We start from the raw sequence: 230,686 nt of genomic DNA, 5'->3' as shown, positions 1-230,686 counted from the left end.
AATTTAATTATCACTTTACTCTGTTTTTTAATTGCCTCCGTCTCTATTGAGCTACTTTTTCCCTACCCAGTATTATTCTTTTTTGGGTTAGCTATCTCAACCTGCGGGTTTATTTTGCTTGGGGCCTTAGGACAACGTTATGCGACCATCGCTTTTGGCGCCCTACTTATCGCAATTTACACCATGCTTGGTGTCCCTATTTTTGATACTTGGTACATACAGCCTGCGCTTTTATTAACGGGGGCAATTTGGTACAACATTCTCACGCTAATCGGGCATATCCTTTTCCCTGTACGCCCACTGCAAGATGCTATTTCACAATGTTATCAGCAACTTTCCGCCTATCTCGATGCGAAAGCCAACTTGTTTGACCCTGATCTCGAAGATGATTATCAGCAATCAATCTATGACTTAGCACTCGTTAACAGCACGTTAGTCAGCACGATGAATCAAGCAAAGATAGCCTTGCTCAGCAGATTGAAAGGTGACCGAGGACAGCGAGGTACGCGCAATACATTGCAGTATTACTTCGTTGCCCAAGATATTCATGAACGAGCAAGTTCGTCTCACATTCAATATCAACATCTTAGCCGCCGCTTACGCCACTGCGATATTTTATTTCGCTTTCAGCGCCTGTTAACCATGCAAGCGCGAGCTTGCCAACAAGTGGCTCAATCTGTGATATGGCGTAAACAATATCAGCACAACCCTCGTTTTGAACGAACATTCGCCTATATTGAAAGCTCCTTGCATCTGTTACAACAACAGTCGCCTGAATTACACGAGATTAAAGCATTACGAAACTTACTGAAAAACCTGAAAGGTATTGATGTTCAATTGAAAAGCTTGAGTTTGAATCAAGCTACAGGGCAACAAAATAATAAGCAAATTGAACAGTTAGCAGATGAGTCAATTTCAGGTCTTCGCGATATATTTACGCGCTTCAAACACCATTTGACGCCTAAATCTGCCCTCTTTCGTCATGCGGTCAGAATGTCTGTTTTACTCTGCACTGGCTACCTGATTATTCAACTATTTGATTTAGAAAGAGGCTATTGGATCCTACTGACCAGCTTATTTGTTTGCCAACCCAACTATAATGCAACTAAGCGCCGCCTTGCACTGCGAATTATTGGTACCCTATTAGGGATTGCGATTGGCTTACCACTACTTAATATCGTGCCATCTATTGAAGGGCAGCTCGCCTTAATCGTGGTCACTGGATTGCTATTTTTCATGTTCCGTAGCAGCCAATACGCTCAAGCCACACTATTTATTACATTACTTGTGCTTTTTTGCTTCAATTTACTGGGTGAAGGGTTTGAGGTCGCCTTGCCTCGAATCATCGATACCTTAATTGGTTGCTTCATTGCACTGCTTGCCGTTAGTTTCATTTGGCCTGACTGGAAGTTTCGACAATTACCCCAAGTGATTCAAAAGACGATGGATAGTAACTGCCGTTACTTAGACGCTATTTTACAACAGTATTATCAAGGCAAAGATAATAGTTTGGAGTACCGTATTGCGAGGCGAGATGCTCACAACTCTGATGCAGAGTTTGCCTCCGTTGTCTCAAATATGGCTTCTGATCCTAAGTCATACCAAATTACACAAGAACAGGCATTCCGTTTATTGTGTCTGAACCATACATTACTGGGTTATATTTCAGCGCTCGGTGCCCACCGAGAAAAAATGCAAAACGATGCAAACTTAACATTATTAAACGATGCGATTTGCTACATCGAATCATCCATTCAAGTCACATCGTTAGATCCAGCAATTATTGATGAAAAATCAGAGCGATTAAGAGTCAGTTTACTCCAACGCATTGACCACGCCTCCAGTGATGACGATGAAAAAACAGTTTTAATCATGGAGCAAACTAAGTTACTGATCGAATTAATTCCTGAGATAAAATCAATGATTAAACAAATCAGTTTGTCATAAAATAAACTGATGAGCGGGCATTAAAACTAACCAGTAGTCAATGCCCGCAATTATCTTCATAGGTAAACTGAAAATCAGTTCACGCTGTTAAACCAGTTAATCAACTCTTGCCGGGTTTGAGAAGGTAATACTTCACTGTGACAACCTTCGATTGCCGCAGCCAATCCAATCAATTGCTTGACACTCGGTCTTTGCTTACCGTGCTGTTTTAACTTCAAAAAACACGCTTTAGCGCCAATCAATGCCAGCTCCTCGGCATGGAAAATGCCAATTTTACCTAATGCTCTTTCCATTGCCATATTCATATTAGGCAAATCTTTAATACGAACAGCCGCCGATTCTTTTTGTTGGTTTTCCTCTATCGCCGAACGGTAAGCAAGCTCGATAATATGACTCAATATTGATGAATCACACCAAACATCTTCAGGGAGTCGATAATATCTCATCTCTAAAGGTATACCCCTTTTACTGTAGACCAACCGTTCGAATCCCACAGATTCAAAGTAACTGCGAGAAAACAGACACCCTCGTACATAAAACTGGTCATCCAATACCAATCCAACAAGTGCACTATCAATACACAAACAATATCCACCAAAATGGTTCTTCTTTTTTAGTACCCCAAATTTGCTCAAAATTTGTTGCAAAAGGGAACTTCTTTCGTTTTGTAATGACACTTTTTCATCTCCTTATGAATAAAAAAAGTACTATCGTCCTTGAAGCCTAAACAATTAAAAACAATTGTTTTTACATATAATTATGTTTAATCGATTTTAAAGTTTCAGTTAAAAATGCCAAGTAGAACTCACATAAAAACCGAAAAGTTGCGAAGCGCTTTGTAAAAATAGCCTTGATATTGTATAAATATACAGTTACTGTATGTCCATACAGCATTGTAGCGAGGTGAATTATGAGCATCTATTCTTGGAACAACACAGCAGAACATTCTCTTAATCGTTTTACTAATGATAACTTCACACGTGATCACCTTACAGATAGTAACGTGACTAGTGCTAGTTCAACGATGAATAGTGTAAATGGCGCTATGCAACAAGGTATGGTGAGTGAGCTAGTTTATAATGAACAGCACCCAGTCATGGATTACATATTGCTACCAATGCTACGCCAGTTTGGTATTCAATCACGCTGGTTATTATGGTTGAGTCCTGAGAAAAAACTGAGTAAACATTGGGTGGAACAAGCGGGACTTCCTGCAAATAAAATTATGCAACTCAACCAAGTTGACTCAATTACAACTATTGATGCAATGGAAAAAGCATTGAGAAGCGGTAATTACAGTGTCGTATTAGGATGGTTACCAGAAATAAGTGAGCAAGATTTTATTCTTTTACAAAATGCCGCTGAAGTAGGTCATTCTATGGGATTCATTATGAGACCAGAAAAAACATATAATACAATTCAGATGACCACTAGACATCAAAACCTTTTAAAGATTCACTCCAATAAGATTCATTGATCAATAATAAGATTTTTCTTACTAAATTTTAAGTTGAGTAATATCGTTGTTAAATAAAACACTAAAATACATTAAAAACAATAGGATAGATTAATTAGCGATAAAATGTACAATATATTTATCTCTCTGATTTCAGGGATAAAAAAAGACTTTTTTTAACCTTTATTGCTTACCATACTTGTATCTTTTGGAGTTCGTTGTAGACTTTAGCCTGTTAAGCGTATGACATTATTTTTTTACTTTTCGTAAATTTTTGTGGATAATGTCAGCTGAACCTAGCAAGTAAATTGAACCAATGGCAAATAATAAGGCTCACGAAGCCAAGCCAATATTGGATGATAACGAGGCGTAAAAATGAAAAAGACAGCTATCGCGGTAGCAGTGGCAGTAGCAGCATTCGCAACTGTTGCACAAGCAGCTCCAAAAGATAACACTTGGTATACTGGTGGTAAATTAGGTTGGTCTCACTACGAGCACGCTAAATTTACTTTTGAAGATGCTGCAGGAGATGAAACTTCTGTTGGTACCGGTAAAAAAACTCGTGACCAATTAGGTGCGGGTCTGTACGCAGGTTACCAATACAACCAGTACATGGGCTTCGAAATGGGCTATGACTGGTTTGGTAAAATGAAGTACAAAGGTGACAACGCAGGTAGCGTTTCTTCTATGGGCGTTTCTCTGACTACCAAACTGAGCTATCCAGTAATGGAAGACTTAGACGTTTATACTCGTCTGGGTGGTATGGTTTACCGTACAGAAGCTAAAGTTAACGGCGTTGGTAAAGAAACTGACACTGGCGTTTCTCCAGTTTACGCACTGGGTCTTGAGTATGCTATCACTCCAGAATTAGCTACTCGTTTAGACTACCAGTGGGTTAGCCGCATGGGTGACAAAGACAACATCGGTGTTAGCCCAGACAACGGCATGCTGAGCGTTGGTCTTGCATACCGTTTCGGTCAAGAAGCAGCTCCAGTTGTTGCTCCAGCAGTAGTTGCTGAGCCAGCAGCTCCAGTTGTTGAAAACAAACGCTTCACTCTGCGTTCAGACGTTCTGTTTAACTTCAACAAAGCGACTCTGAAACCAGAAGGTCAGCAAGCTCTGAACGAACTGTACAACGAACTGAGCAACATCGACCCAACTCAAGGTCGCGTGCTGGTAGTTGGTTTCACAGACCGTATCGGTTCACAAAACTACAACCTGCCACTGTCACAAAAACGTGCTCAGTCAGTAGTAGATTACTTAGTTGCTAAAGGCGTTCCTGCAAGCGCAATCGCTGCAGAAGGTCGTGGTAAAGAAGATCCAGTAACTGGTAACAAATGTGACGCAGTTAAAGGCCGTGCAGCTCTGATCGAGTGTTTAGCGCCAGACCGTCGTGTTGAAATCGAAATCCAAGGTACAACTGAAGTTGTAACTCAACCAGGCGCTTAATTTATAGCCCTAGTTTAAATTTCGAAATGAATAAAAAAAACCCCAATTTATTGGGGTTTTTTTTATCGTCTAAATGAGGAAGTCATGAAAAATTCAATTTGTAGATAGATATCCTATTCTAAGCTAGCCTATTCTATATTCGATCAACGACACACATCGATAAGATCACTATTCTTTCTCTGACTTACCTAAGATCGCTTGAAGATCATGCTTCAATAAGCTCATCTGATTTTCATACTTATCTTTATGCTCTGCATCTTCAATTAACTGGATAATCGTTTCTGACAACGTTTTATTTCGATTAACGGCTAAATTTGATAACCGTTGCCAAACCGAATAATTTAAATCAATGGATTTCTTTCGAGTATGTGGATGCTCAGCATTAAAATGACGTTTACGGCGAGCACGAATACTCTGCTTCATTCGGTTATCTAATTGCGGAGACATATGGTCAGCAATCCATTTCAATACATCAACAGGTGTATTTTCTAGCTTTAGCAGCAACTCAATGGCTTCTTGTTCCGCACTTCTCTCTATATAGCGGGTAATCGGCTCCCCACTTCTCGCTTTATTGACCAGATATTCCCATTTCCAGCCACATTCAAGATTTTCAAGCTGCTGATATTTCATATTTTTTCCCGAAGAAAATCGTACCTATCATTATATTAGCAATATTATAAGAAAAATGCTCAAGCTGGATTCCATTTAATCGATTATCCCTTGATTAACACAAAGAAAATAACAGTAAATAAAAAAATAGTGTACAATTCGCATCCACACGTTAACAAACCACTAAAATCGCATGTCCACTTTTGAACACATACTTCTTATCTATGGGATTGGAGGAGTATGTTCAGCGTTATTCGCCCTGCTAGTAACCAAAGATCCTAGTTTTTGTATGAGACTCTTGAGCGCACTCTTAATTGGCTTAACATGGCCGCTGAGTTTACCTGTTGCTCTCATGTTTTCTTTATTCTAAATCGATATTTCGACAAATATTGCTGCAAGATTAGCGCTCAGAGGCTAATATAACAATCTTGAGTCAAAAATAGCTTAAGGTAATGAATTAGCCTGAAATTGTATATAAAACAGACAGTACAGAAATAAACTCAGGCACATGCGTCCTGCTTATTGGCAGGCATTTATTGATAACCATACTAATAGCAGATAATTATAGTGATCAGTCAAGAATTAACATGGCAAGGCCTAACTCCTAACTTATCGTCTTTTCAGACAAAATTTGTCTCTTCAGCGACGTTGACACCATCAACACTGTCTGATATTCAACCAAGATTATTCGATGGGATGCAGCATTTCATTCGCGAATATGCTCAAACACGGTTTATGTTCATTAAATCTGACGAAAGTGAAGAGTATCTAAAACTATTTACTGATTCGATCACGCCATTATTGAATGAAACTCATTTTATTAATGGGGATTATCAGCTATCTGAAGATAAACAACGATATCAATGGAAAACTGACTCAACGGGACGTTTTTCAACACAAGAGAAAATTGCCTACCGTCACTGGATTGAGCCAGAACAACTGTTCGGTTATGTCACTCCAAACCAAAATTTGGTACCGGGTTTGCTGCACCAAATTAATGGTGGCGTATTAATCATTTCAGCAACCGCACTGGTGACTCAGCCATTAATGTGGACTCGCTTAAAAAATATGGTTACCCGTCGCCAATTAGAATGGCTACCACACAGTGAAAATCAAACTCTACCCATAGAAATTGAGCCTCATCCTCTTGAGCTCAAAGTCATCGTCGTTGGTGATAGACTGATACTAGAAGAGTTTGAATTTGCCGCACCTGAGCTATTTGATTGCGCAATATACGCAGAGTATGAGCCGCTGATGTTCTTTGAGGATGAAGAACAATTAAGCTTATGGATGAATTTCATTAAGTTTATTATCAATAGCAATCAACTTCCTGAAATTGCTGTGGACGGCTGGTCCGAATTTATTTTACAAGCCACTCGTTGTTGCGAAGATAAGTATAACTTACCTCTCGATATTAATTGGTTAACACGTCAATTAACCAATGCAGCTAATTACGCCAACGAAGGTCATTTAACCGCAGAGTCATTTTCCCAAGCAGAAGAAAACCGTGTATGGCGTCATGCCTTCCTTGTAGAACGTAACCAAGATGACATTTTGCAAGAACAAGTTTTAATCAAAACGGAAGGTGAAGTTGTAGGTCAAATTAATGGACTCTCTGTTTTACAATACCCTGGTTATCCAGATGCTATTGGTGAGCCGTCCAGAATTACTTGTGTAGCACATCTTGGCGATGGCGAATTTACGGATGTCGAGCGTAAAGCAGAGCTAGGTGGCAATATCCATGCAAAAGGCATGATGATCATGCAAGCCTACCTAAACTATGAATTAAAATTAGAGCAACCTCAGCCATTTTCTGCTTCTATTGTATTTGAGCAGTCATATGGCGAAGTTGATGGCGATAGTGCATCCTTGGCAGAGCTTTGCGCCTTGATTAGCGCATTGTCATTACAGCCTATCGATCAGCAAATTGCCGTCACGGGCGCCGTTGACCAATTTGGCTATGTGCAACCTATTGGCGGTGTTAACCAAAAGATTGAAGGATTTTTTGATATCTGTGATAAGCGAGAGTTAACAGGTAATCAAGGTGTCATTATCCCAATGTCTAATGTGCGTCATCTGTGCTTAAAAGATGAAGTCGTCCAAGCGGTTAAAGAAGAAAAATTCCACATTTGGCCTGTCGAACACGTTGCTCAAGCCATTAGTCTTTTGACCAAGCAACCCTACTTTGAACAGCAAGTGGAAGGTGAAAATGTACACCTGTTAGCTTTAATTCAAGAACGCATAAACCAAGCCAATTCACCAGATAAGTCAAGATTACCTTGGTTTTTGAAGTGGATGAGCTAAGTAAAGATTGCGTAAATATTAGCTGATCGGAGTTGTTCAGCGTACAAGTGTAAGCTATTCTGTGAACCTATACATAATAAAGGCTATCTGAAGATCATGGTTGATAAACGCGAATCCTATACGAAAGAAGATTTAGAGGCTTCTGGAAGAGGCGAATTATTTGGGGAAAATGGTCCTCCACTACCATCAGGTAATATGTTGATGATGGATCGAATCATCAAAATGACCGAAGATGGCGGTACATTCAATAAAGGCTACGTTGAAGCTGAGCTGGATATCAATCCAGACTTATGGTTCTTTGGTTGTCACTTTACGAATGACCCAGTTATGCCGGGTTGTTTAGGTCTTGATGCTATGTGGCAACTGGTTGGTTTTTACCTTGGCTGGTTAGGCGGTGAAGGCAAAGGTCGTGCTTTAGGTGTTGGTGAAGTGAAATTCACTGGACAAGTACTACCGACAGCAAAAAAAGTCACTTACCGTATCAATTTTAAACGAGTGATCAACCGTAAATTGATTATGGGATTAGCTGATGGTGAAGTGTTGGTGGATGGCAAACTCATTTATGCCGCTACAGACCTAAAAGTCGGCTTATTTAAGGATACAAGCGCGTTCTAATCGAACCTTGCCCTTAAACGCAAACCTCCGCAAATGCGGAGGTTTATAATTTTTAAGGGATTGTATTAAATTATGCGTGAAATAAATTTTCGCAAAATTAATCTAATTATCCTCGTGAATGACCCATTAAACGGCAACTGCCGCTCTGTCCTCCATCGCTTGACGCCAACCACCTAGCCAATGCGAACGGGCATCTACTGCCTGATAAGGACATAACTCTTTGGAACGCCCGGTTAAACCTGCTTGATAACCTCTTGATAACGCTCTTTCTAAACGGTCTCTCTTCTGTCTTTTCATGCCTTACTTCCCTCATCATTTAAATGGAAAAGAAAACAGCATCTATTTTTGTTAATAGATACACTATACAAATAGCGCCCACCCATAAGAAATGCAAGTAAAGAATTTCATATTATTGTCATAATTATGATAAATGTGACCTACATTTAGAGATAATCACAAGCTACTGATATTCAAACAATTAAAAATAAAATTGTTATTTATCAATGGAATACGAGATTCAATGTCGGTTATTTTTATTTGTAAAGTAACAAAAAAATGCACTACGTTTTACTGTAGTGCATTCATTTCACGGTAAAATAGTATTCAAATTATGGCTTATTGATCTCTTGAGCTATATCCACTGCCACTTTCTGCCAACCACTCGCAAGTGTTCTGACTAATTCAGGATAACCATCTTCTTGCTGCTCTAATTGAATGTCAAAGTTACGGCGAATGACTTTGTCACCTCGCATCAGCGTCCAAAAACCCTGAACTAAGACTTTTCCATCATAACGACCATTGAACGCTGTCAACGTAATATCTAGCGTCTCAGGTGAGCTTTGCAATGGCTGTAATGAGATAAACCTATCAGGCAACGTTGAAGAGAGCTCACGCACCATCGATTGCCCTAATTGCTGTTCTAGCGGACTTGCCCATAAATGCGCGCTGGCATTTGAGTAAGCCACATCTGATGTTTGATAAGTGATCCCATTCGATGTCAGTACATCTGCCAACGTGATGCGTTGGAGCCAGACCTGACCTTTACCCATCACTGTTGCTGATTGCACTTCTGGCGCTTTCATCGGTAATTGATAGTACACTTTATCTGGGCTACTGCTACAAGCCGCCAGTAGAAAAACACCTATTGCTAATAGATATTTCATTATTTTTTCACTCCTTTAGGCACTACGTCCTTAGTCGGCTCAGCTTCAAACACTAATGCATTGCTCTTATTATTCAGCGTACGCAATAGCGGTTGGACTTCACGAAGTACCTGATCTAAACGCTGCATATCATCAACCATCTTGTTATAGGCTGGGGAGCCCGGCTGGAAACCCTGCATTGTTTTGTTAATCTCTTTCAGTGATTTTTGCATATCTGTCGGCAGGCTTTGGAATTCTTTACTCGACATCAGCTTATTCAGTTGCGTGAACATCACATTCGCTTCTTGAACCAATTTTTGACCTTCAGCTAAGGTCTGAGTGGTTTGTTTCAACATAGGCTCAATTGGCATATTGTTGATTTTATCAAGTACCGCAATCACTTTTTGTTGGATCTGCGCTAAGCCACCACTGTGCGTTGGAATAATTTTATAACCTGCAATCACATAAGGACCTTTATATTCAGGCACATCCGGAATAAAGTCGAGGTCAATATATAAAGCACCCGTTAATAAATTACCGGATTTTAATGAAGCTCTTAGCCCATTTTTCATCGCCAGATTCAATTCATTTTTCAGGTTAAAGTCTTTACCGACATCTTTAGAAAAACGCTCTGGTTCTATATGGATCAGCACTGGAATACGGAAATTATTATCCAAAGACTGGTCTAGTCCCGCTGTATAAAATGGCACTTGCGCCACAGTTCCTAAACGAATCCCACGGAATTCTACTGGGGCTCCAGGCTGTAATCCACGGACAGAGTCTGAGAAAAACAGTACAAAGTCTTGGTATGTGGTATATAACGAGTCTTGGATACTTGATTGAGTATCAAATAGTTTGAACTGTGCATTCTCTTTCACAGCTTCCCCAGGAACCCACCCTTCTGGCACATCAAAACTCACACCACCAGTCAACAATGTCGCGACTGAGCCCATTGATACATGTACCCCTTGGGAAGACATATCAAACGCAATACCACTGTCTTTCCAGAAACGCACATTACTGCTGATTAGCTTGTCATAAGGTGCATTGATAAACAGTTGATAACGCATATCACGTTGGTCCATATCGAAATTACTCGTTTCGACAGATCCGACGCGATACCCGCGGAATAAAACGGGATCCCCTGCATTAAGCTGTCCCGCTTTATCACTGGTTAAAATAATTCGCTTACCTTTAGCATCAGGGGACGCCAAAGGTGGCGTATCTAATAGTGTAAATTCGAAATGCTCTTTTGCCGCTAGACCAGGTTGCAGTTCGATATAAGCCCCTGACAGCAGAGTGCCTAACCCAGTCACACCATCACGACCAATGGTTGGCTTAACAATCCAAAAGGCAGAATCTGAGCGTAGTAAATCTTCCATATCTGGGTTTAAACGCGCTTTGATGATCACTCGACTAAAATTAGAATCCAAAGTGACGCTTTCAACGACCCCAATATCTACACTACGACTTTTAATTTTAGTTTTACCCGCTTCAACCCCTTCAGCGCTGTAAGTGATTAACGTCACTTCTGGGCCTTGATGACTAAAATGGTAAAACATGATCCAAGCACCGATGAGTAAAGTTACAATCGGGATCACCCAAACCGGTGACCAGCTTTTTAACTTACTCACTTTAGCGTTGGCCTGTGGTGTTTCTTGCTCTGTCACCCTGCGGCTCCTTCTTGTTCAACAGCCTTAACTGCATCTCTCTTGTTACAACGATCCCATGTTAAACGAGGATCAAATGTCATTGCGGCAAACATCGTTAAAATCACTACCACGCCAAAGAAAATAACTCCCTGTGCGGGGACGATGTTCATTAATTGCCCCATTTGAACCAATGCAGTCAAAATGGTAATCACAAACACGTCAATCATTGACCAGCGGCCAACGTACTCCACCAGCTCATAAATAAAATGCATTCTATGTGGATCACGGTTTCCAAAACCTTGAGAGTCAAGACATAGCCATGCTATGCCAATCATTTTCAGAGTAGGAACCATAATACTGGCAATAAAAATAATCATAGCAACGGGGAACGAACCATCTTCCCAAAGAAGAATGACACCATCCATGATCGTAGACGGTAGCCCACTACCTAACGCATTAGTGGTCATCACTGGCAAAACGTTTGCAGGAATATAAAGCATAATTGATGTTAACAGTAACGCTAATGTCCACTGTAAACTCTGCTTTTTACGTACACTGCCATAAGAGTGGCAACGTGGGCATTCATGTTGTTCCGCAGGTAAAATCGCCGTACAAACTAAACACAAGCGTACATTTTGGCTAATTCCTGTTTGCCCAACAATCAAAGGCTTATTTATCTTAGGAGCGTCTTCAATTTTGTTCCATAACCAATGACGATCCAAACATTGGAATGCACGCACTTGCATCATACAGAACGCACAATAAGGGAGAAAACTCATCCCAATGCCAATTTCACCATACGCAATCAATTTCACGAAACTCACTAGCACTCCAGCGAGAAAAATTTCCGCCATGCACCACGATTTCATCTGAAAAAGAATTCGAGTAATCAGTATTTTAATTGATTTATGAAGGTGAACCCGCAGCCCAAGTAGGATGATTGTTACCATACAAAATGCAGGAATGATCAGAGAAAAGAGGAGAAAAAACAGCGCTAAGCCGCTGTAACGCGTCCCCATAATAATCTCGATGATTTGAAACATGGAGATTTCATTTTCAATGCCTGCCGCACTCATTTTTACAAATGGGAAAAGACAGGCAATAGTCAGCATAATCAATGCACTAAATGCATATGCTGCGGGTTGCCTGTAAGGATAACGCCATTTGGATATGAGTGTTGTTTCACAACGCGGACATGTGGCTTTACTACCTTGTTCCAATTCAGGAACAGCAACCATCATGTCGCACTGTGGACAGAGCACATGTTCATGGGGCTCATGAGAACACAAAGTGTTTTCTCTCCTTTTGATTTAAACCGTCATATCAACCGTTTTTCAACAGCTCTAGCTCCTGCCAACGATCAAACGCTTGTTCTAACTCTTGTTCTTTAGCGGCAAGTGCAGTTAGTGTGCTTTCAGTCACATCATGTGGCTGATTAAAGAAATCTGCATCGCCAATTTTTGCTTGAAGAACTTCAATTTCCCCTTCAAGTTGCTCTAATTTTGCTGGTAATTGCTCTAACTCACGTAATAAATTATAGCTAAGTTTATTCACACGTTTAGGGGCTTCTTTTGGCTTAGCCTCTTTTTCTGGCGCAGCTACTTTACTGGTTTGCTCCGATTTCAGACGTACCGTTTGTGCTCTTTGCTGCTGAGCATCTTTATAGCCACCTACAAAGCGGTTAATTTCACCATTACCTTCGAAAATCCAGCACTCTGTTACGCTGTTATCCACGAATTCTCTATCATGGCTAACTAATAAAACGGTACCTTGATACCCATCCACCAGCTCTTCCAGTAACTCCAATGTTTCAACATCAAGGTCGTTGGTTGGTTCATCAAGGATCAGCAAGTTACTTGGCTTTAAGAATAAACGTGCTAATAATAAGCGGTTACGCTCACCACCGGATAACGCTCTTACAGGCGTCATCGCACGTTTTGGCGGGAACATAAAGTCTTGCAGGTAACCTAATACATGACGAGGTTTACCATTAACCATGACCTCTTGCTTACCTTCCGCAAGGTTATCCATCACGGTTTTATCTGGGTCGAGTGCTGCACGGTGCTGGTCAAAATAGGCAACTTCAAGTTTAGTCCCACAGTGAACGCGTCCACTATCTGCTTGCAAATCACCCAGCATTAAACGTAACAGTGTGGTTTTACCACAACCGTTAGGTCCCACCAATGCAATTTTATCGCCACGCATCACTTGCGCAGAAAAATCCTTCACTAAAACTTTATTATCAACTTGATAATTAACGTTTTCTAACTCAAATACAATTTTACCGGAACGCGCGGCTTCGCCCACTTGCATACGAGCAGTGCCCATCACTTCACGACGCTCTGAACGTTCCACGCGCAATGCTTTCAGCGCGCGAACACGCCCTTCGTTACGAGTACGGCGCGCTTTGATCCCTTGGCGGATCCACGCTTCTTCCTGCGCTAATTTGCGATCGAATTCCGCGTTTTGCATCTCTTCAACACGTAGCGCTTCTTCTTTATTGATCAGATAATCATCATAATTACCTGGCCAAGAAGCGAGCTGACCACGGTCTAAATCGATAATACGGGTTGCCATATTACGAATGAAAGAACGGTCATGGGAAATAAAGACAATGCTGCCTTGGAAATCTTTCAAAAATGTTTCTAACCACAAAATGGTTTCAATATCCAAGTGGTTTGTCGGCTCATCTAAAAACAGTACGCGCGGGTTACTTACTAGTGCGCGCCCTAATGCTGCTTTACGTAACCAACCACCGGATAGTGAAGATAATTCTGCATCAGCTGGTAATCCCAATTTTTTGAGAACATCATTAATGCGCGAGTCTAGTAACCAGAGGTTTAAGTTATCCAGAACTTCTTGTAAATCCGCGAGTTTATTTAAATTTTTCTCGCTTGGGTCAGACTCCACCAGCTTAGCAACATGGTGATAATCTTTTAAATATTGCGCTTGTTCGGCAACGCCTTCAGCCACAAAGTCAAAAATTGTGCCCTCTACGTTACGCGGAGGATCTTGCTGTAAACGTGCAACAATTAAATCTTGTTCATAAGTGAGTGAGCCATCATCAAGCGGTTGCTCTTTCGTCAATACACGCATCAGGGTCGATTTTCCAGCCCCGTTTCGTCCAACAAGGCAGACGCGTTCATTGTCTTCGATATGAATTTCAGTGTTGTCTAACAGCGGCGCATCACTAAACGCGAGATATGCGCCCGATAAATTAATTAAAGCCATTAATTCTGTTCCTTACTCTGCGTGGCTAATCAACCAGCAGTTGTGAATTTGACGGTTACGTGCGAAATCTTCTGACAGTGTCTTAGCAGTAATTTCTTGTGCTTTTAAGCCAAGCTCAGTCAGTGCTTCAAGATCCATTTTGAATCCACGCTTATTGTTCGAGAACATCACTGTTCCACCACGACGCAGCATGCGTTTCAGATGTGTAATCAGCTGCACATGGTCACGTTGAACATCAAATGTCCCATCCATACGTTTTGAGTTTGAGAACGTCGGTGGGTCGATGAAAATTAAGTCAAATTGCTCATCGGCATTGGCTAACCAGTTTAAGCAATCTGCTTGCATTAAGCGGTGTTGACGACCGGTAAGTTGGTTCACTTGTAAGTTTTTCTCTGCCCATTCTAAATAGGTACGAGACATGTCGACAGACGTGGTGCTCTTAGCGCCCCCCAGACCCGCATGAACAGTCGCAGTGCCGGTATAACAAAATAGATTTAAGAAATCCTTACCACGGCTCATTTCACCTAACATGCGGCGGGCAATACGGTGGTCGAGGAATAACCCTGTATCTAGGTAGTCAGTTAAATTCACTAACAATTTAGCGTTATATTCCTGCACTAAGAAGAAATCATCTTTTTGCGCCAATTTTTCGTACTGCTGTTTACCTTTTTGACGCTGACGGGTTTTCAATACTAATTGATTTGAGGTCAACCCAAGAACGTTCATCGTCGCAGTGATCACATCAAATAAGCGCTGACGCGCTTTGCGCTCATCAACAGTTTTTGGTGGTGCATATTCTTGGACGACAACTTTCTCACCGTAGATATCCACAGCCACATTGTATTCCGGTAAATCTGCATCATACAAACGGTAGCAATCCACGCCCTGCTGTTTCGCCCATTTTGCCAGTTTTTTCTGATTCTTACGCAAGCGGTTAGCAAAATCAGGAGAAATCTCAGCCACCGTTTCTGACGGAGTTTCTGCTAATTGATAGTTTTTCTGTACACAGTCCAATGGGCCATTTTTGGCTTTAAATTCACGTTCAGAACGTAATTGTAAGCAGCTTAATAATTCAGGAGATGCGCTGAAAATAGATAAACGCCAACCAGGGAAACGTGCTTTAACCACCCGCCCGAATTGGCTATGTAATGCGATTAATGCTGGCTCACTTTCCAAACGTTCGCCGTATGGCGGGTTGCTAATAATAGTGCCCTTGATATCGGTTTTGACTGGGTTTTCCAATGCAGCGGCATCACCATGATTAAAGGTGATCAAATCTTGTAACCCTGCTCGACGGGCATTCGCTCGCGCCATATCCAGCACACGTTTATCGATATCAAAACCATAAAAACGTGAAGTCGTGTCTTTTAAACCTTGACGAAAACGAACTTGTGCTTCAGTGACCACTTCACGCCATAATTCAGGATTGTGCTTCAACCATGCATTAAATCCCCAATGCTGACGGTATAAACCTGGCGCTCTATCTGCAGCAATCATTGCCGCTTCAATTAATAATGTACCCGAACCACACATTGGGTCGACCATTGGGGTATTTTTCTGCCAACCGGAACGACTAATAATAGCGGCGGCTAACGTCTCTTTTAATGGGGCTTGTCCGGCTAAATCACGATAGCCACGAATATGCAGTGAATCGCCACTCAAGTCGAGTGCAACACTCGCGCGTTCTTTGTTCAGATAAACGTTAATGCGAATATCGGCTTCTTGGCGAGCCACATCAGGGCGTTGGTCCAACTTACGCACAAAGCTGTCAACGATGGCATCTTTTACTTTTAATGCACCATATTGGCTATTGCGGATCTCCTCGTTGGTTCCGGTGAAATGCACCACAAACGTATCATCAACGGAAAAAATTTCAGACCAATCAATAGCTTGTACACCCAGATACAAATCAAGGTCGCTATAGACATCAAAATCATTCAGCGGTAATAAAATACGGGATGCCAGTCTACTCCATAGCAGACTTTGATACATCACACGGTCATCAGCCTGAAAATAGACGCCCCCTTGTGCCACTTTGCACTGGCTAGCGCCAAGCGCTTCCAATTCAGTTTTCAGTAGTTCTTCCAGGCCTCGGGCTGTGCTGGCAAACAGAGAATTCATAGTATTTATTACCGATTTCGATGAAAAATTGTTGCGCATTATAGCTAATCTCATGCACTTGTCATAAAGTTGCTGCACAACAATTATAGGATTAAAAAATGATTACGCTTTCGCGCCTGTATACACACCCAGTCAAGTCAATGAGGGGCATTCGTCTCTCTCATGGTTACGCTGATATCAGCGGATTGACGTTTGATCGTAACTTTATGGTCACCACATTAGAAGGTAAGTTTATCACTGCACGTAAATATCCGCAGATGTTATTATTTACCCCCGCTATGCTCAATAATGGGCTTTATCTCAAAGCACCTAATGGTGAAAGCGCTACCGTATTGTATCAGGACTTTAATGAGAAACAGAGTCCCACTGAAGTTTGGGGCAATCATTTTCATGCTCTTATTGCACCTGATGAGATAAATAATTGGTTAAGCACTTTTTTTGACGAACCCGTCCAACTGAGATGGCTAAGTCCTGAGTTATCTCGCCGCGTCAAAAAACACCATGATGTTCCTTTATCTTTCGCGGATGGCTACCCATTTTTATTAATTAATGAAGCTTCTGTACAAGAGCTACAACGTCGCTGCCCCGCTAGCGTGAAACTTGAACAATTTCGCGGTAATTTGATCATCACTGGCGCCAAACCATTCGAAGAAGACAGTTGGAAGCGCATTCAAATTGGCGATGTCATTTTTACATTAGATAAACCCTGTAGCCGTTGCATTTTGACCACCGTCAGTCCAGAAAAAGGGATTAAACATCCTCATGCAGAGCCACTTTCTACGCTGCAAACCTTTCGAATGGATGACTCTGGCGATGTCGATTTTGGGCAAAATGCCTTGATTGAAAATACAGGAATTATCCGTGTTGGTGACACGCTCACTGTTTTAGACACTAAGTCACCAAAACAGTATCCATTACGTGATAGAGAAACGCCGGTAGCTCCTACTACTAAGCCAGCCCTAAAAGCAGTAAGTTTAGTGTTTGAAGAGACTGAATATGCAGGAAATACTGAGCATGTGATTCTTGAACAACTTGAATCTCATGGGCTTTCTATCCCTTATTCATGCCGTGCGGGCATTTGTGGTCGTTGCCAAATATCGCTCATTGAAGGAGAGGTAATACCGTTGAAGCAAAGCGCTATTAAAGAAAACGGGGATATTTTAGCGTGTAGCTGTATTCCAAAAACAGCACTTAAACTTGCCTTCAAGCAAGCCAACTAAATAAAAGCAAAACCTCAACTAAGAAAATAATTTTTTAGTTGAGGCTCTTAATTAAAGATAAATTCTTCTCATATTATTCAGCCATATTTATCGTATGAATTTTATCATGCGTACTTTTCTCATTTTATTTATTCAGTATGAAAAGGTTTATTTCGCATAAAAAACAATCAAAATACGAATATGATCATAACCGATCAATTAGATGACATTTCCATATAATAAACGCTTAGTCCGAGATTGATAATGCATCATGCGATCATTCATGATCTTAATTGGATCGCAAAATCTCAAAGTACGATCCGGTAATTCTAATGATGGCTCCGCTAATAAACATAAGCTTGCCGATTCACCTGCTTCCGCAATAATAAAGGTTGAATAAATATGACTATTCTCTAAGCACACTTGAATTAGCTGACCACGAACTGGCGTACTCATAAAATGGAAACTCGAGAAATACCAGCTTTTCGGCATTTGTGGTTTTAAAAAGCGGTAAGCAACTAAGCTGTTTAAGACTAACTCAGCCCTTTCTTCATAGCTAATATTTAATCTCTTCGCTTGTTCATCAAATAAATAAAATTCTGCGGCATCCTCAATACTAAAAGGCATTTCGTTATATGCAGAAACAGTCAACATTTTAGCTGGAAAACAAGACCGAAATATCATGCCGTTGGCGAGATCTAACATCACTCTGTCATGGTCACGATCAAAAAACCAACGCCAATGATCATCAGGTTTAATATTCATAAACGATCCTTTAGCGATGTCATAAGCAAATAAGCTTTGTTTGGATCCTTAATAAGGATCCCTTTAAACATATCTCAATTATACCCTAAAGCTTAAAAGATAAAGATACACGACAGACTGATCAATATGAGTAAACTTCAATGTCGACTTTTTAATAGCGAATTAATCAGATAAATGAAAACTATATGACGCACAACTACACGTATAACTTGTCATTTAATGGGTATAATTTATGTTCAAACTTAATATAGGATAAAAGGGGGAATAAATAAACCCCCTTGTATAATTAATCACCATTTTTTAGATGTGATTAACAATATCCTTTATTAATTTTGGTCCGTGGTAAATAAAACCAGAATAAATTTGTACTAATGATGCCCCTGCTTCCATTTTTTCTCTAGCCGCAGTTAATGAATCAATTCCACCCACACCAATAATTGGTAATTTCCCATTTAATTCACGAGAAATAAGTTTAATCACTTGGGTACTTTTTAATTGTACTGGACGACCACTTAATCCACCCGCTTCATTACAATGATTCAAACCTTGGACTAAAGAACGATCTAATGTGGTGTTTGTCGCAATAACACCATCAATATTATGTCTTACTAAACTATCGGCGACTTGCACAATCTCTTCTTCTGTTAAATCCGGTGCAATTTTAACGGCAACTGGAACATATTTTTGATGGATTGCCTGCAATGCCAATTGTTTTTCTTTAATACCACTTAATAAATCATCCAGCGCTTCCCCATATTGTAATGTTCGTAAACCTGGGGTGTTAGGAGATGAAATATTGATAGCGATATAACCCGCATGGGCGTACACCTTGTCCATGCAAATTAAATAATCGTCTTTACCTTGTTCAACCGGGGTATCTTTATTCTTACCGATATTGATGCCGATAACCCCACCGTATGTTGATTTTTTGACATTCTCAACGAGGTTATCAACGCCTTTGTTGTTGAAACCCATGCGGTTAATGATCCCTTCCGCTTCAACAACTCTGAATAATCTTGGCTTGTCATTACCCTCTTGAGGGCGCGGCGTAACGGTACCAATTTCAACAAACCCAAATCCCATTGCACCAAACGCATCAATGCACTCGCCATTCTTATCGAGTCCGGCGGCTAAGCCTAATGGATTTTTAAAGGAGAGTCCCATACAGGTCACGGGTTTGGTTGCAATAGACTGACGGAGAAGGAATTGAAGCGGAGAGTGGTTTAAACGCTGAAGCTGACGAAACGTTAATTCATGGGCCTTTTCAGGGTCGAGCTGAAACAGTGCCTTTCGGGCAAGGTGATATAACATAGCTATTAACCTACTTTCTGTCTAAGTACGATTGAATACGCATTCTCTACACGACACACTCAAACTCAGCGCGTGCAAAAATACCCCCAAACCTGTTTTACCAATAGGGTTTGTGAGTATAGAAGTGAGATCGGCTTGATAAAACGGCACATATGCTACCCTAACAAGGGGGTAATAATCCATGAAAATATCACTAAAAGTGCTAATTGTTTTGATCTTCTACCATAAAAAAGCCCTTAGACTCGAAAATCTAAGGGCTTACATCACAGTCGGTTCAATATATTAGCTTTCGAGAGCTTTCGTTATCTTCTCGAAAAGATCGCCAGAAAGATTTTCTAACCCTTTCAGTTTTTCCAGAACCTCACGCATTAATCCTTGGCGCTTCGCATCATAGCGCTTAAAGCGGATTAATGGTTCGATCAGCCGAGATGCGACTTGCGGGTTACGGGTATTCAGATCCACCAGAATTTCATACAAGAATTGATAACCGCTGCTATCTTCTGCATGGAAATTCACTGGGTTACCCGCTGTAAATGAACCAACTAAGGCACGGACTCGGTTAGGGTTAGTCATACTAAATGAACGATGTTTTAATAATTCTCGCACCTTCGTCAAGGTATTTTCAGCCGGATTGGTCCCTTGCAATGTAAACCATTTGTCCATCACCAGACCATCATGGTGCCAGCGATCATCAAAATCCGCCATCAGCTCAGCGAGGCACGGTAAACCAGCTTCATTTGCGGCTGTCAACGCAGCTAATGAATCTGTCATATTATCCGCAGTACGGTATTGAGCTTCTACCAACTTATTAGCCAGCTCAATATCATCCCCTGCCGCTAAATATTGCAAACAAGTATTACGCAGAGAACGCAGCGCGATATCGCCATGGTCCACACGATATTCATCAATATGAATAGAACGATACACCGTTAAGAATTCATCATGCATTTCATTCGCCAGTGTAGAGTGAATGAAATTAATGACGGTATGAATTGCCACAGGATCAATAACGGTAAATAACTCTGCAATTTCATTTTCTGAAGGCAGCGTTAAAATTAATGCCGCTAATGCTGGATCAATATTCTCGCTGAGTAACACGGCACGGAAAGCATCCACGACATGCTCTGGCAGGACTAATGGCTCACCTTTATGCAGTTTTTCAACATTGATTTTAGCGTAGTTATTAATCAGTTGCTGCGCAGCATCCCAGCGGGAAAACTCATTGCTTGCATGCTGCATTAGAAACGCCAATTGGTCATCAGTATAAGGATAATCCAATTTTACAGGTGCCGAAAACTCACGTAATAAAGAAGGTACTGGGCGAGAAGCCACATTATCAAACACAAAGCTTTGTGATTCTTGCGTAATATTCAAGACTGAATTTACTAAGCTACCATCGCGCTTAAGCGGGATCACCGCACCATCTTCCCCATAAAGCTCAATATCCAGTGGAATATGCAATGGATGTTTTTCTGCTTGATCCGCCGTTGGAGGCGTCATTTGGCTAACGTGCAGCGTATATTGTTGCTTTTCTTGAGAGTATTCGTCTCGGACGGTCAGTACTGGTGTCCCCGACTGACTATACCAGCGACGGAACAACGAGAGATCCACATTGGATGCATCTTCCATTGCCTGCACAAAATCATCACAGGTTGCCGCGCTGCCATCATGACGATGAACATACAGCTGAATACCCGCTTGGAACATCTCTTCACCCAGTAATGTGTGGATCATGCGGATCACTTCAGACCCCTTTTCATACACTGTCAGTGTATAAAAGTTGTTCATTTCGATCACTTTCTCAGGGCGGATCGGGTGAGCCATTGGGCTCGCATCTTCCGCAAACTGTGCCGCACGCATGACTTTAACATTATTAATTCGGTTAACTGAACGTGAACCTAAATCCGAGCTAAATTCCTGATCACGGAAAACCGTCAGCCCTTCTTTCAAACTTAATTGGAACCAATCACGGCAAGTAATACGGTTACCCGTCCAGTTATGGAAATATTCGTGACCAATCACTGATTCAATATTTAGATAATCTTTATCTGTGGCGGTTTCACTTTTCGCTAAAACGTACTTGGAGTTAAATACGTTCAGACCTTTATTTTCCATTGCGCCCATATTGAAGAAATCAACGGCAACAATCATGTAAATATCAAGGTCATACTCTAAACCAAAACGTTCTTCATCCCATTTCATCGCATTTTGCAGGGATTTCATTGCCCAAGGCGCGCGGTCCAAGTTGCCTTTGTCCACAAACAATTCTAATGCCACTTTACGACCAGTGCGTGTCACAAACTCATCACGCAGGACATCAAAGTCCCCAGCAACTAGGGCAAATAAATAACTTGGTTTTGGGAATGGGTCTTCCCATTTTACCCAATGACGACCATCTTCCAGCTCACCTTCTGCGATGCGGTTACCATTAGAAAGTAAATAAGGATAGCGGGATTTATCAGCAGTAATTTTTGTAGTGTAACGTGCTAATACGTCAGGGCGGTCTTGATAATAGGTAATGTGGCGAAAGCCTTCAGCTTCACATTGTGTACATAGCGCTTCACCAGAAACATATAAGCCTTCTAATGCACTATTTTTTTCAGGGCTAATTTCATTAACAATGCTTAGCGTAAACGTTTCTGGTAACGATTCAATCACCAGTTTACCGGACTCTTCTTTATAATTTGTCCACGCTTTTCCATCCACTTCAAGGCTAATGAGTTTAAGATCTTCACCAAATAATTCTAAGGTGGAAGATTGTGGATTAAGGCGTTTTACCTTACTAATGGCGGTCACTGTGGTTTTGGCGGGATCAAGGTCAAAATCAAGAGATATTTCTGTAATCGTATAATCAGGTGCTTGATAATCTTGACGATATTTCGCTTGTCTTAACTGAGTCATAGGTAACCTTTTTCTTCGTTATATCCGTGTCATAGTCTCTTGTTACTACATACAATACTATAAGATGAACTAATGTGAATCGACTTAAGAAACATTTTCATCACAAATTACGATGTTTCTCTGTTATTACCTATCAAATCTATGTATCTAGTATCCAACTTTGTTGGCGAACGATTTGCCTGTTGGTGCTATAGATCTATCAAATCTAAATTTACATGTTAGTATCATTCGGTGATTATTGTTTTGGGTATGTTACCGAACAGTAAATGAAGATCTGTTGATAAAAAAATCACGTTGAGCACATTTAACTCAACCGTTAATTAGGTGAATTAAAGTTGAATTATCGCCCAACAACATACAGATAGAATAAAACTTCTATCTTTTGTTAAAGCGGGTATACTTTTTCAACTTTAACGATTTAGCTATTAGTCAGCTCCGCGAGGAACTCTGCGCGCATGAATTTAGACGTAACACCGATTATTACATCACTGCTGGATACCGATGCTTATAAGCTCCACATGCAGCAAGCCGTTTTTCACCGCTACAACCAAGTTCCCGTTGTCGCTGAATTTCGTTGCCGTAGCAGTGATATTTTAGGTGCCTATGCCAATGAGATTGAACAACAGATCCAACTGATGGCACAGCTTTCTCTTTCTGATGATGAGCATCAGTACTTGCGTACTCTGCCTTTTTTCACCGAAGATTACCTCTCGTGGCTAAAAACATTTCGCTTTAATCCACAGCAAGTCGCCGTAAGTACCGCTGAAGATGGTCAACTAGCGATACGTATTAGCGGTCCATGGCGTGAAGTGATTATGTGGGAAGTACCGCTACTTGCCCTTGTTAGCGAAATTGTCCAGCGCGATAGACACCCGAACATCACACCTCATGATGCGGTAACCCAACTGCGTAAATTGCTGGAATTGTTTTATCGGGAAGCTAACGAACGCCAATTGAATCTATCTGGATTTAAATTGATGGATTTCGGAACTCGCCGCCGCTTTTCCTATGATGTGCAAGCCGCTATCGTGGGCATGCTCAAGCAAGAGTTTCCTTACTTAGTGGGCACTAGTAACTATAAACTTGCGCGTGAATTAGGCTTAATGCCTGTCGGCACACAAGCCCATGAATGGTTCCAAGCCCATCAACAAATTAGTCCTGAGCTAGCGAATAGCCAGCGTGAAGCCTTGCAAAGTTGGCTAGATGAATACCCTAATCATTTAGGGATCGCTTTGACGGATTGCATCACCATGGATGCGTTTTTACGTGACTTTGACCGCGAGTTTGCGAACCGCTATCAAGGTCTGCGTCATGATTCCGGTGACCCTATTGAATGGGGAGAGAAAGCCATTGCCCATTATCAGAAATTGGGCATTGACCCGCTCAGTAAAACGCTGGTGTTCTCTGATAATTTAGACTTACAAAAAGCCTTAGAGCTGTATCATTATTTCCATAAACGCGTGAATTTAGTGTTCGGTATTGGTACAAGACTGACGTGCAATATTCCTAATGTTGTGCCGATGAATATCGTGATTAAGCTGGTGGAATGTAATGGTAAACCTGTCGCTAAATTATCTGATAGCCCAGGAAAAACGATTTGTGAAGATGATGAATTTGTTAATCAGCTGCGCAAAGCCTTTGACCTTCCTAAAATGGAAAAAGCCTGCTAAAACCAAATTAATAACCCGATAGCGATTTTTTACTTGTTTCCTGCCAAATGGCAAGTAACATAGCAGATTACCCCTGAAATATGGGATTTCGGAAAAGATGTCGGGTTAATGGTTTTTCATATGACGGTTTTTCTTCTTATATCGCGTTTCTTTGTAAACCCATAAGCAGCAAATCCCAAACAACACAAACTCGTCATCTCATATCGTTAATATTATTTAAAAGAGAGTAATTTTTATGATCGTTGCGCCTGTAGTCGATGTACTGCAAGGCCGTGTGGCGGTGGGCTCAGAAGTCACCGTTCAAGGCTGGGTACGTACAAGGAGAGATTCAAAAGCTGGTTTTTCTTTCCTCGCCGTTTATGACGGTTCATGCTTTAACCCATTACAGGCTATCATCAATAATAATTTATCTAATTATAATGACGAAGTCCTGCATTTAACCACTGGCTGCTCTGTTGAAGTCACTGGTATTGTTGCTGAATCTCAAGGTCAAGGTCAGTCTTTTGAATTACAAGCAACGGCAATCAAAGTCGTTGGTTGGGTTGAAGATCCTGATACTTACCCAATGGCAGCAAAACGTCACAGTGTTGAGTTTTTACGTGAAGCTGCGCATTTGCGCCCACGCACTAACTTAATCGGTGCTGTTGCACGTGTTCGCCATACTTTAGCCCAAGCCCTGCATCGCTTCTTCGATGAACAAGGTTTCTTCTGGGTATCTACCCCGCTGATCACCGCATCCGATACCGAAGGTGCGGGTGAAATGTTCCGTGTTTCCACACTGGACTACAACAACCTGCCGCGCAATGACAAAGGTGAGGTTGACTTCAGCGAAGATTTCTTTGGTCGCGAAGCGTTCTTAACAGTTTCTGGTCAGCTAAACGGTGAAGCTTATGCGACAGCATTAAGCAAAATCTACACCTTTGGTCCAACTTTCCGTGCAGAAAACTCTAACACTAGCCGCCACTTGGCTGAATTCTGGATGTTAGAGCCTGAAGTGGCATTTGCTAACTTAGATGACATCGCGGGTCTTGCAGAAAAAATGCTGAAATACGCATTCAAAGCGGCATTAACTGAGCGTCGTGATGACCTTGAATTCTTTGCAGAGCGCGTAGACAAAGACGTGATTAACCGTCTGGAACGTTTTGTGAATTCTGATTTTGCGCAAGTCGACTATACCGATGCAATCAAAATTCTCGAAACCTGTGGTCAGAAATTCGAAAACCCAGTTTACTGGGGTGTCGATATGTCTTCTGAACATGAACGTTACTTAGCTGAGCAACACTTTAAAGCGCCAGTTGTGGTTAAAAACTACCCGAAAGATATTAAAGCTTTCTATATGCGCCTTAACGAAGACGGTAAAACCGTTGCCGCAATGGATGTATTAGCGCCGGGTATTGGTGAAATCATCGGTGGTTCTCAGCGTGAAGAACGTCTAGATAGACTGGATACACGTTTAGAAGAAATGGGTATGAATAAAGAAGATTACTGGTGGTACCGTGATCTGCGCCGTTATGGCACTGTACCGCATTCAGGTTTCGGTCTTGGTTTTGAACGCCTGATTGCTTATGTAACCGGTGTCAGTAACGTACGTGAAGTCATTCCGTTCCCACGTACGCCAAGAAACGCAGCATTCTAATATCAAACGCCCGTTATCAGGCTTTATATGATTATCAATATCGGGTCACTCTGCTGACCCGATATTTTATCTCAGTACAAATGATTTTCACCTCAATGATAGCCGTCTGCAATTGATCGGCTGATTTGAGACCAGTGTCACAATTTTTCTTTTATTGCCCTATTTTTTGCTTTTTTATTAACGATTCTTATTCCGACTAAGAATAATCTGCTTTAGGTACTCTACCATTCTTATTTGTTTGTGCATTTTTCCCTCATCAATGAATGACATCGTTCGAAAAAAGTTCAATTTGTCTTTCAAAAAAGTTCCCTCTTTTTTGTAAAATTTTTTCAACTGGTAGGATGAGTGGTTATTTTTTGCTCTATTTTTTACATTTTGAAACACCTTGTTACCATTTGTTTCAGAATCTTCGTTTTTGTAGCATTTTGGGGGTAGATAAATTTATCTACCAATGGAACACTGGACGCCGACTAAAGACGACACTAATCTCTCATAAATAGTTCCAATTAATTTTGCGAATTGTTTTTGGCAGTGGCAGGTGTCCGAATAACACCAATGAGGGTAATAATAATGATGAAACGCAATATTCTTGCAATGGTTATCCCAGCTCTGTTAGCTGCTGGTGCAGCAAACGCAGCTGAAGTCTACAACAAAGACGGCAACAAATTAGACGTTTACGGTAAAGTAGACGTACGTCATTACTTCGCTAACTCAGAAAGCGGCGAAGATGGCGACGATTCACGCGTTCGTTTAGGTGTTAAAGGTGATACTCAAATCACTGATCAACTGACTGGTTTTGGTCGTTTCGAGTGGGAAACTAAGACTAACAAAACCGAAAACAACAACGATAACAAAAACCGTTTAGCTTACGCGGGTCTGAAATTCAAAGACTTCGGTTCTTTCGACTACGGCCGTAACTACGGTGTTATCTATGACACGAACGCATGGACCGACGTTTTCCCATTATGGGGCGGCGACACTATGGCTCAAACTGACACGTTCATGACTTCACGTAACCGTAACTTAGCGACTTACCGTAACAACAACATGTTCGGTTATGTTGATGGCCTGAGCTTCGCGCTGCAATACCAAGGCAAAAACACTGATTCTAACAAATCAGGTACTGGCGTTGGTTACAAAGACAACGGTGACGGTTACGGTTTCTCTACCGCTTATGACTTAGGTTGGGGCGTGACTCTGGGTGGTGGTTACTCTAACTCTGCTCGTACTGAAGCTCAAAAATCTTCAGACGCTGAAGGTAAACGTGCTCAAGCATGGAACGTTGGTGCAAAATTTGATGCTAACAACGTATACTTAGCAGCTATGTACGGTGAAGCACTGAACACCACTCACTTCGGTTCAGTTCACGAAATCGCTAACAAAACTCAAAACGTTGAATTAGTAGCTCAATACCTGTTCGACTTCGGTCTGAAACCATCTATCGGTTATAACCAATCTAAAGGTAAAGACATCGAAGGTTACGGTAACGAAGATCTGGTTAAATACATCTCTGTAGGTTCTTACTACTACTTCAACAAAAACATGTCTGCAGTTGTTGATTACAAAATCAACCTGCTGAAAGACAACGACTTTACTGAAACTAAAGGTCTGATGACTGACAACGTTGTTGGTTTAGGTCTGGTTTACCAATTCTAATTATCCGTTAACGGATAATCTGAAAACAGTAAACAATGTTTTTGCAAGGCAGCGCTTCGGCGCTGCTTTTTTTATTCTCAGAACTTCGTTCCCTATTCCTATCCCCATCGCTAAGTTCCTTCTCGGGTTTTCCTTTCAAGTTAGCCGACCTCTTGGGCAATATCTTAACTATCGAATACGCTCAAAATTCAATTAATTAGATAAAGTCACTGGTTTATACTCAATTTTTGGTCAAATTTGATGTAATGGCTATCTAGCTCACAAGATCACACCAATTTTTGGTAAAACAATTGGCAAAAACTTGTTACCAAGTTACTCTGGTGACTCGACATTTTCCGTTATACCTCTTTTTCAGCTAAACCACAGAGTTTTGGAATCGACAATATGTTTGAGAAAATCATTTCTGCCCCAGCAGACCCTATCCTTGGTCTTGCTGATAGTTTCCGTGCTGATCCTCGCGATAATAAAATCAACCTCGGTATCGGTGTCTACAAAGACGAATCGGGTAAAACCCCTGTTCTGGACACAGTCAAAAAAGCAGAGAAATTTCTGCTAGAAAACGAAAATACAAAAAACTATCTCGCGATTAGTGGAATGCCGGAGTTTGGTCGTGTCACTCAAACACTGCTGTTTGGTGACAACCATGAAATCATTACGTCACAACGTGCGCGTACAGCACAAGCGCCAGGAGGCACGGGCGCCCTGCGTATTGCAGCCGATTTCATTGCCAAACAAACCAACGCAAAACGTGTTTGGATCAGCAACCCAACGTGGCCTAACCATAAAAATATTTTCGAAGCTGCGGGCTTAGAAGTGCTGACCTATAACTACTATGATGCGGCAAACCACGGTATGGATTTTGACGGTATGCTTAACAGCCTGTCATCCGCGGTTGCAGGTGATGTGATTGTTCTCCACGGCTGCTGTCATAACCCAACGGGTATCGACCCAACGGCAGAACAATGGACTCAGCTAGCATCTCTGTGCGCAGAAAAAGGCTTATTACCTGTATTTGACTTCGCTTACCAAGGCTTTGCAAAAGGCTTAGATGAAGATGCGGAAGGTTTACGTATTTTCACCAAAAACAACCCTGAAATGATTGTTGCGAGCTCATTCTCGAAAAACTTTGGTCTGTACAATGAGCGTGTCGGGGCTTGCACCATCATCGCAAAAGATAGCGATAACGCAGAACGTGCATTTAGCCAAGCAAAAGCCGTGATCCGCGCTAACTACTCAAACCCTCCAGCCCATGGCGCGGCAGTCGTGACCACTATCCTATCTGATGAAACATTAAAAGCAGAATGGATCCAAGAACTGACAGCGATGCGTGAACGTATTAAACGTATGCGTCAACTGTTAGTGAAAACATTGGACGAGAAAGGCGCTAAACAGGACTTCAGCTTCATTATCAACCAAAATGGTATGTTTTCCTTCAGTGGGCTGACTAAAGAGCAGGTAGAGCGTTTACGGAGCGAATTTGGCATCTATGCTGTTAGCTCTGGTCGTATTAACGTCGCAGGCTTAACGCTGGAAAACATGGTGCCACTGTGTGATGCCATCGTGAAAGTTCTATAAGTATTTATTCAAACAACTAAATACTTCACAAAAACAGCCAGCAACTTAACTGGCTGTTTTGTTTATACCAAAGGAGTTACTTCAAATGACTCAGGAAACGCTCTGTCATTTGGACGCCTCCCCAGTTATTTCTGACATTATCATTACCAATATTAGGGTCAGTACTTCCCTCATAAGCAATACGTTGCTCCGCCAACAACTGTATCAAGCGATCAAGAGTTGATTCCTCATTATGTTTTGATAATTGCTTGTAATCATTCAAAAAGCTCACCTGCATCACACTGGTCATTGAGGCAGTATGATTATTGTGTTGAATAAACACTTTTCTTCCACTCTTTGATTGATATACCGTTTCTGCAAGCGTTGCTGAAAGTTCTTTGTAGCTTATTTCAGTAGAGGAAAAATCAACTAATACCACTTGATTACGCCCTTCGAGATCATGGATAGTGACATCCCCTTGCCCATGACCGCTCACAATATAAATATCATCCCCTTTATCACCGGCTAAATGGTCCTTTCCATCTAAAGATATTAATACATCCTGTCCCATACCTTGTGCCAATAAAATATCATCGCCTTGACCACCATAAAGGATATTTTCGCCACCTGTTGTTATCAACTTATCATTCCCACTCCCACCTTTAATCACACGACCATGTTGTGACATATCCATCACCTCATCATTACCGGCGAGCATATCAATAAGCCAATGCTCTCTCGCATCATTCTCGGATAATACAATTCCATCATTTCCCACGGTTTGTTTTAATGGTTTAGGAACGCTATTTAACATATCAGCAAGCTCATTAACTGGCTTCCAGATGGCTAGCTGCCCTGAATGTTTTGCTTTATCGAGTTTTTCAGATAAGTAGTAAGACAACGAAGTCATACTGACCGTCGTCGATGAAATAGAGTTACTATCGAGTTGGTTATAATGATGAATATTAAATCGAGCCCCGCTATCCTGCGTTGGCTGCTTAATCTTAAGAATTTTACCTGATGATGAAACATAGACCTGATAGTCGGGCTCGACTTCTTCAATAGCTTGCTGTTTAAAATTAACTAAATGGATATGGTTATTACCAAGATTATCTTCAATATAAGCGGCACCGGAGTGATTGCCATCAATAATATAATGGTCATCTTCCCCTTCGCCCATCAAAGTATCGTTTCCTTCACCGGATAACAGTAAATCATCCCCCTCGCCACCACTAATAAAGTTATTTCCTGTTCCGCCATATAAGACATTATTTCCCTCCGTGGCTTTAATATTATCATCACCTTCTCCACCTAATAGTACATAGCTAGTTAAGCTCTTATTGATAATGGTATCGTCACCATTTTGACCATCAATAACATGTTTTTCTGATATATAACCCGTAGGTAAAAGAATTTGATCGTCACGATCGCTACTGCTGATAACTGGATTGACTGGGGAAATATGATTTTTCTGTAGATCCACGTTAAATACATTACTATATTTATCTTGGATTAAAATCACCTCAGAAAGATTATCTCCCACATTTGTAAAATGAATAGTGCATTTTTTCTGTCCAAACTTATCAAAATTACTTAGTTTTCCAGAATCCATCGATAGGGCAAAACCATTCTCGGTAGGTAATAATAAAATCACCTTATCATGAGCAGTGAAACTGTCTTTTACCTTAGCAAAATCAAATGTTATTTCGCCATATTCCTCTTTTTCTGTAAGAATTTGATAGGTGTCAACTCCGTGAGTGACTTCAATATAATTCCCTAATTTAACTAGAGGCAAAAAGTTATTTTTATCATTACCGCGATAGGTTAATTGGTCAGCACGACCTATTGGCGTAAACCATCCCCATTCCGGTGCTACATGTTTTCGGTGCTTATTTATTATGATGGTATTAGCGGTTTCATCTATTTCGACTGATTTACTGTCTGCAGCCACGATTTGGTCAGCTTCTTGAATATAACTGAGGCTGAAATATTGCTCTGGCTCTTTTTGGCCAATCTGCGTCGTCATCATCCAGCCATCTCGAGTTTGTACTCGATACACATGGTGAGGTTTTTTTAGATCGCTACTTGGGTCAATAACATTCTCTAACTGAATTAAAACTGAACTTTTTACATTGGTAAAATCATGTCCATCCTCAGTGCAACTTGGTAATTTGATGGTCAGAATTAAATTATTACCGCTTAATTCAACCTGCTCTATTTCATCTAAAGAATATTCGATGCTCACATGACTTTGTGAACGACTCGATTCTTTGATAATTACATTAGCCTGATATTCTTTACTATTTTTCTTATAGATAGGATTTAGATAACGTTTAGTTTTGACGGTTTTTTCTTTCCCTTCCCAATACGGCTCTGAGATGTAGAGATCATTAACATGCTGCATCCATTCAAAACGGCGAATATGATAACTATCATTGCCATCGCCTCCCACAGCATCACCTTGGGTTAAAATAAGCTTATCATCACCACCATATCCGACTAATAAATCTTTACCTAATCCACCATCAAGGACATTATCGTTATCATCTCCACGTAAACTATCATTGGTATTTCCTCTGATGATAATATTTTCTATATTGCGTAAATGAGCAATAGAGATAAATGGATGGTTTCCTTCTTGCTTATAATGCAGTGTATTTTTTTCTAAATTAACATAAGCATGATGAGCATCAGGTAATAGATCAACAATCAACGTATCCTTCCCGCCTTGACCATCAAGATACTTAGTTGGCATTGTGTTATTACGTGACATTAATCCGCTTAAATTATTATCTCGTAGATAAAATAGATCCTCTTTATCCCCCCCTGCAAAATATTTTTCGCCAGATAAAACCTGAAATGCATTTTTTCGCGCTTTTGCACCAATAATCACATCATTACCGTTAGCTGTATTCCAGCTCGTTCCTCTACTATGAGGATTATCCAAATATAATGCGATCTTTTGGATATCACTCTCCAAATTTTCACTAACCTTCCGCTCATTTTCGCTAAACACCCGCTGCCCTAACACACCAAATTCAGTTTTCTTTGAATAAAAATTAATTTGAGAGGCACTAGAATTTGATAACTGATAATGTATTGGTAAGGTCAAGAGGTCTTCTGAAATTTTATGGCGAGATTTAAATTCTTCAAATAATGGATTTTTATATTCTGAATTTAAAGAATAACTATCGTGCGTAGCTTTTGTTCCTGTTTGTTTAATATCAACTATCTCTTTAGCTTCTTTTTTAGGCTTGAAATCTTTACGAGTCGAAAACCCCATTCTGTTATACACATAATTTAAATTTTTAAACCATGCACTTTTTCTAATGATTTTGTTGTCTAAAATAAAATCAATTTCGTTAGCAGTAAAAGAAGGTGAACCTTTTTTAGAAAATCGGGGTCCATAATTTCCTGGTCCTAGACGTCGATTTTCTAATGTTCCCAGAAAATAGTTTCCGTGCCCATCGACTAAATAGTATTTTTGCTCCTCGTCATATACAGGACTTTCAATAATACCGAAATGATGATCAAAGCCTGCTGCTAAAATATTACTCTCAAATAATGCAAGATCCATTTCCCAATTTTGTTTTTTAAATGCATTGATATACAACTGGGTATTCATCTCTTGTTGCGTGCGTAAAGTAGGCTCTAAACCTAAAGCCCCTCGAATCCCTTCTTCTAATTCCCGATCCCAATCAATATCAATGACCTCTTTAATATTCTCAACTGCGCGAATACCATTGTAAATCCATCCTCCTACAAGCAAAATTCCACCAACAAATAATCCAACAACAGGAATAGTTGAAGCTCCTACTAATACAGCAACCACGGTCACACCATTAATGACAGCACTCGCAATTGATAAAGCCGCATTGACAATAAGATCTTGACGTTGCTTAGGATCGGATACTTCACTGAGTTTAGATAAACAATCGTAGGCTTGATAGATATCAATTCCCATCCCGACTAAGTTAAAGATAACAACGGTTCCTGCGGCAAGCCTTGTGCGAATAAGGGACGTCACGCCTTTTGCAGAAGAGATATTTAACAACATCGGTTGTATAATCATATCTCCGTAATTAAAAAAAGCGGATGCACAAAGTAAATAAAATTGTTTTTCTAGCTCCTTAACCTCTTCTTCTGTAATATCTGGTTTATCGAGCTTATTCAAAATAGCATATGCGCTAATCATACTTTGAATAACACCAGCAGCCCCCATTCCTTGACCAAACTTATTTGCAATACGTTGGAATAATGGAAGTTTAGTTCCAGCTTGGCGAACTTTTAATAAAGTCGAAGATGGAATAGTTTCTTGCTGTACATCACTATTATTCGCTAGGTACTTAAACTGCTTTTTCAGCACTGCCGATCCGCTAAAACTAGCTTGGTGATCAACTAATTGATATATATCTACTGAATTTAGCTGCTCATGAAATATTTTAGTAAAAATAACATCGTCTTTTCCACCTTCCATCAAAGAAAAATACATTGCTAACTTTTCAGGAGAAAAACGAATTTTTTTATGCAGATTATCTGAGGCAATGTCCGATAAAGTGATAGGCTTCCCTTCAATCGTTGCCCCTAATTGCTGTAATTTAGCGAAAGCGATTTTTTCACCATTCATAGTTACCCAGCTATTTTTGGGTAACTTAAACTCAGTTTGTTCAATAATAGATTTACGTTGATTCTGTAAAGAAGATAATCCAACTTTTAAGCTCTGTGATTCCAAATCAATTGATTGAATGCTTCCTCTAAAGTCGCCATTTTCCATTTTTTGGAAACCAGCAGACTTTCCTCTATTGATAGACCGTCCATCGGAAAGTTGGATGTCCTCATTAAAATACTGTTTAAGTTGCTGTTGAAATTGCTGCTGTGCCAACTGAAGAGAATTCTTTCTAATGCTAAATTGCATCCCTTGAGGGTCAAATAGGCAAATTTCGTATGCGCCATTACGACTAACGTGAGTTACTGTATAAGTTGTTAATTCTCCTTGTAAAAAAATGAGTCTATTCGGCGTATCAGCCACCACCGAAAATAAATCTACGACTGATTGGTCAGAAATAGAGATACTGTTATTCTTGATTAGCTCATCAATATCCTGAGCATATTTTTGCATTTTTTCCAGCAAAGTATTCTCTGCTGAAGTAAGTGTTTTTTGGTCTGCTATTAACTCGATTTGAACCTTTCGCTCAAGAAAATCACGTGCTAAATCACTATCGGTGAGATAATATTCAATGCCATATATACAACCTAACTCTTGGTCTATCTTAGTAGCCCCGTCATTCTTCGATATAACACCATGATTAATCAAACCAATATTTTTTCCTTGGTTTAATTGTTGATGGTATTGCTGCAATCGTTGGGTTTGATAATTTTCATATGTTTTAAATGCTTCAGTAAAAGAGACGTTTTTAAATATTCCACTATCACCTTCAAAGTTTTTAGCACTGAGTTCACTAAATCCTTTTAAATTCTCACTTAATAAAATGAAACTATTATTATCATTCACTAAATTTAAAATTTTGCCTTTATCTATCCCATCACCGGCAGGAAATAGCTGTTTAAGTAATTGTTGAGAATTTTCACTTAAATTATTTAGTATTGAGAAATCGCTTTTTATTTCCACTAATAAAGTATGGATGCTATCTGCTTGTTGCCGATAACCCATCTCTACCGTTGTCTCTATCAATTGATTTATTGATGCCGTATTAAGTTCATACCCACGATTTAATACTTCATTTAACTTTGAATTTACGAGAGGATCTTTTAATACAATAATTAGTTTTTTAACATCAACAAACCCTTCGCTATCCGAAAAATAATTCAGTAAATAAGGATGTTGTACCAAATCGATATCTTGAATAGCAATTTCTTTTAAGGCTATTTTTTCTAATAATAAAATAAGCTGCTGATTAGGCTGGCTGGCGAGTACAGCTGTAGAAATACCACGGTTTACCGTTGTGGATTTATTGGGAGCTTCATAGGTAAATTTAGATTTAACTTCACGGTTGATACCTTGTACTTTAAGCTCCTCAGATAAACCGCTAATAAATATCTTATGCTCACCCGCTTCCGTTATCATTGCTGGTCCTACAGAATGAAACAGGATATTTTCAGGATTTATCAGTGGATATTGTTTTTTGAGTGCCGATAGCTCAATCGATAATGCATTTGTGGACTTTCGTACTGTTTCTGCATCGCCAATCATTATCCAATGTGTTATTTTTTGTTTTTCCACTAAAGACATTAAATGTTCTTTACCATATTCCAAAATATGTTTTTTACTATCAACATCCATTTGAAAAATTAATGTATTTTGAGGATTTCTCGCGGCTAAGCTTTCTGCTTGTAATAAACCTTTTTTATCCCCTGTCAGCCGAATAATAACGGTTAACTCTCCTGAATTATTAATTGTATTTGCTAACGCTTTTTTTTGAATATTCTGGCTATTAACCATCTTCCAAATGGGTATATCCATGATACCGAGTTCATTTAGTCGCGTAGAGAAAGTAGTATAAAAATCATTGGATAAAAGACTGTTATTATTTTTAAGTTCCTGAACAAATAGTCTATAGGCATCCTGATTGTAAGCGACTTTTTTGAGTAAATTATTATCAAGAATACGAGTATCAGGATCCCTAAACATATGCATAGGGTCGGGTTCAATATAATCATTTAGTTGAGCGAGTGATAGCTCACCACGACGAAGCTCATTAATAAAATATAATGTACTAGAACTATTATTGATCCTAACTTGATTACTAGCCGAGTGGTATTGATAAATAAATTTGTAACCTTGAGTGTTTACTGTATCTTTTTCAAAGTCAACAGGATAAATAACCTTAGACCCTAAATACATATTTCCGACTTGTCGATTATAAGCAACGACAGGAGCGTGCACATTATTCTCAGCAAGTAAGCTAGTCGCTTTTAGTGCAAAGTTTTCATTAACACCTCCTCGACCTAAATCACACCCAAGCATGACAAGCTTATCCGGCATTGTATTTTTTAAGATTTTTTTGCGTAAATACATTAATGCTTCAACATATTGCTGTGCATTTTTTTCCATATAAAGAGTTGGCTGATTCTGCCCGTAATATTTTCCATGACCAATTGTTATCCAACGTACTTTTCCTACATTAATTCTATTGAGATCTCCATGTAAGATTTTATATTGCTTCGAACCCATATCATACTGAATAACCATAGAGTCTTCAGGGTGTTTAGAAAAAGCATAAGCTGTTGCTTTAGCTGAATCTTGATCACCACCATTTTGGATAATAACATTGTAGGTATATTCAGTAGGTTTTACCTGTCTATGAGTTTCCGCATCATTGGCTTTGTTTTGACGGTATATCAACATCGGATCTAGCCAAGTGTCTAGGTTGCCCGTATTTGGTAAATTGGTCTCTGGTAATCGGCTACTATTATGATTTTTTTGCATATTTAAATAAACATCACCAAAATCTGTATCTAACTGCGCAACAGTTTTTTCTGTGATCGGTTCATTATTAATAATACTTTTTTTCCGTATTATTTCTGCTCGTCCTTCAATAAAGCTGACTGATATTTTACGTTTAGGCTCGAAGTATTGACCATTATCTCCTTCACTCCATTTTTTATTTAATGGGGCTCTATAACCCTGATTTATTAATAACTGCTGAAAATTAGAAAGCTGTTCAACGTTATCAACAATGATTGCACCTTGAGAGTTCATATGAAAATAAGTATCGATGGACTCAGTCGCACCTATTAAGTTATTTTTTCCTTTTAATCGTTCCGGTAATAAAAAGGTAATAGGGAAATTTTCGCTCATTATACTCGCAGGGTTTGCGTCATCAGCTCCATGATGAATCAGTTCCATCCCCTCAGCTAGACCAAGTTTTTTATTTAATTTATTTTTTATTTCTTTTATTTTTTTATTGGTAATGCCATTATCTTTTCCTTCTTTTTTATTATATTCTATTTCATCATTATACAATTTTTTTTTGGCTGAAGTTAGTTCATCATAATTTACGCTAGCCTTCCACTCATACCATGTCAACATCGGTGTTACTTTGACATAATGCTCTAAGTCTGACATAGGAAAAATAATACTAAAAAGATCATAATCTGCGGTTACTGCTTTTCCTGTTTTAGGGTCACCAATAACATAAAATGGTTCTATTTTATTATTTTCTAGATGATATACACTCCATATATCGATATTATCTTTAATACTTTTTTTTAGAAAAAATACTTTTTCAATACCATCAAAAGAAGCTCTTATCTCTTTATATCCGTCTTGTTCTGCTGTATCTGAAAAATAAATTGTTTTATATCGTATAAGCTCTTCAACTCTTTCTTGGGTAATTTCTAATATAACCGCAATAGCTTTGCCTTCATTAATAGCTTCCTGAGAGTAGACATTATATTTTTTGCTATTTTCTCTCCCTGATTTTTTTGCAAATTGCTGATACATAGGAATAAATCCAGTGTGTGGTCCCCAGTCTGAGCTTTTCGATTTAATAGCTAACCCTTTACTGCTATATTCTCCCGTTCCTATAATACTTGTTGATTTAGGATCAATAGGACGAATGCCGATAATAATATTCTCTTCATTGGCAACTTGAGCGATTAGATTCTGATGTATTTCTGAAATACCTGAAACAGGCAAATCGGTTTCTTTATTTAAAGGCGTGAGATGTAAGTTAATACTAGTATAATCTTTACTAATACCACCAGACGTATTATCTTGTTTCGCTGATGTGGGCGGCTCATTCAGGCTAATTGTTTTTTTAGTCTCTTCTTTATTTCTATTTTGAATAGAATCATCTTTAGATAAATTTGAATCTATATTTAGCTTTCCCATATATTCCTCTTTATAAATAAAAATTTAATATTTAAATTAGATTTAAAATCAATTTAAAGTATCAAATTTTTAAAATATAGCTAGATTCAAGAAATATAATTAGGACATAGTTTTAAATTATATCAATTGCATATAAAAAACCCCTAATAAAGGGGTTTTTTAATGACATTCTGAGTCATCAATTCAGTATATTATCCACCCTATAAGAATGGATTACTGATTCGCTCATGTCCTAATGTCGACATCGGACCATGTCCCGGAATAAAGTGATAATCATCACCAAGCGGCAGTAGTTTGTTCTTGATCGATGCAATCAGGTCTTGATGATTACCGCGAGGGAAATCACTCCGCCCCACACCGCCTTTAAACAATACATCCCCCATGGAGATAAGTTTATCTGCGTGGTTCACAAATACAATGTGACCTGGCGTATGACCGGGGCAATGCAGTACATCAAACTTGATGTCTCCACACGTGATGCTATCCCCTTCCTCTAACCAATGGTCTGGCGTAAAGTCAGGACAATCACCGATATAAAACATGGCATTTTGTTCGGCAAGGCTTTCAATCCAGAAAACATCTTCCTTTTGTGGACCATAAATCGGTACACCAAAGTGTTTAGCAAGAGGGGCTGAAGCGCCAATATGGTCAGAATGACCATGGGTAAGTAAAATTTTCGTTAATGTTAATCCACGACTCTCAATAGCAGAAATCAGCTTTTCAGCCTCACCGCCCGGATCAACAATCACTGCATTCATTGAATTTTCATCCCAGATCACCTGACAATTCTGCATGAACGGGGTTACTGGGATAATCGTATATTTCATCGAACAATCACTCCATAATCTGTGTCACCTATGCACAGATTACCATGTTCTGACGGGTCCTGTATCAATATGAATGAAATTGCTTTTCGGATAATAGCCAACACCGCCCGCACCCATTTTTAATGCGGCTTTACGGACATTACTTAGCTGTAAACCTTCAATATGAAAATCCATTGCCTGACCACGGGTATGGTAGCTTTGTTTTGCTACACCAGAGCTCTTACGACGCAATTCATTATTGGTTTGTAATGAACGATAGCCAGAGATCAATTGAACCGGCTTATTAGTGCCCATCATCATTTGCAGCAAATAAATTTGGTCAAATAATTTAGGATCAATCGTTTTGACTTTATCACAGCGGTAATCACGGAAAAGGTGATTCAAACGAGCCAATTCAGACTTATTATAACGGCGACCATCGAAAAACTCGGTCTTTAAAAACTCCCCCGTATTTAAGTTTTGAAAACGTAAAATTCTAGGGCGAGGTGTACTCATTGCAGCAAGTACATGATTTGGTAATAGTCCCAGACCGATTGCGGCGGCACCAATTCCCAACCACTTTCTGCGGTTTTGATCAATCATATCCATAGGTGATAACTCAGGTATTAATTATTCAGTAAATATACATTTTGACTTCATCAGTCTAGCAAAGGATATTTCGCTTTAATGTATAATTATGTAAAGAATTGCGTAAATTAAGGAAAATCCATCACTTTTATGCAAAAAGGTGAGTGAAATCACTTAGCCTCATCCGATTAGGACAATTCTAATGCCCCACCAGAAGTTATATGTGAACACAATTCATTCAATATATAAATATATTAAAACGGAATTGTTAGGAAGATTTAGGAATTAATGCAATGAATAGCATCGAAGAGCCTAAGCTCTCCGATGAATAATGGCTATTTTAAAATTGTTTTAATTGCAGGTAGATATTTTTCCGCATTATCAATGCTACCATCATATTGATAAATATCTGCTCGATATTGCGGCTGCTGATCTTTATCAACCCATGCAGTTTGATAGTAAAGATACACAGGAATACGGTCTGGAATATTCACATAACGCGTTGAGCCTTCTTTTAATGCCCCATCAATACGTGTCTGAGCCCAGCCTGCATCACCTAATAAAATAGTGGCTAGTTCACTCGCTTTATTGACACGAACGCAACCAGAGCTAATTGCCCGCGCATTTTTGTTAAACAAACTATGGTTTGGCGTATCATGCAAATAAATCGCATCTGAACTTGGCATATTAAATTTATAGCGCCCCAAGGAGTTGCTTGAACCCGGCGCTTGTCGAATACGATAAGGGAAATTCGCTGGCGTAATATTTTCCCAGTCTATTGTATAAGGGTCGATTTCATAAGCATCTTGCCCCCAGCCTGAATAAACCGTATAGCCTTTACGACTAAAATAGCTTGGGTCCATTTTTCCTTTCGGTGCAATATCTTTACGCGCCAAGCTTGTTGGTACACTCCATGGTGGGTTAATCACCACATTATTCAATGCACTGCTCATGATTGGCGTTTTACGATCGGCTCGACCGACAATGACCTTTGAATCCAAAATGATGTCATTATTCAGATAAAAATCCAGTGTATACGCGGGTATATTGACTAAAATCCCTGTACCACTGCTTTCAGGCACAATGCGTAAACGCTGAATATTCAATGCCATCAGCCCTGCTTTCTGTTTTGGCTGCATATTAAGCCAAACGCGCGTACCTTTACCAATCACACCATCGGCTTCTAACCCATATTGAAGCTGAAATTTTTTCACTGCTTCAACTAAATCATCACTATACACTCGTGCATTGGCAGTGACTTTATTGATCTCTTCGGGTAGAGCGGATGCATCGACGGTTTCGCTCACAGCTGAAGCCTCTAATAGCCCATCGCGCACTAAAATCTCACGGAGCGTAATGACATCATCGCTGGCTTGACCCGGTTTTAATGCTTTCGTACCCGTAATTTCTAACGTATCTTCTGGCAACGCGAGCTGTTTTAGCATCTCTTTACGCATCGGTTGATACATAGCATGTTTCGGTGCTTGAGCTTTCACCCATTCACCTAAACGATGTTCAGAGGCAGCATCTAACCACGGTTTTATTTGCGGCGTGGTTGGTGCAATAATTTTGTATGGACGGCTGGTATATAACCAATACTGACCACTGGATTCAACAGACGATAAATATTGCAAATAACCTAACATAGCGTCGGATAAAATGGCGTCACGCCCCATTTCGCTCAGCTGGCTATTTTCCAATGACACTAACCATTCGCTAAATTGAGGTTGGAAACCTGCTAAGGCAAGCTCGGCTAATTGTTGTTGAAACTGGCTAATTGCCGTTTCATCTTGCCATAACAATTGCATTTGCCTGTCGGCATAAATTTTCGCCAACTGGTCCGCAAACACCAGTTTAGTTTCTGATGGTAAAGATGCGTTTAGCGTTGCCAAGCTTTCTTTTGGCGTAATCTTATTGACCTCTTCAGTGATCACTGATTGAGGTTGTTGGGTTTCTATATTATTTTGCTGCGTATTTTCTGCTGCGGAAAATGCAGGGAACTGCATCGCCATCAGCCCACATAATACTGAGATTTGCAGAGCTTTCACTCTTCTCTTTGCCATACATCCACCTTAAGTTACTACATGGATAACATTATTTTTTTATTATAGTGACACTATTTGATTATATTTAACTCTGAGAAGAATGTTATAGGAATTGACTAATTTTGTCTTTATTGATGAAAAAAGTTATTGCAGAAGGCTAGTAAGATAAACAGTTTAAAAAAACCACATGAGAAATAGAATTGTTTTCGTTTATAACAACTTACTAAATGATATAACATATCAAATATTGATACCCATTTATTCTCTAAACAGAATTAAATTTAATATAAGTTATATTAAATGGCGGTTAAGCGTCGTCAATAAATAGGCTTTAATTTTGTTAGTTAAAGGCGCATAAACACCTTTAACTAACTTTCTAAAGAATATTAATATTCTGAATTAATCACAACTTCTTCACCAAAACGACCTGCTTTTGGTAAAGGTTGATAAGAAGAGTTAGCTGCACGCAAAATACGAATACCACGAATGTCTAATTCATGTGCCGCAGCAATATCCGCATCTGCATCACCATAGTAGATGGTTAATTTATGGTCACGCATCCAGCTTACTTTATTATTTTTACCTGGCTCATCGCCGGCAAAAATGACTGGATTCATTTTATCCGCAGGAATTCTTAAACCTTCCTGCACATATTGAGTTACAGTTTCAGTTTTAGTCTGTGTACGACCTGTAATAAAGTAAACTTTATCACCACGCTCTAAGTGCATTTTAACTAAATCAATGCCCACTTGTTTTGGCATACTGAATTTGTCCCACTCATTATTCATTTTTTCCCAAAATTGAGGGTTTTTCAGATAGCTAAAATCATTTGGGGAGAATTCAAGTTTTCCACGGTAGAAACCAGGGCTTGAGAATAAAACGGTATCATCAATATCAAAGCCTACCGCCATTGGCGCTTTGCCTTCTAAACTCTGTTTAATTTGTTCAACAGAGACCCAATGAACCGGTTGTTGTGCTGCTAACTCCGCAACAGTAACCCCTGGACTGACGGTTTCTGGCATTGGAATCTTAGCTTGAGAAGTCGCTGTAAAGCTCAGTGCCAATGCAATTGCACTTAACGTTAGGGTAATTTTCTTCATGTTCGATCCTTATAATAATTCATTTTCGTGACTAACCACTCACGCCCTGTAATGATAAAAGTTTTTATTACATAAAAATGAGATTCAAATCTCATTGCAACCATCTATTAATGAGTTAAAGGGAAATGAAGATAATAAAAATAAATAATCGAATAGGAAGTGATAGTGTCCACTTCCCCCTTACCTAGTTGTAGAGTAGTTCATCACCAAGTGTTTATTAACCATCATAGTTAACAGGAAGTACCAATCAAATCGCTACACACCATGTTCAGTAATCATAATAAAAAAGAGCCTATTGGGATTTAGGCTCTCGCTAATATATGGACTAAATTAGTTAGGTTCTTTTTCTGCTAAATAACGAAGGATAGCGGCGATATTTTTTAAGTTGTAACGCACTAAAATTTCGTTTCCCTTGGCTTTAAGTAAAGCGTCATAATCATCTTCCAACTGTCCTACATCTAACTTAGGTTCATTATAAACATCATAAAGAGCATCTGAAGGAACATTCCAATAAAAATCCGAATCCAGTTTGACACTCTCTATGCCATTCTTTTTCATCTCTTCAAAAATTGAGCTTATTGCATTTTCAAGTACATTGAGATTTATATTCATAAAAAACATCTATTAGAAATATCGTTCGATATAATAAAGTTTGGATGTGCCACTTGCACTCTAATATCTAAAATATTCTATCCTTGGTAGTCCTCATATTCCCAAAAACTAAGTCGGCTTAATTTTAGTGATGGTTTTGACCAATCAGGATCATCACATAGCCTAATTGTTGTTCTAGCTGAGTTAATATTTCGTCATAGTCGTATTCTGCAACAATTATCATTCCCTTTCCAAATGCGACCTTCCTGCCTATGTCTGTCGGCTCTACGTCACAGCATTCTGTATAAGTATTGGGCGTTGACGATAATAGCCACCTTATCCCGCCGCACCGCCTAAATCGCTTCCTGTTCGTCAGACCTGCATTTTGTTTTCATCTTTCTTCAGATTTTACCTTGCGATGAATACCCTTGCCGTACAGCTAACACTTCCCCTTATCGGGTGTGTAGAGGACTTTCGCCTACAAGTCGTCTATTTTCCACCACAGCGAACAAACAGCGCCATGCTCGGTGCACTATAAAAAAGAGCCTATAAGGACTAAGCTCTTCAATTGAAACTTAAATTACTTCACATAAAAAATTGATAAATAAAAACGTTCAAAATGAGAATAATTCAGTACTATTTTTTACTCTTAAGCGTATCACGCGCTTCAACTAAAATAGATATCAAGTCATCTAATGGCATCTTTGCAATAAAATTATTTGATGAATCAGAACCAAACAATTCAATTTCTAAATTTTCCGTTCCTTTATCTTGATTTATTTCAGCGATCCTTTGCCATCCTAATTGCACTTCTAATGTCAAATTTTCATATTCCATAGGACTTGAAAAAAATAATTCTAACTTTTTTTCTTTCATTTTTTTACCTTTGGGTCTAATACTGTATTAAATGAACCATCTGCATTATAACGAATACCTTTTCCATTAGGTAAACGATATTCAAATGCACCACCAGATAAATTATTTTTCACTCGCTGTGGATCTCTCAGTACACTTTTTATGAATTGCTCTGCCACAGCATTTTTCTGTGTTGGATTACCGGCTAATGGATCAAATATACCATTAGGTCTTCCTGCATGCTTTTCCCACGCTCGTGCTGCCGCTGATAGACCTTGATTATTAATAGGCTTATTAGCCGATGAAATCAAATAATCTTCTGTAAATATAGTCTGCTCGGGATTATTTCTAAACTTTTCTTCATCTTGAGGTCCCCAGCCATTAGGCGCCCCCCGAACTAGTACCACCTAATTCAACTTTATCTGAATTCGAAAGATCTTTTCCAAGATTAGGATTTTTAGCTGCTTTATCTAAATCAGATGCACAAGCAAATCCAAAGGTACATTCAAATGTTTCTGCTAATTTATCGCCAGCAGCCTTAAATTTATTTTCAAGTGCCTGACCAAGATTGCTATTATTTTGTGATTCAAAATCAGAGTTATCTCCATTTGGTAATACAGGAGCTACTCTAACTGGGAGAGAAAAAACACTGCTATGTACAATTTCTATTCTACTCAGGTTATTTTCATTTACCTTAATTGCATGAGTCAGATTACTATGTGCTTGCTGAATTTGAAGTAAATTCTCTCTTGCTGAGGTATCAAAGAAATCTCCCTTATGATCCCTAGAATCATCAAATTTATCACTTATAAGATAGTCTTTATATTCTGTCGTATTATACTTTTTTTCTTCAATTCCATTACGATCACTAGTGTATTGTGTATAAGGGCTTTTTTCAGGATCCTCAAGAAATTTCCATTCCTCTGTATCTTCGAGACGCTCTAGCATTAATTTTTGTTTTTCAATATGTTCTTTTAGCTTTGTTTACATCCTTATTCTTTTTTCTTCTGAAGCTTTTGAATTAGCAAAAATCGATTCATCAACCTCCAAAATATCGTATTCTGGACCATATTCAAAAAAAGACTTTCATCTATTAGTGCACGAAAATAAGCCTCTAAGTCACCACGATTATCCATATTGTTCCAACCAAAACTACTGTTCCATTTATCCCAACCATAATTCTCTATAGGAGGTAAAGGCGAAGTTGTAACAATCATAGTATCTGTATAAAGCATAATTAACGTCCTTGTTGTTATTTAAAAACAGCAAAGAAATTAAATTTAAAAATTTTTATAGTCAACTAAGTATGAATATTGAAATTATAATGACTAACTTTTTTATAGGATTAAGAAAAAATTACAGTCATTATCGTAGTAAATAAAAAACCGACACAGTTTCCCATGTCGGTTTTTTATCTAAAAACAAAAATAAATTATTGAGGTAATGCTTGAGGGGCTGGATTATCCTGACCAAAACCTTTTAACCCAACGACGTGAACGTGTTCCGTATTACCGGTCACTTTACGTACCAATTTATATGTTGTTCCTTTCTCTGGGCTGATGTTTTCCGGCGCAGCAATAATTAGCTGCATTTCCAGTCGGTCACATAACTCAAACAAGGTCGCGATAGATTTTGCATCCAAACGCGCCGCTTCATCCAAGAACAGTAGGCGGCATGGAATGATATCTTTCGCACGCAGCCTGCGAGCCTCTTCTTCCCAGCTCTGGACAACCATCACTAGGATAGACATCCCCGTACCGATCGCTTCACCGGTTGATAACGCCCCACTTTCTGCCTTTAACCAACCATCGGAGCCACGGTTAACTTCAACCTCTAACTCTAAGTAGTTACGGTAATCTAACAGTTCTTCACCAATGGTTTGCGGCAAACGCTGCCCCATATCCATCTGTGGGTTCAGGCGTTGATACAGTTTCGCCATCGCTTCAGAGAAGGTTAAACGTTGGCTAGTAAACAAGTCTTGGTGCAGTTCGCTCTCTTCTGACAACACGCTCAACAATAAGGCGTGGCTTTCGCGAATATTCACATTCAGTCTAACCCCTTTAACCTGACCAAATGCCACCGCTTGTAAACCTTGGTTTAACATGCGAATACGGTTTTGCTCACGCTGGATAGTTTTACGAATGATGTTCGCCACACTCTTCGAGCTAATTGCCAGTTTTTGCTCACGGGCAGTTAACTCTTCCGTCAGACGCGCTAACTCAATTTCCATCTGCTCAATCGCATCGATTGGATCATCGGTACGAATAATATCTTGGCGAATACGCTCACGCAGATGTTGGTAAACCGCAATAAAGAACTGAATTTTACGTTCAGGATGCTTAGGATCTTCGGACATACGCAGTACATCACGCAGATGCTCGTTATCCGCCACCGCTAAACGCAGCGCTCCTAACGCCTTATCCGACATCGAACGTAGACTATCACCATCAGTATAAGCCAATTCGCGACGATGTAGACGGCGTTCAACGCCATTATCTTTCACCAAGCGCATGACTGCACACCAGCCCGCTTTCGCCATCACGACTTGCTCACGGATTTGGTAATAGTCTTTTTCCAGCTTACGCAGGCGTTTTTGCAGGTTATCCATTTCCGCTTCACATAACGTCAGTTGTTTTTCTAACTGGTTAATGCGGCTACGGTTTGCCATAACGGATTGATGTAATTCATCACGGCGAATACTCGCTCGCTCTTGCGCATCGGGATCCGCTTTCACGCCCATTTCTTGCATTTCTGCTTCAAGTTCTTTCAACATCTCTTGCTTGGTGTCGAATGAACTGCGCAGTGAGGCTAAAACTTGATGATATTGGGTGCTTTGTGCTTGTTGCTGACGCAATTGCTCACGAGCACGGGTTCTGTCTGCCTCAGCATGTTCTAAACGTTGACGCAATTTTTCATTCAAATCTGCATTTTCGTTGACCATCCCCGTCGAATCACTGTAACTAAAGTGAGCGCGGCGCTGCGCCACTTCGACTAACGCAAAGGCTTGTTGCTTCGCATTTTGCTGAGTATGTTTCGCCAATTCATAATCTTTACGCAGCTGATCATGTTGTTCAGGATCGCTGAGTAACACCGTCACAATCGGCTCCAATTTAGCCAGATTATTACCGTGTTTATTGATGAAATGCGCGGCTTCTTCTGCCTCTGAAAGCTCTTCACGGATTTCTTCGACACGATCGACCAGCGTTTCATCCATTAACAGATTTACTTGTGGCAATAAGCGGTTTAATGCCAGTAAGTTTTCTTTGCCTTGAGCAAACTGTTGACGTTGCTGCTGAGTTTGCTCTTCAAACTGGTTTAAGCGACGTTCTAATTCGGTACGTTTCTGATTTAATGTCCGAATTTCCGCTTCAGGATCGGCTTCAAACGCCACTGAAATATGTTGCCCAATGAAGCGGCTAAACGCCTGATGGGCTCGCTGAATTTTTTGCACGTCAAACGATAAAGTGGCATAACGCTCAGCCAACTCATCACGCTCCGCACTCAACGACTCTAAATGGCTTTCACGGGCAGCACGACCAAACAGGGGTAATTCTGGGTAACGAGAATAACGCCACTGACGTTCCGATGAACGCACCAGTACCGCATTTTCAAATTCTTGAGCGTCAAAAACACTGTCATCGAAAGAAGAAGGGTCCCCTTCGATGAAATACACATCGTCAGGACAATCTTGTAAGTTTTCTAACTGCTCACGCACAATGGCAAGGTCTTGTACCACAATACCGTGACGAGCCGGACCATACAGTGCTGAGAAATACGCAGCGTCTTCGATGGTAATATCATCATAAATTTCCGATAACAGTACCCCGTTGAAACGCTCCGCCAGTGCCAACATACGTCCATCTTCGGCACCACTTGGTTGGCTCAATCGCTCAATTTGTTTGTCCAGATCACGACGTTGAGCTGCTACTTCATCACGCTCAACGGTAATTTCGCGTTCTTGCTCAAGAAGCTGTTGCATGAACTCAGTGACTTCAGTGCTATTTTCGAAGCTTTCACCGGATTGTTCATTCAGCTGAGTTAACGCCTCTTGCGCCATAATCCATGCAGGGGCTTTCGCGGAAAGCAGGCTAATACGCTGGCGAATTTGTTCCAGCTCTTGACGCATTTGCATGCGTCTTTCACCGCTTTCATTAACGCCGGTGCTAAGTTCTTCTTGGAGAATTTCAAGCTCTGCCATCAATGCATCAAGTTCATCTGGTTCGACGCTTTGACCATAGCGCTTACAGAATTCACTCAGTAATTTTTCCGCATTACGCTGACTGTCTAAACGTTGTTGTAGCTCAGATAATTGCATACGTAGCGGCTGCACACGCTCCGCTAAATGCTGTTGCGATGACCAGTCACGTAATAATGTGCGAGCGTGCTGATAAGCATCGCCACGGCTCACATCACCAAGCATCGCTTTCACTAACTGATAGGCTTGTTCAAACTGACTATGAGCGGCATCTGCTACACTCATTTTTTGCTCTAATGCTAATAGCGCTTCTGTCGCTTGCTGCTCTTTAGCTTCAAAGGTTTCTAACCATTCATCGACGTTTTCAATCGAAAGATCAGGTAACTGACACAACTCACGAGCACGGTTCAACGCATGCAGTGCTTGTTGATATTGGATAGCGCGAGTTTGCTGTACATCCAATGCTTGTTGGTAATCCGCCAGCTGGTTTTTCAGTTCATCGACTTCTATCTCTGCGGCTTGAGCACGAGCATCGAGCTCTTCATGCTTTTCAGTTGCTTCAGCAACGACTTCACTTTGCTCTTCAAGACGATAAGTTAACTCTTCAATATCTGCTTGATAACGATCGATTTTTTCTTGATGACGCAAAGCCGCTTGTACCAGATTTAAATGGTCACTGGCGGCTTGGAAGTCTGCTTCAATTTCTGTAGAGGCTTCATTCTGCTCATTCAATTCACGCGCCATTTCCACACTACGAACCTGTTCAATTCGTAGCTGCTTACGGCTGCTATACAGCTCGTTACGCGCAGCTAATGCTGCATCTAAGTGAATTCGGCGTTCGTTTGAATGACGCATATAGTCCGCAGACACATAGTCTGTGGCTTCACTAATCAAATGTTTAAATAAATCACGGTCAGATTGGGTAACGCGGATCGCTTCCAACGTTAAGCGGTTTTCACGTAATGCGGCTTCCATATCTTGGAAAGCTTTACGTACTCCGCTGTTTTCCGGTAATAAATAATCACGAAGTGAGCGAGTAATGGCGCTGGAAATACCACCGTAAAGAGAGGCCTCAATTAAACGATAATATTTACTACGATCGCCCGCTGAACGTAGGCGTTTTGGCAGCACACCCAATTCAAATAAAACAGAGTGATAATCCGTGATGGAGTTAAATTGCTTAAACTGGATGCCTTCTTGTTTTTCTACGCGTTCTTTCACGTCATTCAACGGAATAACTTTTGCTTGGCGCCCTTCAAACACTTCCGTTAACACTTCGGTTGGTACGGTCGCTAGCGGCACACCTTGAATCATAAACGGTTTGATATCGACTTTCTTATCACGTCCCGCGACTTGCTGTAAGCGAACACCGACCATAACACGTTGGTGTTTAGAGTTTAAAACATCGAGTACCGCATAGCAGACGCCTGGACGCAATTTTCCGTGTAATCCTTTATCACGAGAGCCTGAGGTCGCCCCTGCTTCGGTAGTATTACGAAAATGCAGTAAGGTTAAATCAGGGATCATCGCGGTAATAAAAGCCGCCATGGTCGTGGATTTACCAGCACCATTTCCTCCAGATAGGGTGGTAACGAGTTCATCAAGGTCAAATGTACGAGCAAAAAAGCCGTTCCAGTTCACCAGCGTCAGTGAGCGAAATTTTCCGCGTTCAATCATTCTTGTTCATCCTCTTCACTGTCAGCCAGATCATGACTCTCATCCGTGTCTTCTTCATCACTGTCTCTTAGTGATAATTCCCCTTCAAGGGAAACCGCTTCACCATCACGGATCATGCGTAATTGTGCTTCCTGTGGGTTATCACCACTGCGCACGTCTGCACCAAAGCGGAATACCGACTCATTAATAATAAATTTACTGGAGTCATTTTGCAGGAAGTAGACCATACCTAAACGACGTAAACGGTTTAAGGACGTTCTCAGTTTTTCCTGCAATTTTTGTTTATCAAGGTCTGACCCCGTAGAACGTTGATTAACAAATTTCAATAATTTGCTTTCGTCGGCCAACGACAATAACTCTTCAAACAGCTCTTGAGAGGTAAAGATACCTTGATTAGTCAAACGTTCAGGGCTCAAATAGAGATAACACAGAATTTTACCTACCATCATGTCTAATTCAGACAAAACAGAACGAGGTATTAAGGTGCTTGAACGTGGGCGTAAATAGAAAAAACCTTCTGGCGCTCGGATCAGCTCAACATTATAGCGAGCATAAAATTGTTCTAACGATTCCTGAAAATCCATTAAAAATGCGTGGTTATCTAGGTCATCAATACTGATGTGGCGACCCGCACGCAACTGGCTGTCAAGCTCAGGAAAAATAGGATTAGCTAGTGCTTGAGCCAGTTTTACTGGCATAAATTGTTCAATATTTGTCGATGACATGTGCCTGTACCTTGGCTCCGTGATCATTAATAGCACGCCATTCTGCCGGTAATCCCGCCAGATCAGCCTCTGCGATACCTAGTTTTACAGCTTGATCAATAATAATACGCGCAACGTCAAAATGGCGTTTTTGCGGGTATTGCTTCAAGTAATTCTGTAATACGTGACCGACATCCAGCGGTTTGTTATCCGTTTTATAAAACGCAAGTTGCGCTTCAATTAACGCCGCAAGTTGGTCATTCAGTTCACTAAACTCTTCAAATTCCAGTTCAGGAGGCAGTTCTCCCATCACCTCTTGATCATGAAGAGCCAACTCCTCGTCACGCATATCAAAAAGCCTGTCCGCATTGGCATAGGTGAGTGCCCAAGGTCTATCGAGGTACTGCTGTACAGATTGACGTAAACGTTGAGAAAATATGCGGTTTTTATCCATATCAATCGCAGTACGGATAAATTTGTGAACATGCCGGTCATATCCAATCCATAAATCGATGGATTGCTGTCCCCAGCTGACAATACGGTCTAATTTGTTTTGTAAATCAAAGATAAGCCTATCAACCATTTCTGAAAACTGTGGCGCACTCATATTCGCTTCTTGAATACGCAATAAATTCGCCTGTAATTTGTCACCCGCAGCTTCTAAGGTATCTTGTAATTCTCTGAGTGTGCCAGACGTTTCAGATAATAACTGTTCACAGTTCGCAATCGCGGCTTGCCAATCTTGGTTTAATAACGCAGCAATATCGTCTTTAACACTGTTTTGTTGCTCATCCATAATTCGCTGTGACAAATCAATACTGTCAAAAATTTCAGCGACTGAATACTTTAATGGCGCGAAAACATGACGGTGCCAGTAAAATTCATCACCACCTTCCTCCGCTGATTCCGCTGCACGCTGTAGCTCTCCCGCTACAATCGATAACTGCATCGACAATCTTAACGTTGAGAACTCACGTTGACGAATATAGTAATCACTGATGCCAATGCCGAGTGGCGTTAGGCGATAAATTGCGTTGCCTTCGACAACATCGCTGGCAAAGCGGTTAAATATTTTTTGGCGAACCATGTCGTTGATGGCGTTATTCGCTCTCACTGCCAGTGATTCCGTGGTCTGCTCGAAGCCTTTACACACTTCGCGAAACGCATCTACCAGCTCCCCTTCACTCATTTCACCATTAACCCGCTCGCTGTTAAGCACAGCCACTGCTAGCAAAAATGCTAAGCGTTCTGGCGGAAGGGAAATCGCAAAGTCATTTTTTCGTGCCCAAGACACGAGTTCAGGGACGGTCTGGGAAAAATCACTCATAAATCGTCCTTTTGGGTTTGTTTGCGTGCCATGACATGTATATATCGTCCCATGCTGATATAGGGTTCTTCACGACAATATTGTTGTTCAAGCGCCAATAACGCTGGAAAATCTTTTTGTTGTAATTGTCTACTTTGCAAATAATCATGGAACACTCTGACGCCACTTTTACCTAGAATGTCCATCCCGCAACCAATGAGCCACTCATCAACCTGTTGAGGGAAAAGCGGATTTTGTGGCGATAACGAGCGTTTACGGCGACGTTGAATGTGAGGAGTTGCGAGATGAAAATTACCTAAAATTGCATTACGCATCACCAAGCCATTTGCATTATAGAACATGACAGAAAATATGCCTTCTGGTCTGATTATATCCGCCAGTTGCTCTAATGCATATTTTTGATCGCTAATCCATTCAAGTACTGCGTGGAATAAAACAAAATCAACAGGTTCATCAAGGTGTTGAGCAATGTCTTGTACGGCGCAATGAATGAAGCTGATATTCTCGCTAATTCCTTGCTCATCAGCAAGCACCGATGCCCGTTCTAACATTTCTTCGGATAAATCGCAAAGAATAACCTGATGCCCCATCGCCGCTAATTTTCTGGAAAAGTGACCTTCGCCCCCACCCGCATCTAATATACGTAATGAACGACCTTGAAAATGCGTTTCCAGTAACTGGTTAAGATCTTGCCAAACCACCGCTTCACGAATTTTTCCTTTTGTCGTGCCATAAATATTTTTTGCAAATTTATCGACAATATCATCAAAGTTGCGGTCTGCCATCTGCTTTCCAATTACCTATCATGAGTTATTTACAGCGTATCAAAACCAAGAATTATAACAGATAATCAAGCTGTTTTTGCATAGTACTTTATTTTGTATCCGATTTATTTTACATGGCATTTTATTGCTGATGCGGCTACATTTGACCCTATTCCCTTACAATATTTTCATGACAGGCTTTCTATGCTATTTCTGCTAAAAAAATATGTTGGCTCACTGTTGATGCCCTTACCTTTGCTGCTGATATTAGGCGCAATCGGGCTAATTTTATTGTGGTTTACTCGCTGGCAAAAAAGTGGAAAATCCTTGGTCACCATCAGCTTATTCGTTATTGCATTACTCGGATTGCAGCCTATTTCGGACAAGCTACTGGCACCCGTTGAAGGTCCTTATAATAAACGCTATGAACTCATCACGACCAATCCACCGCAGGATATAAAATACATTGTTGTTTTAGGCGGTGGATTTACCTACAACCCAGACTGGAGTCCAAGCTCGAATTTACTGAGTAATAGTTTGCCTCGTGTCACTGAAGGAGTACGGCTTTATTTACAGCATCCTGGTAGTAAATTAATTTTTACTGGTGGAAAAGCGAGTAGTCCTATTAGCAGCGCTGAAGTCGCCTCCATGGTCGCTCAATCTTTAGGCGTTCCCGCGGCAGATACCATTCCATTGATGGAACCGAAAGATACACAAGAAGAAGCCTATGAAGTGGAAAAAATCATTGGAAAGCAGCCATTTCTACTAGTAACGTCTGCTAATCATTTGCCTAGAGCCTTAAAAATGTTTACAGGACGTGGTATGCAGCCTTATCCCGCGCCTGCTAACCAATTAGTTATCACCAGCGATCTGAATCCATGGGAACGTTATATTCCTTCGGCGTATTATTTTAGTCATAGTGAACGCGCATGGTATGAGCTACTGGGCTCCATTTGGTGGCATTTGAAGCCCGACAACACTCAGCCACTCGATGAAAATCAAACTGATTAAAATACAAAGGGGGAACTCATTGAGCTCCCCCTTCTACTAAATAAGCCATGATCTCCTATTGAAATTATGGCTGAAATTCTTGTCTAACTAATTCGAGGTCTTCTGGGGTATCCACGCCAGCTCCCGGTGCTTTTTCTGCAACCGCAACATGAATTTTTTCGCCATACCACAGTACTCGAAGTTGTTCTAACATTTCGATTTTTTCGAGTGGGCTTGCATCCCAAGCAATATAGCGACGAATAAACCCAGCACGATAGGCGTAGATACCAATATGGCGTAAGAAAGTATCGCCAATGGTCTCTTTACTTTTCGCGAATTGGTCTCTATCCCAAGGGATGGTGGCACGAGAAAAATAAAGTGCATAGCCATCTTTATCCATCACCACTTTCACCGCATTCGGATTAAACGCTTCTTGTGCACTGTGGATAGGCACTGCCAGCGTTCCCATATTAGCTTGGCTACCTCGCAAATTTTGAGCTACTTGGCGAATAATTTCAGGTGGGATCAGTGGCTCATCACCTTGTACATTGACAATAATTTCATCATCAGAGAAACCATAAGTGTCAATCACTTCAGCTAGCCGCTCAGTACCCGACTGGTGATCAGGATTAGTCATGCAAGCTTCACCACCCGCCGCAATCACTGCGGCAGCAACATCAGGATGGTCCGTAGCAATAATCACTCGGCTCGCGCCTGACTTAATCGCTTGCTCCATGACACGAACAACCATCGGTTTACCGTGAATATCTGCTAAAGGCTTACCCGGTAATCGTGTTGAAGCATAACGTGCAGGAATAATGACGGTAAACATCGGATTACTGTCCTTCGTCTAAAGCCACTTTACGCGCTTCATTTTCAAGTAGTACAGGAATACCATCACGAACTGGAAAGGCGAGATGATCAAATTTGCAGATTAATTCGAGGTTTTCTTTGTTGTAACTGAGTTTGCCGTGACAGGATGGGCAAGCAACAATTTCAAGTAAACGGTGATCCATGTTTTCTCCCAAATGGATTTAAACTCACTTGGCGTCAGGATATCACATGCAGGTATCACCGTTAACTCTATTCTTGCTTATTAAGATCTCCTGCAAGGGAATGAGAGGATAGCGCAGGAGAAATATTTCTGTTAAAAATTCAATTAGTAAGCGATAACGTCTCTTGCCGTTATGCCATCTGAATTGCGAGTAACAGAGAACTCGACGTTTTGGCCTTCAAATAATGATTTGATTTTTTTATTCGCAAGTGATTTGGTTGTCACGAAAATATCATCACCACCATTACGAGGTGAAATAAAACCGTAACCTTCTTTTGCATCAAACCATTTAACTCGACCCATATGTAATTGAAAATTCATATTGAAACTCCTTCTTGTTCTGAGAACAATTTTTTATATTTGTATCATTACTCTCTACTCGTTATTCCATTTATCTTGCTGAATGATTCAAAGCGATCGGTTCATTCCGATCTATTCATGCCGATCTATTAACATAATTAAGAGTAATTAACTTAACCAATTTATGCATCAAATGTTTATGCATATCTTATAACGACCCAAGTGTAGGTATCAGGCACCATACATTTACCGTGAACTTAACAGTCTATTTTGACATTATGATGACAACACGAAATAGCGGTGTAAGCAGTGTATTACGGGGATAAGTGACTAACTCAAGAACGGGTCGTAAAATTAAAGCTAGCAAATAATCCATTTATTAATGTATTGCAACTTGGTACATAATAAGTAGATCTGCATCACATTGCGGGTATTATTATCTGAAATTAATCCTAAAAGCAAGTGGTTTTATTTCAGATAAGTGATTTTATTTCACTTAAGATTCGTTTTTCGCCTGTTTTATCAATATTCGCTTCTACTGGAAGATACCACCAATTGGATTGTGCAAAGGTTTGGCATTTTACAGCGTCCTTTTCTGTCATCAGTAAATTTTGGTTTTCATCCACTAAATCTGCCAATTGTTGTTGACTATAAGCTTGATGATCAGAAAAAGCTTGAGTATTCGCTAATATTAACCCTTTACTTTCTAGAGAGGAGAAAAATCGAGGTGGATGACCTATTCCTGCCATTGCGACCACATTTTTAAGTTCTGTCACTTGGCGCTTTTCTCCCGTGACCAAATTAACGGCAATATCACCTTCAAGAGACATAAGCGTTTCATTTAAATCAGGGTGTCCACCATTAACGATCAAGGCATTAACTGTCTTTAATCGTCCAGCACGCTCACGCATAGGTCCTGCGGGCAGCCACCAACCATTACCAAAACGACGTTGCCCATCGATGACGACAATTTCATAGTCGCGCTGTAGTGCATAATGCTGTAAACCATCGTCAGTAATAATGATATCTAACTGAAAATTATCGAGTAATGCTTTAATTGCATCACTGCGTTTCGGTGCCACTGCCACAGGAACATGAGTGCGGTGATAAATAAGAACAGGCTCATCCCCAGCAACGGCGGTCGTCGTGTTTTGATTAAGAACTAAGGGATAATGATCAGACTTTCCGCCATATCCACGCGAAACAACCCCAACACGCACGCCTTGTTTGCTCAGTGACTCAACCAACCAAATTACAACAGGGGTTTTTCCATTTCCCCCTGCGGTTAAATTCCCCACAACCACAACAGGTACAGGGGATTTCCATGAACGAAATAGTCCGGTTTTATAACCAAGATGGCGAACTAACGTTATCAATCCATACAGAAAAGATAATGGAAGTAGTAAAATATAAAGCCATGATTTACCGGACCAAATGCGTTCAATCATTCTTAAATTGGATCCTATGCAATTGCGCGTATGCGCCATTTTTCGCTAATAACGTTGCATGGTCACCACGCTCAATGATATGCCCATCTTGTACAACCAAGATTTGATCCGCATTTTCAATCGTGGATAAGCGGTGAGCAATAACCAATGATGTTCTATTTTTTTGTAATTCATCCAGTGCTGCTTGAATTGCTCGCTCAGATTCAGTGTCCAAAGCGGATGTTGCTTCATCAAGAATCAAGATTGGTGCATCACGCAATAACGCACGAGCAATCGCAATACGCTGGCGTTGACCACCGGAAAGCATCACTCCATTCTCACCAATCATGGTATCTAGGCCATTATCCAGCTTTTTGATAAAGTCCATGGCATATGCCATTTCAGCTGCTTTTTCAATTTCTGCTCGGCTGTATCGTCCATCGGTGGCATAGGCAATATTATTTGCCACAGTATCATTGAATAAATAAACGTGCTGAGATACTAAAGCGACCTGGCTACGCAAAGACTGCAAAGTGTAATCTCGAATATCATGACCATCGATACGAATACTGCCCTTATCAATGTCATAAAAGCGAGTAATTAAGTTAGCAATAGTCGATTTACCCGATCCTGAACGCCCTACCAAAGCCACTGATTTACCCGCAGGTAATGTGAAAGACACATCCTCTAAAGCAGGATGCTCTTTGGTTTGATATGTAAAAGTAACAGAATCGAATTCAATATCGCCCTTCACATCGCTCAGAACTTTTGTTCCTTCATCTTTTTCTTTTTCAGTATCTAAAATCGCAAATAACGTTTGGCATGCAGCCATTCCACGTTGGAATTGTGCATTCACGTTAGTCAGTGATTTTAGTGGGCGCATTAACGCAAACATAGATGAGAAAACCACACCGATTGTACCTGGTGATAATTGATCTTTAATCTCAGGAAAGCTCGCCGCATATAAAACAAAAGCCAATGCAAAAGAAGCAATCATCTGAACAATAGGGTCAGAGATAGCTGAGGCGCTAACCATCTTCATGTTTTGGCGGCGCATATTATTGCTAACCTTATTAAAACGTTCTGTTTCAACTTTTTGACCACCAAAAATGAGTACTTCTTTGTGCCCTTTTAACATCTGCTCAGCACTAGTAGTCACATGCCCCATACCGGTTTGCATGTTTTTACTGATTTTGCGAAAACGTTTAGAAACAACACGAATGGTTATAGAGACAATTGGCGCAATAGCAATCAAAATCAGCGATAACTGCCAGCTGTTATAAAACATGATCCCAAATAACGCGATGATATAAGTGCCTTCGCGAATAATGGTAATGAGCGCACCAGATGCAGAGGAGGCAACTTGCTCTGAATCATATGTAATCCGCGATAACAGAGTTCCCGTTGATTGCTGGTCAAAATAGCTTACTGGCATTCCCATCATGTGACCAAATAATTTTTGGCGCATGCTCATGACGACTTTTCCTGAAACCCAAGAAACGCAGTAGGTGGAGACATAACTTGAAGACCCACGCACGACCATCAATCCTAGAATCGCGAGAGGTAGCCACTTTAACGTGTCATTATCCGCTTTACCAAAACCATCATCCAATAATGGCTTAAGTAAAGAAATCATAAACGCATCACCTGCCGCGTTAATGATAAGCGCAATTGCGGCAACAACTAACCCAATTTTAAAAGGCGCAATGGTTGGCCATAGGCGCTTAAATGTTTGTTTTGTCGATAGGTCTTGATCATTCATTCTTTTATTACCAGACTTAATGTAAGCGCACTATTCTACTAGGGAAATTGGCGATCACCAAACCACAGATGATACCAACGGGGATTAATGTCCTTTCTGTAACGTGATATTTTCATTTTTTCTTTTTTAAAACATATTGTTATCTGACCTTCCTCAGCTGTATTTAGCCATTGAATATTATGTTTAGCATAGCGCAAATACACTTTGTCTGATGGAATTTTCCACGGGCTATAGCGTGCTGAAGAGACTAATGCGAGAGTTGGCTGTACTTTTCGAATAAATAAAGGCGTTGAAGATGTGCTACTTCCGTGATGAGGAACAAATAAAATATCCGCTTTGAGAGAATACTTATCTTGCATCACTAAACTTTTCTCACCTTCTTTCTCTAAATCTCCGGTCAGTAATAATTGCCGATAGCCATCACTGACTTGTATTACGCAAGAGTCATTATTATGTGATGTCTCCGCGAGTTTCTTTGGCCACAAAATATCAAATCGGAGCTTACCCCACTGCCAATTTTGCCCTTGGTAGCATGGAAGGTGACGCGGCTGCCCGAAACTGCTACGTAAACTTAGCCATGGATATTGCTTAATTAAATCGGATACACCACCAGTGTGATCAAGATGATTGTGGCTTAATATTGCATGAATAGGAATGACTTGGTGATGTTTCAAAAATGGAATGATCTGCTGTTTCGCATTACTTCCCTTATTCCAACGATTACCAGTATCATATAAAACCCCTTGTTGATTTTGCACCATAATAGCAGCGAGTCCATGCCCAATATCCAACAGAATGAGACACCAATCATGCTCTTGATGCTGATTTTTACTTTGTGTGAAAAAGAGCATCACTATGAAGCAAATTAATAGCCCAAGGTAATTTCGATACCAACCGAATAAAAGAATGAAAGCAAAAGACCCGCAAAAAAGTACGATATAAATTGAAATTGCATTAATTTCCACCCAAAAACTATTTAAGTAAACAAGGGGCTCTAATCCAATTTCAATAACTTTATCGATAAATCTAAATGCAATATTATGCCAAGCATTGATAGGAAACAGTAATATACCAAAGACAATTGGAACAACACCCCATGTGATTAACGGAACAAACCATAAGTTAGCAAATAGGCTCATCACGTTAATCCCTTTAAATAACAATACTTGGATCGGAATTAATAAAATCAATAGCCCAATTTGCAAATGAATGAGAGGAACCACTCTCCTGAATAGTGGGTGACGATTAAATACTAATGGTATAGGAAAAATACGGAACCAATATAGAATAGCTAATACAGCAAAACTGGATAACCAAAAGCTATCAGAAAGAATAGCAAGCGGGTCAAACCATAGAATACTTGCAATACTCCAAATGGCCCATTGCCATGAAAAGCAATAAAATGACTGCTTACGAACATAGAGCCATAACAATAATGCAAATATTGCTCGAGTTGCCGGAATCGCAAAATTAGAAAGCCAAGCATATAGCAAGGCAAAGAGCATCCCTGATAATAATGGTAAATTTTCACCTATCCATCTTATAGGTAAAAAAAATTGTAATAATCGAGCACATAGATAGCCAATTAAATAAGCCATACCAATATGTAACCCTGAAATCGCAATTAGATGGGTTAGCCCCGTAGATTGAAGTAATTGAATGTGCTCAATAGAAATTAATCCTCTTTCCCCAAACATTAATGCGTAAATAATCCCTTGATTTTTTTGAGCTAAAATTTTTTCTTTGAATTGGTCAATAATGTTTTGCCGTAAAGAACACTGCACACTCACTTGTTCCACATTCTTAGCTTTTAATGTTCCAATCATTCTTTGCGCTATAAAATAGCGCTGCCTGTCAAACCCTCCCTCATTCAATGAGGCGTGAACAGGGTTTAATTTCCCTGTTACTCGCCATTGTTGCCCTGCACACCTATTTTCATGTCCATTCTGTTTGAAATTCCATGATGCATATAAGGATGGAAAAATCCGTCTTCCGTCAACTCTATCTATTTTTACGCGTTTTATTGGGTCATCCTGAGTAAGTGGGATACTGACTATTGTGATATCCCACTGTCGATAGTCACTACTTAAAAAATCGATTTTCTGTGTTATCTCAAGTCCGTGCCAACAAGCCCAAAGAAAGCTCATTCCTATCAAAAACAAAAATCGAGAAAATTTATTTTTCCAACTAAAAATAATAGTAACCAATAAGATAGTGCCAATTACTAAATAGTAATTTGAGTTAGGTAATTTAGATAGAAAAAGTAACGGTAGCGTACCGATAATCAACGCAGTCGCCGCTTCGGTATAAGAGAGTGTACTTGGGAGGTTACGACTGAATAGTCCCATCTGCATTTAATCTACCAAACTGTTATTTTCATGTAGGTAAGTTAAAGACATAAATAAGAATAAAAAAGCCCAGACGATAGAGAGCTTCAAGCACGCATCCAGAATTAAATGTAATACGGTATATAGAAAAAGATTAATTGCGAAGCGCTTTGCAAAAAGTATTAGCTAAATGATTTATTAAAATCGAAATCAGTGGAGAAATATGAAAAGTACGGGCATAAAAAAACAGCGCTATATAAATATAGGCGCTGTTTTATAGTAATAATTAAGATTTATAGTCGATTATTGACCATAAATATTTACACGGTCACGCAACTCTTTACCCGGTTTGAAGTGGGGAACGTATTTACCTTCCAGTTCCACTTTGTCACCAGTTTTTGGATTACGGCCAACACGTGGAGCACGGTAGTGAAGAGAAAAACTGCCGAATCCACGGACTTCAATACGCTCGCCTTCAGCTAACGTATCAGCCATATGCTCAAGTATTTCCTTTACAGCTTCCTCAACGGTTTTCGCTGAAAGATGAGACTGCTGGCTAGCCAGTCTTTCAATTAATTCAGACTTGGTCATAGTACCTCCCTAAACTACCGATACAAAGGGGTAACCGAAGTTACCCCCACTTAATTATTCGCCTTTAGCTGCTTTGAAAGCTTCAGCCATTGCATTGTTGCCGAATGCAGTATCTTCTTGCTTGTTCACAGCTGCGACAGCATCTTTCTCATCAGCTTCGTCTTTAGCGCGAACAGACAGGTTGATTACACGGTTTTTACGGTCAACACCAGTGTATTTAGCTTCAACATCATCACCAACGTTCAGAACCAGAGTTGCATCTTCAACACGGTCACGTGAAGCTTCTGATGCACGCAGGTAACCTTCAACGCCCAGAGTCAGCTCTACAGTTGCACCTTTAGCATCAACTGCGATTACTTTACCAGTAACGATTGCGCCTTTCTTGGTTGCTGCCAGGTAGTTGTTGAATGGATCTTCAGCTAACTGTTTAACGCCCAGAGAGATACGCTCACGCTCTGCGTCGACTTGCAGAACAACAGCTGCGATTTCGTCGCCTTTTTTGTAGTCACGAACTGCTTCTTCGCCTGCAACATTCCAGGAGATGTCAGACAGGTGAACCAGGCCATCGATGCCGCCGTCCAGACCGATGAAGATACCGAAGTCAGTGATTGACTTGATTTTACCTTCAACACGGTCACCTTTGTTGTGAGTCTCTGCAAATTGCTGCCATGGGTTAGATTTGCATTGTTTCAGGCCTAAAGAGATACGACGACGTTCTTCATCGATATCCAGAACCATAACTTCAACAACATCACCAACGTTAACAACTTTAGATGGGTGGATGTTTTTGTTAGTCCAATCCATTTCTGAAACGTGAACCAGACCTTCAACGCCTTCTTCGATTTCTACGAAGCAACCATAGTCAGTCAGGTTAGTAACGCGACCAGTCAGTTTAGTACCTTCTGGGTAACGTTTAGCGATTGCGACCCAAGGATCTTCGCCCAGTTGTTTCAGACCCAGAGAAACACGAGTGCGCTCACGGTCAAATTTCAGAACTTTAACATTGATTTCATCACCAACGTTGACGATTTCGCTTGGGTGTTTAACACGTTTCCAAGCCATGTCAGTGATGTGCAGCAGGCCGTCAACACCGCCCAGATCAACGAATGCACCGTAGTCAGTAAGGTTCTTAACGATACCTTTAACTTCCATGCCTTCTTGCAGGTTTTCCAGCAGTTGATCGCGCTCAGCGCTGCTTTCAGATTCAATTACAGCACGACGAGAAACAACAACGTTGTTGCGTTTCTGATCCAGCTTGATTACTTTGAACTCAAGCTCTTTGCCTTCCAAGTGAGTAGTATCACGAACTGGACGTACATCTACCAGTGAACCTGGTAAGAACGCACGAATACCGTTCAGTTCTACAGTGAAACCACCTTTAACTTTACCGTTGATAACACCAGTTACAGTTTCAGCTTCTTCGTAAGCTTTTTCCAGCATCAGCCATGCTTCATGACGTTTCGCTTTCTCACGAGACAGGATAGTTTCACCGAAACCATCTTCTACTGCATCCAGAGCTACATCGATTTCGTCGCCAACTTGGATTTCCAGCTCACCCTGAGCATTTTTGAACTGTTCTACTGGGATAGCAGATTCTGATTTAAGACCTGCGTCTACCAGTACTACGTCTTTATCGATAGCAACTACTGTACCGCGTACAATAGAACCTGGACGAGTTTCAATATTCTGCAGGGATTCTTCAAAGAGTTGAGCAAAAGATTCAGTCATATTAATGATCTTCAAGTGTCTTATATTAACGTCCACATAGCATCCCGCCAAATGGGGTTGTTTCACATACTCCACAACATTCCTTGTCGCAAAGTTTTAACCATGCTAGAAAATGACCAGCATGGAGGTAATTGAGTATATTATCTAATTATAAGCTAAAATAAAGCCTATTATCACGATAATTGTAGAATTTTTTTCGCGTAGGTTCGTGCTTTTTCAATAACTTCCTCAATAGACATACTTGTGGAATCCAGCACTAATGCATCTTTCGCGGCAATGAGCGGCGCTACCGGACGGTTACGATCTCGATAATCGCGCTCTTGAATTTCGGTTAAAAGTCGCTCGAAATTAACATCAAACCCCTTCTCCTGCAACTGCTTCATCCGGCGGTGAGCTCGTTCTTCTGCTGAAGCATCCAGAAAAATTTTCACTGGCGCATCAGGAAAAACAACGGTTCCCATATCTCTGCCATCCGCAATTAAGCCAGGCATCATTCTAAAGGCTCGCTGACGTCTTAATAGAGCCTCACGAACACGCGGAAAAGTCGCTGCTTGTGATGCTGTGTTCCCAACGGTTTCTTGTCTAATTTCATTAGACACATCTTCACCTTCGAGAATGACTTTCAATCGATTTTCTTCAGGCACAAAACGGACATCTAAATTTGCAGCTAAAGGTACTAACGCATCTTCGGATTGAATATCAACATGGTGATGCAGAGCCGCTAATGCTAACACGCGGTAAATTGCACCAGAGTCTAAGAGTTGCCATCCAAATTCATTTGCTAATGCTTGGCAAAGGGTTCCTTTACCCGCTCCGCTTGGTCCATCAACGGTGATTACAGGGGCAATAGCCACCATAAAAAATCTCCTTTTCTGCAAATAGCCTAAGCTACCCGCAATTAAAATCTGTGGGGGATATTATACCTACTCAACGATTTTGTGAAATATACAGGTGGACTTGTCAGGAATAAAAATAGGTAAAGATAAGAAAAAAGCAAAATAAAAATTGGTTGATAACTCATTGATGCTTATCAACCAATCTCATTACGCTAGTGGCTTAATCGCGCAAGTTGCTGGAAATAATCTGGGAATGTTTTTGCGGTACATCCCGGATCTAAAATCGTCACAGGGGTATTTGAAAGTGCAACCAGTGAGAAGCACATTGCAATGCGATGATCGTTGTAGGTTTCAATTTCAGCGTGTTTCAGCTGCTTCGGTGGCGTCACACGAATAAAATCGTGCCCTTCCTCCACTTCCGCCCCCACTTTACGTAGCTCAGTTGCCATTGCATATAAGCGATCAGTTTCCTTTACTCGCCAATTATAGATATTACGAATCACCGTCTCACCGTTTGCAAATAAAGCGACCGTTCCGATAGTCATCGCTGCATCGGGAATAGCGTTCATATCCATATCGATTCCGTTTAGCGTTCCACGCTCACATTCAACGTAATCATCCCCCCAGCGGATAATTGCTCCCATTTTTTCCAAAACGTTAGCAAACTTTGTATCGCCCTGTAAGCTGTTACGACCAATGCCAGTAACTCGGACTACACCGCCTTTGATAGCTGCCGCTGCAAGGAAATAGGAAGCAGAAGATGCATCACCTTCAACGAGGTACTCCCCTGGAGACAAATATTGTTGCTGGCCTTTAATCACAAATTTTTGGTATTGGTGATTTTCCACATCCACACCGAATGTTTTCATTAATGCCAGTGTGATGTCGATATACGGTTTCGATACTAAGTCACCCGCAATAGAGATCACCGTATCTTGAGCCGCTAAAGGTGCAGCCATCAGTAATGCCGTTAAAAATTGACTAGAAACTGAACCATCTACCGAAATATGTCCACCAACAAAGCCCCCTTTTAAGCGCATTGGCGGATAATTCTCTTGTTCAAGATAATCGATTTCAGCACCGCCTTCTCTTAAGGCATCCACTAAGTGACCAATTGGTCGCTCTTTCATACGCGGCTCACCAGTCAAAATAATATCATTTGGACATAATGAAAGTGCCGCCGTTAAAGGACGCATGGCCGTTCCTGCATTGCCTAAAAAGATTTCTAACTCACCCTTATGCGATAAACAGCCATCAATACCTTCAACTTCGCAGCGTGTTTTATCCGCTGATAATTGATATTTAACGCCAAGTAAGCTTAATGCATTCAGCATATGGCGAATATCATCACTGTCTAATAAGTTAGTCAGTACCGTAGTGCCTTTCGCCATAGCGGCTAAAAGAAGCGCGCGGTTGGAGACACTTTTTGACCCCGGCAGATTAATGGTGCCACTAATTGAAGAGATAGGTTGTAATGTCAGGGATTGCATAAAAAGTGATTTCTCCGATGTCGTTTGCTACTTTTTTATCATTATTTAAATTAATAAGCCGGAATGTTCTTCCTAAACAAACCGGCTCAAATAGAACTGAATAAATTATGCGTGGTGACGTTCAAAGTCCGCCATAAAATCAACGAGTGCTTGAACACCGGCTAGAGGCATCGCATTGTAAATTGAAGCCCGCATTCCGCCTGAAACCTTATGACCTTTCAGTGATAACAATCCTTGATCTTTCGCACCTTCAATAAAAGTTGCATCTAATGCAGGGTTTTGCATTTGAAATGGTACGTTCATCCAAGAGCGATTTTCAACTGCTACACGGTTAATATAAAATTCACTGTCATCGATTGCGTTATACAACAACTGTGATTTTTCATAGTTGCGTTTTGCCATCTCTTGCAATCCACCTTGCTCTTTTAGCCATTTGAAAACCATACCAGCTAAATACCATGCAAAGGTTGGAGGTGTATTAAACATAGACTCATGTTTTGCCAATACGGTGTAATCGAATACGGATGGCGTTTGAGGTGAGGCTTTGCCTAATAAATCTTCGCGAATGATAACTAAGGTTAAACCGGCGGGTCCAATATTCTTCTGAGCACCAGCATAAATAACGCCATATCGACTGACATCAATTGGCTTGGATAAAATGGCAGAAGAGTAGTCTGCAACAATAATTTTATCCGCAGGGAAATCCGGCTCTTCATGGATAGCCAAACCACCAATAGTTTCATTTGGGCAATAGTGAACATACGCAGCATCTTTGCTTAACGGCCATTCACTCATTGGTTTAATACTCACAACCCCATTGTTTTCTTGAACAACGTCAATCACATTCGGTGTGCAATATTTTGTTGCTTCTTTAGCCGCGGATTCGGACCAATAGCCACTAACAATATAGTCAGCCGTCGTTTTATCGCCTAATAAGTTCATTGGTAGTGTCGCAAAATGGGCACGGGCACCGCCATGACAGAATAAAACTTTATAATTGTCAGGGATATTTAATAAGTCGCGTAAATCTTGTTCAGCTTCTTTTGCCACTTCAATAAAATCTTTTCCGCGATGGCTAACTTCCATCACAGAAACCCCTAGACCTTTCCAGTTACAAAACTCTTGCTCCGCGCGGCGCATGACTTCAACAGGTAACATTGCTGGACCTGCGCTGAAATTATAAACCTGACTCATTGATCTTACCTACCTTCAATATTGTTAGTTAACATCACCCAGATTCTTAAAGTTGTATCATTCCATGCCACTAGCTGCAACGGTTATTACGTCTCAATGGCAAAAACAAAAAGTGAGATTTAGTGGGTCAGAAAAGAAAACAATTTTGTTAATAGCGTCACAGAATCAGCTACCACAATTTTATGAAGTGATGCGCGCTAAAAAAGGGATAAAATCCTGAATATGCTATTTTTCACTATCGAGTGATTTAGTCATGATAAGCGGGCGAAAAGCGCCCGCTTGTAAGGTAGGAATTAGCTAATCACTTTACTCACGATTTCGATCGCTTCTTTCTCGATTAAATGAAGGTGCTCTTCACCACGGAAACTTTCACAATAAATTTTGTAGGCTTCTTCAGTGCCAGATGGACGTGCTGCAAACCAGCCGTAGTCGGTCATAATTTTTAGTCCACCGATTGAAGCACCATTTCCGGGTGCCGCAGTCAAACGCTGCGTAATCTGATCCCCTGCTAACGTATCTGCTGACACCATTTCTGGGGACAATTTACTCAGCTTAGCTTTCTGCTCGTGGGTTGCTTTTGCTTGAATGCGGCTGTAGATTGGCGCACCAAATTTTTCAGCAAGTTTATTGTAACGCTGCTGGGGATTTTCTCCGGTTACTGCTGTGATTTCTGCGGCAAGTAAGCATAAGATAATCCCGTCTTTATCTGTCGACCACGGAGTACCGTCAAACTTCAAGAATGAAGCGCCTGCACTTTCTTCACCACCAAACCCAAGGCTGCCATTAAATAACCCATCGACAAACCATTTAAAACCAACGGGCACTTCAATCAATTCGCGCCCCATATCATTGACAACACGATCAATCATGGCACTGGAGACTAAGGTTTTGCCAACAGCAACATCTTTCCCCCATTGAGGGCGATTTTGAAATAGGTAATCAATCGCAACTGCAAGATAATGGTTAGGATTCATTAACCCGCTCGGGGTAACGATACCATGACGGTCATAATCAGGATCGTTTGCAAAGGCTAAATCAAATTTTTCTTTCATGCCAAGCAAACCCGCCATCGCCCAACGGGATGAACAGTCCATGCGGATCACACCATCGTGATCTAACGGCATAAAACGGAAGGTTTGATCAAGCTGGTCATTCACTATTTCAATATCCAGTTGATAATATTCCGCAATTTTTTTCCAGTATTCAATACCCGAGCCACCTAGCGGATCGACACCAATTTTTAATCCTGACTTTTGGATAGCTTTCATATCAATAACATCGCCTAATGCGTGAACATACGGCATCACTAAATCTTGCTCAGACACAAAACCGCTTTCCATTGCATCAGCAAAATCTAACCGCTTCACGCCATCAAGATCGGTCGCCAGCAACTGATTCGCGCGTTTTTCAATAACGGAAGTTAAATCTGTATCCGCAGGACCACCGTTGGCAGGATTATATTTAATTCCGCCATCTTCCGGTGGGTTATGGGAAGGAGTGATAACAATGCCATCAGCGACATCTTTATGTGTTTGGTTATAGCTTAAAATAGCGTGGGAGATAGCTGGCGTTGGAGTAAAACCATTATTTTCTTGAACAATAACATGAACTTGGTTCGCTGCTAACACTTCAATCACAGTAATAAATGCAGCTTCTGACAGCGCATGGGTATCTTTCCCCACGTAACAAGGTCCTGTTACACCTTGCTGCTTGCGCAAATCGGCAATGCCTTGAGCAATCGCCAGAATGTGATTTTCATTAAAGTTATTACGTAGCGAACTACCGCGATGACCGGATGTCCCAAATTTGACTGCCTGAGAAGACACCTCAGGATCCGGTTGCTGGGTATAATATTGAGCCGTTAACTGAGCAACGTTAATCAAATCACTTTGAAATGGAAGCTGCCCTGCTCGTTCATGAATTGCCACTTGTTATCTCCCAAAGCACTGATGCTTAGCGTGAAACACCAGTGACTTCACAATGTTTAGATAGTATTACCAACTTTTTCGATGACATTCGCAGGGAAGTTCATCTCTTGCATAATCGCATCAATCATACTGCGCTTGCGATTGGTGTTGGTATTGGTGATCACCCAATACGGTGTGCCCGGTATATGACGAGGTTTTGACTGCTTGCCCGCAGCCAATAAAGTTTGCTCATCACCAGCAAAGTAAACACGGGTACGACCATGCATTGACTCTGTTGCACGCTCAAAGCTCTTCGCATCTAAGCTATACAACGTTGAAAGAATTAGCATAAAGCGATCGATCGCTTTGTTTTTTTCCGCATAGGCATCAGAGAGTAATAATTCTCTGATCACTCTAACTGGATTCTGTGCAACCACCTTAGTATTCATCACCGGCGCATCTTGCGGCGCTAATGGTGTTAAATTCACTTCTTTTGCTGCGGGTACTGGCTGCTGCGCGGATTTGAAATTTAGCATACGGCGTAAAATATCCGATGCACTTTCACCGATATGCTGTGTGTGACTTGCAATATAGCGGTAAAGCTCTTCATCAACTTCTATCGTTTTCATTTTTTCCCAGTACTTTCTTAATCTAAAATTCGCGCCAGATTATAAGCCAGATTTAAAAAAAACAAAACAATTAAAATTTCAATAACTTAAAACAAACAATGAGTTAAGTTTTACGATATTTCAGTAAGTTATCTTGTTTGCTATTGCACAAATTTGGTTTTTCCTCATCACCATGCCATGATAAGCCCCTCATCCGGCAAACAACATTAATCCTAGTTCAAATATGACCGAATTACTTAATTATACAATCCATAAACCTGAAAACCCGATCACCACCCCCCCCGTTGTTTTGATCCATGGGCTCTTTGGTGATCTGAATAATTTAGGGGTTTTAGGTCGCGACTTACAAAACTATTTCGATACCATTCAAATTGATGTACGCAATCATGGTGATTCTTTTCGTTCCAATGAAATGGAATACCGAGATATGGCTGAAGATGTGATCACTCTGGTTAAATCCCTTGGTTATCACAGTACCATTTTGATAGGTCACTCCATGGGTGGTAAGATTGCCATGGCGGCCAGCGAGATAGCACCTGATTTTATTGAAAAAATCGTGGCAATTGACATTGCCCCAGTCGCTTATCAAGTCCGCCGTCATGATGAAATCATTGCCGCGTTAGAAGCGACAACGCAAGCGCAAGTCAAAACACGCCAAGATGCCAGTAACATTATGCGCCAATTTATCCCTGAAGACGGCGTGATTCAATTTTTACTGAAATCCTTTAAGCAAGGCGAATGGAAATTCAACCTTCCCGCCATCAAAGCCAACTATGAAAAAATTATTGGTTGGAAAACAGTGCCTGCGTGGAATAAACCGGTATTGCTCATTCCCGGTGGAAACTCCCCCTATGTTCAAGCTGAATATCGTGAAGACATTGCTGGGCAGTTTCCTCAAGCAAAGGCATGGGTAGTCGCAGATGCGGGCCATTGGGTGCATGCTGAAAAACCAGAACATGTACTACGTGCCATTCACCGCTTCTTAGGTATTCCTGATTAACTCCCTATCCTTTGCAGTATTGCCCCTGATATTTAATTTTTAAATATCAGGGGCAAAGGTATATCCTCAATATATTCATATTCAAATAATAAGACGAACTTCAATACACTTGTAATTATGATGACGGTATTATCCATCTCGATTAAATAACCAAATTCTCGAAATTGATACATGAGCATTATTAAAATTACAGGATGATAAAAATACACAATGGAAAGTGTTAAAACACAATCAACGTTATATTTTATTAGCATAATTGCAAAGCTTTCTGGTGAAATCGACTATGACGATTTCAAGCAAGCTACAAAAGATATTCATCATATTGAAAATTACATTAAAGTAATAAAAGATAAATATCAGATTAAATGTAAAAATAAATATCAGCGTGATAAAAAAATAAAGAAACTCCCTTCACCCGCTATTTTATATGATAATAATGGGCATGCATTCCTTCTGGCTAATCATAATCAAGAACAGGTGCTGATTCAGCGTATTGGTCAATCCTCGCCTGAAATATGGAGCCATGAAGAACTCCAAAATAACTGGAGTGGAGATTGGCTTCACGTCAAAGTCAAACAAGGAAAATTCGATATTTCATGGTTCCAAACAGAATTCATGAAGTACCGTAGTATTATTACATGGGTACTGGTTTTTTCCTTTATTCTACAAATTTTGGCTTTAGCTTCGCCTATTGTCATGCAAGTAATTATGGATAAAGTCCTTATTCATAATAGTTTATCCACCTTGGATGTTTTAATTTTCGGTTTAATTGTTGCTGCTATCATCGAAGTTATATTAAAAGGTCTAAGAGAGTATATTTATAACCATACCGTCAATCGTATTGATATGACGCTAGGATTAAAACTCGTTAATCATTTATTGCATCTGCCTATTTCGTTTTTTAAAAATAGACAAATCGGTGCGATTGTCACTCGAGTAAAAGAATTAGAAACCATTCGAGAATTTTTAACGAGTAGCTTTTTCACACTGTGCGTTGATGTACTATTTTTATTTGTCTTCGTCTATGTGATGAACCTGCTATCCACCACACTTACCTTACTTTTCTTATGTTCAATCCCCTGCTATTTGCTGGTCGCATGGTGGCTGACACCAAAGATTGAAGCGGCAGCTCAGCAGCAGTTTGCAAATATTGCTATCAATACCTCATTTTTAACGGAAAGTGTGAATGGGATAGAGACAGCCAAAAGCTTATCCATTGAACCGAGCTTTACCCGTCGTTGGGATACACAAACTGCCGATATGAGCCAAACCAACTTTGTCTCTGGGCAAATCAGTTCTCGCTCAGAGCACATCGTCATGGTGATTGAAAAAGTCACCAGTGCCCTTGTTCTATGGGTGGGTGCGTCCGAAGTTCTCGCGTTGCAATTGACTATTGGGCAATTTATTGCTTTTCACATGATGGTCAACCACGCAAACCAACCGCTGGTGAAACTGGTGAAATTATGGGGAGACTATATTCGAACCAAAGTCGCAATAGAAAAACTGTCGCAAATAATCAACCTTCCGATAGAGCAAAGTAAAAAAGGCAATGACGTTCAACTCATTGGCAATATTCAACTACACAACATTAGCTTCCGTTATCAGCCTAATATGCCTTCTATCCTCGATAACTTTAATCTTTCGATTAAAGCAGGCGAAACCATCGGTATCGTGGGTACCTCAGGTTCAGGGAAAAGCACATTAGCTCGGTTAATATTGCGTTTATATACTCCAGAACAAGGGGCAATTTACCTTGATGGCACGCCAATTTCAGCTATCGAGCTTTCATCGTTAAGGAAACAAATTGGTATTGTTTTACAAGAAAATTTTCTATTCAACCAATCTGTCTTCAATAATATTGCACAAACGAACCCCAATGCATCAATGGATCAAGTGGTGAATGCCGCAAAAATGGCGGGAGCGCATGATTTTATTCTCAAATTACCCATGGGATATGACACCATTTTAGCTGAAGGTGGATCATCACTTTCAGGGGGACAACGCCAACGTATCGCCATCGCAAGAACCCTTTTAGCTGACCCTAAAATCATCATTTTCGATGAGGCCACCAGCGCATTAGATGACGAATCCCAAGCTATTATTCAAGAAAATATGCAAGAAATAGCCAAAGGGCGCACTGTTATTACGATTGCCCATCGCCTTTCCACAATCCGTAATCACCAACGCATTATCGTGATGCAACAGGGACAAATTGTTGAGCAAGGCAGCCACCAACAATTAATCGAAAATAATAAATTTTATAGACATTTATGGACGCTTCAGCAGTCTCTTAAATAATGACATGGATGTTAATCATGAAACGAAAATCAAACACTACCCGCTATAACAGCTTTTTACCTGCTCATTTATCTATTTTAAAAACACCACCCTCTTATTTGGCTTTTACAATGGCCATCAGCATTAGCGTCGGTATTTTTATTGCAATTGCATGGTCATATTTTGGCAAATTGGACGTTCAAGCCACTACTCAGGGAAAACTGATTGTCTCGGGAAGAACACAAACTATCCAAGCTTTTGAATTAAGCCGCTTACAACAAATCCACGTTGAAGATGGACAGCAAGTTAAACAAGGCGATCCATTACTCAGCGTCAAAGTCCTGGGTGTTGACCAAGATATTGTTAGCCTTCACTACCAGAAAAACTTTCATGCTAGTGAGGAAATGATCCACCATGCCTTACTCAATCAACAGCAAATCGAGACATCACCACGATACCCTCAGCTTTCATTAACGGAACAAGTCCAAGCAAAACTTAGCTACCAAACCATTAAAAAAGAGTATGAAACATTACTGAACGAGATAGCTAACGAAGTTCAACTGAATCGCGTGAATTACCAAGCAAGAGAACGTGAATTAAAAGATATCAATATATTGATGCATAACATTAAAAAACGACTTGATGCGCACACAGCTCTGAATCAAAAACAATTGATCAGCCAAAAAGAGTTTCTAGAACAAGAACGTGAGTTATTACTCGCTAGAAAAGAGAAAACCGCCAAACAATCTGAACTCTCCATATTGAATAGCCAACACCATGCTTTACGCGAAAAGCAAGATAGGATTAATGCGCAAAAACACCAAGAATGGTATGAGAAATATCAGCAAGCTAAATTCAAATTTGTATCCCTTGAGCAAGAGCTCATTAAAAACCAAGAAAGAAACCAACTAGAAATTATTCGTGCCCCCGTTGACGGAACAGTACAACAAATTGCTATTTATACTCTCGGTGCGGTTTTACAACCAGCACAGCAGTTAATGGTTATCGTTCCTAATAATCATGTACAACTCGCGGAAGTCAAAATTCTGAATAAAGATATTGGCTTTATTCAAGAAGGCTTAAAAGCTGATGTAAAAATTGATGCATTCCCTTATACACGCTACGGCACCATTGAAGGTGAACTGCTATCTATTTCCCGTGATAGTACTCAAGATGAAAACTTAGGCTTAGTGTATTTGGCTCAAATTGGTTTAAGCAGTAAACAACTATTAGTTGAAGGAGAACACATTGAATTAACGCCGGGTTTATCTATTGTTGCCGAAATAAAAACCGATAAACGTCGACTCATTGATTACCTGCTTAGCCCAATTAATGAATATACCTCCACTGCGATGAGAGAGAAGTAATCCATGGAACAGCGCAATAATAATGGCTTGGAAGCCTTAGTCTGGATAGCGAATCACTTTCAAAAAAATATCACTCAAGGGCAATTAATGCATGCTATTGGTATGCAGGGTGATTCACCAACAGATTTAGAACTCAGAGAATGTGCACAAATTATTGGTTATGAAACACAGCATGTGTCCTTGACTCAACAACAAATGCAAAATATTCCATTACCAGCCTTAATATTAATCAACCAACGTTGGCATATTATTACTCAAAACTCACCACTCACCGTCATCACGCCACAAGGTGACAGCGTAGAACCGTGGGATAATTCTGTTGATGTTCATTACTCCGTGATTCTAATTAAAGAACAATTGGAGACAGAACAAAAAAGGGCATTTGGTATTAGCTGGTTTATTCCCTCTATTATTCGCCAGCGTTTTAAACTCAAAAATGTCTTTATCCTAGCGGCAATTGTGCAACTATTTGCATTAATCAGCCCGCTACTATTTCAAAATCTGATTGATAAAGTGCTGGTTGGACGAAGCCTACCTAATTTGCACATTCTTGCGCTTGGCATACTCGCCATTGCAATTGCAGAGCCTATTTATAGCTTTATTCGTAATAAAATCTTCAGCCATACCAGCACACAAATTAGTGCAGAGTTATCCGGTAAACTCTATCGCCATTTAATGGCGTTACCGCTTAATTATTTTAAGTTAAGACCAACAGGAAAAATTATTGCTCGTGTCCGTGAATTAGCGCATATCCGTCAATTTTTGACTGGTTCAACACTTATGCTGTTCATTGACTTTATTTTTGTGATCCTGTTTGTCGCCGTCTTATTTTCGTATAGTGACATAATGACTTGGACTCTCGTCGGTTCTATGGGCGTCTTTTTTATTTTATGGATGATTTTAGGTCCCATTATTCGTCAACAGACAGAAAAATCTTACCAAGCTGATGAAAATGGCCTTACGTTTTTAACTGAATCCATTACGGGGATTGAAACCCTAAAAACTACCGCAACAGAGAAATATTTTTTTAGGCGTTGGCAGAAATTACTCAGTCAACAATTGATGCAAGGCTTTAAAGTATCCATGCGCAGCGTGGTTGCAACGCAATTGATGACATTAGTGAGTAAAATTACTACTGCGATTTTACTGTGGATTGGCGTGAACGAGGTGCTAGCAGGCAACATTACTCCAGGGGAGCTTGTCGCCTTTAATATGCTTAGCGCCCATGTAACTCAACCCATTTTGCGCTTTGCTCAAATTTGGCAAGATTTTCAGCATACGATCATTTCCCTTCGTCGCGTCGGTGATATTCTTGATAAACCTATTGAAAATGAGCGCCAAGGCATTGCTAGCTCCGCCGCTATTCAAGGCGAGATTCAGTTTCAAAACATCCGGTTTCGTTACCAACCAGAAACCCCTGAAGTCCTTAATAATCTCTGTTTATCCATCAAGGCGGGAGAATTTATTGGTATCACGGGTCCTTCTGGCTCGGGGAAAAGCACGCTAACAAAACTATTACAGCGATTATATGTTCCTCAACATGGGCAAGTTATTGTGGATGGAATGGATTTAGCCGTTGCCGATACAGTGGCATTGCGTCGTCGAATGAGTGTCGTGCTACAAGAAAGCACATTGTTTGTCGGAACAATTGCAGAAAATATTCGTTTAAGTTACCCACAAGCAAATGAGCAACAATTAATTCATGCAGCAAAACTTGCAGGTGCGTATGAATTTATTATGTCATTGCCTAATAATTTTAATTATCATTTATCTGAAAAAGGGTTAAATCTTTCAGGCGGGCAGCGTCAGCGCATTGCGTTAGCTCGAGCATTAATTACTGAGCCCGATATTTTAATTCTTGATGAGGCTACATCCGCATTAGATTACGAATCGGAATCTGCCATCATGCAAAACATGCCATTAATTTCACAAGGTAGAACGGTGATTAGCATCGCCCACCGTCTCAATACCATCATGAACGCCGATAAAATTTACGTGATTTGCAATGGGGAAGTGACTGAAACGGAAGCCCATGAAAACCTTCTTAAATTGAATGGCATTTATGCAAATTTATGGCAGCAGCAGACTCGTTGACCTGAACAAAAAAGCATCTCCCCCTCGTTGGGTGATGCTTTTTTCTTAAAAGTGCTTTTTTTTTAATCTATTAGATGAATTAGCTGGGTATGCACCTATGGTACTAGGGATTCAGCTAGGGTATCATTGCGCGCTGAAATACTGGCACACCCCTTCCGTTAGCAATAGTAGATATGGCAAAAGAACAAACTGATCGCACGACACTGGATTTGTTCGCAGAAGAACGCAGGCCTGGGCGACCAAAAACTAGCCCGTTGTCGCGGGATGAACAATTAAGAATTAACAAACGAAATCAGCTCAAACGGGATAAAGTCAAAGGACTGCGTCGAGTTGAGCTGAAATTAAATGAAGACGCTGTCGCAGTCTTAAACCAATTAGCTGAAGAGAAAAATATAAGCCGAAGTGAGCTAATTGAAGAAATTTTGATGGCTCAACTTGAGCAGGTTAGTGAGACAATTGACCACTAGCTGTGTCTGAATGAATCACACAAATTTGACAGACTAACACCGTTTTTTTCGCCAAAATAAGGCGCAAATTTTACCTATTTTCGTTCTATTTTTAATTCTAGTAGAATCAATAAGTTAAACTCGCTGCTAGAAAAACAAGAGGTTAATCAATTTATGGCAGTTATAGGCATTTTCTTCGGAAGTGACACAGGTAACACAGAAAATATTGCCAAAATGATCCAAGAAAGATTAGGCAAAGATGTTGCAGAAGTTCACGATATTGCTAAGTGCAGCAAAGAAGATATCGAAGCATTTGATATCCTACTTCTCGGCATCCCGACGTGGTATTACGGTGAAGCTCAATGTGATTGGGATGATTTTTTCCCAACATTAGAAGAAATTGATTTTGACGGTAAACTTGTCGCGCTGTTTGGTTGTGGAGACCAAGAAGACTACGCAGAATATTTCTGTGATGCGATGGGTACCATCCGTGACATCATTGAGCCCCGCGGCGCAGTCATTGTGGGACACTGGCCAACAGAAGGCTACCACTTTGAAGCCTCTAAAGGTATGGCTGATGATACTCACTTTATCGGTCTTGCTATCGATGAAGATCGTCAACCAGAGCTTACCGAAGAGCGTGTTAATGCTTGGGTTAAACAGATCTCTGAAGAGATGTCGCTGGCTGAAATCCTTGGCTAATAATGACATTGATTGTCAATTAAAAGCGAGCACTGTTAGATATGATGGCTCATTCGTCCACCATATTAAGGGACTCGCTTTTAAGCTCGAATCAAAATAATGAGACAATGCATGGTTTCTATTTTTATTTTCCATGCCTATAATTGTAAATCAGTTTAGAAGACAACTGGATTTTTGTTAAAAACGTCTCATTATTGTTAAATTTATGATTTAAAATACAGGACAAGCCCGCATGACAGACAATAATAAAGCATTGAAAAATGCAGGACTCAAAGTCACTCTTCCAAGATTGAAGATTTTGGAAGTACTTCAGGAGCCTGAGTGCCATCACGTCAGTGCGGAAGATCTCTACAAGAAGCTGATTGATATTGGTGAAGAAATCGGATTAGCAACTGTCTATCGCGTATTAAACCAATTTGATGATGCTGGTATTGTGACACGTCACAATTTCGAAGGTGGAAAATCCGTATTTGAATTAACTCAGCAACATCACCATGACCACCTAATTTGTTTAGATTGTGGCAAGGTTATCGAATTTACAGACGAATCAATCGAAAAACGCCAGCATGATATCGCTGCACGTCACGGTATTAAACTGTCTAACCACAGTTTATATCTGTATGGTCACTGCGCTGAAGGTAATTGTCGCGAAAATACTGAAGCACACGAAGCAAAATAATCACATTATCAATCGCTTCTTTCTTTTAAAGGAAGCGATTTAATTAAGACGTGATTTAATGCTGAGAATACCCACTTAATGTTCATTGTGGGTATTTTTATTTAACCCATCTTAACATCTCCCTATTTCCATTCTATATCTGAAAAATAACGACTATTTTTTAAAAACTCATGCCTTTATTTCTTCAGATAAAACTAAAATCATCCTCTATTCTTTAATTTGTTATGTGTTATTTTAATTTATACTGATGCTTAAATTTATGTGTAAGAGATTAAAAGATGAAAAAAGCCTATCTGTTTTTGAACATAAGTTTTTTCTTCTGGTTTCTTACTTTGATAGCGTGGTTTTTTAGATATACCGTTGTGGCATCTCTTGCCTTTATATCTTCAATCATTTGTTTGGTTCTATACTTCAATTTCAAAAAGGTTAGTCACATGTTCAATAAAAAACAAAACAAACCAGAGCCCACTCCCACTATCAATAAAGAAGAAATCATTCAACAGATCGCTGAGGAAAAAATGCAAGTATCATCACCGACGGTCAGTGAAGAAAAAACCAATACTATCATTGCCAAAGATGTCGTATTTGAAGGCAATGTGACCTCCAATGAGCAAGTGCATATTTATGGTACTGTGATTGGTAATATTACTGGCAAAAATAACACCGTAAAAATTATGCAAAATGGGCATGTTACCGGCAATATTACGAGTAATGAATTGTGGGTAAACGGTAAAGTTGAAGGGGAATGTATTTCGGAAACCATCAGCATTGATACCAATGGCGAAATTTATGGGACTATCCGCTATTCGAATTTATCCATCAAAAAAGGCGGAATATTTTCTGGGCTTGCTGAAGTTAAATCTGCCACACAATCGACAGGAAACGTAACTGCATTTAAAGAAAAAAATAAGCAAGAAAAATCCGATCCTCAAACGCCCGAAGTCGGTGCTTTATAATTAATTTTGTTAAATATATGATACATAAATACTCGATAATAAACTTTATTACCTATCTTATAGGAATTTATTATCGAGTTATTTTGATTATTTAAATGTGATTATCAATCAAGAAACACATTCTAGATGTAGTTATAAAAACATAATCAAGGCGACATTTCTGCCGCCTATTCTTAGAGAATTAATATTGCTCAAACATTTCTTGAATCTTTTTCGGATCTTTTGTTTGAGTCAGTGCTAATTGTAATAATACGCGTGATTTTTGTGGATTTAGTCTTTCGGAAGCCACAAAGCCATATTCATTGTCATTCACTTCAGCATTACGTGTTGTATAGCCTGTTGGAACTCGGCTAGAACGCACAACAACCACATCTTCTTTTGCCGCATTCGCGAGTGCATCAAAAATGGTCTTATACATATTGCCGTTACCTACCCCCGCACTGACGATACCTTTAACTCCTTCTTCACGTAGCGCTTTTACTGGTGCAGCCGAAGCATTTGCATAGTTATAAACGATACCGACTTCCGGCAATTTATCTAATTTACTCACATCAAAAACAGGCTTGTCACCGCGAGGCTGAGCAGCTTGGTAGTAAGTCACTTTACCATCATGAATATAACCTTCAGCTCCCGCATTCACCGCGTCGAATGCTTGAACTTCCGTTGTACTCATTTTCATCACATTACGACCCTGAATCACTTTGTCATTCATTGCCATCAGCACGCCTCGCTCCCCTGCTGATTTGTCAGATGCCAGTACCACGGCATTGTACAAATTCAATGGACCGTCGGCCCCCAAGGCAGTAGAAGGACGCATCGCACCAACCATTACAATGGGTTTTTTACATGCTGTAGTCAAATCGAGGAAAAAGGCAGTCTCTTCCATGGTGTCAGTACCATGAGTGATGACAAAACCATCGGTTTTATTACAATCTTGGTTGATTTTTTTAGCGAGGGTTAGCCACACTTGATCATTCATATCTTGAGAACCGATGTTCACAAGCTGCTCACCACTAAGATTGGCAATTTTTTTAGTTTCTGGTACCGCATTAAGTAAAGAATCAATCCCCACCTTACCCGCTTGATAGCTCGAGCCAGTTGCTGATTCTCCCCCACCAGCGATCGTCCCGCCTGTTGCCAACACAGTAATATTCGGTTGTGCAAATGCAGATGCAGCAAACAATGAAACCAATGTGGCTAACAGTGCTTTATTACGGTTTTTCATCCTATTTTCCTTTAACTAAAATTGACGAACATGATATTAAAAATAAACTCACGTTATTATGTGGATTTAATCCGAGAGTTTTGTGATCCGCTTAGTCATTTTAGTAAATTCTAATTTTTTGCCTGTTTTCTGTCTTGAATAAAAAACAGGAACTCAGCATAAAAAGCGTGAGCAATCTGGGAAAAATCCGTATCATAGTCGCTATCTGAAACAAGCCATTTACAAGTGACTGACAATGAGCCAAACATTTATTCCCGGCAAAGATGCCGCACTCGAAGTCTCCATTGAAGCATTCCAAACTAAACTGAAAAATCTAGGATTCGATATCGAAGAGGCCTCTTGGCTAAATCCCGTACCGAACGTTTGGTCCGTTCATATCCGTGATAAGGAATGCCCACTGTGCTTTACCAATGGTAAAGGCGCCAGTAAAAAAGCGGCATTAGCTTCTGCACTTGGCGAGTATTTTGAACGTTTATCCACAAACTATTTCTTTGCGGATTTTTATCTGGGTAAATCTATCGCTGAAGGGGACTTCGTCCATTATCCTAATGAGAAATGGTTCCCGCTCACCGAAGACGATAGTCTACCAGAAGGTTTATTAGATGAGCGCTTAGTTGCATTTTACGATCCTGATAATGCACTCGCTGGCAGCCAACTTATCGACCTTCAATCTGGCAATGAAGAACGTGGTATCTGCGCCCTTCCATTTACACGCCAATCAGATAATCGTACCGTCTATATTCCGATGAATATCGTGGGTAACCTGTATGTATCCAATGGGATGTCCGCAGGAAACACCGCCAATGAAGCGCGAGTTCAAGGGTTATCCGAAGTGTTCGAACGCTTTGTGAAAAACAAAATTATTGCTGAAAGCATTAGCTTACCGACAATTCCTGCCGAAGTGATGGCTCGCTATCCAGGTGTCGTTGCAGCGATTGAAACGTTAGAAAATGAAGGTTTCCCAATCTTCAGCTACGATGCATCTTTAGGTGGGGAATTCCCTGTTATCTGTGTTGTGTTATTTAACCCACAAAACGGAACGTGTTTTGCCTCTTTCGGTGCACACCCTGATTTTGGTGTTGCATTAGAGCGTACCGTAACTGAATTGCTGCAAGGCCGTGGTCTGAAAGACTTAGATGTCTTTAACGCCCCAACCTTTGACGATGAAGAAGTGGGTGAACACACAAACTTAGAAACTCACTTTATCGATTCTAGCGGTTTAATTAGCTGGGATACGTTTAAAGATGATGCGGATTATCCATTCGTAGATTGGAGCTTTAAAGGGACCACGACCGAAGAGTTCGCCACATTAATGGCCATCTTCAATAAGCTTGATGCGGAAGTTTATATTGCGGACTATAGCCATTTAGGCGTATACGCATGCCGTATTTTGGTACCAGGCATGTCCGATATCTATCCTGTCGAAGATTTGCACATTGCTAACAATGCGATGGGGGCTTACCTGCGTGACACCATCATGGCGCTGCCAGATAGCCAATGGGAAAAAGAAGATTACCTCGCTTTAATTGAACAGTTAGATGATGACGGTTTAGATGACTTTACCCGCGTACGCGAGTTGTTAGGTTTAGCCGTTGGCAAAGATAATGGCTGGAGTAACCTGCGCATCGGTGAATTGAAATCAATGCTGGCGCTAGCTGGTGGTGATCTTGAACAAGCACTGGCTTGGGTCGAATGGACACAAGACTTCAACAGTTCAGTATTCACGCCTGAACGTGCCAACTACTATCGTTGCTTGCACACCTTACTGCTGCTTTCTCAAGAAGAAGAGAGAGAACCTACTCAATATTATCAAGCATTTGTTCGTATGTATGGGCAAGAAGCGGTGGATGCAGCATCCGCAGCAATCGCCGGTGAATCGTGTTTCTATGGATTATGGTCAGTAGATGCAGAATTAAAAGCATTACCGGCTCATCAAGGACTACTCGCTGCTTACGAAAAGCTGCAAAGAGCCAAGCGCGCTAACGCGTAATTGACGACAATAAGATAAAGGCCTTCGGGCTTTTATCTTTACTTAAGCAATATTTAATTTCAATCACATAATAATTATCGATATTCGTTAACAATCATCTGTAACATTTTACTTCTGAAGACCGTTTTTCGTGGTTTTATAAAAATTTTTTATAAAATTTAAAAAATATTTTTTATAATTAAATCATAATGTTACATTTAATTTTGACGATTTTAGACCTATTTTACCCCCGTTCTCTTAACACTTCATGATCCACATCAAATTTATCACCACACCCGTTTGTTACTATAATTGCGTGCTATAATTAATCAACTTTGTAAGAGAGTGTTGGTATGAAAGCTGACAACCCTTTTAATTTATTACCCCCTGCTGTAATGGCTCAAGTCGCTAATGATGTGGGCGTTTATAAAGTCAACAAACACCCCGCCATGACTTACTTGTCAGCATTCACCGCTGGTATCTTTATCTCTATCGCTTTTGTGTTCTATATCACAGCTACTACGGGTACCGCGAGTGCGCCTTATGGCTTCACCAAACTGATTGGGGGCATCTGCTTCTCTCTTGGATTAATGTTGGTAGTGGTCTGTGGAGCCGACTTATTTACATCCACTGTTTTAACCGTTGTTGCTAAAGCCACAGGAAAAATCTCTTGGGGTCAAATGCTCCTCAACTGGTTCCACGTTTATATTGGCAACTTAGTCGGCGCACTGTTTTTTGTCGCGGTTATTTGGTTTGCTGGGCAATATGTTGCCGCGAATGGTCAATGGGGCTTGAACGTACTACAAACCGCCAACTACAAACTACACCACACTTTTGTGGAAGCTGTCTTCCTTGGTATTTTAGCTAACTTAATGGTTTGCTTAGCTGTTTGGATGAGTTATGCCGGTCGTAGCCTAACCGATAAATTTGTCGCCTTGATTCTGCCTGTTGCGATGTTCGTCGCCAGCGGTTTTGAGCACAGTATCGCAAATATGTTTATGATCCCTATGGGTATCATGATTAAAGAATTCGCCCCTGTTGAATTTTGGACTCAAATCAACATGGCACCTGAGCAATTCGCTAACCTAACGGTTGGGAACTTTATCAGTGACAATTTAATACCAGTGACTATCGGAAATATTATTGGCGGCGCAGTGTTAGTCGGCCTAGTTTACTGGTTAATGCATCTGCGTAATAACGAAAAACATTAATCGAAATTTGTTAATATAATTGTTATTACACGTACACAAAGATTTATTAAGATCCCTCAAAGATCCATTGTTAAAAGGTAAAAGTATCATGTCCGAATTAAATGAAAAATTCGCTTTAGCATGGCAAGGTTTTAGCCAAGGTGACTGGCAGAATAACGTCAACGTCCGTGACTTTATTCAGAAAAACTATACTCCGTATGAAGGTGATGAATCTTTCTTAGCAGGCTCAACTCCAGCAACTGATAAGCTGTGGGAAAAAGTCATGGAAGGGATCAAAATCGAAAACCGCACTCACGCACCAGTTGATTTTGATACAGACCTTGCATCAACAATCACTTCCCATGATGCTGGTTACATTAACAAAGAATTAGAAACTATCGTTGGTCTACAAACTGACGCACCTCTGAAACGTGGTCTTATCCCGTTCGGTGGTATCAAAATGGTTGAAGGTTCATGTAAAGCTTATGATCGTACTTTAGATCCTAGCCTGAAAAAAATCTTCACTGAATACCGTAAAACTCACAACCAAGGTGTTTTCGATGTTTATACTCCAGACATCTTAAAATGCCGTAAATCCGGTATCTTAACCGGTTTACCAGATGCCTATGGTCGTGGTCGTATCATCGGTGACTACCGTCGTGTTGCTCTGTACGGTATTGATTTCCTGATGAAAGACAAATTCAACCAATTCACTTCTCTGCAAGAAAGATTAGAAAAAGGTGAAGACCTGCAAATGACTATCCAATTGCGCGAAGAAATTGCTGAGCAACATCGTGCACTGGGTCAAATCAAAGAGATGGCAGCTAAATATGGCTACGACATCTCTGGTCCTGCAACTAACGCACAAGAAGCAGTTCAATGGACTTACTTCGGTTACTTAGCGGCTGTTAAATCTCAAAACGGTGCGGCAATGTCATTTGGTCGTGTATCTACGTTCTTAGACGTGTACATCCAACGTGACTTAGATGCAGGTAAAATCACAGAAGAACAAGCGCAAGAACTGATTGACCACTTAGTCATGAAACTGCGTATGGTTCGTTTCTTACGTACACCTGAATACGATGAGCTGTTCTCTGGTGACCCAATTTGGGCAACAGAATCACTGGCAGGTATGGGTCTTGATGGCCGTACTATGGTGACTAAAAACACCTTCCGTTTCCTGAACACACTGTATACCATGGGCCCATCTCCAGAGCCTAACATGACTATCCTGTGGTCAGAAAAACTGCCAATGAACTTCAAAAAGTTCGCAGCAAAAGTCTCTATCGACACCTCTTCTGTACAGTATGAAAACGACGATTTAATGCGTCCTGACTTCAACAATGATGACTACGCAATCGCATGTTGCGTAAGCCCAATGATTGTTGGTAAACAAATGCAGTTCTTCGGCGCTCGTGCAAACTTAGCGAAAACAATGCTGTACACCATCAATGGTGGTGTGGACGAAAAACTGAAAATGCAAGTGGGTCCTAAACACGCACCTATCATGGATGAAGTTCTCGACTTCGATACCGTGATGGACAAAATGGACCACTTCATGGACTGGTTAGCAACTCAGTACGTTACTGCGCTGAACTGCATCCACTTCATGCATGATAAATACAGCTATGAAGCAGCACTGATGGCGCTTCATGACCGTGATGTTTACCGTACAATGGCATGTGGTATCGCAGGTCTGTCTGTTGCTGCTGACTCACTGTCTGCAATCAAGTACGCAAAAGTTAAACCAATTCGTGATGAAGACGGTATCGCTATCGACTTCGAAATCGAAGGTGAATATCCACAATTTGGTAACAATGACCCACGTGTTGATGATATCGCTTGTGACTTAGTAGAACGTTTCATGAAGAAAATTCAGAAACTGCCTACTTACCGTAACGCGGTTCCAACTCAGTCTGTTCTGACCATTACTTCTAACGTTGTTTATGGTAAGAAAACAGGTAACACCCCAGATGGTCGTCGCGCTGGTGCACCATTCGGACCAGGTGCTAACCCAATGCACGGTCGTGACCAAAAAGGTGCGGTAGCATCTCTGACTTCTGTTGCTAAACTGCCATTTGCTTACGCAAAAGATGGTATCTCTTATACCTTCTCTATCGTGCCAAATGCGTTAGGTAAAGATGACGAAGTTCGTAAAACTAACTTAGCGGGTCTGATGGATGGTTACTTCCATCATGAATCTTCTATCGAAGGCGGTCAGCACTTAAACGTGAACGTGATGAACCGTGAAATGCTGTTAGATGCGATGGAAAACCCAGAGAAATATCCACAACTGACTATCCGTGTATCGGGTTATGCGGTGCGTTTTAACTCTCTGACTAAAGAACAGCAGCAAGACGTTATTACTCGTACTTTCACCAGTACTCTGTAATACTGCGCTAAGATTCTATAACGTAAAATAAATAAAAGGCCCCTCCCATTGGGGCCTTTCTATCTTAGTCAAAGATAAGAGATTATAATTCTACATTCTGTGAGTTCCTGCTATGTCAACAACGCAAAAGACTATTCCAACGACTGAAATTTCGACCACCTCGCCACCCGCGACGTTTGGACGAATTCACTCTTTTGAATCCTGTGGTACCGTCGACGGTCCAGGGATCCGCTTTATCGTTTTCTTCCAAGGCTGCCTAATGCGCTGCCTGTATTGCCATAACCGTGATACTTGGGATACCCATACAGGTAACATGGTTACCGTTGATGAGTTAATGAAAGAAGCGGTCACTTACCGCCATTTTATGAACGCAACCGGCGGTGGTGTCACGGCATCAGGTGGTGAAGCTATTTTACAGGCTGATTTTGTCCGTGATTGGTTCCGTGCCTGCAAAAAAGAGAACATTCATACATGCTTAGACACTAACGGGTTTGTTCGTCGCTATGACCCTGTCATTGATGAGCTAATGGATGTCACTGATCTTGTCATGCTTGACTTAAAACAGCTTGATGATGAGATCCACCAAAAACTCGTTGGCGTTTCCAATCATCGCACTTTAGAATTTGCCCGCTACCTTGCAAAACGTAACCAAAAAACGTGGATCCGTTATGTTGTCGTGCCAGGTTGGAGTGACGATGATCATTCAGTTCATATGCTCGGTGAGTTTGTTAAAGATATGGATAATATCGAGAAAATTGAATTACTCCCTTATCATGAGCTGGGCAAACACAAATGGGAAACCATGGGTGAAGAGTACAAACTTGATGGCGTGAGACCACCGTCAAAAGAGGTAATGGAAAGAGTCAAAAGTATCCTCGAAAGCTACGGCAAAAAAGTCATGTACTAATTTCTTCATAGGCTCCCTTCTGGGAGCCTATTTCATATAATCTCTTCGCATCCGACCTCTCTTCTCGTTACCAGATTACTCTGCTTTGAACAGGCACGGTTTTTAGGCATAATCCGCACGTTAAATTTAATTTATTAATAGCAACATAACTCTATAATAAATATTGCTAATTCATCACTACTAAATAGGTCACTCACTATGAACAATGAACACGATAATGTTGATAACGACATTTCGCCTATGACACCACCCGAGCCCATCGATAGCTTTGTATTTACACCAGAACCTAATGCCGTTCAAGCAGGTGAAGGGGTTGAGTGGATCAGCCAAGCATGGGCACTGGTCAAGGAAAAATTAGGGATGTGGATCCTGATTAACATCGTCTTTTTCCTGATTATTTTTGCCATGGCTTTCTTGCCACTCGTTAGCATGTTCGTCAGCTTTGTTACGCCTGTTTTTGTGGGTGGGATTATTGCCATTTGCGAAAATCAGCGCAAAACCGGTGAAGCGGATATTGGCTTACTTTTCTCTGGATTCCAAAAGAAATTTGGTGAACTGTTTGCTGTCGGCGCCATTAACTTCGCCGCAAATATGGTAGGCATGTTAATTGCGTTCCTCATCGCAGGTTCCGCAATCTTTAGTTTAGTGATGCAAGCCGATCAATATGATGGAATTTCTGATGCTGCATTTTTCGCATCAACGGGGTCATTCGTCTTCGCTGGAATTGTCATGGCATTAGCCAGCTTATTTGGTACCGCATTGACGTGGTTTGCCCCTGCGTTAATCATGAACCATGACTTTAAAATTGGTACTTCTATTTCCGCCAGCTTACAAGCCGTCAAGAAAAACCTATTGCCTGGTTTCCTATTCTTCCTGATTGCCATGGTACTGATGTTTGTCTCTATCATTCCTTTTGGATTAGGTCTGTTTATTTCTATGCCAATTATGTATGCGACATACTACAGCACATACCGCAGTATCTTTTTTACCGAGACTAAACAGTCACAAACCAGCTCATTGATTATGTAATCACAGCTGAGATATCGTGCTCATTTGCTTTGTTGATGGTTTGCAATTTAAAACGACTCAAATCCCCCATTGAGAAACATTTGGGGGATTTTTTATGTGCAAATAAAAAAGGCTGAGCCCAGTTTAAAACTAGACTCAGCCTTTAACGCCTAATATATCAATTAACCGATATATTCTAAGCCATTCATATACGGACGTAATACCTCAGGCACTTCAATACGACCATCCGCTTGCTGGTAATTTTCCAGCACAGCAACCAGAGTACGACCTACTGCTAAACCAGAACCATTCAATGTATGAACCAGTTGGGTTTTCTTATCACTCTTACCACGGAAACGTGCTTGCATACGACGGGCTTGGAAATCCCACATATTTGAGCAAGAAGAGATTTCACGATACGTATTTTGCGCAGGTAACCAGACTTCTAAGTCGTAAGTTTTGCGAGAACCGAAACCAATGTCACCAGTACACAGTAATACTTTACGGTACGGTAAGTTCAATAATTGCAGAACTTTCTCAGCGTGCCCCGTTAACTCTTCCAATGCTGCCATTGATTTTTCTGGATGCACAATTTGCACTAATTCGACTTTATCAAACTGGTGCATACGGATCAGACCGCGCGTATCACGACCATAAGATCCTGCTTCTGAACGGAAGCATGGGGTATGAGCCGTCATTTTCAGAGGAAGCGCGTCTTCATCTAAAATTTCATCACGCACTAAGTTAGTCACAGGCACTTCCGCCGTTGGGATCAACGCATAAGTGCTGCTATCCGCTTCTTCTTCCAATGGTTTAGTGTGGAATAAGTCTTCACCAAATTTAGGTAACTGACCTGTACCATACAGAGTGGCATGGTTGACTAAATAAGGTACATACAGCTCTTGGTAGCCATGTTTTTCTGTGTGCAAGTCCAGCATAAACTGAGCTAATGCACGATGCATACGTGCAATTTGACCTTTCATCACAACAAAACGTGCGCCAGTCAGTTTCACCGCAGCAGGAAAATCTAAACCACCAGCCAGTTCGCCCAAGCTCACATGATCTTTGACTTCAAAATCATATTGGCGCGGTTCACCCCAACGAGAAACTTCCAAGTTTTCTGAATCATCTTTACCATCTGGTACTTCATCATCAGGAATATTCGGGATACTTAATGCAATATCACGGATTTCTTGTTGCAGTTTATCTAACTCTGCTTTAGCAGCATCCAATTTTTCGCCTAATTGGTTCACTTCCAGACGTAATGGCTCAATATCTTCACCACGCGCTTTAGCTGCACCAATAGTTTTCGATCGCGAGTTACGGTCTGCTTGCAGGGTTTCAGTTTCAACTTGTAAAACTTTGCGGCGTTCTTCTAATTCACGCAGCTTTTCCACATCAAGGGTAAAACCCCTGCGAGCCAGTTTTGTAGCAACCGCGTCTAGCTCCGTACGCAGTAAATTTGGATCGAGCATGCTTATCCTGTGATTTTGTTAGTCAATTGTGAGAACGAATATAACGCGCTCCGGCGTTATATTTAAATTATTTTATTGCGTTATAACCTTATCGCATTGACCCGCTTAGCGATAGCGTTTTGTTGCGCTATTTTGATCTTGTTGGGCTAACCAGTCGAGTTTTTCGGCAATTTTGCCTTCTAGCCCACGCGCGGTTGGATAATAGTATTGCGTCGCTTTCATCGGCTCAGGGAAATAGTTTTCACCCGCCGCATACGCGTTAGGCTCATCATGAGCATAACGATACTCTTTGCCAACCCCTAACTCTTTCATTAACTTAGTGGGGGCATTTCTTAAGTGCTCAGGAACATCATAATCTGGCTGCATCTGAGCATCTTTAATCGCGGCTTTATACGCGGTATACACGGCGTTACTTTTCGGGGCACATGCAAGATATACAATGGCTTGAGCAATCGCACGCTCACCTTCTGCAGGCCCTACACGGGTAAAACAATCCCACGCTGAAATAGCGACCTGCATTGCACGAGGATCTGCATTTCCGATATCTTCTGACGCGATTGCTAATAAGCGGCGAGCAACATAGAGTGGGTCACCTCCCGCCGTGATAATGCGGGCATACCAATAAAGAGCGGCATCAGGCGCAGAGCCACGAACAGATTTATGAAGTGCTGAAATCAAGTCATAGTAACGGTCGCCTTTATTATCAAAACGAGCCGCTCGTTCGCCACTGACTTCTTTGAGTAACTCCGCCGTTAAAATACGCTGACCTTGATTATCAGCCTCAGCCATATCCGCCATCATTTCTAGCAGATTTAACGAACGTCGCGCATCCCCATTGACTAAGTCAGCAATCATTTTTCTTGTGCTATCGGGGAGAATAATATTTTGCCCGCCTAATCCGCGAACGCTATCCCCGAGAGCTTGAAGTAACACCTCTTCAATTTCGCTACTTTCTAATGATTTTAATAAATAGACTCTCGCACGAGAAAGCAGTGCTGAATTAAGCTCGAATGAAGGGTTTTCCGTTGTCGCGCCAATGAAGGTGATCGTCCCGTCTTCAATGTGGGGTAAAAAAGCATCTTGCTGGCTTTTGTTAAACCGATGAACTTCATCCACAAACAGAATAGTTCTGCGCCCTGCACTAAGATTCTGGCGCGCTTTTTCGATAGACTCACGGATCTCTTTGATCCCCGAAGTCACTGCCGAGATGCGCTCGATATCTGCTTGTGCATAGTGACCAATAACTTCAGCCAATGTGGTTTTACCCGTTCCCGGAGGTCCCCACAAGATCATCGAGTGTAAATGACCTGCCCTAATCGCTCTTGGTAACGGTTTACCTTCGGCAAGTAAATGCTTTTGACCTATATATTGCTCAAGGGTTTCTGGCCGCATACGTGCAGCCAGTGGTTGAAATTCATTTTGTGAAAAATCGAGAGACAAGTTACCCACGAGATCCTCTTTACCCCCTAGAGATTAGTGAGCGCGAGAACGCTGGTCATCCAAAGTAACCCCTTTCGGTACCGTAAATTTAAATTTACTTGGATCAACTGGCCCATTTTTTTGCTGTTTTAGTTGATATGCGCTCGTTTGGCCATCTTGCTCAACCGCAGCAAATTTTTCGATCGTACCTTGTGGGTTAACGGTAATAGAGAAACTTTTTAGCGTGCCATTAGTTTGTTTTGGCTTTAAATCAAACGTATTACCCTGTTGAACGATCGAGTACTGTTTCCAATCTTGAGGATTATTACGCGTTAATAGTAAAAATGGCGTATCTTGCGTTGCATCTGCCAAATTCGTTACTGTGACTTGTTCGACAAACGGGTTATAAAACCAGAGGTTCTTGCCGTCTGACACCAACACACTTTCATCTGGCGAAGTCATATTCCAGTTAAATAGGTTAGGACGTTCAATCCATAAGTCACCAACACCTTCTTGGATCAAATCACCTTCTGGACTAGTGACTTTTTGTGAGAAGCTTGCTTGGAAGCTATTCACCTTACTCAGGCGGTCTTGAAGGTCTTGACTCGCATCTGCCAATACTTGACCTACGTTTAAACTCAGGGCTAATGCACCTAATAACATCATTTTTTTCATCGAGAAAAGACCTTTAAATTAATACCTCAAGCGGCGTATGTCTTTATACACCCCTTGAATTAAACCAGCAATTAGCACATGAAATATTAATATCCCATTGATGGCGGAGCTAATACCTCTCGGTTACCATTATGTCCAGGTTCACTCACAATTCCTTGATCTTCCATTTGCTCAACAATTCGAGCGGCACGGTTGTAACCGATACGGAATTGACGTTGCACACCAGAGATAGAGACTCTTTGTTTTTCAACAACAAATTCAACTGCTTGATCAAATAATGGGTCAAGATCTTCATCGCCATTATCTGAACTGCCGCCCCCTTCGCTGTCATCGCTGCACGTCGTAATACTGTCGATATATTGCGGTTTGCCACGCGCTTTCCAGTCATTAACGACAGCATGAACTTCTTGGTCACGCACAAATGCGCCATGAACACGTACAGGAATTGATGAGTTAGGTGGCAGGTAAAGCATATCCCCCATACCCAATAATGATTCCGCGCCACCTTGATCAAGAATAGTTCTAGAGTCGATTTTACTGGATACCGTAAAGGCTATACGGGTTGGAATATTGGCTTTAATTAACCCTGTAATGATGTCAACGGATGGGCGCTGTGTTGCTAATACTAGGTGGATACCCGCAGCTCGCGCTTTTTGCGCTAAGCGAGCAATAAGCTCTTCCACTTTTTTCCCTGCGGTCATCATTAAGTCAGCAAATTCATCAACCATCACCACAATATACGGTTCTTTTTTCAGCATTGGATGTTCTACATCCATGCTGTCACCCGGTTTCCAGAACGGATCAGGAATTGGTCGATTCATCTCTGCCGCAGCTTTGATTTTATCGTTATAGCCAGCAAGGTTACGCACACCCAATGCAGACATGAGTTTATAACGGCGCTCCATCTCGTTAACACACCAACGCAGTGCATTGGCGGCATCCTTCATATCTGTCACGACTTCGGTTAATAAATGTGGGATCCCTTCATAAATAGAGAGCTCTAACATTTTCGGGTCAATCATAATAAAGCGAACATCTTCAGGTTTAGCTTTATATAAAATACTGAGGATCATAGCGTTGACCCCCACAGATTTACCTGACCCTGTGGTACCTGCGACTAATAAATGAGGCATTTTTGCCAAGTCCGCAACAACCGGCTCGCCTTCAATGTCTTTTCCTAGAACTATCGTCAATGGTGATGGATTTTTTCTAAAATCATCACAATCTAAGACTTCACTTAAGTACACCGTTTGACGTTTTTCATTCGGTAATTCGAGACCCACATAAGGTTTGCCCGGAATCACTTCAACGACACGTACTGCTGTCGTCGATAACGAGCGAGCAAGGTCTCTTGATAACGTTGAAATGCGAGCGGCTTTCACGCCGGGTGCTAAATCTAACTCAAAACGCGTTATAACAGGACCTGGAGAGAATCCGACAACTTCTGCTTTGACGCGGTAATCATTTAAGCGAGCTTCAATCAGCCTTGCTGTTTGCTCCAATTTGAACATATCCACAGGCTCTTCTTGCTCTGGTGGACTTGCCAATAAATCAAGAGATGGCATTGGCGTTGTTGGTTTTGGTAATGGTTGATCATTACGTACCAAGAATGGATGGAACAAGCTATCTTGTTGCGGCTGTTGCGGCTGTTGCGGCTGTTGCGGCTGTTGCGGCTGTTGCGGCTGCGCAATAGTGTGTGGCTGCACAGCAGAATGAGCAACAACTTCATTGATAGGATTAACTGGCGTAGATGGCGTTTGCACAGGTGGTTCAGCCACCGATGGCATAAATAATGGCACGGCTGGCTCATCATCAACTAAATCATCAACGGGTGAGAAACGCTCAAATGCTGACAATGGCGTACTTAAATCAATCCTAGGCTCTAAGTCATCCACATCATTATCTAAATCATGCTCATCATCAGCATGAGCCGTAAAACGGTGGATATCTGAAGGCTGAGTTTGTTCTGTTGGTACAACAGGTTCAAAAGCAGGTGTAAACGCTGGCGCAGAAGCCCAACGATGCTCAATTTCAGGCTGAGTAAACGTGCTAACCGGCGGCGTTACTTGCTCTAAAGGAGCCTCAACCGCAGATTGGTCAACCTGAAATGCAGCGTCAAAATCTTGCATATCCGTTTCTGGTTCACCATAGCGCTGACGCTGTTGTTCCAAAAACTGGACGCGCAGCAACCTTTCTTGCTCCAGCTCATCATCCGTTTTAACGTTTTCTTCCGGCTCTTGTTCCGCGGACCATTGTTGATAAACCTGTTCGCGCTGTGATGCCTCTTCTTGGCGACGCTGTAATTCTGCATCCCGTTGAGATGGAATGCGGATACCATACAGCTCACGACGTGTTGGCAAACGAACTGGATTTGGGCGCGGTAATTCTGGCTCCAGATTCTTTTTCACTTGCGCATGGCGATCCATCGCAGCGATTGAAATACCTGCCGCGGTTAGCGCAGCAGGATCAGCAATACGGTTGGTCACTGAAGGTTCACTGATATCAGGACTTCCCACTTCTATTGTGGGTTCTACAGGTGAAAATGCTGTCGTTGTTGGTGCAACTGACTTTGGCGCCTGTGGTTCAGGAGCAAAAATAGGCTCTGGCGTAAATGCAGGTGGTTGAGTAAATGCTGGCTCAGACGTAAATGTAGGCTCAGGTGTGTACGCAGGCTCTTGCGAAATCACAGGTGAAGAAGAATATGCCTGTGTCGGCGGCACTTGCGGCTGATATTCATCAGGAACTTCAAAATGATAAGTTTGCGGTTCTTCCGTTGCCGAGAAATTGGGTAAATTCTCGTTTTCCGTCGGTTTCGCCACAAATACAGGCTCAGCTATTGATGCGGTTGGCTGTACAGGTTCAATCCCTTGCTGCAACACAATAGTCGGTTGCGAATCAATAGGTGCTTGCGAATCAACGACAATTTGTGGTTCAGCAGCAGCCTGTATATCTTCAGAGACTAGCTCCGATACCGTCGGTGCTGAGAAAAGCACATCATCAGCATCATATTGCTGCGCTTCATCATGCGCTTGATGCTCAGCGATTTGAGCTCGCTGTAATGCCTCTTCGGTTTCTTCAACCTCATAATCGTGGTCATCTAGATCATCACCACGCGCTCGATTTGTCAGTAATGTAATTGGAAGTAGTATCCCTGCCCCAATTTTTTCAGCGATCGTAAGCCAAGACCATCCAGTGAAAAGAGTAAAACTGATAGCCCAGAGAAACAGCAGAGCTAAAGTGGCGCCTAACGAGTTAAACCACGGCATAATGGCATTACTAAAGACACTACCAATCACCCCACCTGAAGCGAAGTTTGGTAAATCATCAAAATTGAGGGCAGCTAAACCACAGGATGACAAGATCAGCGCTAACCCGCCAATCAAGCGTAAAGAAAGTGAGAAAAAGTCAATATAACGACGCTGACTTTCATAATGATAAATTGCCCAACACCCGAGTAACAATAACGGAGGAATCGCAAATGCAAGAATACCAAATGCAGAAAAGAGGATATCCGCACTCCATGAGCCAATGCTTCCCCCTAAATTTTTGACGGGAGCATCCCAGTTAGTTTGTGACCAACTTGGGTCTGAAGGGTTAAAGCTCCATAACGCGACCATAAGAAAAATCGCGCAGAGGCAGATGACCAACAAAATCACCTCTAATAGCCGTCTGCCGCTACTCAGCTTTTTAAATTTGATGTACTTATCTTCGGTATATTCTTGGCTCATTATTGTTTCTTTACTGACTGATGTTCTTGCTTAATACGTGATTATTCTATGATTATTCTAACACTAATCCCCTAAACGTGCCTGCTTTAAGGAGATTAAGACAAATTATCACACCATAGAGACCATAAGATTCAGTATTTCATCTTACGAATGAGGTTTCAAACTCTATTTAAGGTCAAAATTCTTAATTGTTTATAGCTTTAAAATCAATAAATTGAAATGAAAATTTCTGACTAAATTTGAGGTCTCTTGAGTACAGTAGACAAGATCGTGTTTAAAAAAGAATCATTAAGGGGACAGAGAGAAAAGTGAGTGTTCCTAAAACGGAACAACGCTGAGTAAACTCAGCGTTGAAACAGCAGTGCGACAACAATGCAGATTGCTGTGCAGGAATGATGAATACAAAGTACGATTAGCGAGTTTTAATCACTAAACGGTTGCTTTGTTTCACTTCTTCCATAACTACGTAGGTACGAGTATCGTTTACACCCGGAAGGCGTAATAAGGTTTCACCTAGCAGTTTACGATATGCGGACATATCTGGCACACGCGTTTTCAACAGATAGTCAAAGTCACCAGAAACAAGGTGACATTCTTGAATTTCTTCAAGTTTTTGAACTGCTGTGTTGAATTGTTCAAAGACATCAGGAGCCCCACGGTTTAACGTAATTTCAACGAAAACCAGCAGTGATGCATCTAAATAGTGTGGCGCGGTATAGCCAGAAATGAACCCTTGTCTTTCAAGACGACGAACACGCTCTAAACATGGTGTTGGAGATAAACCAACGCGCTTAGATAGTTCAACGTTAGAGATACGCCCGTCTTTTTGCAATTCGTTCAGTATATTCCTGTCAATCCGGTCAAGGTCTTTGCCAGGACGCTTTTTATTGTCAATCATCTCTTATCTCTCTTTCTCTAATTGTTATTTTCATATCTTATAAAACGGCCCCATCTATACGTCAGTCTTCCTAAGCGGACTAGCGGGCGTGGAACCTATTCTATTCGTCATAACTGAAGTTCTCGTAAACCGAATAATTGTTTACAATCGTCGCGACATTGCCTGAATGTGTGACGTAAAGTTAATTTTCCAGTAAGAACAAAAATGCGCCATTTCCATTGACCTGCTAGATAATTAACTCTTAGATAGATGTTTTCGCAAATGCGCAGCCGATTGTCAAAGTAAATGAATAAAAATCAGTACAAGATTTCGGTTTTTTTTTCAGTAAAACGTTTCGCAGACCTAATTCAAGATAATTCCTAAAATTACCATTTCGTGATTAAAGCACTTTCCCTTCTATTTTTTAACTCTTAATTGGTACTACCTATCAGAAAAATTTGTTCTGTCCATATGAATGAACAGTTAAATCACTTTTGTTACCCCCCTATTTCTCCTACAATCGTGTTTATGCTTTTTCGAGACTAAAAGAGGAATTCATGAGCACAACCACACATCGCAAGTTAATCATTTTAGGTTCAGGTCCTGCCGGTTATACCGCAGCCGTTTACGCAGCTCGCGCAAATTTACACCCTGCACTGATTACTGGGGTGGAAAAAGGCGGTCAATTAACCACAACTACCGAAGTTGAAAACTGGCCGGGTGATCCTGAAGGCTTAACAGGTCCAAGACTCATGGAGCGCATGCATGCCCATGCAGAAAAATTCGAAACTGAAATCATCAACGACCACATTACAAAAGTAGACTTCCAACAGCGTCCTTTCCGTTTGTTCGGTGGTGAGACTGAATACACCTGTGATGCATTAATCATCGCAACGGGTGCATCGGCTCGTTATATTGGCTTACCATCTGAAGAAGCATTTAAAGGTCGCGGTGTTTCCGCTTGTGCAACCTGCGATGGTTTCTTCTATCGTAACCAAAAAGTCGCCGTAGTTGGCGGTGGTAATACTGCGGTTGAAGAAGCGCTCTATCTTTCTAATATTGCGTCTGAAGTGCATTTAATTCACCGTCGTGACAGCTTCAGAGCAGAAAAAATCCTAGTCAACCGACTGATGGATAAAGTCGAAAATGGTAATATCGTTCTGCACACTGACAATACTCTAGATGAAGTCCTGGGCGATGACATGGGCGTGACTGGCGTTCGCTTACGTTGCACCAAAACAGATAAAACAGAGGATATCGAGGTAATGGGTGCCTTTATTGCTATTGGTCATAGCCCAAACACCGCGATTTTCGATGGTCAGTTAGCCTTAAATAATGGGTATATAAAAGTGCAGTCCGGTACTAACGGTAACGCGACCCAAACGTCTGTTGAAGGGATCTTTGCCGCGGGCGATGTCATGGACCACATCTATCGTCAAGCCATTACATCTGCGGGAACTGGTTGCATGGCAGCATTAGATGCAGAGCGCTATCTTGATGGATTAGCCGATAAGAAATAATTTTCTAACCCAGCCTTAATTTAAGCCTCATTCTGTCCGTTCATCGAAACGAAATAGAATGGGGCTTTTTATTTATCCATTTCACAAAAATAAGCATCGCACCGCTAAGTGAATTAGGAGCAAGTTTATGTTGTTCTTTTGGCTCCCTATCTATACTCAGCTTCATCATCTTATTCACTAAGGAATTGACATGGAGCCACAAACGCAAAAAGAATCAGTTAGTAAATTGGCATATCTGATTGTTATTTTGTTATCGGTTATTCAAGGGATTATCATCACTGGTACGCTAGATTACTCCATTCGTACCAATGTTGAATTAGATCCTATATGGATCTATTTGCCTATGGTATTCGCCATTTTTGTGCCTTCTGTGATCAGTTTTCTTATTACAAATGCCAAACAACCTGCTTTTTATCTGAATATCATCCTGACCATCATTCTTATCGGTTGGATTAATACTTGGCAGAACTTAGAAACAGGGTCTTCATCCAGTAGTGAACCCTTCCTCGCGGTGAGCACGCTAACCGTCCTGATTTTCTTTTTGCTACCATGGATGCAAAATCGCCAAGCCACGGGTAGATGGAAAGCTCATTACAGCTGCTTAGTCGGGCACTATTTCCGCAATACGCTATTTGGCTTTTTTGCCTGTGCTATTGGTGGCTTATTAGCGTTTATTGTTAAACAAGCCAGTTTCTTATTCGGCATTGTTAATCTGACGACACTCAGTCATTTCCTTAACAATGATTACATCCTTTGGGTCGCTTTTTTACTTGGCTTCAATATCAGCGTGCTGTTTTTGCGCTCTAAATTAGTGATGCAGCTGAACAATATCGCCAAGTATTTTTCACAATTTTTCCTACCACTGCTTAGCCTTATTGCAGTCATTTTCTTAGTTGGTCTTGCCATTTCACTCTTTACGGGGGTGCACTATACCACTTCTGAACTTGGCTCTGGAACCATGCTTTGCTTTGTTATTTTAAATGTCATTTTTATTAATGCCCTTTATGGTGATGGCTCAACGCAATTTCAATTTAAAGCTATCATCAATGGGTTTGTATTAATTAGCATCGTTCTGCTCAACGCATTCTCTGCACTTTCTCTGTATGGCATCTTAGTTCGAGTCAACCAATATAGTTGGAGTGTCAGCCGATTGTACGCCTTTGCAATTGCATTATTTTTGGCAATCCTTATTTTGGCGTACAGCATCACAGTCATGATAAAACGACGCCACTGGGCAAACGCTCTAGGCTCGATTAATAAGGTTGCTATTCTTGGTTTAATCGCCACTATTTTAGTGATTAATAGTCCTATTGGTGATTTCCAGCGGATCACGGTTAATAGCATTATGGCGGCGATTGAAAAAGGCAAAATTAAAATTAATTACGATTTATCGTATGACCTAGAAAAACTCGGGGAGCGAGGAAAAGCCGCTTTAGCACAACTGGAACAAAACCCAGAAACGAAAGCTCAACTTAAAGTTGGTGCTTACTCCGATACACCAAAACCTTTTAAAGAAGTACTCATTATCGCAAAAGGTAGTCAGCCACTTCCCCAGAGTTGGTTTGATATGGAAGATGGAATTCGAGATTCCTGGAACTGCACAAGTTATTACCGTAATTACGAATGTCTTGGATTCATGGCGGATGTGAACAGCGATGGGGCTGATGAAGTGGTTATGTGCTATTCCATGCCAGAATCCCTCGACTATGAATGCACCATCTGGCAAGCCCAAGCAAACACATGGAATCTAGTGGATACACAAAAGCAAGTCTTTGATGATACCGCTGATAAAAAAGCCGCATGGGATAACTTACTCAATAACCAATTTAAGCTACAACCTAAAACATGGTTAGAAATTGTTCCTGAATAACTGACTGACTTCCTCTCGCGATTTCAATCTAAAATGTAGGTGGCTTAACAATTATAAATTATGCCACCTTATTTTTTGGTCATAATAACGGTAACATCCTCTGCTCGCTCGAATTTAATTATATGACAATCAATATAATTTACCTTTATAAAACATATTGATAACAAAAATTGTTCTATTCAAATATCTAACTTTTATTATGTAACATCTCCAATGGAAGCTGTTATGATAGGTAAAAATTCGGTTAGATTTGATGACAAAGTCAACTATCTTAACTGCACTCAATAACATGAAAACTACACCTGCTAACTAAATCATTATGGATAAATCAAGACAGACTGAATTGGTGCGTTGGTTAAAACAACACAGCGCTCCTGCCAAGCGTTGGCTCCGAATTTCTATGCTCTTAGGCATAGTCAGTGGTTTATTAATTATTGCGCAAGCTTGGTTAATCGCAGTGATTTTACAAGCCTTGCTGATGGACCACATTCCTCGAGAGCAACTGCTCACCGACTTTACTTTATTGATTAGTGTCTTTATTTTACGAGGCATTGTTCACTATCTGCGCGAACGAGCGGGTTACCATTGTGGGCAAGTCGTTAGGCAGCAAGTCCGTAGTATGGTGTTAGATAAACTACAAGAACTAGGTCCCGTGTGGGTAAAAGGCAAACCTGCTGGCAGCTGGGCAACCATCATTCTTGAGCAAATTGAAGATATGCAAGATTACTACTCTCGCTATCTTCCTCAAATGTATCTCGCCACCATCATCCCAATCATGATCCTGATTGCCATCTTCCCATTTAACTGGGCTGCGGCATTAATTTTATTTGCTACTGCACCATTAATTCCTATTTTCATGGCATTAGTCGGGCTAGGCGCTGCAGATGCTAACCGTCGAAACTTCTTAGCATTGAGCCGTTTGAGTGGTAGCTTCCTTGACCGATTACGAGGATTGGATACTCTTCGTCTATTTTTCCGTGGCAAAGCGGAAGTGACTCAAATTCGTGAATCCACCGAAGATTTTCGCTCTCGGACGATGGAAGTGCTCCGCATGGCGTTTTTATCGTCAGGTGTCTTAGAGTTTTTTGCCTCTATTTCTATTGCCGTCGTTGCCGTTTACTTTGGTTTTTCCTACCTCGGGGAATTGAGCTTCGGTAGCTATGGTCTGCCCGTTACCCTATTTGCGGGTTTCCTTGCTTTAATTTTATCCCCTGAGTTCTTCCAGCCTCTGCGCGATTTAGGGACTTACTACCACGCTAAAGCTCAAGCTGTGGGCGCCGCTGAATCACTTGTAACCCTACTCGAAAGCCAAGCTGATGAAAAATCACCTCAAGGCAACAAGGTCATTGATAATCAACCGATTCGCATTGAAGCCAAACAGCTGGAAATTCTCTCCCACGATGGCGCTATCCTTGCAGGTCCTCTTGATTTTACGGTTGAGCCACAACAACGCATCGCATTAGTTGGGCAAAGTGGTGCGGGTAAAAGCTCCTTATTAAACTTATTACTCGGTTTCCTTCCTTACCGTGGCTCAATCACCATTAATGGTCATGAACTCAATCAGCTATGTTCTGATGAATGGAGAGCGTTGGTCGGCTGGGTAGGACAAAACCCACATTTGCCAGAACAGACGTTGAAAGAAAACATTTGTTTGGGTAAACCTGATGCAACAGAGGCGGAAATTCAATCTGCGATTGAAAAAGCGTATGTTGCAGAATTTCTGCCAAACTTACCTGATGGATTAAACACGCGTTTAGGTGATTTTGCTGCGCGCCTTTCTGTTGGTCAGGCTCAGCGTGTGGCCGTCGCTCGCGTACTATTAAAGCCGTCACGTTTATTGCTATTAGATGAACCCGCTGCGAGCTTAGATGCCCATAGCGAGCAGCTTGTCATGGAAACATTAAACCAACTCTCCGAGCAGCAAACGACGCTCTTAGTGACCCATTTACTCGAAGAAACGATGGATTACGACCAAATTTGGGTAATGGCAAACGGACAAATTATTCAACGTGGTAATTACCAACAACTGAGCCAGTCTGAAGGTGCCTTTGCCCAGTTGCTTGCTCACCGCCAAGAGGAGCTTTAAAAATGAAAGTATTACTGCCCTTCTTAGCCCTCTATCGCCGCCATTGGTTTTTGATTTCATTAGGGATCATTCTGGCAATTGTCACTCTACTTGCAAGTATTGGGCTGCTTACCCTATCAGGATGGTTCTTAGCGGGTGCTGCTATCGTGGGTGCTCCGGGGATCTATTTCTTTAACTATATGTTGCCAGCCGCAGGTGTCCGTGGTGCTGCCATTTTTCGTACCGCAGGACGCTATGCCGAGCGCTTAGTTAGCCACGATGCCACTTTTAAGGTCTTAGCTCATCTACGCGTTTTCGCTTTCAGTAAAGTGCTACCGCTGTCTCCTGGTGGGATCAGCCGTTTCCGCCAAGGGGATTTATTAAATCGATTGGTTGCCGATGTGGAGACTTTAGACCATCTTTACTTGCGTGTTCTGTCTCCAATAGTTAGCGCCTTCTTTGTGACATTTGTGCTAATCATCGGTCTGAGCTTCCTTGACCCTCGCCTTGCATGGACTCTAGGCGGCGTAATGTTGTTTTTACTGTTCACGATGCCGATTGTTTTTTATCGTGCGGGTAAACCTATTGGGCACGAACTCACCGAACTCCGTGGTAATTACCGCACCGTTTTAACTTCTGCATTACAAGGACAAGCTGAATTAGCCTTGTTTGGTGCCACTCAACGTTTTCGCCAAAACTTATCTAACATCGAAAATTCATGGCAAGCGCGTCAACAGCAACAAGCAGCACTCACGGGGCTATCTCAAGCAATTATTCTCTGTGCATCAGGACTGACAGCAACCTTGCTATTATGGATGGCTGCTGAGCATGTGGGGGGAAATACACAACCGGGTGCGTTGATTGCTTTATTCGTTTTCTGTGCATTGGCTGCATTTGAAGCCTTAGGTCCTGTGGCTGTGGCATTCCAACACATGGGACAAGTCATCGCGTCAGCGACTCGAGTGTCCCAATTAATGCATGCGAAGCCAGAAGTGAGCTTTGTTAATCAAAGTCACGAGCTGAAGTCTCTTGAAAGTTTAATGATTGATAATGTGACCTTTACGTATCCAGAGCAACCTTTTGCGGTTATCAAAAAAGTCTCATTATTCGTCAAGCAAGGTCAACATATTGCGTTATTAGGAAAAACCGGCTGTGGAAAATCGACCCTACTTCAATTACTCACTCGTGCTTGGGATGTCGACAGTGGCGTGATTACGATTAACGGTCAGCCAATTCAAGAATACAGTGAAGAAGCGCTGCGTGGAGCAATGTCTGTTGTGCCTCAGCGTGTCCATGTGTTCAGTGATACCTTACGCAACAACTTACTGCTGGCGAATGAACAAGCCTCTGACGAACAACTTTGTGATGTTTTAACCCAAGTCGGCTTAGATAACTTATTGGATACCCAATTAAAATTAAATGCTTGGATGGGTGAAGGTGGTCGTCAATTATCAGGAGGAGAGCAGCGCCGCTTAGGTATCGCTCGTGCACTTTTACATGATGCGCCACTGGTATTAATGGATGAGCCTACCGAAGGGCTAGATGCCCATACTGAGCAACAAATTCTCAATTTACTCAAACAAAAATGTGCAGATAAAACCCTGATAGTCATCACCCATCGTCTGCAAGGTTTAGAGCAAATGGATACTATCTGTGTGATGGATAATGGCGAAATCATTGAACAAGGCTCCCACCAGCAACTGTTAGCTGAGCAAGGTCGCTATTATCAATTCCATCAGCGTCATTTGGTTCAGCAAACTCGCTGAGGTGTACCATGTACCAGTTAGATGACGACTCTTATCTGTTCCCTCCCGTGTCTGAAGCGATGCGGGAACCTAATGGATTATTAGCGATTGGCGGTGATTTATCATCCCGCCGATTACAATCTGCGTATTATGATGGTATTTTTCCCTGGTTTAACCCTGGAGAAGTACCATTATGGTGGTCTCCTGATCCTCGAGCTGTTTTGATGGTGGGTGATCTGCATATCAGCCGCTCCATGATCAAAACATTAAAAAAATCCCCTTATCGCATTACCATAAATCATGCATTTAAAAATGTGATTGAAGCTTGTGCAGTACGTCAAGAAGGGACTTGGATCCTGCCTTCCGTACAGGCTGGCTATCTCGCTTTACATCAAGAGGGTTTAGCGCACTCGATTGAGGCATGGCATGGCGAGAAATTGGTTGGAGGCTTATACGGCGTGAACATGGGACACCTGTTTTGTGGGGAATCCATGTTCAGTAAAATGAATGATGCATCCAAATGTGCTTTTATTACATTCTATTTTCATTTTTTGCGCTATAATGGGCAACTTTTTGATTGTCAGGTACTTAACCACCACACCGCCTCACTGGGTGCAACGGAGATCTCCCGCAGGGATTTCCTTCATATTCTTTACCGGTGGCGTGATCTGCGAATTGACCCAGCATGCTGGTTACCACAGTCAATTGATTTACCACAATCATTTGAAAAATAACCACTTTTTAAGAAATAAAAAGTGACAATACAGTAATTTTATCCCCAACTGTGCGAAAGAAAGATCGCTTTAAAATGCGACACTTCTTTACTTAGTGTGGGTTTTTGGGCATTATCTTGCCCGTAAAAAATCACGGTTATTAGACTTAGAGGATTAGATGGCCAAAGAAGATAATATTGAAATGCAGGGAACGGTTTTGGATACCCTGCCAAATACAATGTTCCGCGTTGAACTGGAAAATGGTCACGTCGTGACTGCACACATCTCTGGTAAAATGCGTAAAAACTACATCCGCATTCTGACAGGCGACAAGGTAACTGTAGAGTTAACTCCTTATGACCTGAGCAAAGGTCGTATCATTTTCCGTAGCCGCTGATTTTCGATTTTCAGGCAAGGCCTGACAAGACCACAGGTGCCCAAGACACCTGTGGTACTAGCTATTGTCAGATTACAGCATCCTCTGGAGAGGCCTTGTGTACGCTACTGAAGCTGTATGTCAGTGTGTGACTATTTTCATCAAGCCCGATACTCACCGAGCCACCATTCGTTAACGAACCAAATAACAGTTCATTCGCTAATGGTTTCTTCAGGTTATCCTGAATGACACGCGCCATAGGTCGGGCACCCATTGTTTTGTCATACCCTTTTTCACATAACCAACGGCGAGCTGCTTGGCTAACCTCAATCGAAACGCCCTTCTCATCAAGCTGAGCTTGTAGCTCGACAATGAACTTATCAACCACCTGTGTGATGATATCCATCGACAGTGAATTAAACCAAATGATGCCATCAAGACGGTTACGGAACTCCGGTGAAAATGTCTTTTTGATTTCTGACATTGCATCCGTACTATTGTCTTGCTCTGCAAAGCCAATCGAACGACGCTGAGTTTCTTGTACTCCTGCGTTTGTTGTCATCACAACAATCACATTGCGGAAATCCGCTTTACGACCGTTATTATCAGTTAACGTACCGTGATCCATCACTTGCAGAAGGATATTGAACACATCGGGGTGCGCTTTTTCAATTTCATCCAATAGCACCACGGAATGTGGGTGCTTGATAACCGCATCGGTTAACAAACCGCCTTGGTCAAAGCCCACATACCCTGGAGGCGCACCAATCAACCGACTAACCGTATGGCGTTCCATGTATTCGGACATATCAAAGCGCAATAGTTTCACATCCAATGCTTTCGCTAATTGGACCGTCACCTCGGTTTTACCCACCCCTGTTGGTCCTGCAAATAAGAAGGAGCCTACGGGTTTATGCTCTAGCCCTAAACCAGCGCGATTCATCTTAATCGCTTCAGAAAGCGCTTCAATCGCATTGTCTTGCCCGAAAACTAACATTTTCAAGCGAGAGTCTAAGGTTCTTAAGCGGTCTTTGTCGCTGGATGAAACCGTTTTTTCTGGAATACGCGCAATACGTGCCACCACGGTTTCAATTTCAGGTACACCAATCGTTTTCTTCCGCTTACTTGGAGCAACTAAACGAGTTCTTGCACCTGCTTCATCAATGACATCAATTGCTTTATCTGGCAGATGGCGGTCAGTAATATATTTCACAGACAAGTCCACCGCTGCTTGAATCGCTTTTGCGGTGTAACGAACATCATGATGGGACTCATATTTTGGCTTCAAGCCATTAATAATACGCACCGTCTCTTCAGGGGACGGCTCCACAATATCAATTTTTTGGAAACGGCGAGCTAATGCCCTATCTTTCTCAAAAATATTACTGAACTCTTGATATGTGGTGGAACCAATCACTCGAATACGCCCACTCGATAAAAGTGGCTTAATCAAGTTTGCGGCATCGACTTGCCCACCCGATGCGGCTCCCGCCCCAATAATGGTGTGAATTTCATCGATAAACAGGATGCTTTTCGGATCTTTTTCCAGCATTTTTAGCAACGCTTTGAAACGTTTCTCAAAGTCGCCACGATATTTTGTTCCTGCTAGCAACGAACCAATGTCCAAGGAATAAATAGTGCAATCCTTCATCACTTCAGGGACATCGTTTTGTTCAATGCGCCATGCTAAGCCTTCTGCAATCGCTGTTTTACCCACGCCGGATTCCCCAACTAATAATGGGTTATTCTTACGGCGACGGCATAGTACTTGAATAGTACGCTCTAATTCAGCTTGACGTCCCACCAGCGGGTCAATATTCCCTTTCTTAGCCTGCTGGTTAAGATTCGTGGTGAAGTTGTCCATATGGTCTTCTGAGACCGGCTGCTCTTCGCTTGACGGAGCATTGTTAGAAGCATCCTCTTCTGAGGAGGATGAATCCTCACCTTTGATGGTTCCGTGAGAAATGTAATTAACCACATCAAGGCGGCTAACATCATGCTTACGTAATAGATAGGCGGCTTGTGATTCTTGTTCACTAAAAATCGCCACCAGCACATTAGCGCCAGTCACTTCATTACGCCCTGATGATTGAACATGAAAAACAGCACGTTGCAGCACGCGCTGGAAACTCAATGTCGGCTGAGTATCTCGTGTATCATTTTCAGGTAATAACGGTGTAGTTTGGGCAATAAAATGTTCAAGCTCTTGTCTAAGGGCAACCAAATCAACCTTACAAGCCTCTAATGCTTCACGCGCAGAGATATTACTCAACAACGCCAGCAATAGGTGCTCCACAGTCATAAATTCATGGCGATTGTCTTTCGCTCTGGTAAAAGCGACATTTAGACTAAGCTCCAGTTCTTGATTGAGCATAAGCACCTCCCAAAATTGATATTAAGACTCTTCAGACTTTCTCTATAGTACACAATAAAGGATATTCATGTTCCCTTGCAAAAGCATTGACTTGAGCGGCTTTCGTTTCTGCAACTTCAGCAGTATAAACACCGCAAACACCTTTACCTTGAAAATGCACATCTAACATTATCTGTGTAGCGCGTTCTTCATCAAAAGAAAAGTATTTTTGTAACACTTCAACAACAAAATCCATCGGCGTGTAATCATCATTATTTAACAAAACCTTATACATTGATGGTGGTTGCAGCGCCTTTTCAACTTCATCTTTAAAAATTGTGTCAGTTTTAAATGTGCCCAGAAAATCACTCATTACTTTCTTGCTCAGTCGTGTTGCTCAGTGTGGAAATTCAATTTAAGCATAGCCTTTATTATCAATGATATCTATCCGTTAAATAGTACTTCAATAAAGCTAGGTCATTAAAAATATTTTGTCTTCATTTTGATACTAAATACTCAATTTACGTCAGTGTACCATGGGCTGATAGCAGACTTGTAGATCCTAAATTTTGTGATCCATATCAAATAATTTAAAAATTCACGAAAAACGCTCATCGGATTATTTTCAGTTTACTCAAAAAGCCAAAATCCGACTCTTGACCAAATATCCCTATCCAATACAGTATGAAATGCGAGCGATAAACCTCGTATTTATACCTAGTTTGCATGTGTATTTTATGCATGTATATAAACAGTAAGTAGCAAACTGAAAGGACAGAAATATGAATACAGGTACGGTGAAGTGGTTCAATAATGCGAAAGGTTTTGGTTTTATCTGCCCAACAGATGGCGGAGATGATGTATTTGCACATTACTCCACAATCCAAATGGACGGTTACCGAACACTGAAAGCGGGCCAGAAGGTTAACTATAGTGTTGGTGCTGGTCCTAAAGGCTCTCATGCTGACGTCATTATCCCAATTACTGAAAGCGGTGAAGAGAAAGCAGAATAAATTAGGGTAATAGAGCACAGTTAATTATTTTTAAGGGGTAAATAATTAACTGTGGCTATTTAAATTAAAACAGTTCCAAATTAAGAAAGCATGCAATAAATATTATTGTTCTTCCGTGGCTTGTAGATGACGCATATCTCCATACAGTTCAGTTAATAACTGATATTGCTCTTCGTCATAAAAAGCGCACTTGCCTTCACCGAATTCTTTTGCCACTTCAATCATAAATTTTACGGTCGTTGCAATATCCACTTCATGACTCGCCCCCGTTGAACAACCCGGTACAACAGTTTCCGTACAAATTGCAACACCAACAACAGGTACTGTCGTCGAAACCGCTGGCTGCATGATACTGTTTAAATGATGAAGCCCATTACCATAAGGAGTGATATCTTGGATTGCTAGTGGGAAAGTGACCGCATTCTGTCCACTACTCCACTCCATTAAACGCAGCAAATCCTCAGAAACAGGCAGGATATATCCTGATTTAACCGTAGGTGATAGTGCGTACCCTTTATGGTTAATCAGGCGATTTCCTTTAGTCGTATCCACCGATAAAATCGCATCTGCTTCAGGAATGCTTTCGTGGAGATTCATCGTCACATCTTCCAACGGGGAATCCATAAAATCGACTGGAGTATGTGGACGAGTAGGTGCATTTGGGCAGATATGCGTGGTAATGATCACATCGCCTAATAACGTGTCACCCCGCTGCTGCATTTGCGCCAGTTTTAATCCTGTTGTGATGGCGGCGATAGCACCATCAGCATCAGAGACAACGCCAATGCGTGAAGGTCTTGCACCGAGTCCACCTAAACGCCCAATAATGCCGAGGGTTGGCGCATTTTTACCTTGAGACTTACCTTGTTGACCGGGGATCGTAATTCTGACGAAATCACTTTGACCTTTTTGATCGACGACAGTCGTTGAAATGACTTGAACCTCGGAGAAATCTTGAAACAACTGAACGACATCATGCCCACTTACATTCGCACAATCGAGTAGCTCATAAACGCACAAAGTTTGCTTTAGAGTCATTGTACTTCCTTTAATTCTAATTATTTTTTTCGAGTTTTAGAGCGAACGAGCACCAAAAGGGCACCCGTTCGCTCTGAATACCCCTTAACTAAAGACAAAGGGTATATTTCCTGATGAAGGCGTATTCACGCACTTTGAATGGTATTTAATTATTATTTACTGCGACTACTCATTACTGCTTACTGAACTTTTACGACTATTTTTACTGCTTTATATCACAAGGCTTTTGACTACTTGGCACTACGCTCTAGCCAATAAGGATCGCCTACCATGCAACCTAGATAAGACGCCTTACGGCAAAGGTCTTGAGACAGCTGTGTCATTATCTCATCGGTCATTTGCGACTCTGGAAGACTTAAACACAACGCATACAATGTATTTTGTGAAGGGTCGTACACCGTACTGGATACGGAAGCGACACCTGCAACTGACTCATTGACTGAAAACTCCCAACCACGTTGTGTAATCGCGTCAATACGCTCTTTTAAACGGGACCGCGTGTCTTCAGGTTCTAAATTAATTAAGTTTGTCCGTTCATTGACGGGTAATCGTGCTAATAACGCACGTCCAGTTGAGGTTCCGCCAATCGGTAAACGAGTTCCTGGCTGCGTAATGACTTGCAGCATACTGTTACCAAATCGTGCATGTACGACACGCACTTTATCTTCGTCTAATGCGGAAACATAACTGGTAAACCCAGTATCTTTCGTCAAACTGTCTAATACTTCCAACGCCATATCGATTAAATGGTTCATGCCTCGAGCCCGATGGGCAATTTCCATAATCAATAACCCAGGACGATAAATCGGTGCGTTATTTTTCTTTTCGAGCAACCCCAGTTCTGCCATCTGCTTTAACAGACGTGAAGCAGAACTTTTAGGCATGGACAACTCATTTACCAATGTAGTCACCGTGAGCTCATCACCTGAACGTAAAAACAGGCGAAACACATCGACAACACTTGTTAAAATACTCATACCTGCATTTCCTGCGCCAGTAAGCCATAATTTAGAGGCTTTCTGTCTCTTAAATAAGGCACATTTAATCGCGTATGTGCTTGAAGGCGAAAATCAATTTCACCGACTAATAGCGCTTCACTTTCACAAGATGCCTCGCATAGCACTTGCCCTCGTGGACCGACAATTTTACTACCACCAAACAGGTGTAAATCTTCTTCATGCCCCCAGCGATTAACCGCCAGAAGATGAGTCCCATTTTCTAATGCACGACATGCCGTATTGATATCCCACATATCTCGGTCTTGAATACACCACGCTGAAGGCGCAATCAATAACTCCGCACCTTGTAACGTGAGGATCCTAGCGACTTCAGGGAATCCCATGTCATAACAAATCATCACACCTATCTTACCGATAGGTGTCTCAAACACGGGGAAGCTATCCCCGCTTTTGAACCATTGTTTTTCAATACCAAACGCATGAACTTTACGAAATACACCACTGATATTTTCACAGCCTGGATTCCATACACCCACCGCGTTGTAAACTTCTCCAAGACGCTCACCACGCTCAGCAAACCCTGACACAATCGTGATATCTAAGCGGGAAGCCAACTGGCTAAATAGGCAGTCAGTTTCACTGCCTTCAAAATCGCTTAAATCCCATAATTTTGTGGATAATAGATCGCCCCGATAACCCGTTGTCGCCAACTCTGGGAAACAGATTAATTTAGCGCCTTGAGATGCCGCCTGCTCGCACAGTTGCGCCATACGCTGCAAATTATCTGTTTTATTTCCGAGCTCAGAATTAAATTGAGCCAAAGCCACTTTTACTCGGTTATCGGTCATCTATCTGCCCTCAATCTAAATGAGAAACTTGGCGGAAATGGGTTCCTTTCTCGCCTCGGAATGCGGCTAATAGTCGCATACCAATCCAATAAGCCACCGCACCAACCAGCAAGGAGTTCAATGCTGGAACACCAATATCTGCATTAAATGGACCCAGAGCAGACGTTCCCCAACCCACGATAACAGCACAACACCACGCAACTAATGTTACTGGGTTATATGCTTCACAGCGTGTCGGTAAAATGCCTTGTTCCCGGGTAATATCCAGTTCTTTTCTGTCACGTTTTAAAAGGTAGTAATCTACAACCATAATGCCCGCGACAGGCGGAATCGAAATACCGAGATAAATTAAGAAGCTAATAAAGTTATCTAAGATGCCTAACATAGAAGCAACAGTACCAAAAATACCAATTACCCATGTTAAATAACGGCGATCAAAGCGCTTATTAAAGATGGCGTTCAACAATGTTGAAAAGCCCAGTGACGAAGAATAAAGATTGATATCATTCATTTTAATTGTTGAGAAGATAACAATCGATGCACCTAGCAATCCAGTCAACGCCATCATCAAATCAAAAACTTGGCTTGTACGTAACGCTAAAGCCATTAAAACTGCAATCATGTTGACGAAAAGCTCGCCACAGAACGTACCAATTAAGGTCATCCAGAACACATCTTTCGGCTTATGCATAAAGCGGCTGATGTCTGGTGTTGTCACAGCAGAGATGATAAATCCACCAGCAACCATGGTAATTGCCGCTGGCATAGTCATTAACGGTCCGGCAGGTTCAGTAGCATTGATTAACGAACCAATATCCTGTCCTGATAATAAATTATAAGTTGCCCAACCGAGTGCGAATAAAAAGAGCGGTGTTGAAATATTCGCGGTAATAGATAAAAAGCGATATCCATATACCGTAATAATTGTCACCGCAATACCTGTAATAAGCGACCAGGTCCCTGGTGTTAGCACGTTAGTCGCTTTATACATACCATCAGCGAAGAAACCATTTTGGACGCCGAACCAACCCATTAAGGAGATAGCAATCGCTCCTCCAATTAATGCGGATCCTAGCTTTCCAAAACCAGCCCACCGAGACAGTAGACTGATTGACATTCCTTCGCGACAAGCAGCTGCTCCAAGCCCCCAGCTGACGACCTGTAAAATTACAGAGCCGAGCATCGTTGCCCAAAACGCCTGCCAAAACGTTAATCCATACCCAAGAGCTGCACCTAGCATCACTTGCGAAACGCAAGCGAGTGAACCGATACGGAGGATCAACACTTCATAAAACGGTCGACGAGCACTTTGCGGTACCCGCGCCAGAGAATAATCTTCACCTGCTTTATTTGCCATTTTTCATGCCTGCTGTGTATGAGTCTTTACTTGTGATTTATTGGCTTTTCGCTAAAGTTCCATTTAATGGAACTAGGTTTCATTTATTCTACAAGACGAATGATATCCACGATCAGTACCAAACCGCAAGTAGAATTTACCTTTTTGATAGCTTTTTTATTATCGGTTATTTAAATAAGAGGAGATATAGGAGGAGATAAAAACAAAATAAGCTGTAAATTAATGGGTTAAAAACTCCACATTTGATTAGAGAAATTTCATAAAAAGAGTTATCCCCAATAGATAATTCTAATTTCGACACGCCAATTTAGAGTAGTTTCTCTTTTCATTGCGCTTAATCTCACAAAATATTCGACCTAAACAGCCATTTTCCAATTTTTTCATTCAAAAAATTGCTTATATCATGAGAAAAAAGTTGCTGATATTTTCTCAGCAACTTTTTACATCACCGCCAATTAAAAAATCACTCTCTCGCTAATGCATCAATTGGGTTCAATTTGGCCGCGTTTTTGGCGGGTAGGAAACCAAAAATAACCCCAATTGCAGTGGAGCAGGCAAATGCACTGATTAGCGCGATAGGATCAAATTCAAATGTCCAACCTGGTAGCGCCATTTGGGCAATTAAGCTCACGCCATAAGATAACCCAATCCCCATTAAGCCACCGATAAGGCACACTAACACCGCTTCAATTAAAAATTGCTGCATAACATCCGAAGTTCGTGCTCCTACCGCCATCCGAATCCCAATTTCACGGGTTCTTTCCGTTACGGATACCAACATAATGTTCATCACACCAATGCCCCCGACCACTAAAGAAATTACGGCGACGAGGGTTAAAAAGAGCTGCATCGTTTGTGTGGTTTTTTCAGCCGTTTTAACCAATGTATCAATGTTATAAGTAAAAATATCCTTCTTACCATGACGCAGCGTAAGCAAACGCACCAGTTGTTGCTCAGCCACTTTGGCATCAACACCTTCATTTACTCTCACCACAATGCTGTCATAGTAAGAACGGTTAATGAGCTTACTGTTAATGGTGGTATCTGGTAAAAACACCTCTAAACTTTTACTGGAGCCAAAAATTGACTTTTGCTCCCCCAATACTCCGATAATCGTAGCGGGCATATTGCCAATAAGTAATGTTTCACCCACCACATTCTGTTTGTTCGGGAAAAAACGTCGTTTCGTATTTCTATCAATGACAACTACAGGCGCACGCCGAGTTAGCATATCCTGAGTGAATCCCATCCCTTCAGAAAAATGGCTTCCATAAACTTGGAAATAATCGGTTCCTACCCCAGACACCCGAGCCACCGCATCCAAATTACCTTTACGTAACCGCGCGGATGTTTCAATAGAGCCCGTCACTGACTGTACATAAGGCTGCTGAGCAATTGCTGAAATGTCCGAGGCTTTCAATACTTGGCGGTTTTCAGGGTCATCACTACCAAAATCTTTGCCGGGATACACCGAGATCGTATTGGTCCCAATCGATTTAATATCATTCAATACCATCCCTTTAGCCGCATCACCAATCACCATAATGGAGACCACCGATGCAATACCAATCACAATCCCCAACATGGTCAGTAAGGTGCGCATTTTATTCACGACCATCGCTCGCCATGCCATCAGCAGCGCTTCACTGAATCGGCTAACCCACTGTCCTAATGGATTTTTCCGTATGACGGCTTTGGCTGGAAATTCAGCGACTTTTCCCGCAAGCGCACCAGAATCATTGATGATTTCGCCATCTTTGATTTCAACAATCCGTTCTGCTTGTTGCGCTACTTTTGGGTCATGGGTGACGATAATCACCGTGTGTCCTTGGGCACAAAGATCTTTTAAAATCTTCATCACCTCTTCCCCTGAATGGCTATCTAGCGCCCCAGTAGGCTCATCCGCTAAAATAACCTGACCACCATTCATGAGTGCCCGAGCAATACTGACTCGCTGCTGTTGCCCTCCAGACAGCTGGCTAGGACGATAATTGACGCGCTCCCCTAAGCCTAAACGTTGCAGCAATTTTTCTGCTCGTTCCTGTCGTTGCGCCTTACCAGCTCCCGCATAAATAGCAGGAATTTCAACGTTCTGCTCTGCACTCAAATGGCTTAACAAATGATAGCGTTGAAAAATAAAACCAAAATGTTCACGACGTAATTGCGCCAGCTGATCATTATCTAACTCTGCGATATTTTGCCCTGCAACATAGTACTCGCCTGAGGATGGTTTATCTAAACACCCAAGGATATTCATCAACGTCGATTTTCCTGAGCCTGATGCTCCGATAATCGCCACCATCTCCCCTGAATGTATTTTCAGCGAAACCTTTTTTAGTACAGTGATTTCCTGCTCACCCGCAGGGTATCGCCGTGTAATGTTATGCAGCTCAAGTAAGGTTGCCATGATTACAATTCCGTATCACTACTGCGATTAGTGATGACTTTATCCCCTTCTTGCAGCCCTTTAATAATCTCAACGGAGACATCATTGCGGCTACCAATTTCAACGGTTCTCTTTTGTGGTACACCGCCATTCAACACCTCCACTTCATAAACCTGTGGAGAAACTTCATTTCCTAAAGCGAGCAACGGAAGCAATAACACATTTTTATGAGATTCAAGTTCAATCACCACTTGCGCAGTCATTTGCAACTTTAATAAATGCTGGGGATTTGGTACTTCAAAGCGCGCGTAGTAAAAAATCGCATCATTGATTTTTTCAGGCGTAGGAAGGATATCTTTCAGTTTTCCCGCAAATTTTTTATCTGGTGCACCCAACACGGTAAAAGACGCACTTTGCCCTGGTTCAAGATAGATAACATCGGCTTCAGACACTTCAGCTTTTACCAACATTGTATCCAGATCCGCCAACGTCAAAATCGTCGGTGCTTCTTGAGCTGCAATCACAGTTTGCCCCTGCAACGTTTTGATAAACGTTACAATGCCATCCATCGGTGCAGTAATTTGGGTATACTTCAAATTGGTTTTTGCCGTATCTAAAGAGGCGCGATTCCGTTTGATTTGTGACTGATACGTGGCAACTTTGGCTTTATTCACCTCGACGTCAGTCCTGGCTTTATCCAGTTCTTGGCGAGACACCGCTTGCACTTTTGATAAGCTTAAATGACGCTGATAGGTCACTTGCGCCAATTTTAATTCGGCTTGAGCCAGTGCCAAATTCGACTCTAATTCATGAATGGTTTCTTGGGATTCGGTGACCTCATTTTGCGCCTTTTGTGGATCAATCACCGCCAGCAGGTCGCCTTTTTTGACCGTATCACCTTCTTTTACATATAACGCTTGTAATTGACCACTGACTTGCGCACCAACATCAACTTTCCGCACAGCATCTAACTTCCCTGTTGCGAGAACCTGCTTATCTAAATCACCACGGGTTACATCAACCGTTTGGTAACTTTCTGGTTTCTGATTACCAAGAAAATACCACGCAATCAAGCTCCCCATAAGCAAGGCTAAAATACCATAAATCCATTTTTTTCTTGATGTTGCCTTCATTACTCACGTTCCTATTTTCAATAAGAGGGCCGCCCCTCCCTTGAAAATAAGATAGCTGAATAATTATCTATCTTCACTAAACAGATTTAAGATTAACTGCAATTTATATCAATACGCCTTACCACGCGCGAGCCATGCAACGCGAGAGAACATGTTTCTTAACACTAATGGCACTGCGTCTGGACCCAATTCAGCTGCACGATTCACTGTCGCAAGTGCTAAGTCGGGCTTCGAGGTTCGTGCAATCGCTTTTAAGATAACCCGACGGGTTGAAACCCTCGCATTTTCAGGGATTTCCGCAATTTCATGGTACAAGCCTTGAAACCCTTCACGATAGAGAAAATGCTCCATATCGGGTGCAGGTAACATCGTTAAACGGTCTCGGTCTGAAGAATTAATTTTATTCGCGTAATGGGTGGCAGTTGCGGCATATTTCCTTCCTGCCTCATCCCCATCCGTTAATACATGCCACTCAATCCCCATTTTATTGGCAAATTTTAATAATGGTTTCAAACCACTCTGCGCAAAAGCAATGACTTTAATGCCTTCCGTTTCGAAGAAATAATTACACTGCCTCGCAAATTCACTCATTAACCAAATCTCTGTTTCACCTTCGACCAATAACCAACAACGGGCAAATAATGCAGATGGTCGATTAAAACGAATATGGAATGATATTTTGCGTAGCTCTTCCGCACTTAAATCTTGGGGGCTAAGACGATATGCCGATACCTTATTGGTATCACGCACAAGGCGACATAAACTGTCAATTGGCGCCTGAGAAAGTAAATCGCCAGAGTTGGTCGTTGTGATCCGCTGCAATGAGAATAAGCTAAATAGCCCCCAAGCAATAGATAACATAATAGGATGTAGCCGCGTCTCAGGGTCTTCCACAATAATAATTGGGCGAGCATGTTTATCGAGCTCGATATTCCCTTTAGATTGCAATAATGATGAAAACATCCCTAAGATAATTAGGCGAATATTACGTTGATTAGGTTTTGCAATCAGCCGGTTAATATTATCCAATGCTTGCCAGCCGCGTTTCCGAGGTTCTAAGCTAATGATTGAATTATCCGCTTTCACCATATGACCGCTTTTTCCTGAAAAATAATGGCTCAGCAATTGCTGCATTGCGTCCACGCCATCTTCAAGGTCATTATCACTTAATCGTTCAGGGTTATTCACCAACGCCATGGTTAGCTCTTTAATCTGGTGATTAAAGTTTTCACGAAAATGGTTATCCCCACCCTGGATCGTATTCGGATTAATGGTGTTTAAAAAGCGGGCATCTCGTAAGCGGATCGCGGGATATAAACGAATAATTTCCTTAATGTACTTTCCGACATTATCAAGAGATAGCTTGTTCCCTCCTGAATTTAGGAAACACTTATCCACTACAACACTATTATCGTCTTTTAATTCGGCGCTCACTCGGTACAAAATATGTTTTAGATCGTCCCCATTATCAACCCAGACAGAGGCTAGATTTTGAAAACGATAAGACTGATGTCGACCTGGGCGGCTTTCACAGAACTTTAGGACTATCTGCAAAGTACGAAAACGCGTTTCATCATCCCCTGTTGGATGGTGAAAATCATTAGCATTAAACTGGTATTCACGATGATCGGGAGAGAGCAAAATATCCAAGGCATCAAGTAGACTCGATTTACCCCACGAGTTTTCACCAATCAAGACAGTATTATTGTTAAGCTCTAAAGAAAGCCGATTGATCCCTCTAAATCCATATATTTCCACACGTTCCAGATACATATCTCTCCCCTTACTGTCAAAACTGAGTTCGATTGTAACATCCCAACCATTCAGGAATCCGTGAAACAACCTGAACTATCACAAATAAAAGCTTACTTATTTAGCTAACTAATTACTAGACGAGTCAAAATAGTACAAAAAAACACGTTACGATACATGTTCCTGTATTGAGCTTATTTAATTGGTGATATAGGATGTTTATGCTTTATTTTCCAGCATTTTTCTCCTATTTTTAGTTAGTCAGCCATTGAAAAATATCTGTCACCTACATGATATTTAGCATCACAGGCTAAATTTATTACTGTTTCGATAGCAATACCCCTGAAAGTTTAAATATAATCTTTTGTTTATATTGATATAATTTATGTGTAGTTAATGAAATAAAAAGGGCACCGACATGTATTCTGGCTTGCTGATTATTCTTTTACCTCTGGTTCTTGGTTACTTGATACCTATAAAAAATAAAAATGTTCTTCATCGAGTTCATCAATCTTTAAACTCGATGGTGTACGTGATTTTATTTTTAATGGGTATTACCCTCGCGTTGCTTGAAAACCTCAGTGCCCATTTAGTGTCCATTTTAGTTTATGCCCTAACCTTCTTCGGCTGCATTTTTGGCTTAAATGCACTCTCATTAATCCTTCTCGATAAACTTGATCCGTGGAAAGTCCCGCAACACAAGCAAGAAAAACCCCCTTCTCGCATCAAAATGGTCTTTGAATCCTTGCAACTGTGCGGTGTATTACTGGTGGGTTTTCTGGTGGGCTTAACGGGGTTTAAATTTCTACATTATGCGGATAAAGGTAGCCAAGTCGCCCTCATGTTGCTGCTCTTACTCGTCGGGGTTCAACTGCGTAATAGCGGAATGCATATTCGACAAATTTTAATCAACCGCCGAGGAACAACTATCGCCTTAGTCATGGGGGTCAGCGCCCTTATAGGTGGCGCAGCCGCCGCCTTTTTCCTTGGACTTCCTATCAAAATGGGGTTGGCGATTGCCTCTGGATTTGGTTGGTATTCCCTCACAGGGATCTTAATTACCGATGCCTATGGTCCTGTTATGGGCAGCGCTGCATTCTTTAATGACTTATTGCGCGAATTAACGGCGATTATGCTGATCCCGCTGATCATTAACCGCTATCGCTCAACCGCTTTAGGTATCTGCGGCTCAACATCGATGGACTTTACTTTACCGGTATTGCAACGCAGTGGCGGTGTTTCAATTGTCCCTGCAGCCATCGTTCATGGGTTCGTTTTAAGTCTTATTACGCCAATTCTTATGGCATTCTTTACATAAGTAGAATTTCAGTCACAATAGCCGTTAATTTAGGTATCACAGGAAATTAACATGACGGGAAAACCACGAGTTTTAGTACTAGGCGCCAGCGGCTATATTGGGCAAAATTTAATTCCTAAATTATTGGAAGAAGGTCATCAAGTCACTGCGGCTGCCCGACGTGTAGACTGGATGCTATCCCAAGGTTGGTCCGATACTCGTTGTATCTATGTGGATTTACATCAACCCGAAACCCTAAAAAATATCATGGATGAAGTGGATATAGTCTACTTCCTCGTTCACAGTATGGCAGATCAAGCTAACCTCGTTGAGCGTGAACGTGAGGCAGCTCGTAATGTGCAAACCGCATTACAGAACTCCAACGTTAAACAGGTGATATACCTCAGTGCACTGCAACACGGTCATACTTATTCACCGCATTTAATTGCAAGGCGCTTAACGGGAGAAATCCTGCGTGAAAGTGGAATTCCCGTGACTGAAATTCGCGCATCCATTATTGTTGGGTCCGGTTCCGCTGCCTTCGAAATAATGCGTGATATGGTGTATAACCTCGCCATTTTAACACCACCTCGCTGGGTTCGTTCGAAGTCATCCCCTATCGCCCTTGAAAATATCCTATACTACCTGACTCAATTGGCTCAGCTACCTGTGACTGAAAGCCGAGTTTTGGATGCTGGTGGTCCTGAATACATAAGCTATCAGGAGCTCTTCAAACGATTTATTAAAGTCTCCGGAAAACGCCGTTTATTAATTCCAATTCCTATTCCTGTCAGCATGATTTCCGTACACTTTATCAGCCTGATCACATCGGTGCCCCCATCTATCGCAAAAGAGCTGATCCAAGGTTTGCAACATGACTTACCTGCAGATGACAAACTCATTCGAGAGCTGATCCCACAGACACTGATTTCATTTGATGATGCTGTAAGAACAACGCTAGCAGAAGAAGCCAGTGCTATCGATAACTCGGATTGGGGCTACGACCCTGAAGTGAGAAAACGCTGGCGACCAGGTTACGGCTACTACCCTAAACAAGCCGGCTTCACCTTCAGCACAACCGCATCCACTGAGTCACTTTGGCATACCGTCCAACAAATCGGCGGAAAGGAAGGCTATTTTTACGCCAACATCCTTTGGAAAACCCGCGCCATAATGGATGATATGATGCTGAATAAAGTTAAATATGGCAGACCTGATCGTGAAACCTTACAAGTTGGTGATGAAGTTGATGGCTGGCGAGTCATTAATATGGAGCCAAACAAGCAACTAAGCTTGCTTTTTGGTATGAAAGCGCCAGGTTTAGGCCGGTTAACTTTCACCATTCATGATAGTGGAAACCTACGCTCAATTGATGTTCGTGCATGGTGGCACCCTGCGGGCTTCTGTGGGTTACTCTATTGGTTTGCAATGATGCCAGCGCATTTGTTCATCTTTAAAGGCATGGCTAAGCGTATTAGTGAATTAGCGGTTCAACGGGACAAACAGCTTGTGACAGAGCAGATAGCGGAACATCGCTCCAATAAGCCAGAATAAATTTAGCGTAAAAACCAAATTTTTATGCATAAAACATTGCATAAATATGCTCACAGGATTAATATCGCTGATAGTTAATTTAGATATTATTGGTAAGCATGAGCATTCAATTAAAAAACATAAACTGTTTCTACGGCAACCATCAGGCACTCTTTGATATTAACTTAGAGTGTACTGCTGGTGAGACAATGGTATTACTTGGGCCCAGTGGTGCAGGCAAGAGTTCTTTACTGCGTGTACTGAATCTTTTAGAGATGCCGCGTTCAGGTCAGCTAAATATTGCCAACCATCACTTTGATTTTTCCACTGCACCTGATGCGAAAGCGATTCGTGATCTGCGCCAAAATGTGGGAATGGTTTTCCAGCAATATAATTTATGGCCTCACTTAAGTGTCATGGATAACCTGATCGAAGCGCCGTGCCGTGTCTTGAAATTGACCAAACAACAAGCTCAAGATAAGGCGGCTAAGCTGTTAGAGCGTTTACGTTTATCTCAATTTGCCAATCGCTACCCACTGCATTTATCGGGCGGTCAACAACAACGTGTCGCGATTGCTCGCGCCCTAATGATGGAACCTCAAGTTCTATTATTTGATGAGCCAACCGCCGCGCTTGACCCAGAAATCACCGCCCAAGTGGTAGACATTATTCGTGAACTTTCAGCAACAGGGATCACACAAGTTATCGTGACCCATGAAGTTGAAATTGCCCGTAAAACTGCGAGCCGTGTGGTCTATATGGAAAACGGTCATATTGTAGAGCAAGGAGATGCTAGCCACTTTACTTCTCCTCAAACTGCAGCATTTGCAAATTATCTGTCCCACTAATAGATATAGGATTAAGCAATGAAAAAATTATTATTAGCTACATTATTAGGCGCTGTAACCCTATCTGCGACTGCGGCGGAAAAAGAGACGATCCGTTTTGCAACCGAAGCCACTTATGCCCCGTTTGAAATGTTTGATAAAAACAACCAAATCGTTGGTTTTGATGTGGATCTGGCAAATGCAATGTGTGCAAAAATGAATGCAACATGCACATTCACACACCAATCTTTTGATAGCTTAATCCCAAGCCTGAAATTCCGTCGTTTTGAAGCGTTAATGGCGGGCATCGATATTACCCCTGAACGTCAACAACAAGTGGATTTTACTGAAACTTACTACCCTAACTCAGCCGAGTTTATCGCGGTAAAAGATAAAATTACGGCAGTTGACCAGCTAAAAGGCAAAAAAATTGGGGTACAAAACGGGACCACACACCAAAAATATATTATGGAACAACATAAAGATATGACTGTTGTTCCCTATGATAACTACCAATCTGCGATTTTAGATCTGCAAAATGGTCGTATTAACGCTGTGTTCGGTGACACCGCAGTTGCTGATGAGTGGTTAAAAGCGAAAGGCAATGAAAACTTAGCGCCAGTCGGCGATAAAGTGACAGACCCACAATACTTCGGCATCGGCTTAGGTATCGCCGTTCGTAAAGGTAACAAAGAATTGTTAGATAAGATGAACAAAGCCTTATCTGAAGTTAAAGCAGATGGCACATACGATGCTATCCATAAAAAATGGTTTCAACAGTAGTCGATATAATTAATGAATGACTTTCTCTTTTTAGCAAGTGCCGCCGGTATTACCGTCGGCCTTGCCGTTTCAGCCCTGATTCTTGGATTAGTTCTCGCGATGCTATTTACGGCGTGGGAATCCGTTCGATTCAAACCACTCGCCTTTTTAGGGACATGCTGGGTCACACTGATCCGTGGTTTGCCCGAATTGCTGGTGGTGCTGTTTGTCTATTTTGGAACGCTCCAGCTAATCAATTTGTTAGGGGATGGTATCGCCATTAACTTGGGTTTCTGGCAAGGTACTTTCCAAATTGATCCGAGCATTTTCTTTGCTGATAGCGGCGAGTTTGATTACACTCCATTTTTCTGTGGTGTCATTGCCCTTGCGCTGTTATACGCCTCTTACGCCTCACAAACCCTACGAGGTGCATTAAAAGCTGTACCTTATGGTCAATGGGAAGCCGGATTGGCACTTGGATTAAGCAAAAGAACCATTTTTTTTCGCTATATCATGCCGCAGATGTGGCGCCATGCCTTACCAGGCTTAGGCAACCAATGGTTGGTGTTACTCAAAGATACCGCGTTAGTCTCCTTAATTAGCGTTAATGACTTAATGCTACAGACTAAAACTATTGTAAACCGCACCCATGAACCATTTACTTGGTACGCCATTGTGGGACTGATTTACCTCGCCATCACGCTATTAAGCCAGTTGGTACTCAAACGCATTGAACTGCGCACCACCCGTTTTGAACGGAGTGACGCGAAATGATTGATTTAATTCTGCAAATTTTACCGGGATTACCGACCAGCTTGTCACTGACCTTCAGTGCGTTGTTCGTTGCTTTCATTTTAGCTATCTTCTTTACGCTGATCTTATCCCTCAAAACGCCCGTCGTTTCACAAGCGGTTAAGGTCTATATCACCTTATTTACCGGAACGCCGTTATTAGTCCAATTCTTCTTGATTTATAATGGTCCAAGCCAGTTTAAATCCCTGCAAGACTATCCTATGTTGTGGGAGTTTATTTCGACCCCATGGATATGTGCAATGGTTGCGCTGGCATTGAATAGTGCGGCGTATTCCACATTGCTATTCCACGGTGCGGTAAAAGCGATTCCGTCGGGTCAATGGCAGTCTTGCCAAGCATTAGGGATGAATAAACTGCAAACCATGCGAATTATTCTCCCCTATGCATTTAAACGTTCACTCTCATCCTATTCCAACGAAGTGGTATTGATTTTCAAAAGTACTTCTCTCGCCAGTACCATTACGATGCTAGATATTATGGGCTACAGTAGCCAAGTATTTGGTCAGACATGGGATGTGATGGCATTTGTCGCTGCGGGAATTATTTACCTCGTCGTGAATGCTATTCTGACGTTAATTATGCGTCTGATTGAGCGCAAAGCACTGACATTTGAGCAACGAAGTTAGCGGTAGTGTGTTGTTGTATTAAAAATAGAAAAAGCTTGGTAATCCACCAAGCTTTTTTTATGCCCGAAAAATCATTTATAGCTAATTATTTTCACACTAATTGTTTTTTGAAAGACTCTGTTTTATCAAAAAAACCATACTATATTATGGTCGATTCATTTCAGAGGGAATAGAAAATAATGATTACCAATGATTTTAATATTAATTTTTCACAAGGTTATTTTATTAAATTTTTAAAAGAACAAAAAACAAACCAATTTAAAAATAAAATTCTTAACGTTTGCAATCAACATAATGTTCTGAATGGCTATTGCTTTGGCTTTTCTAATCTTTATCTACAGTCAGTCGCAAAGAATAAAGAAAAACAATTTATTGATGCCTTTAATAATATCCCATCAGATATACTAAGTATAAACCATCATAGAAATTCTCCAGAAAATAAAGAAGCTTTGATAACAAAAGCGAAAAAGAAAGCAGATTTTGAAAATTTAAGTAGCCTTGTTATAAACACCCAAACTTTCAACATAAATGATGCATTCATTGTAAGATTAAAAAAATTAATAAAAACAATAACTAAAAGCAAGAATACACATGGAGAAATCACATTTAAGGAACATTTAAATACAATTATAGAAATTTTAATTAATAAAAATATCCATAATAAAACGTTTTCACTCGATGAACGTAAACTTTATATTAAGACTCTTCAAGAAATTCACATAATCGCAAATGAACTATATCGGCACGCACTTCCAAATAAAAAATCATTTCTTTTTTTTAAAACCAAAAAAAATAACCCACTAGAAAACAAGAGTGTTCACTTCAAAGAAATAATTCAAAAAATAAAAGACAATTGTAAAATAAAAAATGGAGAGTTCACGAATCAAGATATAGGAAAAATCCTTACTTATTCATGTCTGTATTACAATACATCTATTCATCAAAACTGGTTAGAGCAAAACGATATATTCAGTGAGCTACGTAGCAATAAAGAGTTATCATTTTACCGAATGCAATTATCTGATTTCCTTAATGATGAGTTCATACCAAATCAAGAACGTTATTATTTAATATTAAGTCAAAAACACGCTTGTGCGGCAACAATCACAAAACAAATAAATGGAAAGTATGAATATACTTTTTTCGACCCTAATCAAGGTATTAAATATTTTAATAATAAAAAAGATTTTGATCATTTCATATATAATTTCACTAAGGAAAATGCTGATTACTATAATTTTATCAAAAGTGAAAAAGGAGATGATTATTCAATTCAATTTTTAGATTTGGGTAAACCTAGTTTTCCCAGAAAACTCATCCACAAAAAGATAAGTATGCCTGATACACAGACTCTTCCACCATTAGAAGGTACGTTAGTATAGTCGAGTTAAGCTGGATAACTATCCAGCTTAAAATCACTTGCGCTTCAATAAGCTCAGTACTTCATAGTGTGCAGTATGTGGGAACATATCAAATAATTGAACTTTACAGACTTCATACCCTGATAATAACGCAAAATCTTGTGCCATGGTTTGAGCATTGCAGCTGGAATAGAGAATATACTCAGGATGCATATCCGATAAATAATTGCATAAATTCTTACCAATACCACGGCGTGGTGGATTCACAAGAACTAAGTCAGGAATATCGTCACGGCTAGTCGCAAAATTCGTCGAATCTAACGCTTGAAACTCAACATGCTGTAAACCTAGCTCTTGAGCAGATTGGCGAGCACACTCAATCGCTGGTGCACTGATTTCAATGCCCGTTAATTTTGTTGTCTTATCCGCGCAATGCAAACCAAATCCACCTACACCACAAAACAGATCCCATAAGCTAGTGATATTCAGTGCTTTCACCCACTCGCGAGCAGTTTGATATAGCTGAGATGCCACAATCGGATTCGTTTGGAAAAAACTTTGTGGGCGAATAAATAGAGGAACTTGGTTAAATTCATCCCGCAGCACATGCTGCTGCGTGAACATAATTTCCTGTTCACCCTCTAAAATAGCCATATGAATAGGTTGAATATTGGCGGTGATCACTGCCAATTGTGGCAATTTTTCTTGTAACCAAGGCAATGCGTTCTGTAACTGTGCAATTTTTTTATCGGAGCGCAAAACAAAGCGCAGCATGAATTGCTTGGTATGCCAGCTTTGAGTCAGCAAAATATATTTTAGCTCACCGCGCTTACGCTCAATGTTATAAGGCGTTAGACCGGCTCTAGCAATAAAAGGAATCAACTTCGAAAAAACTTGAGAAAACTCGGCGGGATATAACGGGCACTCCGTCAAACTGACAGCAACGCCATCACGATTAATAATCCCCAAAATGGGCTTTTCAACGCTGCCGCTTACGACCATTTTGGCTTTATTGCGAAATGCTTCAGCCGGTCCCGTTATAGGAGTTAAAAATAAGGACGAATCAAGAGAAGGCAATAACGATTGCAAATGGTTTTGTTTGCGGGAAATTTGCTGTTCTGGCGATAATTCGAGCCATTGACAGGAGAGGCATTCTCCTGCCAAATATTTTTCACAGTGCATAGGATATTTAGTGAATAATTACAGACGGTTTATCGTCGGAATCAGATTCTACCTCATCATCTTCCACTTCGGCTTCTTCAAACTCATCGTGGTTAGCATACAGCAGATTATTACTGAAGATTTCAAAGACAATACTGGAAATTTGCTCTTCCGCTTCTTGAATAAAATGACTAAATTGGCGGTATGTCATACCCGCACCTAACGAAAATGATTGGCTGACGACTAATTTAGGCAGGTTTTCATTATTAATTTCGAGAAAAACCTTCGCAGTTAACGAGCTGGCATTAATTTGGCTAATATTCGCGACCAATGTAATAATCGCTGTTGGCTTAAGTTCCGCCAGTGCTGATAACACGAGGACATTATTAATAATGTCTAGTTTCGCATCAAATATTCCATCAATGTTTTGCATATGCGGAAGATGCAGCGCAGCACAAGAATCACACTCGAAATAAGAGGTTTTGAGTTGGTCGAGCCACTCACGTAATTGTGAGATATCTGGGTAACAAATGGAGTCCATGATCAATAACCTTCTTCAACTCAAAATAACGGCACAACAAAAATAACACTATTCATTCTAACAAATAGAAAGCGGATAATTTTCACACATCATCAGTCTAAACACCAGTAAAACCATGCTCAGTTCTACTTTTCGTCTGGTTTATCATCATCTATTGGATCATTTTTAGACTGCCGACGATCACGGCTCGCGCTGCCCGATTTATTATCAATGCCTAAAAAAGTAAGTCCATGCACTGCGCGCCAAATAATGTTGATCATCGCAGGGATCAGGCACCCCATCCCAACCAGTATCATTGAGATGATCGCACCTGAACTCGCCAGCCAGTCTGGGAGAGTAATATAGTTATTTGTGGCAAGTAATACAGTGACTAATAATATGATTCCAATACCTTCTAGGAAAAGCACAGGCTTTGGCATATCCGCTAATGAGCGCATCGTTCCCTTCGTTTCTTTCGTGGGTTTTTGCTGTTGTTCCATGATGTTTTCCTTCATTTTATTGCCTTGCACTGACAGTATTGTTACAACGATTAGCGAATTATATATGCTGCCTATAGCTATGAAAGGAAAATTCAACTTTTATTTCTAAGCTGATGTTGGCATAGTATTGAGCATTATTATTTCGTATCTGATTAGTCATTAGAATCTGAGTTCTAAATTTAAGGAGATATTATGTACACTGTTATTTTTGGTCGCCCTGGCTGCCCATACTGTGTTCGCGCTAAAGAACTTGCAGAAAAACTGAAAAATGAACGTGACGACTTCGACTATCGCTATGTTGATATCCAAGCAGAAGGTATCTCTAAAGAAGACTTATCTAAAACTGTGGGTAAAACTGTTGAAACCGTGCCTCAAATTTTCATCGATGAGAAACACATCGGTGGCTGCACTGATTTCGAAGCATATGCTAAAGAAAATCTGAGCCTGTACAAATAATCAATATTACAACGCTCTTTCTTTTATAAAGCCTCAAATGAGATTCCTCTTTTGGGGCTTTACTTTTTCTTTTTGTGCTATGAAAAAATATTTTCATCAAAAATTGCACATTTTCCGATCATAGTGAGAACTTTCCTCTTTTCTCGTAGTCTTAATGAGTGCCACTGCTTTTCTTTGATGTCCCCATATTGAGGAGCCCGATAGCCATTTGATTCTTTCATGCTATCGGGTTTTTTGTGCCCAGCGCTTTTACATTTCCCCTGATAAATCACTGTTATTGAGCAAATATTGATTGAGTTAATGTTTAACAAAAAGTAAATTTGTCACCTTGAGTAGCAAGGTCTAGGGCAATCTAGAGTTATCCCCATTCCATTGCTATGTCCTATCTTCTTGAGAACACATGTCCGAGGTACTTTGATCGTGCTGGAACAATTAAATCTGGATCTTTTTAACCTGATCAACGCAACGCCTGAGTCCGCCAGTGGTACGATTGCATTAGCCACTGTGATCGCTAAACGCCTGATCCTTATTTTCCCTCTATTTACTGTCGCCTGTTGGTTTTGGGGCGCGCAGCCAAATATGACTCGCCAACGTGCCTTCGCGTGTAAAACGGCTTATGCAATTGTCATAGGTTTAGTAATTTCTTGGCTGATTGGCTACTTTGCACCTCACGATCGCCCATTCGTGATGGGGGTCGGTTCTAATTTCTTAGATCATGACTCAACCCCTTCTTTCCCTAGCAACCACGGAACTATCGTCTTTACTTTTGTTTTTGCTTTCTTATTTTGGCTAAGAACATGGGTTGGTTTTGTCTTTATGGTTCCCGCTATCGTTATCGCATGGTCACGTATTTACCTTGGCGTTCATTGGCCGCTAGACATGGTTGGCGCATTTATCTTAGGTGCCATTTCTTGCGGTTTATCTCAGTTAATTTGGGTTATGGGCGGCAGCATTATCCAGCAGCCGATAACTCGTCTATATCACCTTGTTTTTAGCGCTCTCATCCGTAAAGGATGGATGCAGCCATAATCGATTATTGAAAGTACTGGTCTTTTATCGGAGTCAGTACTTTCCTTTCACTTTCCCCGCTTTTAAATATTGAGCTAAATCAAAGTTTGTTTTTATTTATTTTCTCCATGATTAAATTTATTTGAATTTATCAAATAAATATTAAAACAAATAATTAACAAATATCTTGTAACGTTTTCTTATTATTTTTTTCGACGAAAAATAAGTATTCAATTACCAATCTTAAATCTCCCAAAATAATTAACATATTTCCCAAGGGCATTAATTAGCCACAAAAATTAATCACGTGATTAATTAATTAAAGCCAACCAATAAAACCAAACAAAATCAATGTAGTAAGAATAATTTAGTGAGCATAATTTCGAGACTAATAACCGTGTATTGCCATCTAGATATACGGATAGTTTGTAGTCTGAACAGGGTTAAAAAATTTATTAACATGATAATGCTTTTAATGTTTTGTATTTTTATATAAATAAATTTGTCGAATAATCATTTTAGGAACATTGCCTAAAATCTATGAAAACCAGCACTAAGTTAAATTTCATTAACAATTTTACAAAATTCACTGTGACCTGATAAACATGGGGGATATTTCTCTTTTGAGATAATGATCACGGCATTTTGTTCTGCTAAAATGTAGATTCACACACTCAAAATCCACCTTTAAAAATTACTTATAAAATTACAAAACTGATTGAAAATGAATTTCATATTCATCTGAGTTTTATTTCCAATCAGATTGTTACGTATTAAACCATTATTCATGGCTAGACAGTGTATTAACCGATTGTTTATTGGATGAACATTTATGGAACAGTCGATTAATCGTACAAAAAGATTAAGAGCCTAGTGATATAGGCACCCAATTTTTATTTTTACTTTTATTTTCGGAGACTATTATGGATACAACAAAAGTTGGTTCCATCAACAAAACAGCCTCGCAAACAGGGAATGCTACCGCTTGGCGCAAAACAGACACCGTATGGATGCTTGGTCTTTACGGTACTGCAATTGGTGCTGGCGTTTTATTTTTACCTATCAACGCAGGTATGAGTGGTCTGATACCCGTCTTACTGATGTTGGTACTTGCTTTCCCAATGACATTTTTCGCTCACCGTGGTTTAACACGCTTTGTACTTTCCGGTTCAAAGAAAGACGGTGACATCACTGAAGTTGTAGAAGAACACTTTGGTCGTACAGCAGGTAACTGGATTACCCTGCTCTATTTCTTTGCAATTTATCCTATTCTGTTAGTTTATGGTGTTTCTATCACTAACAACGTCAACAAATTCCTGACTGAACTTTTAGGCGTTGGCGCCCCACCACGTTGGTTGCTGGCACTGATTTTAGTCGGTGGCGTCATGGCAATCGTGGCATTCGGTGAAAAATACATTGTTAAAGTCATGAGTATGCTGGTGTTCCCATTCATCGCTGTACTGGTTGCATTCTCACTGTACATGGTTCCACACTGGAGCTCCGATGTTCTGAGTACTTTATCGTTAGATAGCGTGGCTGAAGCGGCTAAAGCATCCGGCGGACAAAGTATTTGGATCACTATCTGGCTAACAATTCCAGTGATGGTGTTCGCGTTTAACCACTCACCAATCATCTCTGCATTCTCAGTGGCAAAACGTGAAGAGTATGATGAAGCGGCTGAGAAAAAATGTTCACGCATTTTGGCTTCTGCGCACATCCTGATGGTTCTGACTGTAATGTTCTTCGTCATCAGCTGTGTATTCACGCTATCATCAGCAGATCTTGCTGCTGCTAAAGCGCAAAACATCAGTATCCTTGACTATCTGTCTGGTTACTTTGATCAGCCGTTCATCAAATACGCAGCAGCTATCATCGCCTTTATCGCTATCATCAAATCATTCTTAGGTCACTACTTAGGTGCTCGTGAAGGTTTCAATGGTTTAGTTGAGCGTGCGTATCGTGCGAAAGGTAAAACTGTTGATATCAAGAAATTAAACCGTGGTACTGCGCTGTTCATGCTGGTAACAACGTGGTTAGTCGCAACGCTGAACCCAGGTGTACTGGATATTATTGAAAGTTTAGGTGGTCCAGTCATCGCAATCCTGCTGTTCTTGATGCCAATGTATGCAATCAGCAAAGTTCCTGCAATGCGTAAATACTCCGGTAAACTCAGCAACATTTTCGTGGTTATCATGGGTCTAGTCGCAATCTCCGCTGCAACTTACAAGTTATTCTTCTAATTAAAAAAATTAGCAAATAATTAAGTAAATCTAAGCCCTCAATTAACCTATATCAATCTGGTTAATTGAGGGATCTTCTATAATCATCTTACTGACAACAAATACCCTGTAATTGGCAGTTTGATGGGGATCCTTCAATATAGGAAGACAGAATATGATTAGCGTATTCGACATTTTTAAAATCGGTATCGGACCATCCAGCTCACACACTGTCGGCCCTATGAAAGCCGGTAAGCAGTTTGTCGATGACCTCATCCAGCAAAATCTTCTCACTAAAACCACACGTATTTCCGTCGATGTTTATGGTTCTTTATCGTTGACAGGTAAAGGCCACGCCACTGATATGGCGATTATTATGGGTTTAGCGGGTAATCTGCCCGATACGATTGATATTGATGCTATCCCAGCATTTATGCGCAATGTTGAGCAAACAGGCAAACTGTTGCTGGCAAATGGTCAACATGAAGTTGATTTCCCAACTGAAGGTGGGATGAATTTCCATTCAACCAACCTACCATTACATGAAAACGGAATGACTATCACTGCATTTGCGGGTGATAATATTCTGTATACCAAGAATTATTACTCCATTGGCGGTGGCTTTATCGTTGATGAAGAGCACTTCGGTCAAGAAACCGAAAATGCAGTCCAAGTTCCCTATCCTTATAAATATGCGGCTGATTTACAGAAACACTGTAAAGAAACGGGACTATCTTTATCTGCATTAGTGATGCAAAACGAGTTAGCCCTGCACAGTAAAGAAGAGATTTCTGAATACCTCGCTGCAGTTTGGGATGTCATGAAGTCGGGTATTGAACGTGGTGTGAGTACCGAAGGTTTATTACCCGGTCCATTACGTGTTCCTCGCCGTGCTGCCGCACTACGTCGCCAGCTAGTCACTTCAGATAACAACAATATCGACCCAATGGCAGTTATTGACTGGATCAACATGTACGCGCTTGCCGTCAATGAAGAGAACGCGGCAGGCGGTCGAGTTGTTACTGCGCCGACAAACGGTGCTTGTGGGATCATTCCTGCCGTTTTAGCCTACTACGATAAGTTTATTCGCCCAGTTAATGAAAACTCGTATACCCGCTATTTCTTAGTGTCCGGCGTCATTGGTACATTATATAAAATGAATGCCTCCATCTCTGGCGCTGAAGTCGGTTGCCAAGGTGAAGTGGGTGTTGCTTGCTCTATGGCGGCGGCAGGATTAGCGGAGCTAATGGGGGGCAGCCCAGAGCAAGTGTGTGTTGCCGCTGAAATCGCCATGGAACATAACTTAGGCTTAACCTGTGACCCAGTCGGTGGGCAAGTGCAAGTACCGTGTATTGAACGTAACGCCATTGCCTCTGTTAAGGCTGTCAATGCCGCACGTATGGCATTACGCCGTGTGAGTGCGCCAAGCGTGTGTCTCGATAAAGTGATCGAAACCATGTATGAAACAGGCAAAGATATCAATGCTAAGTATCGTGAAACATCACAAGGCGGTCTAGCTATTAAGCTAGCTCACTGTGAATAATCCTTCACCATACATACAAAAAGGGCCTGCAATTGCAGGCCCTTTGTTATTTATAAAGACGTGACTACCAAACTTGATAGGGTGTTTTTGTTTCTACCAGTATGCCCAATTGCCCAACTGCTCCACTTACTGAATCATTCGTATTTTGAGCTATCGTTTCTAAGGTTTTCACCAAATCACTCATACTTTCAGCTAATTTGTTCCCAATTAACTCATCCTCAATGGCTAAACCACCGACCACAATAGAATTGCTAATACTATCTCCACCACGAACTGAGCCAGAATTGGTGCCTGAGTTAAATGCCGTTCCAGCGGAAATAGCAGGCGATGGTGTCGTCGTCTTCTCTACAGATTTCAACGAAAACTCTACTCTAGAAGAGCTTTTAGTAGGATCATTTAGCATTTCCTCACCTTGTGTAGCTAAAGCACCAATTTCAGATAACATTGGTTTTAATTGCTTGAAAGTCTCCATATCCGTTTTGACCGATAACTGATAAAGACGATATGTTTCTTCCAATTCAGAATAAGATTGACGACCATGTTGTAAACGGTCTGCTAATTGTTTTTTCTCTACCTCTAATAAGTCAATTTTATCTTTTAAATTAGATACTTTAGAGCTGCATTCAGACTCTTTTCGCACTTTCTCATCTAAGATACCTGTCAGGTAAACAAGATCATTATTCAAACGTGTAATTCGGGCATTTAAACCTTCATTGTTTTCATTAACCCGCAATAGCTTTTCATTCAACTCAGTGAGTTTTTTATTTTTTTCATCAATTTTGCATTGAAGTTCGGTAATTTTTTCTTCTTGTTTTTTATTTCTATCTTGCTGTGTTTTTAAGCGTTCTTCTAATTTATTTTTGTCTCCATTTGCTTGCTCCAATTTAGCTTCGAGACTTTGAATTTCTTTTTTCCCTTGATCAACAAGTGCTTTCAAACGGTCAATTTCACCACGTTGAATCTGCATATCTGAATGCAATTGTTCAACATTCTGTTTGGCTTTTGAGAGCTCATTATTCAGCTGCGCTTTTTCTTGTTCATGATTAATTAGGCGTTGATTCGCTTCCTTTAATTTATTTTGATCTTCCTGAGATTGACGTTTCTGATCCGCTAATTCTTGCTGTTGTTGTTGTAATTCTTGTTTTTGGGATTCAATGTCTTTCTGCAATTGCAGTAATTCATTATTTTTACGGATAATTTCCTTATTCGCATCCGCTAATTGCTTTTGCATACCTTGATATTTTTCAATACCACTTTGTAATTCCCTAATCGCATTACCCCCTTTAATGAAAGAGTTTTCACTGTTAGTCGAGCCTAATCTGTTCAGTGCAGAACCACCATTTAACTCATTATTGTTTAAACCAAAGTTTGTACTATGACCGCCTTCAACTCCCCCATTGTTCAGCCCTTCATTGTTACCATCCCCCCCTTTAATAATATGGCTATTTGTATGGTGGTTAACCGTGTGACCGCCATTGACTGAATCGCCCCCCTTACCAGAATCCGTTGCATTACCTGACTTTATAACTCCTGTATTTTCACCACAGTTATCCGCTTGACCACCATTAACACTGTTCTCACCGATCCCTTTGGTATTTTTTTGTTGAAACAGTTGTTGCATTCTTTCGTCCATGGAAATGCCCATTGATACGTTCTCCGTTAAAATAGATTAGATAAAATGATTTAAAAATAAGTATATCGAATGAAAAATAAAACCAACAATAATTTAACTTATTAATTTTCAAACGATTTAATAATTATTAAATTAAATAGAATCTATTTCAATTGAAGTTAATCTGTAAATTTAATTAATATTAAAACAAAAAGGCCTCATTCATGAGGCCTTAATTGATTTGCTAAATAACGAGTTACTTCTTATCCAAAAATTGCATTCCACCAACCCGTAATCGTCTTCATGACATAATCCCAAATTCGCCCAAAGAAACCCGCTTCTTCAACCGCTTGCTTAGCGACTAATGGGTGTTGCTCGATAACTTCATCATTTAAAATAAAGTTAATTGTGCCGACTTTCTGGTTTAACGCTAATGGCGCCTCTAAGGAATCATTATCCAGCTTGATATCCACTTTTAAATTCTGTAGCTGACCTTTTGGAATCGTCACTGCTACATCGTTTTCCACGCCTAAAGGCACTTCTGAAATATCACCAAACCATACACGCTGTTTTTGTAGTACGGCATCACCTTTAATTGGCGTCACCGTTTCAAAAAATCGAAAACCCCAAGTGAGTAGCTTTTCACTTTCAGCAAAACGAACACGGTCACTCGGTGCCCCTAATACCACGGAAATTAGACGCATAGGACCATCCGTTGCTGATGCCACTAAATTATGACCAGCCCCACTAGTATGCCCTGTTTTCACGCCATCGACTTTGAGATTCTGGCTCCACAATAAACGGTTGCGGTTAGGCTGACGGATATTATTGAAGGTAAATTCTTTTTCTTTGTGTAGTACATACTCATCAGGTACATCACGGATCAGCGCTTGCGCTAATACTGCCATATCTCTAGCAGTACTGTACTGCCCATCCGAATCTAAGCCGTGTACTGTTTTAAAATGCGTATTTGTTAAGCCAATTTTTTGAACGTAGCCATTCATCAAGTCAACAAAAGATTCTTGGCTTCCTGCAACATGCTCAGCAAGGGCAATACTGGCATCATTCCCAGATTGGATAACCACACCTTTGTTTAAATCTAATACCGAAACACGATCCTTCGGCTTCAAAAACATCAAGGATGACCCTTTTAAAATCGGATTCCCCGTCGCCCATGCAGCCTCACTAACGGTCACCATATCCTGCGGTGTAATTTTCCCCGCCTTCACGGCCTGCCCAACGACATAGCTCGTCATAATTTTGGTCAAGCTCGCAGGGTCTAAACGTTCATCAGGTTTACTGGAAGCTAAAATTTTGCCGCTGTTATAATCCATCAATACAAACGCTTTTGCGTCAACTTGTGGAGCAACTGGTGTCTGAGCCGCATAAACACTCGCGCTCATCACAACGAATAGACTTAATCCAATACCAGTCCCTCGTACGGTCGAGGACAACGTGTTTTTATTCATTGGTTACTCCTTTACTATTCCAACTCAAATCATTCATCACAATCAAAACCATCATTAGGCGTTCACTAGAAACCAAAAATGCAGTCAAATTCATCGAGATACTGCAAAATATTACTTCACTAAAACACTCTCTATACCCTAAACAAAATAGACAACAATGACCACCAGCAATGAGTAAATAATAAAGTTCCTCAATTCATCAATTTCATCTATCTTAGTTAGGTCAAATCTAAATATTCGGTCAAAAACATAATATGGGAGATTCCAATGTTAACTGTCTGGGGACGTACTAACTCTTCAAACGTCAAAAAAGTACTGTGGTGCCTGAAAGAGCTGAATATTCCTTATAATCAAAAAGATGTTGGTGGACCATTCGGTGGTGTCGATACACCTGAATATAAAAAAATGAATCCAAACAGCACAATTCCAACTTTACAGGATGAAAGGTTTACCCTGTGGGAATCCAATGCAATTTTACGTTACCTTACGGAAAAATATGATCACTCTCACCTATTGTTAGCCGCTGATCTACAAGAAAAAGCTGCTGCCGATAAATGGATGGACTGGAGCGGCGCCAATCTGTTTGATCATATCAAACAAATGATGAACAAAATTGTTCGTGTCCCTGAGGCCGACAGAGACCCAGTTCAAGCCAAAATCATTTATCAAAATATCGAAAAGCTTTTGGCAATTGCTGATGAGGCACTTAGCACTCAAGCCTATTTTAGTGGGGATAAATTTGGGATTGCGGATATCGCTATTGCGCCACTGTTCTACCCATGGCATGAGATTGTTACTGAACGCCCTGCATTTCCTCATTTAGAGCGTTGGTATCAAACACTGACCCAACGTCCAGCCTTCCAAGAAATTGTCATGTTACCTATCAAATAACCGTTTACCGTGGTGCCAAAATAAGCGCCACGGCTTAGCCTTAGCTCATCGGCATATATAATGGATGCGTGAATTGATACTCATAACCCAGCTCATGACAAATTCGTTGTCCATCAATTGTTTTACCTGCCATTTCATCCTCTTCTAACACAAACTTTGGCGGCGTTAAATTCAGAGACTCAGCGGCTTCAGTATAAAACTGCTGGCGAGTTGGGTGCTCGGGCGCACATAAATTATAAACATGCCCACCTTCTGATCGCTGAATTAATAACAAAATCGCTGCAATAACATCGTCTTGATGCACCATATTAACTGGCTGATTCGCGCCCTTGACTTGCTCTTTTCCTGCAAGGAATCTCCCTGCATGCCGATTCTCCCCGACCAGACCCGCTAGTCGCAGTACATCTACACGAATATTCGGTAACCCATGAAGCCACTGTTCAACAGCAATTAACGCTTTAGCGGAGGCTGTTTCACCCAATAAAGGCGCATCTTCCGTAATAACCCCCTCAACCTCACCATAGACAGATGTGGATGACGTAAAAATAACTCGAGGAACCCGATAGCTTATTGCGCTGTCCACTAATTGCTCAATGGCCACAATATACCCTGAAAGGATAACTTTCGATGGCGGCAGTAAAATCACCAATACCTCGGTTCCTTCCATTAACTGGTCCAAATCATCGACATCACAGCGTAATTCTGGGGTTAACTGCAATTGATAACAATCAATACCTACCCCACGAGCCGCTTCAACACCATCGATACTCGTTTTTGTTCCTGCCACATTCATTCCGTGAGCCATCAAGCGATTTGCTAGAGGTACACCTAACCAACCTAAACCAATAATGGTGATTTTTTTCATGTTACTGTCCCGCTACTGAGAAAGTGATTACATCATTGCCCATAGATTAGCTGAAAATCATTTAACTTCCGAAGCTATTTTCCAAGAGATTAATCACTATAAAAAACCACTAACTAATTATTATGCGTTATTTTGAAAAAAAAGGGTTGCATTCATAGTATGAAATCGGATAGCTTGATTAGTATTGAATGTTTAAGCAATTATCCAAATAACTAAACGGAAGCTATTATGACCTGTATTTCACGCAACCATCATCACCACCATCATCCTGATTAGTCTTTCGGGCGATGTGTGCTGGAAGACGATCAACGACTCTTCCGGTGGCTGAAATGCAAATTGAGAGAACCCTCGGAAGATAATCTTCCGAGGGTTTTTTTATTATTAATCAAAAAGATATTTTTGGGATGTGGAGTAGAATTATGTTGGACAAATCACGTTTACGTATCGCAATACAAAAGTCAGGACGTTTAAGCGAAGAATCAAGAGAACTCCTTGCTCGCTGCGGCATTAAAATCAATTTACAACAGCAGCGATTGATTGCTTATGCAGAAAATATGCCTATTGATTTACTTCGTGTGCGCGATGACGATATTCCAGGGCTGGTCATGGATGGTGTTGTTGACCTCGGTATCATCGGTGAAAACGTATTAGAAGAAGAAGTATTAAGCCGCCAAGCGCGTGGCGAAAAACCGCAATTTACCACCTTACGTCGCCTTGATTTTGGTGGCTGCCGCCTCTCTCTAGCTGCGCCATTAGACTTCAATTATACCGGGGCAGAATGCTTGAATGGTTCCCGTGTCGCCACCTCTTACCCGTACCTACTAAAACGCTATTTTGATGAAAAAGGCGTGACATTTAAATCTTGCTTACTGAACGGTTCTGTAGAAGTCGCGCCACGCGCTGGTTTAGCCGATGCCATTTGTGACCTCGTTTCTACAGGCGCAACCCTTGAAGCAAACGGCTTAAAAGAAGTGGAAGTCATCTACCGCTCAAAAGCCTGTTTAATCCAGCGTGATGGCGAAATGTCAGCCGATAAGCAACAGTTAATTGACCGCATGATGACGCGTATTCAAGGCGTTATCCAAGCCCGCGAATCAAAATACATTATGTTGCATGCTCCGGGTGAAAAACTCGAAGAAATCATCGCACTGTTACCGGGTGCTGAGCGACCAACAATTCTGCCATTAGCTGGCGACCAAAGCCGCGTTGCAATGCACATGGTCAGTTCAGAAACCCTATTCTGGGAAACCATGGAAAAACTGAAATCCTTGGGCGCAAGTTCAATCCTTGTTTTACCAATTGAAAAAATGATGGAGTAAATCGCCATGGAACTGGGATTCAATCAACCAATTCGCTGGTCAGACTGCCTTGAAGAACAGCAAGAAACATTACTGATGCGCCCTGCTATTGCCGCCTCTGGCAACATTAGCGCCGCTGTCAGCCAAATTATTGATCAAGTGCGCACTGGGGGCGATGCTGCGCTTATCGCTCTGAGCCAACGTTTTGATAAAACAGAGATTAGCTCTGTTCGTGTTTCACAAGAAGCCGTTGATGAAGCCCAAGCTCGCCTTGGCGATAACATAAAAGCGGCAATGAATACAGCGATTGGTAACATTCGTCGCTTCCACGAAGCTCAAAAACCCACGCCGATCACCGTTGAAACCCAAGCGGGAGTCGTTTGTCAACAAGTCACCCGCCCGATTGATTCCGTTGGGCTGTATATCCCGGGCGGTTCTGCACCATTACTGTCTACCGTCATGATGCTAGGAACCCCTGCGAATATTGCGGGTTGCCGCAAGATTATTCTCTGTTCACCACCGCCGATTGCAGATGAAATTTTATATGCTGCGAAGCTGTGTGGGATTACAGATATCTTCCAAGTTGGAGGAGCACAAGCTATTGCCGCGATGGCATTTGGTACCAAAAGCATTCCTAGCGTTGATAAAATTTTTGGTCCGGGAAATGCCTATGTCACCGAAGCTAAACGCCAAGTTAGTCAAAGCTATCAAGGTGCAGCGATTGATATGCCTGCGGGTCCTTCCGAAGTATTAGTGATTGCTGACAGCCAAGCCAACCCTGCGTTTACCGCCTCTGACTTATTATCCCAAGCGGAGCATGGGCCTGATGCTCAAGTGATTTTACTGACAGATAGTGCTGATTTTGCTCAGCGTGTCATTGAAGAAACAGAGAAGCAACTTGCGGTGTTATCCCGTGCATCCATTGCCCGTGAAGCACTTAGCGCAAGCCGCGTCATTATCGCCGATTCTATCGAACAATGCGTGGAAATCAGTAACCGCTATGGACCTGAACACTTGATTTTACAAACCCGCAATGCGGACGAACTCGTGGAATCTATCACCAGCGCAGGCTCCGTATTTGTTGGCGATTGGTCCCCAGAATCGGCGGGAGATTATGCGTCTGGCACCAATCACGTATTGCCAACTTATGGTTATACATCAACCTATTCAAGCCTTGGTTTAGCCGATTTTATGAAGAGAATGACAGTACAAAAACTCTCGGCTCAAGGATTGTTAGGGTTAGCAAACACCATAGAAACATTAGCGCAAGCTGAACAGCTTACCGCTCACAAAAACGCCGTTACCCTACGTGTCACCGAACTAAAAAAACAAAATCAGGAGTGAAACATGAGCCAGACGTTTAATGCCGCCAGCCTTGCGCGTGAAAATGTAAAAGTGATGACCCCATATATGTCAGCTCGCCGTCTTGGCGGGAATGGCGATGTGTGGCTGAACGCAAATGAATACCCAACAGCACCGGATTACCAATTTATTGAGCGTAACCTCAACCGTTATCCAGAAGCCCAACCCGCGGGTGTCATCAATAATTACGCAGCTTACGCCGGATTATCCCCAGAGCAAGTCTTAGTTTGTCGCGGGGCGGACGAATCTATTGAATTACTGATACGCGCATTTTGCGAGCCTGGTAAAGACGCTGTCATGTTCTGCCCTCCTACTTACGGAATGTACAGTGTCAGTGCAGAAACGTTTGGTGTAGAACAGAAAAAAATTCTGACACTTCCTGACTGGTCATTAAATGTTGCCGCTATCCGTGAAAATTTATCCAATACCAAACTGATTTATATTTGCAGCCCGAATAACCCGACCGGCAATATCATCGATAATCAAGCCCTGCTCGACGTATTAGAGATGACTGCTGGACAGGCATTGGTTGTGGTTGATGAAGCTTATATTGAATTCTGCCCTGAATTTAGTGTTGTCAGCTGGCTGGCGAAATACCCGAATTTAGTAATTTTAAGAACCTTATCAAAAGCCTTTGCTTTGGCGGGGCTACGCTGTGGGTTTACGTTAGCATCCGCCGAAGTGATTGAAGTCTTGCTAAAAGTCATTGCACCTTACCCTCTTTCGACCCCTGTCGCACTCATTGCAGAGAAGGCATTAGATGCAGATGGCATCACAACCATGAAAAAGCGTGTATTGGAAATCCGTGATAATCGCATTGCACTTTCTGAAGCACTGCGTGAGTTACCGCTCGTTGAAACGGTTTACCCAAGTGAAACCAACTATATTCTGGTGCGTTTTACCGATGGTGCGAAAGTTTTCAAAGCGCTGTGGGATCAAGGCATTATCCTACGCGATCAAAGCAAACAACCCGGTCTGGTCAACTGCTTACGCATCACGATTGGTACTGAAATCGAAAATGTCCGTGTTATTGAAGCTATCAAAGCACTTTGCTAATTAGGAAATAGTCATGAGCCAGAAAATTCTTTTTATCGACCGTGATGGAACATTAATTACCGAGCCACCGACAGATTTCCAAGTGGATAGTCTCAGTAAATTAGCCTTTGAAAACAATGTCATTCCTAGCCTTTTAGCGTTACAAAAAGCCAACTATCGCTTAGTGATGATTACTAATCAAGACGGCTTAGGTACAGCAAGCTTTCCGACTGAAGATTTCGATCCGCCCCACAATTTAATGATGCAAGTATTTGAATCTCAAGGTATCCGCTTTGATGATGTGTTAATTTGCCCACATTTGCCTGCGGATAACTGTGCATGCCGTAAACCAAAAACTAAGTTGGTAGAAAATTACCTGAAAGACGGCGTATTAGATATTGAAAACAGTTATGTCATTGGTGACCGCGAAACCGACATACAACTTGCCCAAAATATGGGAATTAAAGGGCTACGTTACAGCGCCAACGAACTTGATTGGAATGCTATCGCCAATCAACTCACTAAGCGTAACCGCTACGCGCTAGTTGAACGCGTCACGAAAGAAACCAATATCCAAGTAGAAGTGTGGTTAGACCAAGAAGGTGGTAGCAAAATCAGCACGGGTGTTGGCTTCTTTGATCATATGCTGGATCAAATCGCGACCCATGGCGGTTTCCGCTTACGCATTGAGGTTAATGGCGACCTATTTATTGATGACCACCACACTGTCGAAGACACGGGGTTAGCCTTAGGTGAGGCGTTACGTGTCGCTCTGGGTGATAAACGCGGAATTGCACGTTTCGGTTTTGTTCTGCCAATGGACGAGTGTCAAGCACGCTGTGCGCTGGACATTTCAGGTCGACCACACTTGGAATATAAAGCGGAGTTTAAATATCAGCGCGTTGGCGACCTTAGCACTGAGATGATTGAGCACTTCTTTAGTTCATTATCCTATGCAATGGGCTGTACATTGCACCTAAAAACCAAAGGAAAAAACGATCACCACAAAGCAGAAAGCCTATTTAAAGTGTTTGGTCGTACATTACGCCAAGCGATTCGTGTTGAAGGGGACACTCTACCAAGTTCGAAAGGAGTTCTGTAATGAAGGTTGTAATCCTTGATACGGGCTGTGCAAACTTAGCCTCTGTCTCCTATGCCATTAAACGCTTAGGCTACGAACCAACCGTCAGCCGTGATACCAACACCATTTTACAAGCTGACAAAGTATTTTTACCTGGTGTAGGCACTGCCAGCGCTGCGATGGAAAAGCTCGCTGAGCGTGAACTTATCCCTTTAATTAAAGCACTGACTCAGCCTGTTTTAGGTATCTGTTTAGGTATGCAATTACTGGGCAATATCAGCGAAGAAGGTCAAACAGAAATTCCACTGTTAGGGTTAATTGACAGCCCCGTACGTAAAATGGATGCGAACGGGTTACCGGTCCCCCACAGTGGTTGGAATCAAGTGAAAGCACTCGCGGGCAATCCCCTATTTAAAGGGATCAGCGACGATGCCTATTTTTATTTTGTGCACAGCTATTCAATGCCTATTTCCGCCAACACCATCGCGCAAACACAATATGGCAACCTGTTTAGTAGTGCTGTGAATAAAGATAATTTCTATGGCGTTCAGTTCCACCCAGAACGTTCGGGTGCCGCGGGTGCTCGCTTGATCCAAAACTTTTTGGAGATGTAAACCATGATCATACCTGCTTTAGATTTAATTGATGGCACTGTGGTGCGTTTACATCAAGGGGATTACGCCAAACAAACTGATTATGGCACAGACCCACTACCACGCTTACAAGACTATGAAAAACAAGGCGCTAAGTTACTTCACTTAGTCGATTTAACTGGTGCAAAAGACCCACAGAAACGCCAAATTCCTCTGCTGAAAAAACTACTGGCAGGCGTCAGTGTTCCTGTCCAAGTTGGCGGTGGTATTCGTACCGAGGATGATGTCAAAGCACTACTCGATGCTGGAGCGACTCGTGTTGTCATTGGTTCCACTGCGGTCACCAAACCTGAGCTCGTGAAAACTTGGTTTCAACGTTATGGTGGCGACGCTATCGTATTAGCATTAGATGTGCGCATTAATGCGCAAGGCATCAAAGAAATTGCCATTAGCGGCTGGCAAGAAAACTCCAATTTATCCCTTGAACAAGCCATTGAAATATATCGCCCTTATGGCTTGAAACATGTTCTTTGTACCGATATCTCCAAAGATGGCACCCTATCAGGCTCGAATGTGAATTTGTACCGCGAAATTAGCGAAAAATTTCCCGATATTGAAATTCAAGCCTCTGGTGGAATTGGTAATTTAGATGATATCGCCGCCTTGCCAGCCTCTGGTGCTGCGGGTGTTATTGTTGGACGCGCATTATTAGAAGGTAAGTTTACCGTAACGGAGGCAATTGAATGTTGGCAAAACGCATAATTCCTTGTTTGGATGTCCGTGACGGACAAGTTGTTAAAGGTGTGCAATTTCGCAACCACGAAATCATTGGCGATATCGTTCCTCTCGCACAACGTTATGCCCAAGAAGGGGCCGATGAACTGGTTTTTTACGATATTACTGCATCTTCAGATGGTCGTGTTGTTGATAAAAGCTGGGTCGCCAAAGTAGCCGAAGTGATTGATATTCCCTTCTGCGTGGCGGGTGGAATTAAAAGCGTGGAAGATGCTGCTCAGATCCTCTCTTTTGGCGCAGACAAAATTTCAATCAACTCCCCTGCATTGTCTGATCCAACTCTAATTAGCCGTTTGGCTGATCGCTTTGGTGTTCAGTGCATCGTGGTTGGAATCGATACATGGTTTGACGCAGAAACAAATGAATATTTAGTTTATCAATTCACAGGGGATGAAAAACGCACCACCCAAACTCGCTGGAAAACCCTTGATTGGGTGAAAGAAGTTCAGCAGCGCGGCGCCGGAGAAATTGTGCTCAATATGATGAACCAAGACGGTGTACGACAAGGTTACGATCTGGTACAACTGAAAAAAGTTCGTGAAGTGTGCCAAGTTCCACTGATCGCCTCCGGCGGTGCAGGGGAAAAAATCCACTTCCTAGACGCCTTTACTGACGCTGGCGTCGATGGCGCTTTAGCCGCTTCGGTGTTCCACAAGCAGATTATTAACATCGGTGACTTAAAGCAGTACTTAGCAGAAAATGGAGTTCAAATAAGAGTATGTTAACCACAGAACAATGTAATCAGCTTGCATGGCAAAAAGTCGATAACCTAATGCCCGTCATCGTTCAGCACGCTATTTCTGGTGATGTTCTCATGTTGGGTTATATGAACCAAGAAGCGCTGAAAGTGACTTTAGAGAGCCGTAAAGTCACCTTTTTCTCTCGCACCAAACAGCGCTTGTGGACTAAAGGTGAGACTTCCAACAACTTCCTAAATTTAGTCGATATTGTCGCTGACTGCGATAACGATACTTTGCTTGCCATGGCGCTGCCTGATGGCCCAACCTGCCATAACGGCACCACCAGCTGCTTTGCGCCAGCTCAAAGCGAATGGGGTTTTTTATATGAATTAGAAACCTTACTAAAAGAGCGTAAAAATGCCTCGCCAGAAAGTTCATATACTGCCCGTCTGTATGCTAGCGGCACCAAGCGTATTGCACAAAAAGTGGGTGAAGAAGGCGTTGAAACCGCACTCGCTGCCACGGTGAATGACCGCGAAGAATTAACCAACGAAGCCGCCGATTTGATGTACCACTTAATGGTGCTATTGCAAGATCAAAACCTCGATTTGACCGCCATTATCAAGCGTTTAAAAGAACGCCATCAGTAACTGGCTTAAGGGTAACTATTTTATGATAGCTGCCCTTACTTTCTTCTCTCGTCATTGTTTCTCTCTCTGAACTTGCTATCATTCCCCTCATTTGATGTGGACTTTTGAAGGAGCTCATTGTGTCTGACAATGACGTTTTTACACAGTTAACCCAATTACTGAATAGCCAAAATGCAAAATATCGCGTGATGGAGCACCCAACGGCGGGAAAATCTGAAGAAGTGGCAAAAATCCGCGGCACACAGCTAGGTCAAGGCGCCAAAGGGTTAGTCTGCCATGTAAAAGGAAATGGCGTACGTCAGCATGTTTTAGCCATCCTACCTGCGGATCAACAAGCCGACTTGAGTAAAATTGCCAAAGCAATTGGTGGAACCCGCGCATCATTAGCGAGCCCAAAAGAGGTTGATGAACTTACCCATTGTGTTTTTGGTGCCATCCCTCCTTTTAGCTTCCATCCTTCGTTAAAGCTTATTGCTGACCCTTATCTGTTTGTGCGCTTTGATGAACTCGCCTTTAATGCAGGAAGCTTAGAACGTTCAATTATTCTTAATACCCAAGATTACCAGCGTATCGCGTCACCCACTTTAGTCGAGTTTATTCGCACAAATCATGAGCTTGATATAGCATAAATAAAATAACACCTTTGCTACCTAATTAACGCACTCGTTTTATGGTAATAAAAAAACTAATATAGTCACAAAATGATGGGTAATTAAACTGAAAAAGGGTTATCCACGGATAACCCTCTATAATTGAAAAATCCGGTGTTTCAACACCATAACCCATTACTGAGTTTGGTCATAGTGTTCACTAGCGTCTTTTAATGCCAGGAAATCCGAACTGCAAATAAATCTTTTTAATGCCTCGAATTTATCTTCACTCCATTCATATATCTTCAGCGCTAATAATTGTTCTATCACGTCAGAAGAAAAACGAGTTTTAATAGGCTGCGCAGGGTTCCCTCCCACAATGGTATAAGGCGGAACATCTTTAGTCACGACGCTATTGGTCGCAATCACCGCTCCCTCACCTATTTTGACTCCCGGCATAATAAATGCCCGCATGCCAATCCAAACGCCATCTTCAATTATTGTATCGCCTTTACCAACATAAGCCGCTTCAATATGCTCAAGAAAAGGATACAGGCAGAACCAATCCAATCGATGAGTATGATTACCGCCCATCAAAATCACAGTTTCCGCCCCAATACACACATAATCGCCAATATACAATTGGTCTACATGCCAAGCTAACTGCCAATCTCGGCTCTGTTCATCGCCTTGTAAATAACGAACCACCGATTGTTCGAAACCGTCATCCCAACAGTCACTATAGTAACTGTGGCGTCCTTTAAGATGGATATTGGAATTTTTAACAACTTCATGTAATAACTGCGTTTTCGACCAATGTTTCTTTTTCATGGTAAATAACCTTTAAATCAGTATTTTATTACCATAGAACGCATTCTATGGTGATGTAATTGCGTTCACACTACATCACCGCTAACCGATCCTCGGCTGCTTTAATAATGGATTATTAACCATATCGATTACTCAATTTTCTCTATTATGGCAGCGCGTTTTATACTGGTTTTTCTTGCAATTAATCCGAAAATACATCCCGCTAGCATCACTAGAGCAAGGGACAATTTCGGTGCTATCGGTAACGCAATTGCACATAACCCTAATACAGCGCCACCCGCCATTTGCACAAACCCCACGAGGGCTGATGCCGCCCCAGCCTCATTGCCAAATGGCTCTAACGCATAGCTTGTCGCCGTGCCCATCATAAAGGCAAGCCCTGTACACGCGCAGGCAACCGGCAACATATACACTAACCAATGGGTTTGCATTTCAGGTGAAAGCACCATCAAACCGAATAATAAGCCGATGCAACCAAGTGCCATCATGACACTCCCGATTGATAAACAGGCTGGACGTCCCATTTTGCGAATACAATAGTTCGCAATATAACTTGCCAGCATGATCCAAAAGCCATTGACACCAAAGACAATTGAAAATTCGAGAGGCGATAGCTTAGCATCTCCCATTAATACGCTAGGAGCTAAAGAGACATACGTCAGTGCCATGCCCATTGCGCCGGCATTTACCAATGCAAAAATCAAAAAATGCTCACTCGTCAGAATGCGAAAATAACTCTTAAACTGGAGCTTTTTGACCTGTTGTAAGCTGGCAGGACGCGTCTCTGGGAGAAAAAATAAAATTAGCAGGAAAATCGCTACAGCATAAATCGCCAAGAACCAAAATGGCGCTCGCCATCCCCATGCTTCCGCCAGTAATCCCCCTAACAATGGCGCCAATGCAGGTACAATATTCAGCGTTCCATTTAAAAATCCAAATGCTCTCGCGGCTTCTGTGCCATTCATACGGTCACGGACACAACTAAATGCCACTACAGAGGTGCAGCACACAGCCACTCCTTGTAACAGCCGAGAAGCAATAAATAACCCTGCCGTCGTTGAGAATGCGGCCACAATGGATCCAGCTAGATAAATAGCTAACCCAATGATAGCGATAGGCTTACGACCAAATCTATCGACTAATGGTCCAGAAATTAGCTGTCCAATCCCTAAGACTAAAATAAATAATCCGATGGTCGATTGGATTATAGACTCGCTACTCCCTAAATCTTTAGCGATAGCTGGAATAGTCGGTAAATACAGATCTATCCCAAGAGGTCCTAATAGGACTAAAAGTAATAATAAAGCGAGAAATTTATGCATATGACCGATTCTGAGCAGGTGAGTTATCGATAACGATTTCGAAAATGGCTATCGATAATATCAGAATTTCTGTATAGATATCGAATCTTATCGATACTTGGTAATTGCATGAACCACTTCGGTGCCTCTTATCGGCTGTAAATCATCATTATCAATCAAGACACGAATATCTCTTGGTAATAACTTTTCATTCAATAAACGGTTCACGGTACGCTGGTTATCTACTCGATAAATGGTATATCGAATTAATTGAGTGGAGCCTAAATTATCAAAATAATAATATTCATCCCCTTTTTTCCATACCTGACCAAATCTACGATGATCTAAATCACCCACCTTTTCCCATGGTGAGTTATTCGTTTCATTGAAACGATATATTTTTGTACTCCGTGAAATTAACCCCGGATTTTTATTGGTTCCCCAAATCTCGGAATCCTGTAGATAATACGTTTGGTTATTATGAGTGAACACTAAAGGTGCAATTTCTTTTAATTCACCGTCAATAAATGGATTCGCTCCCGCGCGAACAATAATTTCTTTTTCTCTATGATAGAAAAATACGCCATCTCTCGACAAAAACAGGGCTTGATTCACATGCTGACTATGACGGCTTATTAGCTGATAAGGCGCGTGTTGCTCAGGAAATAAAATATCATTCATCGCCACATTGCCAGATTGCGGATCAATCAAATAACCTTCTTGAAATAACCCGTCCAATATCAAGCTGTATAAACCAGAATGACTCTTTATTGGCAATTTATATTGGTCATAATAGACATTAAGATTATCCCGATAAAAATGAAGGCTATCCCTCACGGAATCATCATCCTGAAGGGAGCCAATATCCTGTAGGGTCGCAGGATCCGCATCTGGCATATATTCCCCTTGATAAAAAATGCGCTGTCCGTCAGTTGCCAAATAACGTGACAATAATGATTGATATGGCGTCGATGATGCAGGAAGTGGTTTCATCGGGTAAATATAAGTTTGCGGTTTATCCCCTAAATCCCAACCATATAACCAAGACTGAAATAATTCATCCATTGTTGAAAGCTCATAATTCCTTACTGAGCCCATTGAGCAATATACGGTCTGATTTCCATCCGTAAAATAGTTATTTCCCAGCGATTTTACGCTGTTAGGATTAAATGCAGGGATTGCCAAGTTCCCACAATAGGCATGATTTTTATCTATCGCAAACTGGTGCTCATAATAAGTACCTTCCGGTAATAATTTAAAACTCGCAGGATCGGCATCCTTCATCAGATAAAAGCCATTGCTCGGTACACTCGCATAAACTTTATCATGATAAATAACGTAAATACTGTAACCGACTTTTTCACCCTTACTGTCGATTTCATGATACGGCTCGTCGTTCATCGATAATACCATTCCTGAAATAAGCGCTATCGAAACGAGAAGAGTGACACCGACTACCATTGAACTTATCGTTTTGGATTTCATGCTGTGAAATACCTATTTTGTTTTTTTAATCTATTTTTGTCTGGGTATTCAACGGGAAAAGCGTGAGGAAAGAAATACTCGAAGTCTGAAAGTGTATAAAAAGCTAAAAATAAAAAAGGCGCTCAATTGAGCACCTTTTTTCACTTATGGAAGATAGCCTAACGGTTTATCTTTATTCCATCCACTCAGTGTGGAAAACGCCTTCTTTATCAGTACGTTTATAAGTATGAGCACCAAAGTAGTCACGCTGCGCTTGAATCAAGTTCGCAGGCAGTACCGCTGAACGGTAGCTATCGTAGTAAGAAATAGCCGCTGAGAATGTTGGTGTTGGGATACCGTTTTGTACGCCGTAGCAGACAACATCACGCAGAGCTTGTTGGTACTCATCTGCGATTTGTTTGAAGTAAGGTGCTAACAGTAAGTTTGCAATCTGCGCGTTGTCATTGTAAGCATCAGTGATTTTTTGCAGGAACTGCGCACGGATGATACAGCCAGCACGGAAGATTTTCGCGATTTCGCCGTAGTTCAGATCCCAGTTGTATTCATCTGACGCCGCTTTTAATTGCTGGAAACCTTGAGCGTAAGAAACGATTTTACCTAAGTAAAGCGCACGACGGACTTTCTCGATAAAGGCTTTTTTATCACCTTCAACGGTTTTCAGTGCAGGACCCGTTAATACTTTAGATGCAGCAACACGTTGATCTTTCAGGAAAGAAAGATAACGAGCAAAGACAGACTCAGTGATCAAGGTCAGTGGGATGCCAAGATCTAAAGCACTTTGGCTAGTCCATTTACCTGTACCTTTGTTAGCTGCTTCATCTAAAATCACATCAACCAGATACTTACCATCTTCATCTTTTTTCTTGAAGATATCTGCCGTAATTTCAATCAGGTAGCTGCTCAACTCGCCTTGGTTCCACTCAGAGAAAATGTCCGCTAATTCTTCATTGCTCAGGTTCAGTGAACCTTTTAATAAAGAGTAAGCTTCAGCGATGAGCTGCATATCACCGTATTCGATACCGTTGTGAACCATTTTCACGTAGTGACCAGCACCATCTGGACCAATGTAAGTCACACATGGTTCGCCTTCCGCTTTTGCTGCGATCTCTTTTAAGATTGGTGCAACTAATTCGTAAGCTTCTTTTTGTCCGCCAGGCATAATTGAAGGACCTTTCAATGCTCCTTCTTCACCACCGGAAACTCCCGTACCGATGAAGTTAAATCCTTGTTCAGACAGTTCACGATTACGACGGATCGTGTCTTTATACAGAGTGTTACCACCATCGATTAAAATGTCACCCTTGTCTAAGTGTGGCGTTAATGCAGCAATGGTTTTATCCGTTGCTTCACCCGCTTTAACCATCAACAGGATGCGGCGTGGTTTTTCCAGAGAGTCGACAAACTCTTCAATCGTGTAGTTGGGAACTAATTTTTTCCCTGGATTTTCGGCAATGACTTCATCTGTTTTATCTTTTGAACGGTTAAAAATCGATACTGAATAACCGCGGCTTTCGATATTTAGGGCTAAGTTGCGACCCATGACAGCCATTCCGACAACACCAATCTGCTGCTTTGACATGAAAAACTCCTGTCTGATTAGGACCAAGTCAGCCTCGATTGTGCTGACATTCTGTTAACGGGATCACATGTTAACTCAGGATGATGCTCCATGGTAGTTATTGATGCAATCGATAAACTAATCGAATCATTTTTTGTCAAATATCACGCTACTTGGATGAATTTTTATTGATATTTCTGTCAACAAACCTCATTATTCATCCGTCGGTATAAGCCGTCATATCAGAAGGTAAAACAAACTGTATGGAATGGATCGCAGATCCTTCGATTTGGGCGGGTTTAGCTACCCTAATCGTTCTTGAAATCGTTCTTGGTATTGATAACCTCGTTTTTATCGCCATCTTGGCCGATAAACTCCCAGCTAAACTGCGTGATAGAGCTCGTATCACAGGGTTAACGTGTGCCCTGGTTATGCGTATTATTCTATTATTCAGCCTCTCGTGGCTGATCACGCTAACTCAACCGATTCTAACGCTATTTAACCATCCATTTAGTGCCAGAGATCTGATAATGCTTATCGGGGGGATATTCCTCTTGTTTAAAGCCACGATGGAGCTAAACGAGCGGTTAGAAGGAAAAGACGAGCATACCAATAACCAACGTAAAACCTCCAATTTCTGGGCTGTTGTCGCGCAAATTATCGTATTGGATGCGGTATTTTCATTAGACTCGGTGATTACCGCTGTCGGTATGGTTGACCATATCGGTGTCATGGTTGCCGCTGTGACTATCGCCATGATGTTAATGATCTGGGCAAGTAAACCACTGACCAACTTCGTTAACGCACACCCTACCATCGTCATTCTATGCTTAAGCTTCTTACTGATGATTGGTTTCAGCTTAGTGGCTGAAGGTTTTGGTTACGCCATTCCAAAAGGTTACCTGTATGCGGCAATTGGTTTCTCTATCATGATAGAGGTGCTTAACCAGTTTGCGCAGTTTAACCGCCGTAAATTCTTAAAAGGCAGCCGCCCTCTACGTGAACGTACCGCAGAAGCCGTATTGCGCATTTTAAGCGGTAAAGCTGAACGTGGTGAATTAGACGCGAGAACCTCTGATTTAATTTCAGATAACCAATCCGTTTTCGACCCTCAAGAGCGTTTAATGATCGCTCGTGTGCTGGGTATGGCGCAACGTAACGTAGAAAGTATTATGACGTCCCGCCATGACGTAGATTATTTGGATATTAATAAATCCTCCGCTGAACTCATTGACCTAATGGAGAAAAATCCACACTCTCGTTTTGTTGTTGTCGATGAAAGTATCAGTGACGACCCAATTGGTGTGGTATATGTGCTGGATTTAGTGAAGCAGCAGCTTAGCGGTGAACAACTGAACTTGCGAGCATTGGTCACTCAACCGCTTATTTTCCCTGAAGGTTTATCACTGTTAAAAGCGTTAGAACAATTCCGTAAAGCGCATACACACTTTGCGTTTGTTGTGGATGAATTTGGTTCTGTTGAAGGTATCGTTACCTTGACTGACGTGATGGAAACTATCGCAGGTAACTTACCTGTTGGTGATGAAGAAAATGACTCCCGCCATGACATTCAAAAATTGGACGATGGTACATGGATTGCCAATGGCTTTATGCCACTGGAAGATTTAATTATGTATATCCCAATGGAGCTGGATGATAAGCGTGAGTATGAAACTATTGCTGGTCTTTTAATGGAACATTTACAACGCGTCCCTGAAGTGGGTGAGCAAGTCGAAATCAATGGCTGTATTTTCCAACCTCTTGAGGTGAATAGCCATCGCGTTAATAAAGTCTTGATTACACCACCTGCACCTGTGGGTGATGGCTACGACTATGTCGATGACTAGTTACGATTAATATAAGATTGAATACCGGTTCTATTGTCATATAGAGCCGGTATTTTTTTATCTATTCCCATCGCAATCGTTATACCTCAAATGTAGTAGCGTTTTTTTAAAGAAATGATCATTGACTCATTGAATAATTAAATATGTTTAATAATCAATCTTTAATGGAGCCGCTATAATGGATAATATTAATAATATCGCATACATTCATCTTCGCCGAGTCAGCATCACTGACCAGCAAAGTAAAACTACTGAGTTTGCTCGTGCCGCAAATAATGTAAAAAATGATTCACAAGCATATCCTAAAGTCATTACGGATAAAAAAGCCACTCATAAGGAAGATCTTCATAATAAAGCCAATGCACTCATATCCTCTATAAGTGATACTGTTCTGACTAAAAAAAATCTTTCAACGCAACATTTAAACACAAATGATTTACCCATTGGTCAAAATATAAAGACAGAAATAACCATGCTAAGAAAAACAATCAAAGACCTTCAGAATCTGAGCTAAATAACTAAAGCTACTCGTACCATAAATTAAAAAATAAAAATCTAGCTCTAACTCTCAAGAACTGGTAGCAGAACAAAAGAAAGGCAAAAATATCCGGTCAAAAGGATTTTTTAAAGAAATCGTGGCTAGAAAACAAAGAGAACATGATTTTACTGAAAATGAATCTAAGTAATTACCGAGATTAATGACTAAACCGCTTTTAGTTAGTATGGTTAAAAGCGGTTTATAAATAAATGCTGTAAATTACCGTCTCTACAACGCATTCAATAAATCATTCAACCCTTTATTTTCTTCTTTTTTCAAAAAGTTACCAATTGCTTCTTTAGCTTGAGTTCGTAGCTCATTACGCAGTAATTTTTCCACATCCAATTGATACTGTAAGTTATTCCAACCACCGTAAATACGCAGTGGAATATTCATACTACGCAACTGCTGAACTAAACGAGAGTCACCAGCCCATCCGCCGAGAATGTTTACGCCTAAATTAACATCGATGGTTTCTTTTGGTATATTCACGCGCCCCTGCCCTGTAATATTCAACAGTGAAGACGTTGCTTTAAGAGAGGAAATATTCATATTCCCTTTATTGAGATATCCCGACACCGTGAATAAATCCACTTCTGTGAAACTATTGGTATCTGTTGGCATATTGATTTTATTAGTAAAACGGGACACCGATTGTTGGATCAACTGTGGAATGTTTAAATCCGCCAATTTAGCGTTGCGTAGCTCAAAATTAACCGGTCCTTGCCACTGATTTTTAACCGCATAATCATCGTAGCCAATACCGGATAATGCGGCATTTAATGAGATAATCCCGCTCAGTTTTTCAGGCATACTAAATGCCTTTAATACCGGAGTAAGATTAATATTACTAAATACAGGTTTTGCCGAAACCTGCGCAGGAATAGCGCTGTAGTTAATGGTTACGGGCAGTGAGAATTGCCCACCGAACGCATTGCCCTCTAACTGAGAAATGGTTAAACGTGGTGTTTGGTTATCACCCTTAATTTTTACCCCGGTCATCGACATACCGCGGTAAATCAGTGTATCCATTGAAACATTAAATTGAGCAGTAAACCCGTTCAGCCCCGTTAAATCATACTTCTGCATGTTGGAACCAGAAATCACCGGTTTGACTCCTACACGCTCATTATTACTAACGGTATTTTCAGATGCGGCACTGGCTGTATTAGATTTACCTGCCGCAGGAGCTTGCCCAATTAATCTATCGAGATTCAAAGAAGGCGAGGATAAATTAACATTCACATCTGGAATATCAGTTAAATTTGCGCTTATTGTTCCTGTTAATTCACTTTCATTCGCTTGAATGAAGATGTTATCAAGGCTAATTGCACCTGAATTAGATTTTGTATACAGAAAATCTGAGATTATTTTGCCACTAATCCCATTTTCAGGTAAATCAACACCACTGAGTTGGTAATCAAACTGAGTAATTTTCCCACTCACTTGCTGAGATAATTTAGATAAATCGATATCTGATTTAATATCAAAATTAAATTCTTGCTGGTTTTTATTTAAATTACCGCTGAATTTCAGCGCAACTTGTTTATCGTCACTTTTCTTCAGTGACAAATTAATATTGCGTAAATTGTATTCGTCTTTCGGAGTTTGCCAAATAACTAAGCTGTTGGTGATATCAATCTTACTGATATCTAATAACCATTTGCTCTTATCGGATGTGTCTGCTGGTACTTGGCTGCCACCTGGAGCAACTGGGGTATTGACTGTGGCAACAGGCTCACTTTCTGGTGTTTTTCGGATCACCGCACCATCAATGACAATTTGCTCAACAGATAAGCGATGGGAGATTAATGGCCATAAATCAACATCTAAGCGCATATTATCTGCACTTAAAACAGGCTGACTGGCGTTAGGTGCTATCACCGAGATAGGACCGGTAATAATGCTTAATGTTGGCCATACATGCCAACGCATATCACCTTTGAAATCAAGTTGGTAACCACTTTTCTTCTCAACTTGTTGAACGAGGTAGCTTCTAAAGTCATTCGGATTCACTAACATCACTAAGGCTGTTAGCCCAGCGACTACCACCACAAGTAAAATAATCAGCGTCGTTAAAAACCGTTTCATTCATCCCTCTCTTTTACTTTATTTGTTACGCCCTTCGCCTGTCATTCCTTGACGCTAGCGACTGCTTACCTCTTCAAACTCCATAGAAGAGGCGAGCTCACCTGTTATCGTATCAGCTAGTCTTCACTGATACGGCTGCCAACGGCACCTTGCTGGTTTTTATATTTTGCATCTTGTCGGCTATTATAAGGGCGATCAGCACTGCCTGATAATGGCTCAAAGCTCAGAGCACCAATTACCATGCCAGGGCGCAATGCCAAAGGTAATTTACCTGAATTATAAAACTCTAACACAATTTGTCCACGCCAACCGGGATCAATCCGGTGAGCCGTGACGTGGACCATTAGCCCTAGTCTCGCCAAAGAAGAGCGACCATCCAACCACCCCACTAAATTGTCGGGTAGCGTAACCGATTCTAGCGTAACAGCTAACGCCAACTCGCCAGGATGAAGGAAGAAAGGTTCGTCCTCTTTAAGAACAATTTCATCGCTCATTACACGGTCTAGCGCCGCGTTCACTTCATCTTTTGGTCCACTAAGGTCAATAAATGCCGCTGTATGTCCACGAAAAACACGAAATTGGTTCCCAAGACGAACATCCGCAGTCGCTCCGTTGATCCTTTCAACGGGCGGACGTGGGCTAATAACAAGTCGACCTTCATCCATCCACTGAATTATATCGCGGTCACAAAGACGCATGATCACTTTCCCCCTTCATTATTTTATATATTCATGGCAGCTTATCGCTGGTGATATTCGAGGCGATTAGTCCTGACAGAATTCACCAATTTTCGCTTTCAAAATATCAATTGCCACACGATTTTTACCACCACGAGGTACGATAATATCGGCATATTGCTTCGATGGTTCAATAAATTGTAAGAACATTGGACGCACTGTTTTATTGTACTGTTCAATGACGGAATCTAATGTTCTTCCTCTTTCATTAACATCACGTTTAATACGACGCATTAAACAGATATCCAACGGAGTATCCACAAAAATAGAGAAATCCATCTCTTCGCGTAAACGCTTATCTGTTAATAATAGGATACCTTCAATAATAATAACCTTTTTCGGTTTAAAACTGACGGTTTGCTGCTTGCGAGTATGAGCGACATAGTCATACTGAGGAATTTCGACGGCTTGACCACTTTTCAGTGATTTGAGGTGTTCATAAAGTAAACTATGATCCATGGAGTTTGGATGGTCGTAATTCACCTTGAGTCGTTCTTCCATAGGAATATCTGTTTGATCTTTATAGTAACAGTCTTCTGGAATAACACCGATATTATGATCACCAACCTTTTCTCTTAATTCCCGATATAAGGTGCTTGCAATAAGGCTTTTGCCAGATGCAGAAGCGCCAGATATACCTACAATGGTACAGTGATGCGATGTGTCAGTCATAAAATGGTAACCTGGTTAAAAATTTTAGAAATGAAATGCATAACATCGAAGTGTTATGGTTGGCGGGAATTATAGGGTGTAATGGTGCGCTGTACCAGCCTATCTCGTCAAAGACTGATAAAAAACGCACCGATTATTTATTATCTTCGATTTAAAACTGCTTACGCCCTTCTAAGGCTGCAATTCGATTCTCAATGGAAGGATGGGTAGAAAAAACAGAGTCACCTTTATTAAAGATATATGCCGCCTGACGATACGCTTGTCCAGTACTTTCATCATCATAATCATGCTTTTGATGATCCCCCGAAATTTTCTTCAATGCACTGATCATCGCTTGGTTATCTGACGTTAAATCCACGGCGGCAGCATCTGCCATATATTCTCGAGTACGCGATAAATAAAAATAGAGCACTTTCGTAATAATCGGTAATAGGATATTTAGCAACAATAAGATTGTCTGTGCCTTGTTTGCTGAATTATTGCGACTACGCCCTGCTGAACGAATAAATAATTGAGCAAAAACGTTCGTTACCGTCAAAATAACATTCGCTAAAATTCCCACATACAATGTTAATTTAGAATCGCCATGGATAATATGCCCTACTTCATGGGCCATTACGGCCTGAACTTCTTGACGATTTAGCGTTTGCAATAATCCTCGAGTCACCCCAACTAACGCATTACGCTGGTTCCACCCTGCGGCAAATGCATTGGGTTCATCTGTATCTAAAATATACAGACGCGGCACATAGCGTAATGTCGCACTTAAGCTGAGCTCTTCTAAAATATTGAATAGCTGTCTTTCTTCCGGGGTTGAAGCTCCTTCTTGGGTGATTTCCGTCGCATTCATTCCTGCAAGCATCAATTTATGCCCAAAGAAATGAATATAAAGTAAACCTAGAAATGTCAGCCCAAGAATAATAAACGTTGCCACAGGCAGTTGTTGTAATGTCGCAAATGCGATCAGATTAGCTGCGAAGTCCATTCGCTCATCTGGGTGTGTTGCCGTATCTGCCAGCAAACCAATGACTAGCATCAAAACAATATAACTCATCACAACTAACCGAGTACGGATATTGTTTTTACGTATAACGTTTCTAAAATCCATAATTAAACCCTGCCAATGGCAACATCCATTTAATCGAAGTTAATACGACGAGATTCTTCCGTTTTGATATCAGCTTCGTCTAAACGCCAATACTCTTTGTTGATTTTTAGGCTAGGAATAATGCCAACAATTAATGCAGCAGGCATAGAGGCAATATAAGCATTATATGTTTCTAAAGAGCGGTTATAACCACGTTTTGCGAAAGAAAGTTTATTTTCAGAAGAGACGATCTCTTCTTGCAAGTTTGCCATAATTGCATCAGATTTCAGCTCTGGATACGCTTCAACCGCTACGTTAATAGCACCACTGCTCACCATTTTAGATAATGCATCCTCTGCTTCTCGAGCTTTATCCCCTGTCGCATTCTGAGCTTGGCTTCTGAGTTCAGTGATTTTGGTAAAGACTTCCGTTTCATGGCTTAAATATTTTTTGACTGTTGCCAATAAGCTATCAAACACCTTACCGCGGCGATCTAATTGCACAGAAATCTCTGTTTCGCTAGAAACCACCGCTTCACGTAGTGCAACGATACGGTTATAAAAATAAATAACGATCAGCACCAGTACGACAATAAAAATTAAAAATTTCATAATCACCTTTTAGGCATTTGCCATCAGAATAAAGACTGAATGTTCAATCTCGCTAATTTTCAGGCTTGGAACTTTATTTATCGGTCATTCTACTCAGCCCGTAATAATAAAGGAACTGTTTGAGAAGAAATCAGAACAATCAAGGAATCAGATTTTATGGCAATAAAAAAGGCTACTTAGTCATTATTACTAAATAGCCCTTTATCAAGACAGCTTAATTACACAGCGCGGAAAGAGATTTCCGTCGGGATCTTATCCCCTTCCCAATACATCAATGCAGAGATGTTAGACGCAATTTCGCGATAGATATCAGCGAACTCGCCTTCAGGGTCGCGCATTACGGTTGGCTGACCACGGTCTAAGTCTTCACGTAATGAAATATGCAGCGGAACCTGACCTAGCAGTTTAGTGTTGTATTTCTCAGCCAATTTTTCTGCACCACCGGTACCGAAAATAGGCTCTACATGACCACAGTTACTACAAATATGTGCGCTCATATTTTCAACAACACCCAGCACTGGCACGTTCACTTTTTTGAACATGACAATCCCTTTCATCGCATCTACTAAGGCAATATCTTGCGGCGTGGTCACAACCACTGCACCTGTCACTGGAATATTTTGTGACAGAGTCAGTTGGATATCACCGGTTCCCGGTGGCATATCGATGACCAGATAATCCAGATCCGGCCATAAGGTATCTTGCAGCATCTGCATTAAGGCTTTACTCGCCATTGGACCACGCCATACCATCGCGTTGTCATCAGTCACTAAGTAACCAATAGAGTTAGTCGCTAAGCCATACGCCATAATTGGCGCCATGTGTTGTCCATCTGGAGACGTTGGACGCTCCAGAGTCGTTCCTAACATGTTAGGAATTGAAGGTCCGTAGATATCCGCATCAAGGATACCCACTTTAGCCCCTTCTTGTGCCAACGCTAACGCTAAGTTCACAGAGGTACTGGATTTACCCACACCACCTTTGCCTGAACTGACCGCAAGAATATTACGCACCCCGTTAATGCCTGGTAAGTCATTAGCACGTTTGAGAGTGGTAATATCGTGGCGTAATTTCCATTCTACGGCATGGGCACCTGTCAATTGCTTTAATTCAGCGGTTTTTTCGCTGATCAGCGTTTGAAATGGACCTTTCCAGACGAATGGCATAACGAGTTCGACATGCAACACATTGTCCAACAGCGCACAACGATGCAATGCTTTGATTGAAATCAGATTGCGCTTGAGAGTTGGGTGTGTAAATGAAGCCAAAACAGTGGAGACTTGTTCAGTCAGCAGTTCTGGTTTGTTCTGCTCGGGGGATTTATCGTTCATCCCGGCTCCTTTATTTTCTTTTTTGTAACTACACATTTTTGACTACGTTGCATGATAGCAGAGAACGCAAAAAATAGTGACCGCCTAGCGAATGAAAAACCACAAACAGTAAAAATTTGTTTCCACCTAGCATTTTTTCCCAATAATTGCCGATTAATATTTTATTGCCCTAGCGACATTTTTATTGATCGGTTAACATCAAAGACCCTTTATTAATAATGGAAGTAAGAAAGTTACTATGTCTCAAGTCGCGAATAAATTACTGGTAACCTGTGCGTTACCATATGCTAACGGTTCAATCCATCTCGGTCATATTCTGGAGCACATTCAGGCTGATATTTGGGTCCGTTATCAGCGAATGCGCGGCAAAGAGGTTCATTTCATCTGTGCTGATGACGCGCACGGAACACCGATCATGCTAAAAGCTCAGCAACTATGTATTACGCCTGAAGAAATGATCGCTGCAATGAACCAAGAGCATCAGGACGATTTTGCTGGTTTCCAGATTAGCTACGATAACTACCACTCAACCCATAGCGAAGAGAACAAAGAGTTATCAGAACTGATTTATGGCAAGTTAAAGAACAATGGTTTCATTAAGAATAAGACCATTTCACAACTTTACGACCCAGAAAAAGGCATGTTCCTGCCTGACCGTTTCGTAAAAGGTACTTGCCCGAAATGTAAAGCGGAAGATCAATACGGTGATAACTGCGAAGTCTGTAGCGCAACCTATAGCCCAACAGATCTGATTAACCCACGCTCAGTGGTTTCAGGTGCAACCCCAGTTATCCGTGAAACTGAACACTTTTTCTTTGACCTCCCTGCATTTAGCGACATGCTGCAAGCATGGACTCGCTCTGGCGCACTGCAAGAACAAGTCGCGAATAAAATGCAAGAGTGGTTTGAATCTGGTTTACAACAGTGGGATATCACCCGTGACTCCCCGTATTTTGGTTTCGAAATTCCCGATGCACCGGGTAAATATTTCTACGTTTGGCTGGATGCGCCAATCGGCTACATGGGCTCGTTTAAAAACCTGTGTGACAAACGCAGCGATTTAAACTTTGATGAGTTTTGGAATAAAGATTCAAAAACCGATCTTTACCATTTCATCGGAAAAGATATCGTTTATTTCCATAGCCTGTTCTGGCCAGCAATGTTAGAAGGCAGTAACTTCCGTAAACCAACTAACTTGTTTGTTCACGGTTATGTCACCGTTAATGGTGCAAAAATGTCTAAGTCTCGCGGTACATTTATTACCGCTCGCTCTTACTTAGACCATTTCGATGCTGACTGCCTACGTTATTACTATGCAGCAAAACTCTCTTCACGCATCGACGATATCGACTTGAATTTGGAAGATTTCGTACAGCGTGTGAACAGCGATATCGTTAACAAAGTGGTGAACTTAGCCTCGCGTAACGCGGGCTTTATTGCTAAACGTTTTGCTGGCAAATTATCTGAAAACCTTGCAGAACCCGAGCTATATCAACAATTTGTCGATGCTGCAAAAGTCATCGGTGACGATTTCACCAACCGCGAATACGGTAAAGCAGTCCGTGAAATCATGGCATTAGCTGATATTGCTAACCGCTATGTGGATGAAAAAGCACCTTGGGTCGTCGCGAAGCAAGAAGGCAAAGATCAAGAGCTGCAAGATATCTGCTCGATGGGAATTAACCTGTTCCGCGTGTTAATGACTTACTTAAAACCAATTCTGCCAAGCTTAACCAAGCGTGTGGAAGAGTTCCTGAAAGTTGAATTAACGTGGGATGCCATCAACACACCACTACTGAACCACGATGTAGCGCCATTTAAAGCGTTATTTAACCGTATTGAATTAGCAAAAGCAGAAGCGATGGTAGAAGCGTCCAAGCAAAGTGCTCAGCCAGCTAAACAGCTGACCGGCCCTCTGGCGGATGATCCTATTCAAGAGACCATCACATTCGATGATTTCGCTAAAATTGATTTACGTATTGCGTTAATCAAGCAAGCAGAATTCGTTGAAGGTTCAGATAAATTGCTAAAATTACAGTTAGATATCGGCAGAGAGACTCGCCAAGTGTTCTCTGGTATCCGCAGTGCTTATCCTGATCCAAAAGTCTTGGAAGGTCGTTTAACGGTGATGGTGGCTAACCTTGCACCACGTAAAATGCGCTTTGGTATCTCCGAAGGTATGGTGATGGCGGCAGGTCCTGGTGGTAAAGATATTTACTTACTGAGCCCAGATAATGGTGCGCAACCAGGTATGCAAGTTAAATAAGTCATGGATTGTCGTTCGAGAAATTGAACGACAAACTTAGACCATATCAATATAAAACGGAGCCACTTCAGTGAGCTCCGTTTTTTTATGGGTTTTTATTTGTGATCTCTGGCACAATTTTAAAGTTAATTGTATGATGAATGCCTGTCGAGTAATAGGACAAGTCCCATGTCATTAAAACAAGTATTGAACACCGGATGGCAATATTTGCGAGCCTTCGCAATACTTTACCTCTGCCTGATTATCGGAAATGTGATTTCCACGCTGCTTCCTTTTTCCATTCCCGGCAGTATTGTCGGAATGTTGCTGCTGTTTGTACTACTGGCTTTGCAAATTGTACCCGCTCATTGGGCTCAACCCGGCTGTAGCATCTTGCTGAAAAACATGACTATTTTATTCGTTCCCATTGGAGTGGGAATTATGAATTATTATGATTTACTCAGCCAACAAATGATCCCCATTGTGGTTTCCTGCGTTGCCAGCACCTTGATTGTCATGATCGTTGTCGCGGTTAGCTCCAACTATGTCCATAAAGAACGCCCTATCGTAGGTGTTAAACCTGATGAAGTCCCACTTCCCCCTGAAGAGCCGATTTCTTCAACAATGAATAGCGATAAAACAAAGGGGAAAGAGTGATGTTAGAACATATTTGGTGGTCACTACCATTAACTATCGTTGTTTTCTACTTGGCAAGAGCGCTGTCTATCAAGTGCAAATTGCCCATTCTGAATCCATTATTGCTAACAATCGCCATTATTATTCCGCTGCTGGTTTTGACCAATACCTCTTATGAGCATTATTTTGCGGGAAGCCGATTGTTGAATGATTTATTACAACCCGCTGTTGTTGCTCTTGCTTTTCCACTCTACGAACAAATGCATCAAATCCGTGCACAATGGAAATCCCTGTTTAGTATCTGCTTTGCGGGAAGTATCGTTGCTATGTTTAGTGGAGCCGCGATTGCACTGTGGCTTGGCGCAACACCCGATATTGCAGGATCTGTATTACCTAAATCGGTCACAACACCGATAGCCATGGCAGTTGCCGATTCAGTTGGAGGAATTCCAGCAATCAGCGCCGCTTGCGTACTTTTTGTGGGTATTTTAGGTGCAATGTTTGGCCATAGCCTATTTGATGTTTTGCGTATTCGCACCCACGCATCACGAGGCTTAGCGATGGGCACCGCTTCTCATGCCTTGGGAACTGCGCGTTGTGCAGAAATTAACTACATTGAAGGGGCATACAGTTCATTAGCGTTAATGACCTGCGGGGTGATTACCTCTCTGCTCGCACCGTTTATCTTCCCTGTTATTCTTCACTTATTTAGCTAAACTGAATCAATAAGAGAGGTTACTTACCTCTCTTATGCAAATTTTAATGCAAAAACTTGAGATACATCTCTCATTTAATGAATTTGTTTCATCTATTACAATAGCAGAGTGATCACGGTCACATTCAATCCCCCTATGAATTGAATAGAATGAAAACAATTAAATAGGGAGGGTTACTCATGCATTCAAGATTTAAGGCCGCTTGGGCCGAACTTCCAGAAAAGTTACAGTCTGTCCTAAAACCGATTATGGACAAACCCGATTTCTCAGCCATGTTAACCGCTGAGCAAGTAAAGCAAATTAAAGCTGAGAGTGGATGCACGGACAGTGAACTCGCTTTTTCATTATTACCTTTCGCTGCGGCTTACGCTGTCACACCTATTTCTCGCTTTAATGTAGGCGCAATCGCTTGCGGGATCAGTGGTAATCTCTATTTCGGCGCAAATATGGAATTTAACCATGTTTCTATTGGGCAAACGATTCATGCCGAACAATGTGCCATTACTCATGCATGGTTAAAAGGCGAAAAGCAATTAACCTCCATTACCGTGAACTACACGCCTTGCGGTCACTGCCGACAATTTATGAATGAACTGCGTGAAGGCGGTAAGATTATGGTGCATTTACCAAAACGCCAAGCTGCGACGCTTCATGATTATTTGCCAGATTCTTTTGGTCCATCAGACCTGAATATCACTACATTGCTACTCGATAATGTGGATCATGGGTATAAAAACCAAAGTCGCGATAGATTACTCTCCGCAGCGACTGAAGCCGCTAATCAATCCCATGCACCGTACAGTGAATCTCACTCTGGTATAGCCGTGCAGTTAAAAGATGGATCTCTGTTTACAGGTCGTTACGCCGAAAATGCTGCGTTTAACCCGAGCTTACCACCATTACAAGCAGCGCTAATTATGGTGAATTTAGCGGGTAAAGATATTCATGCTATTGAGCAAGCGGTGTTGGTGGAAAAACAAGATGCAACGGTGCAGCAGTGGTGTACTACGGAAAATACCTTGCACGCGTTGGGTTGCCAAAAAGTGGAACGCATTTATTTGGATGAGTCCATTTAAACGTTATTTTATTTAAGCCAGATTCAAAATTTTAAGATTACAACGGCGGTTATTGTGAGTTTATCAACTTCAATAACCGCCGTTTTTTATTGAAACGTTATTGAGTGTTAAGAATAATTAAAATGAAAATCTGGATGACGAGCTACTATAGCCGCCACTGTAGTTAAATTCAGGTATGCTCGGTGCTTGTGGGATTCTAAAATCTCTATCAAAAGAGCTTGTTGAGTGGTTTATGGAGGACATGTGATCTCTTAAGTTACCAACGGTTCGATCCATCTGGCACTCGCCTATTTGAAAATCATTAGGTCTATATACACTCACAGGATATCCTCGGTATCCTGAAGATGTTATTTCAATCGGTGCATGATTATTAGAATAACCAACAGAAGGGATATTTCTGATAGCATCATCAATCATGGCATTGTGTTTATTAACATTGGGGTTGTAATTGACCGATGGAGAATCAAATAATCCAGTTTCTGGCAATATATAGGTGGGGCGTTCAAGGTAATACTCAGAAAGGCGATCAAAGTGTTCAAACTCTGTCTGACCAACCCAATCAGGTTGTAAATAATATTCATAACGACTCTGAGGTGGTAGATCCCAAAATGATAATCGATTTGTTCCTCTATCAATTAATGGATTTCCCGTTTCATACACAAGTGCTTGAGCATCATCCAGATCGACTTCTAATGTAGGTGATACAAAGAATCCATACGTATTTTTTAAACTTATCATGGCACCATCAATGGCATTGTCTATATCTATTACTCTTCTAATCCAGCGATGGGTTTGCAATTGTTTATTTGCAGGCGCATCATATAAACTTTCAAACATAATATTCATCGTGCTTAGACTTAATTCGGCCTCCTTTTCCGTATCGCCTACAGCATCCAGCGCATTTTGCCAATATACCTCTCTATCTTTTTCATCAGGGATGACATTAAAAACAGGCTGTAAAGTCCACGCTTCCGCAGGTAACTTATGCATATCAAAAACGAACTCATGGAACCACATCACTTCTTCATGATTTATATCTCCATATATCTCGGTAACACCATCCGTAAATCTATTTTGAAGTGTATATGAATAAAAAAAAGCCATATCAAAACGTATTTCTTCGAACTTCTCTCGACTAACTACAATGCCTTTTTCAATCATGATCTCTTCTAAGTAGTTTAATGCAAACTTACCTGAAAAAGAGTCACCTTTAACAACACTATTTGCTAGAACTGCATACCGATCCCCCTTACTCGCTAAATATTCATACATTAGTTCTGGCTTTCTGCTTAGTGTTAAAATTTTATGTGCCTTTACTGCTTCTCTTTTTGTTAATCTAAGATACCCTTCTCTATAATGTTTATTTTTCATATCTAACACCTTATAATTTCATATATTTATAAATAAATTTATTTACATCACCCACTATTTCATTCCACATATTTAAATCTTTATAATTTATTAACACTTTAATTTTAAAACCGATTTCAGGAATTAAATAAATCGCATCACATCGACTATAAACACCATCATCAGGTATCCATGCACAGTCAAATAAAATATTAATCGACTCTTTATCCACCCCCCAATAATAACCTCTTTTATATTCCTTAAAGTCATGATACTTATTATTAAATCTAAATATGACCTCATTAAAGTAAAGCTCTAATTCCTCATTATATGAGATACTCCCCTTATATTTTCCTTCACCACTATCAAGATATAGATACCTTTTATATTCAAGATAACCTTTAGGATCACCATCGAGTGGTTCTATAGAAAATCTAATTTTTTTATTTTCCCCATTTTCATTTCTATCAAAAGGTTTCATATCAGGCCAACTCATCACTAATGGCAAAACTCGAAAATTTGCATCGCAACCTTTTTTATTTTCTAGAAATCTTGAATCAAAATAGCTATAACCTTCATACTCCGCAAAGGAGTATAAATAACTGCTAGGTACTTCAATGACTGTATCGTTAAACCGACCACACACAAAACCGGGGCGATTATCTGCCATTGATAGAGTTGAAATTAACAAGATAAATATAGAAAAAATAAATTTTATTTTCATATTTAAACCCCAATTTAGATTGGATATTTATTTTTACGATAAAAACCTTCATCTACCTTTTTTAGAGTTTTTTCTATTTCAATAACCAAGGGGATTTTTCTCATTCTATTTAACCATCGTTGGCTTTTTTTACAATTTTTCGCATTTTCACTTTTTGCTTCTGATTTCATTTTTAACCATAAGTTAATAAACACTTTTGCTTCTTGCTTTCCTTGGTTTCCAGACATTAAATCTAAAACTTCATTCCAAAGTTTATTTCTATCAGCCTCATTTAAAACATCATAGATATCAGCAAAAAACCAAGCATCATAGGGTATTCCTGATGCCTTATGCCCATTCTCATGAATAACAACAGCTTCATGGAATTTAATATCTTTCGTTCTAGTATTATTACTTCTGTTTAATTCAAACCAATTTTTCAAGAAATTTGCATATGCTAAAGACAATTCATAATTATATTTTTCTCGAGTTTCTTTTGATAATGGATTTTTATATTCCTCCATAGTCACTCTCATATATTCATGAACAATTAATTTAAATATGCTTTGATTATTATCTTTAGGCTCTATACTTTGAGCTTGCAAGGAGAAAATTAAAAATATAAATGCAAGATATCTTTTCATAAACACCATCAATAATTAATTATTTAAATAAGAAGAAAAACATAAATGAATTAAAAACATGCGACAATATATGATATATAAAAATATATTTAGCAGGATCAGCATCTACCGACTTACCGCACCATAAGCACTGATTTTCCACTGAACAGTTAAATTAATTTAACCTATAACAAAATGATATACTGCGTTGAAAAGATTGATATCGTGATAAAAGCATCGGCGAACTTAAATAAGCGTGATCCACTCGTTGTAATAGTAAAACAAATCCCGTCTAAAATTCCCTTCTGTAGATAATTTCCTTATCATATAAACCATAATATTCAGTAAAAAATTTAACTGTTTTGTAGCATTATTTACTGTACATATTTTTTGTTTAGCTTAGGATCTAACCTGACTGTTGCTTACTAATCGTCCGAAGAGTGATATTTCATGGAACATGAACACGAAACAAAACGTCCCCTATACATTCCTTACGCTGGTCCAATCTTACTCGAATTTCCTTTACTGAATAAAGGAAGCGCCTTCACAGAAGAAGAACGCGCTAATTTTAACTTGTATGGCTTACTGCCTGAACAAGTTGAAACTATTGAAGAACAAGTTGAACGTGCTTATCGCCAATTAATTGATTTTAAAACAGATATTGATAAGCATATCTATCTGCGTAATATTCAGGATACCAACGAAACCCTATTTTATCGCCTGATTGATGCTCACTTAACGGAAGTTATGCCGCTCATTTACACCCCAACCGTGGGTGAGGCTTGTGAACATTTCTCCGATATCTATCGCCGTGCTCGTGGTTTATTTATCTCTTATCCAAACCGTGAATACATCGATGACATGCTGCAAAACGCAACTAAACAGAACGTAAAAGTTATCGTTGTGACAGATGGCGAACGTATTCTTGGTTTAGGTGACCAAGGTATCGGTGGTATGGGTATTCCAATCGGTAAATTATCTTTGTACACCGCCTGTGGTGGGATTAGCCCTGCGTATACCTTGCCAGTCGTTATTGATGTAGGTACCAACAACCCACAACGCCTGAATGACCCTCTGTATATGGGATGGCGTCACCCGCGTATTACTGGCGAGGAATATGATGAGTTTCTCGAAGAATTTATTCAAGCCGTAAAACGCCGCTGGCCAAATGTGCTGCTGCAATTTGAAGACTTTGCACAGAAGAATGCGATGCCATTATTAAATCGCTATCGCGACGAACTGTGCTGCTTTAACGATGATATTCAAGGCACTGCCGCCGTCACTCTGGGTAGCTTAATTGCCGCCAGCCATGCGGCGGGAAGCAAACTGAGTGACCAGCGCGTCACATTCTTGGGTGCGGGTTCCGCGGGCTGTGGTATCGCAGAACAAATTATTGCCCAGATGAAATCAGAAGGTTTGAGCGATGAAGAAGCGCGTGCACGCATCTACATGGTTGACCGCTTCGGATTACTGACAGACAAACTGCCAAACTTACTGGATTTCCAAAGCAAATTGACGCAAAACAGTGCTAATTTGCAAGATTGGGATGTCAACAGTGACTCTATTTCACTGCTAGATGTTGTACGCAACGCGAAACCAACAGTTCTCATTGGTGTTTCTGGTCAAGCAGGTCTCTTCACCGAAGAGATCATCAAAGAGATGCACAAACACTGCCCTCGCCCAATCGTGATGCCATTATCTAACCCGACATCCCGTGTTGAAGCGCGCCCAGAAGATATTATCAACTGGACTGAAGGACAGGCGCTAGTGGCAACGGGTAGCCCGTTCCCGCCAGTATCTTATAAAGAACAAATTTTCCCTATTGCTCAGTGCAACAACTCCTACATCTTCCCTGGTATTGGTTTAGGTGTAATTGCATCCGGAGCAAAACGTGTAACCGATGGCATGTTGATGGTCGCAAGCCGTGCATTGGCCAGTTGCTCTCCACTAGCACAAAAGGGTGAAGGTCCACTGCTGCCACTGTTATCTGAAATCCAAGATGTTTCTCGAGTGATTGCGAAGCAAGTGGCGAAAGAAGCACAAGTTCAAGGTGTGGCAACCATGACATCAGATGAAGCTTTAAATGAAGCGATTGAGCACAATTTCTGGAAACCAGAATACCGGACTTATAAGCGCACTTCATTCTAATTACCTGTTTTTACTTCATAAAAGAGCACTTTGGTGCTCTTTTTTATTTTCTCTTATTTTCTTTATTTCAACATTGTCTGAAAGTGTCGAGTTTCTATAACTTGCGATTGAGATAGCCATCAGAGTTATTTAAGATAAAACCATATCTTATTTGCATAGGACTTGCTCATGTCAGAGCCAAATCATCCAGTCTCCACGGAATCACCACCAATGCCCCCCGAATCTGTGCCCCCACCGCCTAAGTTTTCCCTTTGGGCAATTGCACTCACGCTGTTTATTGCACTCCTCAATATTGGAGTCTATTTTTACCAACTTAATTTTGCCGCACCTCTTGAATCACAGGAATATAATTTGCTGCTTTTCGGGGCAAACGTTTATCAGCTATCCCTTACTGGAGACTGGTGGCGTTACCCTATCAGCATGGTACTACATTCTGGCTGGCTCCACCTCGGGCTAAATACCCTTGCGTTGCTCGTCATTGGTATTGAGTGTGAACGCGCTTTTGGTAAATTACGTTACCTTGCTATCTATCTGTTTGCTGGGATTGTCGGTGCGTTTGTGAGTGCAGCTTGGCAATATCAAGAAGCTTTAAACAGCGCAATGCGCCGCTTTGATATGATGTCATGGAGCAGCCTGCTACAGAATGATAATACCGTCTATATTACTGTCAGTTTGGGCGCTTCTGGGGCAATCATGGGACTCGCCGCCGCCTCGGTGATTGCACTTTTGAAACAGCTCAATAACCCTGATCTGACTAAAAATGCTCGCGATACCCTCAAACGCCCGCTTTATAATATTATCGCCATGATCGCATTAACCTTAATTAACGGGATTCAATCTGGCGTCGACAATGCAGCACATATTGGTGGGGCGGTTACGGGTGCAATCATTGGTTTTACTTTTGTCTTAATTCCTAAGAAAAAACGCCTATTAGATTTATTCGTCGTATTAATCATGGGTGGCATTTTAGCGCTCATCATCCATCAATACTCTTTTTCAACCGATGAAGATCTGTTGGCTGAACGAGTGTTTATCTACCAAGAATTAGATAAAGAGATAAACTCAGCCAAAGCAGCTCACGCAAAAATTGAGATAGAAAAAGCGGCGGAACAAGAGTTAAGCACCCTTCCAACGCCATTATCAGAAAATCAAATCACAGGTCTCATGGTTCAAGCTCCAGACTTAATTGAGCCCAGTTTTATTCTCAGTGACGATGCCCACCAGCGAATCTTTATCACTGATGAGGAAGCCAACCTAGTTAGTGCTTACTCTACTGCAAACGACGATTGGGAGTTGCTGTTTACTCTCAAGCTTCCTCTCCCACAAAATGATACTGGGTGCAGCTCCAATCGCTGTCGTGGTATGGGCGCTTACGGCGCAGCACTGAGTGCCGATGGGAAAAAACTGTATGTTGCCTCGCTGCAACCAAACAGTGTGAGTGTTATTGATATCGCGACGCAAAAAGTAGAAGCCAATATCGAAACCAATTTTTTTCCACGCCAAATTTATGTGATGAAAAACAGCCCTAGAGCCTTTGTAACCAGCGGCGTAGAAAACAGCATCGCAGTGCTTAACTTTTCAAATAATACCGTTGAGAAAAAATTATCGTTTCCTGATAGCCAAGAATATCAAGGTGCGTTTGGTGTCCAAATGCCAGCAGCACTTTCACCCGATGAAAAACATTTAGCGTTATATGATAATGTGACTCAAGCCGCTTATCTCTTAAACACACAAACGCTCACCTTTAGTGAAAAACCTTGGTTTACGGTCGAAAACTATAACGATGCAGTCAGAAGTTTCTATTTTACCCCTGATAGCCAATTCGTTTGGATGGTCATGGATAATCGCTTTGTTTTCGCTAATATTAATACACCAACGTCGGCTATCACAGAATATCATTGGTGTGGCAATAATAACGATATTCAGTATGGTCAATATGGTATCAATACGGCATTAACCCAAGCTTATTACTTGCCACAATATCCGAGTAAAGCTCAAGTTCCGTTAGTCACTACGAGTTTAAAAACGTTAAATATCCAAAATGTGCTACCGATTCCAACGAAAGGTGAATATATTCAGGGAATAGCGGAAACCAAAAATGCGTGGGTGGTTACCTATCCAAAATCATTTTACGTGATTAATAAGCAACAATCCGTCGATAGGAGCATCATCAGCCCATTGTTATGCTTTGGAGCCATACCCAACGAATAAATGAACCAGCGGTATCTGATTGTTTTTCCAATCTAATACCGCCAATCTAATCTGTGGTATCAACGGAAATATTACGGCCATATTGACATGATTTTACGTTACGCGACTTGCGTCACGAAATTAAGTCAAGTAGCCTATTAATTGATACTACTAATTATTATAGGCATTAATTATTCAAGGCGAGGACATGAGGAAACGTCTGCTTTATGGTCTATTAATACTGGCAGGGATAGCTTTCGCCACTGTTATTTTACTCGACCGTTGGATCAGTTGGGAAACCGCGCCCTATATCTATGAAGATGTAGAGCAACTCCCTGCCCGCGATGTAGGGATGGTTCTCGGTACATCTAGATATTATGCCTCTGGAGCCACGAATCTTTATTACACTTATCGGATTAAAGGTGCTGCAGATGCTTACCATAGCGGAAAAGTAAAGTATTTGCTCCTCAGCGGTGACAATGGCGCTCATAATTACAATGAGCCTATTGCTATGCGTAAAGATCTCATCAAAGCAGGTGTACCAGCGTCAAAAATTGTGCTCGATTTTGCAGGGTTTCGAACGTTGGATTCTGTTGTCCGTACGAAAAAAGTATTCGACACAGATAATTTCACGATTATTACCCAACGTTTCCATTGTGAAAGAGCATTATTTATCGCTAAACACAAAGGGATTGATGCCCAATGTTTAGCAGTACCCACGCCTGAAGGTATGTTTAAAGTTCGAGTTCGTGAAGTTTTTGCACGTTTAGGGGCGCTGGCTGATCTCTATATTCTCCAGCGTGAACCGAAATTTTTAGGGGAACAAGAATCCATTCCTGCTCCAATAAAAATGCCTGATGGCACTAAAGGCTACCCTGCGGTAACCCCTGAAGAAATCAACAAACTCAATTAATCCCTTGATGGCGGCTAAAAAGATAAAACAGTTTGTCTGTTAATTGTCGCCAACACCACTCAACGGGACCTTGCTTGAAAAAACGTAACCAGCAATAAGAAAACAGCACGTTTATCCCCCAAATTGGTGGGATAAATAGCAATAATTCTAGGCGAGTAAACTGATAGAAATACCCTAAATGGTAAAAAATAGTAGTACAAATCAAAGTTTGAAGTAAATAATTACTCAGCGCCATCCGCCCTATATTCTGTAAAGCTTTTGCGAAAATGCTCTGACTAAAGCGCCCCCAAAATCCATACACCAAGGCAATGTAACCCAGCGATTGTAGAGGAACCATAAGCTCATTAATGATATAGCCGACAATCGACGTATCGAAATAACGCCACCCAAAAAGGCTTTGGAAATAAAGCGCTACCGACTGAATCAAAACGGTGGGGACAATAAAGTAAATGGACATTTTCCGATAATGCCGCTCCGTAAACTGCCCTTTTAGCCAGCCATTTCTCAGCAACAACGCTCCTAAAATCATCATAGCCAGCAATTGCCAACCATATTGGATAACAAGCAACTCAATCATCGTCGCCACTTCGCCAGCACGATAACTTATCCCTGCCATCCCTCCAGCACGGTGTTGCCAAGCATCAAGAAATGCTTGATCAGACGTAATTTGCCAGAAAGAGGTATCCACTACACTACTACCAATCACAAACAAAATTATCAATCCAATCAAATAGATTGCAGTGGCAATTTTTAATAGTGTGTTGGCTGAATAAAGAGGCAGCAGCATTATTGCGATTAACCCGGTTAGGGCATAAGCAAGAAGAATATCGCCATCCCAGAATCCAATACCATGAATTAGCCCAATCATGGCTAAAATGATTAATCGACTACGCTGCCATAAGACTGGACGATAAAGCAGAAGCCCTAGCGTTGCACCAAACAGTAAGGAAAAAATACCCAGAAATTTCCCTTGGAAGAAAAGATTAAAAAACACCCAAACCATCGCATCAGATGATGAGACTTCAGACGTGTAATAGGGATTAAGATAGGCCGCTTGTGGCAACGCAAATCCAAAGATATTCAGTAATAAAATACCTAAAATAGCGATGCCACGTACTGTATCAAGTTGCCCAATACGGCTTTTAGGGGCAACCGAAACGGTGGTTGTCATAAATTAGAGATGGCGAACCGCACGTAGAAATTCTTGGCGTGTATTTTGGCTTGATTTAAACAATCCACCTAACGATGTGGTCGTTGTTGCGCTCGTGGCATCACGAATACCGCGGGCTTTAACACAGTAATGAACCGCATCAATAGAAACCGCAACGTTCATCGTGCCCAGCAGAGTTTGTAGTGCGACTAAAATTTGTTGGGTTAAACGTTCTTGGACTTGTGGCCGTTGTGAAAAAAACTGCACAATACGGTTAATCTTTGATAAGCCAATCACTTTATCTTTTGGAATGTAAGCCACAATTGCCTTACCATCAATAGTGACAAAATGGTGTTCACACGTGCTAGTCAGTGTAATATCACGCACTGTCACCATTTCATCCACACTCATTTTATTTTCAATTAATGTGATTTTAGGGAAATTGGCGTAATCAAGACCCGAAAAAATTTCATCCACATACATTTTCGCGATACGGCGCGGAGTATCCGCTAAGCTATCGTCAGTTAAATCTAAGTTCAGTAACTTCATGACTTCGGTCATATGCCCTTCAATCAGTTGCTTACGCTCTTCACCTGATTTTGGCTGGATGCGCAGCGGGGTTTCAAGCCCTCTTGCTTCCAAAGCAGCATGAACTAATTCGGCCTCTTTACTCAGAGATGACATGGGATCCTCCACAGATGGTATAACGCTATTTTTATAAAAATGCAGGTGTGCGCGGTACTCTAAAACAGCAAGTGCAGATAATCCAGCATTACATCCACCAATAGCATGAAATATTTGCAGGAAACCGCACGGATAGATCCAGAATACTCCTTACAATTTAAATAACTATTTCATTATTTAAATCCACTTAATAACATTATTTATTATAGTATTTTTGATTGCGATATTTTGGCAAAAACCGCGTTGTAATATAGCCATTGATTAACATGACTCAATCAACTCCCCCAAATAGCCGAAACTATCCACCTAAAAGCTATCAGCAATCAATTTCTATTCATTCACCCAATGCGCTATATCTGCCATAATACCGCTAGCAAATTTATTTGAGCGTTCTAAGCCAATAACAAGATTAAGAGGTAACGATTTATGGATCAGTGTCATACTAATGGTTTGATTTCTCTAGAACTTGCATTAGAAAAATTACTGTCTAACACCCCAACCGTGACTAGCACAGAAATCATTCCACTCACTGAGTCTGCTCAACGTATTATTGCCGAAGATCTCATTTCACCGATCAACGTTCCACCTTTCGATAATTCAGCGATGGATGGTTATGGTTTCCGCTTCGCAGATTGGGATGGAAAAACCCCCATGCCTGTCGCCGGCAAATCATTTGCAGGCAATCCAATGGAAGGCAAACTTCCGGCGGGTAGCTGTGTACGTATTATGACCGGTGCACCAATCCCTAATGGTGTTGATACCGTTGTCATGCAAGAAGCGACCGAACAAACTGACCAAGGCATTGTTTTTACAGAAGCCTTTAAACTCGGTAACAATATCCGCAAAGCGGGTGAAGACATTGCACAGGGTCAAGCCGTATTTCCAGCGGGAACGTTACTGTCCACAGCACAGTTACCCTTGATTGCTTCACTGGGTATTGCCGACGTGACCGTTTATCGCCGCTTAAAAGTCGCTGTATTCTCAACGGGTGATGAACTTCAAGCAATAGGCAGCCCACTGGCAGACGGTCAAATTTATGATACCAACCGTTTTGCTGTGCGCTTGATGTTAGAAAAGCTCAATTGTGAAGTATTAGACCTCGGCGTCATTCCCGATTCGCCAGAAAAATTAAAACAGACATTTATTGAAGCGAACCAGAAAGCCGATTTAGTCATCAGCAGCGGTGGTGTCTCAGTTGGCGAAGCTGACTACACCAAACAAATTCTTGATGAACTGGGCGAAATTGGCTTTTGGAAGTTAGCCATCAAGCCAGGTAAACCTTTTGCTTTTGGTAAACTCAGTTCAGCATGGTTCTGTGGCTTACCTGGAAATCCTGTCTCCGCCGCGCTCACTTTTTATCAACTCGTTCAGCCGCTCATTGCTCGCTTATCGGGTCACAGTCAATGGAAGGCGCCTGTACGTTTTAAAGTTCCTGTCACCACTCCATTGAAAAAATCACCTGGACGCCTTGATTTTCAACGTGGAATTTTAAGTGTTAATGAACAAGGTCAGCTGCAAGTTGCGACCACAGGGCACCAAGGCTCACATATTTTCAGTTCCTTCAGCCAAGCAAACTGCTTTATCGTATTAGAACGTGAGCGAGGAAAAGTGGCTGTGGGTGAAACTGTTGATGTGGAAATGTTCAATTACTTATTAAAAAGTGAGTAACGACTGTGCAAGAACTGACTGACCAAGAAATGCTGCGTTATAACCGCCAAATTATCCTACGAGGTTTTGATTTTGACGGACAAGAAAAACTGAAAGCCAGTAACGTTTTGGTGATTGGACTCGGTGGTCTTGGCTGCGCCGCAACCCAATACCTTGCAGCTGCGGGTGTTGGGCACTTAACACTTGTGGATTTTGATACAGTTTCCCTGTCAAATTTACAGCGGCAGACCCTACATCGTGATGCAACGATTGGTCAACCTAAAGTCGACTCTGCCAAAGCACAACTGGTGGCAATCAATCCTCACATACAAATTGATACCATTGATGCACAATTGGACGATCCTGAGTTAAATGAACTCGTACAGCGGCATGATGTGGTCTTGGACTGTACTGACAATGTCGCTATTCGCGAGCAACTTAACTGCATCTGCTTAAAGCATAAAACCCCTTTCGTTTCCGGCGCAGCAATCCGTATGGAAGGTCAGCTTTCTGTATTTACCTATGAAGATGGAATGCCTTGCTATCACTGCCTTAGCCGGTTATTCGGTGACAATAGCCTAACTTGTGTGGAAGCGGGAGTTATGGCGCCACTTGTTGGCACAATTGGTACATTAGAGGCAATGGAAACCATCAAATTGCTCACTCAATATGGCACCGTAACAACTGGAAAAGTGCTGCTATTTGATGCAATGACGCTCGATTTTCGCCAATTTAAATTGAATAAAGACCCGAACTGCGAGGTTTGTTCCTAAACATAATCCATGGCGAGAACTCTCTCGCCATTACCCTCGGCTTAAAATTAGGAATATTCCTAAAAATAAGTTTATCTTGTCTTTGGTCTTATACTATCCCCCTTTCGGGGAACACGAGTATCCCACTGGTTTGAACTATGACCGCATGAGTCATTACTGAGAATATAAATATGTCATTACCTCCTTGCCCAAAATGTCAGTCCGAATACACCTATACTGACAACGATATGTACATCTGCCCTGAGTGTGCGCACGAATGGAACGATGCAGAGCCAGTTGCTGACATTGATGAACTCATCGTAAAAGATGCTAATGGTAACTTATTAGCTGATGGCGATACTGTTACAGTGATTAAAGATCTCAAGGTGAAAGGAAGTTCTTCAATGCTGAAAATCGGTACCCGAGTGAAAGGGATCCGTTTAGTGGAAGGTGACCATAATATCGATTGTAAAATCGATGGTTTCGGTCAAATGAAACTGAAATCTGAGTTCGTGAAGAAAAACTAATTTCTCAGCAGCATCTCACTGCCAAAATAAAAATAGCCCCGCTGAACGCAACTTCGCGGGGCTATTTTTTTGCCTAAAACGTCATTAGATTACAACGCCTTGGCTCTTCAGGTATTCGTCATACGTTCCTTTAAAATCAACCACTTTATCTTCTTTAATTTCTAAGATTCTGGTCGCTAATGAACTGACAAATTCACGGTCATGGGAAACAAAGATCAGTGTGCCTTGATACATTTCTAACGCTAAGTTCAGCGATTCAATGGATTCCATATCTAAGTGGTTAGTTGGCTCATCCATAACCAAAATATTTGGCTGTTGCATCATCAGCTTACCAAATAACATACGTCCTTGTTCACCACCGGATAATACAGATACTTTTTTCTTAATGTCATCTTGAGAGAACAACAAACGACCTAAAATACTACGGACGGCTTGCTCATCATCCCCTTCATTTTTCCACTGACTCATCCAGTCAAAAACATTCAGGTCAGTATCGAAATCTTCAGCATGGTCCTGCGCATAGTAACCAATATTGTGGTTTTCAGACCATTTTACCGTTCCGCTTGTCGCCGGTTGTTCACCTACCAGTGTTTTTAAGAATGTTGTTTTACCGATACCGTTAGCACCGATAACCGCCATCTTTTCACCCACTTCCAATAACAAGTTCACATTTTTAAATAATGGACCTTGGTCATAACCATTGGTTACCGCTTCTAATTCCAACGCGTTACGGAATAGCTTTTTCTCTTGCTCAAAGCGAATGAATGGGTTTTGGCGGCTAGAAGCTTTAACTTCATCTAATTGAATTTTATCAATTTGACGAGCGCGAGAAGTCGCTTGTTTGGATTTTGATGCGTTAGCACTGAAGCGGCTAACGAAAGATTGTAACTCCGCAATTTGCGCTTTTTTCTTCGCATTATCGGATAAAAGGCGCTCTCTCGCTTGAGTTGCCGCAATCATATACTCATCATAGTTACCCGGGAATAAACGCAACTCACCGTAATCTAAGTCCGCCATATGCGTACAAACGGTGTTTAAAAAGTGTCTATCATGGGAAATGATGACCATGGTGCAGTTACGATCATTCAAGACTTGTTCTAACCAACGGATTGTGTCGATATCCAAGTTGTTGGTTGGTTCATCAAGTAACAAAATATCAGGATCCGCAAACAGCGCCTGAGCCAGCAGCACACGTAACTTCCAACCCGGAGCAACTTCGCTCATCGGACCATAATGTTGCTCAACCGGAATACCAACACCTAGTAACAGCTCACCAGCACGGGCTTCCGCGCTATAGCCATCCATTTCACCATAAGCCACTTCCAGATCAGCAACGCGATAGCCATCTTCTTCGCTCATTTCTGGCATTGCATAAATTCTGTCGCGCTCTTGTTTGACATCCCAAAGCTCAGCATGTCCCATGATAACGGTGTCTAGCACAGTAAATTCTTCAAACGCAAACTGATCTTGGCGTAATTTACCCAGACGTTCGTTTGGATCTGTTGTACTGACATTCCCTGCGGTTGGTGTTAAGTCACCGCCGAGGATCTTCATAAATGTAGATTTGCCCGCGCCATTTGCGCCGATCAGACCGTAACGATTGCCTGTACCGAATTTTACTGAAATGTTTTCAAACAGCGGCTTACTGCCAAACTGCATAGTGATATTATTGGTTGTTAACACTGCGATGCCTTAAATTGATCTTTGTAGAGTCGTCCCCGAGACTGGCTTATTTGCCCTGTTCCCGCCGACTTGAAATCTGATTAGAATAAATAGCCGCGCATTATGCCATAATCCAGCGTTTAGATCTTGTGCTGATTTTCGCGCTACGTTTTCTGACATGAATAAGGTCAACCACGATACCGATTTAGATATCGTATCCGTTAATCACAATCTAAAAATGAAAATAGCGAAAAAGCTCCCCATAAAAGCAGAGCCTAAAAAATTACAACGAGATCCCCATTGTGCGAGATACCTCAGTTAATCCTTCACGTTCATAAAACTTAATAGCTTGATGGTTTTGCGCTAATACAGAAAGCTCTAAATGACTAAATTTTTGCTTTTTTGCCCACTCTTTCATTCCATCCAAGAGTTGTTTCCCTGCCCTTTCGCCACGAAAATCTGGGGAGACAATTAAATCAAAAATATAGCCAAAATCCCTCGGTACAATACAGCTATAAGGATCTGAGGTCTGTTTTTGAGCAATACAAAAGCCTTTAATTTCACCTTCATGATCAACCACTAAAAGATGAAACTTAGTGTCATTAATTGCATTCTCAACAAACTCGTTCGATTGTTCCGCGTCTTGTAAGCGCTCACTATCAAGCTTAGCCATCTCCGCAAATAAAATTTGATAGAGAGAAAGAATGGCTGATAAATCCTCTTTTTTTGCGGTTCTGATCATTGCATCACCCTTTTCAATCGTAGGTTTTTACTGGCGGTGCAATGTATGTCTCAAATTGATCTAATAAATCTGCTGGGGAAGATTCCACAATCGCCATATGACGATATTTCTCATGCAGAAAACCTTCATCCGCCATTTTGTTGGTCATATCAATCAATGGCTGCCAGTAATGATTAATATTGAACAATCCACAAGGCTTAGTGTGTAAACCAATTTGGCTCCATGTGAATACTTCACTGTATTCTTCTAATGTACCGTATCCACCAGGCATGGCGACAAATCCATCCGCAAGCTCAATCATTTTACTTTTACGCTGATGCATAGTGTCTACTTTGTACAATTCAGTCAGATTTTTATGGGATATTTCACGTTCTTCAAGGAGAGATGGAATTACACCTATCGCTTTCCCACCTAAAGATAATACTGTATCTGCAATGGTACCCATCAGCCCAACACTAGCCCCACCATAAACTAAAGCGATATCACGTTTAACCAGCTCTTTGGCAAATTCAATGGCCTGTTTTTGATAAATGTCGTTATTGCCCATGCTAGAGCCACAATAAACCGCCACACTTTTAATTTTTTTCATGTTCTACCTTTCATACCTATTATCATTCTTGTCAGCGCGAAATTATACGGCACCCACAACGAAGCTCAACTCACAATATTTGATTATTTATAACTTAGTGACTCTCTAATATTAAATAATATGGTCAATACTCCATATTTAACAAAGCAATATAATCTGCATGAATTCTGTGAGATAATTCACGTCAATTTGCTGGCTAAGTGTAAATATCCTAACAGGCCACCATTATTATTTAGATTTACCCATTTTACCTGTCACGTTGCTATCGTTTTTTTGAGGTTTTTTATTCATGTCTGCCGATACTAAAAAGAGTGCATTTCCACTATTACCAATAGGCTTGCTATTACTGGCAATGACCTCAATTCAAAGTGGTGCCTCTTTAGCTAAAACATTATTCCCACTTATCGGCGCTCCCGGTGTTACGGGTCTACGCTTACTATTAGCGACTATTATTTTATGTGTCATTTTTAAACCTTGGCGTTTAAATTTTAGAAAAAGCTCATTAGTTCCGCTACTTGCTTATGGCTTGTCTCTCGGTACGATGAACTATTTATTTTACTTAGCTCTCGAGCGTATCCCTCTTGGTATTGCAGTGGCACTTGAATTCACAGGTCCACTCGCTGTGGCAATGTTTTCATCTCGCCGCCCTATTGATTTTTTATGGATAGGGTTAGTGATCACCGGCTTACTCTTCTTATTACCTATTGGGGATAACATTAACTCCCTAGACCTTCTTGGTGTTGCTTATGCTTTAGGCGCGGGTGTTTGCTGGGCTATTTATATTATCTTTGGACAACGTGCTGGTGCAGGTTATGGTGCTGCAACAGTTGCTGTAGGCTCACTGATTTCAGCGCTAATTTTCTTTCCGATTGGGTTAATGCAAACGGGGGTTGAAGCCATGTTTGACCCAGCGATATTGCCTTTAGCCTTAGCAGTTGCCATACTATCCACGGCATTCCCATACACGTTAGAAATGATAGCGTTAACCAAATTACCCGCAAAAACATTTGGTACCTTAATGAGCCTCGAGCCTTGCATGGGCGCATTTTTAGGCATTGTTTTCCTGCAAGAACATTTGACTATGACTCAATGGTTAGCGCTGCTGTGTATTGTTTGTGCCTCTATCGGATCAACCTCAACGTCAGTGCCTAAATCCAAGATTGAAAAAGTCTCATAAATATTGACGATTTTTACCATCCATCACCAAGGCTAATAATTTTATTTATTAGCCTTTTTATTATGTTATTTTTTAGCAGAGCCTTTATTTCATTAGCTTGTAAAGTAATATTCATCTATTTGAAAAATACCAACGATAGATTTGATTGGCAAAATCTAAAATAAATACAATTCACTCATTTACCTATTAAAGTAATAGATAATGACTTTATGACATTCTTAGCTTTACGCTCTATATTTATAAACAGACAAGATAATTGAATCAATTTATATTTAAGAGAGGAAATTCTATGAATACTGCAAAATTATTTAAAACCTCTTCAACTGACCTTTTATATACCCGTAATGATATTGAAGATAGCGTTAAACTAGAAACTATCGGTATATTAAACATGATGGTGATTCATTTCACTGATCTTTCTTTAATCACCAAACAAGCACATTGGAATATGCGTGGACGCAATTTTATTGCAATACACGAAATGTTGGATGGCTTTAGAGATAGCATCATTGGGCACTTGGATGAGTTTGCTGAACGAGCTGTTCAACTCGGTGGTGTGGCAACCGGAACATCACAGCAAGTAAATAAGTTCACATCCTTAGAAGCTTATCCTTTAGATATTCATTCAGTCCAAGATCATTTAAAAGCACTCGCTGAGCGTTATGCTGTTGTGGCAAATGATATTCGCAAAGCGATTGATGAAGTTGAAGATGAAAATACCGCAGATATGTTTACTGCCGCTTCCCGCGACCTAGATAAATTCCTGTGGTTATTAGAAGCCAATATTGAGTAGTGTCGTAAAACAGAGTCAATATATTGACCATGAGACCACTTCGGTGGTCTCAATTTATTTATCGTGCTGCCTTATCTGATGTGGGCATATCGGGTTGCTCAATAGGGAAAACAGGTAACGAATTTAATAAACGTTTCCCGTAGTTTTTTGTTAATAAACGTTTATCGTAAATGATGATTTCACCATAACATTCATGGCTTCGAATCAACCGCCCCGCCTGCTGAATCAAATTGAATGAAGCACTTGGTAAACTTTGCACTTCAAATGGATAGCGCTTTAACGATTTTAACCAATCCCCTTCAGTGATAATCACAGGATTCGTTACGGGTGGAAATGCGATTTTGTGAATATGCACTTGAGTTAAATATTCACCTTTTAGATCTAACCCTTCTGCAAATGACTGTAAGCCTATCAAGGCACTTTTTTGTCCTTGCTTAATACGCTCACAATGGGTTTCAACTAAGCGATAACGTGGTTGATCACCTTGAACTAATAACTGTAATCGCAGATCTTTCACATGCTCAAGAAACCCATCCATCGCACGTTGGCTACTAAATAAAATTAGCACCCCATGGTGATTTCCTTCCGTAAATTGGTGACGAAAATAAGTCGCCATTTCTTTTAAATGTTCCGCTTCATGAGCCATCGTTGGCTCATACTCCATTTTAGGAATAACTAATTTACCCTGTTCTACATGATTAAAAGGTGAAGTCAGCGTGACAAACCGGTCATCACTCTTTTCAGATAACCCGGTTAACTCCATAAAACGTGAATAACTGTTCAAAGAGCGTAATGTTGCTGAAGTAATGACAATATGAGGAACATTTCGCCAGAGTAAATGTTGTAACTGCTCGCTCACTCGAATACCTGCGCAATGCATAAAAATACGTGACTGATTTTTTTCATATCGACGGCTAAGCCATTTGGATACAGGTGCGCCAGAACTTTGTTCAAGCGAGGCTAAGCGCCATAATTTAGCCATATTCTCAAAATAACCCATCGCTCGACTAGTGACTAAAATTGAACGATGCAGACGCACAATATCTTGTTTCGCAGTCTGCTCTGTCAGATCGCTTAAAATTGCTTCAGATAACCCGCGCAGCGCGTCCGTGAGCTTAAATAGCTCTTGGCAGCATAACTGCATTGCTTCGGGTAATACTCCCATTGGGAAAAGGTATTCTGACTCTTTGGATGTCTCAGGAAGTAGTCCATTCGCCAACAATGAGAAATCTCGGAAACAATCCCGTAATTTTTCCGCATGCTGCTGTAACTTATCAGGATTTGCCAACTTAGGCGGTTTCGCAGGACGAAACTGAGCCACGTATTGCCCGACATGGTGAATAAAATTATCCACTTGAGCGGTAAGCTGAACGAGTGTAATTTCCCCTTCGACTTCTAAAGCATCTCTCGCGACATCGGGAATATGGTGCCCTTCATCGAGAACTAGCAATAATTTTTTCGGATCAGGCAATACCGATTCGCTTTCCATCGCCGCCATAACTAAGGCATGGTTAGCCACAACAACATCGGCATCTTCAATTTCACGGCGAGCAATAAAAAATGGACAGCGTTGATAAAACTGACAATTTCGTCCAAGGCAATTCATTTTATCAGTACTGACTTTACGCCATAAACTATCGCTAAACGCCTTTTTATGATGATCTCGCAACCCATCCCAAGCAAAACTATGAAAATCATTACGTAATTGCTGGCACTGAGCTCTTTCCTCACTATTCGCAATTTCTGTTTTGTCTTCCACTAACAGCATTAGGTCAATTTGCTCCCCTTCCGCGGCACAAATCGCTTCTAAATTTCGCGGACAAACATAACGAGCTCGCCCGAACGCGCCCGTGAATTTTAAATCAGGAATAATTTTACTCAGCAACGGTAAATCTTTACTGAAGATCTGGTCTTGTAGGGCTACGTTGGCAGTGCTAACCACCAAGGTTTTCCCCTCTTCACGCCCAACAGCAATCCCCGGAATCAGGTACGATAATGTTTTACCAACGCCCGTTGGGGCTTCAATAATTAAATGGCGTCCTTCAGCATCTGACAAATTTTTCGCCACTTCAGCAATCATTTGGCGCTGAGGTGCCCGAGAGACAAAGCCCTCGATTTGATTAGATAACCCTTTATACCATTGAGTTATTTGTTCTTTGATTTTATTTGACAGAGACATAGATACGCTGAAGACCAAGTAAAGAGGATAAGATAACCAATCACAGAAAAAGCAGAAAAGCTGCTAATTAATCTTTTGCGAAACGCTTCGCAAAACTACTGTATTAATTTCCATTATACACAAATTCTGGAAAGCCTTTCGCAAAACACCTATTCGAAGCAAGAAAATCTCCCTGAAAACTTGTTTGCTATTGCCATCCAGTTATACTTTGGCTTCTTCATATCTAATCAGGCTAATAAAAATGAAAAAAGTCGTCATCGCACTGTGCGCTTTATGCGCGTTGAGTTCTATCGGAGGAATTGTGTTAGCAGGGATGAATATTTATACCCGCTCAACGACACCTTTAGAACAAAATCAGGCTCAATCGCCATCAGTATTACCTGCACCTAATCAAATTCAGTAATCAGCCATTAATAATCTAACGGGACGGTGAGTTATGATGTACAACGATTATTTTGTCACGCCAGAGTGGTTAAATTCACATCTTTCAGATAGCAATCTGATTGTACTTGATGCATCAACCCCCCCGCCAACCGCCCCCTATGATTGTTATCAGAGCTATCTTGATGAGCACATTCCACATGCACAATTTTTTAATCAAGATGAAATTGCAGATAAAAGTAGCGACTTACCGCATATGCTGCCTAGTGCAGCCACATTTAGCCAAGCCGTTGGGGCGATGGGTATTAATAACCAGACCCAAGTCATTATTTATGCGCAAAATAACTTATTTTCATCGCCTCGTGCATGGTGGACTTTCCGCACATTAGGCTGTAAACACGTAAAAATCTTAGCGGGTGGAATTAACGCGTGGAAAGCCGCAGGCTTTGCAACACAGTCAGGTAAAATTACACCACCAGCAACACAAACCTTTATTGCAGATAGGCAAAATGCCAATGCCCTGAACCAACAACAAATGTTGGAGATTGCAACTGATGGTAAGATTCAAATCGTTGATGCTCGCGCCGCTGCGCGTTTTCTTGCTCAAGCCCCTGAGCCGCGCCCAGGTTTAAGAATGGGCCATATCCCCGGCAGTAAAAACGTGCCTTGGGATTTATTAGTGGAGAATGGGGAATACAAATCACCAGAACAATTAAAAGCGATTTTTGCCGAGCATGATGTCGATATTCACGCGCCAACAGTGACAACGTGTGGCTCGGGCATGACCGCCGCGGTTGTCTTAATGGCTTTAATGCTACTCGGTAACTCTCATGTTCGCCTCTATGATGGTTCTTGGGCGCAATGGGGTCAAGACAACGGTTTACCCATCGAACCTTAATCTTACTCATTCCCCCCATAGCTACTTTTTAAGTATGGGGGAATGTAATTATTCTCTTTGCGCTTATAGTGTAAATATAAAAAGCATTAAATAAATAACGTCATTTTTCTATTACGTCATTTTAATGAAGATAATAATTAATAAGTGACTGATGGGAACGCTGAGTAATAAACCTAGAAACGCATTCTACTGTTTAAGGCACTGTAGCAGTATGAAAATTGAAAAATTAAAGCCACACATTATTTAGCGATACGTCATAATATGTGGCTTTAATAAATAATTTATAGTGCGGTAGCAGGTTTTTTTACTTTCTCAGAAAACTACTTGATAAACATCCCTGCAAGGAATAGTACGACGATGGCACCAATAACGGCGACAATAAAGCTGCCAAAATTAAATCCATCTACCTTACCTTTACCAAAGAATGTGCTGATATATCCCCCAACAACGGCCCCTACGATCCCCAGAACCGTGGTCATAATGAAACCCATTTGATAGGTTCCAGGCATCAGCCATTTAGCTAAAACACCCGCGATTAAACCAAAGATAATCCAAGCAATAACGCCCATTTGAGGCCTCCAATATCCAGTTGCACTCTATCTCTGCAGCATTCTATCTTTGTTGCATGTCATAAATGTTTTATTTCATACGGTGATAGCACTATGTGAAATAAATCATCACCATACCTGTTAATTAAAGACCTAATCTTAAATTTTAGCAAATCACATAATTCTAATATGGCATGACAGGTAGCGATTCCACATGATGTGCAATGATATCTGCGATTTGCTCTGCTGTTTTCAAAGCTCTAACCTGAGAGAACAAAACGTCGGCTTGTTGATACTCTTTACGCAAATAGCTAAGCCACTGTTTAATACGGGCTGCGTGGTAATGTCCCGTATCTCCCTGTTTTTCTAACTCTGTATATTTAAAGAGTATTTTGCCAACCTGCTCCCAAGGCATCTTCGGGACATTGTGTTTGATAACTCGGCTCAAATTCGGTGTATTTAAGGCGCCTCGACCAATCATAATTGAATCGCACCCCGTCATTTCCATACACCGTTTAGCACTTTCATAATCCCAGATTTCACCATTCGCAATCACTGGAATTGACAATTTTTGGCGAATCTCACCAATGGCCTGCCAGTTAATACATTCGGCTTTGTAGCCATCTTCTTTTGTACGCCCATGCACTGTTAACTCAGTTGCCCCAGCTTGTTGCACAGCATCCGCAATTTCATGAGCAAATTGACTACTGTCCCAACCTAATCGAACTTTTACAGAGACCGGTAATTCTTTAGGCACTGCGGCACGTATCGCTTTAGCGGCATGATAGATAAGGTCGGGTTGCTTCAATAATGTCGCGCCACCGCCACTACCATTCACTGTTTTTGAAGGGCACCCACAATTGAGATCTACCCCCCAAGAACCGAGCTCTACCGCGCGGTTGGCATTTTCAGCCAACCACTCGGGATACTGACCTAACAACTGTACTCTCACTAATGTTCCCGAGGGTGTTCGGCTGCCATACTGGAGCTCCGGACATAGCCGATAAAACGTTTTTGCAGGCAGTAATGTATCTACAACTCGTACAAATTCTGTGATGCACAAGTCGTAGTCATTCACCTCACTCAATAAACGGCGAACCAGAGAATCAAGTACCCCTTCCATCGGAGCGAGCAGTACACGCATTAGCTTTCACTACACCCTTGTCTAACACGCTTCTGAGCGCTTTTCCATGGAGAACCAGCTGATTCAGATTGACCTTTACCCGCGCTTGTATTTTGACGACGAGGACGACTATGACCTTTATTGCTATTACTTCGCTCACCACCACGGTTATCTGGAGAACGACGGTCATTGCGCTGAGAAGGCTTTTGAATCGGCTCAGCTTTGATTGATGGGTTTGGTTCATACCCTTCAATCGCCATTAATGGAATAGATTTTTTCAGTAACTTTTCAATATCTTTCAGCAACTTAGCCTCATCGATACACACTAAAGAAACCGCCATACCCGTTGCTTCCGCGCGCCCAGTACGACCAATACGGTGAACATAATCTTCAGCCACATTAGGCAACTCAAAGTTAACTACATAAGGCAGTTGTTCAATATCCAAACCACGGGCAGCGATATCTGTCGCCACGAGTACACGGATATCTCCCGATTTAAAATCAGCTAAAGCGCGAGTACGAGCTCCTTGGCTCTTATTTCCATGAATTGCCGCTGCTTTTACGCCATCTTTATTTAAATGTTCCGCTAAACGGTTAGCGCCATGCTTAGTACGCGTGAACACCAAGACTTGTTGCCAATTCTCGCGCCCAATCATAAATGACAGTAATTCTGCTTTACGATTTTTATCCACTAAATGGACATATTGGGTCACTTGTTCAGACGCAGAGTTACGCGGTGCCACTTCAATCGATACAGGGTTATTCAGCAATTTACTCGCCAACTGTTTAATCTCATCAGAGAACGTTGCAGAAAACAGAAGGTTTTGGCGCTTTTTCGGTAATTTAGTGATCACGCGACGAATGTCGTGAATAAAGCCCATATCCAGCATACGGTCAGCTTCATCCAAAACGAAAACTTCGACTTGAGAAAGATCCACTGCATTTTGGTGCTCCAGATCCAACAAACGACCCGGTGTTGCGATCAGGACATCCACTCCACCACGCAACTTCATCATTTGAGGATTAATGCTCACACCACCAAACACAACAAATGAGCGAATTTTCAAATGGCGGCTATATTCTTTTACGTTTTCAGCCACTTGAGCTGCAAGCTCACGAGTTGGAGTTAAAATCAATGCACGGATAGGACGGCGGTTATTGCCCCGAGGATTGTCTACCAATTTTTGCAAAATAGGTAAGGTAAAACCGGCTGTTTTACCGGTACCAGTTTGAGCACTGGCTAATAAGTCTTTACCCGCTAGAACAGCAGGAATAGCTTGTTGTTGAATAGGCGTAGGACTTTCATAGCCTAATTCATTAATGGCACGCAAGATTTCCTCGTTTAACGCGAGGTCTGAAAAACTAGTCAAATTAATTACTCCGGGCTCCACCGCTTCAATATATTGGGCAGCTCTAGGGGGGAAGGTTTGATATTCAATAGAAGAAAAGCGCAAACTGCCATGCGATACCCAAAAATTCTACCATCATTTGACCGCGATAAATATATTAATTTAGATTGATGAATAAACTAATACAAAATCTGCTTTATATAGTATATATACGTACACAAAACTAAAGATACATCTGTTTTCATCCTGAATAATGAACAAATGCCAACTAAGAGCATGTTAAAAATTTATTTAATTCTGAATCAAAAGGAATGTTTATGAACACAAATTCATCGCCAACATTGCGTGGAGAGAGCGCTAAGCTCCAACTTCTTCTCGCTGCCGCAGACGTTTATGGAGAACAAGGCATTGATGGGGCTACCACTCGCCAAATTGCCCAAGCATCAGGGCAAAACATCGCTGCAATTTCATATTATTTCGGTTCAAAAGAAGGGCTTTATCTGGCGGTTGCTCAGCAAATTGCAAACAATATCAAAGAGAGCTTTGAGGAAAGTATTAATAAAATCGATTACTTTATTAGCCAGCCAGCAGAGTTACAAATTCCTGAAGAAGCACTCGAACTCTTAAAAAACACCATTATTTCTTATAATTTTTTCCAACTTAAAAAAGAAAATCTCAGTTTTTCACGTATCCTTGCTCGCGAACAACTCAACCCAACTGAAGCCTATGGTTTAATTCATGAGCAGGCTTTGGGTCCTATCCATTCACGGCTTAACCGCTTAGTTTCTATCTATATCGGCGCTGATCCAAACGACTTAGCAACATTAATTCACACTCATGCCATTTTAGGTGAAACACTTTCTTTCCGTATTGCGAGAGAAACACTACTGAGGCAAACGGGCTGGAAACACATCAATGAGAATGAATTTAAAATTATTAATCAGGTTCTTATTGAACACATCGATATCTTATTATTGGGGTTACGGCATCGCCAACAATCAGAAAAGTGATATGATATATAGATAAAACTAAATCATAATCTTGAGTAATGAGTTTACCCGTCACTAAGGTTAGTTATGAACACAAAACGCCGCACACAAGTTCTTTTACTGATTATTCTGCTGATTGCCGCCATTTCAGGGGGCTATTACTATCAATCGCTTCAGGACAAAACATTCGCTCTATATGGTAATGTGGATGTGCGTACCGTTAACCTCAGCTTCCGTGTCGGTGGTAAACTCGCCTCTTTAGAGGTTGATGAAGGGGCGCAAGTCAAAGCTGGACAGTTACTTGGAAAATTAGATGACGCTCCTTACATCAATGCCTTAAATAAAGCCAAAGGGCTCCGTGACAGTGCCAAAGCACAGTTAGCACTTAAAGAAAAAGGCTATCGCACCCAAGAAATCGCCCAAGTTGAAGCTGAAGTTGCCCAGCGCCAAGCTGCTTGGCAATATGCGGACAATTTTTATAAGCGCCAACAGGGCTTAGCTGCCCAAAAACTGATATCTGCCAATGATCTGGATAATGCTAAAAATAACCGTAATCAAACGCTTGCCGCACTGAAAGCATCCCAAGATAAACTTAATCAATATCAAAGTGGATTTCGCCAAGAAGAGATAGCCGCAGCACGAGGAGAATGGCTACAGGCAGAAGCGGCTGTTGCTCAAGCGGAACTCGACCTTGCCGATACTCAGTTACTGGCTCCTTCTGATGGTACTGTATTAACCCGAGCCATCGAGCCAGGTACCATTATAGGCTCCGGTAATACCGTTTTTAGCGTAACCTTAACCCACCCTGTTTGGGTTCGCGCCTATGTTAGCGAAGCACATTTAGGCGATGCCGTACCCGGTAGTAAAGTTTTGTTATTTACCGATAGCCAACCCAATACGCCCTATCATGGCACTATTGGCTTTGTTTCCCCCACTGCCGAATTCACGCCAAAAAGCGTACAAACTCCGGATTTACGCACTGATTTAGTGTATCGCTTACGCATTATTGTCGATGATCCAAATGATAAACTTCGTCAAGGGATGCCCGTTACCGTTCAATTTGCGGCTCCTCAACAGTAGGGCGCATTATGGCTCAGCAACATATCATTTCGTTAAATTGTGTTGAGAAACATTTTGCCGGACTGGATACCCCTGCCGTTGAAAGCTTAACGACTGAAATTCATGGTGGTTCAGTCACCGGATTAGTCGGGCCCGATGGCGCAGGCAAAACCACACTGATGCGTATGCTTGCTGGGTTACTTAAGCCAGATTCAGGGCAAATTAGTTTAATGGGGTTAGATCCTATCCGAGACAGCATTGAGGTACGAGCTAACCTCGGCTACATGCCGCAAAAATTTGGGTTATATGAAGATTTAACTGTTCAAGAGAACCTTGATTTATATGCAGATCTTCGAGGTGTCGTTGGTGAAGAGCGCCAACAAACCTATCAACAATTACTGACATTCACTAGCCTCGAACCTTTTACTCAGCGTCTTGCTGGTAAGCTGTCAGGGGGAATGAAACAAAAATTGGGGCTTGCCTGTACTCTATTAGGTAAACCCAAAGTGTTACTTTTGGATGAACCCGGCGTTGGTGTTGACCCTATTGCCAGACGAGAACTTTGGCAAATGGTGCACACCTTAGCAGATGAAGGTATGTTGATCCTTTGGAGTACCTCGTATCTGGACGAAGCAGAGCAATGCAAAGAAGTCCTTCTGCTCAACGAAGGCAAGCTACTCTATAGCGGAAAACCGGAGCAGCTGACGCAGAAGATGGTGGGTCGTTCATTTTTACTCGAAGTGCCCGCCCCCCAAAAACGTACCATTCTACAAAATGCATTAGTCTTGCCAGAAACCACAGATGGCGTAATTCAAGGGCGTTATATTCGATTAATTTTAAAACCCCAAGCCTCTCAACATAGCTTACTTCAAGCGTTGAAAATGGATCATCAAACGCTTATTGAAGCCGAGCCTCGCTTTGAAGATGCCTTTATTGATCTCTTAGGGGGCGGTCCATCCCATCGTTCCGAACTCGCGGCTATCGTGCCACAAATTCCGCCAGCACCTAATGAAACGGTGATAGAAGCTCGCAATCTAACCAAAAAATTTGGGGATTTCGCAGCCACTGATACTGTCAATTTCCAAGTCAAACGGGGAGAGATTTTTGGGCTATTGGGACCGAATGGTGCAGGTAAATCTACTACGTTTAAAATGATGTGTGGGCTCATGAAACCCACCGATGGGCAAGCATTAGTGCTTGGGATGGATTTAAAAACCAGCTCAAATAAAGCTCGCCAACATCTCGGGTATATGGCGCAAAAATTTTCCCTCTATGGCAACCTCAAGGTCGGGCAAAACTTAAAATTCTTCTCCGGTGTATACGGTCTACATCATAAACAGCAAACCACCAAAATGCAGGAAATGATCAACGCCTTTAATTTTACGCCAATTATTAGCCAAATTACCGACTCCTTACCCCTCGGTTATAAACAGCGACTCGCCCTCGCCTGCTCCTTGATGCATGAGCCAGATATTCTCTTTTTAGATGAACCCACTTCTGGTGTGGACCCGCTAACTCGCCGAGAATTTTGGTTACATATCAATGGGATGGTGGATAAAGGTGTGACCGTGATGGTCACAACCCACTTTATGGATGAGGCGGAATACTGTGACCGTATAGGACTCGTTTATCATGGTAAAATCATTGCAGCGGGCACACCCGATGAATTGAAGCAGCAAGTTGCTAGCACTAAAAACCCCAATCCTTCCATGGAAGATGCTTTTATTGAATTGATTTTTAACTACGATAAACAGCAGGAGGCGCAATGAGTACTACCGCTTCAGGTTTTTCATGGCGTCGGCTAAAAGCACTCTGCTGGAAAGAAAGCAAACAGATTGTTCGTGATCCCAGCAGCGCATTGATAGCCATTGTTATCCCGCTGATGCTGCTGTTTATTTTTGGTTATGGAATTAATCTCGACTCCAGTAAATTACGCGTTGGTATCTTGATGGATCAACAAAGCCAACCCGCTCGTGAATTAGTGGATACCTTTACAGGGTCGCCTTTTATTGATGCCACTATCAGTGATAACCGCAACTTATTGATTAATAAAATGCAGGCCGGAGAAATTCGCGGCATCGTGGTGATCCCCGTTAATTTTGCAGAGCAACTTTTGCGTCCCGATGGACATGCGGCAATTCAAGTGATTACCGATGGGAGCGAACCCAATACTGCCAATTTTGTTCAAGCCTATACCAAAGGGGTATGGCATACATGGCTTATCCAACAAGGTGAAAATCAAGGATACCCAACTGACCCACTGATCGAACTTAATATGCGCTATTGGTTTAATGAAGCGGCATTAAGCCAGCATTTTATTATTCCAGGCGCAATTAGTATTATCATGACTGTTGTCGGTGCGATATTAACGTCATTGGTTATTGCTCGAGAATGGGAGCGCGGTACGATGGAAGCGCTGCTTTCCACCCAAATTACCCGCACTGAGTTACTACTTTCTAAATTATTGCCTTACCAGCTTCTCGGCTCCTTTGTCATGGTGCTGTGTATGCTGGTGACAACCTTGATATTGGATATTCCGTATCGTGGCTCTTTATTAATTTTATTTGTGATCACCAGCTTATATTTAGCAACCGCGTTAGGCATGGGATTACTCATTTCTACTATTACTCGCAATCAATTTAATGCGGCAATGGTGGCACTAAATGCCGCGTTCTTACCTGCGATTATGCTTTCTGGATTTATTTTCGAAATCGATAGTATGCCGGTATTTATTCAAGTCGTGACCTATTTCATTCCGGCTCGCTACTTTGTGAGTAGCCTGCAAACCTTGTTTTTAGCGGGGGATATCTACTTGGTATTATTGACTGATTTCTTACTGCTGATTGCCTCAGCCATATTATTCATCGGCTTAACGGCGTTGAAAACGCGTCGTCGTTTGGATTGAGGTTCCTATGTTTTATCGCCTTTACACCTTAATTATGAAAGAGTTGCAATCGTTATTGCAGGAAAAACAGACACGTATTATTTTGATCATGCCTGTCATTTTCCAGATGATTCTCTTTCCGCTGGCAGCAACCTTAGAAGTCACGAATACCACCATTGCCATTTTTGACCAAGATAGCGGTGAGCACTCTATTGAACTCACCCAACGGCTAGCCAAAGCGAGTGCATTTTCTCATGTTCTTTTGCTAAAAAATGAAGCGGAGATCCGCGATACGATCAATAACCGTAAAGCCCTATTGGTCGTCCGTTTTAATCAAAATTTCAGTGCAGATATTGCCAGTCATCACACCGCCAATATGATGCTACTACTCGATGGTCGAAACTCAAATAGCGCGCAAATTGCCGCGAACTATATTGAGCAAATCGTCACGCAATACCAGCAGGAGCTCACGCAAACACAGCTGAAGCCCAATAATAGTGAGCTGATAGTCCGCAATTGGTATAACCCAAATCTAGATTATAAATGGTTTATCGTGCCATCGTTGGTCGCGCTGATTACGACGATTGGGGTTCTTATCGTAACCTCGCTGTCAATTGCGAGAGAGCGTGAACAAGGTACCCTAGATCAATTATTGGTTTCCCCTCTCACGACATGGCAAATCTTTATTGGTAAGGCAATCCCGGCTTTAGTCGTTGCCACCGCACAAGCTACCTTAGTGTTAGTGATTGGGATCTTTTGCTATAAAATCCCGTTTGCTGGTTCACTATTACTGTTCTACGGTACGATGATCTTTTATGGCTTATCGCTAGTGGGGTTTGGTTTGTTGATCTCTGCATTATGTTCGACACAGCAGCAAGCGTTCATCGGGGTATTTGTGTTTATGATGCCAGCAGTGTTGCTATCTGGTTATATCTCACCTGTCGAGAATATGCCTGTTTGGCTGCAAGACATTACATGGATTAACCCGATTCGCCATTTCACGGATATTACCAAGCAGATCTACCTCAAAGATGCCGACTTCTCGGTGATATTTCATAGCCTATGGCCACTTCTGATTATTTTCCTAGTCACCAGTACCCTAGCCTATTATCTATTTCGCAAAAAAATCGCGTAATAACCAGATAGAAGCCATAAAAAACCCCGCAACAACTGAGTTATTGCGGGGTTTCGTGTTTCAATCTGTTCAACTAACGATTAACGGCGATCACCAAAAATACGCAGTAACATTAAGAACAGGTTGATGAAGTCTAAGTACAGAGATAACGCACCCATAATTGAGTATTTACGCATATTTTCTCTGTCATCTTGGTTGATCTGCTCACCCATTTCTTTCAGTTTTTGAGTGTCATATGCTGTTAATGCAGCAAACAGTAACACCCCACCGTAAGTGATGACCCAGTACATCATTGAGCTTTGCAGCCAGATGTTAACCAGTGAAGCTACAACTAAACCAATCAGTGCCATAAACAGGAAGTTACCCATTCCTGTTAAGCTACGCTTCGTGGTGTAACCAAAGAAGCTCAGTGCACCAAACATAACGGCGGTAATGATAAAGGTACCTACAACAGATTCACCAGTATAAACCGCTAAAATCACAGAGATAGTGAGACCCGTTAGCAATGCGTACAGCATAAACATACCTGTCGCAATCGCACCGCTCATTTTAGGCAGTAAAAAAGACAACCCCATCACTAAACCAAGTTCAGCGATGATCATGCCGAAAAATAGCACTTTATTTGTAGCGATAGTAAAAAACAGGCCGCTGCTTAAGGAATACCAAGCAACAAAAGCCGTGAGCAATAATCCAACTGTCATCCAACCGTAGACTTGGGACATAAATGCCTGAACGCCAGTGCTGGCATTCTGGACAAGAGAATCATTACGTTGATCAAATTGACCCATGATGGTTACCCTTCCATTTTAAGTAAAATCGACCCAGCAAAACCACCAACAGAGTAATCCTTACTGTGATCGGACAAATTTGTTCCAAAGTTTATCACAATATTTTGACATTACCATTCGGCTTATTCGCATTTTCCGCATAACTATTTTGGATTACCAGCGGTTTGCTGATGCTTCATCACTCTCTTTAGCTTCAACCCAACGCTCGTTATCGGGAAGAGACTCTTTCTTCCAAAATGGTGCTTTCGTTTTTAGGTAGTCCATGATGAATTCAGCCGCTTGGAATGCGGCATTACGGTGTGCACTTGTCACCCCGACAAACACGATTTCTTCGCCCGGTTGTAAAGTGCCGATACGATGAATAACACTGACTCGCTGTAATGGCCAACGCTCTCTAGATTGCATCACTATGTCAGATAATGCTTTTTCTGTCATACCGGGGTAGTGCTCAAGCGTAAGAGCGGCAACGCTATCCCCTAAATTATGATTACGTACTTTTCCGGTAAACGTGACAACCGCGCCATCACTATCACATTGAGCTAGCCATGAATATTGCTCGCCCACACTGAAATTTTCGGTTTGTACTGCAATATGGGTGTTATTCATGCTTAGCCTCCAGTGACAGGCGGGAAAAAGGCGACTTCATCACCAGCCGTGAGCGGGTGGTCAGCTGAAACAAACGATTGATTAACAGCGGCTAACAATTTGCCATCTTCCAGTGCCAGAGCCCAACGTTCGCCCTTTTGTGATAATGCTTGGCGCAGTGCTTCAACGGTTGGGTAATCTGCGGATAACACTAAACGGTCAGTACCAACTAACTCGCGAACTTGAGCAAAAAAGAGGACAGTAATCATACTTCCACCTTAAAATGACCTGATTTTCCACCGGTTTTTTCTAATAAACGTACCGGACCAATCACCATATCTTTTTGCACCGCTTTGCACATGTCATAGATGGTTAACGCAGCAACTGATGCCGCCGTCAAAGCCTCCATTTCTACCCCTGTTTTCCCTGTTAGACGACAACAGGTTTCGATGCGTACACGATTATGCTCTGGTTCCGCTTCAAGAGTGACTTCAACTTTTGTCAGTAACAAAGGGTGACACAGTGGGATTAACTGCCATGTGTTTTTTGCTGCTTGGATCCCTGCAATACGTGCTGTTGCGAACACATCACCTTTATGGTGACTACCCTCCACAATCATCGCTAATGTTTCTGGGTTCATGGTCACAAACGCTTCTGCGCGCGCTTCTCGGACAGTTTCAGCTTTTGCTGATACATCAACCATATGCGCCTCGCCCGACGCATTAAGGTGGGTCAGTTGGGACATAATTACTCCTGAAAATCAAAAAATTATTAACCGCCAATAACGGAAAGATTTGGGGTGATCCCGCTGTCGCCTTGGTGAAGAAAATGGGTTTCGCGCTTAGACATTAAACCACTTTGGATGCGCGCTTTCAGGGCTTCATTCTGGTTTTCATCACCCAGTAAATCACGCAATGGAATCCCATTTTCACCAAATAAGCACAGATGCAGATTGCCCAAAGAAGAAACTCTTAAACGGTTACAACTTTGGCAGAAATCCTTCTCATACGGCATGATCAGCCCGATTTCCCCTTGATAGTCAGGGTGGCTAAAGACTTGGGCGGGACCATCACTACGAGAACGAGGCTGCATATACCAACCTTCTGCAATAAGACGATCACGAACGGTTTCACCAGATACATGGTAACGTTGGAATAGACTGCTCCCTTCCCCGGTCTCCATGAGTTCAATAAAACGTAATTGAATTGGACGATGTTTGATCCAATTTAAGAATGACTTGAGGGCGATATCATTGACATTTTTCATCAAGACCGCGTTGACTTTGACTTTGTCAAAACCGGCATCAAATGCAGCATCGATACCTTTCATCACTTGGAAGAATTTGTCTTGTCCAGTGATCGCTGCAAATTGGCGAGGATCAAGGCTATCAACACTCACATTCACCGCATTTAAACCCGCATCACGCCATGCTTGCACATCTCTCGCCATGCGATAGCCATTGGTTGTTACCGCGATTTTTTTGATCGAATCATTTTCTTTAATCGCCGCAATAATGTCAGTGAAATCTTTACGCATTGTGGGCTCGCCACCAGTAATACGCACTTTTTCTGTGCCAAGTTCGGCAAAAGCGCGGCTCACTCGACGAATTTCATCCAGTGTTAAGAATTCGTGGCGACCACTTGGTTTGTAACCATCAGGCAGGCAATATGTGCAACGGAAGTTGCAAACATCGGTTATAGATAAACGAAGATAGTAAAATTTTCGGTCAAATTGATCGACAAGTTGCTGCATATTCACACCTTTCCAAATACGGGAGATGCAGACATTTCTATCTCGCACCCTGGTGACTCAAGGCCACGGCCAGAACATCATATTCATCAGGAACTTAGACGCAAAGGCTAGGAGTTTTATCGGGAACCCAGTCTGTAGATAAAGTCCAAATCGTTAAGACGATTATCGTCACTTGGTTCACTTATTTTCTGTAAGGATTTTAGCCCATTGCAAACCAAAAAGCGAACCAAAATACGATATATAACTTAATATACAACGACTTATGGAAGCAGTAACTAATTTCAGAAGTCCTTATTATTATAGATAATTTTCTCTTCTTCCTATGCTAAAACCTAAATTCATCTGTCAAATCTTCGTCAAAATGAGGTTAATTCTATGCACATTGTTTGTTGTAGATCAGTTTTATACCGCGCTTTTTGATAGATAAAACCAAGAACCCAGAAATATGATGCTGCGAGTTATTACATCACGGCATTTCCATCTGGTAATATAAAGAATAATTTTAAATGACATGCTAGAGGATAAAACATGTATTTAAATTCAGCGAATTCAAAAAATAATAATCCATATTATTTTACAACAAATAATACCCAGCTAATTTCTATTTATGAAAAACAACATCTCAATTATCTTGATAAAATGATGACCAATGAAAATATTTCATCTCATATTCCTTATTATACTGATGGGCTTAATCAATTAAACCAACATTACACTAAGGAATATTTAGATAATGAAACAGCACTTGATATTCATGACCAAATTCGACTATTTAATAATACGCATTCCTTTAACAATATGCATTTTGTAGATTGGTTTGCTCTACAGGACTATAAACATGCTGGGTATGTCAAAATTAATCAAACATTGCGGGATAATCTACACAACGCCACTCACTATCCAGCAGAAATAAAACAGCTTTATTTAACCTTAATGCATCAAATATTATTGCAATCTATTCCACTTAAACATGAAGAAATCCTCTACCGAGGAGAAGTTCGTGATATTAACTTCACTCATAGGCTCAATAAAGGCGATGTAATAAAATCTCATGCATTTTGGAGTACATCAAAAAATAAAGAGACCGCCAATAGTTTTTGTGATGATGCGAATAGTTTAACAAATGATGAATTTAATATTTTCTACGTTATTGAGAATAATAGCCCTTATTCAAGCGCCAGTATTAGTCAAATTCTGCGCGATAGTGAAAATGAGTTTTTATTTTTACCACAAACTGAATTTAACGTTATCGATACCTACCGTGATGAGAAAAATAACATTTTCAATGTACGATTAGAAACTGTCCCAACCACTGAATATGCGCTTACCGAAAAAATTCATCAGATTATTTTTTCTTAATTATCTTAATTAGAAGGCATATCAATTTCTCTTGTATGATTCTGTTTCCACGCCTTATTCGTCCATTTCACTTAGCTCTTTACACAATAAATTTGTGATACCGATCGAGAATATTCTCTTTTATTGTTTTTTATCACGGTAAGTAAACTTCAAATGATGTTTTATGATAAATTAGCGCCAATTTTGTTTTAGCGCTGATTCTAGAAACATAGATTGATAGTTTAAATAGGAACACTATGCCAAACCGTAGTTTGACAAATCTTAATCACGTCGTCGCCCTCGGGGGTGGACATGGACTTGGTCGAGTGATGTCTTCTCTTTCATCTTTAGGCTCTCGTTTGACTGGCATCGTCACCACTACCGATAATGGTGGTTCTACCGGTCGTATTCGCCGTTCAGAAGGCGGAATCGCTTGGGGCGATATGCGTAACTGCTTGAACCAGCTGATTACCGAACCCTCTATTGCATCCAAGATGTTTGAATATCGATTTGCAGGAACAGGAGAATTATCAGGGCATAATCTTGGCAACCTGATGTTAAAATCACTGGATCATTTAAGTGTTCGTCCACTCGAAGCCATCAATCTAATTCGTAATATGTTAAAGGTGGATGCGCAGTTAATCCCGATGTCTGAATCTCCCGTCGACCTGATGGCAATTGATGATATGGGTAATGAAGTCTACGGTGAAGTTAACGTTGATGCTCTCGCCGAGTTACCGAAAGAATTACGCCTGTATCCGCCTGTAAAAGCCACTTCCGAAGCCCTTGATGCTATCCATCAAGCAGATTTGATTTTCATTGGTCCGGGCAGTTTTTTTACCAGCCTAATGCCTCTTTTGTTACTCGATGATATTGCTTGTGCACTGAAAGAAAGCCAAGCACCTATGGTGTACATCGGGAATTTAGGGAAGGAAATCAGTACGTCAGCAGCTAGCCTCACACTTCCCGAAAAACTCGTGATGATGGAACAGTATATTGGGCGCAAAAAAATCGATGCGGTCATTGTTGGACCCCGTACTGATGTGAGTACAATCATCCAAGAACGCAAGGTCACTCAACGTGTTTTAGAAGCAGACGATATTCCTTATCGCCATGACCGAAACCTGCTATTAAAGGCGATTGAAGAAACCATTCCTCTTTTGTAATACATTGAATATGAAGTTACAGGTTAATACCTGTAGCTTCATTAGCTCATCTTACGTTCGGTAATGATGCTTATCCAATCCATACTTTTTCATCCGTAAATACAATTTTTTACGCGGCATTTGCAAATATTCCGAAACATCATTAATTCGCCCTTGATGAATATTTAGTGCTTCCGTAATAATTTGGCGCTCATAGTTTTCAATTTGCTGATCTAATGCTGTCGGTGCTACCGATGTTAATAATGGGTTTGCCGTTTCCCCCATAGGCATAATACCTACCGCGTACAACTCTGCGGCATTCGCTAATTCAGTGACATTTCCAGGCCAATGACGACGACTGAGTTTTTTCATAAAGGATTCATCTAATTCAGGCAAATCTTGATTCAATCGTATGCAGGCAAGCTCTAAATAATGCTGGAACAAAACGGGAATATCCGCTTTACGCTGAGATAACGGTAAACAATTCACTTGAGTTAACGAAAAATAATAGTAGAGCTCAGCAATAATTTGCTGCTGCTTAGCTAAAATAAGCAATGGCTGCTCAGAAATACCAATTAAACGAAATCCCCGCGGGTCTTGCTGCAAATGTTGAACAAGATAACGTTGCTGATTAACCGGAAGTAACTCAATATTTTTAATCACCAAGGTGCCTGATTGAGCCTCTTTCACCCACATTTCTACTGGAGCTTCTTGGTCGCTAAGAAGTGTTTTGATGACTAAAGGCGCTTGTTGATGCGTACTGATTTGATGCAAGTAACGCGCCAAATAAGTGCGACCACTGCCCAATTCCCCTTGAAAAAAAACGGCGGCAAGTGTTTCAGATAATCCTTGAAGCTGCCCACGAATCTGCTGTGACCACTCACTAATTCCCACAAAGTTAAGCTGCCATTGATTTTTTCCCCAGCGACGTTGCAGTACCCGCTGCTTACGCGCCGCCAATGCTTTTGAAACTTGCTCTAACAGATACTCTGGATTAACCGGCTTTTGTAAAAAATCCCATGCTCCCATTTTGACGGCTTCAACCGCCATCGGGACATCCCCATGACCCGTAATCAACACCATGGGAAGATGTTTATCTTTTGACAAAAACAACGACATGAGCTCGATCCCCGAACATTCGGGCATACACACATCACTGAGCACAATACCGCACCAGTCTCGGTGAACTAACTCTTTTGCCGTTAATGGATTATCGCAAGCATAAACTCGATACCCAGCTTGAGCGAGTAATAGACAGTACGCTTCCAATACATCCTTATCATCATCAATCAGCAATATGTCATGGTTATCATCAAGCATCTTCAAGTACCTTCTTAAATTCTAAAATTACACATCCATTTCCGCGCAATGTTGAAGCGATACGCAGCTCACCACCAATTTGTTGCATAATCGATTGGCTGATAGATAGCCCCACCCCAAGACCGATTTCCTTACTTGTGGTAAAAGGCTTCATTAACGTATCAGCTAAATGTAATGGCCACCCGCCCCCGTTATCACATAACGTCAGCGTCAGTTTGTCGGCAGCTTCACTGTAATCAATGGTGATTTCTGCGTTCTGCGGACTCGCATCAAGGGCGTTCGATAACAAATTCACCAGCACTTGCTGAATACCGATCTCATCTCCTAAGACTTGAGGTAAAACATCAGGGTAACTCAGCATAACCTTACGCGTTTTATGTTGTAAACGCAGGACGTCCCAAGCACTTTGAATAGATTGGCGTAAGCTGATAGGTTGTAGCTGTTCGTTATCATCACGTTTACGGGCAAATTGACGAAGAGAACGCACGATGCCATCCATGCGCGCAACCAGCTGCTCCGATTTATTTAGCGCCATTAATGTGGCTTCACACTCTTGTTCTGGCAACCCTTTCTTCGCCATAAATAAATGCATAGAGAGTGCATTCAAAGGTTGGTTAATTTCATGGGCTAATGTGGTCATTGTCTGCCCGACAACGGCGAGTTTTGCCGTTTGAATCAATTCATTTTGTGTTGTCCGTAAGTTTTTCTCAATTGCCTTACGCTCTGCAATCTCTTGCTCTAATTGATTTTTTTGTTGATTTATTTGCGCAATACTGCGCTGTAATAATGTGCCTATCCGCCCTAATTCGTCACGTCCTTCTACAGGGATCGTGGTCGTAAGATCCCCGATACTGATCCGAGCAACCGCTTGGTTTAATGCCGTAAAACGTTTCACTAATCGAGGGCGAATAAACAACATATTGAACAACAACACTAAGAGTAAGGCTAACCCTGCGGTGATAATGATAATCGTGCCACTCCACGACATAATATTCGCTAAACGCTGGTTTAATGTCTGCAACTGGAAGTGGCTACTGCCTAGCTGTACATCAAGTTGGTTGCGAAAACTTGCCAAGATACGCTCTTTCTCCTTCGTCACTTCACTGAGCGCTATCTTCGCCGTCTGGTAGTTTTGCAGCACCTCCAACATTTGATTGTCAGAAAGTCCGATATCCAATAGCTCATCAATCGTTTGGCGTAGCGTGACTGAACTTGGGTATAAACTCAACGCTTCTTCATTTGCCGATAAGTTGGTTTTTAAATAGCCTAAATAACGTGCGTATCCACCAACATCAACAGGGTCATCGAGGGAACTATCGCCTTGAATATCTTTTAAGCGCCCAGTCAAAATATTCGTGATCTGCTCTTCTAAACGCGCCAGCGTATAAATTAATTGCAGTTCACCTTGAACATTACGTAATCGACTTTGTAATCCCTTCGCTTGGCGAGGATCTTGCTCAATTTTATCCAACAAAGAACCTTGCTGTAGGCTGATATCTTGGGATAACGAGTTTAATTCGGTATTAAAATCATCATGTAGCCAGTTGATCCGTGCAGAGAGTGTGTTGGTCTTTTCTCGTGCTAAAAACAGGGTATAAAGCGCTTTATCCAGCCGCTGTAATAGATCCTGACTTTGCGACAAAATCATGGCTATCTGCTGCTGGTCTTGCCCATTTAACTGTTGATTAAACGCTTCGATTTGCGATAGATGGGCGGTAATTTGATTGCGTAGTTGTAATCGCGTGGCGGTATTCGGCGCTTTTAAAAATTCATTTAACTCATTCACTAATGTATTCAGCTGCCCTTCAATCAAAAATGAAGCCTGCATTTTGGGAAAATAGTCCCCAAGCGCATAACGAATCTGTTTATTTTGCTCTTGCCATGCATACAGGCTGACGCAGCTCACAATCACCGTCATTAATGCGCCAGTGATAAATGCCCCGCGTAAAATGGCAGTGATACTAAAGCGTCCCATCAAACTACTTATCGATATTTTCATTTGATAGCTTCCAACTCGCTAATTGCTTGGCGCTGCTGTTCCTGAAAAAAGCGCTGCCAGCGCATATACTCTTCTTCCGCTTTACGGCTATCTTCAAAACGCGAGTAATAAGCCGGATCTTCACTCTCCTTAGCACTGACAGGCATTGCAGTCAGTAAAGCCCGCACGTCGGGTAACGGACGCTTTAATTTAGCTTCCGCCATATACACCGCACGCCATGCATCTTTGGATTCCGTTAAACGGAATGTAATCGCTGCATCAAATAATTGCTGAACTAACCGTTGACGCTGCAACACTAAGTGGACATCTAATGGTTTAGGAGAATCTAACAACTTGCTCTGTTGTACTTTCCGAGGGTTATTATTCTCAAGCGGTGTGACTGGATATTTTCCTGTGCTGCTGTCTGCAAAAATTTTTTGCCCTTGTTCACTGAGTAAAAAATCAATCAGTTGACGTGACTTTTCAGGCGTCAAACTATGGCGAGTGATCGCAATAAATGTCGGGGATGTTGCAGAATCAGGAAGATAATGAAATTCAAGTTCAGGATCGGACAGCAACACATTCGCGTAATTATCAATAATCGGGGCCGCACCACCAAGCCCAACTTTTATTTTATCGGCAACACCAAAACTGCGGGAGGATACGGTAGCTAAGTTTCCCGACATGCCAAGCAAAATGTGCCATCCATCTTCCCATCCTCGCTGCTGTAATAGCGATTCAATCATTAAGTGGTAAGTATCCGAACGAGATGGGCTACTGATCAACAATGAACCTTGATACTGACTATTGGTAAGGTCATCCCATGTCTTTGGAATAGGTAACTGATTTTGCTCCATCCATTTACGGTTAGTCAAAATGCCATATCCGGAGAATGCAACCGCAGCAACCGAGCCTCTTAATGATGATGGAATTAAACGCTGTGAGTATTCGGGGATCTCAGGTAGTGCACTCAATCGATTATGCTGCTGTAAATGATGCATTAGCATCGGTGATGACGTCAGTATTAAGTCGACATTCTCCAACGCTTCCGTGTCCAGTAAACGCTCTAATGAGGCACTTGTACGGTTAATGGTGCGAATGGGTATTGCATCTGCTCGCGCATTCCAATTTGTGACAATAGCCTGTGTCGCTTCAGGTGAAAATGTCGTTGCTATCACTAACTCATCACTTTTCGCATAACTATTTCCCATGCCATTGAGCATCACGATGAACAAACACAGCGAAGTTATCAGTGGACGAATTTGTATTATTAATCTCATTAGAGTAGTCATCCCCTGGGTAGATGTGATTCATATCAAAGAAAGTAACAATAGTTCGAGTTTGCCAAAAATCGCATTTGAGACAAATTTTACCCTTTTCGGATTTATAGGCTCATCGCAACACATACCCGCTTTATTCTCATTGTTAGGCGATTAAATCAACCTTTAGTTGTTCATTTTTTGAAATGCATTCTCGTTAATTTTCGAATGAGTCAAATTGACGCATAACTATGCAAAATTGGGTCAATTTTGACCCAAATCCTTCATATTGCGATATTTTTTCAACAAGAACATGATGACCCTGTCAGAAATAAAACGACAAAAACATCAGGGAATTTCTTTTTACTTTATTTCACAGGTGAACCTATGCTGTCATTTTTAAAGCCAGCCACGGCAAAAAAACAAATTGCACCAGAAAAAGTTCCTACTACCTATAAACGTTATCGGGTACAAGCTCTGCTCAGCGTTTTCTTAGGTTATTTAGCTTATTACATTGTTCGTAATAACTTCACGCTCTCTACCCCTTATTTAAAAGAAAACTTAGATTTAAGTACGACACAAATTGGTCTATTAACCAGCTGTATGCTGATTGCTTATGGGATCAGTAAAGGGGTGATGAGTAGCCTTGCAGACAAAGCGAGCCCAAAAGCGTTCATGGCTTTCGGTTTGATCTTATGCGCTATCGTCAACTTCGGAATGGGATTCAGTAATGCCTTTTGGTTATTTGCTGGGTTTGTTGTCCTCAATGGGATGTTCCAAGGTATGGGGGTTGGACCTTCATTTATCACCATCGCTAACTGGTTCCCTCGTCGTGAGCGTGGACGTATTGGCGCATTTTGGAATATTTCTCATAACGTCGGTGGCGGTATTGTTGCCCCAATCGTCGGTGCCGCATTTGCGGTATTAGGAACAGAGCACTGGCAAAGCGCCAGCTACATGGTACCTGCATGCATTGCCGTTCTGTTTGCTGCTGTCGTATTAGTATTAGGTAAAGGCTCACCAAAACAAGAGGGTTTACCCGCACTTGACCAAATGATGCCAGAAGAAAAAGTCATTCTGACCTCTGCCCAGAAAGAGAAATCACCAGAGAACATGAGTGCATTCCAAATCTTCTGCACTTACGTACTAAAAAACAAGAATGCTTGGTATATCTCCTTTGTTGACGTATTTGTGTATATGGTACGTTTCGGTGTGATCAGCTGGTTACCTATCTATTTACTGACAGAGAAGAACTTCTCCAAAGATCAAATGAGTGTGGCGTTTTTATTCTTCGAATGGGCAGCTATTCCATCCACTTTATTAGCGGGTTGGTTAACAGACAAGCTATTCAAAGGCCGTAGAATGCCATTAGCTATCGTTTGTATGACGCTGATTTTCTTCTGCCTTATTGGTTACTGGCAGAGCCAATCATTAGCTGTCGTGACATTTTTTGCGGCTGTTGTTGGTTGCTTAATCTATGTACCTCAATTTCTCGCATCGGTTCAAACCATGGAAATTGTCCCAAGCTTTGCTGTCGGTTCAGCGGTAGGGTTACGTGGCTTCATGAGCTATATTCTTGGCGCAACATTGGGAACAAGCCTGTTTGGTTTCGTAGTTGACCGTATGGGTTGGCATGCAGGCTTCTATTTACTGCTAGGTGGAATCGTCTGCTGCATTATTTTCTGTGTATTGTCACACTTGGGCGCGCTTGAACTTGAGCGTAATCGCCAAGAAGTGTTAACCAATGGTCAATTAGCTAACGCGTAATCCCAGTCAGTAATGAATAAGGCAGCCCTCAGCAAAATACTGAGCGCTGCCTTTACAATTTATTGTTAATTACGAATTGGCGATAAATTGGTTACGTAGCATTTGTAATTCATCACGCACCCGTGCAGCTGCCTCGAATTCCAAATCTTGCGCATGCTTATACATTTGCGATTCTAATTGAGAAATACGCTGTTCCAACTCTTTGGTTGACATGGATTGCACATTCAGTGCAGATTCATCTTTAATACTTTCTTTACTGCGTCCCTTGCCTTTACCACCCACTTTATGACCAATTTGTAGGATATCCCCTACTTTCTTATTTAAGCCTTGAGGAATAATGCCGTGAGCTTCGTTAAACGCCATCTGTTTCGCGCGACGTCGTTCAGTTTCGGCAATGGCTTTCCCCATCGAGTTAGTGATTCTGTCTCCATACAGAATCGCTTTACCATTCAAGTTACGTGCCGCACGACCAATGGTTTGAATCAATGAACGCTCTGAACGTAAGAAGCCTTCTTTGTCTGCATCAAGAATCGCAACCAGCGAAACTTCAGGCATATCCAAACCTTCTCGCAGTAAGTTGATTCCCACTAGCACATCAAATTCGCCAAGACGCAAATCACGAATAATTTCGACACGCTCGACGGTATCAATATCCGAGTGCAAGTAACGTACACGCTCCCCATGCTCTTCTAAATATTCAGTAAGATCTTCCGCCATTCGTTTGGTTAATGTGGTCACCAATACGCGTTCCTGTTTTTGGACACGAATACGAATTTCAGACAGTAAATCATCCACTTGAGTCGCTACTGGGCGCACTTCAATAAGAGGGTCAAGGAGTCCTGTTGGTCTCACTACCTGCTCAATGACTTCCTGCCCTGATTTATCCAACTCATAGTTACCAGGCGTTGCAGAGACATAGATAGTTTGCGGCGCCAAAGCTTCAAACTCTTCAAAGCGCATAGGACGGTTATCTAACGCGGAGGGAAGTCGGAAACCGTATTCTACTAATGTTTCTTTACGCGACCGGTCCCCTTTGTACATAGCGCCTATTTGCGGAATAGTCACATGGGACTCATCCACCACCAATAAACCATCCGCGGGTAAATAGTCAAATAATGTCGGAGGTGGTTCACCTGGTGCTCGACCCGATAAATAACGTGAGTAGTTTTCAATTCCCGAGCAATACCCCAGCTCACTCATCATTTCTAAATCAAACTGAGTTCGCTGAGTAATTCGCTGTTCTTCTAATAATTTATTATTTTCTAACAGCACTCTGCGCCTGTCCGCTAGCTCAACCTTGATATTCTCCATCGCTTCCAGAATACGCTCTCTTGGCGTTACATAGTGCGTTTTAGGGTATACGGTAAAACGAGGAACACGATGTTGAATCGCCCCTGTTAATGGGTCAAATAGCGATAAACGCTCGACTTCTTCATCAAAGAGCTCAACTCGCAGTGCATATTCATCGGATTCAGCAGGGAAAATATCAATCACTTCACCGCGAACTCGGAATGTTCCTCGCGTAAACGCTTGGTCATTGCGGGTATATTGCAGGTCAGCAAGGCGGCGCAAAATAGAACGTTGGTCGATAATCATGCCATCAGTCAGATGCAGCATCATTTTCAAGTAGCTATCGGGGTCACCCAATCCATAAATTGCCGACACCGATGCCACAACAATGACATCACGACGTTCAAGCAAGGCTTTTGTTGCAGACAAACGCATTTGTTCAATATGTTCGTTTACTGAAGCATCTTTTTCAATAAAGGTATCTGAGCTGGGGACATAGGCTTCTGGTTGATAATAATCGTAATAAGAAACGAAATATTCCACTGCATTTTCAGGGAAGAAGGCTTTCATTTCGCTATATAGCTGCGCTGCCAATGTTTTATTATGCGCCATCAACATGGTTGGGCGATTTTCTTGAGCGATAACATTAGCAATCGTAAACGTTTTACCTGACCCCGTAACCCCTAGTAAGGTTTGATGAGCAAGTCCATCTTCTAACCCTTCTCTTAATTTACGAATCGCCTCGGGCTGATCACCCGCAGGCTGGAAATCAGAATACAGTTTAAAATCCTTGCTCATAGTTATGCCTCTTTAATAATCTCTTGCCTATGATACTGGATAAAAAACCAGCTTCAAGTGCTGAAGATAAATTTCCTTTTTATGAGGTTGAAATCTATTTACGAAAATGTTATCCCCAAAATAAAACTTGACCTTTTTAAAACCAGATATTTTATGCTTTTGGGTTTTTTAGCTTTAACGCAAATCTAAACAGAACGCTTGATTTTACTTAATTATTTGTATTTAAAAGAAATTTCATAAAAGCCCAGAATCACATCAAATAAAGGCAAAGCCGCTTGTCACCTAGCATCACAATGGTTTTTGAATGTTAATTCACAAGGTTATCCACAGAAATAGTGGATAACTCTGGGAGCCCTTCCCCCTCATGCATTCCCGTAACGTGCTCATTTTGCCATTTGCCCATGAAATGACAGAAATATGGCGAAATGATGAAAGTATTTTTGCTCTCTATTCGTGACAAAAGAAATATTTTCTGTTTTTTTACGGAAACTACTTAGTATTTTCCCTATGAAACTTGACAAAAAAAGGATCATTAACGTTAAAAAAGATCGTTAAAAACACAAAAAAAGAGTCCTCCCCCTAGAACAAACTGCCTAGAGGGTTTTCGCGGAAATTAAAGTCCATAAAGATCTAAATATTGACCTAAAGACGCCGTTGATTGGTCTTCAATATAAGGAATGATCCCCAAGCAGGGCGCTTCGATCATACGTTTAAGTGCAGCGAGATATTCGTGTTGATAAGTGCCCGCAGGCTGGACTTCATTGGCAATCCATCCCACTAAAGATAACCCTGCGGCTTGTATCGCTTGTGCAGTGAGTACGGCATGATTGATGCATCCTAATTTCACTCCTACCACGAGGATCACTGGTAATTGCTGCTCTACTACCCAATCTGCGTAAGTTTTCTCAGTCGAAAGCGGTGTATACCATCCTCCTGCACCTTCGACTAATACCCACTCAGCATATTCTTGTAGCTGCTTTAACCCGCGAGTCATTACTGAAAATTCAATCGGGGTACCTGTTTTTTCACTCACAATATGTGGTGAAGTTGGTGCTTCAAAAATGATGGGATTGATTTGCTCATAGGGTACTTTGACGCTGCTATTTGCCTGAAGCTGTAATGCATCACTATTACGCAAACCGTCTAGCGTCATTTCGCTTCCTGAAGCAACAGGCTTATACCCCACCGTCTTCAATCCTTGAAGATTTGCAGCTTGTAATAATGCACAACTCGACATCGTCTTACCGATTTCGGTATCCGTTCCGGTTACAAAATACGTTTTAGTCACGATACATAATTCCAAATACAGTTTGATAGGTTAATGGCAATCCTTTATCCGCCATTGGGTACACCGCGCTTAATCGCTGCAAACGCTGGCGCGTCATCAGCCCTGCTTGGCGTCCTGCGGTTAAATGAGTTGCACCAATACCTTTCACTGAATTGAGTAATTCAATGAGATTAGAAAAATAGAGCGTGTCTGCTTGTTGATAAAGCTGGCAACGCCATGATTGGCAGTCTTCAACAATCTGTGAATAGGCGAGAAAACGGTTAACATGGGGGTCATCATCAAGGGTTTGCCAAGCTTGGGCTAGCTCCCCTAAAGAGTGCTCCGCTAATGTGGTAAATCCCACTACGCCACCCGGCTTTGTTACACGATACAACTCGCTGAGTGCATGAGGTAAATGCTGGCACCATTGGATAGCCAAATTTGAAAATACCCAATCAAACGAGGCATCCGCAAAAGGAAGCGCATCCATATCCCCACAGACGTATCGATGTGCGGCTTGTTTATTTTTTGCCACCTCCAGCATACCGACAGAGAGATCAAGCGCAGTCACATAAGCACCACGCGCTTGGAGTATTTGGCTAAAAAATCCCGTACCGCATCCAGCATCTAGTACCTGAAGAGGTTCTATGGGTATTTCTGCTAAAGCGTGATCCTCAATGAAACCCAATAACTGTTTACCACTATTTTGTTGGTAATTGGCTAATGCATCGTAGCGTGGTGCAGCTCGTCCAAATGCGGTGGCAATTTTGGTTTTTTCTCGAAGATTTTGTGACGCTTTATTCTCGTCATGACACAAAGACAAACTCATTGAGCGCCTCCAATAATTTGTCGATATCCCTTTGCTGATGAGCAGCACTTAATGTGATTCGCAACCTGGCACTGCCTGGAGGAACGGTTGGTGGTCTAATCGCCTGAACCCAAATCCCTTTTTCACGTAAAAATTGTGACAATTGCAGGCTTTTTTGGTTATCACCCACGATGAGTGGCTGAATTGCCGTATTAGAGTCCACCAGCTGCATATCCGGTAAATTGAGTTGACGTCTAAAATAGCGAATGTTGTTCTGCAACTGACACCGTTGAGCATCAGCTTGCTGGATTTGTTCCACCGCTGCTGAGATAGCCACAGCTTGCGCGGGTGGCATTGACGTGCTGTAAATAAGATGACGAGCTGCTTGAATAAGAAAATCGGCGGTCTGCTCATCGCACAGGACTGCCGCGCCACTCACACCAACTGCTTTGCCAAACGTTGCAACCAAAATATCAGGCTTAATACCATAGTCATCACAGCTGCCGCGACCTTGAGCACCACAGATACCGAGTCCATGGGCATCATCCACCATCAACCATGCATTATGGGAATGTGCTACCGTTTGTAATTTATCCAGTGGTGCGCTGTCCCCATCCATACTAAAGACCCCTTCAGTGACCACTAAAGTTTTCGATGAATGGGGTTTGCTAATTAATTTTTCTAGGGAATCAACACTATTGTGACTAAAACGCCGCAACTGTGCTTGGGAGTGAATCGCTCCTTCAAGGAGAGAAGCATGGCTGAGCCTATCGGCTAAAATACGATCTTCCGCCGTCATTAAGGCAGTAATAAGTGCATGATTCGCCGCAAAGCCTGAAATAAACAGAATCGCGCGAGGATACCCCAACCAGTCAGCTAATTTTTGCTCTGCATCTTGGTGCGCTTGAGTGAAGCCCGTGATATGCCCTGAGCCGCCACTGCCCACACCGTAGATCTGTGCACCTTGCTGCCATGCACGAATAATCTCAGGGTGTTGGCTCAATCCTAGATAGTCATTTGAAGAAAAATTAAGGTAATTTTTCCCTTGATAATCTACTGTCCTACCAGAACTTTTTTCAATACAGCGGCGTTCGCGCCATGCAGAAGCGTCTTTACGCTTCTGCAATTGATCGCCAATAAACGATTGCCAGCTCATTAGACTGCCGCATTATAGAACTGATTGTTATCCGCGGTTAACAGGGTTTCAGCCAGTTTAACCGCCTGCACATTATCACCCTCATGGGTTTCAATACGCTCAGGATTAATATTCAGTTTTTTAAACAGTGCGATATCTTTATTTTCATCAGGGTTTGGCGTCGTTAACAGTTTGCAACCGTAGAAAACAGAGTTTGCACCCGCCATAAAACACAGAGCCTGAGTCTGTTCATTCATATGCTCGCGCCCAGCAGATAGACGTACATAAGAACTTGGCATCATGATCCGTGCTACCGCAATCGTACGGATAAAATCAAATGGGTCTACATCCTCATTATCCGCCATTGGCGTGCCTTCTACTTTCATCAGCATATTGATTGGCACACTTTCCGGTGGTTTTGGAAGATTTGCCAATTGCACTAACAGTGCAGCGCGATCACTGACTTTTTCACCTAAACCTAAGATACCGCCTGAGCAAACCTTAATTCCGGCATTACGCACGTTATCTAACGTATCTAAACGGTCTTGATAAGTCCGTGTGGTAATGATGTTGCCATAATATTCCGGCGAGGTATCTAGGTTATGGTTATAGTAATCCAGCCCTGCATCCGCTAAACGACCGGCTTGTGAATCATCAATCATGCCGAGAGTCATACAAGTTTCCATTCCAAGCGCTTTAACTTCTTTGACCATCATCTCCAAATACGGCATATCGCGCTCTTTTGGATTACGCCATGCAGCGCCCATACAAAAACGCGTTGAACCTGCATTTTTGGCTTTTTTTGCCGATTCAACGACCTGCTGAACTTCCATCAAACGCTCAGTTTCTAAACCTGTTTTATATCGCGCACTCTGAGCGCAATACTTACAATCTTCAGGACAAGCCCCTGTTTTGATTGACAACAATGTACTCACTTGCACTTGTTGCGGGTCAAAATGTTGGCGATGTACTTGCTGTGCTTGAAATAACAATTCAAAAAATGGCATTGAAAACAGTTCATTAGCTTGTTTTATTGTCCAGTTTTTTACTGAGCATTGTTTTAATTGGCTCACAGGATCTCTCCAGTTGAAAAAGTTGTTGCCAGTTTAAATATTGCGATTATCATGTCAACTAAATGATCTAAAAAAAGTTGACGATAAAGAAAGATGGACAGTTGTGATATTGCTTTTGACACCAAACATATTTGGCACCCATACACCTCAATGAGCCACCCGATTCCAGCCTACCCAATCGTTGCCGCAGAAGGCGCTGAGCTCATTATGGAGGATGGAAAAAGATTGATTGATGGAATGTCGTCATGGTGGTCAACACTGCATGGTTATAATCACCCAGTGTTGAATCAAGCTGTCATTGAGCAGCTTGGTAAAATGTCCCACGTGATGTTCGGTGGTATTACTCATCCACCCGCCATTGCACTATGTAAACAACTCGTCGAGATAACGCCAGAGCCATTAGAATGCGTTTTTCTTGCTGATTCAGGCTCAGTTGCTGTCGAAGTTTCCCTCAAAATGGCATTGCAATACTGGCAAGCGCGTGGAGAGAAACGTCAACGTATTCTCACACTACGCCATGGTTACCATGGCGATACCTTTGGAGCGATGGCGGTTTGTGATCCTGATAACTCCATGCACGGTTTATACAAAGGCTACTTGCCACCTCATATTTTTGTGGATGCACCACAATGTGCTTTTCATGATGAATGGAATGAGAGCGATCTTCAGCCACTCAAACAACAACTTGCTAAAAATCATCGGGATATTGCCGCGATCATCCTCGAACCTATCGTTCAAGGTGCGGGAGGTATGCGATTTTATCACCCTAATTATCTCAAAGGCGTACGCGAGCTATGTGATCATTATGGTTTGTTGCTGATCGCAGATGAAATCGCCACGGGCTTTGGTCGTACGGGAAAATTATTTGCTTGCCAACATGCGGGCATTTCACCTGACATCATGTGCTTAGGTAAAGGTTTAACGGGGGGATATATGACGCTTTCTGCGACCATAGCGACCCGCCATGTTGCAGAGACAATTAGTAACGGGGAAGCCGGCTGTTTTATGCATGGTCCAACTTTTATGGGGAACCCATTAGCGTGCGCCGTCGCCAATGCCAGTGTAAAATTATTACTTGAAAGCCCATGGCAAAAAACCGTTGAAAAAATTGAGGAACAACTAAAAACAGAATTACTGCCTCTAGCCCATTATCCTTCTGTTCATGATGTAAGAGTGCTCGGAACGATTGGTGTCATTGAAATGAAACATCCCGTCAACACAGCTGAATTGCAGAAAATTTTTGTCGCAGAAGGCGTGTGGGTGCGTCCATTTGGCAAACTCATTTATGTTATGCCACCGTATATTATTAAACCCGACCAGCTGAGTAAAATTACCCAAGCAATGGAAAAGGTGCTCACGGCGTAACGAAACATGTCGCTGAGCAATCCACTCAGCGACATCGTCATCAACCGTTAACGGAAGGTGACCCACATACAGCCCGCGGACGCTTTATAGCGTGCTAGTTCCGTCAATTCCCCCGTTATCTGATCAATTTTTGATACTGAAATATGATCGGATTTTTGCCCACTCGCCACTAAGAAACAACCGGTTGGATCAATATTAAAGCCTCGCGGTTGCGCCTCTGTTGGGTAGCGTTCTACCAAGCTTAATTCTCGCCCATTATCTGAAACTTGATAGTGGCTTAAATAACTTTCTGAACGCTCACTCGCATACAAATGACGACCGTCTGGTGTGATATGAATATCTGCCGCCCAACGTTGGCTTTGATTGCCCGCAGGGTACAGTGCGACATTCTGCATTTCACGGTAACGTGTAAATTTATGATAAACGTTAATCGTTGAATCTAACTCATTAAGGCAGTAGATCACGCTCTTATTCGGGTGTAAGGCTAAATGGCGTGGACCCGCCTTCGGTGCAGTTGTAATTTGATCTGCCGTGGCTTCGGTTAAATAACCATTTTCTGCCAGATTAAATAAACGGATGTGATCTTCACCTAAACATGGCACCCAAAGTTGCTGATTATCCGCATCCATATGCGATGAATGTGGATGACGTAGCCCTTCAATCACTTGAATAGGCGCACCAGCAACCCCATCACAACCAATCGGCAACACCGCTAAGTTATGCTGATGATATGAAGGGACAAATAAAAATTTACCACTGTTATCCAGCGATAAATGCACCGGTTTACCTGGTACGCTAGTTTGTGCTTTAAAACGTAGTGTGCCTTGAGGTTCAATGTCATAAGTCACTACACTCAGATGAGGACCCACCCCAATATACAACTGCTTTTTGTCGTGACTAACCACCATTGGCTGCACTTGTCCCGGTGTACTCACAGTTTGCAGTAGTGAAAGTTCTCCAGTCTGATTCATTGCCCAAACGTGAATTTGTTGGCTTTCTGGGCTGGCAACATAAACAACCTGATCCATCCTGACTCCTTGATTGATAGTAAAAACAGCAGCATGAAATAATGGATTGACTATACCGAAAAAAAATCAAATTACCGCTAAAAACCGCCTCCGCACAGTTTAATGTATAAACACTAATCAACTTCAGTTATCATAAAGCCCTAAAATGAATCCGAAAAAATCTGATGGAGTCGTTTATGTCATACCGTGTTATTGCCCTCGATCTCGATGGAACGCTACTTGATCACCAGAAAAAAATTCTGCCTGAATCCCTAGAAGTGCTAAATGAAGCCCGTCGACAAGGGGTTAAAGTCATTATTGTGACAGGTCGTCACCATGTGGCCATTCATCCGTTTTATCAGACCCTTGACTTAGATACCCCTGCCATCTGCTGTAACGGTACCTACCTGTATGACTATTTAGGCAAAAAAGTCCTTAAATCTAACCCAATGACGGTTGACTCCGCAGCCTTACTGATTGATAAACTGCGCGGTTCCGATATCCAACACTTAATGTATGTTGATAATGCCATGCTATACCACACCAAAACTGAAGGTGTGACTCGCACATTAAATTGGGCACAATCTTTGCCCCCAAATCAACGTCCAAACCTCGAGTTTATCGAAGATTTTGCTCATGCACTGAATAATTATGAGTCTATTTGGAAATTTGCGGTCACTTCACCGGATCACCAACGCCTACATGATGTTGTTCGTGAAATTGAGTCAGAATTAGACTTGGATTGCGAATGGTCGTGGGAAGATCAAGTGGATGTGGGTCGTAAAGGTAATAGCAAAGGTCAACGCCTGAAAGAATGGGTAGAATCCCAAGGTATGAGCATGAATGATGTGGTTGCTTTCGGCGATAATTTCAATGATTTAAGTATGCTCACAACGGCGGGTCTAGGTGTTGCCATGGGCAACGCTGTTGATGAAGTCAAGCAGCAAGCGAAATTAGTGACTCGCGTGAATACCGAACCTGGTATCGCCGAAGTCATTCGCAAATATGTTTTGTAAAACGACTCAATGTAAGGCTCTGAGTTATTCTTATTGCCGCTAGGCGACAAATTCACTCATCCCTAGGCATATACTTGTGTATATGACTAGGGCAAGTGAATGAAGTCAACAATGCTACGATGTGAAGAATGACGAGCCTTTAGAAAGAGAGATTGACTTAACCTGCGCAAATACCTTACGCCCTTTACGAATCGACAACTCATCCCTTGCCCAGCGCGTGATCCTCGCCCATAAATAGTGTTCATCGCCCAGATCTAACTTCACATCCACTTGCTCTCCATCCTCTATCCACTCCACCACTTCCGCTGACAGAATATTTCTAATACTACTTATCAACGGTTTTTCAAGCACTAAAGAGACATCGGATGCATCGATACGTAATCGTAAAGCGCTATTTTTATCAACATCAACACGGGGGATCCACAGCTTCTGAGTTCCCACCATAACAGCTGTCATTTGGTAGTCAGGATGCTGGCTGTGGACTTCTACATTCAATACACTACTCAAGGTTTCTTGCTGCAACCAAGGACGTAATGCGCTACTCGCCCATACATCCTCTAGCGGACCAAATGCTTTAACTTTACCCTGCGCCATCACAATCACTTTATCCGCCAAGCGCAAAATTTCATCCAGACTATGGCTAACATACAAAATCGGGATTTTAACGTCTTGCGATAATTTTTCTAAATAAGGCAGTAATTCTCGCTTACGCGGCAAATCGAGCGATGCTAGCGGCTCATCCATCAATAAAATTTCTGGCGCCGTTAATAATGCTCGCCCAATGGCAACTCGTTGTTTTTCTCCGCCAGAAAGCGTAATGGGGAAGCGATTAAGTAGCTTTTCAATACCCAGTAATTCAACTATGTCATCAAACTTATCTTTCATTTGCGGTGCCATACCGTAGCGCAAATTACTTTTAACCCGATAATGAGGAAATAGCCGAGCATCTTGGAAAACATACCCAATATGGCGTTTTTCGGGGGGTAAACAAATTCCCTTTTCAATATCCACCAGCGTACGTCCATTCAGAACAATACGCCCTTTGTTTGGTTTGGTTAATCCGCCAATGACGTTGATTAAGGATGTTTTACCCGCTCCAGATAAACCAAAAACGGCAGTAATACTTTCTGTCGGTAACTGGGTGTTAACTTCCATTTGTAAGTCACCCAATTTTTGAGAAAAATTCAGTTCTAACATATTAAGCTACCCCCAGACGCTTCTTGCCCCAACGGGTTAGCCATTCTGAAATTAATAACGAAATTAATGCTAAGACAATCGCAATAATACACAGACGCGCCGCATCCGTTTCTGCTCCGGGCGTTTCTATCAAGGTGTACATCGCTAATGGGATTGTCTGAGTTTCCCCCGGAATATTAGAAACAAACGTAATTGTTGCACCAAATTCCCCGAGAGAACGAGCAAACGCTAAGACAGTACCAACAATAATCCCGGGTAATGATAGTGGGATAGTAATAGTAAAAAATACCCTTAATGGATTAGCGCCAAGGGTTCGAGCGGCTTGTTCAAGTTTTTTATCTACCGCTTCGAGCGCTAAGCGAATAGCCCGAACCATGAGGGGGAATGCCACCACGGCTGATGCTAATGCGGCTCCTCGCCAACTAAATGTAAAACTGAAGCCAAACCAGTCATACAACCACTCGCCAATAAATCCACGCTTACCCATGCTGACTAACAGTAAATAGCCCACTACCACTGGCGGTAGCACCAGTGGCAAGTGGATGATACTGTCGAGCAATGTTTTGCCCGGAAAATGGCAGCGGACTAACACCCAAGCCATTAAAATACCAAGCGGTAAGCTAAATAGCACCGCCACACTGGAAACTTTTAAACTTAGGTAAATCGCTTCCCATTCATAAGGACTTAACATCTGCAACGATATGATCTCTTAGCTATTTTTGATTTGGAGTGAAACCGTAACGTTTAAATACTTCTGAAGCCGCTGGGGTTTTTAAGTATTCATAGTAATCACGGGTCGCTTTATTATCCTGATCTTTCACAATTCCCATTGGATATTCAACAGGTTTATGAGTATCCGCAGGGAAAATTCCGACTACTTTGACTTTCTGGCTTGCTACCGCATCAGAACCATATACGATGCCTAATGGCGCTTCTTGACGCTCAACTAACGCCATGCCACTGCGTACGTTATTTGTACGTGCCAATAACGGATCAACCGTTTCCCAAGCCCCTAAATAGGTCAACGCTTCTTTTGCATAAATACCGACAGGAACGTGGTCAGGGTCACCGACAGCTAACCGACCGCCATCTAACAATTTTTTCCAATCTGTCTGTTTATTGATTTCAACTTTATCAATTTTTGAATCTTTCGGTGCGATTAACACTAATTCGTTACCTAACAAGGTGTAACGCGTGTCTTTAACCATGAGATTTTTATCAATCGCAAAATCCATCCATTGCTGATCAGCAGAGATAAACATATTTGCTGGCGCACCTTGCTCAATTTGGCGGGCCAACGTTGAAGAAGATGCGTAAGACGCAACCACTTCCACATTCGTTTCTTTCTTATATTGCTCTGAAATTTCATTCAGGGCGTTTGTCAGTGATGCAGCAGCGAAAACTGTAATTTTTTCAGCCGCGAAACTATTACCTGCCATCGTCAGCGTTAACGTGGCACCAGCAACTAGAGATATCAAACCTTTTTTCATGTTAATCCACCATTGTATTATTCAACTCGCTATATATATCAAGATACAGCGTTAACTTAAAGTTAAACCATCCATAAAAGTGTGCTAGCTCAATAATTGGTGGATTTACGCACATATAACAATAATATCGACAGGAGGATAGACAACATTAGTATTTCTATTGCCTATCCAATCATAGTGACTAAAAAATTTATTTAACAACAGACTGACATTGCCGATCGTCAATTTCGAGGGATTCTGCAATAGAGCCTTTGATGTAAAAATCTAAATAGATAGCTTTAGGTTTTGCCATCCCAAACTTATTCATAAACAAATCACAGTGCCGTGCAACCTGCTGATGTTTAATTTCGTTATTGAACTTTTGCTGGAATGCTTCTTTTGTCATGTTATCCACTTGGTATGAAATATGAATAACATTGGCTTTCTTTTCTGCCCCTGTCACACTCAGCCAATCATTTATTTTTAGGGGACTTTGTTGATTTAAAACATCCACAAAAATATCCGTGGATTTATCAACATCGGCACGCATTTCGCACAACTTTTTCCAAAACATGCCATTAAAATTATTCTCCCCTGCGATTTCCCAATTGCTACTCGTCTCTGGGTAAGGAATATCTGGCTTACCCGTCGCATATGGGTTAGCAAAGAATCCGATTGGTCGCTCCGTATATTTATTGGTTTTTCTACAATCGTAAACATGCGTCGCTCTCATCGACTTCATTTTCACACCGCGGAACTCTTCTTCTTTTTTAAATGACGTCACGATATCGATCTGAACCAGATCAGGGTTACCTTTGTAGTAATGCGAATCTGGTTTCGCCATATACAAGTTGCTTGATTTCGTTTCAAACCACTTTACATATCCAGCGGGCAGCGCTGAAGATTGGAAATCGGATTGCGTTGAAGATTTACCGATATTTTGGCAACCCACGACGGTAAGGCAGGCAAATGACAGCATCATGAATTTAACTTTCATTTGATTAACCCTGATTCACGTAGATCCTTCTGATCGACTTTTCCTTGGATAGTACAAAATAGCGTCACTTTTTTGTCGCTATTAACTTCAATAATGAAAAGCTTTTCAGCCGATTCTTCATCAGGAGCCATATTTGACGCAGGTGAGTTATTTTTGAGCCATTTATCCGATACAGAATTACGATACATTGCGTTATATACGTAAGAATCATCTGAGACTTTAACTAAATCTATTTGTGGTGATAACGCTTTAATTACGTCATTAAAAGGCTGGTTTGTTTCAAATCCCCAAAAATAATATTCTCCCGTCGGTGCATTTGGTACAACACCCTTATATTTATTGAAGTCCGTATATTCTACTGAAAATTTTTCGAGTTTTAATTTACCGTCTTGTATTGAAATTGGCTTGATAAAAGCGTTGCCATCAATCATTTTTTGTTGATAAAATTCATTAAAAATCTGATTTAACTCTTTATTTTTACTGGCTTCTTTGAAAAAACCAGCATCACAATTCGATAATGATTTTACCAGTGCGGAGGCGCTCGCCGTATTAATACCTAATATCACTATCAATTGAATAAAAATCGCCATAAATAACTTCATAAAACCATCCTTTAAATAACATTTAATCTTCAAAAAATACTTATAATATTAATATAGTATGCGTTATAAATTTAATAAGTGAGAGCATCTATACACATTGGTTATATATATCGAATTAAATGGAATAATTACAGCAGAAATACATTTATCGTTGATAATTTTTGATGGGCTTCCCATAACAGCCTGTTGGCTATTATAAAGAATCATTTTTGGAGTGTTAAAAATGACTTGCCCCCCAACTACTCAGTAGTCAGAGGGCAATAATTAGCAAGAAAATAAATCTACAAGAGATTATTTGCTTTCTTCATGATGATGGTGATGTGGAACGTGCGCTTTAGACAATAAGTTAAAAAATGAACCTAAGCCATAGATCAGACCCATAATCAGCACCATGACAACTGGAACCATTAATAGGGCAAAGCCCAAACTTTTGATAAGTTCTAACATCGAAACCTCTTCAGTGATACTGTGCTCACCAGCATGCTGATACGCTGACGAGGAAAAAACCAATACAACGAAAATAATAACGCACAATAGCATTATATTGCATACTATTTTAGACAAATTATTATACTAGCAACATACTAAATGTGCTTTTTGCCTTTGCCGCCATAATCCTAGCTAGGGAGTTCGAATACAATGCAGGCCGAAATATTACTTACATTGAAACTACAGGGAAATTTGTTTGCCGATCCTCGCCGAATTGCCCTATTGAAACAGATAAAAGCAACAGGTTCAATTAGCCAAGGCGCTAAACTTGCAGGGATCAGCTATAAAAGCGCTTGGGATGCCATCAATGAGATGAACCTGCTCACCGATGACATTCTCGTAGACAGGGCCACTGGAGGCAAAGGCGGCGGTGGGACGACCCTGACGCCCTACGGAGAAAGACTGATTCAGCTCTATGATTTACTGGGACAAATTCAGCAAAAAGCGTTTGATGTACTCAAAGATGATAGCCTACCACTGGATAGCTTATTAGCCGCCATTTCTCGCTTTTCACTACAAACCAGCGCCCGTAACCAATTTTTTGGCACCTTGATTGCTCGAGATCACAATCATGTATTGCAGCATGTTCAAGTCAAACTCGCCGATCAAAAAACCGTCATCAACGCAGCCCTGACCGAATCCAGCGCTAATCGTCTTGGCTTAGTTGAAGGAAAAGAAGTTCTCGCTCTCATTAAAGCCCCGTGGGTCAAATTAACGAAACAACCGAGCAAGACTCACTTTGATAACCAACTGAGCGGCGTCGTTTCAACCCTCGAAAGAGGACCAGAAAATAGCGAGATTCTCGTCACTTTATCGGGTGGTGAAACGCTTTGCTCCACCTTATCAAATCAAGAAGTTGATGCGATAAAACTCGCAGTTAATGATCCAATAACTGCACTATTTAATGCAGATCAAGTGATTATCGCTACACTTTGTTAGATTTTTAGGGATTAACACCCCCAATACAGACCTTTTATTCGACTTTTTTAGCTTCCGTCCAGAGTGACTTATTGACTTTGCTTGTAAACCTGATTATTTGTGGTAACAGACAGGTCAATGATAAGGAAGCTAAATGAGCTCGATAACAATACAAAATGGGTGCTTTAAGCTGAGCGAGACTCAAACGCTCGATATTCCTCATCTCGAAATTCATTCGGGTGAAAGCTGGGCTTTTATTGGCGCAAATGGCAGTGGAAAATCATCGCTAGCCCGTGTGTTGTCTGGGGAGCTTCAATCTCTTTCAGGCATGATCCAAGTTGACTTTAAGTCGCCTATTCGCCTCTCTTTCGAGCAGCTTCAAAAGATTATTGCCCAAGAATGGCAACGTAATAATACCGATTTACTCAGCGAGGATGAAGACGACACAGGTTTTACCGCAGCTGAAATTATTCAACTTCATCATAAAGATAACGAACTGTGCTTAGAGCTCGCCGCTAAATTTGGTATTAGTGACTTACTGTCACGTCGATTTAAATATCTCTCGACGGGAGAAACCCGCAAAGTCTTGCTGTGCCAAACCTTAATGGGCTCACCCGATTTAGTGATCTTAGATGAACCCTTCGATGGTCTAGATATTTATTCCCGTCATAATCTTAGTGAGCTCCTGTTTGATCTTCATGAAAAAGGTCTCACATTAATATTGGTTCTCAATCGTTTTGATCAAATTCCTGATTTTGTCGAACACCTAGGTGTAGTTGCTGACTGTAAGCTCACTATGAGCGGAGATAGAGAGTCTGTGCTTGCTAATACATTAATTAGCCAGCTACAGCACAGTGAAAAAATCAAACAGCTCACGATCCCTGAGCAAGAAGACCCGACTCTTGATGATGGACTAGATCACGAAATACCACACATTATTTTGAATAATGGTGTTGTGAGCTATAACGATAAACCTATTTTACATGGCTTAAATTGGCAAGTTAACCCTGGTGAACATTGGCAGATCATTGGTGAAAATGGTGCAGGTAAATCCACATTATTGAGCCTGATCACCGGAGACCACCCTCAAGGTTATAGCAATGATTTAACCCTGTTTGGACGCCGCCGGGGTAGCGGGGAAACCATTTGGGATATTAAACGTCATATTGGCTACGTCAGTAACAGTATTCACCAAGAATATCGTGTGGCAACCAGCGTTCTCAACGTGATTATTTCTGGCTTTCATGATTCCATTGGTTTGTATCAAACCCCATCTGACCGCCAGATTCAGCTAGCGTATGAATGGTTAGCGCTACTTGGATTAGCACCACAAACGGCTCAACAACCCTTTCATAGCTTATCGTGGGGTCAGCAGCGATTAGTCCTCATTGCCCGAGCCTTAGTTAAACACCCTGCCTTGCTGATTCTTGATGAACCACTACAAGGACTCGATGGATTAAATCGACTTCTTGTGTTGCGTTTCATCGATATCATGCTCAGCAAAGGGAATACCCAGCTGTTATTTGTTTCCCATCATCAGGAAGACGCCCCATCGTGTATTACACACCGACTCAGATTTGTCCCTGAGGGTGAGAAATACCGTTACGAGATTGATAAAATTTAACGCTATGCTATATCGCTGATAAATAGAATATTCTGTTTTCAGCGATATTCAATCTAATGATTGAATATAAATATTAATAAACCAAAATTAACATATTGATTAATAAAAATTATTTTAGCCAAAATACAGAAATAACAATTTAAAATCGAAAATTAGCCAAATTTCCTTAAAATCTGCCGTTTTAATAATTTAAATATTTATATAGGTATTACTTATGGCTTGGTTAATGTTAGCCTCATCACTTGTCACACTCACCACACATCGATTTGTTTCATTGTTACTCTTGTTCATTGCCATCACCATCGCAGCATTCACTGGCATCATTCATTGGCAAGCACTGCTATTACTCGGCTTTATTACGGCTATTTGCATCATTCATTTGTACTACTCACACATTTCAATCCTAAAAATAGGCAGTGAAATCATCCTTGTTTCCTGCGCTATTGGACTATTGATTCATGCACTTCCAGGATTTAATAATCTAAAATATTTAGATAAAGCATTCGTTGGTGCACAAAGCGCATCATTTACGCTGTATTTTAACTTTGATAAAGCATTAATTCCTTTTATTTTGCTCGCTTGCTTACCCACTTTACTCGTCTCTAAACCGGTAAAAAATGCCTCTCGTCGCCAGTGGCTACTACTCATTATCGCGGTTCCTGTGCTACTCATTATCGCCACACTTGCAGGTGGTTTAGGCGTTGAATTTCATTTACCCACTTGGCTACCTGCATTTGTTATCAGTAATATACTGTTCGTTTCTTTCGCTGAAGAAGCACTATTTCGTGGATACCTACAACAACGTCTTACTCAATGGTCAGGCTCGCCTTATCTAGCATTGATACTCACGGCATTATTGTTTGGTGCTGCCCACTTTGCTGGAGGACCGTTATTAATCCTGTTTGCTACACTTGCAGGTCTGATTTATGGTCTTGCTTGGATGTGGAGCGGTAAATTATGGCTTGCTGTATCGTTTCACTTCGGGTTAAATTTAGTTCATCTGTTATTTTTTACTTATCCCATAAAAATGGTATCTGGGCAATAAACAGGCAATTTAGTCACTTTTACGCCAACGATTTTCATGTAAACGTACCTGCACTGGTGCATTTTTTGATTTGGCTTGGTGAAAACGTAAGTTGTTACTAGCGTTCGAGTTGACTATCCCTATAATGTAACTCAGCAATAATTCATTTTTAATTTGAATGTACTGATAGGAGTTTTAGCTATGGCTGTAACTAAACTGGTTTTAGTAAGACACGGTGAGAGTGAGTGGAACAAAGAAAACCGCTTCACCGGTTGGACTGATGTAGAACTGTCAGAAAAAGGTCGCGAAGAAGCAAAAAATGCAGGTCAACTGCTGAAAAAAGAAGGTTTTGTTTTTGATTTCGCTTATACCTCTGTTCTGAAACGTGCTATTCACACCTTATGGAACATTCTGGATCAAGTTGAACAGCAATGGCTGCCAGTTGAAAAAAGTTGGAAACTAAACGAACGTCACTACGGTGCACTGCAAGGTTTAGACAAATCAGAAACCGCAGCAAAATACGGCGATGAGCAAGTGAAACTGTGGCGCCGTGGCTTTGCTATCACGCCTCCAGATCTGACAAAAGATGATGAGCGTTTCCCTGGTCACGACCCACGCTACGCAAACTTAAAACCATCTGAACTGCCAGTTACTGAAAGTTTAGCAACGACTATCGACCGTGTTGTTCCTTACTGGGAAGAAGTGATTAAACCACGCGTTGAGAAAGGCGAGAAAGTGATCATCGCTGCACATGGTAACTCACTGCGTGCACTGGTTAAATACTTGGATAACATGGGTGAAGAAGAAATTTTGAACCTGAACATCCCAACAGCAGTGCCGCTGGTTTATGAATTTGATGAAAACATGAAACCAATCAAACACTACTATTTGGGCAACCAAGATGAAATCGCAGCGAAACAAGCAGCGGTAGCTAACCAAGGTAAAGCGAAGTAATCACTTACTTCATGTAAGACCTAAAGTGGTTAAATTGAGGGTTAAGCTAATGGCTTAGCCCTTTTTTATCACTATTTTCCCCATTTTACTGACTCGATCATAAAATCTATTCGCTTGGAGTGTCGAAAACGACAATAACCGACTATCATAGGCAAAATTTACTGAAAGGTTGATAAAACAAGATAATGAATAAATTTAATCTTTATGTCTGGGTTGGGTTGATCCTCAGCGCCAGTATTTTAGGTGCGCTCCTGTATATGTTACAAACCGGAGAAATGAGCCTTGAAGGGCCCGCGGGAAGTGCAAACCCTGAATTGATGAAAACATTGATGATCATAGCCTGTGTCAGCTTCCCACTGCAAATTGTGAGCATGATGGTACTCAACTATAAGCCGACATTTGCCATTGTCCTTGCCATTATCAGCAGTATTGCGTTAATGCCCATTACGATTGTCTTTGCGATGGGAATGATTTTTTCTGCTATTCGTTGGCGCTACCATCAACTGACCCCATTTGATACTACGATTAATGTACCTTTCGACATTAATATTCCAATGAACAAGCGCAACAATACTATCATGGTGTTTTCCATTGCTATTTTAGGTATCGTGCTGATTGTATTAAGTCAGAGCTTAGGAATGTTTTTATTTGTATTCGCCGTTTTCTTGGGTTTCTTTGGTAAAAAAGCTAGTTCTTCGACCTACCTAGCTATCAAGGATAACCATTTTTATATTCGTCCAAATATCTTTGCGTATTGTTATCGTATTCCTCTCAGTGATGTGTTCTACGTAAAAAGCCATAAAGGAAAGCTCTATTTCCATGTGAATGTACCTAATGAAAGGCTGATATTAACCGCTCGCCCAGAGAACATCAGCGACACCGAATTTGAGCCCAAAGATCAATTAGGCTTACTTCTTAAGAAAATAGCCAAATTTCAGTAACGCCAAGAACCACTGCCAGCCAATCCTTTGGCAGTGGTTTATCGGTCTTAATTAACTTGAGGAATTTGTGGTATCAAACCTTTTATTGGCGCGACATCCATGACTGCCTTCTCAATAGCATTAGTGTCTATGACTTTAAATCCAGCAATAGCTACGGTTAAGTTTCCTGATATATCGTTACTGGTCATCTCAATAATATCAGGAAAATGCATAATGATTCTATTTTCTCGACTCAGTCCCAGTTGCTGAAGTGCACTTCCTATTGCTTTATTTTCATCGATAATTAACTCTTTTTCTTCCTTTTGGTATTGTATTTTTATATCAAGCGATTCAGTTTCATCTTGAGTTAGCTGTTCATTTGCTAATTTATACTCTAGATTAGCCAATGAAATATCTAACTCACTGAGATATTTTTCATTACTATCGAGAGCACCAATGTAATCATAGCCATAGTAAATTTTATTATTCTCATCATAAACATTAAAAGAATATTCAATATGATTAAGAGAAGACCTCAAATCATCTAATGCATTGCTAAATGCAATATTAATTTTATCATATGACTCAATTATTGAATAAATTTCAACATTCAAATTACGAAGGTTAACTTTATCCTTCCAAGTTAATTTTGGTACTAATTTCATTATGTTATCTATTTTTTTATTTTTACTAAAAATAGTATCTTTAATTTTCAAAAAATCTTCAGATGGAATTTTGCAGTTTTCAATTGTCATTGATAACTCTTGTAAATCATGAATTTCGTTGTTAAATGATGAATTAAAAATATTAAGTCCATTTTGATATTTTAACATAAACACTATGTTTTCATGAGAGACATCATAATAAATATCAGGATTTTCTGCTAATATTGCACTGAGTTCACCACTAATCAAACTCGTTTTTTTATTATATTCTTTATAGCTTTCATTTAATCTCTCCATTTTATTTTTTAATAAATCAAACTCATTAATTAAGTTTATTTTATGATTTATTTCATTTATTGTTTGTCTTTCCATTTTAAATCCTTTTATTTTAAATAAGCCAATTTATGTTAACATCAAAATTAAGTTATATTTAGATAAAAAATAAAACAAATTTATTTTTCATATTGTTAATTAATTTATTTTATAAACATGAATACTTCATAAAATGGACATTAAAAAGCCCACTCAGATTTTGAGTGGGCTACAATATATGACTAGAATAATTTAGATTATTTATTTCGACGAGCAATGACTGCTTCCGATAATTGGCGTAATACTTTTTCCGTATCATCCCAGCCAATACACGCATCTGTCACGCTCTTGCCGTACACTAAAGGTTCGCCTGATTCTAAATTCTGGTTACCTTCAACTAAGTGACTTTCGATCATCACGCCCGTAATTGAGCGATCACCTTGACTGAGCTGAGTGCTCACATCCGTCGCCACTTCCATCTGTTTTTCAAATTTCTTACTGCTATTAGCATGACTAAAATCAATCATAATGCTTGGGATTAACCCTGCGTTAATTAACCCTTCTCGTACAGCTTTAACATGTTCAGCACTGTAGTTTGGCTCTTTTCCACCACGCAGAATAATATGGCAATCAGGATTCCCGCTCGTATTCACAATGGCTGAATGCCCCCACTTAGTTACAGACAGGAAGCTATGTGCTGAACGTGCTGAATTAATTGCATCAATGGCAATTTTAATTGTCCCATCCGTTCCATTTTTAAAACCTACGGGACAAGACAAGCCTGATGCTAGCTCACGATGAATTTGCGACTCGGTAGTTCGGGCTCCAATTGCCCCCCAACTCATCAAATCAGCTACATATTGCGGACTGATCACATCGAGAAACTCACCTGCTGTTGGTAAACCTTGGTCATTAATCGTTAACAGCAGCTCACGTGCAATACGTAACCCTTCGTTAATATCAAAGCTATGATCCATATGAGGATCATTAATAAGCCCTTTCCAACCGACGGTGGTGCGCGGTTTTTCAAAATACACACGCATCACGATTTCTAAGGAATCTTTTAGTTCTTCACGAATTTCTTTCAAACGCTCAGCATATTCCAACGCTGCTTTTGTATCGTGGATAGAACATGGACCAATAACAACGACAAGACGATCATCTTTTCCTACTAGGATATTATGAATAGCATGACGAGCTTCATGAACGGTAAACGCCGCTTTATCGGTTGCTGGAAATTTTTCGAGCAGTGCAATAGGGGGTAATAATTCTTTTATTTGTTTTACTCTGACGTCATCGTTCTGATAGTTCATACTGGTATATCCAATGTTTATTATTTTTCCTAAGGTTGAATTACATACCCTTTTGAGTCTCAATAGCTAACAATTAACTTAAAATGCGACAGGTATCGAATTTTCAATCTAACCGTTCCCTAGCCATCTGTAAACAGCCAAAATGGCAAGATAACCATCCATTATTTAAGTTCTGATTATAAAATGGGGTGAAACATTGATATTTAGCACAATTGCTAAATGATAGATGGGTTATACAGAGTAAAAATATACAGAAACGGCTAAACAACGATAATGTTACTTTAGCCGTTTTTTGCATTTTTTCCTATCGAGCTGTATGTTCAAGCTACCTGTTCAAAAATACTTAATCGCGAGATAGTGCTCTTGAGCCATTTTGTTTTGCAGATTTGATCCACAACCGTGACCCATTTAACGCAATACCTAGCAATATTAAATATTCTAGGGACATAGCGTATACCCCTTGAATAAAGAAGATCACAACGCTAATTACGTTAATTACCACCCATAGCAACCAGTTTTCCACATATTTGCGGGTCATTAAAATCATCGCAACAACCGATAATACCGTCATAGTGGAATCCCAGAATGGGAAGGCATCTGGGTCAAGAATTGGCAATGTTAAATTAGCGCCAAATAGATTTAAGAGTTCAACCGCCCACGTTGCTAAACGACCAAAGACGACATCAATATTTAGCGTAAGAAAAATGATAGCCAAAATCGAAATTACCAGTGTCGTTAACGCTTTCGGCAAGATTAACCAACGAATTTTCAATTCAGCTTCTTGAGCGCTCGACATTCGGCTCCAAGCATACCAACCATAAATATTGGCACCGAAGAAAAATACCTGTAAAAGTAAATTCGCGTATAACTGAATTTGGAAGAAAATTACTGCAAATAAGGTGACGTTAATCAGACCAAATAAGTAGTTAATGGTTTTTTCGAAACTTGCTAATAAAATACACAGTAAACCAGCCACTGTACCGACAGCTTCAATATACGAAAGATCATAAACAGAACCCCATAATGGGATCTGGATTAATGTATTTGCGGTGCTAAAAAACTCCATTCCTAAATCCTATTTATCATCAATAGTTAAAATAGCATTGCTCACCAATATCACAGGGTTAACTCATTTGAAATTAAACCCTAAATTTTTGTTTATTATTTTAGACTTTCTGCAAACTTTAACATTTTATCTAATGGCAAGAGCGCTTTTTCACGTAAATGCTCCTCTACATAAATTTGATTCGCACTGCCATCCCCTTCAAGGGCTTCTGTAATCGCTTGTAAGCCATTCATTGCCATCCAAGGACAATGAGCACATGTACGACAAGTCGCGCCTTCACCGGCTGTTGGTGCGATGTACAACGACTTATCTGGGCATGCCTGCTGCATTTTGTAAAAAATCCCCTTATCCGTTGCCACTATCATCGATGGATTGGGTAAATTTTGTGCTGCTTTAATCAGTTGACTGGTCGAGCCAACAGCATCGGCTAAATCAACAATGGCTTGAGGTGATTCTGGGTGTACCAATACCGCGGCTTCTGGATACATGGCTTTCATTTTTTCCAGTGACTGAGTTTTAAACTCGTCATGAACGATACAAGCCCCCTGCCAACATAAAATATCTGCGCCAGTTTGTTGCTGGACATAACGACCTAAGTGTTTATCCGGTGCCCAAATGATCTTTTCACCAAGGCTATCTAAATGATCAATCAATTCTACCGCAATGCTGGAGGTCACAACCCAATCGGCACGCGCTTTAACCGCTGCGGAGGTATTGGCGTATACCACAACCGTCCTGTCTGGGTGCGCATCGCAAAAATGCGCAAATTCTTCATCCGGACAGCCAATATCTAGCGAGCATTGGGCCTCCAGCGTTGGCATCAAAATATTTTTTTCGGGGCTCAGGATCTTAGCGGTTTCGCCCATAAATCTAACACCAGCAACAAGGAGAGTTGAAGCATTATGTTTAGCGCCAAAGCGTGCCATTTCAAGAGAATCAGCCACGCAGCCCCCTGTTTCTTCAGCTAAAGCTTGAATTTCAGGATCGGTATAGTAATGCGCTACAATCACGGCGTTTTTTTCAACTAATAATTTCTTAATACGCTCACGATAAAACGCTTTTTGATCGGTATTCAACGGTGCTGGTTTTGGTGGAAAAGGATAAACAGCATGGTCAAAATCGATAAACTCGCTCATGTCTTGCCTCTGTTTAGCAGAAAGTTATTTTATGCCTAAAAAATTTCATAGAATCACTAATTCTGCATTTTTTGTTTTATATACTAAACAAGATACGCCAGTTTGGCTAAGATGTCTGCAAGGATTTCACCTAACGAGGGAATGATTTTACGTCCCCCCCCTTTCCACGATTTGTTTTTCGCTTTTCTCCTCATTTGTCGGTATCTTAGCGACTCCTGTTAACTCCAATAGGTCAGTTATGGAATCACCTGCAACGTTACTCAATAAAATAATTTCTATTTCATTACTCGAACCTAGAATCGACGCCGTCATACTCACGGGATCTAGAGGGAGAGAACTCAATATTGATAGCTATTCTGATATCGATATTGAACTCATTGGTCATGGTGTCACCGCACTTTTCCATGATAAAAAATGGTTCAGCCTTATTGCCAATCCATTGATTGCATTACATTTAGAAAATGGTGGAGAAAATGAGCCTGAAAGCCCTACCTGCTTAGTGATTTATGAGGAAGGGCGCAAAGTCGATTTTACCTTTGCCGAGCCTTCACGATTACTCAATATGCAGCAACAAGGGTTAGATAGTACTTACTCACGCGGTTTTGTCGTGCTGTTAGACAAAACAGGCATTACCGATGCACTCTCAATACAGAACTCTAGTGCATTAAAACCAACACCATTGACTGAGCAGCAATTCACCGAATTAGTGACTGATTTTTGGTTTGAAGCTCATCAAGTCGCGATTGCGTTAACGCGTAATGAGCTATGGGTTGCTTGGTCAAGAAGTACAGATATGAAACGCTTCTTTCTCAATCTACTCGAGCAAACTGTTGCTCATAGAGTACCACCACAAGATGTTTGGTATAACGGCAAACAATATCAGCAATGGATGCCTGAACGTATAGTCCAATCAACTGAAACGCTTTTCGACTGTGGAACTACACAAAAAGCAGCATTATCACTGCATTGCTTGATGGGTCATTTTATGGAAGCGATGACTGAGGCCATTGAACTGTTTGGTTATCAAGATAATCGAGCTGTAGGTTTAAAAGTGCAAGAAATCGTTATCGGGATCTTAAAGGATAATGGGTTAATCCCTGAAAACCTGGAATAAATGATATTGAGCTGGCGAGGGAATGCTGGTTTTTTAGATGGGGTTTGAAATGGTGGGTCGTGCAGGATGACTCGGGCTCTGCCCTCGCCCTTCGGGTCGTTGCGGCAAGCGCAACGCTGTCTCGCTTCGCTCGGCTCGAACCTGAACGCAGCTTCTCACCTGCACTCAACGCACAATATGCAAATGACAGAGTTGTTTGTAATTGGGGAGTTTACTTG

At 41.3% G+C, this 230,686-nt stretch carries 190 protein-coding genes, 1 other RNA gene, 1 pseudogene, 1 riboswitch and 1 other annotated feature (1 of these 194 cut by a window edge); of the genes and pseudogenes, 86 read left to right on the top strand and 106 right to left on the bottom strand.

Annotated elements, in window-relative coordinates; translation table 11 throughout:
- Positions 1–1,947: the 3' portion of a YccS family putative transporter gene (yccS, locus tag PR766_RS08835; protein ID WP_155250257.1), read on the top strand. Its footprint begins 204 nt before the window's first position; 1,947 of the gene's 2,151 nt are visible here — the last part of the coding sequence; its start codon lies beyond the left edge, outside the window; it ends in the stop codon at positions 1,945–1,947.
- Positions 1,948–2,021: 74 nt separating this feature from the next.
- Here the strand turns inward: yccS and PR766_RS08830 are convergent, their stop codons facing one another.
- Complete coding sequence (locus tag PR766_RS08830) at positions 2,022–2,624, bottom strand: TfoX/Sxy family DNA transformation protein (protein ID WP_006657850.1); 603 nt, start codon at positions 2,622–2,624, stop codon at positions 2,022–2,024.
- A gap of 233 nt (positions 2,625–2,857) precedes the next feature.
- Here PR766_RS08830 and sulA point away from each other — a divergent pair, with 233 nt between their 5' ends.
- Positions 2,858–3,424, top strand: a complete 567-nt coding sequence (gene sulA / locus PR766_RS08825) for an SOS-induced cell division inhibitor SulA (protein WP_006657849.1) — start codon at positions 2,858–2,860, stop codon at positions 3,422–3,424.
- A 354-nt stretch (positions 3,425–3,778) separates the two neighbouring features.
- A complete protein-coding gene (gene ompA / locus PR766_RS08820) occupies positions 3,779–4,852 on the top strand; it encodes a porin OmpA (RefSeq protein WP_006657848.1) in 1,074 nt (357 codons plus the stop codon).
- 168 nt (positions 4,853–5,020) lie between these two features.
- Here the strand turns inward: ompA and matP are convergent, their stop codons facing one another.
- Complete coding sequence (gene matP / locus PR766_RS08815) at positions 5,021–5,482, bottom strand: macrodomain Ter protein MatP (RefSeq protein WP_006657847.1); 462 nt, start codon at positions 5,480–5,482, stop codon at positions 5,021–5,023.
- A gap of 172 nt (positions 5,483–5,654) precedes the next feature.
- On the opposite strand from matP, the gene PR766_RS08810 reads away from it, so the two are divergent.
- From PR766_RS08810 to fabA, 3 genes are all read left to right on the top strand, one after another.
- Positions 5,655–5,831 carry a GhoT/OrtT family toxin gene (locus PR766_RS08810; protein WP_006662138.1) on the top strand — a complete coding sequence of 59 codons (177 nt, stop codon included), beginning with the start codon at positions 5,655–5,657 and terminating at the stop codon, positions 5,829–5,831.
- A 197-nt stretch (positions 5,832–6,028) separates the two neighbouring features.
- Complete coding sequence (locus PR766_RS08805; RefSeq protein ID WP_036965229.1) at positions 6,029–7,765, top strand: AAA family ATPase; 1,737 nt, start codon at positions 6,029–6,031, stop codon at positions 7,763–7,765.
- A 96-nt stretch (positions 7,766–7,861) separates the two neighbouring features.
- Positions 7,862–8,380, top strand: a complete 519-nt coding sequence (gene fabA / locus PR766_RS08800; protein WP_006657845.1) for a bifunctional 3-hydroxydecanoyl-ACP dehydratase/trans-2-decenoyl-ACP isomerase — start codon at positions 7,862–7,864, stop codon at positions 8,378–8,380.
- A gap of 126 nt (positions 8,381–8,506) precedes the next feature.
- Here fabA and rmf read toward each other — a convergent pair whose 3' ends face one another.
- The 6 genes from rmf to rlmKL all read right to left on the bottom strand — a co-directional run bounded on the left by rmf (position 8,507) and on the right by rlmKL (position 16,526).
- The gene (rmf, locus tag PR766_RS08795; protein ID WP_006657844.1) at positions 8,507–8,677 is read right to left on the bottom strand and encodes a ribosome modulation factor; all 171 of its coding nucleotides are present in this window, start codon (positions 8,675–8,677) and stop codon (positions 8,507–8,509) included.
- A gap of 311 nt (positions 8,678–8,988) precedes the next feature.
- Complete coding sequence (gene pqiC, locus PR766_RS08790; protein WP_006662140.1) at positions 8,989–9,543, bottom strand: membrane integrity-associated transporter subunit PqiC; 555 nt, start codon at positions 9,541–9,543, stop codon at positions 8,989–8,991.
- Positions 9,543–11,192 carry an intermembrane transport protein PqiB gene (pqiB, locus tag PR766_RS08785; protein ID WP_006662141.1) on the bottom strand — a complete coding sequence of 550 codons (1,650 nt, stop codon included), beginning with the start codon at positions 11,190–11,192 and terminating at the stop codon, positions 9,543–9,545. The genes pqiC and pqiB overlap by 1 nt, the downstream gene beginning before the upstream one ends.
- Positions 11,189–12,463 (bottom strand): membrane integrity-associated transporter subunit PqiA, encoded by a 1,275-nt coding sequence (gene pqiA / locus PR766_RS08780; RefSeq protein ID WP_036972618.1) that lies wholly within the window; start codon positions 12,461–12,463, stop codon positions 11,189–11,191. Before pqiA ends, pqiB begins: the two co-directional genes overlap by 4 nt.
- Positions 12,464–12,497: 34 nt before the next feature.
- Entirely contained in the window at positions 12,498–14,405 is a 1,908-nt protein-coding gene (locus PR766_RS08775; protein WP_036960406.1) for an ABC transporter ATP-binding protein, read from the bottom strand.
- Between the two features lie 12 nt (positions 14,406–14,417).
- Positions 14,418–16,526: a bifunctional 23S rRNA (guanine(2069)-N(7))-methyltransferase RlmK/23S rRNA (guanine(2445)-N(2))-methyltransferase RlmL gene (rlmKL, locus tag PR766_RS08770; RefSeq protein ID WP_154636148.1), complete on the bottom strand. Its 2,109-nt coding sequence runs from the start codon at positions 16,524–16,526 to the stop codon at positions 14,418–14,420.
- Positions 16,527–16,624: 98 nt separating this feature from the next.
- On the opposite strand from rlmKL, the gene PR766_RS08765 reads away from it, so the two are divergent.
- A complete protein-coding gene (locus PR766_RS08765; RefSeq protein WP_154600703.1) occupies positions 16,625–17,746 on the top strand; it encodes a YcbX family protein in 1,122 nt (373 codons plus the stop codon).
- Between the two features lie 198 nt (positions 17,747–17,944).
- Here PR766_RS08765 and PR766_RS08760 read toward each other — a convergent pair whose 3' ends face one another.
- From PR766_RS08760 to pepN, 3 genes are all read right to left on the bottom strand, one after another.
- Positions 17,945–18,490 carry a cell division protein ZapC gene (locus tag PR766_RS08760; protein ID WP_006657837.1) on the bottom strand — a complete coding sequence of 182 codons (546 nt, stop codon included), beginning with the start codon at positions 18,488–18,490 and terminating at the stop codon, positions 17,945–17,947.
- Positions 18,491–18,790: 300 nt separating this feature from the next.
- Positions 18,791–19,801, bottom strand: a complete 1,011-nt coding sequence (gene pyrD, locus PR766_RS08755) for a quinone-dependent dihydroorotate dehydrogenase (RefSeq protein ID WP_006657836.1) — start codon at positions 19,799–19,801, stop codon at positions 18,791–18,793.
- 282 nt (positions 19,802–20,083) lie between these two features.
- Positions 20,084–22,702, bottom strand: a complete 2,619-nt coding sequence (gene pepN, locus PR766_RS08750; protein WP_036974753.1) for an aminopeptidase N — start codon at positions 22,700–22,702, stop codon at positions 20,084–20,086.
- 455 nt (positions 22,703–23,157) lie between these two features.
- On the opposite strand from pepN, the gene pncB reads away from it, so the two are divergent.
- The 4 genes from pncB (at position 23,158) to PR766_RS08730 (ending at position 29,239) form a co-directional block, all read left to right on the top strand.
- Positions 23,158–24,372, top strand: a complete 1,215-nt coding sequence (gene pncB, locus PR766_RS08745) for a nicotinate phosphoribosyltransferase (RefSeq protein ID WP_006657834.1) — start codon at positions 23,158–23,160, stop codon at positions 24,370–24,372.
- Positions 24,373–24,607: 235 nt separating this feature from the next.
- Entirely contained in the window at positions 24,608–26,008 is a 1,401-nt protein-coding gene (gene asnS, locus PR766_RS08740; protein ID WP_154636149.1) for an asparagine--tRNA ligase, read from the top strand.
- A 573-nt stretch (positions 26,009–26,581) separates the two neighbouring features.
- Positions 26,582–27,664: a porin gene (locus PR766_RS08735; RefSeq protein WP_154636191.1), complete on the top strand. Its 1,083-nt coding sequence runs from the start codon at positions 26,582–26,584 to the stop codon at positions 27,662–27,664.
- A 384-nt stretch (positions 27,665–28,048) separates the two neighbouring features.
- The gene (locus tag PR766_RS08730) at positions 28,049–29,239 is read left to right on the top strand and encodes an amino acid aminotransferase (RefSeq protein ID WP_006662150.1); all 1,191 of its coding nucleotides are present in this window, start codon (positions 28,049–28,051) and stop codon (positions 29,237–29,239) included.
- A gap of 76 nt (positions 29,240–29,315) precedes the next feature.
- On the opposite strand, the gene PR766_RS08725 is transcribed toward PR766_RS08730, so the two are convergent.
- The 14 genes from PR766_RS08725 to cmoM form a co-directional block, all read right to left on the bottom strand.
- Positions 29,316–38,072 (bottom strand): anthrax toxin-like adenylyl cyclase domain-containing protein, encoded by an 8,757-nt coding sequence (locus tag PR766_RS08725; RefSeq protein ID WP_154636150.1) that lies wholly within the window; start codon positions 38,070–38,072, stop codon positions 29,316–29,318.
- 200 nt (positions 38,073–38,272) lie between these two features.
- Complete coding sequence (locus tag PR766_RS08720) at positions 38,273–38,899, bottom strand: MBL fold metallo-hydrolase (protein ID WP_154630729.1); 627 nt, start codon at positions 38,897–38,899, stop codon at positions 38,273–38,275.
- A gap of 39 nt (positions 38,900–38,938) precedes the next feature.
- Positions 38,939–39,487 (bottom strand): YcbK family protein, encoded by a 549-nt coding sequence (locus PR766_RS08715; protein ID WP_006657827.1) that lies wholly within the window; start codon positions 39,485–39,487, stop codon positions 38,939–38,941.
- 314 nt (positions 39,488–39,801) lie between these two features.
- Complete coding sequence (ldtD, locus tag PR766_RS08710; protein WP_154636151.1) at positions 39,802–41,529, bottom strand: L,D-transpeptidase; 1,728 nt, start codon at positions 41,527–41,529, stop codon at positions 39,802–39,804.
- A 368-nt stretch (positions 41,530–41,897) separates the two neighbouring features.
- Positions 41,898–42,611, bottom strand: a complete 714-nt coding sequence (gene aphA, locus PR766_RS08705; protein WP_006657825.1) for an acid phosphatase AphA — start codon at positions 42,609–42,611, stop codon at positions 41,898–41,900.
- A 330-nt stretch (positions 42,612–42,941) separates the two neighbouring features.
- Positions 42,942–43,223: a hypothetical protein gene (locus tag PR766_RS08700; protein WP_036960379.1), complete on the bottom strand. Its 282-nt coding sequence runs from the start codon at positions 43,221–43,223 to the stop codon at positions 42,942–42,944.
- Positions 43,224–43,838: 615 nt separating this feature from the next.
- A complete protein-coding gene (locus PR766_RS08695) occupies positions 43,839–44,078 on the bottom strand; it encodes a hypothetical protein (protein WP_006657823.1) in 240 nt (79 codons plus the stop codon).
- Positions 44,075–44,464, bottom strand: a complete 390-nt coding sequence (locus PR766_RS18445) for a hypothetical protein (protein ID WP_080685607.1) — start codon at positions 44,462–44,464, stop codon at positions 44,075–44,077. Before PR766_RS18445 ends, PR766_RS08695 begins: the two co-directional genes overlap by 4 nt.
- Positions 44,439–45,005, bottom strand: coding sequence for a hypothetical protein (locus tag PR766_RS08685; protein ID WP_195848320.1), 567 nt, complete (start codon positions 45,003–45,005; stop codon positions 44,439–44,441). Before PR766_RS08685 ends, PR766_RS18445 begins: the two co-directional genes overlap by 26 nt.
- Positions 45,006–45,049: 44 nt before the next feature.
- A complete protein-coding gene (locus PR766_RS08680) occupies positions 45,050–45,292 on the bottom strand; it encodes a hypothetical protein (RefSeq protein WP_154636152.1) in 243 nt (80 codons plus the stop codon).
- 197 nt (positions 45,293–45,489) lie between these two features.
- A complete protein-coding gene (gene mukB / locus PR766_RS08675; protein WP_036978752.1) occupies positions 45,490–49,929 on the bottom strand; it encodes a chromosome partition protein MukB in 4,440 nt (1,479 codons plus the stop codon).
- The gene (gene mukE / locus PR766_RS08670; protein WP_006657820.1) at positions 49,926–50,654 is read right to left on the bottom strand and encodes a chromosome partition protein MukE; all 729 of its coding nucleotides are present in this window, start codon (positions 50,652–50,654) and stop codon (positions 49,926–49,928) included. Before mukE ends, mukB begins: the two co-directional genes overlap by 4 nt.
- A complete protein-coding gene (mukF, locus tag PR766_RS08665; RefSeq protein WP_006657819.1) occupies positions 50,635–51,960 on the bottom strand; it encodes a chromosome partition protein MukF in 1,326 nt (441 codons plus the stop codon). The genes mukE and mukF overlap by 20 nt, the downstream gene beginning before the upstream one ends.
- Positions 51,957–52,745 (bottom strand): tRNA uridine 5-oxyacetic acid(34) methyltransferase CmoM, encoded by a 789-nt coding sequence (gene cmoM / locus PR766_RS08660; RefSeq protein WP_006657818.1) that lies wholly within the window; start codon positions 52,743–52,745, stop codon positions 51,957–51,959. Before cmoM ends, mukF begins: the two co-directional genes overlap by 4 nt.
- 183 nt (positions 52,746–52,928) lie before the next feature.
- On the opposite strand from cmoM, the gene elyC reads away from it, so the two are divergent.
- Positions 52,929–53,735, top strand: a complete 807-nt coding sequence (gene elyC / locus PR766_RS08655) for an envelope biogenesis factor ElyC (RefSeq protein WP_006662159.1) — start codon at positions 52,929–52,931, stop codon at positions 53,733–53,735.
- A gap of 64 nt (positions 53,736–53,799) precedes the next feature.
- Here elyC and kdsB read toward each other — a convergent pair whose 3' ends face one another.
- From kdsB to seqA, 13 genes are all read right to left on the bottom strand, one after another.
- Positions 53,800–54,546 carry a 3-deoxy-manno-octulosonate cytidylyltransferase gene (gene kdsB, locus PR766_RS08650; RefSeq protein ID WP_036960366.1) on the bottom strand — a complete coding sequence of 249 codons (747 nt, stop codon included), beginning with the start codon at positions 54,544–54,546 and terminating at the stop codon, positions 53,800–53,802.
- 4 nt (positions 54,547–54,550) lie between these two features.
- Positions 54,551–54,730, bottom strand: coding sequence for a Trm112 family protein (locus tag PR766_RS08645; protein WP_006657815.1), 180 nt, complete (start codon positions 54,728–54,730; stop codon positions 54,551–54,553).
- 143 nt (positions 54,731–54,873) lie between these two features.
- Entirely contained in the window at positions 54,874–55,089 is a 216-nt protein-coding gene (locus tag PR766_RS08640; protein WP_006657814.1) for a cold-shock protein, read from the bottom strand.
- A gap of 452 nt (positions 55,090–55,541) precedes the next feature.
- Positions 55,542–56,516, bottom strand: a complete 975-nt coding sequence (lpxK, locus tag PR766_RS08635) for a tetraacyldisaccharide 4'-kinase (RefSeq protein ID WP_006662160.1) — start codon at positions 56,514–56,516, stop codon at positions 55,542–55,544.
- Entirely contained in the window at positions 56,509–58,257 is a 1,749-nt protein-coding gene (msbA, locus tag PR766_RS08630; RefSeq protein ID WP_006657812.1) for a lipid A ABC transporter ATP-binding protein/permease MsbA, read from the bottom strand. The genes lpxK and msbA overlap by 8 nt, the downstream gene beginning before the upstream one ends.
- Before the next feature lie 38 nt (positions 58,258–58,295).
- Positions 58,296–60,611 (bottom strand): DNA internalization-related competence protein ComEC/Rec2, encoded by a 2,316-nt coding sequence (locus PR766_RS08625; RefSeq protein ID WP_154636153.1) that lies wholly within the window; start codon positions 60,609–60,611, stop codon positions 58,296–58,298.
- A 276-nt stretch (positions 60,612–60,887) separates the two neighbouring features.
- Positions 60,888–61,175, bottom strand: a complete 288-nt coding sequence (gene ihfB, locus PR766_RS08620) for an integration host factor subunit beta (protein WP_006657810.1) — start codon at positions 61,173–61,175, stop codon at positions 60,888–60,890.
- 54 nt (positions 61,176–61,229) lie between these two features.
- The gene (gene rpsA / locus PR766_RS08615) at positions 61,230–62,903 is read right to left on the bottom strand and encodes a 30S ribosomal protein S1 (protein WP_006662163.1); all 1,674 of its coding nucleotides are present in this window, start codon (positions 62,901–62,903) and stop codon (positions 61,230–61,232) included.
- A 173-nt stretch (positions 62,904–63,076) separates the two neighbouring features.
- Positions 63,077–63,760, bottom strand: coding sequence for a (d)CMP kinase (gene cmk / locus PR766_RS08610; protein ID WP_006657808.1), 684 nt, complete (start codon positions 63,758–63,760; stop codon positions 63,077–63,079).
- A 191-nt stretch (positions 63,761–63,951) separates the two neighbouring features.
- Entirely contained in the window at positions 63,952–65,229 is a 1,278-nt protein-coding gene (gene aroA / locus PR766_RS08605) for a 3-phosphoshikimate 1-carboxyvinyltransferase (RefSeq protein ID WP_006662164.1), read from the bottom strand.
- Positions 65,230–65,334: 105 nt separating this feature from the next.
- Complete coding sequence (gene serC, locus PR766_RS08600; protein WP_006657806.1) at positions 65,335–66,423, bottom strand: 3-phosphoserine/phosphohydroxythreonine transaminase; 1,089 nt, start codon at positions 66,421–66,423, stop codon at positions 65,335–65,337.
- A gap of 293 nt (positions 66,424–66,716) precedes the next feature.
- Positions 66,717–68,351, bottom strand: coding sequence for a phosphoglucomutase (alpha-D-glucose-1,6-bisphosphate-dependent) (gene pgm / locus PR766_RS08595; RefSeq protein ID WP_230086783.1), 1,635 nt, complete (start codon positions 68,349–68,351; stop codon positions 66,717–66,719).
- Between the two features lie 56 nt (positions 68,352–68,407).
- Positions 68,408–68,959: a replication initiation negative regulator SeqA gene (gene seqA / locus PR766_RS08590; protein WP_006662166.1), complete on the bottom strand. Its 552-nt coding sequence runs from the start codon at positions 68,957–68,959 to the stop codon at positions 68,408–68,410.
- A 223-nt stretch (positions 68,960–69,182) separates the two neighbouring features.
- On the opposite strand from seqA, the gene ybfF reads away from it, so the two are divergent.
- From ybfF to PR766_RS08550, 8 genes are all read left to right on the top strand, one after another.
- On the top strand, positions 69,183–69,959 hold the full coding sequence (gene ybfF / locus PR766_RS08585) for an esterase (protein WP_154636154.1): 777 nt from the start codon (positions 69,183–69,185) through the stop codon (positions 69,957–69,959).
- A 210-nt stretch (positions 69,960–70,169) separates the two neighbouring features.
- A complete protein-coding gene (locus tag PR766_RS08580) occupies positions 70,170–72,257 on the top strand; it encodes a peptidase domain-containing ABC transporter (RefSeq protein ID WP_154636155.1) in 2,088 nt (695 codons plus the stop codon).
- Between the two features lie 17 nt (positions 72,258–72,274).
- Positions 72,275–73,603 carry an HlyD family type I secretion periplasmic adaptor subunit gene (locus PR766_RS08575; RefSeq protein ID WP_039861572.1) on the top strand — a complete coding sequence of 443 codons (1,329 nt, stop codon included), beginning with the start codon at positions 72,275–72,277 and terminating at the stop codon, positions 73,601–73,603.
- A gap of 3 nt (positions 73,604–73,606) precedes the next feature.
- Entirely contained in the window at positions 73,607–75,697 is a 2,091-nt protein-coding gene (locus PR766_RS08570) for a type I secretion system permease/ATPase (protein ID WP_154636156.1), read from the top strand.
- Between the two features lie 173 nt (positions 75,698–75,870).
- Positions 75,871–76,164: a LexA regulated protein gene (ybfE, locus tag PR766_RS08565; RefSeq protein WP_006662178.1), complete on the top strand. Its 294-nt coding sequence runs from the start codon at positions 75,871–75,873 to the stop codon at positions 76,162–76,164.
- Between the two features lie 153 nt (positions 76,165–76,317).
- Positions 76,318–76,845, top strand: coding sequence for a flavodoxin FldA (fldA, locus tag PR766_RS08560; RefSeq protein WP_006657796.1), 528 nt, complete (start codon positions 76,318–76,320; stop codon positions 76,843–76,845).
- A 232-nt stretch (positions 76,846–77,077) separates the two neighbouring features.
- Positions 77,078–77,524 carry a ferric iron uptake transcriptional regulator gene (gene fur / locus PR766_RS08555; RefSeq protein ID WP_006657795.1) on the top strand — a complete coding sequence of 149 codons (447 nt, stop codon included), beginning with the start codon at positions 77,078–77,080 and terminating at the stop codon, positions 77,522–77,524.
- A gap of 434 nt (positions 77,525–77,958) precedes the next feature.
- Positions 77,959–78,480 (top strand): bactofilin family protein, encoded by a 522-nt coding sequence (locus PR766_RS08550; protein ID WP_117584501.1) that lies wholly within the window; start codon positions 77,959–77,961, stop codon positions 78,478–78,480.
- Positions 78,481–78,661: 181 nt separating this feature from the next.
- Here PR766_RS08550 and ansB read toward each other — a convergent pair whose 3' ends face one another.
- Positions 78,662–79,705, bottom strand: coding sequence for an L-asparaginase 2 (ansB, locus tag PR766_RS08545; RefSeq protein ID WP_006657793.1), 1,044 nt, complete (start codon positions 79,703–79,705; stop codon positions 78,662–78,664).
- A gap of 235 nt (positions 79,706–79,940) precedes the next feature.
- On the opposite strand from ansB, the gene ycaO reads away from it, so the two are divergent.
- From ycaO to PR766_RS08520, 5 genes are all read left to right on the top strand, one after another.
- Positions 79,941–81,695 carry a 30S ribosomal protein S12 methylthiotransferase accessory factor YcaO gene (gene ycaO, locus PR766_RS08540; RefSeq protein ID WP_036960343.1) on the top strand — a complete coding sequence of 585 codons (1,755 nt, stop codon included), beginning with the start codon at positions 79,941–79,943 and terminating at the stop codon, positions 81,693–81,695.
- Positions 81,696–82,027: 332 nt separating this feature from the next.
- Positions 82,028–82,885, top strand: coding sequence for a formate transporter FocA (gene focA, locus PR766_RS08535; protein ID WP_006662181.1), 858 nt, complete (start codon positions 82,028–82,030; stop codon positions 82,883–82,885).
- Positions 82,886–82,973: 88 nt separating this feature from the next.
- Entirely contained in the window at positions 82,974–85,256 is a 2,283-nt protein-coding gene (pflB, locus tag PR766_RS08530; RefSeq protein WP_006662182.1) for a formate C-acetyltransferase, read from the top strand.
- A gap of 112 nt (positions 85,257–85,368) precedes the next feature.
- Positions 85,369–86,163 carry a pyruvate formate lyase 1-activating protein gene (gene pflA, locus PR766_RS08525; protein WP_006662183.1) on the top strand — a complete coding sequence of 265 codons (795 nt, stop codon included), beginning with the start codon at positions 85,369–85,371 and terminating at the stop codon, positions 86,161–86,163.
- 198 nt (positions 86,164–86,361) lie between these two features.
- On the top strand, positions 86,362–87,192 hold the full coding sequence (locus PR766_RS08520; RefSeq protein ID WP_006657787.1) for a BPSS1780 family membrane protein: 831 nt from the start codon (positions 86,362–86,364) through the stop codon (positions 87,190–87,192).
- A 161-nt stretch (positions 87,193–87,353) separates the two neighbouring features.
- Here the strand turns inward: PR766_RS08520 and serS are convergent, their stop codons facing one another.
- The 5 genes from serS to lrp all read right to left on the bottom strand — a co-directional run bounded on the left by serS (position 87,354) and on the right by lrp (position 95,366).
- Positions 87,354–88,646 (bottom strand): serine--tRNA ligase, encoded by a 1,293-nt coding sequence (gene serS / locus PR766_RS08515; RefSeq protein ID WP_006657786.1) that lies wholly within the window; start codon positions 88,644–88,646, stop codon positions 87,354–87,356.
- Between the two features lie 105 nt (positions 88,647–88,751).
- A complete protein-coding gene (locus PR766_RS08510) occupies positions 88,752–90,095 on the bottom strand; it encodes a replication-associated recombination protein A (RefSeq protein WP_006662184.1) in 1,344 nt (447 codons plus the stop codon).
- A gap of 24 nt (positions 90,096–90,119) precedes the next feature.
- Entirely contained in the window at positions 90,120–90,740 is a 621-nt protein-coding gene (gene lolA, locus PR766_RS08505) for an outer membrane lipoprotein chaperone LolA (protein WP_006657784.1), read from the bottom strand.
- An 86-nt stretch (positions 90,741–90,826) separates the two neighbouring features.
- Positions 90,827–94,468, bottom strand: coding sequence for a DNA translocase FtsK 4TM domain-containing protein (locus PR766_RS08500; RefSeq protein WP_154636157.1), 3,642 nt, complete (start codon positions 94,466–94,468; stop codon positions 90,827–90,829).
- Between the two features lie 412 nt (positions 94,469–94,880).
- Positions 94,881–95,366 (bottom strand): leucine-responsive transcriptional regulator Lrp, encoded by a 486-nt coding sequence (lrp, locus tag PR766_RS08495; protein WP_154636158.1) that lies wholly within the window; start codon positions 95,364–95,366, stop codon positions 94,881–94,883.
- A gap of 536 nt (positions 95,367–95,902) precedes the next feature.
- Here lrp and trxB point away from each other — a divergent pair.
- The 6 genes from trxB to infA all read left to right on the top strand — a co-directional run bounded on the left by trxB (position 95,903) and on the right by infA (position 103,655).
- Positions 95,903–96,865 (top strand): thioredoxin-disulfide reductase, encoded by a 963-nt coding sequence (gene trxB, locus PR766_RS08490; RefSeq protein ID WP_154636159.1) that lies wholly within the window; start codon positions 95,903–95,905, stop codon positions 96,863–96,865.
- A 190-nt stretch (positions 96,866–97,055) separates the two neighbouring features.
- On the top strand, positions 97,056–98,735 hold the full coding sequence (locus tag PR766_RS08485; RefSeq protein WP_154636160.1) for a DUF7057 domain-containing protein: 1,680 nt from the start codon (positions 97,056–97,058) through the stop codon (positions 98,733–98,735).
- A gap of 319 nt (positions 98,736–99,054) precedes the next feature.
- Complete coding sequence (gene cydD, locus PR766_RS08480) at positions 99,055–100,821, top strand: heme ABC transporter permease/ATP-binding protein CydD (protein ID WP_154636161.1); 1,767 nt, start codon at positions 99,055–99,057, stop codon at positions 100,819–100,821.
- Positions 100,822–100,823: 2 nt separating this feature from the next.
- Entirely contained in the window at positions 100,824–102,566 is a 1,743-nt protein-coding gene (gene cydC / locus PR766_RS08475; protein WP_036978770.1) for a heme ABC transporter ATP-binding protein/permease CydC, read from the top strand.
- A gap of 8 nt (positions 102,567–102,574) precedes the next feature.
- On the top strand, positions 102,575–103,279 hold the full coding sequence (gene aat, locus PR766_RS08470; RefSeq protein ID WP_154636162.1) for a leucyl/phenylalanyl-tRNA--protein transferase: 705 nt from the start codon (positions 102,575–102,577) through the stop codon (positions 103,277–103,279).
- A gap of 157 nt (positions 103,280–103,436) precedes the next feature.
- Positions 103,437–103,655: a translation initiation factor IF-1 gene (gene infA / locus PR766_RS08465; protein ID WP_004244560.1), complete on the top strand. Its 219-nt coding sequence runs from the start codon at positions 103,437–103,439 to the stop codon at positions 103,653–103,655.
- A 67-nt stretch (positions 103,656–103,722) separates the two neighbouring features.
- On the opposite strand, the gene clpA is transcribed toward infA, so the two are convergent.
- Both clpA and clpS read right to left on the bottom strand, forming a co-directional pair.
- Positions 103,723–106,008, bottom strand: coding sequence for an ATP-dependent Clp protease ATP-binding subunit ClpA (gene clpA / locus PR766_RS08460; protein WP_006657775.1), 2,286 nt, complete (start codon positions 106,006–106,008; stop codon positions 103,723–103,725).
- Between the two features lie 31 nt (positions 106,009–106,039).
- Positions 106,040–106,360 carry an ATP-dependent Clp protease adapter ClpS gene (clpS, locus tag PR766_RS08455; protein WP_006662191.1) on the bottom strand — a complete coding sequence of 107 codons (321 nt, stop codon included), beginning with the start codon at positions 106,358–106,360 and terminating at the stop codon, positions 106,040–106,042.
- Positions 106,361–106,769: 409 nt separating this feature from the next.
- Between clpS and cspD the strand changes: the two genes are divergently transcribed.
- Complete coding sequence (gene cspD, locus PR766_RS08450) at positions 106,770–107,000, top strand: cold shock domain-containing protein CspD (RefSeq protein WP_006657712.1); 231 nt, start codon at positions 106,770–106,772, stop codon at positions 106,998–107,000.
- A gap of 102 nt (positions 107,001–107,102) precedes the next feature.
- Here the strand turns inward: cspD and PR766_RS08445 are convergent, their stop codons facing one another.
- The 7 genes from PR766_RS08445 to PR766_RS08415 form a co-directional block, all read right to left on the bottom strand.
- A complete protein-coding gene (locus tag PR766_RS08445) occupies positions 107,103–108,038 on the bottom strand; it encodes a DUF1177 domain-containing protein (RefSeq protein ID WP_154636163.1) in 936 nt (311 codons plus the stop codon).
- Between the two features lie 230 nt (positions 108,039–108,268).
- Entirely contained in the window at positions 108,269–109,015 is a 747-nt protein-coding gene (locus tag PR766_RS08440) for an IclR family transcriptional regulator (RefSeq protein WP_006657710.1), read from the bottom strand.
- On the bottom strand, positions 109,012–109,845 hold the full coding sequence (locus tag PR766_RS08435; protein WP_154636164.1) for a nitrilase-related carbon-nitrogen hydrolase: 834 nt from the start codon (positions 109,843–109,845) through the stop codon (positions 109,012–109,014). The genes PR766_RS08440 and PR766_RS08435 overlap by 4 nt, the downstream gene beginning before the upstream one ends.
- 10 nt (positions 109,846–109,855) lie before the next feature.
- Positions 109,856–111,202, bottom strand: coding sequence for a purine-cytosine permease family protein (locus tag PR766_RS08430; RefSeq protein ID WP_006657708.1), 1,347 nt, complete (start codon positions 111,200–111,202; stop codon positions 109,856–109,858).
- Positions 111,203–111,665: 463 nt separating this feature from the next.
- Complete coding sequence (macB, locus tag PR766_RS08425) at positions 111,666–113,609, bottom strand: macrolide ABC transporter ATP-binding protein/permease MacB (RefSeq protein ID WP_154636165.1); 1,944 nt, start codon at positions 113,607–113,609, stop codon at positions 111,666–111,668.
- Positions 113,610–113,611: 2 nt separating this feature from the next.
- Positions 113,612–114,721, bottom strand: coding sequence for a macrolide transporter subunit MacA (gene macA, locus PR766_RS08420; RefSeq protein ID WP_006662246.1), 1,110 nt, complete (start codon positions 114,719–114,721; stop codon positions 113,612–113,614).
- A gap of 108 nt (positions 114,722–114,829) precedes the next feature.
- Positions 114,830–116,494 carry an ATP-dependent nuclease gene (locus PR766_RS08415; RefSeq protein WP_006657704.1) on the bottom strand — a complete coding sequence of 555 codons (1,665 nt, stop codon included), beginning with the start codon at positions 116,492–116,494 and terminating at the stop codon, positions 114,830–114,832.
- A gap of 397 nt (positions 116,495–116,891) precedes the next feature.
- On the opposite strand from PR766_RS08415, the gene PR766_RS08410 reads away from it, so the two are divergent.
- The 7 genes from PR766_RS08410 (at position 116,892) to PR766_RS08380 (ending at position 123,713) form a co-directional block, all read left to right on the top strand.
- Entirely contained in the window at positions 116,892–117,791 is a 900-nt protein-coding gene (locus tag PR766_RS08410; protein ID WP_006657703.1) for a lysine exporter LysO family protein, read from the top strand.
- 51 nt (positions 117,792–117,842) lie between these two features.
- Positions 117,843–119,324, top strand: coding sequence for a DUF2867 domain-containing protein (locus PR766_RS08405; protein ID WP_154636166.1), 1,482 nt, complete (start codon positions 117,843–117,845; stop codon positions 119,322–119,324).
- A 98-nt stretch (positions 119,325–119,422) separates the two neighbouring features.
- The gene (gene artP, locus PR766_RS08400; RefSeq protein WP_006657701.1) at positions 119,423–120,151 is read left to right on the top strand and encodes an arginine ABC transporter ATP-binding protein ArtP; all 729 of its coding nucleotides are present in this window, start codon (positions 119,423–119,425) and stop codon (positions 120,149–120,151) included.
- An 18-nt stretch (positions 120,152–120,169) separates the two neighbouring features.
- Positions 120,170–120,913 carry an arginine ABC transporter substrate-binding protein gene (gene artJ / locus PR766_RS08395; RefSeq protein ID WP_006657700.1) on the top strand — a complete coding sequence of 248 codons (744 nt, stop codon included), beginning with the start codon at positions 120,170–120,172 and terminating at the stop codon, positions 120,911–120,913.
- Positions 120,914–120,925: 12 nt separating this feature from the next.
- Positions 120,926–121,666, top strand: a complete 741-nt coding sequence (artQ, locus tag PR766_RS08390) for an arginine ABC transporter permease ArtQ (protein WP_006657699.1) — start codon at positions 120,926–120,928, stop codon at positions 121,664–121,666.
- On the top strand, positions 121,663–122,331 hold the full coding sequence (artM, locus tag PR766_RS08385) for an arginine ABC transporter permease ArtM (RefSeq protein ID WP_154636167.1): 669 nt from the start codon (positions 121,663–121,665) through the stop codon (positions 122,329–122,331). The genes artQ and artM overlap by 4 nt, the downstream gene beginning before the upstream one ends.
- Before the next feature lie 179 nt (positions 122,332–122,510).
- Positions 122,511–123,713 (top strand): YopT-type cysteine protease domain-containing protein, encoded by a 1,203-nt coding sequence (locus PR766_RS08380; protein ID WP_154636168.1) that lies wholly within the window; start codon positions 122,511–122,513, stop codon positions 123,711–123,713.
- 33 nt (positions 123,714–123,746) lie between these two features.
- Here the strand turns inward: PR766_RS08380 and rlmC are convergent, their stop codons facing one another.
- From rlmC to PR766_RS08365, 3 genes are all read right to left on the bottom strand, one after another.
- The gene (gene rlmC / locus PR766_RS08375) at positions 123,747–124,874 is read right to left on the bottom strand and encodes a 23S rRNA (uracil(747)-C(5))-methyltransferase RlmC (protein ID WP_154636169.1); all 1,128 of its coding nucleotides are present in this window, start codon (positions 124,872–124,874) and stop codon (positions 123,747–123,749) included.
- Positions 124,875–124,881: 7 nt separating this feature from the next.
- Positions 124,882–125,394 (bottom strand): YbjN domain-containing protein, encoded by a 513-nt coding sequence (locus PR766_RS08370; RefSeq protein WP_006657695.1) that lies wholly within the window; start codon positions 125,392–125,394, stop codon positions 124,882–124,884.
- Positions 125,395–125,519: 125 nt separating this feature from the next.
- Positions 125,520–125,888 (bottom strand): YbjC family protein, encoded by a 369-nt coding sequence (locus PR766_RS08365; RefSeq protein WP_224050912.1) that lies wholly within the window; start codon positions 125,886–125,888, stop codon positions 125,520–125,522.
- A 177-nt stretch (positions 125,889–126,065) separates the two neighbouring features.
- Here PR766_RS08365 and PR766_RS08360 point away from each other — a divergent pair, with 177 nt between their 5' ends.
- The 4 genes from PR766_RS08360 to PR766_RS08345 all read left to right on the top strand — a co-directional run bounded on the left by PR766_RS08360 (position 126,066) and on the right by PR766_RS08345 (position 131,099).
- A complete protein-coding gene (locus PR766_RS08360) occupies positions 126,066–126,329 on the top strand; it encodes a GrxA family glutaredoxin (protein ID WP_006657693.1) in 264 nt (87 codons plus the stop codon).
- Between the two features lie 420 nt (positions 126,330–126,749).
- On the top strand, positions 126,750–127,358 hold the full coding sequence (ybjG, locus tag PR766_RS08355) for an undecaprenyl-diphosphate phosphatase (RefSeq protein WP_036974668.1): 609 nt from the start codon (positions 126,750–126,752) through the stop codon (positions 127,356–127,358).
- Positions 127,359–128,260: 902 nt separating this feature from the next.
- The gene (locus PR766_RS08350; RefSeq protein ID WP_036979495.1) at positions 128,261–129,577 is read left to right on the top strand and encodes a serine/threonine transporter; all 1,317 of its coding nucleotides are present in this window, start codon (positions 128,261–128,263) and stop codon (positions 129,575–129,577) included.
- Between the two features lie 154 nt (positions 129,578–129,731).
- Entirely contained in the window at positions 129,732–131,099 is a 1,368-nt protein-coding gene (locus PR766_RS08345) for an L-serine ammonia-lyase (RefSeq protein ID WP_036974669.1), read from the top strand.
- A gap of 64 nt (positions 131,100–131,163) precedes the next feature.
- On the opposite strand, the gene PR766_RS08340 is transcribed toward PR766_RS08345, so the two are convergent.
- Positions 131,164–132,732 carry a hypothetical protein gene (locus tag PR766_RS08340; protein WP_230086784.1) on the bottom strand — a complete coding sequence of 523 codons (1,569 nt, stop codon included), beginning with the start codon at positions 132,730–132,732 and terminating at the stop codon, positions 131,164–131,166.
- A 242-nt stretch (positions 132,733–132,974) separates the two neighbouring features.
- Complete coding sequence (locus PR766_RS08335) at positions 132,975–134,180, bottom strand: serine hydrolase (protein ID WP_154636171.1); 1,206 nt, start codon at positions 134,178–134,180, stop codon at positions 132,975–132,977.
- Between the two features lie 267 nt (positions 134,181–134,447).
- Between PR766_RS08335 and PR766_RS08330 the strand changes: the two genes are divergently transcribed.
- The gene (locus PR766_RS08330) at positions 134,448–135,071 is read left to right on the top strand and encodes a glutathione S-transferase family protein (protein WP_006657686.1); all 624 of its coding nucleotides are present in this window, start codon (positions 134,448–134,450) and stop codon (positions 135,069–135,071) included.
- A gap of 40 nt (positions 135,072–135,111) precedes the next feature.
- Here the strand turns inward: PR766_RS08330 and PR766_RS08325 are convergent, their stop codons facing one another.
- Positions 135,112–135,936, bottom strand: a complete 825-nt coding sequence (locus tag PR766_RS08325) for an SDR family oxidoreductase (RefSeq protein WP_154636172.1) — start codon at positions 135,934–135,936, stop codon at positions 135,112–135,114.
- A gap of 251 nt (positions 135,937–136,187) precedes the next feature.
- Positions 136,188–136,315 (top strand) — a sequence feature (His leader region).
- Positions 136,316–136,355: 40 nt separating this feature from the next.
- On the opposite strand from PR766_RS08325, the gene hisG reads away from it, so the two are divergent.
- The 9 genes from hisG to PR766_RS08280 all read left to right on the top strand — a co-directional run bounded on the left by hisG (position 136,356) and on the right by PR766_RS08280 (position 144,059).
- Positions 136,356–137,255 carry an ATP phosphoribosyltransferase gene (gene hisG / locus PR766_RS08320; RefSeq protein WP_006662255.1) on the top strand — a complete coding sequence of 300 codons (900 nt, stop codon included), beginning with the start codon at positions 136,356–136,358 and terminating at the stop codon, positions 137,253–137,255.
- 6 nt (positions 137,256–137,261) lie between these two features.
- Entirely contained in the window at positions 137,262–138,578 is a 1,317-nt protein-coding gene (gene hisD / locus PR766_RS08315) for a histidinol dehydrogenase (protein WP_154636173.1), read from the top strand.
- Between the two features lie 3 nt (positions 138,579–138,581).
- Complete coding sequence (gene hisC / locus PR766_RS08310; RefSeq protein WP_006657682.1) at positions 138,582–139,652, top strand: histidinol-phosphate transaminase; 1,071 nt, start codon at positions 138,582–138,584, stop codon at positions 139,650–139,652.
- 13 nt (positions 139,653–139,665) lie between these two features.
- Entirely contained in the window at positions 139,666–140,733 is a 1,068-nt protein-coding gene (gene hisB / locus PR766_RS08305; RefSeq protein WP_006657681.1) for a bifunctional histidinol-phosphatase/imidazoleglycerol-phosphate dehydratase HisB, read from the top strand.
- The gene (gene hisH / locus PR766_RS08300; RefSeq protein WP_006657680.1) at positions 140,733–141,326 is read left to right on the top strand and encodes an imidazole glycerol phosphate synthase subunit HisH; all 594 of its coding nucleotides are present in this window, start codon (positions 140,733–140,735) and stop codon (positions 141,324–141,326) included. Before hisB ends, hisH begins: the two co-directional genes overlap by 1 nt.
- A 3-nt stretch (positions 141,327–141,329) precedes the next feature.
- On the top strand, positions 141,330–142,067 hold the full coding sequence (gene hisA / locus PR766_RS08295) for a 1-(5-phosphoribosyl)-5-[(5-phosphoribosylamino)methylideneamino]imidazole-4-carboxamide isomerase (RefSeq protein WP_006662258.1): 738 nt from the start codon (positions 141,330–141,332) through the stop codon (positions 142,065–142,067).
- Positions 142,049–142,825 carry an imidazole glycerol phosphate synthase subunit HisF gene (gene hisF, locus PR766_RS08290; RefSeq protein WP_006662259.1) on the top strand — a complete coding sequence of 259 codons (777 nt, stop codon included), beginning with the start codon at positions 142,049–142,051 and terminating at the stop codon, positions 142,823–142,825. Before hisA ends, hisF begins: the two co-directional genes overlap by 19 nt.
- On the top strand, positions 142,819–143,430 hold the full coding sequence (hisIE, locus tag PR766_RS08285; protein WP_006657677.1) for a bifunctional phosphoribosyl-AMP cyclohydrolase/phosphoribosyl-ATP diphosphatase HisIE: 612 nt from the start codon (positions 142,819–142,821) through the stop codon (positions 143,428–143,430). Before hisF ends, hisIE begins: the two co-directional genes overlap by 7 nt.
- A gap of 188 nt (positions 143,431–143,618) precedes the next feature.
- A complete protein-coding gene (locus tag PR766_RS08280) occupies positions 143,619–144,059 on the top strand; it encodes a YbaK/prolyl-tRNA synthetase associated domain-containing protein (protein WP_224063805.1) in 441 nt (146 codons plus the stop codon).
- A gap of 156 nt (positions 144,060–144,215) precedes the next feature.
- On the opposite strand, the gene PR766_RS08275 is transcribed toward PR766_RS08280, so the two are convergent.
- The 4 genes from PR766_RS08275 to gndA all read right to left on the bottom strand — a co-directional run bounded on the left by PR766_RS08275 (position 144,216) and on the right by gndA (position 149,216).
- Positions 144,216–144,851, bottom strand: coding sequence for a CatB-related O-acetyltransferase (locus PR766_RS08275; protein ID WP_154636174.1), 636 nt, complete (start codon positions 144,849–144,851; stop codon positions 144,216–144,218).
- 128 nt (positions 144,852–144,979) lie between these two features.
- Positions 144,980–146,173 carry a multidrug effflux MFS transporter gene (locus PR766_RS08270; protein WP_154601241.1) on the bottom strand — a complete coding sequence of 398 codons (1,194 nt, stop codon included), beginning with the start codon at positions 146,171–146,173 and terminating at the stop codon, positions 144,980–144,982.
- A gap of 87 nt (positions 146,174–146,260) precedes the next feature.
- Positions 146,261–147,637, bottom strand: coding sequence for a DKNYY domain-containing protein (locus PR766_RS08265; protein ID WP_006657672.1), 1,377 nt, complete (start codon positions 147,635–147,637; stop codon positions 146,261–146,263).
- A gap of 172 nt (positions 147,638–147,809) precedes the next feature.
- Positions 147,810–149,216, bottom strand: a complete 1,407-nt coding sequence (gene gndA, locus PR766_RS08260; protein WP_006660130.1) for an NADP-dependent phosphogluconate dehydrogenase — start codon at positions 149,214–149,216, stop codon at positions 147,810–147,812.
- Between the two features lie 242 nt (positions 149,217–149,458).
- Between gndA and PR766_RS08255 the strand changes: the two genes are divergently transcribed.
- Both PR766_RS08255 and PR766_RS08250 read left to right on the top strand, forming a co-directional pair.
- Positions 149,459–151,042, top strand: coding sequence for a TerC family protein (locus PR766_RS08255; RefSeq protein WP_006660131.1), 1,584 nt, complete (start codon positions 149,459–149,461; stop codon positions 151,040–151,042).
- A gap of 178 nt (positions 151,043–151,220) precedes the next feature.
- Entirely contained in the window at positions 151,221–151,556 is a 336-nt protein-coding gene (locus PR766_RS08250; RefSeq protein ID WP_036974567.1) for a hypothetical protein, read from the top strand.
- Between the two features lie 252 nt (positions 151,557–151,808).
- Here the strand turns inward: PR766_RS08250 and asmA are convergent, their stop codons facing one another.
- The 6 genes from asmA to apbC form a co-directional block, all read right to left on the bottom strand.
- On the bottom strand, positions 151,809–153,671 hold the full coding sequence (gene asmA / locus PR766_RS08245; protein ID WP_036979630.1) for an outer membrane assembly protein AsmA: 1,863 nt from the start codon (positions 153,669–153,671) through the stop codon (positions 151,809–151,811).
- 116 nt (positions 153,672–153,787) lie between these two features.
- Positions 153,788–154,369, bottom strand: a complete 582-nt coding sequence (dcd, locus tag PR766_RS08240; RefSeq protein ID WP_006660134.1) for a dCTP deaminase — start codon at positions 154,367–154,369, stop codon at positions 153,788–153,790.
- 66 nt (positions 154,370–154,435) lie between these two features.
- Positions 154,436–155,080 (bottom strand): uridine kinase, encoded by a 645-nt coding sequence (udk, locus tag PR766_RS08235; RefSeq protein WP_006660135.1) that lies wholly within the window; start codon positions 155,078–155,080, stop codon positions 154,436–154,438.
- A gap of 151 nt (positions 155,081–155,231) precedes the next feature.
- The gene (gene htpX, locus PR766_RS08230; RefSeq protein WP_154636175.1) at positions 155,232–156,188 is read right to left on the bottom strand and encodes a zinc metalloprotease HtpX; all 957 of its coding nucleotides are present in this window, start codon (positions 156,186–156,188) and stop codon (positions 155,232–155,234) included.
- Positions 156,189–156,217: 29 nt separating this feature from the next.
- Complete coding sequence (locus tag PR766_RS08225) at positions 156,218–156,778, bottom strand: LemA family protein (protein WP_006660137.1); 561 nt, start codon at positions 156,776–156,778, stop codon at positions 156,218–156,220.
- Positions 156,779–156,996: 218 nt separating this feature from the next.
- Positions 156,997–158,109 (bottom strand): iron-sulfur cluster carrier protein ApbC, encoded by a 1,113-nt coding sequence (gene apbC / locus PR766_RS08220; protein WP_006662269.1) that lies wholly within the window; start codon positions 158,107–158,109, stop codon positions 156,997–156,999.
- 238 nt (positions 158,110–158,347) lie between these two features.
- Here apbC and metG point away from each other — a divergent pair, with 238 nt between their 5' ends.
- The 4 genes from metG (at position 158,348) to cdd (ending at position 162,782) form a co-directional block, all read left to right on the top strand.
- On the top strand, positions 158,348–160,375 hold the full coding sequence (gene metG, locus PR766_RS08215; RefSeq protein WP_154636176.1) for a methionine--tRNA ligase: 2,028 nt from the start codon (positions 158,348–158,350) through the stop codon (positions 160,373–160,375).
- Between the two features lie 168 nt (positions 160,376–160,543).
- Complete coding sequence (locus PR766_RS08210; RefSeq protein WP_006660140.1) at positions 160,544–161,011, top strand: CidA/LrgA family protein; 468 nt, start codon at positions 160,544–160,546, stop codon at positions 161,009–161,011.
- Positions 161,011–161,706: a CidB/LrgB family autolysis modulator gene (locus tag PR766_RS08205; RefSeq protein WP_006660141.1), complete on the top strand. Its 696-nt coding sequence runs from the start codon at positions 161,011–161,013 to the stop codon at positions 161,704–161,706. The genes PR766_RS08210 and PR766_RS08205 overlap by 1 nt, the downstream gene beginning before the upstream one ends.
- A gap of 179 nt (positions 161,707–161,885) precedes the next feature.
- Entirely contained in the window at positions 161,886–162,782 is an 897-nt protein-coding gene (gene cdd, locus PR766_RS08200) for a cytidine deaminase (RefSeq protein ID WP_006660142.1), read from the top strand.
- A gap of 117 nt (positions 162,783–162,899) precedes the next feature.
- Here cdd and PR766_RS08195 read toward each other — a convergent pair whose 3' ends face one another.
- The 3 genes from PR766_RS08195 to PR766_RS08185 are packed head-to-tail and all read right to left on the bottom strand — an operon-like array spanning position 162,900 to position 165,479.
- Entirely contained in the window at positions 162,900–164,153 is a 1,254-nt protein-coding gene (locus tag PR766_RS08195; protein ID WP_154636178.1) for a serine protease, read from the bottom strand.
- A gap of 10 nt (positions 164,154–164,163) precedes the next feature.
- Entirely contained in the window at positions 164,164–164,856 is a 693-nt protein-coding gene (locus PR766_RS08190) for a hypothetical protein (RefSeq protein ID WP_006662272.1), read from the bottom strand.
- A 14-nt stretch (positions 164,857–164,870) separates the two neighbouring features.
- Positions 164,871–165,479, bottom strand: a complete 609-nt coding sequence (locus PR766_RS08185; protein WP_154636180.1) for a hypothetical protein — start codon at positions 165,477–165,479, stop codon at positions 164,871–164,873.
- 429 nt (positions 165,480–165,908) lie between these two features.
- Here PR766_RS08185 and PR766_RS08180 point away from each other — a divergent pair, with 429 nt between their 5' ends.
- The 4 genes and pseudogenes from PR766_RS08180 (at position 165,909) to sanA (ending at position 170,709) form a co-directional block, all read left to right on the top strand.
- Entirely contained in the window at positions 165,909–167,606 is a 1,698-nt protein-coding gene (locus PR766_RS08180) for an NAD-dependent malic enzyme (RefSeq protein WP_006660147.1), read from the top strand.
- 210 nt (positions 167,607–167,816) lie between these two features.
- Positions 167,817–168,674 (top strand): annotated as a pseudogene (locus PR766_RS08175) (rhomboid family intramembrane serine protease); the annotation flags it as partial.
- Between the two features lie 96 nt (positions 168,675–168,770).
- Complete coding sequence (locus PR766_RS08170; RefSeq protein WP_326832606.1) at positions 168,771–169,817, top strand: hypothetical protein; 1,047 nt, start codon at positions 168,771–168,773, stop codon at positions 169,815–169,817.
- Positions 169,818–170,004: 187 nt separating this feature from the next.
- Positions 170,005–170,709, top strand: a complete 705-nt coding sequence (gene sanA / locus PR766_RS08165) for an outer membrane permeability protein SanA (protein ID WP_006662275.1) — start codon at positions 170,005–170,007, stop codon at positions 170,707–170,709.
- On the opposite strand, the gene yeiB is transcribed toward sanA, so the two are convergent.
- Together yeiB and folE are read right to left on the bottom strand one after the other, a co-directional pair.
- A complete protein-coding gene (yeiB, locus tag PR766_RS08160) occupies positions 170,702–171,880 on the bottom strand; it encodes a DUF418 domain-containing protein YeiB (RefSeq protein ID WP_036965432.1) in 1,179 nt (392 codons plus the stop codon). The genes sanA and yeiB overlap by 8 nt on opposite strands.
- A gap of 3 nt (positions 171,881–171,883) precedes the next feature.
- A complete protein-coding gene (gene folE / locus PR766_RS08155) occupies positions 171,884–172,543 on the bottom strand; it encodes a GTP cyclohydrolase I FolE (RefSeq protein ID WP_006660151.1) in 660 nt (219 codons plus the stop codon).
- Between the two features lie 426 nt (positions 172,544–172,969).
- Here folE and moeA point away from each other — a divergent pair, with 426 nt between their 5' ends.
- The 3 genes from moeA to PR766_RS08140 all read left to right on the top strand — a co-directional run bounded on the left by moeA (position 172,970) and on the right by PR766_RS08140 (position 175,469).
- A complete protein-coding gene (gene moeA, locus PR766_RS08150; RefSeq protein WP_006662276.1) occupies positions 172,970–174,211 on the top strand; it encodes a molybdopterin molybdotransferase MoeA in 1,242 nt (413 codons plus the stop codon).
- A 5-nt stretch (positions 174,212–174,216) separates the two neighbouring features.
- Entirely contained in the window at positions 174,217–174,963 is a 747-nt protein-coding gene (moeB, locus tag PR766_RS08145; RefSeq protein WP_071992027.1) for a molybdopterin-synthase adenylyltransferase MoeB, read from the top strand.
- Positions 174,964–175,133: 170 nt separating this feature from the next.
- Entirely contained in the window at positions 175,134–175,469 is a 336-nt protein-coding gene (locus tag PR766_RS08140; protein WP_006662278.1) for a zinc ribbon domain-containing protein YjdM, read from the top strand.
- 84 nt (positions 175,470–175,553) lie between these two features.
- Here PR766_RS08140 and PR766_RS08135 read toward each other — a convergent pair whose 3' ends face one another.
- From PR766_RS08135 to PR766_RS08125, 3 genes are all read right to left on the bottom strand, one after another.
- A complete protein-coding gene (locus PR766_RS08135; protein WP_006662279.1) occupies positions 175,554–177,152 on the bottom strand; it encodes an ABC-F family ATPase in 1,599 nt (532 codons plus the stop codon).
- 262 nt (positions 177,153–177,414) lie between these two features.
- Complete coding sequence (locus tag PR766_RS08130) at positions 177,415–177,873, bottom strand: GNAT family N-acetyltransferase (protein WP_006662280.1); 459 nt, start codon at positions 177,871–177,873, stop codon at positions 177,415–177,417.
- A 13-nt stretch (positions 177,874–177,886) separates the two neighbouring features.
- Positions 177,887–178,462 (bottom strand): TIGR00730 family Rossman fold protein, encoded by a 576-nt coding sequence (locus tag PR766_RS08125; protein ID WP_006660157.1) that lies wholly within the window; start codon positions 178,460–178,462, stop codon positions 177,887–177,889.
- A gap of 289 nt (positions 178,463–178,751) precedes the next feature.
- On the opposite strand from PR766_RS08125, the gene rhtA reads away from it, so the two are divergent.
- Positions 178,752–179,639, top strand: a complete 888-nt coding sequence (gene rhtA, locus PR766_RS08120) for a threonine/homoserine exporter RhtA (protein WP_006660158.1) — start codon at positions 178,752–178,754, stop codon at positions 179,637–179,639.
- A gap of 289 nt (positions 179,640–179,928) precedes the next feature.
- Positions 179,929–180,432, top strand: coding sequence for a DNA starvation/stationary phase protection protein Dps (gene dps, locus PR766_RS08115; RefSeq protein WP_006660159.1), 504 nt, complete (start codon positions 179,929–179,931; stop codon positions 180,430–180,432).
- Positions 180,433–180,490: 58 nt separating this feature from the next.
- Here the strand turns inward: dps and dinG are convergent, their stop codons facing one another.
- Positions 180,491–182,611 (bottom strand): ATP-dependent DNA helicase DinG, encoded by a 2,121-nt coding sequence (gene dinG, locus PR766_RS08110; protein ID WP_006660160.1) that lies wholly within the window; start codon positions 182,609–182,611, stop codon positions 180,491–180,493.
- A 241-nt stretch (positions 182,612–182,852) separates the two neighbouring features.
- Between dinG and PR766_RS08105 the strand changes: the two genes are divergently transcribed.
- Both PR766_RS08105 and sseA read left to right on the top strand, forming a co-directional pair.
- Positions 182,853–183,014, top strand: coding sequence for a hypothetical protein (locus PR766_RS08105; RefSeq protein WP_006660161.1), 162 nt, complete (start codon positions 182,853–182,855; stop codon positions 183,012–183,014).
- A gap of 36 nt (positions 183,015–183,050) precedes the next feature.
- Positions 183,051–183,890 (top strand): 3-mercaptopyruvate sulfurtransferase, encoded by an 840-nt coding sequence (sseA, locus tag PR766_RS08100; protein WP_036979614.1) that lies wholly within the window; start codon positions 183,051–183,053, stop codon positions 183,888–183,890.
- Positions 183,891–184,210: 320 nt separating this feature from the next.
- On the opposite strand, the gene PR766_RS08095 is transcribed toward sseA, so the two are convergent.
- The 3 genes from PR766_RS08095 to rhlE all read right to left on the bottom strand — a co-directional run bounded on the left by PR766_RS08095 (position 184,211) and on the right by rhlE (position 186,931).
- Positions 184,211–184,459, bottom strand: coding sequence for a GlsB/YeaQ/YmgE family stress response membrane protein (locus PR766_RS08095; protein WP_006660163.1), 249 nt, complete (start codon positions 184,457–184,459; stop codon positions 184,211–184,213).
- Positions 184,460–184,622: 163 nt separating this feature from the next.
- The gene (gene dusC, locus PR766_RS08090; protein ID WP_006660164.1) at positions 184,623–185,582 is read right to left on the bottom strand and encodes a tRNA dihydrouridine(16) synthase DusC; all 960 of its coding nucleotides are present in this window, start codon (positions 185,580–185,582) and stop codon (positions 184,623–184,625) included.
- Positions 185,582–186,931, bottom strand: coding sequence for an ATP-dependent RNA helicase RhlE (gene rhlE / locus PR766_RS08085; RefSeq protein ID WP_154636181.1), 1,350 nt, complete (start codon positions 186,929–186,931; stop codon positions 185,582–185,584). The genes dusC and rhlE overlap by 1 nt, the downstream gene beginning before the upstream one ends.
- A 290-nt stretch (positions 186,932–187,221) precedes the next feature.
- On the opposite strand from rhlE, the gene cecR reads away from it, so the two are divergent.
- The 5 genes from cecR to PR766_RS08060 all read left to right on the top strand — a co-directional run bounded on the left by cecR (position 187,222) and on the right by PR766_RS08060 (position 192,977).
- Positions 187,222–187,920, top strand: a complete 699-nt coding sequence (gene cecR, locus PR766_RS08080; RefSeq protein ID WP_006660166.1) for a transcriptional regulator CecR — start codon at positions 187,222–187,224, stop codon at positions 187,918–187,920.
- Positions 187,921–187,986: 66 nt separating this feature from the next.
- Complete coding sequence (gene hlyD, locus PR766_RS08075) at positions 187,987–188,979, top strand: secretion protein HlyD (protein WP_006660167.1); 993 nt, start codon at positions 187,987–187,989, stop codon at positions 188,977–188,979.
- Positions 188,980–188,987: 8 nt separating this feature from the next.
- Positions 188,988–190,727 carry an ATP-binding cassette domain-containing protein gene (locus PR766_RS08070; protein WP_154636182.1) on the top strand — a complete coding sequence of 580 codons (1,740 nt, stop codon included), beginning with the start codon at positions 188,988–188,990 and terminating at the stop codon, positions 190,725–190,727.
- Complete coding sequence (locus PR766_RS08065) at positions 190,724–191,863, top strand: ABC transporter permease (protein ID WP_006662284.1); 1,140 nt, start codon at positions 190,724–190,726, stop codon at positions 191,861–191,863. The genes PR766_RS08070 and PR766_RS08065 overlap by 4 nt, the downstream gene beginning before the upstream one ends.
- A gap of 7 nt (positions 191,864–191,870) precedes the next feature.
- On the top strand, positions 191,871–192,977 hold the full coding sequence (locus tag PR766_RS08060; RefSeq protein WP_006662285.1) for an ABC transporter permease: 1,107 nt from the start codon (positions 191,871–191,873) through the stop codon (positions 192,975–192,977).
- An 80-nt stretch (positions 192,978–193,057) separates the two neighbouring features.
- Here PR766_RS08060 and PR766_RS08055 read toward each other — a convergent pair whose 3' ends face one another.
- The 5 genes from PR766_RS08055 to moaA all read right to left on the bottom strand — a co-directional run bounded on the left by PR766_RS08055 (position 193,058) and on the right by moaA (position 196,102).
- The gene (locus tag PR766_RS08055; protein ID WP_006660171.1) at positions 193,058–193,765 is read right to left on the bottom strand and encodes a Bax inhibitor-1/YccA family protein; all 708 of its coding nucleotides are present in this window, start codon (positions 193,763–193,765) and stop codon (positions 193,058–193,060) included.
- A 153-nt stretch (positions 193,766–193,918) separates the two neighbouring features.
- Positions 193,919–194,371, bottom strand: a complete 453-nt coding sequence (moaE, locus tag PR766_RS08050) for a molybdopterin synthase catalytic subunit MoaE (protein WP_006662286.1) — start codon at positions 194,369–194,371, stop codon at positions 193,919–193,921.
- A gap of 2 nt (positions 194,372–194,373) precedes the next feature.
- Positions 194,374–194,619 carry a molybdopterin synthase sulfur carrier subunit gene (moaD, locus tag PR766_RS08045; protein WP_006660173.1) on the bottom strand — a complete coding sequence of 82 codons (246 nt, stop codon included), beginning with the start codon at positions 194,617–194,619 and terminating at the stop codon, positions 194,374–194,376.
- Positions 194,616–195,095, bottom strand: coding sequence for a cyclic pyranopterin monophosphate synthase MoaC (gene moaC / locus PR766_RS08040; RefSeq protein ID WP_006660174.1), 480 nt, complete (start codon positions 195,093–195,095; stop codon positions 194,616–194,618). Before moaC ends, moaD begins: the two co-directional genes overlap by 4 nt.
- 26 nt (positions 195,096–195,121) lie before the next feature.
- On the bottom strand, positions 195,122–196,102 hold the full coding sequence (moaA, locus tag PR766_RS08035) for a GTP 3',8-cyclase MoaA (RefSeq protein ID WP_006660175.1): 981 nt from the start codon (positions 196,100–196,102) through the stop codon (positions 195,122–195,124).
- Positions 196,092–196,228: riboswitch (molybdenum cofactor riboswitch) on the bottom strand. Its footprint overlaps the gene before it by 11 nt.
- A gap of 402 nt (positions 196,229–196,630) precedes the next feature.
- On the opposite strand from moaA, the gene PR766_RS08030 reads away from it, so the two are divergent.
- Together PR766_RS08030 and PR766_RS08025 are read left to right on the top strand one after the other, a co-directional pair.
- A complete protein-coding gene (locus tag PR766_RS08030; RefSeq protein ID WP_154636183.1) occupies positions 196,631–197,461 on the top strand; it encodes an ADP-ribosyltransferase domain-containing protein in 831 nt (276 codons plus the stop codon).
- A 236-nt stretch (positions 197,462–197,697) separates the two neighbouring features.
- Complete coding sequence (locus tag PR766_RS08025) at positions 197,698–198,606, top strand: gluconeogenesis factor YvcK family protein (protein ID WP_006660177.1); 909 nt, start codon at positions 197,698–197,700, stop codon at positions 198,604–198,606.
- Positions 198,607–198,657: 51 nt separating this feature from the next.
- Here PR766_RS08025 and pgtA read toward each other — a convergent pair whose 3' ends face one another.
- The 3 genes from pgtA to PR766_RS08010 are packed head-to-tail and all read right to left on the bottom strand — an operon-like array spanning position 198,658 to position 203,106.
- Positions 198,658–199,905, bottom strand: coding sequence for a two-component system response regulator PgtA (pgtA, locus tag PR766_RS08020; protein WP_154636184.1), 1,248 nt, complete (start codon positions 199,903–199,905; stop codon positions 198,658–198,660).
- Positions 199,898–201,904: a two-component system sensor histidine kinase PgtB gene (gene pgtB, locus PR766_RS08015; protein WP_006660179.1), complete on the bottom strand. Its 2,007-nt coding sequence runs from the start codon at positions 201,902–201,904 to the stop codon at positions 199,898–199,900. Before pgtB ends, pgtA begins: the two co-directional genes overlap by 8 nt.
- The gene (locus PR766_RS08010) at positions 201,901–203,106 is read right to left on the bottom strand and encodes an ABC transporter substrate-binding protein (protein WP_080626386.1); all 1,206 of its coding nucleotides are present in this window, start codon (positions 203,104–203,106) and stop codon (positions 201,901–201,903) included. Before PR766_RS08010 ends, pgtB begins: the two co-directional genes overlap by 4 nt.
- Positions 203,107–203,529: 423 nt before the next feature.
- On the opposite strand from PR766_RS08010, the gene pgtP reads away from it, so the two are divergent.
- A complete protein-coding gene (gene pgtP / locus PR766_RS08005; protein WP_154636185.1) occupies positions 203,530–204,909 on the top strand; it encodes a phosphoglycerate transporter PgtP in 1,380 nt (459 codons plus the stop codon).
- Between the two features lie 69 nt (positions 204,910–204,978).
- Here pgtP and uvrB read toward each other — a convergent pair whose 3' ends face one another.
- From uvrB to bioB, 5 genes are all read right to left on the bottom strand, one after another.
- Positions 204,979–206,997 (bottom strand): excinuclease ABC subunit UvrB, encoded by a 2,019-nt coding sequence (gene uvrB, locus PR766_RS08000; RefSeq protein WP_006662290.1) that lies wholly within the window; start codon positions 206,995–206,997, stop codon positions 204,979–204,981.
- Between the two features lie 613 nt (positions 206,998–207,610).
- Positions 207,611–208,285, bottom strand: a complete 675-nt coding sequence (gene bioD / locus PR766_RS07995; RefSeq protein WP_006660183.1) for a dethiobiotin synthase — start codon at positions 208,283–208,285, stop codon at positions 207,611–207,613.
- Positions 208,278–209,093, bottom strand: coding sequence for a malonyl-ACP O-methyltransferase BioC (bioC, locus tag PR766_RS07990; protein WP_154636186.1), 816 nt, complete (start codon positions 209,091–209,093; stop codon positions 208,278–208,280). Before bioC ends, bioD begins: the two co-directional genes overlap by 8 nt.
- Positions 209,071–210,228: an 8-amino-7-oxononanoate synthase gene (gene bioF / locus PR766_RS07985; protein ID WP_006660185.1), complete on the bottom strand. Its 1,158-nt coding sequence runs from the start codon at positions 210,226–210,228 to the stop codon at positions 209,071–209,073. Before bioF ends, bioC begins: the two co-directional genes overlap by 23 nt.
- A complete protein-coding gene (gene bioB / locus PR766_RS07980) occupies positions 210,228–211,214 on the bottom strand; it encodes a biotin synthase BioB (RefSeq protein ID WP_048654629.1) in 987 nt (328 codons plus the stop codon). The genes bioF and bioB overlap by 1 nt, the downstream gene beginning before the upstream one ends.
- A 159-nt stretch (positions 211,215–211,373) precedes the next feature.
- On the opposite strand from bioB, the gene bioA reads away from it, so the two are divergent.
- Positions 211,374–212,645 carry an adenosylmethionine--8-amino-7-oxononanoate transaminase gene (gene bioA, locus PR766_RS07975; protein WP_154630516.1) on the top strand — a complete coding sequence of 424 codons (1,272 nt, stop codon included), beginning with the start codon at positions 211,374–211,376 and terminating at the stop codon, positions 212,643–212,645.
- 47 nt (positions 212,646–212,692) lie between these two features.
- Here bioA and pgl read toward each other — a convergent pair whose 3' ends face one another.
- Entirely contained in the window at positions 212,693–213,673 is a 981-nt protein-coding gene (gene pgl / locus PR766_RS07970; protein WP_006662293.1) for a 6-phosphogluconolactonase, read from the bottom strand.
- 176 nt (positions 213,674–213,849) lie between these two features.
- On the opposite strand from pgl, the gene PR766_RS07965 reads away from it, so the two are divergent.
- A complete protein-coding gene (locus tag PR766_RS07965) occupies positions 213,850–214,668 on the top strand; it encodes a pyridoxal phosphatase (protein WP_006662294.1) in 819 nt (272 codons plus the stop codon).
- Between the two features lie 114 nt (positions 214,669–214,782).
- On the opposite strand, the gene modC is transcribed toward PR766_RS07965, so the two are convergent.
- The 6 genes from modC to PR766_RS07935 all read right to left on the bottom strand — a co-directional run bounded on the left by modC (position 214,783) and on the right by PR766_RS07935 (position 219,380).
- On the bottom strand, positions 214,783–215,865 hold the full coding sequence (gene modC, locus PR766_RS07960) for a molybdenum ABC transporter ATP-binding protein ModC (RefSeq protein WP_006660190.1): 1,083 nt from the start codon (positions 215,863–215,865) through the stop codon (positions 214,783–214,785).
- 1 nt (position 215,866) lies between these two features.
- Entirely contained in the window at positions 215,867–216,556 is a 690-nt protein-coding gene (modB, locus tag PR766_RS07955) for a molybdate ABC transporter permease subunit (protein ID WP_006660191.1), read from the bottom strand.
- Between the two features lie 22 nt (positions 216,557–216,578).
- Positions 216,579–217,355 carry a molybdate ABC transporter substrate-binding protein gene (modA, locus tag PR766_RS07950; protein ID WP_006660192.1) on the bottom strand — a complete coding sequence of 259 codons (777 nt, stop codon included), beginning with the start codon at positions 217,353–217,355 and terminating at the stop codon, positions 216,579–216,581.
- A gap of 190 nt (positions 217,356–217,545) precedes the next feature.
- Positions 217,546–218,331 carry a surface-adhesin E family protein gene (locus PR766_RS07945; RefSeq protein ID WP_006660193.1) on the bottom strand — a complete coding sequence of 262 codons (786 nt, stop codon included), beginning with the start codon at positions 218,329–218,331 and terminating at the stop codon, positions 217,546–217,548.
- A complete protein-coding gene (locus PR766_RS07940; RefSeq protein WP_006660194.1) occupies positions 218,328–218,933 on the bottom strand; it encodes a hypothetical protein in 606 nt (201 codons plus the stop codon). The genes PR766_RS07945 and PR766_RS07940 overlap by 4 nt, the downstream gene beginning before the upstream one ends.
- A 291-nt stretch (positions 218,934–219,224) precedes the next feature.
- Complete coding sequence (locus PR766_RS07935) at positions 219,225–219,380, bottom strand: AcrZ family multidrug efflux pump-associated protein (RefSeq protein ID WP_006662296.1); 156 nt, start codon at positions 219,378–219,380, stop codon at positions 219,225–219,227.
- Positions 219,381–219,572: 192 nt separating this feature from the next.
- Here PR766_RS07935 and modE point away from each other — a divergent pair, with 192 nt between their 5' ends.
- From modE to PR766_RS07910, 5 genes are all read left to right on the top strand, one after another.
- The gene (gene modE / locus PR766_RS07930) at positions 219,573–220,361 is read left to right on the top strand and encodes a molybdenum-dependent transcriptional regulator (protein ID WP_006662297.1); all 789 of its coding nucleotides are present in this window, start codon (positions 219,573–219,575) and stop codon (positions 220,359–220,361) included.
- Between the two features lie 133 nt (positions 220,362–220,494).
- On the top strand, positions 220,495–221,964 hold the full coding sequence (modF, locus tag PR766_RS07925; RefSeq protein WP_036982875.1) for a molybdate ABC transporter ATP-binding protein ModF: 1,470 nt from the start codon (positions 220,495–220,497) through the stop codon (positions 221,962–221,964).
- 214 nt (positions 221,965–222,178) lie between these two features.
- Positions 222,179–223,009, top strand: coding sequence for a CPBP family intramembrane glutamic endopeptidase (locus tag PR766_RS07920; RefSeq protein WP_006660199.1), 831 nt, complete (start codon positions 222,179–222,181; stop codon positions 223,007–223,009).
- 180 nt (positions 223,010–223,189) lie between these two features.
- Positions 223,190–223,942, top strand: coding sequence for a 2,3-diphosphoglycerate-dependent phosphoglycerate mutase (gene gpmA / locus PR766_RS07915; protein WP_006660200.1), 753 nt, complete (start codon positions 223,190–223,192; stop codon positions 223,940–223,942).
- 185 nt (positions 223,943–224,127) lie between these two features.
- Complete coding sequence (locus PR766_RS07910) at positions 224,128–224,883, top strand: hypothetical protein (RefSeq protein ID WP_006660201.1); 756 nt, start codon at positions 224,128–224,130, stop codon at positions 224,881–224,883.
- Positions 224,884–224,930: 47 nt separating this feature from the next.
- Here the strand turns inward: PR766_RS07910 and PR766_RS07905 are convergent, their stop codons facing one another.
- The 4 genes from PR766_RS07905 to nadA all read right to left on the bottom strand — a co-directional run bounded on the left by PR766_RS07905 (position 224,931) and on the right by nadA (position 229,354).
- On the bottom strand, positions 224,931–225,899 hold the full coding sequence (locus tag PR766_RS07905) for a hypothetical protein (protein WP_154636187.1): 969 nt from the start codon (positions 225,897–225,899) through the stop codon (positions 224,931–224,933).
- A 197-nt stretch (positions 225,900–226,096) separates the two neighbouring features.
- Positions 226,097–227,152 (bottom strand): 3-deoxy-7-phosphoheptulonate synthase AroG, encoded by a 1,056-nt coding sequence (gene aroG / locus PR766_RS07900; protein ID WP_006660203.1) that lies wholly within the window; start codon positions 227,150–227,152, stop codon positions 226,097–226,099.
- A gap of 343 nt (positions 227,153–227,495) precedes the next feature.
- Complete coding sequence (gene pnuC, locus PR766_RS07895) at positions 227,496–228,218, bottom strand: nicotinamide riboside transporter PnuC (protein WP_154636188.1); 723 nt, start codon at positions 228,216–228,218, stop codon at positions 227,496–227,498.
- A gap of 95 nt (positions 228,219–228,313) precedes the next feature.
- On the bottom strand, positions 228,314–229,354 hold the full coding sequence (nadA, locus tag PR766_RS07890; RefSeq protein ID WP_036961938.1) for a quinolinate synthase NadA: 1,041 nt from the start codon (positions 229,352–229,354) through the stop codon (positions 228,314–228,316).
- Positions 229,355–229,592: 238 nt separating this feature from the next.
- Here nadA and PR766_RS07885 point away from each other — a divergent pair, with 238 nt between their 5' ends.
- The gene (locus tag PR766_RS07885) at positions 229,593–230,468 is read left to right on the top strand and encodes an aminoglycoside 6-adenylyltransferase (protein WP_154636190.1); all 876 of its coding nucleotides are present in this window, start codon (positions 229,593–229,595) and stop codon (positions 230,466–230,468) included.
- A gap of 50 nt (positions 230,469–230,518) precedes the next feature.
- Here the strand turns inward: PR766_RS07885 and PR766_RS07880 are convergent.
- Positions 230,519–230,647, bottom strand: a non-coding RNA gene (locus PR766_RS07880) — RtT sRNA.
- Positions 230,648–230,686 lie beyond the last annotated feature (39 nt).

Origin of the sequence: Providencia sp. PROV208, from assembly GCF_028479465.1 — a bacterium.
Lineage (GTDB): Bacteria > Pseudomonadota > Gammaproteobacteria > Enterobacterales > Enterobacteriaceae > Providencia > Providencia alcalifaciens.
This window is presented reverse-complemented; position numbering and strand designations above follow the sequence as displayed.

Coding starts and splice junctions, on each gene's coding strand:
- sulA (WP_006657849.1), top strand. CDS start 2,858: ATGAGCATCTATTCTTGGAACAACACAGCAGAACATTCTCTTAATCGT.
- ompA (WP_006657848.1), top strand. CDS start 3,779: ATGAAAAAGACAGCTATCGCGGTAGCAGTGGCAGTAGCAGCATTCGCA.
- matP (WP_006657847.1), bottom strand. CDS start 5,482: ATGAAATATCAGCAGCTTGAAAATCTTGAATGTGGCTGGAAATGGGAA.
- PR766_RS08810 (WP_006662138.1), top strand. CDS start 5,655: ATGTCCACTTTTGAACACATACTTCTTATCTATGGGATTGGAGGAGTA.
- fabA (WP_006657845.1), top strand. CDS start 7,862: ATGGTTGATAAACGCGAATCCTATACGAAAGAAGATTTAGAGGCTTCT.
- rmf (WP_006657844.1), bottom strand. CDS start 8,677: ATGAAAAGACAGAAGAGAGACCGTTTAGAAAGAGCGTTATCAAGAGGT.
- pqiC (WP_006662140.1), bottom strand. CDS start 9,543: ATGAAATATCTATTAGCAATAGGTGTTTTTCTACTGGCGGCTTGTAGC.
- PR766_RS08775 (WP_036960406.1), bottom strand. CDS start 14,405: ATGGCTTTAATTAATTTATCGGGCGCATATCTCGCGTTTAGTGATGCG.
- rlmKL (WP_154636148.1), bottom strand. CDS start 16,526: ATGAATTCTCTGTTTGCCAGCACAGCCCGAGGCCTGGAAGAACTACTG.
- PR766_RS08765 (WP_154600703.1), top strand. CDS start 16,625: ATGATTACGCTTTCGCGCCTGTATACACACCCAGTCAAGTCAATGAGG.
- PR766_RS08760 (WP_006657837.1), bottom strand. CDS start 18,490: ATGAATATTAAACCTGATGATCATTGGCGTTGGTTTTTTGATCGTGAC.
- pyrD (WP_006657836.1), bottom strand. CDS start 19,801: ATGTTATATCACCTTGCCCGAAAGGCACTGTTTCAGCTCGACCCTGAA.
- pepN (WP_036974753.1), bottom strand. CDS start 22,702: ATGACTCAGTTAAGACAAGCGAAATATCGTCAAGATTATCAAGCACCT.
- pncB (WP_006657834.1), top strand. CDS start 23,158: ATGAATTTAGACGTAACACCGATTATTACATCACTGCTGGATACCGAT.
- asnS (WP_154636149.1), top strand. CDS start 24,608: ATGATCGTTGCGCCTGTAGTCGATGTACTGCAAGGCCGTGTGGCGGTG.
- PR766_RS08735 (WP_154636191.1), top strand. CDS start 26,582: ATGAAACGCAATATTCTTGCAATGGTTATCCCAGCTCTGTTAGCTGCT.
- PR766_RS08730 (WP_006662150.1), top strand. CDS start 28,049: ATGTTTGAGAAAATCATTTCTGCCCCAGCAGACCCTATCCTTGGTCTT.
- PR766_RS08725 (WP_154636150.1), bottom strand. CDS start 38,072: ATGGGAAAGCTAAATATAGATTCAAATTTATCTAAAGATGATTCTATT.
- PR766_RS08720 (WP_154630729.1), bottom strand. CDS start 38,899: ATGAAATATACGATTATCCCAGTAACCCCGTTCATGCAGAATTGTCAG.
- PR766_RS08715 (WP_006657827.1), bottom strand. CDS start 39,487: ATGGATATGATTGATCAAAACCGCAGAAAGTGGTTGGGAATTGGTGCC.
- ldtD (WP_154636151.1), bottom strand. CDS start 41,529: ATGGCAAAGAGAAGAGTGAAAGCTCTGCAAATCTCAGTATTATGTGGG.
- aphA (WP_006657825.1), bottom strand. CDS start 42,611: ATGAAGAAAATTACCCTAACGTTAAGTGCAATTGCATTGGCACTGAGC.
- PR766_RS08700 (WP_036960379.1), bottom strand. CDS start 43,223: ATGAATATAAATCTCAATGTACTTGAAAATGCAATAAGCTCAATTTTT.
- PR766_RS08695 (WP_006657823.1), bottom strand. CDS start 44,078: ATGAAAGAAAAAAAGTTAGAATTATTTTTTTCAAGTCCTATGGAATAT.
- PR766_RS08685 (WP_195848320.1), bottom strand. CDS start 45,005: ATGCTAGAGCGTCTCGAAGATACAGAGGAATGGAAATTTCTTGAGGAT.
- PR766_RS08680 (WP_154636152.1), bottom strand. CDS start 45,292: ATGCTTTATACAGATACTATGATTGTTACAACTTCGCCTTTACCTCCT.
- mukB (WP_036978752.1), bottom strand. CDS start 49,929: ATGATTGAACGCGGAAAATTTCGCTCACTGACGCTGGTGAACTGGAAC.
- mukE (WP_006657820.1), bottom strand. CDS start 50,654: ATGTCATCGACAAATATTGAACAATTTATGCCAGTAAAACTGGCTCAA.
- mukF (WP_006657819.1), bottom strand. CDS start 51,960: ATGAGTGATTTTTCCCAGACCGTCCCTGAACTCGTGTCTTGGGCACGA.
- cmoM (WP_006657818.1), bottom strand. CDS start 52,745: ATGGCAGACCGCAACTTTGATGATATTGTCGATAAATTTGCAAAAAAT.
- elyC (WP_006662159.1), top strand. CDS start 52,929: ATGCTATTTCTGCTAAAAAAATATGTTGGCTCACTGTTGATGCCCTTA.
- kdsB (WP_036960366.1), bottom strand. CDS start 54,546: ATGTTTACCGTCATTATTCCTGCACGTTATGCTTCAACACGATTACCG.
- PR766_RS08645 (WP_006657815.1), bottom strand. CDS start 54,730: ATGGATCACCGTTTACTTGAAATTGTTGCTTGCCCATCCTGTCACGGC.
- PR766_RS08640 (WP_006657814.1), bottom strand. CDS start 55,089: ATGAATTTTCAATTACATATGGGTCGAGTTAAATGGTTTGATGCAAAA.
- lpxK (WP_006662160.1), bottom strand. CDS start 56,516: ATGATTGAACGCATTTGGTCCGGTAAATCATGGCTTTATATTTTACTA.
- msbA (WP_006657812.1), bottom strand. CDS start 58,257: ATGAATGATCAAGACCTATCGACAAAACAAACATTTAAGCGCCTATGG.
- PR766_RS08625 (WP_154636153.1), bottom strand. CDS start 60,611: ATGCAGATGGGACTATTCAGTCGTAACCTCCCAAGTACACTCTCTTAT.
- ihfB (WP_006657810.1), bottom strand. CDS start 61,175: ATGACCAAGTCTGAATTAATTGAAAGACTGGCTAGCCAGCAGTCTCAT.
- rpsA (WP_006662163.1), bottom strand. CDS start 62,903: ATGACTGAATCTTTTGCTCAACTCTTTGAAGAATCCCTGCAGAATATT.
- cmk (WP_006657808.1), bottom strand. CDS start 63,760: ATGGTGGCTATTGCCCCTGTAATCACCGTTGATGGACCAAGCGGAGCG.
- aroA (WP_006662164.1), bottom strand. CDS start 65,229: ATGCAATCCCTGACATTACAACCTATCTCTTCAATTAGTGGCACCATT.
- serC (WP_006657806.1), bottom strand. CDS start 66,423: ATGAGTCAGGTTTATAATTTCAGCGCAGGTCCAGCAATGTTACCTGTT.
- seqA (WP_006662166.1), bottom strand. CDS start 68,959: ATGAAAACGATAGAAGTTGATGAAGAGCTTTACCGCTATATTGCAAGT.
- ybfF (WP_154636154.1), top strand. CDS start 69,183: ATGACCGAATTACTTAATTATACAATCCATAAACCTGAAAACCCGATC.
- PR766_RS08580 (WP_154636155.1), top strand. CDS start 70,170: ATGGAAAGTGTTAAAACACAATCAACGTTATATTTTATTAGCATAATT.
- PR766_RS08575 (WP_039861572.1), top strand. CDS start 72,275: ATGAAACGAAAATCAAACACTACCCGCTATAACAGCTTTTTACCTGCT.
- PR766_RS08570 (WP_154636156.1), top strand. CDS start 73,607: ATGGAACAGCGCAATAATAATGGCTTGGAAGCCTTAGTCTGGATAGCG.
- ybfE (WP_006662178.1), top strand. CDS start 75,871: ATGGCAAAAGAACAAACTGATCGCACGACACTGGATTTGTTCGCAGAA.
- fldA (WP_006657796.1), top strand. CDS start 76,318: ATGGCAGTTATAGGCATTTTCTTCGGAAGTGACACAGGTAACACAGAA.
- fur (WP_006657795.1), top strand. CDS start 77,078: ATGACAGACAATAATAAAGCATTGAAAAATGCAGGACTCAAAGTCACT.
- PR766_RS08550 (WP_117584501.1), top strand. CDS start 77,959: ATGTTCAATAAAAAACAAAACAAACCAGAGCCCACTCCCACTATCAAT.
- ansB (WP_006657793.1), bottom strand. CDS start 79,705: ATGAAAAACCGTAATAAAGCACTGTTAGCCACATTGGTTTCATTGTTT.
- ycaO (WP_036960343.1), top strand. CDS start 79,941: ATGAGCCAAACATTTATTCCCGGCAAAGATGCCGCACTCGAAGTCTCC.
- focA (WP_006662181.1), top strand. CDS start 82,028: ATGAAAGCTGACAACCCTTTTAATTTATTACCCCCTGCTGTAATGGCT.
- pflB (WP_006662182.1), top strand. CDS start 82,974: ATGTCCGAATTAAATGAAAAATTCGCTTTAGCATGGCAAGGTTTTAGC.
- pflA (WP_006662183.1), top strand. CDS start 85,369: ATGTCAACAACGCAAAAGACTATTCCAACGACTGAAATTTCGACCACC.
- PR766_RS08520 (WP_006657787.1), top strand. CDS start 86,362: ATGAACAATGAACACGATAATGTTGATAACGACATTTCGCCTATGACA.
- serS (WP_006657786.1), bottom strand. CDS start 88,646: ATGCTCGATCCAAATTTACTGCGTACGGAGCTAGACGCGGTTGCTACA.
- lolA (WP_006657784.1), bottom strand. CDS start 90,740: ATGAAAAAAATGATGTTATTAGGTGCATTAGCCCTGAGTTTAAACGTA.
- PR766_RS08500 (WP_154636157.1), bottom strand. CDS start 94,468: ATGAGCCAAGAATATACCGAAGATAAGTACATCAAATTTAAAAAGCTG.
- lrp (WP_154636158.1), bottom strand. CDS start 95,366: ATGATTGACAATAAAAAGCGTCCTGGCAAAGACCTTGACCGGATTGAC.
- trxB (WP_154636159.1), top strand. CDS start 95,903: ATGAGCACAACCACACATCGCAAGTTAATCATTTTAGGTTCAGGTCCT.
- PR766_RS08485 (WP_154636160.1), top strand. CDS start 97,056: ATGGAGCCACAAACGCAAAAAGAATCAGTTAGTAAATTGGCATATCTG.
- cydD (WP_154636161.1), top strand. CDS start 99,055: ATGGATAAATCAAGACAGACTGAATTGGTGCGTTGGTTAAAACAACAC.
- cydC (WP_036978770.1), top strand. CDS start 100,824: ATGAAAGTATTACTGCCCTTCTTAGCCCTCTATCGCCGCCATTGGTTT.
- aat (WP_154636162.1), top strand. CDS start 102,575: ATGTACCAGTTAGATGACGACTCTTATCTGTTCCCTCCCGTGTCTGAA.
- infA (WP_004244560.1), top strand. CDS start 103,437: ATGGCCAAAGAAGATAATATTGAAATGCAGGGAACGGTTTTGGATACC.
- clpA (WP_006657775.1), bottom strand. CDS start 106,008: ATGCTCAATCAAGAACTGGAGCTTAGTCTAAATGTCGCTTTTACCAGA.
- clpS (WP_006662191.1), bottom strand. CDS start 106,360: ATGAGTGATTTTCTGGGCACATTTAAAACTGACACAATTTTTAAAGAT.
- cspD (WP_006657712.1), top strand. CDS start 106,770: ATGAATACAGGTACGGTGAAGTGGTTCAATAATGCGAAAGGTTTTGGT.
- PR766_RS08445 (WP_154636163.1), bottom strand. CDS start 108,038: ATGACTCTAAAGCAAACTTTGTGCGTTTATGAGCTACTCGATTGTGCG.
- PR766_RS08440 (WP_006657710.1), bottom strand. CDS start 109,015: ATGAGTATTTTAACAAGTGTTGTCGATGTGTTTCGCCTGTTTTTACGT.
- PR766_RS08435 (WP_154636164.1), bottom strand. CDS start 109,845: ATGACCGATAACCGAGTAAAAGTGGCTTTGGCTCAATTTAATTCTGAG.
- PR766_RS08430 (WP_006657708.1), bottom strand. CDS start 111,202: ATGGCAAATAAAGCAGGTGAAGATTATTCTCTGGCGCGGGTACCGCAA.
- macB (WP_154636165.1), bottom strand. CDS start 113,609: ATGGCAACCTTACTTGAGCTGCATAACATTACACGGCGATACCCTGCG.
- macA (WP_006662246.1), bottom strand. CDS start 114,721: ATGAAGGCAACATCAAGAAAAAAATGGATTTATGGTATTTTAGCCTTG.
- PR766_RS08415 (WP_006657704.1), bottom strand. CDS start 116,494: ATGTATCTGGAACGTGTGGAAATATATGGATTTAGAGGGATCAATCGG.
- PR766_RS08410 (WP_006657703.1), top strand. CDS start 116,892: ATGTATTCTGGCTTGCTGATTATTCTTTTACCTCTGGTTCTTGGTTAC.
- PR766_RS08405 (WP_154636166.1), top strand. CDS start 117,843: ATGACGGGAAAACCACGAGTTTTAGTACTAGGCGCCAGCGGCTATATT.
- artP (WP_006657701.1), top strand. CDS start 119,423: ATGAGCATTCAATTAAAAAACATAAACTGTTTCTACGGCAACCATCAG.
- artJ (WP_006657700.1), top strand. CDS start 120,170: ATGAAAAAATTATTATTAGCTACATTATTAGGCGCTGTAACCCTATCT.
- artQ (WP_006657699.1), top strand. CDS start 120,926: ATGAATGACTTTCTCTTTTTAGCAAGTGCCGCCGGTATTACCGTCGGC.
- artM (WP_154636167.1), top strand. CDS start 121,663: ATGATTGATTTAATTCTGCAAATTTTACCGGGATTACCGACCAGCTTG.
- PR766_RS08380 (WP_154636168.1), top strand. CDS start 122,511: ATGATTACCAATGATTTTAATATTAATTTTTCACAAGGTTATTTTATT.
- rlmC (WP_154636169.1), bottom strand. CDS start 124,874: ATGCACTGTGAAAAATATTTGGCAGGAGAATGCCTCTCCTGTCAATGG.
- PR766_RS08370 (WP_006657695.1), bottom strand. CDS start 125,394: ATGGACTCCATTTGTTACCCAGATATCTCACAATTACGTGAGTGGCTC.
- PR766_RS08365 (WP_224050912.1), bottom strand. CDS start 125,888: ATGAAGGAAAACATCATGGAACAACAGCAAAAACCCACGAAAGAAACG.
- PR766_RS08360 (WP_006657693.1), top strand. CDS start 126,066: ATGTACACTGTTATTTTTGGTCGCCCTGGCTGCCCATACTGTGTTCGC.
- PR766_RS08350 (WP_036979495.1), top strand. CDS start 128,261: ATGGATACAACAAAAGTTGGTTCCATCAACAAAACAGCCTCGCAAACA.
- PR766_RS08345 (WP_036974669.1), top strand. CDS start 129,732: ATGATTAGCGTATTCGACATTTTTAAAATCGGTATCGGACCATCCAGC.
- PR766_RS08340 (WP_230086784.1), bottom strand. CDS start 132,732: ATGGACGAAAGAATGCAACAACTGTTTCAACAAAAAAATACCAAAGGG.
- PR766_RS08335 (WP_154636171.1), bottom strand. CDS start 134,180: ATGAATAAAAACACGTTGTCCTCGACCGTACGAGGGACTGGTATTGGA.
- PR766_RS08330 (WP_006657686.1), top strand. CDS start 134,448: ATGTTAACTGTCTGGGGACGTACTAACTCTTCAAACGTCAAAAAAGTA.
- PR766_RS08325 (WP_154636172.1), bottom strand. CDS start 135,936: ATGAAAAAAATCACCATTATTGGTTTAGGTTGGTTAGGTGTACCTCTA.
- hisG (WP_006662255.1), top strand. CDS start 136,356: ATGTTGGACAAATCACGTTTACGTATCGCAATACAAAAGTCAGGACGT.
- hisD (WP_154636173.1), top strand. CDS start 137,262: ATGGAACTGGGATTCAATCAACCAATTCGCTGGTCAGACTGCCTTGAA.
- hisC (WP_006657682.1), top strand. CDS start 138,582: ATGAGCCAGACGTTTAATGCCGCCAGCCTTGCGCGTGAAAATGTAAAA.
- hisB (WP_006657681.1), top strand. CDS start 139,666: ATGAGCCAGAAAATTCTTTTTATCGACCGTGATGGAACATTAATTACC.
- hisH (WP_006657680.1), top strand. CDS start 140,733: ATGAAGGTTGTAATCCTTGATACGGGCTGTGCAAACTTAGCCTCTGTC.
- hisA (WP_006662258.1), top strand. CDS start 141,330: ATGATCATACCTGCTTTAGATTTAATTGATGGCACTGTGGTGCGTTTA.
- hisF (WP_006662259.1), top strand. CDS start 142,049: ATGTTGGCAAAACGCATAATTCCTTGTTTGGATGTCCGTGACGGACAA.
- hisIE (WP_006657677.1), top strand. CDS start 142,819: ATGTTAACCACAGAACAATGTAATCAGCTTGCATGGCAAAAAGTCGAT.
- PR766_RS08280 (WP_224063805.1), top strand. CDS start 143,619: ATGGAGCACCCAACGGCGGGAAAATCTGAAGAAGTGGCAAAAATCCGC.
- PR766_RS08275 (WP_154636174.1), bottom strand. CDS start 144,851: ATGAAAAAGAAACATTGGTCGAAAACGCAGTTATTACATGAAGTTGTT.
- PR766_RS08270 (WP_154601241.1), bottom strand. CDS start 146,173: ATGCATAAATTTCTCGCTTTATTATTACTTTTAGTCCTATTAGGACCT.
- PR766_RS08265 (WP_006657672.1), bottom strand. CDS start 147,637: ATGAAATCCAAAACGATAAGTTCAATGGTAGTCGGTGTCACTCTTCTC.
- gndA (WP_006660130.1), bottom strand. CDS start 149,216: ATGTCAAAGCAGCAGATTGGTGTTGTCGGAATGGCTGTCATGGGTCGC.
- PR766_RS08255 (WP_006660131.1), top strand. CDS start 149,459: ATGGAATGGATCGCAGATCCTTCGATTTGGGCGGGTTTAGCTACCCTA.
- PR766_RS08250 (WP_036974567.1), top strand. CDS start 151,221: ATGGATAATATTAATAATATCGCATACATTCATCTTCGCCGAGTCAGC.
- asmA (WP_036979630.1), bottom strand. CDS start 153,671: ATGAAACGGTTTTTAACGACGCTGATTATTTTACTTGTGGTGGTAGTC.
- dcd (WP_006660134.1), bottom strand. CDS start 154,369: ATGCGTCTTTGTGACCGCGATATAATTCAGTGGATGGATGAAGGTCGA.
- udk (WP_006660135.1), bottom strand. CDS start 155,080: ATGACTGACACATCGCATCACTGTACCATTGTAGGTATATCTGGCGCT.
- htpX (WP_154636175.1), bottom strand. CDS start 156,188: ATGGATTTTAGAAACGTTATACGTAAAAACAATATCCGTACTCGGTTA.
- PR766_RS08225 (WP_006660137.1), bottom strand. CDS start 156,778: ATGAAATTTTTAATTTTTATTGTCGTACTGGTGCTGATCGTTATTTAT.
- apbC (WP_006662269.1), bottom strand. CDS start 158,109: ATGAACGATAAATCCCCCGAGCAGAACAAACCAGAACTGCTGACTGAA.
- metG (WP_154636176.1), top strand. CDS start 158,348: ATGTCTCAAGTCGCGAATAAATTACTGGTAACCTGTGCGTTACCATAT.
- PR766_RS08210 (WP_006660140.1), top strand. CDS start 160,544: ATGTCATTAAAACAAGTATTGAACACCGGATGGCAATATTTGCGAGCC.
- PR766_RS08205 (WP_006660141.1), top strand. CDS start 161,011: ATGTTAGAACATATTTGGTGGTCACTACCATTAACTATCGTTGTTTTC.
- cdd (WP_006660142.1), top strand. CDS start 161,886: ATGCATTCAAGATTTAAGGCCGCTTGGGCCGAACTTCCAGAAAAGTTA.
- PR766_RS08195 (WP_154636178.1), bottom strand. CDS start 164,153: ATGAAAAATAAACATTATAGAGAAGGGTATCTTAGATTAACAAAAAGA.
- PR766_RS08190 (WP_006662272.1), bottom strand. CDS start 164,856: ATGAAAATAAAATTTATTTTTTCTATATTTATCTTGTTAATTTCAACT.
- PR766_RS08185 (WP_154636180.1), bottom strand. CDS start 165,479: ATGAAAAGATATCTTGCATTTATATTTTTAATTTTCTCCTTGCAAGCT.
- PR766_RS08180 (WP_006660147.1), top strand. CDS start 165,909: ATGGAACATGAACACGAAACAAAACGTCCCCTATACATTCCTTACGCT.
- PR766_RS08170 (WP_326832606.1), top strand. CDS start 168,771: ATGGTTCAAGCTCCAGACTTAATTGAGCCCAGTTTTATTCTCAGTGAC.
- sanA (WP_006662275.1), top strand. CDS start 170,005: ATGAGGAAACGTCTGCTTTATGGTCTATTAATACTGGCAGGGATAGCT.
- yeiB (WP_036965432.1), bottom strand. CDS start 171,880: ATGACAACCACCGTTTCGGTTGCCCCTAAAAGCCGTATTGGGCAACTT.
- folE (WP_006660151.1), bottom strand. CDS start 172,543: ATGTCATCTCTGAGTAAAGAGGCCGAATTAGTTCATGCTGCTTTGGAA.
- moeA (WP_006662276.1), top strand. CDS start 172,970: ATGGATCAGTGTCATACTAATGGTTTGATTTCTCTAGAACTTGCATTA.
- PR766_RS08140 (WP_006662278.1), top strand. CDS start 175,134: ATGTCATTACCTCCTTGCCCAAAATGTCAGTCCGAATACACCTATACT.
- PR766_RS08130 (WP_006662280.1), bottom strand. CDS start 177,873: ATGATCAGAACCGCAAAAAAAGAGGATTTATCAGCCATTCTTTCTCTC.
- PR766_RS08125 (WP_006660157.1), bottom strand. CDS start 178,462: ATGAAAAAAATTAAAAGTGTGGCGGTTTATTGTGGCTCTAGCATGGGC.
- rhtA (WP_006660158.1), top strand. CDS start 178,752: ATGTCTGCCGATACTAAAAAGAGTGCATTTCCACTATTACCAATAGGC.
- dps (WP_006660159.1), top strand. CDS start 179,929: ATGAATACTGCAAAATTATTTAAAACCTCTTCAACTGACCTTTTATAT.
- dinG (WP_006660160.1), bottom strand. CDS start 182,611: ATGTCTCTGTCAAATAAAATCAAAGAACAAATAACTCAATGGTATAAA.
- PR766_RS08105 (WP_006660161.1), top strand. CDS start 182,853: ATGAAAAAAGTCGTCATCGCACTGTGCGCTTTATGCGCGTTGAGTTCT.
- sseA (WP_036979614.1), top strand. CDS start 183,051: ATGTACAACGATTATTTTGTCACGCCAGAGTGGTTAAATTCACATCTT.
- PR766_RS08095 (WP_006660163.1), bottom strand. CDS start 184,459: ATGGGCGTTATTGCTTGGATTATCTTTGGTTTAATCGCGGGTGTTTTA.
- dusC (WP_006660164.1), bottom strand. CDS start 185,582: ATGCGTGTACTGCTCGCTCCGATGGAAGGGGTACTTGATTCTCTGGTT.
- cecR (WP_006660166.1), top strand. CDS start 187,222: ATGTTTATGAACACAAATTCATCGCCAACATTGCGTGGAGAGAGCGCT.
- hlyD (WP_006660167.1), top strand. CDS start 187,987: ATGAACACAAAACGCCGCACACAAGTTCTTTTACTGATTATTCTGCTG.
- PR766_RS08070 (WP_154636182.1), top strand. CDS start 188,988: ATGGCTCAGCAACATATCATTTCGTTAAATTGTGTTGAGAAACATTTT.
- PR766_RS08065 (WP_006662284.1), top strand. CDS start 190,724: ATGAGTACTACCGCTTCAGGTTTTTCATGGCGTCGGCTAAAAGCACTC.
- PR766_RS08060 (WP_006662285.1), top strand. CDS start 191,871: ATGTTTTATCGCCTTTACACCTTAATTATGAAAGAGTTGCAATCGTTA.
- PR766_RS08055 (WP_006660171.1), bottom strand. CDS start 193,765: ATGGGTCAATTTGATCAACGTAATGATTCTCTTGTCCAGAATGCCAGC.
- moaE (WP_006662286.1), bottom strand. CDS start 194,371: ATGAATAACACCCATATTGCAGTACAAACCGAAAATTTCAGTGTGGGC.
- moaD (WP_006660173.1), bottom strand. CDS start 194,619: ATGATTACTGTCCTCTTTTTTGCTCAAGTTCGCGAGTTAGTTGGTACT.
- moaC (WP_006660174.1), bottom strand. CDS start 195,095: ATGTCCCAACTGACCCACCTTAATGCGTCGGGCGAGGCGCATATGGTT.
- moaA (WP_006660175.1), bottom strand. CDS start 196,102: ATGCAGCAACTTGTCGATCAATTTGACCGAAAATTTTACTATCTTCGT.
- PR766_RS08030 (WP_154636183.1), top strand. CDS start 196,631: ATGTATTTAAATTCAGCGAATTCAAAAAATAATAATCCATATTATTTT.
- PR766_RS08025 (WP_006660177.1), top strand. CDS start 197,698: ATGCCAAACCGTAGTTTGACAAATCTTAATCACGTCGTCGCCCTCGGG.
- pgtA (WP_154636184.1), bottom strand. CDS start 199,905: ATGCTTGATGATAACCATGACATATTGCTGATTGATGATGATAAGGAT.
- pgtB (WP_006660179.1), bottom strand. CDS start 201,904: ATGAAAATATCGATAAGTAGTTTGATGGGACGCTTTAGTATCACTGCC.
- PR766_RS08010 (WP_080626386.1), bottom strand. CDS start 203,106: ATGCTCAATGGCATGGGAAATAGTTATGCGAAAAGTGATGAGTTAGTG.
- pgtP (WP_154636185.1), top strand. CDS start 203,530: ATGCTGTCATTTTTAAAGCCAGCCACGGCAAAAAAACAAATTGCACCA.
- uvrB (WP_006662290.1), bottom strand. CDS start 206,997: ATGAGCAAGGATTTTAAACTGTATTCTGATTTCCAGCCTGCGGGTGAT.
- bioC (WP_154636186.1), bottom strand. CDS start 209,093: ATGAGTTTGTCTTTGTGTCATGACGAGAATAAAGCGTCACAAAATCTT.
- bioF (WP_006660185.1), bottom strand. CDS start 210,228: ATGAGCTGGCAATCGTTTATTGGCGATCAATTGCAGAAGCGTAAAGAC.
- bioB (WP_048654629.1), bottom strand. CDS start 211,214: ATGCCATTTTTTGAATTGTTATTTCAAGCACAGCAAGTACATCGCCAA.
- bioA (WP_154630516.1), top strand. CDS start 211,374: ATGGACAGTTGTGATATTGCTTTTGACACCAAACATATTTGGCACCCA.
- pgl (WP_006662293.1), bottom strand. CDS start 213,673: ATGGATCAGGTTGTTTATGTTGCCAGCCCAGAAAGCCAACAAATTCAC.
- PR766_RS07965 (WP_006662294.1), top strand. CDS start 213,850: ATGTCATACCGTGTTATTGCCCTCGATCTCGATGGAACGCTACTTGAT.
- modC (WP_006660190.1), bottom strand. CDS start 215,865: ATGTTAGAACTGAATTTTTCTCAAAAATTGGGTGACTTACAAATGGAA.
- modB (WP_006660191.1), bottom strand. CDS start 216,556: ATGTTAAGTCCTTATGAATGGGAAGCGATTTACCTAAGTTTAAAAGTT.
- modA (WP_006660192.1), bottom strand. CDS start 217,355: ATGAAAAAAGGTTTGATATCTCTAGTTGCTGGTGCCACGTTAACGCTG.
- PR766_RS07945 (WP_006660193.1), bottom strand. CDS start 218,331: ATGAAAGTTAAATTCATGATGCTGTCATTTGCCTGCCTTACCGTCGTG.
- PR766_RS07940 (WP_006660194.1), bottom strand. CDS start 218,933: ATGAAGTTATTTATGGCGATTTTTATTCAATTGATAGTGATATTAGGT.
- PR766_RS07935 (WP_006662296.1), bottom strand. CDS start 219,380: ATGTTAGAACTTATCAAAAGTTTGGGCTTTGCCCTATTAATGGTTCCA.
- modE (WP_006662297.1), top strand. CDS start 219,573: ATGCAGGCCGAAATATTACTTACATTGAAACTACAGGGAAATTTGTTT.
- modF (WP_036982875.1), top strand. CDS start 220,495: ATGAGCTCGATAACAATACAAAATGGGTGCTTTAAGCTGAGCGAGACT.
- PR766_RS07920 (WP_006660199.1), top strand. CDS start 222,179: ATGGCTTGGTTAATGTTAGCCTCATCACTTGTCACACTCACCACACAT.
- gpmA (WP_006660200.1), top strand. CDS start 223,190: ATGGCTGTAACTAAACTGGTTTTAGTAAGACACGGTGAGAGTGAGTGG.
- PR766_RS07910 (WP_006660201.1), top strand. CDS start 224,128: ATGAATAAATTTAATCTTTATGTCTGGGTTGGGTTGATCCTCAGCGCC.
- PR766_RS07905 (WP_154636187.1), bottom strand. CDS start 225,899: ATGGAAAGACAAACAATAAATGAAATAAATCATAAAATAAACTTAATT.
- aroG (WP_006660203.1), bottom strand. CDS start 227,152: ATGAACTATCAGAACGATGACGTCAGAGTAAAACAAATAAAAGAATTA.
- pnuC (WP_154636188.1), bottom strand. CDS start 228,218: ATGGAGTTTTTTAGCACCGCAAATACATTAATCCAGATCCCATTATGG.
- nadA (WP_036961938.1), bottom strand. CDS start 229,354: ATGAGCGAGTTTATCGATTTTGACCATGCTGTTTATCCTTTTCCACCA.
- PR766_RS07885 (WP_154636190.1), top strand. CDS start 229,593: ATGGAATCACCTGCAACGTTACTCAATAAAATAATTTCTATTTCATTA.